The 225,395-nt window shown below is 65.3% G+C and carries 227 protein-coding genes (2 of these 227 cut by a window edge); 106 read left to right on the top strand and 121 right to left on the bottom strand.

All coding sequences use genetic code 11. The features are described 5' to 3' along the window. The 7 genes from ACFC0O_RS16965 to ACFC0O_RS16935 all read right to left on the bottom strand — a co-directional run. On the bottom strand, positions 1-8 hold the 5' portion of the coding sequence (locus ACFC0O_RS16965) for a putative quinol monooxygenase (RefSeq protein ID WP_375958724.1). It extends 283 nt beyond the left edge of the window; the window shows 8 of its 291 coding nt (coding positions 1-8); its start codon is at positions 6-8; the stop codon falls past the left edge of the window. 44 nt (positions 9-52) lie between these two features. Beyond that, positions 53-352 (bottom strand): antibiotic biosynthesis monooxygenase family protein, encoded by a 300-nt coding sequence (locus ACFC0O_RS16960; RefSeq protein ID WP_375958722.1) that lies wholly within the window; start codon positions 350-352, stop codon positions 53-55. Positions 353-477: 125 nt separating this feature from the next. Continuing rightward, the gene (locus tag ACFC0O_RS16955; protein WP_375958720.1) at positions 478-939 is read right to left on the bottom strand and encodes a hypothetical protein; all 462 of its coding nucleotides are present in this window, start codon (positions 937-939) and stop codon (positions 478-480) included. Between the two features lie 103 nt (positions 940-1,042). Beyond that, a complete protein-coding gene (locus tag ACFC0O_RS16950; protein ID WP_375958718.1) occupies positions 1,043-1,570 on the bottom strand; it encodes an AAA family ATPase in 528 nt (175 codons plus the stop codon). Between the two features lie 105 nt (positions 1,571-1,675). Continuing rightward, the gene (locus ACFC0O_RS16945; protein WP_364648799.1) at positions 1,676-2,074 is read right to left on the bottom strand and encodes a DUF4870 domain-containing protein; all 399 of its coding nucleotides are present in this window, start codon (positions 2,072-2,074) and stop codon (positions 1,676-1,678) included. Between the two features lie 92 nt (positions 2,075-2,166). Then, complete coding sequence (locus ACFC0O_RS16940) at positions 2,167-2,556, bottom strand: hypothetical protein (RefSeq protein ID WP_375958716.1); 390 nt, start codon at positions 2,554-2,556, stop codon at positions 2,167-2,169. Further along, on the bottom strand, positions 2,553-3,056 hold the full coding sequence (locus ACFC0O_RS16935; protein WP_375958714.1) for a hypothetical protein: 504 nt from the start codon (positions 3,054-3,056) through the stop codon (positions 2,553-2,555). The genes ACFC0O_RS16940 and ACFC0O_RS16935 overlap by 4 nt, the downstream gene beginning before the upstream one ends. Before the next feature lie 89 nt (positions 3,057-3,145). On the opposite strand from ACFC0O_RS16935, the gene ACFC0O_RS16930 reads away from it, so the two are divergent. Further along, the gene (locus ACFC0O_RS16930; RefSeq protein WP_375958712.1) at positions 3,146-3,958 is read left to right on the top strand and encodes a DUF5984 family protein; all 813 of its coding nucleotides are present in this window, start codon (positions 3,146-3,148) and stop codon (positions 3,956-3,958) included. Between the two features lie 31 nt (positions 3,959-3,989). Here the strand turns inward: ACFC0O_RS16930 and ACFC0O_RS16925 are convergent, their stop codons facing one another. The 7 genes from ACFC0O_RS16925 to ACFC0O_RS16895 all read right to left on the bottom strand — a co-directional run bounded on the left by ACFC0O_RS16925 (position 3,990) and on the right by ACFC0O_RS16895 (position 10,753). Continuing rightward, a complete protein-coding gene (locus tag ACFC0O_RS16925) occupies positions 3,990-4,472 on the bottom strand; it encodes a hypothetical protein (RefSeq protein ID WP_375958710.1) in 483 nt (160 codons plus the stop codon). A gap of 25 nt (positions 4,473-4,497) precedes the next feature. Beyond that, complete coding sequence (locus tag ACFC0O_RS16920) at positions 4,498-5,229, bottom strand: GntR family transcriptional regulator (RefSeq protein WP_375958708.1); 732 nt, start codon at positions 5,227-5,229, stop codon at positions 4,498-4,500. 127 nt (positions 5,230-5,356) lie between these two features. Then, on the bottom strand, positions 5,357-6,961 hold the full coding sequence (locus tag ACFC0O_RS16915; protein WP_375958706.1) for a flavin-containing monooxygenase: 1,605 nt from the start codon (positions 6,959-6,961) through the stop codon (positions 5,357-5,359). 28 nt (positions 6,962-6,989) lie between these two features. Beyond that, positions 6,990-7,682, bottom strand: a complete 693-nt coding sequence (locus ACFC0O_RS16910; protein ID WP_375958704.1) for a methyltransferase domain-containing protein — start codon at positions 7,680-7,682, stop codon at positions 6,990-6,992. Continuing rightward, positions 7,679-8,641 carry an SDR family NAD(P)-dependent oxidoreductase gene (locus tag ACFC0O_RS16905; protein WP_375958702.1) on the bottom strand — a complete coding sequence of 321 codons (963 nt, stop codon included), beginning with the start codon at positions 8,639-8,641 and terminating at the stop codon, positions 7,679-7,681. Before ACFC0O_RS16905 ends, ACFC0O_RS16910 begins: the two co-directional genes overlap by 4 nt. Continuing rightward, the gene (locus ACFC0O_RS16900) at positions 8,638-9,678 is read right to left on the bottom strand and encodes an SDR family NAD(P)-dependent oxidoreductase (protein WP_375958700.1); all 1,041 of its coding nucleotides are present in this window, start codon (positions 9,676-9,678) and stop codon (positions 8,638-8,640) included. Before ACFC0O_RS16900 ends, ACFC0O_RS16905 begins: the two co-directional genes overlap by 4 nt. Positions 9,679-9,697: 19 nt before the next feature. Continuing rightward, positions 9,698-10,753 carry an alpha/beta hydrolase gene (locus ACFC0O_RS16895; protein WP_375958698.1) on the bottom strand — a complete coding sequence of 352 codons (1,056 nt, stop codon included), beginning with the start codon at positions 10,751-10,753 and terminating at the stop codon, positions 9,698-9,700. Between the two features lie 298 nt (positions 10,754-11,051). On the opposite strand from ACFC0O_RS16895, the gene ACFC0O_RS16890 reads away from it, so the two are divergent. The 12 genes from ACFC0O_RS16890 (at position 11,052) to ACFC0O_RS16835 (ending at position 24,058) form a co-directional block, all read left to right on the top strand. Then, entirely contained in the window at positions 11,052-11,960 is a 909-nt protein-coding gene (locus tag ACFC0O_RS16890) for an SDR family NAD(P)-dependent oxidoreductase (RefSeq protein ID WP_375958696.1), read from the top strand. 29 nt (positions 11,961-11,989) lie between these two features. Next, a complete protein-coding gene (locus ACFC0O_RS16885) occupies positions 11,990-13,573 on the top strand; it encodes a flavin-containing monooxygenase (protein ID WP_375958694.1) in 1,584 nt (527 codons plus the stop codon). Between the two features lie 130 nt (positions 13,574-13,703). Further along, positions 13,704-14,552, top strand: a complete 849-nt coding sequence (locus ACFC0O_RS16880) for an MlaE family ABC transporter permease (protein ID WP_375958692.1) — start codon at positions 13,704-13,706, stop codon at positions 14,550-14,552. Further along, positions 14,549-15,412: an ABC transporter permease gene (locus tag ACFC0O_RS16875; protein WP_364648834.1), complete on the top strand. Its 864-nt coding sequence runs from the start codon at positions 14,549-14,551 to the stop codon at positions 15,410-15,412. The genes ACFC0O_RS16880 and ACFC0O_RS16875 overlap by 4 nt, the downstream gene beginning before the upstream one ends. A gap of 19 nt (positions 15,413-15,431) precedes the next feature. Beyond that, complete coding sequence (locus ACFC0O_RS16870; protein ID WP_375958690.1) at positions 15,432-16,463, top strand: Mce family protein; 1,032 nt, start codon at positions 15,432-15,434, stop codon at positions 16,461-16,463. After that, positions 16,460-17,479 (top strand): MlaD family protein, encoded by a 1,020-nt coding sequence (locus tag ACFC0O_RS16865; protein ID WP_375958688.1) that lies wholly within the window; start codon positions 16,460-16,462, stop codon positions 17,477-17,479. The genes ACFC0O_RS16870 and ACFC0O_RS16865 overlap by 4 nt, the downstream gene beginning before the upstream one ends. Next, positions 17,464-18,507: an MlaD family protein gene (locus ACFC0O_RS16860; RefSeq protein WP_375958686.1), complete on the top strand. Its 1,044-nt coding sequence runs from the start codon at positions 17,464-17,466 to the stop codon at positions 18,505-18,507. Before ACFC0O_RS16865 ends, ACFC0O_RS16860 begins: the two co-directional genes overlap by 16 nt. After that, complete coding sequence (locus tag ACFC0O_RS16855; RefSeq protein WP_375958684.1) at positions 18,507-19,604, top strand: MlaD family protein; 1,098 nt, start codon at positions 18,507-18,509, stop codon at positions 19,602-19,604. The genes ACFC0O_RS16860 and ACFC0O_RS16855 overlap by 1 nt, the downstream gene beginning before the upstream one ends. Then, complete coding sequence (locus ACFC0O_RS16850) at positions 19,601-20,689, top strand: MlaD family protein (RefSeq protein ID WP_375958682.1); 1,089 nt, start codon at positions 19,601-19,603, stop codon at positions 20,687-20,689. Before ACFC0O_RS16855 ends, ACFC0O_RS16850 begins: the two co-directional genes overlap by 4 nt. An 8-nt stretch (positions 20,690-20,697) precedes the next feature. Beyond that, the gene (locus ACFC0O_RS16845) at positions 20,698-21,651 is read left to right on the top strand and encodes an MlaD family protein (protein WP_375958680.1); all 954 of its coding nucleotides are present in this window, start codon (positions 20,698-20,700) and stop codon (positions 21,649-21,651) included. Between the two features lie 13 nt (positions 21,652-21,664). After that, positions 21,665-22,270 carry a hypothetical protein gene (locus ACFC0O_RS16840; RefSeq protein WP_375958678.1) on the top strand — a complete coding sequence of 202 codons (606 nt, stop codon included), beginning with the start codon at positions 21,665-21,667 and terminating at the stop codon, positions 22,268-22,270. Positions 22,271-22,327: 57 nt separating this feature from the next. Further along, positions 22,328-24,058 (top strand): AMP-binding protein, encoded by a 1,731-nt coding sequence (locus ACFC0O_RS16835; RefSeq protein WP_375958676.1) that lies wholly within the window; start codon positions 22,328-22,330, stop codon positions 24,056-24,058. Here ACFC0O_RS16835 and ACFC0O_RS16830 read toward each other — a convergent pair. The 4 genes from ACFC0O_RS16830 to ACFC0O_RS16815 all read right to left on the bottom strand — a co-directional run bounded on the left by ACFC0O_RS16830 (position 24,044) and on the right by ACFC0O_RS16815 (position 27,649). Continuing rightward, on the bottom strand, positions 24,044-24,553 hold the full coding sequence (locus ACFC0O_RS16830) for an SMI1/KNR4 family protein (protein WP_375958674.1): 510 nt from the start codon (positions 24,551-24,553) through the stop codon (positions 24,044-24,046). The two genes, ACFC0O_RS16835 and ACFC0O_RS16830, sit on opposite strands and share 15 nt — an antisense overlap. A 535-nt stretch (positions 24,554-25,088) precedes the next feature. Next, positions 25,089-26,219 carry an FAD-dependent oxidoreductase gene (locus ACFC0O_RS16825; RefSeq protein ID WP_375958672.1) on the bottom strand — a complete coding sequence of 377 codons (1,131 nt, stop codon included), beginning with the start codon at positions 26,217-26,219 and terminating at the stop codon, positions 25,089-25,091. Further along, positions 26,216-27,112, bottom strand: a complete 897-nt coding sequence (locus ACFC0O_RS16820; RefSeq protein ID WP_375958670.1) for a DUF1295 domain-containing protein — start codon at positions 27,110-27,112, stop codon at positions 26,216-26,218. The genes ACFC0O_RS16825 and ACFC0O_RS16820 overlap by 4 nt, the downstream gene beginning before the upstream one ends. A 90-nt stretch (positions 27,113-27,202) precedes the next feature. Further along, the gene (locus ACFC0O_RS16815) at positions 27,203-27,649 is read right to left on the bottom strand and encodes a hypothetical protein (RefSeq protein WP_375958668.1); all 447 of its coding nucleotides are present in this window, start codon (positions 27,647-27,649) and stop codon (positions 27,203-27,205) included. Between the two features lie 200 nt (positions 27,650-27,849). Between ACFC0O_RS16815 and ACFC0O_RS16810 the strand changes: the two genes are divergently transcribed. From ACFC0O_RS16810 to ACFC0O_RS16795, 4 genes are read left to right on the top strand one after another with little or no spacing between them, the layout of a single operon-like run. Further along, on the top strand, positions 27,850-29,166 hold the full coding sequence (locus ACFC0O_RS16810) for a family 1 glycosylhydrolase (protein ID WP_375958666.1): 1,317 nt from the start codon (positions 27,850-27,852) through the stop codon (positions 29,164-29,166). A gap of 56 nt (positions 29,167-29,222) precedes the next feature. Beyond that, positions 29,223-29,600 (top strand): metalloregulator ArsR/SmtB family transcription factor, encoded by a 378-nt coding sequence (locus tag ACFC0O_RS16805; protein ID WP_364648882.1) that lies wholly within the window; start codon positions 29,223-29,225, stop codon positions 29,598-29,600. Then, positions 29,597-30,070 carry an SRPBCC family protein gene (locus ACFC0O_RS16800; RefSeq protein ID WP_375958664.1) on the top strand — a complete coding sequence of 158 codons (474 nt, stop codon included), beginning with the start codon at positions 29,597-29,599 and terminating at the stop codon, positions 30,068-30,070. The genes ACFC0O_RS16805 and ACFC0O_RS16800 overlap by 4 nt, the downstream gene beginning before the upstream one ends. After that, on the top strand, positions 30,070-30,690 hold the full coding sequence (locus ACFC0O_RS16795) for a dihydrofolate reductase family protein (RefSeq protein WP_375958662.1): 621 nt from the start codon (positions 30,070-30,072) through the stop codon (positions 30,688-30,690). The genes ACFC0O_RS16800 and ACFC0O_RS16795 overlap by 1 nt, the downstream gene beginning before the upstream one ends. Here ACFC0O_RS16795 and ACFC0O_RS16790 read toward each other — a convergent pair. Then, entirely contained in the window at positions 30,669-31,604 is a 936-nt protein-coding gene (locus tag ACFC0O_RS16790; protein ID WP_375958660.1) for a LysR family transcriptional regulator, read from the bottom strand. The genes ACFC0O_RS16795 and ACFC0O_RS16790 overlap by 22 nt on opposite strands. A gap of 110 nt (positions 31,605-31,714) precedes the next feature. Here ACFC0O_RS16790 and eno point away from each other — a divergent pair, with 110 nt between their 5' ends. After that, on the top strand, positions 31,715-33,013 hold the full coding sequence (gene eno, locus ACFC0O_RS16785; RefSeq protein WP_375958658.1) for a phosphopyruvate hydratase: 1,299 nt from the start codon (positions 31,715-31,717) through the stop codon (positions 33,011-33,013). Here eno and ACFC0O_RS16780 read toward each other — a convergent pair. Both ACFC0O_RS16780 and ACFC0O_RS16775 read right to left on the bottom strand, forming a co-directional pair. Further along, a complete protein-coding gene (locus tag ACFC0O_RS16780; RefSeq protein ID WP_375958656.1) occupies positions 32,976-33,344 on the bottom strand; it encodes a hypothetical protein in 369 nt (122 codons plus the stop codon). The two genes, eno and ACFC0O_RS16780, sit on opposite strands and share 38 nt — an antisense overlap. 23 nt (positions 33,345-33,367) lie before the next feature. Beyond that, complete coding sequence (locus ACFC0O_RS16775; RefSeq protein WP_375958654.1) at positions 33,368-33,982, bottom strand: hypothetical protein; 615 nt, start codon at positions 33,980-33,982, stop codon at positions 33,368-33,370. Between the two features lie 118 nt (positions 33,983-34,100). On the opposite strand from ACFC0O_RS16775, the gene hpnE reads away from it, so the two are divergent. Beyond that, entirely contained in the window at positions 34,101-35,522 is a 1,422-nt protein-coding gene (gene hpnE / locus ACFC0O_RS16770; protein WP_375958652.1) for a hydroxysqualene dehydroxylase HpnE, read from the top strand. Positions 35,523-35,525: 3 nt separating this feature from the next. Here hpnE and ACFC0O_RS16765 read toward each other — a convergent pair whose 3' ends face one another. Next, the gene (locus tag ACFC0O_RS16765; RefSeq protein ID WP_375960748.1) at positions 35,526-37,562 is read right to left on the bottom strand and encodes an AMP-binding protein; all 2,037 of its coding nucleotides are present in this window, start codon (positions 37,560-37,562) and stop codon (positions 35,526-35,528) included. 470 nt (positions 37,563-38,032) lie between these two features. Here ACFC0O_RS16765 and ACFC0O_RS16760 point away from each other — a divergent pair, with 470 nt between their 5' ends. Beyond that, on the top strand, positions 38,033-39,256 hold the full coding sequence (locus ACFC0O_RS16760) for a PucR family transcriptional regulator (RefSeq protein ID WP_375958650.1): 1,224 nt from the start codon (positions 38,033-38,035) through the stop codon (positions 39,254-39,256). Here the strand turns inward: ACFC0O_RS16760 and ACFC0O_RS16755 are convergent. After that, on the bottom strand, positions 39,240-39,761 hold the full coding sequence (locus tag ACFC0O_RS16755) for a YdcF family protein (protein WP_375958648.1): 522 nt from the start codon (positions 39,759-39,761) through the stop codon (positions 39,240-39,242). The two genes, ACFC0O_RS16760 and ACFC0O_RS16755, sit on opposite strands and share 17 nt — an antisense overlap. Before the next feature lie 413 nt (positions 39,762-40,174). Here ACFC0O_RS16755 and ACFC0O_RS16750 point away from each other — a divergent pair, with 413 nt between their 5' ends. Together ACFC0O_RS16750 and ACFC0O_RS16745 are read left to right on the top strand one after the other, a co-directional pair. Further along, positions 40,175-41,380 (top strand): esterase/lipase family protein, encoded by a 1,206-nt coding sequence (locus tag ACFC0O_RS16750; RefSeq protein WP_375958647.1) that lies wholly within the window; start codon positions 40,175-40,177, stop codon positions 41,378-41,380. Between the two features lie 262 nt (positions 41,381-41,642). Next, the gene (locus ACFC0O_RS16745; RefSeq protein ID WP_375960746.1) at positions 41,643-42,593 is read left to right on the top strand and encodes an alpha/beta hydrolase; all 951 of its coding nucleotides are present in this window, start codon (positions 41,643-41,645) and stop codon (positions 42,591-42,593) included. Here the strand turns inward: ACFC0O_RS16745 and ACFC0O_RS16740 are convergent. Further along, on the bottom strand, positions 42,521-43,237 hold the full coding sequence (locus ACFC0O_RS16740; RefSeq protein ID WP_375958645.1) for a TetR/AcrR family transcriptional regulator: 717 nt from the start codon (positions 43,235-43,237) through the stop codon (positions 42,521-42,523). The two genes, ACFC0O_RS16745 and ACFC0O_RS16740, sit on opposite strands and share 73 nt — an antisense overlap. 140 nt (positions 43,238-43,377) lie before the next feature. Between ACFC0O_RS16740 and ACFC0O_RS16735 the strand changes: the two genes are divergently transcribed. Next, positions 43,378-44,751, top strand: coding sequence for an ABC1 kinase family protein (locus ACFC0O_RS16735; protein WP_375958643.1), 1,374 nt, complete (start codon positions 43,378-43,380; stop codon positions 44,749-44,751). Then, complete coding sequence (locus tag ACFC0O_RS16730; protein ID WP_375958641.1) at positions 44,751-45,344, top strand: hypothetical protein; 594 nt, start codon at positions 44,751-44,753, stop codon at positions 45,342-45,344. The genes ACFC0O_RS16735 and ACFC0O_RS16730 overlap by 1 nt, the downstream gene beginning before the upstream one ends. Positions 45,345-45,356: 12 nt before the next feature. Here ACFC0O_RS16730 and ACFC0O_RS16725 read toward each other — a convergent pair whose 3' ends face one another. From ACFC0O_RS16725 to ACFC0O_RS16715, 3 genes are read right to left on the bottom strand one after another with little or no spacing between them, the layout of a single operon-like run. Next, positions 45,357-46,133: a helix-turn-helix domain-containing protein gene (locus ACFC0O_RS16725; protein WP_375958639.1), complete on the bottom strand. Its 777-nt coding sequence runs from the start codon at positions 46,131-46,133 to the stop codon at positions 45,357-45,359. Further along, entirely contained in the window at positions 46,130-46,660 is a 531-nt protein-coding gene (locus tag ACFC0O_RS16720) for a DUF6879 family protein (RefSeq protein ID WP_375958637.1), read from the bottom strand. The genes ACFC0O_RS16725 and ACFC0O_RS16720 overlap by 4 nt, the downstream gene beginning before the upstream one ends. Further along, the gene (locus tag ACFC0O_RS16715; protein WP_375958635.1) at positions 46,641-46,991 is read right to left on the bottom strand and encodes a hypothetical protein; all 351 of its coding nucleotides are present in this window, start codon (positions 46,989-46,991) and stop codon (positions 46,641-46,643) included. The genes ACFC0O_RS16720 and ACFC0O_RS16715 overlap by 20 nt, the downstream gene beginning before the upstream one ends. 131 nt (positions 46,992-47,122) lie before the next feature. On the opposite strand from ACFC0O_RS16715, the gene ACFC0O_RS16710 reads away from it, so the two are divergent. Next, the gene (locus ACFC0O_RS16710) at positions 47,123-47,611 is read left to right on the top strand and encodes a hypothetical protein (protein WP_375958633.1); all 489 of its coding nucleotides are present in this window, start codon (positions 47,123-47,125) and stop codon (positions 47,609-47,611) included. Here the strand turns inward: ACFC0O_RS16710 and ACFC0O_RS16705 are convergent. The 4 genes from ACFC0O_RS16705 to ACFC0O_RS16690 all read right to left on the bottom strand — a co-directional run bounded on the left by ACFC0O_RS16705 (position 47,594) and on the right by ACFC0O_RS16690 (position 51,420). Continuing rightward, positions 47,594-47,851 carry a hypothetical protein gene (locus tag ACFC0O_RS16705; RefSeq protein WP_375958631.1) on the bottom strand — a complete coding sequence of 86 codons (258 nt, stop codon included), beginning with the start codon at positions 47,849-47,851 and terminating at the stop codon, positions 47,594-47,596. The genes ACFC0O_RS16710 and ACFC0O_RS16705 overlap by 18 nt on opposite strands. 286 nt (positions 47,852-48,137) lie before the next feature. Further along, entirely contained in the window at positions 48,138-48,545 is a 408-nt protein-coding gene (locus tag ACFC0O_RS16700) for a hypothetical protein (RefSeq protein ID WP_375958629.1), read from the bottom strand. A 47-nt stretch (positions 48,546-48,592) separates the two neighbouring features. Beyond that, a complete protein-coding gene (locus ACFC0O_RS16695; RefSeq protein WP_375960744.1) occupies positions 48,593-49,114 on the bottom strand; it encodes a hypothetical protein in 522 nt (173 codons plus the stop codon). Positions 49,115-49,377: 263 nt separating this feature from the next. Further along, positions 49,378-51,420: a CocE/NonD family hydrolase gene (locus tag ACFC0O_RS16690; protein ID WP_375958627.1), complete on the bottom strand. Its 2,043-nt coding sequence runs from the start codon at positions 51,418-51,420 to the stop codon at positions 49,378-49,380. Between the two features lie 184 nt (positions 51,421-51,604). Between ACFC0O_RS16690 and ACFC0O_RS16685 the strand changes: the two genes are divergently transcribed. Further along, positions 51,605-52,261, top strand: coding sequence for a TetR/AcrR family transcriptional regulator (locus ACFC0O_RS16685; protein ID WP_375958625.1), 657 nt, complete (start codon positions 51,605-51,607; stop codon positions 52,259-52,261). 26 nt (positions 52,262-52,287) lie between these two features. Here ACFC0O_RS16685 and ACFC0O_RS16680 read toward each other — a convergent pair whose 3' ends face one another. Next, positions 52,288-52,776, bottom strand: a complete 489-nt coding sequence (locus ACFC0O_RS16680) for a MarR family winged helix-turn-helix transcriptional regulator (protein ID WP_375958623.1) — start codon at positions 52,774-52,776, stop codon at positions 52,288-52,290. Positions 52,777-52,848: 72 nt separating this feature from the next. Between ACFC0O_RS16680 and ACFC0O_RS16675 the strand changes: the two genes are divergently transcribed. After that, the gene (locus tag ACFC0O_RS16675) at positions 52,849-53,763 is read left to right on the top strand and encodes an NAD(P)/FAD-dependent oxidoreductase (RefSeq protein WP_375958621.1); all 915 of its coding nucleotides are present in this window, start codon (positions 52,849-52,851) and stop codon (positions 53,761-53,763) included. Positions 53,764-53,829: 66 nt separating this feature from the next. On the opposite strand, the gene ACFC0O_RS16670 is transcribed toward ACFC0O_RS16675, so the two are convergent. Next, positions 53,830-54,792: an oxygenase MpaB family protein gene (locus tag ACFC0O_RS16670; RefSeq protein WP_375958618.1), complete on the bottom strand. Its 963-nt coding sequence runs from the start codon at positions 54,790-54,792 to the stop codon at positions 53,830-53,832. 132 nt (positions 54,793-54,924) lie between these two features. Here ACFC0O_RS16670 and ACFC0O_RS16665 point away from each other — a divergent pair, with 132 nt between their 5' ends. Continuing rightward, positions 54,925-55,572, top strand: a complete 648-nt coding sequence (locus ACFC0O_RS16665) for a TetR/AcrR family transcriptional regulator (protein ID WP_375958616.1) — start codon at positions 54,925-54,927, stop codon at positions 55,570-55,572. A 14-nt stretch (positions 55,573-55,586) separates the two neighbouring features. On the opposite strand, the gene ACFC0O_RS16660 is transcribed toward ACFC0O_RS16665, so the two are convergent. From ACFC0O_RS16660 to ACFC0O_RS16635, 6 genes are all read right to left on the bottom strand, one after another. Next, positions 55,587-56,450 (bottom strand): alpha/beta fold hydrolase, encoded by an 864-nt coding sequence (locus tag ACFC0O_RS16660; RefSeq protein WP_375958614.1) that lies wholly within the window; start codon positions 56,448-56,450, stop codon positions 55,587-55,589. A 67-nt stretch (positions 56,451-56,517) separates the two neighbouring features. Beyond that, entirely contained in the window at positions 56,518-57,261 is a 744-nt protein-coding gene (locus ACFC0O_RS16655) for a TetR/AcrR family transcriptional regulator (RefSeq protein ID WP_375958612.1), read from the bottom strand. 35 nt (positions 57,262-57,296) lie between these two features. Continuing rightward, positions 57,297-58,862: an FAD-dependent monooxygenase gene (locus ACFC0O_RS16650; protein WP_375958610.1), complete on the bottom strand. Its 1,566-nt coding sequence runs from the start codon at positions 58,860-58,862 to the stop codon at positions 57,297-57,299. Positions 58,863-58,878: 16 nt separating this feature from the next. Next, entirely contained in the window at positions 58,879-60,555 is a 1,677-nt protein-coding gene (locus ACFC0O_RS16645; RefSeq protein WP_375958608.1) for a (2,3-dihydroxybenzoyl)adenylate synthase, read from the bottom strand. A gap of 41 nt (positions 60,556-60,596) precedes the next feature. Next, on the bottom strand, positions 60,597-62,918 hold the full coding sequence (locus ACFC0O_RS16640) for a hydantoinase B/oxoprolinase family protein (protein WP_375958606.1): 2,322 nt from the start codon (positions 62,916-62,918) through the stop codon (positions 60,597-60,599). Between the two features lie 12 nt (positions 62,919-62,930). Then, a complete protein-coding gene (locus ACFC0O_RS16635) occupies positions 62,931-65,036 on the bottom strand; it encodes a hydantoinase/oxoprolinase family protein (RefSeq protein WP_375958604.1) in 2,106 nt (701 codons plus the stop codon). Between the two features lie 279 nt (positions 65,037-65,315). Between ACFC0O_RS16635 and ACFC0O_RS16630 the strand changes: the two genes are divergently transcribed. The 7 genes from ACFC0O_RS16630 to ACFC0O_RS16600 are packed head-to-tail and all read left to right on the top strand — an operon-like array spanning position 65,316 to position 71,011. Beyond that, positions 65,316-66,074, top strand: a complete 759-nt coding sequence (locus ACFC0O_RS16630; RefSeq protein WP_375958602.1) for a maleate cis-trans isomerase — start codon at positions 65,316-65,318, stop codon at positions 66,072-66,074. A 23-nt stretch (positions 66,075-66,097) separates the two neighbouring features. Beyond that, the gene (locus tag ACFC0O_RS16625) at positions 66,098-66,763 is read left to right on the top strand and encodes a VOC family protein (protein ID WP_375958600.1); all 666 of its coding nucleotides are present in this window, start codon (positions 66,098-66,100) and stop codon (positions 66,761-66,763) included. Continuing rightward, positions 66,760-67,005, top strand: coding sequence for a hypothetical protein (locus tag ACFC0O_RS16620; RefSeq protein ID WP_375958598.1), 246 nt, complete (start codon positions 66,760-66,762; stop codon positions 67,003-67,005). The genes ACFC0O_RS16625 and ACFC0O_RS16620 overlap by 4 nt, the downstream gene beginning before the upstream one ends. Next, a complete protein-coding gene (locus ACFC0O_RS16615) occupies positions 67,002-68,231 on the top strand; it encodes an alpha/beta hydrolase (RefSeq protein ID WP_375958596.1) in 1,230 nt (409 codons plus the stop codon). The genes ACFC0O_RS16620 and ACFC0O_RS16615 overlap by 4 nt, the downstream gene beginning before the upstream one ends. Next, positions 68,228-68,995: a 3-oxoacyl-ACP reductase FabG gene (fabG, locus tag ACFC0O_RS16610; protein WP_375958594.1), complete on the top strand. Its 768-nt coding sequence runs from the start codon at positions 68,228-68,230 to the stop codon at positions 68,993-68,995. The genes ACFC0O_RS16615 and fabG overlap by 4 nt, the downstream gene beginning before the upstream one ends. 28 nt (positions 68,996-69,023) lie before the next feature. Next, positions 69,024-70,262 (top strand): amidohydrolase family protein, encoded by a 1,239-nt coding sequence (locus ACFC0O_RS16605; RefSeq protein WP_375958592.1) that lies wholly within the window; start codon positions 69,024-69,026, stop codon positions 70,260-70,262. Between the two features lie 5 nt (positions 70,263-70,267). Continuing rightward, complete coding sequence (locus tag ACFC0O_RS16600; RefSeq protein ID WP_375958590.1) at positions 70,268-71,011, top strand: SDR family NAD(P)-dependent oxidoreductase; 744 nt, start codon at positions 70,268-70,270, stop codon at positions 71,009-71,011. Between the two features lie 2 nt (positions 71,012-71,013). Here ACFC0O_RS16600 and ACFC0O_RS16595 read toward each other — a convergent pair whose 3' ends face one another. The 5 genes from ACFC0O_RS16595 to ACFC0O_RS16575 all read right to left on the bottom strand — a co-directional run bounded on the left by ACFC0O_RS16595 (position 71,014) and on the right by ACFC0O_RS16575 (position 76,446). After that, complete coding sequence (locus tag ACFC0O_RS16595) at positions 71,014-71,694, bottom strand: SDR family NAD(P)-dependent oxidoreductase (protein WP_375958588.1); 681 nt, start codon at positions 71,692-71,694, stop codon at positions 71,014-71,016. Positions 71,695-71,725: 31 nt separating this feature from the next. Next, positions 71,726-72,691: an MBL fold metallo-hydrolase gene (locus ACFC0O_RS16590; RefSeq protein ID WP_375958586.1), complete on the bottom strand. Its 966-nt coding sequence runs from the start codon at positions 72,689-72,691 to the stop codon at positions 71,726-71,728. 174 nt (positions 72,692-72,865) lie between these two features. Next, a complete protein-coding gene (locus ACFC0O_RS16585; RefSeq protein ID WP_375958584.1) occupies positions 72,866-74,398 on the bottom strand; it encodes a long-chain fatty acid--CoA ligase in 1,533 nt (510 codons plus the stop codon). A 90-nt stretch (positions 74,399-74,488) separates the two neighbouring features. After that, positions 74,489-75,613 (bottom strand): DUF5938 domain-containing protein, encoded by a 1,125-nt coding sequence (locus ACFC0O_RS16580; protein WP_375958582.1) that lies wholly within the window; start codon positions 75,611-75,613, stop codon positions 74,489-74,491. A 29-nt stretch (positions 75,614-75,642) separates the two neighbouring features. Continuing rightward, a complete protein-coding gene (locus ACFC0O_RS16575) occupies positions 75,643-76,446 on the bottom strand; it encodes an SDR family NAD(P)-dependent oxidoreductase (RefSeq protein ID WP_375958580.1) in 804 nt (267 codons plus the stop codon). 210 nt (positions 76,447-76,656) lie between these two features. On the opposite strand from ACFC0O_RS16575, the gene ACFC0O_RS16570 reads away from it, so the two are divergent. Further along, the gene (locus ACFC0O_RS16570; RefSeq protein ID WP_364648945.1) at positions 76,657-77,295 is read left to right on the top strand and encodes a TetR family transcriptional regulator; all 639 of its coding nucleotides are present in this window, start codon (positions 76,657-76,659) and stop codon (positions 77,293-77,295) included. Between the two features lie 3 nt (positions 77,296-77,298). On the opposite strand, the gene ACFC0O_RS16565 is transcribed toward ACFC0O_RS16570, so the two are convergent. Further along, a complete protein-coding gene (locus ACFC0O_RS16565) occupies positions 77,299-78,030 on the bottom strand; it encodes an alpha/beta hydrolase (protein ID WP_375958578.1) in 732 nt (243 codons plus the stop codon). 217 nt (positions 78,031-78,247) lie between these two features. Between ACFC0O_RS16565 and ACFC0O_RS16560 the strand changes: the two genes are divergently transcribed. Next, positions 78,248-78,742, top strand: a complete 495-nt coding sequence (locus ACFC0O_RS16560; RefSeq protein ID WP_375958576.1) for a hypothetical protein — start codon at positions 78,248-78,250, stop codon at positions 78,740-78,742. Positions 78,743-78,747: 5 nt separating this feature from the next. On the opposite strand, the gene ACFC0O_RS16555 is transcribed toward ACFC0O_RS16560, so the two are convergent. Further along, entirely contained in the window at positions 78,748-79,872 is a 1,125-nt protein-coding gene (locus ACFC0O_RS16555; RefSeq protein WP_375958574.1) for an FAD-dependent oxidoreductase, read from the bottom strand. A 96-nt stretch (positions 79,873-79,968) separates the two neighbouring features. Here ACFC0O_RS16555 and ACFC0O_RS16550 point away from each other — a divergent pair, with 96 nt between their 5' ends. Then, the gene (locus ACFC0O_RS16550) at positions 79,969-80,691 is read left to right on the top strand and encodes a TetR/AcrR family transcriptional regulator (RefSeq protein WP_375958572.1); all 723 of its coding nucleotides are present in this window, start codon (positions 79,969-79,971) and stop codon (positions 80,689-80,691) included. A gap of 34 nt (positions 80,692-80,725) precedes the next feature. On the opposite strand, the gene ACFC0O_RS16545 is transcribed toward ACFC0O_RS16550, so the two are convergent. Then, positions 80,726-81,604, bottom strand: coding sequence for a pentapeptide repeat-containing protein (locus tag ACFC0O_RS16545; RefSeq protein ID WP_375958570.1), 879 nt, complete (start codon positions 81,602-81,604; stop codon positions 80,726-80,728). 202 nt (positions 81,605-81,806) lie between these two features. Here ACFC0O_RS16545 and ACFC0O_RS16540 point away from each other — a divergent pair, with 202 nt between their 5' ends. Further along, entirely contained in the window at positions 81,807-82,220 is a 414-nt protein-coding gene (locus ACFC0O_RS16540; protein WP_375958568.1) for a VOC family protein, read from the top strand. 52 nt (positions 82,221-82,272) lie between these two features. After that, positions 82,273-82,929, top strand: a complete 657-nt coding sequence (locus ACFC0O_RS16535; RefSeq protein ID WP_375958566.1) for a hypothetical protein — start codon at positions 82,273-82,275, stop codon at positions 82,927-82,929. Here the strand turns inward: ACFC0O_RS16535 and ACFC0O_RS16530 are convergent. Further along, complete coding sequence (locus ACFC0O_RS16530) at positions 82,912-83,367, bottom strand: VOC family protein (protein ID WP_375958564.1); 456 nt, start codon at positions 83,365-83,367, stop codon at positions 82,912-82,914. The two genes, ACFC0O_RS16535 and ACFC0O_RS16530, sit on opposite strands and share 18 nt — an antisense overlap. A 197-nt stretch (positions 83,368-83,564) precedes the next feature. Here ACFC0O_RS16530 and ACFC0O_RS16525 point away from each other — a divergent pair, with 197 nt between their 5' ends. Further along, positions 83,565-85,064, top strand: a complete 1,500-nt coding sequence (locus ACFC0O_RS16525) for a Clp protease N-terminal domain-containing protein (protein WP_375958562.1) — start codon at positions 83,565-83,567, stop codon at positions 85,062-85,064. Here ACFC0O_RS16525 and ACFC0O_RS16520 read toward each other — a convergent pair. Beyond that, a complete protein-coding gene (locus ACFC0O_RS16520; RefSeq protein ID WP_375958560.1) occupies positions 85,055-85,510 on the bottom strand; it encodes a hypothetical protein in 456 nt (151 codons plus the stop codon). The two genes, ACFC0O_RS16525 and ACFC0O_RS16520, sit on opposite strands and share 10 nt — an antisense overlap. A 194-nt stretch (positions 85,511-85,704) precedes the next feature. Between ACFC0O_RS16520 and ACFC0O_RS16515 the strand changes: the two genes are divergently transcribed. Next, positions 85,705-85,959 carry a hexameric tyrosine-coordinated heme protein gene (locus ACFC0O_RS16515; RefSeq protein ID WP_375958558.1) on the top strand — a complete coding sequence of 85 codons (255 nt, stop codon included), beginning with the start codon at positions 85,705-85,707 and terminating at the stop codon, positions 85,957-85,959. Between the two features lie 11 nt (positions 85,960-85,970). Here the strand turns inward: ACFC0O_RS16515 and ACFC0O_RS16510 are convergent, their stop codons facing one another. Next, complete coding sequence (locus tag ACFC0O_RS16510) at positions 85,971-86,510, bottom strand: ester cyclase (protein WP_375958556.1); 540 nt, start codon at positions 86,508-86,510, stop codon at positions 85,971-85,973. A 196-nt stretch (positions 86,511-86,706) separates the two neighbouring features. On the opposite strand from ACFC0O_RS16510, the gene ACFC0O_RS16505 reads away from it, so the two are divergent. Beyond that, positions 86,707-87,105, top strand: coding sequence for a PPOX class F420-dependent oxidoreductase (locus ACFC0O_RS16505; RefSeq protein WP_375958554.1), 399 nt, complete (start codon positions 86,707-86,709; stop codon positions 87,103-87,105). A 96-nt stretch (positions 87,106-87,201) separates the two neighbouring features. Here ACFC0O_RS16505 and ACFC0O_RS16500 read toward each other — a convergent pair whose 3' ends face one another. The 5 genes from ACFC0O_RS16500 to soxR all read right to left on the bottom strand — a co-directional run bounded on the left by ACFC0O_RS16500 (position 87,202) and on the right by soxR (position 92,093). Then, on the bottom strand, positions 87,202-88,392 hold the full coding sequence (locus tag ACFC0O_RS16500) for an FAD-dependent monooxygenase (protein WP_375958552.1): 1,191 nt from the start codon (positions 88,390-88,392) through the stop codon (positions 87,202-87,204). Positions 88,393-88,600: 208 nt separating this feature from the next. Then, positions 88,601-89,689 (bottom strand): TIGR03857 family LLM class F420-dependent oxidoreductase, encoded by a 1,089-nt coding sequence (locus ACFC0O_RS16495; RefSeq protein WP_375958550.1) that lies wholly within the window; start codon positions 89,687-89,689, stop codon positions 88,601-88,603. 37 nt (positions 89,690-89,726) lie between these two features. Then, the gene (locus tag ACFC0O_RS16490; RefSeq protein WP_375958548.1) at positions 89,727-90,860 is read right to left on the bottom strand and encodes a phosphotransferase family protein; all 1,134 of its coding nucleotides are present in this window, start codon (positions 90,858-90,860) and stop codon (positions 89,727-89,729) included. An 88-nt stretch (positions 90,861-90,948) separates the two neighbouring features. Next, positions 90,949-91,584, bottom strand: coding sequence for a TetR/AcrR family transcriptional regulator (locus tag ACFC0O_RS16485; RefSeq protein ID WP_375958546.1), 636 nt, complete (start codon positions 91,582-91,584; stop codon positions 90,949-90,951). Next, positions 91,581-92,093 carry a redox-sensitive transcriptional activator SoxR gene (gene soxR, locus ACFC0O_RS16480; RefSeq protein WP_375958544.1) on the bottom strand — a complete coding sequence of 171 codons (513 nt, stop codon included), beginning with the start codon at positions 92,091-92,093 and terminating at the stop codon, positions 91,581-91,583. Before soxR ends, ACFC0O_RS16485 begins: the two co-directional genes overlap by 4 nt. Positions 92,094-92,146: 53 nt before the next feature. On the opposite strand from soxR, the gene ACFC0O_RS16475 reads away from it, so the two are divergent. Next, positions 92,147-93,595, top strand: a complete 1,449-nt coding sequence (locus ACFC0O_RS16475; RefSeq protein WP_375958542.1) for an MFS transporter — start codon at positions 92,147-92,149, stop codon at positions 93,593-93,595. Here the strand turns inward: ACFC0O_RS16475 and ACFC0O_RS16470 are convergent. Both ACFC0O_RS16470 and ACFC0O_RS16465 read right to left on the bottom strand, forming a co-directional pair. Further along, positions 93,592-93,807, bottom strand: coding sequence for a helix-turn-helix transcriptional regulator (locus ACFC0O_RS16470; protein WP_375958540.1), 216 nt, complete (start codon positions 93,805-93,807; stop codon positions 93,592-93,594). The two genes, ACFC0O_RS16475 and ACFC0O_RS16470, sit on opposite strands and share 4 nt — an antisense overlap. Positions 93,808-93,818: 11 nt before the next feature. Next, the gene (locus ACFC0O_RS16465; protein ID WP_375958538.1) at positions 93,819-94,736 is read right to left on the bottom strand and encodes an oxidoreductase; all 918 of its coding nucleotides are present in this window, start codon (positions 94,734-94,736) and stop codon (positions 93,819-93,821) included. A 66-nt stretch (positions 94,737-94,802) separates the two neighbouring features. Here ACFC0O_RS16465 and ACFC0O_RS16460 point away from each other — a divergent pair, with 66 nt between their 5' ends. After that, positions 94,803-95,414: a TetR/AcrR family transcriptional regulator gene (locus tag ACFC0O_RS16460; protein WP_375958536.1), complete on the top strand. Its 612-nt coding sequence runs from the start codon at positions 94,803-94,805 to the stop codon at positions 95,412-95,414. A gap of 11 nt (positions 95,415-95,425) precedes the next feature. Here the strand turns inward: ACFC0O_RS16460 and ACFC0O_RS16455 are convergent, their stop codons facing one another. The 9 genes from ACFC0O_RS16455 to ACFC0O_RS16415 all read right to left on the bottom strand — a co-directional run bounded on the left by ACFC0O_RS16455 (position 95,426) and on the right by ACFC0O_RS16415 (position 104,490). Then, positions 95,426-97,474 (bottom strand): acyltransferase family protein, encoded by a 2,049-nt coding sequence (locus tag ACFC0O_RS16455; RefSeq protein WP_375960742.1) that lies wholly within the window; start codon positions 97,472-97,474, stop codon positions 95,426-95,428. A gap of 19 nt (positions 97,475-97,493) precedes the next feature. After that, positions 97,494-98,783 (bottom strand): SLC13 family permease, encoded by a 1,290-nt coding sequence (locus ACFC0O_RS16450; protein WP_375958535.1) that lies wholly within the window; start codon positions 98,781-98,783, stop codon positions 97,494-97,496. A gap of 43 nt (positions 98,784-98,826) precedes the next feature. Beyond that, positions 98,827-99,273, bottom strand: a complete 447-nt coding sequence (locus tag ACFC0O_RS16445) for a CBS domain-containing protein (protein WP_375958533.1) — start codon at positions 99,271-99,273, stop codon at positions 98,827-98,829. Positions 99,274-99,474: 201 nt separating this feature from the next. Beyond that, on the bottom strand, positions 99,475-100,014 hold the full coding sequence (locus tag ACFC0O_RS16440; protein WP_375958531.1) for a hypothetical protein: 540 nt from the start codon (positions 100,012-100,014) through the stop codon (positions 99,475-99,477). 20 nt (positions 100,015-100,034) lie between these two features. Next, positions 100,035-100,250: a hypothetical protein gene (locus ACFC0O_RS16435; RefSeq protein WP_375958529.1), complete on the bottom strand. Its 216-nt coding sequence runs from the start codon at positions 100,248-100,250 to the stop codon at positions 100,035-100,037. Positions 100,251-100,299: 49 nt separating this feature from the next. Continuing rightward, positions 100,300-100,731 (bottom strand): pyridoxamine 5'-phosphate oxidase family protein, encoded by a 432-nt coding sequence (locus tag ACFC0O_RS16430; RefSeq protein ID WP_375958527.1) that lies wholly within the window; start codon positions 100,729-100,731, stop codon positions 100,300-100,302. Then, positions 100,704-102,017, bottom strand: a complete 1,314-nt coding sequence (locus ACFC0O_RS16425; RefSeq protein ID WP_375958525.1) for an FAD-dependent oxidoreductase — start codon at positions 102,015-102,017, stop codon at positions 100,704-100,706. Before ACFC0O_RS16425 ends, ACFC0O_RS16430 begins: the two co-directional genes overlap by 28 nt. Next, a complete protein-coding gene (locus tag ACFC0O_RS16420) occupies positions 101,957-103,570 on the bottom strand; it encodes a flavin-containing monooxygenase (RefSeq protein WP_375958523.1) in 1,614 nt (537 codons plus the stop codon). Before ACFC0O_RS16420 ends, ACFC0O_RS16425 begins: the two co-directional genes overlap by 61 nt. Next, positions 103,570-104,490 carry a diiron oxygenase gene (locus ACFC0O_RS16415; protein WP_375958521.1) on the bottom strand — a complete coding sequence of 307 codons (921 nt, stop codon included), beginning with the start codon at positions 104,488-104,490 and terminating at the stop codon, positions 103,570-103,572. Before ACFC0O_RS16415 ends, ACFC0O_RS16420 begins: the two co-directional genes overlap by 1 nt. Before the next feature lie 132 nt (positions 104,491-104,622). Between ACFC0O_RS16415 and ACFC0O_RS16410 the strand changes: the two genes are divergently transcribed. Beyond that, positions 104,623-105,231, top strand: coding sequence for a TetR/AcrR family transcriptional regulator (locus ACFC0O_RS16410; RefSeq protein ID WP_375958519.1), 609 nt, complete (start codon positions 104,623-104,625; stop codon positions 105,229-105,231). 6 nt (positions 105,232-105,237) lie between these two features. Here ACFC0O_RS16410 and ACFC0O_RS16405 read toward each other — a convergent pair whose 3' ends face one another. Then, positions 105,238-106,083, bottom strand: a complete 846-nt coding sequence (locus ACFC0O_RS16405; protein WP_375958517.1) for an enoyl-CoA hydratase-related protein — start codon at positions 106,081-106,083, stop codon at positions 105,238-105,240. 112 nt (positions 106,084-106,195) lie between these two features. On the opposite strand from ACFC0O_RS16405, the gene ACFC0O_RS16400 reads away from it, so the two are divergent. The 3 genes from ACFC0O_RS16400 (at position 106,196) to ACFC0O_RS16390 (ending at position 108,245) form a co-directional block, all read left to right on the top strand. Further along, positions 106,196-106,570 carry a hypothetical protein gene (locus ACFC0O_RS16400; protein WP_364649035.1) on the top strand — a complete coding sequence of 125 codons (375 nt, stop codon included), beginning with the start codon at positions 106,196-106,198 and terminating at the stop codon, positions 106,568-106,570. Continuing rightward, complete coding sequence (gene dnaN, locus ACFC0O_RS16395) at positions 106,567-107,694, top strand: DNA polymerase III subunit beta (protein WP_375958515.1); 1,128 nt, start codon at positions 106,567-106,569, stop codon at positions 107,692-107,694. Before ACFC0O_RS16400 ends, dnaN begins: the two co-directional genes overlap by 4 nt. A 110-nt stretch (positions 107,695-107,804) precedes the next feature. Then, on the top strand, positions 107,805-108,245 hold the full coding sequence (locus tag ACFC0O_RS16390; protein ID WP_375958513.1) for a VOC family protein: 441 nt from the start codon (positions 107,805-107,807) through the stop codon (positions 108,243-108,245). A gap of 1 nt (position 108,246) precedes the next feature. Here ACFC0O_RS16390 and ACFC0O_RS16385 read toward each other — a convergent pair whose 3' ends face one another. Then, entirely contained in the window at positions 108,247-109,539 is a 1,293-nt protein-coding gene (locus tag ACFC0O_RS16385; RefSeq protein WP_375958511.1) for a hypothetical protein, read from the bottom strand. 270 nt (positions 109,540-109,809) lie between these two features. Here ACFC0O_RS16385 and ACFC0O_RS16380 point away from each other — a divergent pair, with 270 nt between their 5' ends. Together ACFC0O_RS16380 and ACFC0O_RS16375 are read left to right on the top strand one after the other, a co-directional pair. Next, positions 109,810-111,495, top strand: a complete 1,686-nt coding sequence (locus ACFC0O_RS16380) for a hypothetical protein (protein WP_375958509.1) — start codon at positions 109,810-109,812, stop codon at positions 111,493-111,495. 33 nt (positions 111,496-111,528) lie between these two features. After that, positions 111,529-113,217, top strand: coding sequence for a hypothetical protein (locus ACFC0O_RS16375; RefSeq protein WP_375958508.1), 1,689 nt, complete (start codon positions 111,529-111,531; stop codon positions 113,215-113,217). A 6-nt stretch (positions 113,218-113,223) separates the two neighbouring features. On the opposite strand, the gene ACFC0O_RS16370 is transcribed toward ACFC0O_RS16375, so the two are convergent. Next, positions 113,224-114,171, bottom strand: a complete 948-nt coding sequence (locus tag ACFC0O_RS16370; protein WP_375958506.1) for an AEC family transporter — start codon at positions 114,169-114,171, stop codon at positions 113,224-113,226. Between the two features lie 213 nt (positions 114,172-114,384). On the opposite strand from ACFC0O_RS16370, the gene ACFC0O_RS16365 reads away from it, so the two are divergent. The 3 genes from ACFC0O_RS16365 to ACFC0O_RS16355 all read left to right on the top strand — a co-directional run bounded on the left by ACFC0O_RS16365 (position 114,385) and on the right by ACFC0O_RS16355 (position 117,955). Further along, positions 114,385-115,251, top strand: coding sequence for an oxygenase MpaB family protein (locus ACFC0O_RS16365; protein WP_375958504.1), 867 nt, complete (start codon positions 114,385-114,387; stop codon positions 115,249-115,251). A gap of 175 nt (positions 115,252-115,426) precedes the next feature. Then, a complete protein-coding gene (locus tag ACFC0O_RS16360; RefSeq protein ID WP_375958502.1) occupies positions 115,427-116,695 on the top strand; it encodes a cytochrome P450 in 1,269 nt (422 codons plus the stop codon). A 21-nt stretch (positions 116,696-116,716) separates the two neighbouring features. Then, positions 116,717-117,955: a cytochrome P450 gene (locus ACFC0O_RS16355; protein ID WP_375958500.1), complete on the top strand. Its 1,239-nt coding sequence runs from the start codon at positions 116,717-116,719 to the stop codon at positions 117,953-117,955. Between the two features lie 19 nt (positions 117,956-117,974). Here ACFC0O_RS16355 and ACFC0O_RS16350 read toward each other — a convergent pair whose 3' ends face one another. After that, positions 117,975-118,646: a TetR/AcrR family transcriptional regulator gene (locus ACFC0O_RS16350; protein WP_375958498.1), complete on the bottom strand. Its 672-nt coding sequence runs from the start codon at positions 118,644-118,646 to the stop codon at positions 117,975-117,977. 90 nt (positions 118,647-118,736) lie between these two features. Here ACFC0O_RS16350 and ACFC0O_RS16345 point away from each other — a divergent pair, with 90 nt between their 5' ends. Further along, complete coding sequence (locus tag ACFC0O_RS16345; protein ID WP_375958496.1) at positions 118,737-120,173, top strand: DHA2 family efflux MFS transporter permease subunit; 1,437 nt, start codon at positions 118,737-118,739, stop codon at positions 120,171-120,173. A gap of 96 nt (positions 120,174-120,269) precedes the next feature. Further along, positions 120,270-121,307 carry an FAD-dependent monooxygenase gene (locus ACFC0O_RS16340; protein WP_375958494.1) on the top strand — a complete coding sequence of 346 codons (1,038 nt, stop codon included), beginning with the start codon at positions 120,270-120,272 and terminating at the stop codon, positions 121,305-121,307. A gap of 3 nt (positions 121,308-121,310) precedes the next feature. Here the strand turns inward: ACFC0O_RS16340 and ACFC0O_RS16335 are convergent, their stop codons facing one another. Continuing rightward, entirely contained in the window at positions 121,311-122,249 is a 939-nt protein-coding gene (locus tag ACFC0O_RS16335; protein ID WP_375958492.1) for a DMT family transporter, read from the bottom strand. 120 nt (positions 122,250-122,369) lie between these two features. Here ACFC0O_RS16335 and ACFC0O_RS16330 point away from each other — a divergent pair, with 120 nt between their 5' ends. Beyond that, a complete protein-coding gene (locus ACFC0O_RS16330; RefSeq protein WP_375958490.1) occupies positions 122,370-122,993 on the top strand; it encodes a class I SAM-dependent DNA methyltransferase in 624 nt (207 codons plus the stop codon). Positions 122,994-123,029: 36 nt separating this feature from the next. On the opposite strand, the gene ACFC0O_RS16325 is transcribed toward ACFC0O_RS16330, so the two are convergent. Next, positions 123,030-123,620 (bottom strand): TetR/AcrR family transcriptional regulator, encoded by a 591-nt coding sequence (locus tag ACFC0O_RS16325; RefSeq protein WP_375958488.1) that lies wholly within the window; start codon positions 123,618-123,620, stop codon positions 123,030-123,032. A gap of 155 nt (positions 123,621-123,775) precedes the next feature. Between ACFC0O_RS16325 and ACFC0O_RS16320 the strand changes: the two genes are divergently transcribed. Genes ACFC0O_RS16320 through ACFC0O_RS16310 form a run of 3 tightly spaced genes read left to right on the top strand, consistent with a single transcriptional unit; the run spans position 123,776 to position 127,243 of the window. Next, entirely contained in the window at positions 123,776-125,260 is a 1,485-nt protein-coding gene (locus ACFC0O_RS16320; protein ID WP_375958486.1) for an MDR family MFS transporter, read from the top strand. Next, positions 125,257-125,616 (top strand): hypothetical protein, encoded by a 360-nt coding sequence (locus ACFC0O_RS16315; RefSeq protein ID WP_375958484.1) that lies wholly within the window; start codon positions 125,257-125,259, stop codon positions 125,614-125,616. Before ACFC0O_RS16320 ends, ACFC0O_RS16315 begins: the two co-directional genes overlap by 4 nt. A gap of 28 nt (positions 125,617-125,644) precedes the next feature. Further along, the gene (locus ACFC0O_RS16310) at positions 125,645-127,243 is read left to right on the top strand and encodes an SAM-dependent methyltransferase (protein WP_375958482.1); all 1,599 of its coding nucleotides are present in this window, start codon (positions 125,645-125,647) and stop codon (positions 127,241-127,243) included. 33 nt (positions 127,244-127,276) lie between these two features. On the opposite strand, the gene ACFC0O_RS16305 is transcribed toward ACFC0O_RS16310, so the two are convergent. The 4 genes from ACFC0O_RS16305 to ACFC0O_RS16290 form a co-directional block, all read right to left on the bottom strand. Further along, entirely contained in the window at positions 127,277-127,873 is a 597-nt protein-coding gene (locus ACFC0O_RS16305) for a PadR family transcriptional regulator (RefSeq protein ID WP_375958480.1), read from the bottom strand. A 73-nt stretch (positions 127,874-127,946) separates the two neighbouring features. Then, positions 127,947-128,876, bottom strand: coding sequence for an NmrA family NAD(P)-binding protein (locus ACFC0O_RS16300; protein ID WP_375958478.1), 930 nt, complete (start codon positions 128,874-128,876; stop codon positions 127,947-127,949). Beyond that, positions 128,861-129,865, bottom strand: a complete 1,005-nt coding sequence (locus ACFC0O_RS16295) for a methyltransferase (protein WP_375958476.1) — start codon at positions 129,863-129,865, stop codon at positions 128,861-128,863. The genes ACFC0O_RS16300 and ACFC0O_RS16295 overlap by 16 nt, the downstream gene beginning before the upstream one ends. Before the next feature lie 30 nt (positions 129,866-129,895). After that, entirely contained in the window at positions 129,896-130,348 is a 453-nt protein-coding gene (locus ACFC0O_RS16290) for an anthrone oxygenase family protein (RefSeq protein WP_375960740.1), read from the bottom strand. A gap of 433 nt (positions 130,349-130,781) precedes the next feature. On the opposite strand from ACFC0O_RS16290, the gene ACFC0O_RS16285 reads away from it, so the two are divergent. After that, positions 130,782-132,569 carry a BTAD domain-containing putative transcriptional regulator gene (locus ACFC0O_RS16285; RefSeq protein ID WP_375958474.1) on the top strand — a complete coding sequence of 596 codons (1,788 nt, stop codon included), beginning with the start codon at positions 130,782-130,784 and terminating at the stop codon, positions 132,567-132,569. Between the two features lie 4 nt (positions 132,570-132,573). Here the strand turns inward: ACFC0O_RS16285 and ACFC0O_RS16280 are convergent, their stop codons facing one another. From ACFC0O_RS16280 to ACFC0O_RS16265, 4 genes are read right to left on the bottom strand one after another with little or no spacing between them, the layout of a single operon-like run. Then, entirely contained in the window at positions 132,574-133,686 is a 1,113-nt protein-coding gene (locus ACFC0O_RS16280; RefSeq protein ID WP_375958472.1) for a 2-oxo acid dehydrogenase subunit E2, read from the bottom strand. Further along, positions 133,679-134,695: an alpha-ketoacid dehydrogenase subunit beta gene (locus ACFC0O_RS16275; RefSeq protein ID WP_375958470.1), complete on the bottom strand. Its 1,017-nt coding sequence runs from the start codon at positions 134,693-134,695 to the stop codon at positions 133,679-133,681. Before ACFC0O_RS16275 ends, ACFC0O_RS16280 begins: the two co-directional genes overlap by 8 nt. Then, positions 134,674-135,597: a thiamine pyrophosphate-dependent dehydrogenase E1 component subunit alpha gene (locus ACFC0O_RS16270; protein WP_375958468.1), complete on the bottom strand. Its 924-nt coding sequence runs from the start codon at positions 135,595-135,597 to the stop codon at positions 134,674-134,676. The genes ACFC0O_RS16275 and ACFC0O_RS16270 overlap by 22 nt, the downstream gene beginning before the upstream one ends. Beyond that, positions 135,594-136,250 carry a TcmI family type II polyketide cyclase gene (locus ACFC0O_RS16265; RefSeq protein ID WP_375958466.1) on the bottom strand — a complete coding sequence of 219 codons (657 nt, stop codon included), beginning with the start codon at positions 136,248-136,250 and terminating at the stop codon, positions 135,594-135,596. The genes ACFC0O_RS16270 and ACFC0O_RS16265 overlap by 4 nt, the downstream gene beginning before the upstream one ends. Before the next feature lie 140 nt (positions 136,251-136,390). Between ACFC0O_RS16265 and ACFC0O_RS16260 the strand changes: the two genes are divergently transcribed. Genes ACFC0O_RS16260 through ACFC0O_RS16225 form a run of 8 tightly spaced genes read left to right on the top strand, consistent with a single transcriptional unit; the run spans position 136,391 to position 144,345 of the window. Continuing rightward, on the top strand, positions 136,391-136,855 hold the full coding sequence (locus ACFC0O_RS16260) for a cupin domain-containing protein (protein ID WP_375958464.1): 465 nt from the start codon (positions 136,391-136,393) through the stop codon (positions 136,853-136,855). Further along, positions 136,855-138,120, top strand: a complete 1,266-nt coding sequence (locus ACFC0O_RS16255; protein WP_375958462.1) for a beta-ketoacyl-[acyl-carrier-protein] synthase family protein — start codon at positions 136,855-136,857, stop codon at positions 138,118-138,120. The genes ACFC0O_RS16260 and ACFC0O_RS16255 overlap by 1 nt, the downstream gene beginning before the upstream one ends. Next, on the top strand, positions 138,117-139,367 hold the full coding sequence (locus ACFC0O_RS16250; protein WP_375958460.1) for a ketosynthase chain-length factor: 1,251 nt from the start codon (positions 138,117-138,119) through the stop codon (positions 139,365-139,367). Before ACFC0O_RS16255 ends, ACFC0O_RS16250 begins: the two co-directional genes overlap by 4 nt. Beyond that, entirely contained in the window at positions 139,360-139,614 is a 255-nt protein-coding gene (locus tag ACFC0O_RS16245) for an acyl carrier protein (protein ID WP_375958458.1), read from the top strand. The genes ACFC0O_RS16250 and ACFC0O_RS16245 overlap by 8 nt, the downstream gene beginning before the upstream one ends. A 1-nt stretch (position 139,615) precedes the next feature. Further along, a complete protein-coding gene (locus ACFC0O_RS16240; RefSeq protein ID WP_375958456.1) occupies positions 139,616-141,112 on the top strand; it encodes a methyltransferase in 1,497 nt (498 codons plus the stop codon). 22 nt (positions 141,113-141,134) lie between these two features. Beyond that, positions 141,135-141,548: a VOC family protein gene (locus tag ACFC0O_RS16235; RefSeq protein WP_375958454.1), complete on the top strand. Its 414-nt coding sequence runs from the start codon at positions 141,135-141,137 to the stop codon at positions 141,546-141,548. 32 nt (positions 141,549-141,580) lie between these two features. Continuing rightward, positions 141,581-143,224 (top strand): FAD-dependent monooxygenase, encoded by a 1,644-nt coding sequence (locus ACFC0O_RS16230; protein WP_375958452.1) that lies wholly within the window; start codon positions 141,581-141,583, stop codon positions 143,222-143,224. Positions 143,225-143,259: 35 nt separating this feature from the next. Next, complete coding sequence (locus ACFC0O_RS16225) at positions 143,260-144,345, top strand: methyltransferase (protein ID WP_375958450.1); 1,086 nt, start codon at positions 143,260-143,262, stop codon at positions 144,343-144,345. 24 nt (positions 144,346-144,369) lie between these two features. Here the strand turns inward: ACFC0O_RS16225 and ACFC0O_RS16220 are convergent, their stop codons facing one another. Then, complete coding sequence (locus ACFC0O_RS16220) at positions 144,370-144,954, bottom strand: PadR family transcriptional regulator (protein ID WP_375958448.1); 585 nt, start codon at positions 144,952-144,954, stop codon at positions 144,370-144,372. A 151-nt stretch (positions 144,955-145,105) separates the two neighbouring features. Here ACFC0O_RS16220 and ACFC0O_RS16215 point away from each other — a divergent pair, with 151 nt between their 5' ends. From ACFC0O_RS16215 to ACFC0O_RS16195, 5 genes are all read left to right on the top strand, one after another. Further along, positions 145,106-146,638 (top strand): multicopper oxidase family protein, encoded by a 1,533-nt coding sequence (locus tag ACFC0O_RS16215; protein ID WP_375958446.1) that lies wholly within the window; start codon positions 145,106-145,108, stop codon positions 146,636-146,638. 88 nt (positions 146,639-146,726) lie between these two features. Then, positions 146,727-148,541: an MFS transporter gene (locus ACFC0O_RS16210; RefSeq protein WP_375958444.1), complete on the top strand. Its 1,815-nt coding sequence runs from the start codon at positions 146,727-146,729 to the stop codon at positions 148,539-148,541. Positions 148,542-148,802: 261 nt separating this feature from the next. Next, positions 148,803-150,044 (top strand): amidohydrolase, encoded by a 1,242-nt coding sequence (locus ACFC0O_RS16205; RefSeq protein WP_375958442.1) that lies wholly within the window; start codon positions 148,803-148,805, stop codon positions 150,042-150,044. Positions 150,045-150,203: 159 nt separating this feature from the next. Beyond that, positions 150,204-151,523: a preprotein translocase subunit SecY gene (gene secY, locus ACFC0O_RS16200; protein WP_375958440.1), complete on the top strand. Its 1,320-nt coding sequence runs from the start codon at positions 150,204-150,206 to the stop codon at positions 151,521-151,523. A 17-nt stretch (positions 151,524-151,540) separates the two neighbouring features. Then, the gene (locus tag ACFC0O_RS16195) at positions 151,541-152,380 is read left to right on the top strand and encodes a LuxR C-terminal-related transcriptional regulator (protein ID WP_375958438.1); all 840 of its coding nucleotides are present in this window, start codon (positions 151,541-151,543) and stop codon (positions 152,378-152,380) included. A 19-nt stretch (positions 152,381-152,399) separates the two neighbouring features. Here the strand turns inward: ACFC0O_RS16195 and ACFC0O_RS16190 are convergent, their stop codons facing one another. From ACFC0O_RS16190 to ACFC0O_RS16175, 4 genes are all read right to left on the bottom strand, one after another. Beyond that, positions 152,400-153,377: a nucleotidyl transferase AbiEii/AbiGii toxin family protein gene (locus tag ACFC0O_RS16190; protein WP_375958436.1), complete on the bottom strand. Its 978-nt coding sequence runs from the start codon at positions 153,375-153,377 to the stop codon at positions 152,400-152,402. Positions 153,378-153,395: 18 nt separating this feature from the next. Next, a complete protein-coding gene (locus tag ACFC0O_RS16185; protein WP_364649093.1) occupies positions 153,396-153,767 on the bottom strand; it encodes a VOC family protein in 372 nt (123 codons plus the stop codon). Positions 153,768-153,926: 159 nt separating this feature from the next. Beyond that, complete coding sequence (locus ACFC0O_RS16180) at positions 153,927-154,364, bottom strand: GNAT family N-acetyltransferase (protein WP_375958433.1); 438 nt, start codon at positions 154,362-154,364, stop codon at positions 153,927-153,929. Between the two features lie 56 nt (positions 154,365-154,420). Further along, positions 154,421-155,743, bottom strand: a complete 1,323-nt coding sequence (locus ACFC0O_RS16175) for an APC family permease (RefSeq protein ID WP_375958431.1) — start codon at positions 155,741-155,743, stop codon at positions 154,421-154,423. Between the two features lie 390 nt (positions 155,744-156,133). Here ACFC0O_RS16175 and ACFC0O_RS16170 point away from each other — a divergent pair, with 390 nt between their 5' ends. Beyond that, positions 156,134-156,547 (top strand): hypothetical protein, encoded by a 414-nt coding sequence (locus ACFC0O_RS16170; RefSeq protein ID WP_375958429.1) that lies wholly within the window; start codon positions 156,134-156,136, stop codon positions 156,545-156,547. 95 nt (positions 156,548-156,642) lie between these two features. On the opposite strand, the gene ACFC0O_RS16165 is transcribed toward ACFC0O_RS16170, so the two are convergent. Then, entirely contained in the window at positions 156,643-157,674 is a 1,032-nt protein-coding gene (locus tag ACFC0O_RS16165) for an alpha/beta fold hydrolase (RefSeq protein ID WP_375958427.1), read from the bottom strand. Between the two features lie 109 nt (positions 157,675-157,783). Between ACFC0O_RS16165 and ACFC0O_RS16160 the strand changes: the two genes are divergently transcribed. Further along, positions 157,784-158,365: an XRE family transcriptional regulator gene (locus ACFC0O_RS16160; protein WP_364649106.1), complete on the top strand. Its 582-nt coding sequence runs from the start codon at positions 157,784-157,786 to the stop codon at positions 158,363-158,365. Positions 158,366-158,381: 16 nt separating this feature from the next. On the opposite strand, the gene ACFC0O_RS16155 is transcribed toward ACFC0O_RS16160, so the two are convergent. Continuing rightward, positions 158,382-159,335 (bottom strand): SDR family NAD(P)-dependent oxidoreductase, encoded by a 954-nt coding sequence (locus ACFC0O_RS16155; protein WP_375958425.1) that lies wholly within the window; start codon positions 159,333-159,335, stop codon positions 158,382-158,384. A gap of 74 nt (positions 159,336-159,409) precedes the next feature. Next, positions 159,410-160,165: a class I SAM-dependent methyltransferase gene (locus ACFC0O_RS16150; protein ID WP_375958423.1), complete on the bottom strand. Its 756-nt coding sequence runs from the start codon at positions 160,163-160,165 to the stop codon at positions 159,410-159,412. 55 nt (positions 160,166-160,220) lie between these two features. On the opposite strand from ACFC0O_RS16150, the gene ACFC0O_RS16145 reads away from it, so the two are divergent. Beyond that, positions 160,221-160,802 carry a hypothetical protein gene (locus tag ACFC0O_RS16145; RefSeq protein WP_375958421.1) on the top strand — a complete coding sequence of 194 codons (582 nt, stop codon included), beginning with the start codon at positions 160,221-160,223 and terminating at the stop codon, positions 160,800-160,802. A 12-nt stretch (positions 160,803-160,814) separates the two neighbouring features. On the opposite strand, the gene ACFC0O_RS16140 is transcribed toward ACFC0O_RS16145, so the two are convergent. Next, complete coding sequence (locus tag ACFC0O_RS16140) at positions 160,815-162,470, bottom strand: hypothetical protein (RefSeq protein ID WP_375958419.1); 1,656 nt, start codon at positions 162,468-162,470, stop codon at positions 160,815-160,817. 106 nt (positions 162,471-162,576) lie between these two features. Here ACFC0O_RS16140 and ACFC0O_RS16135 point away from each other — a divergent pair, with 106 nt between their 5' ends. Next, positions 162,577-164,121 (top strand): acyl-CoA carboxylase subunit beta, encoded by a 1,545-nt coding sequence (locus ACFC0O_RS16135; RefSeq protein WP_375958417.1) that lies wholly within the window; start codon positions 162,577-162,579, stop codon positions 164,119-164,121. A gap of 18 nt (positions 164,122-164,139) precedes the next feature. Here the strand turns inward: ACFC0O_RS16135 and ACFC0O_RS16130 are convergent, their stop codons facing one another. Both ACFC0O_RS16130 and ACFC0O_RS16125 read right to left on the bottom strand, forming a co-directional pair. After that, positions 164,140-164,517 carry a 4-oxalocrotonate tautomerase gene (locus ACFC0O_RS16130; protein ID WP_375958415.1) on the bottom strand — a complete coding sequence of 126 codons (378 nt, stop codon included), beginning with the start codon at positions 164,515-164,517 and terminating at the stop codon, positions 164,140-164,142. Between the two features lies 1 nt (position 164,518). Continuing rightward, complete coding sequence (locus ACFC0O_RS16125) at positions 164,519-164,983, bottom strand: hypothetical protein (RefSeq protein WP_375958413.1); 465 nt, start codon at positions 164,981-164,983, stop codon at positions 164,519-164,521. 170 nt (positions 164,984-165,153) lie between these two features. Between ACFC0O_RS16125 and ACFC0O_RS16120 the strand changes: the two genes are divergently transcribed. After that, complete coding sequence (locus ACFC0O_RS16120) at positions 165,154-165,945, top strand: SDR family oxidoreductase (protein ID WP_375958411.1); 792 nt, start codon at positions 165,154-165,156, stop codon at positions 165,943-165,945. Here ACFC0O_RS16120 and ACFC0O_RS16115 read toward each other — a convergent pair. Continuing rightward, entirely contained in the window at positions 165,942-166,568 is a 627-nt protein-coding gene (locus tag ACFC0O_RS16115; RefSeq protein ID WP_375960738.1) for a GNAT family N-acetyltransferase, read from the bottom strand. The genes ACFC0O_RS16120 and ACFC0O_RS16115 overlap by 4 nt on opposite strands. A 63-nt stretch (positions 166,569-166,631) precedes the next feature. On the opposite strand from ACFC0O_RS16115, the gene ACFC0O_RS16110 reads away from it, so the two are divergent. Further along, a complete protein-coding gene (locus tag ACFC0O_RS16110; protein ID WP_375958409.1) occupies positions 166,632-167,630 on the top strand; it encodes a hypothetical protein in 999 nt (332 codons plus the stop codon). Positions 167,631-167,687: 57 nt separating this feature from the next. On the opposite strand, the gene ACFC0O_RS16105 is transcribed toward ACFC0O_RS16110, so the two are convergent. Continuing rightward, complete coding sequence (locus tag ACFC0O_RS16105; protein WP_375958407.1) at positions 167,688-169,274, bottom strand: oleate hydratase; 1,587 nt, start codon at positions 169,272-169,274, stop codon at positions 167,688-167,690. Between the two features lie 145 nt (positions 169,275-169,419). On the opposite strand from ACFC0O_RS16105, the gene ACFC0O_RS16100 reads away from it, so the two are divergent. Then, the gene (locus ACFC0O_RS16100) at positions 169,420-170,016 is read left to right on the top strand and encodes a GNAT family N-acetyltransferase (protein ID WP_375958405.1); all 597 of its coding nucleotides are present in this window, start codon (positions 169,420-169,422) and stop codon (positions 170,014-170,016) included. A 24-nt stretch (positions 170,017-170,040) separates the two neighbouring features. Here ACFC0O_RS16100 and ACFC0O_RS16095 read toward each other — a convergent pair whose 3' ends face one another. The 4 genes from ACFC0O_RS16095 to ACFC0O_RS16080 all read right to left on the bottom strand — a co-directional run bounded on the left by ACFC0O_RS16095 (position 170,041) and on the right by ACFC0O_RS16080 (position 175,721). Beyond that, on the bottom strand, positions 170,041-170,892 hold the full coding sequence (locus ACFC0O_RS16095) for an SDR family oxidoreductase (RefSeq protein ID WP_375958403.1): 852 nt from the start codon (positions 170,890-170,892) through the stop codon (positions 170,041-170,043). Positions 170,893-170,930: 38 nt separating this feature from the next. After that, the gene (locus ACFC0O_RS16090; RefSeq protein ID WP_375958401.1) at positions 170,931-172,343 is read right to left on the bottom strand and encodes a phytoene desaturase family protein; all 1,413 of its coding nucleotides are present in this window, start codon (positions 172,341-172,343) and stop codon (positions 170,931-170,933) included. Positions 172,344-172,381: 38 nt separating this feature from the next. Continuing rightward, positions 172,382-174,190 carry a DUF3556 domain-containing protein gene (locus tag ACFC0O_RS16085; protein WP_375958399.1) on the bottom strand — a complete coding sequence of 603 codons (1,809 nt, stop codon included), beginning with the start codon at positions 174,188-174,190 and terminating at the stop codon, positions 172,382-172,384. 88 nt (positions 174,191-174,278) lie between these two features. Continuing rightward, positions 174,279-175,721: a class I adenylate-forming enzyme family protein gene (locus tag ACFC0O_RS16080; RefSeq protein ID WP_375958397.1), complete on the bottom strand. Its 1,443-nt coding sequence runs from the start codon at positions 175,719-175,721 to the stop codon at positions 174,279-174,281. A 159-nt stretch (positions 175,722-175,880) separates the two neighbouring features. Between ACFC0O_RS16080 and ACFC0O_RS16075 the strand changes: the two genes are divergently transcribed. Both ACFC0O_RS16075 and ACFC0O_RS16070 read left to right on the top strand, forming a co-directional pair. Beyond that, complete coding sequence (locus ACFC0O_RS16075) at positions 175,881-177,101, top strand: helix-turn-helix domain-containing protein (RefSeq protein WP_375958395.1); 1,221 nt, start codon at positions 175,881-175,883, stop codon at positions 177,099-177,101. 82 nt (positions 177,102-177,183) lie between these two features. Next, complete coding sequence (locus tag ACFC0O_RS16070; RefSeq protein ID WP_375958393.1) at positions 177,184-177,831, top strand: SDR family oxidoreductase; 648 nt, start codon at positions 177,184-177,186, stop codon at positions 177,829-177,831. 42 nt (positions 177,832-177,873) lie between these two features. Here ACFC0O_RS16070 and ACFC0O_RS16065 read toward each other — a convergent pair whose 3' ends face one another. The 4 genes from ACFC0O_RS16065 to ACFC0O_RS16050 all read right to left on the bottom strand — a co-directional run bounded on the left by ACFC0O_RS16065 (position 177,874) and on the right by ACFC0O_RS16050 (position 181,524). After that, on the bottom strand, positions 177,874-178,710 hold the full coding sequence (locus ACFC0O_RS16065; protein WP_375958391.1) for a hypothetical protein: 837 nt from the start codon (positions 178,708-178,710) through the stop codon (positions 177,874-177,876). Between the two features lie 171 nt (positions 178,711-178,881). Next, positions 178,882-179,535 carry a hypothetical protein gene (locus ACFC0O_RS16060; protein WP_375958389.1) on the bottom strand — a complete coding sequence of 218 codons (654 nt, stop codon included), beginning with the start codon at positions 179,533-179,535 and terminating at the stop codon, positions 178,882-178,884. Between the two features lie 193 nt (positions 179,536-179,728). Then, entirely contained in the window at positions 179,729-180,631 is a 903-nt protein-coding gene (locus tag ACFC0O_RS16055; protein ID WP_375958387.1) for a hypothetical protein, read from the bottom strand. Between the two features lie 17 nt (positions 180,632-180,648). Beyond that, entirely contained in the window at positions 180,649-181,524 is an 876-nt protein-coding gene (locus tag ACFC0O_RS16050) for a 3-hydroxyacyl-CoA dehydrogenase family protein (RefSeq protein ID WP_375958385.1), read from the bottom strand. 131 nt (positions 181,525-181,655) lie between these two features. On the opposite strand from ACFC0O_RS16050, the gene ACFC0O_RS16045 reads away from it, so the two are divergent. The 5 genes from ACFC0O_RS16045 to ACFC0O_RS16025 all read left to right on the top strand — a co-directional run bounded on the left by ACFC0O_RS16045 (position 181,656) and on the right by ACFC0O_RS16025 (position 188,969). Next, positions 181,656-183,089, top strand: a complete 1,434-nt coding sequence (locus ACFC0O_RS16045; RefSeq protein WP_375958383.1) for a sugar porter family MFS transporter — start codon at positions 181,656-181,658, stop codon at positions 183,087-183,089. A gap of 313 nt (positions 183,090-183,402) precedes the next feature. Continuing rightward, positions 183,403-185,199, top strand: coding sequence for an FAD-dependent oxidoreductase (locus ACFC0O_RS16040; RefSeq protein ID WP_375958381.1), 1,797 nt, complete (start codon positions 183,403-183,405; stop codon positions 185,197-185,199). Further along, positions 185,196-186,353, top strand: a complete 1,158-nt coding sequence (locus ACFC0O_RS16035; protein ID WP_375958379.1) for a calcium-binding protein — start codon at positions 185,196-185,198, stop codon at positions 186,351-186,353. The genes ACFC0O_RS16040 and ACFC0O_RS16035 overlap by 4 nt, the downstream gene beginning before the upstream one ends. A 157-nt stretch (positions 186,354-186,510) precedes the next feature. Beyond that, entirely contained in the window at positions 186,511-187,953 is a 1,443-nt protein-coding gene (locus tag ACFC0O_RS16030) for a carotenoid oxygenase family protein (RefSeq protein WP_375958377.1), read from the top strand. Positions 187,954-188,066: 113 nt separating this feature from the next. Further along, positions 188,067-188,969, top strand: coding sequence for an oxygenase MpaB family protein (locus ACFC0O_RS16025; RefSeq protein WP_375960736.1), 903 nt, complete (start codon positions 188,067-188,069; stop codon positions 188,967-188,969). A gap of 18 nt (positions 188,970-188,987) precedes the next feature. Here the strand turns inward: ACFC0O_RS16025 and ACFC0O_RS16020 are convergent, their stop codons facing one another. The 3 genes from ACFC0O_RS16020 to ACFC0O_RS16010 are packed head-to-tail and all read right to left on the bottom strand — an operon-like array spanning position 188,988 to position 191,593. Then, on the bottom strand, positions 188,988-189,512 hold the full coding sequence (locus ACFC0O_RS16020) for a cytochrome C5 (RefSeq protein WP_375958375.1): 525 nt from the start codon (positions 189,510-189,512) through the stop codon (positions 188,988-188,990). A gap of 35 nt (positions 189,513-189,547) precedes the next feature. Then, positions 189,548-190,309, bottom strand: a complete 762-nt coding sequence (locus ACFC0O_RS16015) for an IclR family transcriptional regulator (protein ID WP_375958373.1) — start codon at positions 190,307-190,309, stop codon at positions 189,548-189,550. A 33-nt stretch (positions 190,310-190,342) separates the two neighbouring features. Then, entirely contained in the window at positions 190,343-191,593 is a 1,251-nt protein-coding gene (locus ACFC0O_RS16010; protein ID WP_375958371.1) for an MFS transporter, read from the bottom strand. Between the two features lie 326 nt (positions 191,594-191,919). Between ACFC0O_RS16010 and ACFC0O_RS16005 the strand changes: the two genes are divergently transcribed. From ACFC0O_RS16005 to ACFC0O_RS15990, 4 genes are all read left to right on the top strand, one after another. Then, on the top strand, positions 191,920-193,563 hold the full coding sequence (locus ACFC0O_RS16005) for a bifunctional 3-(3-hydroxy-phenyl)propionate/3-hydroxycinnamic acid hydroxylase (protein WP_375958369.1): 1,644 nt from the start codon (positions 191,920-191,922) through the stop codon (positions 193,561-193,563). Beyond that, positions 193,560-194,132, top strand: coding sequence for a VOC family protein (locus tag ACFC0O_RS16000; protein ID WP_375958367.1), 573 nt, complete (start codon positions 193,560-193,562; stop codon positions 194,130-194,132). The genes ACFC0O_RS16005 and ACFC0O_RS16000 overlap by 4 nt, the downstream gene beginning before the upstream one ends. Next, on the top strand, positions 194,129-195,064 hold the full coding sequence (locus ACFC0O_RS15995) for a fumarylacetoacetate hydrolase family protein (protein WP_375958365.1): 936 nt from the start codon (positions 194,129-194,131) through the stop codon (positions 195,062-195,064). The genes ACFC0O_RS16000 and ACFC0O_RS15995 overlap by 4 nt, the downstream gene beginning before the upstream one ends. 303 nt (positions 195,065-195,367) lie before the next feature. Beyond that, positions 195,368-196,111: a hypothetical protein gene (locus ACFC0O_RS15990; protein ID WP_375958363.1), complete on the top strand. Its 744-nt coding sequence runs from the start codon at positions 195,368-195,370 to the stop codon at positions 196,109-196,111. 63 nt (positions 196,112-196,174) lie between these two features. Here ACFC0O_RS15990 and ACFC0O_RS15985 read toward each other — a convergent pair whose 3' ends face one another. The 4 genes from ACFC0O_RS15985 to ACFC0O_RS15970 are packed head-to-tail and all read right to left on the bottom strand — an operon-like array spanning position 196,175 to position 200,807. Further along, positions 196,175-197,110, bottom strand: coding sequence for an amidohydrolase family protein (locus ACFC0O_RS15985; RefSeq protein WP_375958361.1), 936 nt, complete (start codon positions 197,108-197,110; stop codon positions 196,175-196,177). A gap of 24 nt (positions 197,111-197,134) precedes the next feature. Next, a complete protein-coding gene (locus ACFC0O_RS15980; RefSeq protein ID WP_375958359.1) occupies positions 197,135-198,889 on the bottom strand; it encodes a CocE/NonD family hydrolase in 1,755 nt (584 codons plus the stop codon). Between the two features lie 26 nt (positions 198,890-198,915). Continuing rightward, positions 198,916-200,139 carry an amidohydrolase family protein gene (locus ACFC0O_RS15975; RefSeq protein ID WP_375958357.1) on the bottom strand — a complete coding sequence of 408 codons (1,224 nt, stop codon included), beginning with the start codon at positions 200,137-200,139 and terminating at the stop codon, positions 198,916-198,918. Positions 200,140-200,192: 53 nt separating this feature from the next. Further along, positions 200,193-200,807 (bottom strand): DedA family protein, encoded by a 615-nt coding sequence (locus ACFC0O_RS15970; RefSeq protein ID WP_375958355.1) that lies wholly within the window; start codon positions 200,805-200,807, stop codon positions 200,193-200,195. A gap of 83 nt (positions 200,808-200,890) precedes the next feature. On the opposite strand from ACFC0O_RS15970, the gene ACFC0O_RS15965 reads away from it, so the two are divergent. Continuing rightward, complete coding sequence (locus tag ACFC0O_RS15965; RefSeq protein WP_375958353.1) at positions 200,891-201,823, top strand: LysR family transcriptional regulator; 933 nt, start codon at positions 200,891-200,893, stop codon at positions 201,821-201,823. A 7-nt stretch (positions 201,824-201,830) separates the two neighbouring features. Here ACFC0O_RS15965 and ACFC0O_RS15960 read toward each other — a convergent pair whose 3' ends face one another. Further along, positions 201,831-203,051 (bottom strand): methyltransferase, encoded by a 1,221-nt coding sequence (locus tag ACFC0O_RS15960; protein WP_375958351.1) that lies wholly within the window; start codon positions 203,049-203,051, stop codon positions 201,831-201,833. A gap of 251 nt (positions 203,052-203,302) precedes the next feature. Here ACFC0O_RS15960 and ACFC0O_RS15955 point away from each other — a divergent pair, with 251 nt between their 5' ends. After that, entirely contained in the window at positions 203,303-204,316 is a 1,014-nt protein-coding gene (locus ACFC0O_RS15955; protein WP_375958349.1) for an amidohydrolase family protein, read from the top strand. 2 nt (positions 204,317-204,318) lie between these two features. Continuing rightward, on the top strand, positions 204,319-204,828 hold the full coding sequence (locus tag ACFC0O_RS15950) for a DoxX family protein (protein ID WP_375958347.1): 510 nt from the start codon (positions 204,319-204,321) through the stop codon (positions 204,826-204,828). On the opposite strand, the gene ACFC0O_RS15945 is transcribed toward ACFC0O_RS15950, so the two are convergent. After that, entirely contained in the window at positions 204,782-205,486 is a 705-nt protein-coding gene (locus ACFC0O_RS15945) for a GntR family transcriptional regulator (protein WP_375958346.1), read from the bottom strand. The two genes, ACFC0O_RS15950 and ACFC0O_RS15945, sit on opposite strands and share 47 nt — an antisense overlap. Before the next feature lie 85 nt (positions 205,487-205,571). Here ACFC0O_RS15945 and ACFC0O_RS15940 point away from each other — a divergent pair, with 85 nt between their 5' ends. Further along, a complete protein-coding gene (locus ACFC0O_RS15940) occupies positions 205,572-206,837 on the top strand; it encodes a hypothetical protein (RefSeq protein WP_375958344.1) in 1,266 nt (421 codons plus the stop codon). Positions 206,838-206,848: 11 nt separating this feature from the next. After that, positions 206,849-207,331: a flavin reductase family protein gene (locus tag ACFC0O_RS15935; RefSeq protein WP_375958342.1), complete on the top strand. Its 483-nt coding sequence runs from the start codon at positions 206,849-206,851 to the stop codon at positions 207,329-207,331. A gap of 433 nt (positions 207,332-207,764) precedes the next feature. Here the strand turns inward: ACFC0O_RS15935 and ACFC0O_RS15930 are convergent, their stop codons facing one another. Further along, on the bottom strand, positions 207,765-208,265 hold the full coding sequence (locus ACFC0O_RS15930) for a hypothetical protein (RefSeq protein ID WP_375958340.1): 501 nt from the start codon (positions 208,263-208,265) through the stop codon (positions 207,765-207,767). A 255-nt stretch (positions 208,266-208,520) separates the two neighbouring features. Continuing rightward, on the bottom strand, positions 208,521-208,985 hold the full coding sequence (locus ACFC0O_RS15925) for a YybH family protein (protein ID WP_375958338.1): 465 nt from the start codon (positions 208,983-208,985) through the stop codon (positions 208,521-208,523). Between the two features lie 263 nt (positions 208,986-209,248). Between ACFC0O_RS15925 and ACFC0O_RS15920 the strand changes: the two genes are divergently transcribed. Further along, positions 209,249-209,737: a hypothetical protein gene (locus ACFC0O_RS15920; RefSeq protein ID WP_375958336.1), complete on the top strand. Its 489-nt coding sequence runs from the start codon at positions 209,249-209,251 to the stop codon at positions 209,735-209,737. Between the two features lie 51 nt (positions 209,738-209,788). Here ACFC0O_RS15920 and ACFC0O_RS15915 read toward each other — a convergent pair whose 3' ends face one another. From ACFC0O_RS15915 to ACFC0O_RS15890, 6 genes are all read right to left on the bottom strand, one after another. Further along, positions 209,789-210,004, bottom strand: coding sequence for a hypothetical protein (locus ACFC0O_RS15915; RefSeq protein ID WP_375958334.1), 216 nt, complete (start codon positions 210,002-210,004; stop codon positions 209,789-209,791). A gap of 710 nt (positions 210,005-210,714) precedes the next feature. Beyond that, a complete protein-coding gene (locus ACFC0O_RS15910; RefSeq protein WP_375958332.1) occupies positions 210,715-211,218 on the bottom strand; it encodes a GNAT family N-acetyltransferase in 504 nt (167 codons plus the stop codon). An 81-nt stretch (positions 211,219-211,299) separates the two neighbouring features. Next, positions 211,300-211,662, bottom strand: coding sequence for a hypothetical protein (locus ACFC0O_RS15905; RefSeq protein ID WP_375958330.1), 363 nt, complete (start codon positions 211,660-211,662; stop codon positions 211,300-211,302). A 317-nt stretch (positions 211,663-211,979) separates the two neighbouring features. Further along, a complete protein-coding gene (locus ACFC0O_RS15900; protein WP_375958328.1) occupies positions 211,980-213,449 on the bottom strand; it encodes a hypothetical protein in 1,470 nt (489 codons plus the stop codon). A 290-nt stretch (positions 213,450-213,739) separates the two neighbouring features. Further along, the gene (locus ACFC0O_RS15895) at positions 213,740-214,513 is read right to left on the bottom strand and encodes a TIGR03084 family metal-binding protein (RefSeq protein WP_375958326.1); all 774 of its coding nucleotides are present in this window, start codon (positions 214,511-214,513) and stop codon (positions 213,740-213,742) included. An 83-nt stretch (positions 214,514-214,596) separates the two neighbouring features. Further along, positions 214,597-215,289, bottom strand: coding sequence for a CAP domain-containing protein (locus tag ACFC0O_RS15890; RefSeq protein WP_375958324.1), 693 nt, complete (start codon positions 215,287-215,289; stop codon positions 214,597-214,599). A gap of 129 nt (positions 215,290-215,418) precedes the next feature. Here ACFC0O_RS15890 and ACFC0O_RS15885 point away from each other — a divergent pair, with 129 nt between their 5' ends. Continuing rightward, positions 215,419-215,991 carry a hypothetical protein gene (locus ACFC0O_RS15885; protein ID WP_375958322.1) on the top strand — a complete coding sequence of 191 codons (573 nt, stop codon included), beginning with the start codon at positions 215,419-215,421 and terminating at the stop codon, positions 215,989-215,991. 44 nt (positions 215,992-216,035) lie between these two features. On the opposite strand, the gene ACFC0O_RS15880 is transcribed toward ACFC0O_RS15885, so the two are convergent. After that, a complete protein-coding gene (locus ACFC0O_RS15880) occupies positions 216,036-216,635 on the bottom strand; it encodes a TetR/AcrR family transcriptional regulator (RefSeq protein WP_375958320.1) in 600 nt (199 codons plus the stop codon). 56 nt (positions 216,636-216,691) lie between these two features. Here ACFC0O_RS15880 and ACFC0O_RS15875 point away from each other — a divergent pair, with 56 nt between their 5' ends. From ACFC0O_RS15875 to ACFC0O_RS15845, 7 genes are all read left to right on the top strand, one after another. Then, positions 216,692-218,053 (top strand): flavin monoamine oxidase family protein, encoded by a 1,362-nt coding sequence (locus tag ACFC0O_RS15875; RefSeq protein ID WP_375958318.1) that lies wholly within the window; start codon positions 216,692-216,694, stop codon positions 218,051-218,053. Between the two features lie 11 nt (positions 218,054-218,064). Continuing rightward, positions 218,065-219,846 (top strand): gamma-glutamyltransferase family protein, encoded by a 1,782-nt coding sequence (locus ACFC0O_RS15870; protein ID WP_375958316.1) that lies wholly within the window; start codon positions 218,065-218,067, stop codon positions 219,844-219,846. A gap of 72 nt (positions 219,847-219,918) precedes the next feature. Continuing rightward, a complete protein-coding gene (locus tag ACFC0O_RS15865; protein ID WP_375958314.1) occupies positions 219,919-221,061 on the top strand; it encodes a lipase family protein in 1,143 nt (380 codons plus the stop codon). Positions 221,062-221,336: 275 nt separating this feature from the next. Further along, the gene (locus ACFC0O_RS15860) at positions 221,337-222,287 is read left to right on the top strand and encodes a hypothetical protein (protein ID WP_375958312.1); all 951 of its coding nucleotides are present in this window, start codon (positions 221,337-221,339) and stop codon (positions 222,285-222,287) included. Positions 222,288-222,454: 167 nt separating this feature from the next. Beyond that, a complete protein-coding gene (locus ACFC0O_RS15855) occupies positions 222,455-222,832 on the top strand; it encodes a hypothetical protein (RefSeq protein WP_375958310.1) in 378 nt (125 codons plus the stop codon). Beyond that, entirely contained in the window at positions 222,829-223,266 is a 438-nt protein-coding gene (locus ACFC0O_RS15850; RefSeq protein WP_375958308.1) for a DUF4189 domain-containing protein, read from the top strand. The genes ACFC0O_RS15855 and ACFC0O_RS15850 overlap by 4 nt, the downstream gene beginning before the upstream one ends. Before the next feature lie 502 nt (positions 223,267-223,768). Then, complete coding sequence (locus ACFC0O_RS15845; protein ID WP_375958307.1) at positions 223,769-223,978, top strand: hypothetical protein; 210 nt, start codon at positions 223,769-223,771, stop codon at positions 223,976-223,978. 232 nt (positions 223,979-224,210) lie between these two features. Here the strand turns inward: ACFC0O_RS15845 and ACFC0O_RS15840 are convergent, their stop codons facing one another. Together ACFC0O_RS15840 and ACFC0O_RS15835 are read right to left on the bottom strand one after the other, a co-directional pair. Continuing rightward, positions 224,211-224,786, bottom strand: coding sequence for an HD domain-containing protein (locus ACFC0O_RS15840; RefSeq protein ID WP_375958305.1), 576 nt, complete (start codon positions 224,784-224,786; stop codon positions 224,211-224,213). A gap of 361 nt (positions 224,787-225,147) precedes the next feature. Continuing rightward, positions 225,148-225,395, bottom strand: the 3' portion of a protein-coding gene (locus ACFC0O_RS15835; protein ID WP_375958303.1) for a nuclear transport factor 2 family protein. The gene runs 136 nt beyond the window's last position; the window shows 248 of its 384 coding nt (coding positions 137-384); its start codon lies off the right edge, out of view — the gene reads right to left on this strand; the stop codon is at positions 225,148-225,150.

Here is a 225,395-nt window from a genome sequence, read left to right as displayed (position 1 = left end):
ACAGTCATGGGTGGGGTCAACCCGCCACAGCCGGAATCTCTTCCCGCCCCGGCTATCCCCGGCCGAGGTCGGCGAGAGTCCCGAGTTCGCCGGAGACGAGCTCGCCGAGCGTGGCGAAGAACGCCGCGATTCCGGGCAGATTCGGTCCTTTGGCCCGGGACGCCTGGAAGTCGGCCTCGGTCTGCCACTCGACGATGTCGAGCCATTGATCATCGGGGAGCCGAACGAGCCGTGCGCCGAGAAATCCCGCCCGGTCGGCTTGAAAATCGGCCAGCATGGCCGGACGAGCCGCCAGCATGGCATCGGTGTTCGCCGGGTCCACCCGGAATCGAGTCAGCTCCACTGCGTGCATCGCGTTCACTCCAATCGATCAGCGATATCAACCCGCCGGCGCGTCCGGCGGATGTCAGACGACATATTCTTGTCCGATCCGCCCTTCAGAGGCGAACCGGGCCACTGATCGGTGGAACGCCGCGCTCAGTAGACCAGGCTGAATTCCCTGTCCACCCTGACCTCTATCATTCCGCCGGTGGTGGAGTTGTAGGCCGAGGAGCCGAGGGTGATCGATACCGCGAGGGTCCAGGTTCCGGAGCGGCATAGGCCGGAGGTAGGGCTCCAGGCGATTACCCCTCCTTCGCCCGACCCGTACACCGAGGGGAAGTCGCCGGTGGTGATCCGCCCCTCCGGGTCGGTCATCGTGAAGCTGCCCCGGACCGCCGACTGCAATGTGTAACTCCATTTGCCGCCGATGATCACCCCTTTGGTCCATTTCAGGTGCACACCCGGCCACGTCTTGTCACTGGGTTCTTCACCGCGCAGAACCACCGCCCACTTGTATTCGTGTTGCTGGTAGCCGCTGCCGATGAGCTTGTCGCTGTAGCTCCACTGGTCCGCGCTGTAGATGTCCATCTCGGCGTCCTGCTTTTTGTCCGAAGCCACTTCCAGTGTTGCCCAATATTGCTGTGCAACAGTGTGTTTCGTGGAACATGGCAGTCGAACAACCGGGGCGGTCGGGTTTTCGGCACCAGTCGCGAAGGACGGTTCAGTGGATCAGGGCGCCGACTTTCTCGACCCGGTCCGCCAGCGGAACAGTCAACTCGAGCAGCGGAATATCCCCGAGCAGGTCGAGTTGATCGGTGTAGACCAACTCCAGCAGCGCATCGTTCACCGTGCGACGGAGGCCCAGCATTTCCGCCGCGGGCAGCACCCGTTCGGTCTCGGCGGTAATCGGCACGATCACGAGCAAATCCAGTGTGGCCAAAGCATTCCGGATCGCCGTGGTGTCGATATCGGCCTCGATATCGACACCGCTCGCAGAGAGGTACGCCAGGAAATCCAGCGGCGTTCGATCGAAAACGGCCCCATCTGGCTCCGAGTTCAGCAGCTGCACCGAGTACTCCAGTTGAGCCCGGTAATCCGAACGTGAGGGCGGAAACTCGAAGTCGTAACCGTCCTCCTCGAGCAGCACATACGGTTCCTCCACCGGCGTGAGATCCCCGAAGCGAGAACACAATTCCCGCACCAGCGTCGTCTTCCCGGTCCCATGTGGCCCGGACACCCCGATACGCATTCGACTCCCTCGATTCGACCTGTCGGCAGGTTCGGATGGTTCGCGCAGACGTCAACGGCCCGAGTTGCCTCGGGCCGTTGATTTTCGGACTATAGCGCTCCACCGCTAGCTCACCGAGGCGGCCAGCCGATCGGCATAGGGGGCGACGAACTTGCCGACGATCGGCATCTCCGCACGAACACCGCCGGTCTTATTCGCCTGCACCATCGACATGATCCAGACGACGAGGGTGAGAAGCGAGAGGACGAGGCTGACGAGGGAGAAGATGATGCCGATGGCCCCCAGCAGGGACCCGATGATGCTCAGGGCGATATTGGCCACCGAGACCGCGCCGAAGAAGACGATGGACTGTGCGGCATGGAATTTGACGTCGGAATCGTTCTTGCCGATGAAGAGGAAGATGACTCCGGTGACCCAGCCCAATGCGTAGGACAGGATAGCGCTGGTCTTCTTGTCCAAGCCGGTGGACTGGGGCTGATTTGCGGGGGGCTGTGAATATGTCATGGGATTAGTAAATGCGGGGTACTCCACCTACCGATCCCAACTTTCTACATGAACCGCAGGTCGCGGGCTTGCCGGCGACTGCGGCCGGACAGCTACGGGTGGTCGTAGGCGGCATCGATTCCGCGAGTTGCGATCTCGATGGTCACGTCCAGCCCGATCTCGAAGACAATGACGCCGATCACGAGTGCCCACACGAAGTTTCGGCCACGCGTCACCGCTCGGCTGCCGAGAAACATGCAGGTCATCCCGGCGATGAGCCACCCCGCCCACAGACTCGCAAGTGCCGGTACCGATTTCGACGCACCCGTGGTCATCCGATGCCAGTCGCCGCCACCGAAGATATTGGCCGAGTAGCTGGACATCACGCTCAGGGATAGGACCACGGTGAGCAGCGTGACCAGCAATCCGAGAACGACCGAGGAGACCGCGAAGGTGTTGGCCCGGGCGCGCTCGCGGTCGATCCGTTCGTGTTCGAGGGTCATATGCCGCAGCCCCTGACGCGCACCAGGATGACGAGGTTTCCAGCGCTGCGAGCAGCAGCCAGCTTCGCCCGCACTTCCTCCTTGCCCGCGCCGTACGACAACGGGGCGGGGTCGAAATACACCGAAGCACTGCAGCGATCAGGCCGCGCCCCGGTAGCGATCCGAATATCCTCGACCGCGCCGGCCCGAACTCGATCGACCGCCCCCAATGAAATCGAAGGCACAGACACCCCCGCCACCGGATCCGGATAGGGTTGCGGCCCAGCAAAATACGCCAGTCCCTCGGGCAGATCGTCGCCCGGTGACACGGTGACAACCCCGATTCTCTCGAACCCGGCGACAGTCACCTCCCCGGCGATCCGCACCGACTCCACCGGCCGCTCCTGCCACTGGTGAAATCGATGTATCCCGAACAGCGGAAGCCCCACCAACGCCGCAACCGCAACCGCACCCAGACCTACTTGCATCGCACGGCCACGAACCCGCTGAGTATCCATCATTGATCCCCTCCCGATCGCCGACAGTACCTTCGGATTCTGCGCACGAGGTACTTGCAAGCTCCGCGCCGGTCCAGTGGGCTCGTTCCCAAATGTGGTCGACACGGAGTGGACCGATCGGTTTGAATCGGGGGATGATGCGGATCCCGTTCGAGTTGGCACCGGTTGGCGAGGTGCATCCGTGGGGTGATGAGCGGCGGCTGCATTGGTTCAACCTCACGCAGGGGTGGTACGGGCTCGAGGTTGATGACGTCGAATTGCTTACCTATACCGAGGAGAGTCAGGCGCTGACCTGCGGTGCGGATTCGGCGGTGCCGCGGTGCGTGGACTACTTCGTGGTGCGGTTCTGGGAGGACCTGCTCGCGGCCGTACCCTCGGTGCTGGAGCCGGTGCCGGGGGATCTGGTGGAGTTCTTCAGCACAGACAGCGGCGGATGGGCCGATATCGGATCCTTGGACGCCGATCTGATCGATGCCGCCTATGAGGAGCATCGGCTGCGCGGAGTCGACACCGGATATCTGCAGTACGGTCCGCATTTTCAGTTCTGTCGCACCATCGAGTCCGAGGACCGGATCACCGTGTCGTGGCTGTTTCCGATCGACCCGGACGGCGTAATCGCCTTCAATGCACCTCCATCGGGGCGTACCACAGTTACGACCGATGAATTCATTTCTGCTGTCAAAGATTTCGATGCTCGATTGATGAAATCCATGCAGGACCGCGTGGATCAGTTGGTCCTCACCGGCCCCCCAGCTGGAATGACGCTCGATGTCGCGAACTTGACCTGGCAACAGGCGACACGCCGAACCGTACTGTCGGAAAAGCTTGCGCTAGAAGCCAATACGAACTGGGACGCCGTGCGGACCGGTGCGGCGATCCTGGCACCCGCTCGTCCGAGACGGTGATCCGCCGCAGCGATTTGCCGCAGGCGGTTGATCAAGCCCTACGCAAGGAGCGGCCGATGAGGACTTTCAGGGCGAGGGAGAAAACCGGGTTGGTGAGCAGGGCCAGTGGGGCGAGGCGGATGGTGGGGAAGCCAGTGGGGGCTGCGGCGATGGTGTAGGTGACGGCGCTGCGGGTGGGGGTGAGGTCTTCGATGGTGAGGCGTTCGGCTATGGCTCGCATGCCGGGGACGGGGAGTTCGCCTATGAAGAAGGCCATTTCGCGGTTGGGGTCGGTGCGGGTGACGAATTCGTTGCTCAGGAGTAGGGGGCCCAGGGTGAGGCGGCGACGGGAGCCGGGGCCGTGTGGGGCGGGGGTTTCCCAGCGGGCGGTGACGGCGGGGAGCCAGGCGAAGGATTCCACCTCCTGCCAGAGGCGGGTGGCGGGGACGTCGAATTCGGCTCTGCCGCGCACGATTATGGGTGCGCGTTCGTAGAAGTCCGAGGACGGTTCGACGATTTCGGGGTGAAAGACCATGGGGTGGAGTCACTTTCGGGTGAGGTCAGGCTGCCGGGGTGGTGATCAGGCGACGGAAGGCTTCGACCACCTGGTCGTGGTAGGTGCGCATGACGGTCTCGACCAGGGACAGATCGGGCAGGTCGATGGCATCGCCGGTGGTCTGGAGTTCCTGGAGCGTGCGGCCGATCACGACGTGTGCCTCGGGTTCGAGGGGTTCGTAAAACGCCTGGGCCGCTTCGGGCATCGTGATCAGCAGTTCGCCGACGGTGTTGAACAGACTCAGGCTGCCGATGCTGCCCAGCGCGGCGAAAGTGCAACGCAGCATATGTAATTCGGCCGCCATGATGTCGGTGAGAGTGGCCTGCGGGTCGTGCACGAGCATTTCCATGCGGTCCAGCGCGCGGGTGGCGGAGGAGACGTCGTAGCTGCGGGGGTTCTCCACGAAGGCACGCACCGCCTGCATGACGAGGATGTGGTCGACGTCGATGATGTCGGCGAACAGGCGCGAGGCCTGCTCCGGAATGCGGTGGGCGAATCGGAACAGGTAGCGCCAGGTGTCGATGCCACCGTAGAGCCGGATATCGCGCACGATATAGCCGAGTCCGCGCCGGGGTTCGGCGAAACCCAGCGCGGCCAGGCGACCGAGGGCGCTGTTGGCCGTCGGTGCGCTGGCCGAGAACTCCACGGCCAGTTGGCGAACCGAAGGGAGTAGTTCGCCGGGCCGGTAGATCCCCGCGGCGATGCGATAGGCGAGTTGATCGGTGATCTCGTCCACGATCGTCGGCCGCGACCGAGGAGCCCGAACCCCCTGCGGGGCCGGGCTTTTCGGTCGCGGCGCGACCGGATGCACGGTGTTGCCGCTCGTCCGGCCGCGCACTGACATGGCTGAGTTCCCCCGGCCGCTATGCGCCCGCGACAAGGCGGGTCGGTGTGGCGGGAGCATCCGCCTGCGGCGTCTCGTAGCTGTAGTCGTCGAGCGGGAACCTGCGGTGCCCCCGGCTGGCCTCGAAGAAGCCCGACGGACGCACATAGGTGCTGTCCCCCTGCGAATTCCGGTAGTACGTCGGGGTGTGCGCATTGAGCTCGTTGAAGTAGAACCGAATGGGTTCCGCACGCCGGAAGATCTCGGCGTGATAGGCGTCGAGCGCTTCCTTGCGCACCTCAACCACTTTCGCGCGCCGCCGCAGCCCTTCCTTGATGGCCCGCACCGCGTGATCGGCGGTCATCTCCACGAAGGAATGCCACCCCGATCCGGTCCATGAGTACGGCCCGACCAGCGTCCAGCGATTGGGCAGCCCGGGCACCGACACACTCTCGTACGCCTGCATCCCGTTCTCGGTCCAGAACTTGCCGAGGTCGAATCCATTGCGGCCCACAATGGTTCCGGGCCGATAGGTCTCGGGATCGGAGAACACCTCATAGCCCGTCGCCAGCACGATCATGTCGAACTCGTGCTCGACGCCGTCGCGGGTTTTGATACCGGTGGCGGTGATCTCCTCGATCGGTTCGGTCACCAGATCGACATTGTCGCGGTTGTACGCCTTGAGATATCCATTGGACATGGTGGGCCGCTTGGCAAGCGGGCCGAAATCCGGCGTCAGCTGCGCGCGGGTCTGCGGATCCTTGACCACCAACCGCAGGAATCGCTGATAGGCCGCGATGGTAGAACGATCGAACCAGGTCATGGCCGTCTTGGCGGTGTCGGTCGGCACCGCGATAGCACCGCGCAGCACCAGATCCACCACCACCAGTACGACTCCGTGCAGCGCCGCCTGCAATCCGGGCACCGCGAGCAGGCGCTGCCCGATGCGCGGCATCGTGAAATCGGGTTTGGGCAGCGACCACACCGGGGTGCGCTGGAAGACGGTCAACTCGGCCACCTCGGGCGCGATCGCCGGAATGATCTGCACCGCACTGGCTCCGGTGCCGATGATCCCGACCCGCTTACCGCGATGATCCCAGCTGTGATCCCAGCTCGACGGCCGCTGATACTTGCCCTGGAAGTTCAACCGGCCCGGGATGCCCGCCTCTTCCTTGGGTCGCACGAACGCACCGACAGCGCTGATCAGGAACCGCGCGGAAATGATCTCCCCGGAGTCGGTGATCAGCTTCCAGTAGTTGTTGGCGTCGTCCCATTCCTCGCGGGCGACATTGGTGTTGAAGCGCAGATGCTCATAGAGCCCGAACCGCCGTGCGACTTCCTGGTGATACTTCTCCACCTCCGCGCCGTAGGGGAACACCCGGCTCCAGTCCGCGTTGCGAGCGAACGAGAATTGATAGGCGACTGCCGGAATATCAACGCCCAGACCGGGATAGGTGTTCTCATGCCAGCTGCCGCCGACATCGTCCGCGCGCTCGATGACGACGAAATCGCGCAGTCCGGCCTGCTTGAGTTTCACCGCCGCGGCGAGCCCACCGGGGCCCGCGCCGATGACGGCGATCTGGAAATCGGGTTCGGTCTTGGGAGCCGGTTTCGCCTGACGGCCTTTGGCTTTGGATGCGGGCATCTCGAATGTCCTTCTGGTGCGGAGGGTGTCAGCGACGAACGGCCACGGTGAGCATGTCGGGCCACGGACGGCTGTAGAAGGGCCGCCGCACCGGATGCTGTTCGACCAGTTCGAATCCGGCGATGGTGATCAGATCGACCATCTGCTGCGGCGACGGCGCGGCGGCCGGACTGAACCGGGTGCCGGTGAGCCGTTGCGCGGGCGCGGCCCACCGGGCGCGCAGGTTGATCGCGTTGATGGCGAGCAGCCCGCCGGGTTTGAGCACCCGATGGAACTCCGCCAGCGCGAGCGGCTGATTGAAGAAATGAAAGGCCGTGGTGGTGATGACCGCGTCCACCGATTCATTCGGCAGCCCGAGCTGTTCGGCGGGCTCATTGCGCCACTGCACCAGTTGACTGCGTTCTCGGGCGCGGGCCAGCATGCCGGGGGACATATCGATCCCGTACACGGCGTCGGGCCGCAGTTTCTCGGCGATGCGCGAGGTGAGAATGCCGGTGCCGCAACCGATATCGACGATATGACGGGAACCCTGACGGCGCAGCAGGTCGAGGATCTCATCCTGCGGCGGTTGATAGACGACCCGTTGCAGGGTGCGCTGGTCGTACGCGCGCGAGGCGACCGAGAAGAAGGCGGCGATGGTGCGATTGAGCCCGCGCCGCGAGTCCAGTGCCACCGAACTCGCGAGTGGGGCGGTGGGATCAGCCGGGATGGATGCGTTCACAGTGAGTTCTCCTGGTCGGCGACGATGGTCGCGGTGGTCCGGCGGGGCGCATTGCTCAATCCGCGTCGCCCGGGTACCGCACGCAGCAGCTTCCCGGCGCCGTCGGAGTCGGCCAGGCCGCGTCCGAGTTTCTCGATTTCCGGGCCGGTGGCGACCCGCATGATGGCGCGATGCGCGGTGGGCGAGAGCCGGGACAGCCCGTAGGAAAGCCACGCCTCGGCCCGAATCGGCTTGATCGCCTGATTGCGCTTGATGGCCGAGACGATATGCCGCCCCGCCTTGTCCGGATCCATGGCCACCAGCGCCATACCGCGCGCCACGGCCTCCTTGACCACATCGGCCTGGCCATCGGAAATCGTTGCCATTTCCGCGGTCTCGGCGAGATTCGTGGCGATCAAGCCGGGACACACCGCGGTGACCCCGATCCCGTACTGCGCGAACTCCGCGCGCACGCAATCGCTGAAATGCTTCACCGCCGCCTTGGATACGCAGTACGGCGTCCCCAGCCGATACGGTGCGAACGCGCCCATCGAGGCGATATTCACCAGATGCCCGCCCCGGCCGTGTTCGACCATGCGCTCCCCGAAGATGCGGCAGCCGTGGATGATCGCCATGGTGTTCACGGCCATAATGCGCTCGAAGTCCGCGAGCGGCACATCCAGAATCGGCCCGCCCACCAGAATGCCCGCATTGTTGACCACCACGGTCGGAACCCCGTGCTCAGCCGATACGGTGTCGGCGAACGCTTCCAGGGCCTGGGTATCGGAGACGTCGATCCGATACGCGGCTGCCTGACCCCCATTGGCCCGGATCCCCGCGACGGTCTGCTCCGCACCCGCGATATCCAGGTCGGCCACAATGACTTTCGCGCCTTCGTCCGCGAGCGCATTGGCGGTGCCACGCCCGATCCCGCTGCCCGCCCCGGTGACGACGGCTACCGCCGATCGCAGGTCTTTCATAGCGAGCTCTCCTTGTTCGATACACTCTCGGAAGCCGGAACTGTTGCCGGAATGGGGATTTCGACCGCGAGGGCGTCGAGCTTGGTGTTCAGCGCGCCGTTAGCGGTATGGACCCCATTGCCGGACCGGAAGGGCAGCCGTTCGACAAGTTGCCCGGCCCGCGCGATCGCCTGGGGTCCGGCGACGGTGTCGCGCAGTTTGCGTACATCGCGCCGGCCTGCCTGGGTCATGGCGAAGCGCACCAGTCCCGGTGCGAAACGCGTTACCTGGCGGGCGATTCGGGCTTCGGGCCGGATTGGTTCGACGGCGATATTGCGGCGGATGGCATTGACGATGCTCTGGCCCGCCTTGTCCGGATGCTGTCCGAGTAGCGCCTGTCCCTTGAGCATGAGCGTGCGGGTCAGTTCGGATTGTTCGGCGTCGAGGATGCCGTCGGCCTTCATGCTGTTGGACAGATTGGTGGCGATCAGGCCGGGACAGATGGCGGTGACGCCGATGTCGTGCGCGGCGAATTCGGCGCGGATGCAATCGCTGAAGTGCTTCACCGCGTACTTGCTGATGCTGTACGGCCCGGTGTAGGGCGCGGCGGCGAATGCGGCCATCGAGGAGATGTTGACCAGGTGGCCGCCGTGTCCGCGCTCGACCATTTGCGCGCCGAAGACGCGGCAGCCGTGGATCATCGCCATCAAGTTGATATCGGTGATGCGCTCGAAGTCGCGCAGCGGCACATCGATCAGCGGTCCGCCCACCAGGATGCCCGCATTGTTTACCACCACATCGGGGACGCCGTGCTCGGTGCGCACCTGTTCGGCGAAGGCTTCCAGCGCCGGGGTGTCGGCGACATCGAGCCGGTAGGGATGGGCGACCCCGCCCAGCCGTCGAATCTCCAATGCGGCGTCCCGCGCGGAGTCGAGGTCGATATCGGCGACGATCACTTCCGCGCCGCATTCGGCCAGGGCCTTGGCGGTGCCGCGCCCGATGCCGCTGCCCGCGCCGGTGACGACGGCAAGGCCGGGATAGAACGGTTTCTTGGACATTGTTTCTCCGTACGAGATTTCAGGCGGCGCTGGACCGCGACTGAATGGCGTTGGCGTCCAGGCGTTCCCGCACGAACTCGCCGATGACCCCGATGGCCTGGCGGGCGTCCGGAAGGATGTCCGCACCCGCCTGGAAGACATGGATTGCCTTATCCCAGACCTGCATTCGGCACGGCACGCCCGCGGTCTCGCAGCGCTCGGCGAGCTGATGGGCGTCGGCCAGCAGTACTTCGGTGGAACCGACCTGAATCAGCGCCGGTGGCATCCCCGCGAAATCGTGATTGACCGCGGACCAGTCCGGATCGAGCACGCCGTCTCGGAGCAGTCCGAGCTGGGCGGGCGTATCGAGCGCCTTGGCCCCGAGCATCGGATCGAGCGGGTCGTTCGGGTGGGCGTACCGCAGCGTCGAATCGTAATTGGCCCAGGGCGCGATGCCCACGACACCGGCCGGCATCGGCAGCTTGCGATCGCGGATCGCGAGCGTGGTGCGGAAGGCCAGGCCACCACCGGCGGAATCACCCGCGACGATCACCCGATCGGCCGGAAAGCCCTGTGCCAGCAGATATTCGTACGCGTCGACGCAGTCCTCGAGGGTGTCGGTGACATGCGCCTTGGGCAACTGCCGGTAGTCGACCTGAAAGACCGGCACCCCGGCGGCTTTCGCGATCCGCGAGACCAGACGGCGGTGTGTGTTGAGTCCGCACGCGACCAGTCCGCCGCCGTGGAAGTACAGAATCGCGGCGTCCGGCGTGGTCTCGGGATCGAAAGTGTCCCGCTGCCATACCCATTCGGCGCGGAATCGCGGAAAAGCGATGCGGCGCAAGCGAGTACCGCGAATCGGCACCAGTGGCACGGCCAGCGGGTCGAGCAGGTTGGAGATGTGGAATATCCGGGCTCCACGGACCGGGATTCCGCGCCAGGCGCATCCGACAATGAGGTTCATGCCCTGTCTGAGTAGGGCATAGGACAGCGGATGCGCGATTCGCAGTACCCAGCTGGCGCGGCGTGGATATTCGATCGTCACGGTCGAGGGCGTTTTTCGGGCCTGAACCCGGGCCTGCGGCTCGGTCAGCATGATGCGACTCCTTCTCAACGGCGACTCTGCCGTTGTCTGCGCTGTGCAACACAGTATATGGTGTCTCAGACAACGACAAGACTTGTCTCTTGAATGACCTTGTTCAGCACCGAAAACGCTTGCGCTCGGATGCGATCCAGCCATGCCGAGATGGCCAGAAATGATCACTTCACGGCCATTCATGCAGTTGAACAAGTTTTCCAGACAAGATTTGTGAAGTGTTGTCCATGCTGTGTAACACAGCGTACATTGGCTGGGACAGTAGCACGATGATGTGCGAATTCGAACTGAGGTAGACATGGCCAAATTCGAGAACAAGCTGGTAATCATCACGGGGGCGGGCAGCGGCATCGGCCGTGCCACCGCCAAGCGCTTCGCCGCGCAGGGCGCGCGAGTGATCGTGAGCGACCTCAACCCCGACACCGCACAGGACACCGTCGATCAGATCGCCGCGCTGGGCGGTGCGGCCTTCCCGTACGCGGTGAACGTCTCGGATGTGACGGCCATGGAGAACTTCGCCGCGAGCGTGCACGATGCGCACGGCGCACCCGCCGTCGTGGTCAACAATGCCGGATTCACCACCGCCGGACCGTTTCTCAAGCACACCGTGCAGGACTGGGACCGGATCATGGGCGTCAACTTCTGGGGCGTGGTGCACGGCTCCCGCCTGTTCGGCCGCCAGATGATCGAATCCGGCGGTGGCGGACGGATTTTGAACGTCACCTCCCCGGCCGCGGTGCTGCCGATTCCGCTCTCGACCGCCTACTGCACCAGCAAGGCCGCCGCGCAGATGTTCACCGAATGCCTGCGCTTGGAATTCGCCGGAACCGGGGTCGGTGTCACCGCGGTGCTGCCGGCCTTCATCAATACCGGCTTCTACCCCAACGCCCAGGTGGTCGAGACCGAGGGCAAGTCGGTCGAACGCGGAAAGAACATCTCGGTGCTGGCCGCACAGCTGATCGCGCGCAGCCCGGAAACGGTGGCGCGCAATATCGTTCGCATCGCCGGTCGCAATCCGGCCATCGCCCCGACGCCGTTCGAATCCCGGCTCGCCTGCACCAGCGGTCGCGTCTCCCCGGCGGGCGCACGCCTGGCCGCTCGCATGATGGATATCGACGGTCTGGTCGGCATGGTCGACCGGGTTCTGCCCACGGCCCTGGTCCAACGGCTCGAGGACGCCGCCGCTCGCGCGGTCGCGAAGTCTTGATCACCGATTCCGGCACAGGAGCTTTGAGTATGTCGAGCAGTACCATCGAGCCCACGGGCGAGACCACCGCGGTCCGGCCCGATTACGAAGTCATCATCGTCGGCGCGGGATTCGGCGGCATCGCCGCGGCGATCGAATTGCGCGAGGCCGGGATTCACGATTTCGTCATGCTGGAGAAGCACGACGGCATCGGCGGCACCTGGTACATCAACACCTATCCCGGTATCGCCGTGGACATTCCGGCGGTGTTCTACAGCCTGTCGAAGATGCCGTTCACCAGCTCCTCGCGATTCTTCCCACCGGGCCATGAGATTCAGCAGTACATCGAGCGTGTGGTGGACGCGTATGGACTGCGCAAGAAGATCCGCCTGAACACCACCATCGAATCGGCCCGCTGGGATGAGCAGAACCATCTGTGGCGCGGCACGCTCGCCTCGGGTGAGGAGATCACCGCCCGCTATGTGATCGGCGCGCTCGGCCTGCTCGAAGTGGCGAAACTGCCCGATATTCCAGGCATCGACACCTTCGCCGGGCATAAGGTGCACACCGCCCGCTGGGACCACGACTACGACTACACCGGTAAGCGGATCGCCATCATCGGCACCGGAGCCACAGCGCTGCAATTGATTCCGGAAATGGCCAAGGTCGCCTCGCATCTGACGGTGTTCCAGCGGACCCCGATCTGGTTGGCCCCCAAACCCGATTTCCGCATCGATTGGGGCCTGGACCGGGTGCTGAGCGGGGTCAAGCCGGTGCGGGCGGCGGTTCGCGGCGCGATCGCCTCCGGTATCGATATGGGACTCATCGGCGGGCTGCTGTCACTGCGCCGCATGCCCAAGGCCATGCCGTATGTCACCAGGGCGGGCGGGGCCATGTACAAACTGTGGCTGCGCGATGAGGAGCTGGCCGAAAAGCTCACGCCCACTTACGCTCCCGGCTGCAAGCGGCCGTCGATGTCGAACGAGTACTTCAAGACCTTCAAACAGAAAGATCGGGTCTCGCTCATCACCGATGCGATCGAGGAGATCACCGAGAAGGGCGTGCGCACGGCCGACGGTGTCGAGCACGAGATCGACGTGCTGGTGTGCGCCACCGGATTCCGGGTCTGCGAGCGCGGATTCGCGCCCGCGTTCCATGTGTACGGCGAGACCGGCGAAGAGCTCGGCGACTATTGGCATGAGCATCGCTATCACGCCTATCAGGGTGTGAGCGTGCCGCAGTGGCCGAATCTGTTCATGGTCGGCTGCGGTCCGAACTCGATCATTCCCAGCTCGATCCTGGTGACCATCGAGAACACCGCCGCCCACGCCCGCCGCGCGATCGTGGAGACCCGCAGGCGCGGCGCCACCAAGGTCGATGTGAACCGACAGGCATACGACGACTGGGCCAAATTCTGCACCGACCGCACCGAGGGCTCGATGTGGGTCTCGGCCCCGTGCGCGGGCTCGAACACCTACTACGTGAACTACCAGGGCGAGCTGGCGATCCGCCCGACCACCGGGCTCAACCAGTGGTGGGGCAACCGGCATTTCCCATTCCGGCACTACACCTTCAGCACGCGGCCCGCGCTGATCAACGCCCGCACGCGGGAGCCCGAGCTCGCCATGACCTGAGTTCGATCAGCTCCCGTACCGCGCCGGTGCCCGCGCAAGCGGGCATCTCTTTTAGCCGAAATCAACTGTGACGCAAGCCCTATCGCACGATAAGAAGTGATGCGAGTAACCCCGGGGGAGTGGGATGGCAATGACGAGCACAACCGAGAAGCCGCCCGGCAGACCGAGTCTGGCGCGAGTCGCCCGGCGCAATGTCGCCGATACCGGTCTGTCCGCCGCGCGCACCTTCGGGCGCGTGGTGGCCATGGCGCTCGAGGCGGTCATCGGGGCGGTGTCCGATCTGCTGACCGGACGCTTCGAATGGCGTGAAACCCTGCGCCAGTGCTGGTATCTCGTCACCGTCACCGCCATTCCCGCGGTGCTCATGGCGGTGCCGTTCGGGGTGGTGGTCACGGTGCAGGTGGGCAATCTGATTCATCAGGTCGGGGCGGATTCACTACTGGGCGCGGCCGGTGGCATGGGGGTCATCCAGCAGGGCGCGCCGATGGCCACCGGGCTGCTGCTCGGTGGTGCGGGCACCGCGACCATCGCCGCCGATCTCGGCGCGCGCAAGATTCGCGAGGAGATCGACGCGCTGGACACCATGGGCATCAGTCCGTTGCACCGCTTGGTGATTCCGCGCATGGTGGCCATGCTGCTGGTCGCACCGCTGCTCAATATCCTCATCATGTTCACCGGTGTGGTCGCCGGATATGCCATGGCCACCGGCGTACAGGGCGTCACCCCGGGCAGCTACTGGGGCAGCTTCGGGGCGTTCGCGTCGATGAACGACATCTATATCTCCATGGTCAAGGCCGCGCTGTTCGGTTTCATCGTGGTGATCGTGGCCTGCCAGCGTGGTCTGGAGGCCAAGGGCGGACCGCGCGGGGTCGCGGACGGAGTGAACGCCTCGGTGGTGCTGGCGGTGCTGGCCATCGCCGTGGTCAATGTCGGCATCACCCAGCTGACCACCATGTTCCTACCGGTCAGGATCGCGTGATGGCCGCGCCGTACGTCCCGCTCGGCCTGGGCCGGGTGTATCGGGTGGTGCGGGAGAAGAGCATCTTCGCCCCGATCGATTCGCTCGGGTTCATCCTCGGCTTCATCTGGCAGGTGTTCGCCTCGATTCCGCTGGCGCTGCGCAAGTATCGCGCGCAGACCATGCGCATGATCACCGATCTGACGTGGGGCCGGGGTTCGGTCATCGTCGGTGGCGGCACGGTGCCGGTGCTGGTGGTGCTCGGCATCGCCATGGGCGGCGGGGTCGCGATCGGTGCGGTGCCGGTGCTGAACATGCTCGGTATGGGGCCGATGGTCGGGGTGGTGTCGGCATTCGCCAATACCCGCGAACTCGCGCCGATCGCGGCGGCGATCGGATTCGCCGCGCAGGCGGGCTGCCGGATGACCGCCGAAATCGGATCCATGCGGATCTCCGAGGAGATCGACGCCATCGAATCGCTGGGGCTGAAATCGGTGCCGTTCGTGGTGACCACGCGCTTGATCGCGGGAGCGGTGACGGTGGTGCCGACATTCCTGGTGGCGCTGCTGCTGTCCTACCTGTCGTGTTCGGCGGTGACGCTGGTGGTGCACGGTCAATCCAGCGGTGTGTACGACCACTACTTCTTCCAGTTCGTGAACGGCTTCGACATCATCGCGGCAGTGATCAAAGTGCTGATCTTCAGTGCGGCGGTCATCCTGATCCATTGCTATCAGGGCTTTTTCGCCACCGGCGGACCCGAAGGCGTGGGTATCGCATCGGGGCGAGCGGTGCGCGCCAGCTTCATCGCCATCATCACCCTGGACATGGTGCTCACGATCCTGCTGTGGGGTCTGAACTCGCCGATCGTGATCACGGGGTAGCGCGATGCCGTCATATGGAATGCCAGGTGTCACCACGGGTCCGCGCTTTTCGCGAGTGGCGGGGTTGATCGCGGTGGTGGTGGTCGTTGTGCTCGTCATCGGATGGAATGCGACCGCCGGGCTGCGCACCTCGGACGATATGCGAATTCAGTTGCGTACCAACGGTATCGGCGACGGAGTGATTCCGGGGGCCGAGGTACGCCTTAACGGGGTCAAGGTCGGTCGGATCGAGCAGATCGCCGGTCAGCCCAATGGGCAGCAGCTCATCACGTTATCGCTGCAACCCGCCGAATTATTCGGTCTCACCAATAGTTTCGACATCGACTACGCGCCGTCGAATCTGTTCGGCATCAGTGAACTCACGCTCAAGCGGCGCGATGGCGGAACCCCTTTGCGCGGAGGCGAATTGGTGGATCTCACCGCCTCGAACCGGGTACACGACGTGACGATGGGCAATCTGCTGCGCCAGTTGTCGAACACCTCGAGCGAGGTGCTGACCCCGCAGCTGACCGAACTGCTCACCAAGGCGGGCGCGGATATCGCCGCGTTCACCCCGCTCATTCAAACCATGGTGACGGTGGGCAGAGCCGTGGCCGATACCCAGCGGTATCCGTCCTCGTTCCTGATCGCGCAGTTCGCCTCATTCCTCAATGGCACAGGCATTTTCGCCGAGAACACGGTCAAACTCGTGAACGAGGTCTATCAGATGCAGGCGCTGCGCGATCCACGGTTCGACGTCGGTGTCGGACTGGTGGTCGATCAGCTCTTCCCGATGATCGCGGATCTGGGCTGGACGGCCAAGGGCAATCTGAACGGCTGGACCGACGGGCTCGGCGTGCTGGTGGGTCAGCTCGCGCAGATGGTGCCGACACCCGCGCAGAGCAGCGCCGATCTCTCGGAGTTGCTGACGCGGTTGAACTCCTCGTTCCGCGATACGCCGAACGGTCCCGAACTCGGGCTCGACGTGGTGTTGCGCGGTGTCCCCGCGGTGGCGGTGCCGCTGCTGGGTGGCGCGCCGTTGCCGGGTGCGGTTTCGGAGGGGCAGCGATGAGGAAGCCGAAGACCTCGATTGCCGGAATCGCAGTGCGCTTCGGTGTTTTCGCGGCTGTCATGCTCGTACTGCTGGTCGGCATCGTGACGGCTATTCAGCGACCGGTGGCCGGTGGCACCCGCAGTTTCGGGGCGCTGTTCACCGACGTCAGTGGGCTTCGGGTCGGTTCGGACGTGCGCATGTACGGGGTGGCCGTGGGCAAGGTGTCCGCCATTGACCTGGTGGGGTCCAATGCCAAGGTCCGGTTCAGCGTGCAGCGGGATCGGCCGGTCTACGACACCAGCCGGTTGGCCATCCGCTATCAGAACCTGACCGGGCAGCGCTATATCGATATCCAGCAGCCGGACAGGGCAGGCTCCCCGGCGGCGGCCGACACGGTCATCGGACTCGAGCACACCAGCGGATCCTTCGATATCACAGCGCTTTTCAACGGTATGGAACCGGTGCTCAAGGAATTCTCGCCCGAGGCGGTGAATCAGCTGGCGGTCAACGCCCGCGCGGTGCTCGAAGGTGACGGCAGCCGGGTAGGGGCGACATTGGACGCGGTCGGGGTGCTCAGCGCGTATGCCACCGATCGCCAGGCGGTGATCTCGGTGCTGCTGCACAACTTCAGTCAGATCGCCGATCAGATCGGCGGCAAGTCGCCCGAAGCGGGCATGCTCATCGACGGCATCTCGACCGTATTCGTCAGTCTGCAAAAGCAATTCGACGGATTGATGGACGCGGTCGATGTCGCGCCACCGATTCTGGGCGCGCTGAACAGCCTGCTCGCATCGCTGGGTTTCACCCATCCCGACAACCCGGATCTGGATGCCGATCTGCGGCGGTTGTTCCCGGATCCGCAGAACCTGCTCGATGTGATGGGGCGGCTGCCCGCCTTCCTGCAATCGCTGGCCGCGGCCATTCCGTCCGGGACCGACGTCAATCTCACCTGTTCACACGGTCAGGCCGAACTGCCCGCGGTGGCGAACATTTTGATCTCGGGCCAAAGGATCGCAGTATGCAAGAACGGTTGAGGCGCGGGAGCATTCGCTTCAAGGACTTCGTGCTCGGCAATGATCGGCACGAGGCGGTGGCCTCGCGCCGGCAGCTGGTGCTCGGGCTGGGCGGTATGGCCGTGGTAGTGGTGCTCATGATCGCCAGCGCCATCATCTATTTCATCCCGCTCGGAAAGAACACCTACACCGCCGATCTCACCGAGGCGGGCAGTGTGAAGGTCGGCGATGAGGTGCGGATCGCGGGCATCACCGTGGGTTCGGTGACCGGGATGGAACTGCTCGATGATTCGGTGCGCATGACGTTCACGGTCGAGAACAAGATCTTCGTCGGTGATCAGACCACCCTGGACATTCGGATGCTCACCGCGATCGGCGGCCACTATGTGGCCGTCTTCTCCTCGGGCAAGAATGCGTTGCGCAGCAAGGCGATTCCGCCCGACCATGTCACACTGCCGTACAGCCTGGCCAAAGCCATGCAGGATTCGGCGCAACCGCTGGCCACCATCGACGGCGGCACCCTGCGCGCCAATCTCACCGCGCTCGCGGGCGCGCTCGAGAAGAGCCCGGGCTCGATCGGTCAGATGACCGATGCCATGGCGGCTTTCGTCGATGTGGTGAACCGGCAGAACACCGAGGTCAATCGGGCGCTCGATGTCGCCGACGAATACATCGGGCTGCTCGGGGATTACCGCAAAGCTATCGGGGCCATGCTCACCAAGATCGGTGCGATGGAGACCACGGTGCTCGGCCGCCGTGCCGATGTGGAGAACGCCTTGCGCATTGTCACCGAACTGCTGTCGCGCATCGCGGCCATCGAACCGGCGTATCGCACACACCTGGAACCGTTGCTGGACAAGCTTTTCGAGACCAAGCCGTCACTGGAACAGCTCGGGCAGCGGCTCGGGGTGGTGATCGATTCGCTCAATCAGCTCGGCACCCGGATACAGGGGTTGCAGGGTCCGCACGGGGGGATTGCGATTGATCAATCGGGACAGGGCATTTCGGCTTCATCGCTCTGCATTCCGGTGCCGGGGAGGGATTGCTGATGTTGCGCACCTTCGTCGCCTCCCGCGCCTTCGTCTCGCTCATGGCCGGGGTGCTCGCGGTGATCGTGGCCGCGGTCGGTGCGGTCTACTTCCTGCAACCGAACAAGAAGATGATCGCCTACTGCGCGATCATGCCCGACGGGATCGGGCTGTACCGCGGCAACGACGTCAAGATGCGCGGGATGAAGGTCGGCTCGGTGACCGATCTGCGGCCCGAGGGCACCGGGGTCCGAGTCGATTTCGAGGTCGAGGCCGCGCATCCACTGCGCGGGGAGGCCAGCGCCACCACGGTCTCGGACAGTATCGTCGCCGACCGCACCCTGGCGGTGTTCGGTACCAAGGGCGCGGAGTGGAAGAACTCGGACTGCATCACGAAAACCGTTACGCCCAACAGCCTTACACAGACCTTCAGCGCAATGTCCAAGGTCGCCGACGAGCTCCGAGGCGGTGATGATCCGGCGCAACAGGATCGGATCAAACAGGCGATCACGCTGTTCGACCGGGCCACCGCGGGCACCGGCCCGAAGATCAACGACATCATCACCCAGTTGGCGGCGGCACTGCGCAGCCCGGACGCCGCGGTCAGCCATATCGGTTCGCTGATCGACAAACTCAGCGAGTTGATCGCCAGCGTCGCCAATAACTGGGGTGATCTGCGGCAGATGCTCGACGGGTTCGCGCCGATCCTGCAAACGGTCAATGACGTATGGGATCAGGTGACCGAGCTGGTGAATTCCATTGTCACCATCCTGCCCTGGCTCAATGATGTCACCACGAAGTACGGCGGCCCGATTCTACAGCTGCTGGATTCGTCGGTGCCGCTGGTGCATTTGCTCGGCGCGAATGTCGGTGGCCTGCAACAGCTCGTGTCGATGGTGCCCTCGATCGCCGGAATGTTCCGCACCGCGACCGATCCGCAGACCGGCGCGATCGGGGTGAGCTGGGCCGCGCCCCGGGTGGCGCTGCCCGCGCAGCAGGCCGAGCAGGTGTGCGCGGCGCTCAATGTGGTCGCGCCGGGGCGCTGCGGCGGGACGCAGGACGGTATGACCTCGGTGGATCTGGTGCCCCTGATTCTCGGATCGGTAGGTGTGCGATGACAATTCGTGCGAGCTCGGGGCGGTGGCGGCGGGTGCTCGCCGCAGCGGCCCTGGCCCAGGCGGCGCTGGTGGGGGTGGTCGGATGCGGGGTCGATCCCGCGCGATTCACGCTGCCCGGGGCCGGGATATCGGGGCAGACCTATCGAATCGATATCCGGTTCAGCAGTGCGCTGAACCTGCCCTCGGGGGCGAAGGTGGTGGCCAACGGTGCGCGGATCGGGCAGCTGAACAAGATCACGATTGCCGATCCGACCGCCACCGGTCCCGGATCCGCCACGGCGGAAGTCGATATCCAGCAATCGATCTCATTGCCCGCCGAGACGCGCGCACAGCTGCGGCAGGACACCATTCTGGGAGACATCTACATCTCACTGGACACCAATGTCGCGGGTGCGGCCGGTACGTTGCGGCCGGGGGACACCATTCCGGTACAGCACACCGTGCCCGCCTTGCAGATCGAGGATGTCATCTCCGGGCTGGCCACCTTCGTCTCCGGTGGGGCGCTGCGCTCGGCGCAAGACATTGTCGACCAACTCAATTCGGCACTGCCGCAGGATCCGGCGGAGACCGCGCGTATCGCGGGTGTGCTCAAGGATGACCTCATCGACGTCTCACAGCACCTGGATCAATCCGATGCGTTCCTGACCGGGATCCAGTCGAATGTCGCTGCCATTCAGAACAATCGGGAGGCGCTGGACGTGCTGCTCACCCCGCAGGGCGCGCAGGACATCACCAAGCTCGCGCAGACGCTGATCCACACCATCGGCATTATCGGCGCGATCGGCGGTATCGCGCACGCGCTGATCTGGCTCACGCCGCTGGTGCAGGCGGGCAATGCGGCAGCCACGGCGTTCGTGCCGCTGGTATTGAATGCCGGGCGGCCGTTGAACCTGGATGCTCCCTCCAATCTGAATCAGCTGACGGATCTCCTGCGCGACAAGCTGATTCCCTTCTTCGACCACGGACCCAAGGTCGCCGTCAACGGGCTGTCGGTGCAAGGCGATACGGATGCGCCCGTCATCTCCACCGATCAGCAGGTGGCCAACATGATCGCGACCCTGCGCATGATCGGAATGGTCCGATGAGAGCACGCATGAGCTCGGTGCTGTCGCTGGGTGCGATCGCGGTGATCTTCGTGGTCGGCAGCGTGTACCTGACCTTCGGGATCGCGCGGGTCAACCTGTTCCAGAAGTACATCAGCGCCTCGATGGAGGTGAGCGATGCCGCCAATCTGGTGCCGCGGTCACCGATCCTGCTGTCCGGCTTACGGGTTGGCGAGGTCACGGACGTCAAGAACTCGGCCAACGGGGTGCGGGTGAACTTCCGGGTCGAGCGGGAGTACCGGATACCGGTGGCCAGCATCGTGACCATCGAATACCTGTCCGCGCTCGGTGAGCCGTATCTGGAATTCCAGCCGCAGCGGGCGGGAGCGCCGTACCTGGAGGACGGGGCGCAGGTGAACGCCAAGTCGATCAGGATGCCGGTCTCGATTCCGGAGATGGCCAATACCGTCACCCGGTTGCTGGAGCAGTTCGATCCGCAGTCCATCAGCTCGCTGGTGAACACCTTCTCGCAGTCGCTGGCGGGTACCGATGCGGTGCTGCCGGATCTGATCCGAGCCTCGAATCTCCTGTCCGCCACACTGCTCAGCCGCGCGCCGCAGCTGCGGGACATCCTGCAGAACGCGCAGGTGCCGGGGCCCGATGTGGCCAAGGCCGGTTCGGATATGGCGACCGCCGGACCCAAGTGGGGTGAATTCGGGGTCAAGGTGCAGAGCGTCGTGAAATCGCTGGAGACGCTGCTGAACGCGCGCCAGGTGCCCGAGGCGTACACCACCGGCGACGGTCTGCTGGTGTTCCTGCCCAAGCTCACCGAATATCTGCGCATCATCGGTCCCGATCTCGGGGCGGCCTATCCCGCTGTCGCGCCACTGCTTTCGCAGGCGTCGAGCTCGCTGCCGGGAATCGATCTGTCCGCGTTGATCGCACAGGCCCTGCAATCGGTGAAGCCGGATGGCGGCGTCCGGCTGCAAATCCAAGTCAAATAGCTGGGAGAAGAGTATGACCACACTGGAGAAGACGAGCGACGACACCGTGACGGAAACCGAAGCGGTGCAGCAGGATACGCGTGCGGGCAAGCCGTCGGTGACGCTGTCACTGCCGGTGTCCACGCTGATCGCCGGAGCGGTGGCGGTGGTGCTGCTGCTCATCTCGGGCACCGTCGGTGTGCTGCTGTGGCAGTCGCGCGGCGAGCTCGCCGACCGTACGGCCGCCGCGGCCGACGATAGGCACGCCGAGCAGGTCGCCACCGATTACGCGGTCGGCGCGGCCACCATCAACTACAAGGACTTCAACTCCTGGGTGGCCAAGCTCAAGACCAATACCGTTCCCCAGCTTGCCAATACGTTCGACGCGACCGCGCCCAAGTTGCAGGAGCTGATGGTTCCGCTGCAATGGACCTCCACCGCCTCGCCGATCGCGGCCAAGGCCGAATCGGTGTCCGGCAGCAGCTACAAGGTGGACGTATTCGTGAATGTCACCTCCACCAATGCGCAGAACCCGCAGGGTGTGCAGACGACCGTCACCTACAACATCACCGTGGACAAGAACGCGGACTGGAAGATCACCGACGTCGGCGGCACCGCCGCGGCATTGCCGCTCAAGTGAATGCGGGCGGCCCGACCGGGTACGCCGTTCGAAACTTCCCGCCGGAATGGATGACTCATGACTGACACCGGGCGCGGTATCGCGTCACCGACCGCCGCGCTGGCCGATGCGGCCCGATACTGGGCGCCGCTCACCCGGGCGGCCCTGCGAACCGTGCCGATGCGCCGCACCCCGGCGACCGTCGCCGCACTTCGGCACGGGGTCGGGCTGGCGACGCTGCTGGCGCTGTCGGCGGCGCGGCATCCGGATCGGCCCGCCATCATCGATGACGAGGGCGCGATCACGGCGGAGCAGTTGCAGCGCAGAGTGATCCGGCTCGCGGCGGCGCTGCGTGATGACTACGACGTCGGACCGGGGTCGAAGGTCGCGGTGCTGTGCCGCAATCACCGCGGCTTCGTCGAAGGGTTGCTCGCCGGGGCGCGGCTGTCGGCCGATCTGGTGCCGATGAACTACGACTTCTCCGGGCCGCAATTGCGCGGGGTCATCGAGCGCGACGGCATCGACGTGCTGATCTACGATGCGGAATTCCATCAGCGGGTCGAGCACGCCGGGTTCACCGGCGTGCGCGTGATCGCGAAACACGGTGGCCTGCCGCCGGTTTCCACCGTCTCGGGCGCACCGGTGCCCGCCATCGACGAACTGGTGGCCCGCACCCGGCGGGCGGTGGTGCGTCCCGCACGCGGTAGCCAGCTGGTGATTCTGACCTCCGGCTCCACCGGCACTCCCAAGGGCGCGTTGCGGCGCATGGGAATTCGCGAACTACGTGAGAAGGCGTCCTATCTGCACCCGCGCTTGTTGATGCTGGCCGCCGAGGCACCGCGTTTCGCGCGCCTGCGCGCCATCCCGATTCCGGGACGGCCCATGGTGCTCGCGCCGCCCATGCATCACGTCATGGGCATGCTGGGCCTCGTCAGCGGTCTGGCCACCACCTCACCCCTGATCATGACCACCCGTTTCTCGCCCGAATGGGTGCTCGCCAGCATCGAAAAGCACCGCGCCACAGCCGCATTCCTGGTCCCGACCATGATCAAGCGAATCATGGACCTGCCCGTGGAAGTCCGCACCGGCTACGACACCGCGTCTCTGGTTTCGGTCCCCAGCGGTGCCATGCCGCTGCCCCCGCACCTGGGCACCGAATTCATGGACGCCTATGGCGACATCCTGTTCAACGCCTACGCCTCCACCGAAATCGGACCCTGCACCGTGGCTCTCCCCGAAGATCTGCGCGCCGCCCCCGGCACCGTGGGCCGCCCTATCCGCGGTCTGGTCCGGCTCCGTCTCCTGGACGACAACGGCACCCCGGTCCCACCCGATATCACCGGACGCATCTTCAACCGCAACCCATTCCAATTCAGCGGCTACAGCGGCGGTGGCGGCAAGGAAGTCATCGACGGCTTCATGAGCACCGGCGATGTAGGCCATTTCGACTCCGCTGGAAGGCTTTTCATCGACGGCCGCGACGACGAAATGATCGTCTCCGGCGGCGAGAACGTCTACCCCCAAGAGGTAGAGGAAACCCTCCTGACCCACCCCGCCATAGCCGAGGCAGCTGTCTGGGGCGTTCCCGACGCCGATTTCGGCCAACGCCTGGCCGCCTTCATAGTCCGTAAACCCACCGCCGACCTCACCCCCGAAGAAGTCCGCGCCCACGTCAACCAGAACCTGGCGCGTTACAAGGTCCCGCGCGATGTCCACTTCGTCCAGGACCTACCTCGCACCACCACAGGCAAACTCAAACACAAGGCGCTCACCGACCTGGCCGAATCCCTCGGGTCACCCGAGCATTAGACCTCTTCGCGAAACCACCTCTCGGGTCAGGAATTCCTTCAGGTCGCCGAATCGGGTGTATTCGATGTCCTCGATTTCCCATACCGGTGCGGTGGTCCGCCGCTGTTCGGGGCTGCCGACGGTGACGTATTGGATGCCGTCGGGAGTGCCGCCGATGAGAACCAGGTTGTCGAAGGATTCCATTTCGAGATCGCCGGGTTCGATCAAGGATTCGCGGAACATATCGAGCATGGCGCGATGCTCCGGGGAGTTCTTCGAAATGTCGCCGAGCGGGTAGAGATCACCGCCGCCGGAGAATGCGGTCCAGCCGTTGACGTGGGAGAGCCACTGTCGGTATTGATCATCGAACCGAAGACCGAGAGTGGATTCCGCAGCCTGGATATCGTCCGGTGCGGCACCCGGGTTCGGTGCGCTCAACATCCATTCCGACATGCGTCCGGTCCCGGAATTGCGGTCGTACCAGTCCCGCTGCTGTGCCTTCAACATCGAAATCATCGATGGCACCCAGTCACCATGAGCCCCGCCACCAGTCGATGGCAACATTTCAGCGTTACCCATGGGGCAACTCTAGATTCCGCCACCCCAGAATCTCGGTCTGGTGCCGATGTGTCGTCGACTCGGACAATCGAAAGTGACCGACAGCAGCCAACAAGGGGAATGATGATGCTGCGTAGTGCGGGTATTTTCGCCGATCCTCCCATCCCACTCTCAGCCAAGGAAATCGCGCAGGCGCGCGCTGCGGCGAGAAGGGCTGCACGGGAGACCAAATTGCCGTTCTCCAGGGCGCGAAGTAGGTACCGGCGCTACCGGCAGGATGCTGGGCAAACATATCTGGACTGGCCGCGCTGGCGGGACGCGTACCTGACCTCGTTTCATGGCGGTCGCCGTTTCAAGCCGCGCGGCAGGGGCGGTGGCAGTAACGGCAGTTGGGGATCCGGAAGGCCCTGGGGTGGAATGCCCGCAGGCGGCCAGGATTTCTGAGGCTCAGGACTACCCGTCGATTTCTATCGTTCGGTGCGGATCGGGGGCCCTACTTCACCGGATCCACCGGATCATGCGGCTGATTCCTGATGCCGCCGTAGATGCCTCGGCGCACGATGAATGGTTGCAGGCGGGACCAGGCCGGGATGGGGAGAGCTCGGCCGGTTGGGGTGAAGATCTCCAAGGTGTTGCGCTGAGTGCCTACCACCGAACCCCAGCGGCGGCGCGCGGGGATGAAGGGTTTGGCTTCGCCGCCGGTGAGGTCGGCTCGGATGTTGTGTGCCAGTAGGGAATCGGCGCGGCTGCGGGCCGAGGTGCGCAGGGGATCGGTGGCGGCTACGTCGCCGATCGCGTAGACGCCGGGGGCGGTGGGGACGCGGAGGTAGGGGTCGACGTTGACGAAACCGTTCTCGTTCAACAGTTCTCGGGGAAGCCAGGTGGTGTTCGGGACGGTTCGGCCGATGGTCCAGAGCACCGCTGCGGCTTTGGTTTTCGGTTGACCGGTGCTCCATTCGACCGGGTCACCGGTGATGTCGTCGCAGGCGAAGTCGTCGGGGATGATGGCGCGGTGACGGGGGTGCAGTCCGACTCCGAGGCGGTCGAGTCGAGCACTCAATGTGCGCCACACCCGGGGGTGGTGATGGGGGAGTGCTCGGTCGCCTGGGAAATACAGGTCTACCTGTTTGCCCGGCCACGTGGTGGCGACATTGAACGCGGTGCTGACCGCTGCAGCGCCGCCACCCAGGACGATCACCGAATCCGCTGTCGCGAGGCGTGCGTGGTCCGCGGCGATGGTGGCGGCGACCTGGTCACGGGTTTGCAGCTCGGGGCGTCGCCAGAAGCCGTTGGATACTCCGGTCGAGATCACCAGGGCGTCATAGGGTTCCGTGGCGGGGGTTCCGTCGGGGCCGGTGAAATGGACGCGACGAGCTTGAACGTCCAGGCCCGTCAAACTGGCGTGCACGGTGCGCACCGAATCCAGCCGATGGAAGCGATCGAAGGGCACCCAGTAGTCGCGCGCCCATTCGCCGGGACGCGACAGTCGCATGCCCAGCTCCTGGCCGCTGACCAGGCCGGGCTTGGCGGAAATGCCCAGCACGTCAGCGTGTTTGGCGAGATGGATCGCGGTCAGCAGGCCCGTGTCCCCGAGGCCCGCAACGATAATGCGCGGGCGGCTCATGCGATGTGCTCACTTGCTTCGCGATTCACCTTGCGCGGCGGGCGCGGCACGAAACGCGGCACCCGATCGATCACCCGCTGGTATTCCGGTCGCCGTTCCAGGCTGCGCTGCTCCATCATCGGGATGCTCGCGCCCTGGAACATCGCGTACATGCCGACCGCGCCCAGCAGCACCCACCACCACGCGTGCGGTGCCGCGGCCAGGCCGAACAGCCCCAGCGACAGCCAGAAGGCGAACTCCCCGAAGTAATTCGGATGCCGCGACCAACTCCACAGCCCCTGATCCATGGCCTGACCCGGACGGCGATGCGCGACAAAGCGATACATCTGCAGATCGGCGGTGAACTCGAGCACCACCGCACCGATGCCGACCACGGCGGCGACGATATCGAGCCACCCGATACCGCGATCGGTATGGGTCAGCACCGCGTACACCGGCAGCATCCCGGCGAAGACCTGCAATGTCGGAAAGAGATGAATCCCCACCAGATCGGCGAGCGCCTCGGCCTTACCCGCACGCGCCCGAATCATCGGATAGCGCCAATCCTCATGATGCAAACCGGGAAACGCGTACACCCAGTTCCCGGTCAGCCGGACCGCCCAGAACACGATCACCCCCAGCACCAGCCAGGCCCGCGCCCCACCAGAATCGAGCTTCACCCACCACGCGATCATCAACAGCGGCGGCAGCACACTCCAGTACGCGTCATAGAAGCTGGAGTTCTTGTGCACCCGACTGGCCGCGAACACCACCAAGGTCGCGATCACATCGGCGATCAACCCATCCAGCAGCAAACTCGCCGTCTCAGGCCCCCACGCCAGCCACGCACCACCCGCCCCGAAGGCGAGCACATACGCGACCCCGACGCGCACAATCGACCCGGTCTTGTTCATGCCCCGACCGTACCTAGAACGAGTTCTAGTTAACAGCGTTCTGAGGCAACTGATCGCGTGCCGCGGCAAGAGCAGTCGTCGTCTTGCCGGTCAGTGGGTGGACACGAACGCGGCGAGGATGAGGGTGGCGGCCGCGAGCGCGAAGCAGCCGTGGGTGATGACTATTCGCAGCGGAAGGTTGCGGGCTGGGGGGAGACGGTGAGCGGCGCCGGGGGCGGTGCCGAAGGGTTCGCCGGTGCGGTAGGTGGGGTACCAGCGCAGCAGCATCGTGAAGCCGAGGAGCGCGGTCGGGATGAGGAACGCGACGGCGAGGGCGGCGATGGGGCGGGTGCCGGTGAGGACGAAGAGCAGCCAGGTGATGACCGTGGCCAGGGCCAGCGCGATGTGGCCGAAGACCAGGGTTGGAGGGAGGCGGCGGTGGCGGCCGTGACGGGTACGGGCGCGGCGGACTTCGCTGCGGGTGAGCCAGGCGCCGAGAATGATCAGGCCGGATGCGGCGGTGGCGAGCAGGGTTGCCAAAGCAATGTACTGCAACACCGCGCCTCCAGGCCAAATGTCGTGTCCGAGTGAATGATAACGCCGACACGGGTGCCCCGGGCGACGTTTCGGCAACCTCGACGGGCGCGATATTGAGCCAAACCACTATCTGTCCGGCACATTCCCGAGATAAAGCGCAGCTATCCAGGAGTCAGTAGTAGTTTTCACTCAATTCGAGTGCAGTCTCCGGGGAAGTGCTGATGCGCACTCGATTTCGTTGCCTTGTCGCGATCTGGCTGGTCATGGTCGCTGTTTTGTTCCTGGTGCCCGGGACGGCCGGTACCGCGCCGGAGCGGCTCACGAGTGTGCTCGGCGATGAATTCCTGTGGGGTGTGGCCGCTTCCGGGTTTCAATCCGAAGGTCAGTCACCCGATAGCAATTGGACCCGCTACATCCAGGCCAATCCGGGGTGGGATCGGCTCGGCGATTCGGTCGATTTCCGGTCTCGGTATCGGTCCGACATCGCGCTGGCGAAGCAGATGGGCGTCAAGGTCTTTCGGGTCGGAGTGGAGTGGGCTCGGCTGGAACCGCAAGCGGGAGTGTGGGATTCGGCGGCTTTCGGGTTCTACGACGGATTGATCGATGCCATTGTCGCGGCCGGGATGCGGCCGATGCTGACGCTGGATCACTGGGTGTATCCGGGGTGGGAGGCCGATCGGGGCGGGTGGCGCAACCCGGGCATGGTGGCGGATTGGCTCACCAATATGCGCAAGGTGGTGGACCGGTACGCGGTGCGCAACCCGGTGTGGGTGACGATCAATGAGCCGGTCGCCTACATCATGCACGAGGTGACTCAGAACGGGACCGACGCCGATCAGATGCTGGGCCGGGTGGCGCAGGCGCACAACGGCATCTACGACTACATCCATCAGGTGCAGCCGAATGCGCTGGTAACCAGCAACGTCGGCTATGTCGCCGGGGCGGAATCGCAGGTCAACGGGCCGTTGATGGCGTTGATCGGGGACAAGCTCGATTTCATCGGGGTCGACTACTACTTCGGTTATGCCGCACCCGAACTCGCCGCGCAAACGCAAGGCGCTGCGGCGGCACCCGCAGGCATGTGGGATCTGCCGATCAGCCCGGAGGGAATCTACTTTGCGCTGCAACACTATTCGCGACAGTTCCCCGAAAAACCGTTGTGGATAGTGGAGAACGGGATGCCCACCTACGACGGACATCCCCGTGGGGACGGCTACACCCGCTCGGATCATCTGCGGGACACCGTCTACTGGCTCCAGCGCGCCAAGGCCGACGGCATGAATGTCATCGGCTACAACTACTGGAGTCTGACCGACAACTTCGAATGGGGTTCGTACGCACCGCGATTCGGCCTCTACACGGTCAACGTGCGCACCGATCCGGCCCTGACGCGCATCCCCACCGACGCGGTCGCCACCTATCGCGACATCATCGCCCACGATGGCGTGGCTGCGGACTACCTGCCGGTTCGCCCGGTCGCGGACTGTCAGCTGGTGGATCCGCCCGCAAGCTGCGCTACCCCGGTCACTGCACGCTGAAGCCTGAGCTGAGCGACGAGGCTTGACGCATACCGATATGGGAATATGATGGTCGCATGGCACGAGCAGCGACGACATCGGACGTCTTCAACGCGATCGCCGAGCCGCAGCGACGGGAGATCCTGGAACTGCTGCGCGGTGGTGAGCGCCCGGTGACCGAGCTGGCCCAGGAGCTGGGTCTGACCCAGCCCGGGGCCTCCAAGCACCTACGGGTACTCCGGGAGGTCGGCCTCGTCAGGGACCGCAAGGTGGGCAAACAACGCCTGTACGGCCTCGACGCCACCGGCCTGCGACCGATTCACGAATGGGCGGGTGGTTTCGAGCGGTTCTGGAACGCGAGCTTCGACCGGCTGGACGCATACGTGCAAACCCTCGCGCAGGCGCCATCCACAACGGCAAACGAAGGGACAACCGAATGGGTTCGGGATCAATGACAACGGCCGACCGCGAGATCGTGATCTCCCGCAGCATCAGCGCCCCGAGGGAGTTGGTGTTCGAGGCGTTCACCGACATCCGCCACCTCTCGCAGTGGTGGGGACCGGAAGGCTTCATCACCACCACGCGCGCATTCGACTTTCGCGTCGGCGGCACATGGGATTTCGTGATGCGCGGCCCGGACGGAACCGATTACCAGGAGTGGATCTCCTGGACCGAGATCACCGCCCCGGAGCGAATCACGCTGCGGCACGGTGAATTCCAGGACGATCCGAACGCCTTCGAATCCATCCTGACCTTCGCCCCCGAGGGCACCTCAACCCGGCTGGAAATGCGCACGATATTCCCCACCAAGGAACTGCGCGACGAAGCGGCCGAGAAGTACCACGCCGTCGAAGGCGGCCGCCAAACCCTGGCCAAGCTCGACGCCTACATCACCGAAATCGTTTCGAAGGGAGCGCAGAACTGATGGCCGGAAAGGTTTTCTTCAGCGTATCGATGTCACTGGACGGATTCATCGCCCCCGAATCCGCCGAGGAGCTGATGGGTAAGCAGTGGATGGAGCTGCAGCAGTGGGTCTTCCCGCTGCGCTTCTTCCGCGAAAACGGCGGGCTCGGCCAGGGCGGCGAGGAAGGCCACGAAAACGACATCGCCCGTGCGACATTCGAACGCACCGGAGCCAGTGTCATGGGCAAGCGCATGTTCGACGCCGGCGAAAAAGCCTGGCCCGAGGACGCCCCCTTCCATACCCCGGTCTTCGTGGTCACCCACGAACGGCGCGAGCCCTGGAAACGCCTGGGCGGCACCACCTTCCACTTCATCAACGACGGCATCGAGACCGCCCTCGACCAAGCCCGCGCCGCCGCCGGAGACCGAGACGTCCGCATCGCGGGCGGCGGCACCGCCATCCTGGAGTACCTCAACGCCGGCCTGATCGACGAGTTCTCCATCGCCCTGTCACCGGTCCTGTTCGGCACCGGCATCCGCCTCTTCGAGGGTATCGACGCGAGTCGCATTGCCCTGGAACAGATCAACGCCGAGCCCGGCAAACGCGCCACCCACCTGACCTACGCCGTCCGAGCCCGGTAACCGTCCCGGGCGTTGTCGGCGGCGATCTCCAGGAAGTGACGGGCCGGTGGGGTGAAGCGGTGGTGGGGGCGCCAGCAGGCGTGCAGGTTGCGTTCGAGGGTGAGGGTGGGGATCGGGACTTCGATGAGGGTGCGGTCGGCTAGTTCGTCGCGGACGGTCAGTTCGCTCAGGACGGCGGGGCCTAGGCCGCTGGCCGCGGCGTTCTTGATGGCGGTGGCGGAGGTGAGTTCCATTGCGGGGACCACGGTCAGCGGTTCGGGGAGGGTTGCGAGGCGGTCGTGCAGGACCGAGCGGGTGGCCGAGCCGGTCTCGCGCAGGATCAGCGGTGCAGTGGCCAGGTCGGTGGCGGTGATTTCACGGCGGGTGGCCCAGGGGTGATCGGGGGCGACGACTACGACGAGTCGATCGCGCACCACCGGGCGGTGCTCGAGTTCGGCGGGAATGTGTCCGGCTTCGGCGAAACCCAGTTCCGCACCGCCGCGGCGGATCAGGGCGACGGTATCGGCGCTGTTGTGGCAGAGCAGGCTGATGTTGGTGCCCGGCAGGCGATTTCGGAGTTCCGCGAACCAGGTGGGCAGGAAGAATTCGGCGATGGTGGTGCTCGCCGCCAGCCTCAGATGGGCCGGGGACGTTCCGGTCAAGGTGTGCAGTGCCTGGTCGAGTCCGGCGGTCGCTTCCAGCGCCGGACGCGCCCAGCGCAGCACCAGCTGTCCGGTTTCGGTCAGGGTGGCCCCGCGCGGATGACGGTCCAGCAGCAGTAGTCCCAAGCGCTGTTCGAGTCCGCGGATGCGGGTGCTGACCGCGGGCTGGGACAGGCCGTGGTGCCGGGCGCAGGCGCCGATGCTGCCGGTGGCGGCGATCGTGGCGAGCAGCTCGTACGGTCCCAGATCGGTGACTCTCGGCGACAGACCCATAGGGCAACCTTATGGGGCACCGAGGAAACACGCTCTACCGGCGGTGTATTCACCCCCGCGACACTGATCACGCCAGTCGGCACAGCATCCAGAACAGGGAGTGATCTGCAGTGACGCGAATTCAGTCGGTGGTCGGATATGAAATCCTCGACAGCCGAGGCAATCCGACCGTGGAAGTCACCGTGCGCCTCGAGGACGATTCGATCGGCCGGGCCGGCGTGCCGTCGGGGGCCTCGACCGGTACTCGCGAGGCGGTCGAATTGCGCGATGGGGATCGGTCGCGTTTTCACGGTCGCGGCGTCCTTACCGCGGTGTCGCATGTCAACGCCGATATCGCGTCGATCGTGGTCGGGATGGATGCCGAGGATCAGGCGGCGATCGACCACGCGATGATCAGCTTGGACGGGACCGCGGACAAGTCCAAGCTCGGAGCCAATGCCATGCTGGGGGTTTCGCTGGCCGTGGCCAAGGCCGCCGCCGCGGCACACCGAATTCCGTTGTACCGCTACCTCGGCGGGGCTGCGGCTCGGCTACTGCCGCTGCCGATGTTCAACGTCATCAATGGGGGAGCCCACGCGGACAATCCGCTCGACTTCCAGGAATTCATGATCGCCCCCGTCGGCGCAGACACCTTCGGTGAGGCGGTGCGGATCGGGGCGGAGGTATTCCACACTCTCCGTGCCGATTTGGCCGCGGCGGGCGAGAACACCAATGTCGGCGACGAGGGCGGGTTCGCACCCAATCTGCGCACGGCGGAGCAGGCGCTGGATTACATCGTGGCGGCGGTCGAGGCGACCGGGTACCGGCTCGGTACGGACGTCGTGCTGCTGCTCGACCCCGCGGCCTCGGAGTTCTTCATCGACGGCGCGTATCACTATCGCGGGGAAGGCATCGTCAGGACGATCGACGAACACATCGGCTATCTGTCGAAACTGCTCGACGGCTATCCGATCGTTTCCATGGAAGACCCTCTCGCACAAGACGATCGGCACGGCTGGACCGCACTCACCGCCGCCGTCGGCGATCGCTGCCAGCTCGTTGGTGACGACGTGTTCTGCACCAACCCGGAGTTGCTTCGCGATGGTATCCGAACCGGCATGGCGAACTCGATTCTGATGAAGATCAATCAGATCGGCACCCTCACCGAAACCTTCGACACCGCCGCTATCGCTCAGCAGGCCGGAAACTCATCGATCATCTCGCATCGTTCGGGCGAGACCGAGGACACCAGCATCGCCGATCTCGCCGTCGCCCTCGGATGCGGACAGATCAAAACCGGTTCACTCTCGCGCTCGGACCGCACCGCGAAGTACAACCAACTCCTGCGCATCGAAGCCGAACTCGGCCCTCAGGCCCGCTACGCGGGAGCCCTCACGCTTGCGGGCGCGCGGACCCCGAGCTCGAGGTGAGGCGACTCGCGAGAAAAGCGACGTAGGCCAGAAACCCGATGGTCCCCAAGGGGCGGGTGCGGCGGAAGGTGATGGCCAGGCCGACAAGCAGTTCGGTGAAACCGTTGCGGTAGGTCCAGCTGCGAGTCGAGTGCGGGAAGGCTTTGCCGGTGAGGGGATCGAAGATCTGCGGAGCGGTGAAATGCGCCGCCCCCGTCCCAGCCAATCCGAGGCCGAAGAGCCGGGCGCGGGTGCTGTCGGGGGTGCGCGCGGTGATGACGACCGGGTTCTTGGGAGTCTTACCCGCGATCAGTGCTTGCTCAGCCTGACGTTGTCTTCTGCTACTGGTCATGATTCGCTCCCGGGTTCGCTGGATCACGCCCGGTCCGGGTCGGGCGACTCCGCGAGCGATCTTGTCTCAGACAGTTTGCCATATGGTGTGCGGGTTCCGGTTTCCAATGTGTCAGCCAGGGCACGCCAGCGGTCGGCGCAGTCTCGGGCCAGACTCGCCAGCATGGCCATGCGATGTGGAGGCAGTTCGCCGAGGATGCGTTCCCAGTGCGGATCCTGGAAGTTGGGCAGATCCAGTCGGCGCAGCAGACGGCGGCCGGACTCGGTGTCACGCAGGGTGGAGTTGCGACGCAACTCGCGCAGCATGGGCGAGTGGCTCATGGCGGCCGGGGGCGATCCGGCGGATTCGTTCGCACGGGCCGCGCGCAGGGCGCGACGACGGTAGCGGGCAATCCGCGCCGGCTTCGAATCACCGTTGAGCAGCAGGGAGATTCGCAGATCGTCGATGGCCGCCTCGGGCATGTTCGATATCTTCGCCAGCTCCGGAGTCGACGTTGCCGGAAGCAGGGTGAGGAGTTCGGTGACGACCGCGCGTTCGGTGCGGGCATCGAGTGGACCGGTGGGGACCGGTACGAGTGCGCCCGGGCGCGCACCCTTCGGTCTCCTGCGGTGGAAACCACCCGTATCGGAATCGCTCATGAGCCCACCTCGTCATTCTGTGAATGTTGGAGCACATATTTACATAGTGATGCTGTTCAAAGATGCGGTATAGATAGAATCAGTATTAACTTAACTGGGAATCGGACTGGAGACGGCCATGGCGTACCACCGGCGATCGGAACAGCCCACGAACAAGACATCGCATGTCGTGGTGGTGGGCGGGGGACTGGCCGGGCTCGCGACATCGGTGTGGCTTGCCGAGCGTGGATATCGAATTACATTGGTGGAGAAGCGAGGTCGGCTCGGCGGCCGCACGATGTCGTTCGAGGTCGCCGGAGTGCGGGGGCTGGTCGACAACGGACCGCATCTGTTCGCGGGCTGCTACGACGCGCTCTTGCGATACACCGGCACGATCGCGACCCGGGATCGATTGCTCTGGGACGCACCGCCTTTCGCGGTCCGGACGGGGCCCGATCGGCTGCTGACCATGCGATCGCCGAAATGGCTGCCACGCCGGACGCATCGCGTGCTGGGATTGGCGTGGCTGGCCTGGCCGCCGATTCCGCTGCGCGATCGCCCTGCCGCCCTGCGAACCTGGCTGGCATTGGCCGCGGCCGCACGCAAGCCGCGACCGGAGTTGGATTCGGTCACGGTGGATCGCTGGTTCCATAGCATCGGCGCACCGCGCTCGCTGCGTGCACTCGTGCTGGATCAGTTCGTGATCGGCCTGCTGAACGAGAAGCCGGAACGGGTGTCGGCGTACACCTTCGCACAGGCGCTGCATTTCCTGACCGGGCGCGCCTTGGCGGGGAATCCCCGGGCCGGGGACGCGGTGTGGCCGCGGGTAAGCCTGCATGAGCTCTTCGTCGCTCCGGCCAAACAGTTCCTGCGCGACCGACATGCCGAAATCCTGACCGGCATAGGCGTTTCCGATGTTGTGCTGGAAAGCGACTGCGCCACCGGCATACAACTCTCCGACGGCCGCACCATCGCCGCCGACGCCGTCGTCCTCGCGGTCCCGCCCTGGTCGCTGACCACCCTGATCGATCACGGAAACCTCGGCCGCTTCGACGAATTCGCCCCGGCCCGCAAGATCGAAGCCGCCCCGATCTCCAGCGTGTACGTCTGGCTGGACCGCCCGCTGCGCATGCGGCGGCTCGCGGAAAACCTGCGCGACACCACGATCGAGTGGGTATTCGACACCGGCGGCATGCACGACGACACCGCCGACGGCCACTGCTACGCCCTCGCGGTCAGCGCCTCCTACGATGTCCTGCACCTCAAGAACGCCGAATTCACTTCCCGCGCACTGCAATCGCTGCACCAGCACTACCCCGATTCCATCGACGCACAGGTGTTGCGCACCCACGTCATCCACCAGCCCCGAGCCACCTTCTCCGCCCAACCCGGTTTCGAAGACCTGCGCCTACCCCAACGCACCTCGATCCCCGGCCTGTTTCTGGCCGGGGACTGGACCCGCACCGAACTCCCCTCGACCATGGAGGCCGCCGCCGAAAGCGCCGCGCGCGCAGTGGAAGTCGTGATCGCTCACCTCGGTGGCTCCTCGACACGACCCTGACACTCAGTACGGCGACGGCGCGAGGTTGTCGGAGAGGCCGCCGGTGAGCAGGCGTTTGACGACCTTGCCGGTTTCGCCTCGGGGCAGCGAGGGGAGGAAGACGATGTCGCGTGGGACGCTGAAGCGGCTCAGGCGGTGGCGGATGTAGGTGCGGATCATGTGCGGATCCAGGTCGGAGCCTTCGCGTTTGACGATGTATGCGGCCAGGCGCTGGCCGAATTCCTGGTCGGGGACGCCGACCACGGCGACCTCGCTGATTTGCGGGAGGTGGGACAGGGCTTCTTCGACGGGACGGGGGAAGACGTTCTCGCCGCCGGAGATGATCATCTCGTCGTCGCGGCCCGCGATGAATAGACGGCCTGCGACATCGAGGTAGCCGAGGTCGCCGGTATCGAGCAGGCCGCGCGCCTCGTCCGGGGGCGGGCAGTTGACGTAGCCGTCGAAAAGCATGTGGTTGCCGACGTAAATGCGGCCGATGGCACCGATCGGGACGGCCTTGCGGTCCTGATCGAGCACCGAGACCCGGGTGCCCAGGGGCGGTCGCCCGGCGGTTGTGGGGGAGACGCGCAGATCCGCCGGGGTGGCGATGGAGGCCCACGAAACCTCCGTGGAGCCGTAGGTGTTGTAGAGGACGTCACCGAACGCGTCCATGAAGCGGAGCACCGTCGGACCGGCCAGTGGCGCACCGCAACTGGCGACCACGCGCAGACTCGACAGGTCGTAGCGGGTGCGCACCTCGAGCGGCAGGTCGAGGATGCGCTGCACCATGGTCGGGACCACGATGAGGGTGCTCGCGCGATGTTCGGCGATCAGGCGCAGACAGTCCTGCGCGTCGAATCGGCTGGGCAGCACCACCGTCGCGCGCAGCGCGGTGCTCAGTTGCAACGCCGCCAGACCCCAGGTGTGGAACAGCGGTGCGGGGATGACCATGGTTTCGTTCATGCGCAACGGGATTCGGGACAGCAGCGCGGCGATGGTGGCGAACCCGCGCGGATGCGGACGGCGCGCGCCCTTGGGGGTGCCGCTGGTTCCCGAGGTCAGCACGATCAATCGGCCTCGACGCGACGAAGCGCGAAAGCCCTTGCTGCTCTGTGCGATCAAGCCGTCCACCGAATCGTCCTCATCGGGTGCATCGGTGAGGTAGCGATGGATGTCGGGATGCAGATAGTCGATCAGCGGCACCAGTTCCTGATCGGCGAACAGCGAGGTGAGCCGGTGCCGCTGCACGATATCTTCGATGGTCCGCGCGGAGAGTCCGGCATTGAGCAGGAAGACGTCTACACCGAGTTTGCCTGCGGCAACCATGGTTTCGACCATCTCGGCATGGTTGCGCGATAGCAGTCCGATCGCGTCCCCGGGACCGAGTCCGAGACCGGACATCGCGCCCGCCAATGCCCGGCTGCGGTCATGCATCTCCCGGAATGTCCGCGAACCGCGGTCATCGATCACCGCGATCCGATCGGGTGTGTACGCGGCTGCGGCGGCGTAGCCTCCCGCCAGGTTGAACCCCCATTTCGCCAGGCCACCAATCTGTTTCACCGAGCGGATCGGGCGCAGCGGCCGCACCACGCCGGTCGACATGATCTGCCCTGCCACCTGCGCGCGCCGCCGCAGCGGCCGATCCTCACCATTGACCACGACCGAGGTGTCCGCGCCCGAGAGCAATTCCCCCAGCCGGTGCAACCCGGCCTCGACCCAGGCGATGACCTCGGTATTCGATAGCTCGGCCACCGCGGGATGTATGCGCCCGGCTCCGAAGAACGTGACGGTGAGCCGGGTGTGCTCGTCCCGCTTGCGCAACCGCACATTCACCAGCGCACCGGTTTCCAAGCATCGCAATTGCAGCCCGCCGCGCCGATCCGGTCGGAAGATGGCGCGGCGGGAGCTCACCCCGGTGGCGGGGGTGCCGATGCGGATCAGCCAGGTCAGCCCGTCGAGGAGCGTTTCGAGCTGCTCGCAGGCGCCGACCCCGGCGAATATCCTCGGATACAGCTGCGGGTCGACCAGCAGTTCCCGGACCGATTCCGGTGCGACCGGCATATCCACTGTCGTATCGAAGATTTCGGTAACCAATTTCGCGGGCCGTTCTACCAGGTGTCCATGACGATCGGGACAGCCGCGCACTCGGGAGATGGAATGCGTCGGCGGATTCCGAATATCAACGGTAACAGCGTATTTCGGCCGATGACCGGAGGCGGAAGAGGTTTGTGGTGAATACCAGCGCGAGTGGGGCGTTACTGCCGAACTCTCCCAAAATTCTCGATCTCCCTCCACGATGAGGCCCTGGAGGTGGTCGTGATTCGCTATCGCCGAAAGCTGAGCATTGTTGTCGAAAGTGTGCGGTCGCAGCGGCTCGAAGTTCACCTCTTCGCTACATACCTCCAGGTAGAGCCAAGATTAACGATCACACCCAATGCGCCGCGAAGGAGAGTAGAAAGTGAGCCCTCGACCACTTTAGAGTTCGAACTCCACCGTTGACGTGCGGTAGACCACAACGGAAGGAGTCAACGATGACCACCGAGGGAGCACTCAGAACGGGCCTGACCGTGTCGGGCAGACCAATGTCCAACCCACTCCAGGATGTGCGGACGGTTTCGGAACAACTGGTAGGACTCTTCGTCGACAAGGTGGCGCCCTGCGGCACCATGCCCGGAGATTTCCTCGCCGGTGAGGTCACCTCGGTGACGCGCGTGTGTTTGGAAATGGCCGTCGGGATGCTCGACGGCCAGGACATGCCCGCCAAGATCGGGCGACTGGCCGAGACGGCCGGTGGCTGGGCGCGCGAGGGCGTGCCGATCGACAGCATCCTGCACTCCATCCACGAGGGCTTCAAATACGGGATGGATCTCATCTCCGCGAACTCCTCGGCGCAGGACCACACCAATCTCATGGACGGCGCCAAACGGGTGATCGAGATGCTCGACGCCATCAGCGTCACCGTGGCGCACGCCTATGTGCGCGAGCACAAGGCGGTGGTCAGCGAACACCACAACGCCGTGCACACGCTGACCTCGGCGCTACTGGGCGGGCATTCGACCTCGACCATGGCGCGCGAATGCGGGATCGAGCTCGCGGCGGAGTATTCGGTTCTGGCCCTTGATATTCCGCGTCATCCTGATGAGCTGCATCCGATGCTCGACGGGGAGGTGGTGGCGCGGCGCAAACTGCGGCGACTGCAAGCCGAACTGGCGACCCGCTGCGCCGGAACGGCTTTGGCGCTGTTGAGCGTGGACGGTGGCACGGTGCTCATTCCCACTACCGCACTGGCGGACAGCGAGCTCGACGAACTGGTGGCACGGCTCTCCGCGGCGGCGCATGTGCCGGTTATGGCGACGGTGGTGATCAGCGCGCCCGATGATGTGCCGTCCGCGGCCGATCGCGCGCACGAGCTGCTCGATATGGTCAAGCGCCTGCACAGTGTGGCGCGGCTGTATCGATTCACCGATATGGCGCTGGAATATCAGCTCACCCGGCCCGGACCGGGGCGTGAAACTCTCGGCGCGCTATTGGATCCGCTGGACGACTATCCAGAACTGTTGCAGACCTTGCGCTGTCATATCAGCAACAATCTGAATCGGCAGCGCACGGCGCATCTGATGCATATCCACACCAATACCGTCGACTACCGGATCAAACGCGTACGCCAGCTCACCGGATTCGATCCGGCAGCGAATTCCGGGCTGTGGCAACTGCGTTCGGCACTGATCGCCCGGACATTCAACGATCAGCGTTAGGGCCGAAAACGCGCATCAGTTCGAGTAATTCATCGGGCGTGTAGGTGCCGCTCACCGCGACCCCCGCGGCGCCGAATGTAGCCAGCGCCCGGGGCAGGTGATATCCCGAGGTGATCAGGACCGCATCGCGAGCCCCGAGCGTGTCCATGACCTCGGCGGAGAATTCGGCGTTCTCGACCGTCGAGCGCGCGGCCTGCTCCAAATGCACACGCTCACGCGGCATTCCGCGAGCGATCAGCCATTCGGCCATGGCCTGGGCCTCGGTGACCCCGGCCTGCGGGTTTCCGCCGGTCACGATGATCGGCGAGGCCGTGGACACCAGCGCCTCGACATAGCCCGCCCGCAATCGGTCGATCAGCTCCGGACGCATGGTGCCGTCGGGCAGCAGGCCGAAACCCAGGATGACGATGGCCGAGTCCGGCCCCAGCGCGGGCGGGAACTCGGCCCGCGCGGGTGCCACGCAGACGGCCGCGACACCGGTGGCGAGCACCGCGGTCGCGGCCACGCGGCGGATTCGACGGGAAAGGGGAGCGAATACGAAGTGGCGCACGGGAACTCCAGAAATGCCATGCGGGAATGCCCGGCAGGACCGCCGGGCGTTTCACGATGATTCGTGAGCCCGAGTCGAAAGTGCGCAATAGTTTGCGATAACTGGAAAGATCACCACCGAGTCCGCGCGGTATTGTGACGGACGGACGAATCCTGTTCGGGCAGAGGCGAATCGCTGTCAATAGAGCTGTCGGAAATACTCTGTTGCGCTTCATGAATCGGATCCCCTTATTTGGTGAACCGCCCAGATACCTCGGCAGTCTCTTCTGGCCTGCCCTCGCCCCGGCTTAGTTTGATCCCGGTTTCGATGCCGCCACCCATTGTGCGGCAAGCGAACTCGACGTACATCGGGCCGGAGAAAGGCACACAATGAGACGAAGTACCCGCCCACGGGCATTACGGTCAGCGATTCTGTCCGGGGTTTCCCTGCTGGCGGTCGGATTCGCCGGGACGACCGCCACCGCGGCCCCCGATCCCGCGCCCACCGAACAAAACCTCGCCGACTACATCAACGCGGGACTCAAAGGCGGGCCGATCGCCGATTCCGGCAGCGGGGGCTCGGGGTCCTCGTGCAACTCCGGCAGCGGCGCGGGATCGGGCAACGGCTCGGGCGATTGCTACGGCGGCTCCGGTTCCAGCTCGGGCTCGTCGGGTGGATACTCTTCCGACACAACGACTTACGGGCCGTCGATGACCTCGTGGCTGGCCGCGTTCGGCTACGGGCTCGCCCATCCCGACGCCACCCCGCCCGGGGCCAACGACTGGAGCTGCAAGCCGACGGCCGAACATCCGCGCCCGGTGCTGCTGATCCACGGCACCTGGATGAACGCCTACAACGGCTACGCCTATATGGGCCAGCCGATCAAGGACGCGGGCTACTGCACCTTCACCTTCAACTACGGCCGCTCCAACCTGATCGAGGGCGGCGGGCTGGGTTCGGTCCTGCCCGGGGTGATGGGCACCGGCTATATCCAGGATTCGGCGAAGCAGTTGGCCGCCTTCGTGGATCGCGTCCTCGCGGCGACGGGCGCGCCGAAGGTCGATATCGTCGCGCACTCGCAGGGCGGGGCGATGGCGAACTGGTACACCAAGTTCGAAGGCGGCGGCCCCAAGGTGCAGCACCTGGTCACCTTCGGTGCCACCCATCACGGCACCTCACTCGACGGCATCGGCGCGCTCGGCCGCATGATCAACAATGCGGGCATCGACGTGCTGGGGCTCATCGAGATCTTCGTGGGTCACGCGGGAATTCAGCAGACCATCGGCTCGGATTTCGTGAACAAACTCAATGCCAACGGCGACACCATCCCGGGCATCGACTACACCGTCGTCGGCACCCGCTATGACGAGGTCACCAACCCCTACGAGCTGACCTTCCTCAAGGCGGTCCCGGGGGCGCACGTGGACAATATCGTGCTGCAGGACGGCTGCGATCAGGATCTGTCCGACCACCTGACGATGATGTACTCCCCGCGTGCCCTGTCGATCGCGTTGCGGGCACTGGACCCGGCGCACAGCGTTCCATTGCAGTGCACCTTCAACCCGCCGCTCGTCGGCGGTGGCGGCTCGCTGTAGCCGATCCACACACGTGTATCGGGCCGTCCACGCACCCTGACGGCATCCGGTACACCTCGCAGGCCCGCACTTCGCCGAGTGCCGCTGGACCCGTGCGTGCTCTCGCCGGAGCTCCGCAGCCTGCGCGCGAGGCCCGCCGGGGGCTCCCTGACCCCGGTGGGCCTCGCGTCATTTTTCGTTCGAGGAGTTAGCGCAGATGTCTAATCGATCCCTGAATCTCTTGTGCCGCAGTGTGTTCGCCACCGCTTCGGTCCTGCTCGCGATGGTGGTGCCCGCGCAGGCCGCCCCGGACGGTGGGTCCGCGATCACCGGGTCCTGGGCGCTCGACGGGCGCACCGTGCAATTGCGGGTGCACTCGGCGGCGATGAATACCGACATCATGGTGAATGTGCAACGGCCGCCCGATACTTCGGCGTCCGCGCCGACGTTGTATCTGCTCAACGGCGGAGGCGGCGGCCAGGACAGCGCCACCTGGCAGCGCAATACCGATGTGCCGGGGTTCCTGGCGGACAAGAACGTCAATGTGGTGCAACCGATCGGGGGTCGGTGGAGTTACTACACCGACTGGCGCGCGCCCGATCCGAAACTCGGTGTCTACAAGTGGAAGACGTTCCTGACCGAGGAGTTGCCGCCGCTGATCGACGCGGAGTTCCATGCCAACGGCGTGAATGCCCTGGCAGGACTGTCGACTTCGGGCACATCAGTGTTGCAGCTGCCGATCGCCGCGCCTGGGCTGTATCGCGCGGTGGCGGCCTACAGCGGGTGTGCGCAGATCAGCGATCCTATCGGCAGGCAGTTCGTCAAGACCGCGGTCGAGGGCTGGGGCGGCGGCAATACGGTGAATATGTATGGGCCGGACGATGATCCGATGTGGGCGGCCAATGATCCGTATGTGCATGCGGACCAGTTGCGCGGGACCGCACTGTTCGTCTCTACCGGCACCGGAGTCCCCGGCATGTACGACGTCTACAACGGTCAATACATGCAAAGCGGGCCAAGGGGTTTCGTCAATCAGCTGGTGATCGGCGGGGTGCTCGAGGCGGCGGTGAACTGGTGCACGCACAACCTCCAGACACGGTTGGCCGATCTCGCGATTCCCGCCACCTTCGATTTCCAGCCGACCGGCACCCACTCCTGGGGTTACTGGAAGGACGCGCTGGTGCGGTCCTGGCCGGTGCTTGCCGCGGGACTGGGTGTGCCGGGCGGCAATTGATCCGTCGCGATCTCGGCTTCGATCCACGAGGCCATCATCCGGCCGGTCATGGTGATGATCTCTGCGCGTTCCTCGGGATCGACCTCGATCGCGGAAGCGCGCAGTACGCCCGCGAAGCCGGTATTGACGAATACGAATGCCATCACGTCGTACTTGCGGTCATTGCCCGGTCCGAGGATCTGAATCAGCAGCACCTTGACCAATAGCCGCAATCGCGGCTCGAACTCGGGCAGGCCGCTGCTGTAGAACTGCACGCCGCCCACCAGCGCGCGCACCAGTTTCGCGTTGGTGACGAGTTCCTCGGTGAACACCTCCAGGATCTCCACGACCACCGCTGCGCGGGTGAAATCCGGCTGCGAGGCGACCGAGTGCTGCGGAAAACCCGAGAGCCATTCGGTGAAAGCGCGCTCGATACGGTCGAGCAGGCGGCCCAGCAATTCGTCCACCATGACCGAGCGATCGGCGAAATAGCGGTATACGGTGCCGATGCTCACCTCGGCTTCGGCGGCGATGCGATTCGTCGAGGTGTCATTGATACCGCGCTCACCGAACAATCGCGCAGCGGTATCCAGGATGTGTTCCCGGGTCTCTCTCGAACGCTGCTGGGCCGGGCGACGTCGCTGACCTGCATTCTTGGGCGGCATCTCGACCTCCCTCCCTACTTTCCGGTAAGGATGAGTATTGCTCATTTTCCGGCTCTCGAAGATCGTTTCGCGATGCTGTAAGTTATTGCGCCACAGGGCTGATGGCATGCACCCCCGCGCGCAGGCCCATGGAGGTGCGCATGGCGTCAGGTCGGGTACCCAAGGGACGGCTGACCAGGGGCAGCCGGATGGGTCGCTTGGCCGCCGGACAGGCCATCCGGGGCGCCGGAACCCGGCTGGCGATGATCGGCCAACCCGAGGAAGCGCGCGCGATTCTCGCCGAACGCTCCGCGTTGCAGGCCGCGCAGCAGCTGGTGACCATTCTGGGCGGGATGAAGGGCGGCGCGATGAAGATCGGGCAGATGCTGTCCGTTCTCGATGTCGGCCTGATACCCGAATCGCATCGCGAAATGTTCCGGGCCAAACTCGCAGAATTGCGCGATCGGGCTCCCGTGGTGTCGTTCCCGGCAATGCGGCAGGTCATCGAGGACGACCTCGGACCGCTATCGGGCGTATTCGCCGACTTCGACGAGACTCCGATAGCGGCAGCCTCGATCGGGCAGGTCTATCGCGCGCGGCTGCACGACGGCCGCACCGTCGCGGTGAAGGTGAAATATCCCGGCGTGGACGAGGCCGTCGCAGCAGATCTGCGCAACCTCGAATTCTTCAGCAAGCTATGGAAATCCGCGCTACCCAGCGCGGCCGACGCGGGCGTATTGGACGAGATCGCCAGCAATATCAGCGCCGAACTCGATTACCCGCGCGAAGCACGCACCCAGCATCTGGTCGCCGCACGCTATCGCGACCACCCCTACATCACCGTCCCCGACAGCATCGAAGAATTCTGCGGACACCACGTACTGGTGACCGAATTCGTCGAAGGCCGCCCCTTCGACCACATGCGCACTCTCCCCGAAGCCGACCGAAACCGCATCGGCGAACTCATCTACCGCTTCTACATCACCTCCCTGTTCACCGATCACGAATTCTGCGGCGACCCCCACCCCGGCAATATCCTGCTCGCCGCCGACGGCCGCCTCGCCTTCGTCGACTTCGGCCTCTACCACCGTATGGACCCGCTGCACGTCGGCTTCGAACGCACCGCCCTGCAAGCCGCCGCCGAACACCGCGGCGAAGACATCCACCGCCAATGGGTGGACCGCGGCATCATCGACCCTCGCGCAGGCGTCAGCGCCCAGGAATGCCTCGACTACGTCTGGGCCGCCACCGGCTGGCACCTGCTCGACGAAGAAATCACCATCACCCCCGAATTAGCAACCGGCGCAGTAATTCTCGCCGTAAACCCGCGCTCCGCCGAATTCCAAGGCATGCGCAAACAACTCCTACCGCCCGAACACGTCTTCTCCCGCCGAGCCGACCTCTTCACTTTCGCCGCCCTCGGCCAACTCGTCTCCACCAACAACTGGCACCGCATAGCCCGCGAATGGCTGTACAACGAACCGCCCACCACCGAAATCGGTTGTGTGACAGCGAAATGGCGTGAGTCGATGTGATGACCGCGCTCGACGATCTGAAGGAGCTACTGCCTCCGCCGGCCGGGTACGGTCGCACTTTCGACTGGACGGCCGTCGAGCAACGGCTCGGCGTCACCGAGATCCCGCAGGACTTCAAGCTTCTGTTCGAGGCCTATGGCGACATCCGGTTTTGCAACAGACTGCACATGTTCAGGCCGAGCGCCAATGAGTACATAGATTTGGCTGACGTCACCTTCGCATCACGTGTGCATCTGGCAGCCGAGGACATCGGTGATCCAGCGACCCGAATTCCTCCCGGCGTCTCGGTCACTCCAGCGACCCTGATCCAGTGGGGTGCATCCTTCGGGGGCTGCTACGCACTTTGGGATGCGCACGACCCGAATCCCGATAGATGGACCCTTGTTTTCACCGACGCGGACCAAATCCAGTGGGGCTACTACGACGGAACGGTGACCAACTATCTTGTCGACTGGTTGACCGGCCGGTTCACGCCGATCCCGATGTGGACTCTGCGCCCGGGCACCCGCCCTGACATCGAGTTCTATGATCCGAATGATCCATACGGCCCGACCATCACCGACCAGGTCGAAGCCACCTACGTCATCCCGTGAAGCGAATAGCTCTCACCGCTCCAGCTCGGCGAGCAGTTTGAAGTTCTTCTCATAGAGCATCAACTCACGAGGCTGCCTAACTGTCAGTTCGGCGCTGATGGTTTCGACGAGTACCCGATTGCGATCGAACATGCAGAAATTCGAGATCGGGACGACGAATTCAGCCTCCGAGGGAATGATTCCCAGCACGACGCGGGGCAACACCATCGCGATCAACAGTCGGTCGAGTTGACCGACCATGACGTCATCGTTGCCGACCGTTGTGTGTAGGACCTGCTCAGCTATAACGAAGTTGAACCGATGATCGCCCCGATACAACACCTGTTGCCGCTCCATTCGGGCGGCCAACATAGGTTCCAGGTCTTCGCGCGAGTTGTGAAAGAAGTCCAGGGCGCGACTGAGCACCGCTTGAGCGTATGCGGGTGTCTGTAGCAGGCCGGGCACCAAAAACGGTTCGTACCAGCGCATAAGGCTGGTTTCCGATTCCCAGACGATCGACTGCCGCTGTCGGTGCGGCAGCCGCATGCGCTTGATCTCGATGTACGCGGCTTGCAAGTTACGAAGTGCTGCAATCAGATCGGCTGCCTGCGCACCTGCGCCACAGGAACTACACCATGCGCGGATATCCGCTTCGCTGGGAGTTTGATTACCGTGCTCCAGCTTTGAAACCTTGGATGTCGGCCACCCGTGGGCGTGCGCGAGTGCCCTGGCGGTCAGTCCGGCGTCCTTGCGAATGTCTCGTAGCTGCCCGCCAAGGGCTTGTCTGGATTGCTGTGCAGAGTCGGTCACCGATCCGCGGATACCCCGATGTATTCCGCGTACGGGATGGCCAACGGCCACAGCCGATCCCGAACCTGTCGGATATGCGCCGCAATTATGGGATCAGTCGTTGTCGCCAACCCTTCTCCCGCACCGTCAGGGCTGAACACGCTGAAGGCGACCAGGTCGTCATCGAAGAGCCACCAATCGTCGCCGCTGAGCAATGCCGCATCGACGTTGTGACGAGGGATGTACCGAACCTCTTCTCCCGCAGCGATGTTCAAGGGCGTGACCGCCAGCGCGAACCGCGTGTAGTCCGTATGCGGTTCCGACACCACTCGGACGCGTCGGATCAGCTTTTTCCGTGCCGTGGCCGCCCGAACAATATCGCCCCAGCCCGTGAACCACGTGTAGTCGTCAGGTTCGCCGGCCATGAACTTGCGGAAAGGTTCGTCTTCTGCGGGCGTCGAATACGTGTCCTGGAGTTCGAGATGGACCGCGAGAGTCCATTCCAGACCGAACAGGCGGTCGGCGTCCTCACCGCGATGCAGCAACATCAGGTCGAATCTCCTGCCCTACAGGAACTGTCACGCCAGCTTCGTGGTCCGGGATGTCCATCTCGGCGAGTACATCCGGATCGCGGATCGGCTCACCTGTGAGTGTGAAAGTACCGTGTCCGGTATCCGTGAGCACAACCCCGAGACAGGTCCCGGCCTCCAGGTAGGCAAGGAGTGCATGGGGAATCTCGATCAGCTCCGGATGGTCGGTCACCCGCCAACCTTGGACTACGTAGTCGCTGTCCCCGAGGTACAGCGTCGGTGATTGATTTCCAGTTGTGCTCTTGCCCAGGAATTTCAAAGACATAGCGATGGCCTTCCAATCCAGCATGTTGCGGGAGGTTTCTCCTCCTGCCAAGGATCTCCGACGTCGCTCCCGCAGGTCAACGAATCATTTGGCCTGGAGAAATCTGAAGAAACATCGTGGATTTCAGTGACACGAACTCTCTAGCGTATTCGTCCATGGCGCTGTACGAATTCGCTGGCGGACTGCTCGAACTACAAAGCGCCGGAGACGAATCCGATGACTACTCGGGGTTTTACCTCGAGTTTCGCGGGCGCGGGGCGCCCATCGGGCGGGACGAGAGCGAGGCAGTGGTGGTACATAGGCCGACCGCAATCGGCTACCTTCGCACAGACATTTCTGGATCGGCTCGCCTCTGGGATCAAACCCAAATCCGCAGGCTTGCAGCTCGTCTCGGCTACGACTTCGCAGACATGGTGATCTATGATCCGAAGTTCGGACGGCCACCGCTGGCCCGGTTGAAAGCACAGGCAACGCGGCTCGATGCAGAGGCGGTCATAGTGCCCAGTCCCGAGCACTTCTGCGGTAGCAAGGTGCCATCTGCGCTCGTCGAGCAATTCGACGTGATCACCGTGAATCCGGAAGCGACCTACGCTCGGGGTGTGGTGTCTCCACTTCGGCCCCGGCAATCACCCCGGAACCGGTGATGTCGCCGATCCGGTTGCGTGGCGGGCGAATCCGCGTCGCACCAGATCACGTCCGGCGCGCCAGCTCCCGACATGCGGGGTGCGGCGCACCTTCGGAGGGGACAGCGCCTCGGCGACCGCCTCGCCCTTGTCGGACAGCCGGATCGATCCGGGAATCGCCACGGGATCGGCCCAATCCTCCGGGTTTTCCGTGGCGAGCAAGCCGTAGGCCGCGATCAAGCGGAGAGCGGACCAGCTCACTGTGCGGCGACCCCACCATTCTCACCAGTAGCGCTGTGCTGCAACCCGACTCGGACACCAGATCGAGGATCTGCACTACATCGCGGTGGGCCCTCAGCTCGTCCAGCATCCTCTGATCGTTGTAGTCGCCATTCACCTGAATCGCCTCCTTGCTGCCCGGAACACAGAACCGGTCAGAAACTGGACGATAGGCCGTTTGTGCAGGTAGGGCGGTTGCGTTGACGCACCCTTGACACCGCCGCATCGTTTCCTGACACGATCCGAACGGTCGGACTGGACGGGCTGACTATTCGCCGGGCGAAGGTAGGCCGTTGAACGCGTAGACGGCCTTGCGCTGGTCCAACATGCTCACCACCGTCTCGGGTGGCGCCGGGGCAAAAATATCAACCATCTCGAGGTCTTCGCCACGTCGCTCTGGGTCGTGAACATATGCGCGGCGGCCATTTTCGAACTGTCGCAACATGCCCGACGGCCAGACGTCGGGGCGTGCTCCCTGGCAACACAGCAGTTGGCCTTGTCGCTCGAGGCACTCGCGGAGCGCGAGCAGGCAGCCGAGATAGTCGTCGTCTTCCGCGCCGAACGGGCCGTGCCCGACCAACTCCACTCGCGCGAGCGGCGGCTCTCCCAGTCGCAGCACAATCGGTGAGAGCACGCCCGCGGAGTCAACCGCTGTTAAGTTCACAATCTCCGGCATCCCACTCCCGTCATCGCCGAGGATGCTACTCGAGCCGGAACGAATCTCTAGCGACTCCATAGGATCGAGGGCGGTCCGGGCAAGGGCAGTCGGGGCAGTGTGTCGGTCCATTGGCGTTGCTCGGGGGTGTCGGGGACGGTGAGCCCGCGGGCTTGTTCCAGTTGGTTCCATGCCGTGTCGGGGTCGGTGCCGTTCAGGATCAGGAGCGCGGCGGCCAGCAGAGATGCCCTGCCGATGCCGAAGCGGCAGTGGGTCAGGACGTGTGCTCCGTCGTCGAGTTCCGCCGCGAGGCGTTGGAGGGTTGGCAGCACGCTCGCCTGCTCGGGTATGCCGCGGTCGATGATCGGGATGGAAACGAACTGCAAGCCCGCGTCGCGGGCGGTGCGTGGTTCAGCTTCGAGGTCGCATTCGTAGAGTTCTGGGGCGGTGAGCGCGCAGACGAGAAAGTCGACGCCACTGGCTTTCAGCGCGGCCATCTCGTCTTCGAGCCATTCGCCGCCGCGTGGTTTGGCCATGATGCTCAGTACTCCGGGACCTCGATGGTCGACGGTGTAAAGGGTAGGACGCATAGTCATTGCCTCGAACTGCGGTGGTTGTTTGCCAAGTCGGCGTCGCAAAGTCAGGATGATCACCGAAGTTGCTGCCGGGCACGGGTATTGCGTGCGCTCTGGCGTGAGTGGGCGAGCATGCCGTAGGCACCTCGCCACTGCACTGTACGTCACCACCGGCGACCTGTTGGCCGCCAGTGGTCACATCGCCACGATCGGCGAGCGGATCCGGTCTGCAGGACGGTGATGAGTTTTGCCGAGCAGCACCAGTATTGCTGAGGCGATCACCAGGCGGGGTTGCCCGCCAGGGGGAGGTTGATCCAGCTGGGGTTGGCGGGGTCGAGTTGGAGGTGCTGCGGGGCCAGTTGGCTGTCGGCGAAGGTTAGGCCCATGGGGAGGGAGCGGGGGAAGTTGGCGGCGTAGATGTCGACGCGGAGGCGGTGGCCGGGCTGGAGAACGGCGTCTGTGGAGCGGATGCTGATGTCGAGGGTGGTGGGTTGTCCGGGGACCGTGGGGTGGCGGTCGGACAGGGAGATGAGGGTACAGGGGTCGGTGTAGTCGCCGTTGGATGAACGGGTGGAACGGGAATCGTCGATGGCGCGGAAGGAGGAGACGAGTTGGCCGGAGGAGATGGCGGTGGAGCGGCCGTCGGGGGCGACGTCGTTGATGCTGACGACCCAGAATCCGTCTTGGGTGTCGTGCACCGTATTCAGGTGTGCGGCGATAGGTCCGGAGATCTCGGTGGGCTCGTTCACCGGCGGGCTGGTGAAGGTGAGAGCGCTGGTCTCGGCTACGCGGCTGTCCTTGCCACACAGGTCGAGTACCGAGGTTATGCCGGCGGTGATCTGCGCGGAGTCACGCGAGCATAGAGTAGCCAAACCCGGTGCGACGGTAAGTGTTTGGAAGTCCCCGGGGACTTCGGAGGTGATGCTGCCGTCGTGCGCGACCGGGAATGCGGTGGTGCCACTGGGATTGGCCGACAGGTACATCCGCCGGTAGTCCGCCTCCGGGCGTGGGAATTGGTCGGTCGCGGTCCAACCGCCACCTTGTTGGAACAGCGTATATGGGTCGTAATCGTCGATGCCGTTGTCGATTCCCTTGAGCCACTTGTCGAACCAGGCGCGCTGCAGCACATCCAGGCGCGGCGGGGTCCCCGGTACACCATTGCGACTGATCGGGGAGCCGTGATATCCGTTGCCCATCAGCAGCTTCTTCTGACTCGACGGCAGCGGAATGCTGTTGAACGCTTTGACTTCCGAGTACGAGAACAGGTCGTACCAGCTGCCGACCAGGAAGGTCGGGACCTTGATGTTGTCGACGCCGCCCTGCCAGGCTTGATGCCGCGCGCTGGAGGCGTCGAGCAGTTCCTGCGTCGACTGCGGCACCTGGTCGCGAGTCAGGCTGAATACATAGCCCGCCAGCACATCGGCCATGACCAGCGGACTGTCCACGCGATCGGTGAACCACTGCCAGTCGAACCGACCGGCGAAGATCGATTGCAGGTCCGGGACGAACTTCGCAGCGTTGACGGCCAGCAGCCACGGAGCCAGGAACGCGACGCCGAAAGCGCCTCCGGTGTCGGCGATATCGTGCAGGATGTCGTTGCCCGGGTCGACCGGGAAAATCGCGGCGAGCGATTTAGAGCCCTGTTGGGCGGCATGCAGTTGATTGATAGCGCAGTACGAGACCCCGGTCATACCGACCTTGCCGGTCGAAAACGGTTGCGCCCCGGCCCAGTCCGCAATCTCGGCGGCGTCTTTTTGTTCCCTGGTCCCGAACACATCCCACGTACCCTGCGAGAACCCGGTGCCGCGCGCGTCTACCACGACCATGGTGTATCCGCTTTGAATGAGCTTGCGATCCACGCCCGCGAAGATGCGCCCGGTTCCCGCCGGGACGGTCTGCAGCAGATCGGACAGTCCGCCGAAACCGAAGGCGGACAAGTCGATCATGGTGGCCAGCCGGGACAGCGCGTCATAGAGGACCGGCATGGCGATCGCCGAATCGACCAGGTTCTGCATGAGTTTGGTGTAGGGCGTGATGTTGACGATGGTCGGCAGCGGCTCGGCGATAGGGCCGTTGGCGTCCGCGGGCCGGTAGATGTTCCCCTTCAGCACGGTGCCATCGCTCATCGTGATCGGAACATCCCAATCGATATGCACGGCAGGATATTTCGGAGCGGACTCGTAGTCGGCGAGCCATTGTGCACCGGCAGCGCCGCCATCCGGCTGGGCCGGTGCCGGGGCGACCGTCAACAGTGCGGCGGTCACCACCGCGGGCAGCAGAACGGCCAGTCCTCGTAGTCGCCGCCGACGCTTGCTCAACATATGCACCCCATTGTCTCGATGTGTCGTTGCCGGGCCATGCGGGCTCGCGACGACCCCCGCGTGTCATCTGATTTATTTCTGTATCCGATGGGGAAATATATCGGCACTGCGGGCGCTGGACATTGTCCGTAGCCGCCAACCCGGTAACGTGAGGGGAGATCCATCGAAGTAAGGGGTTGTTCGAGTGGCAGGGCCGCGCACCATCGAGACGTCCGCCGCACCCGCCGCGAAGCGAGTCACCAAGCGCCGCGCCGAAACTCGGCAGCGCATGCTGCAGGCGGCCTACGAGGTCTTCGCCGAACAGGGATTCGGCCGCACCAGACTCGAGCAAATCTGCGAGCGCGCTGGATACACCAGGGGCGCGTTCTACTCGCAGTTCACCTCCATGGACGAACTGTTCCTCACCATGTGGGCCGAGCGCTCAACTCAGATGCTCGCCGACGTCACCGCCGTGTTGGATCAAGATCCCATCACCGACCTGCGCGAGGTCCGCCAAGTCGTCGACCACTTCCTGGCCGCGATTCCCCTGGACGACAAATGGTTCCGCATCAGCCTCGAATTCACCGCGCACGCCCTGCGCAATCCGGACCTGCGCAAGATCATGGTCGCGCGCGAGGCCGCGATCAGCTCCGCCCTGCTACCCGTCGTCGAAACCCTGCTGAGCCGAATAGGCCGGACGATCACCGACCACGAAGCCCTCGGCCAGGCCCTGATCGCCGTACAGGACGGCACCATGACCCAGTGCCTGATGGAACCGGCCAACCCGGTCAATATCGAGCGCCGCGCGGACCTTTTCCTGCGTGTAGTCCTCTCGTTCTCCATTGAGCGGCAACAGGTCTGAGGCTGGCTCCTGTTCCTCCTGACCGACTAACGTGTTCGGGTTTCGAGGGCGTGTGCCAGGTCCTGTAGTGCTTGGAGAATGCGGGCTCGGTTGGGGCCGAGATCGGCGAGTAGTGCTGCGTGGCATTGAAGTTCGCGGGGGAACACCTGGTCGATCGCTGCGATGCCGGTCTCGGTCAGATGCACCAGGGCGGAGCGCCGGTCGTCGGGGTTCGGGGTGCGGGCTATGAGGCCCTTCTGCTCGAGCTTGGTCAGGGTTTTGCTGACTCCAGCGCGTGACATGCCGAGATGTTCCGCGAGGCGGATCGCGGTAATCGGCTCGGTCGAATAGCGCAGCGGCACAAGTAATTCCACCTCGGCGGGGCTGACGTCCGCCTCGGAGTAGATGGGCTCGACGGCTCGGTCGAGCAGGCCGGAGATGCGTTTGAGCTGGCCGATCAGCTGCATCGGCGAGGTGTCCATGGCCGGGTTGTGTTCACGCCAGCGCTCGATCGTGCGGTCTCGGAGTGTAGGCACGACCGGTTCTCCCTTTTTGTTAACTGGTGAACAATCCGTTAGGTTCGATCGTAACAGGGAGAAGGGGCGGATATGCGATTCGATGTCGTGGTTATCGGTGGTGGAGCGGCGGGGCTCAGCGCGGCAACGGTTTTGGCGAGAGCCCGTCGCACCGTGGCTGTTGTCGATGCCGGTGAACCGCGGAATGCTCCCGCCCGGCACGCGCACGGTTTCCTGTCACGTGATGGCGTCGAACCGGCACAGTTGCTCGCGGCCGGGCGAGCCGAAATGCTCGGCTACGGTGGACAGTTCCTGGCCGCGCCGGTGACGGACATCGACCGGTGCGCGGACGGATTCGTTGTGCGAACACCAGATTCGGTGATTTCGGCACGCGCGGTTCTGGTAGCGACCGGTCTGCGTGATGAACTACCGCCGATCGCGGGGCTGCGAGAGCAGTGGGGCATCGATGTGCTGCACTGCCCCTACTGCCACGGTTACGAGATGCGTGACACCCCGATCGCTGTAATCGGCGGGGACAACAGGCCGTTCACCCTCCATCAGGCCGCCCTCGTTCGCCAGTGGTCCGACGATGTGATCTTCTTCCCGAACGGGATCGAACTGACCGAGCAGGAACGGCGGGCGCTGGAGGCTCGCGACATTGGCATCGACAGCGCACTCGTCGCACGGATTACCGTGCAGGCAGGGCGAATTCACGGTATCGAGCTGCGCGATGGCCGGTCGGTGCCACGCCGGACCGTGTTCATCGGCCCGACCTTCATTCCACGCGACGAATTGCTGAGGAGTTTGGGCTGCGGTCTCGGCGAGAATGGTTGGGTCGCTACCGATCCGACAGGACTCACTAGCGTGACGGGCGTATGGGCAGCAGGCAACGTCGTCGATTCCCCGGCCCAATTGATCGGTGCAGCCGCAGCCGGATCTAGAGCTGCCATCGCCATCAACCACCACCTTCTCGCCCAAGATATCGACCACGCTCTGACCCGCAGCTAGTCGGGCGCTTTGCGTCATCGGGAGCGATCACTCGCAATGAGCAAGCCCGCTCGCTAGCTCCATGCGTCAGTGTCGTTTCGACGGGCGATCGGGCATCGGTGCGCCCTGTGTCGTGGCTTCTTTCATCTGCTGGCGGTAATGAGCCAAAGATTCGGGGGAGTAGTGCCGTTGCCAGCTCGTGTTGCCGTGGCGCAGGCGGAGTTTCAGGTAGGTCGCGGACCATTCGCGGGTAAGGGTGGATGGGATGGTGCGCCAGACGCGACGGTGGAGATAGGTGCTCAGTTGCTGGGAGCGTGTGGGTTTCAGGTTCATCAGTGTTTGGACTTGGGGGTCGGTGACGATGAACATGCTGGTGCGCAATAGGTTCAGGGCAGGCCAGGTGACGGCGTTCCATAGCGGTCGTGGCAACCAAGGGGCGAGACCGGGCAGGATGGGTGTATACGCCTGGGACAGAATGTATCTGGCCGCGCCGGTGTCCATGGCGACCGGCTTCCAATGCTGTTCCCAGTAGGTGAGGAATTCGGGGTACGTCTCAGGTAGTCCGCGCACACCGATCAGATCCCCCAGTTGCAGCCAGCCGATATAGCCGTCCTGGAGGAACTCCGGCGTCAGTGGTCCGCGAAGCTGCTCGTAGGAATCGATGATCGGTTTGAGGATGCCCGCCCAGGTCCAGGACCACAGCTCCTTGTTCCAGGCGTGGTAGCGGCGGCCGTCGTCGAGGGTGCCCTCGATGTGACGGTGTAGTTCGCGAATGGCGTGACCGATTGCCGCGCGTTCGTCGTCATCGGCGAAGGCCAGACCGACGACCAGGTCGAGACTGTCGATCAGCCGGCCCAGCATGTCCTCCATCGTGACCGTGTCGCGGTTGTCGAGTTTGGCGACGCGGTCGTGGTCATCGACACCCTTCGCGCCCGCCTCGCTGAGTACGACGTAGACGAAAGCGGGCAGGATCGCGTAGGCGGCGGAGCCGTCGCTGAGCATCGTCTGCAGCGCCGAACCCTTGCGAGTGCGGTCGCCATAGCACGCCATCCGGACATTCGCACTGGTGAGAAGCGTTTTATCTGAGCTCTTGTGAGCTGACTGACTAGTCATTCCGCAATGGTAGACGTTACTTTGAGTCGCAGACAAGGCTGACTGACTATTCCGTCCTAGAATGCAGCCATGACCGCCTCGAAATCACGACCGACCACCAACGGCGCGGGCAGCGTGGATGATGACCTGACCGCGCGGCGACGCGAGGAAATCACCCTCGGTGCCTGCGCGGTATTCGATGAGCGCGGCTACGCCAACACCCGTATCGCCGATATCTCCGCACACCTCGGGATCGGTCAGGGCACGATCTACCGGTACTTCACCGGCAAGGACGACCTGATGGAGAGCATCATCGGCTACGCGGTGCGGCGACTACTCGAGGCGATGCGGGAGGATCCGTCGCTGACATCGCAGTCGGCGCGCACCGCAACACAATTCACCGAACAGATCACCGCGGTGGCGCGCCGACTGCTGGAAATGGCCGCCCAGGAACAGATTCTGATCCGGGTGTTGCTCACGCAAGCGCCCGCCGTACGAGCGGACGCTGTCGACCAGCTCACCGATCAGCTCTCAGCCGCCACCGCCGTCTATCTCGATCGCGGCGTCGAAAACGGCTATCTACGAACAGAATTGGACACCAGCGCCATCGCGGACGCCATGACCGGGATCGCAGTTCCTGCGATGCGACGTGTCCTGCGCGGTCAACTCGACGCGGCGGCGCGAGAAGCCACCGCTCGCGCCATCGGCCAGCTGATCGCACATGGCGCGACGGCCTGAGAGCGGCGGTTCGGTCAGAGGGCGAGCATGGCGGTCGCTACTTCGTCCGCGGCGGTGTGCGGCAGTGCGGTTCCCATCTCGTCGAGGATGAGCAGTTGAGCCGCAGGGATTTCGGCGGCCAAAGCTTCGCCGTTGCCGAGGGGGAAGAACGGGTCGGCGCGGCCGTGCACCACGAGGGTGGGGATGGTGAGATCGCCGAGGCGTTCGCGCCAGCGTGGGGCGCAGTTGATTCGGGAGAAGACCATGCCGAGTTGGTTCGCCTGGTGCACTGCGGGATCGGCTGATGGGGTGCGGTCCCAGATTCGGGCCGCTGTCGTGCGCGCCTGGTCCAGGTCGTTGGCCATCGGCTCAGCACCGGCTGCGGCAAAGGCCGCGACGGCATGGCGGTCGGTCCAGTCCGGCAGTGCGCGCGAGAACACAGTGCTGAGTACCGCGTGATCGTGGTCCGGCAGGTCGTCATCGACCGGACCCGGTGCGACCGGCCGCGTGCCGACAAGGGTCAGGGCGGAGAACGCGTCCGGGTAGTCCAGTGCGGCAATCTGAGCGACCATTCCGCCGACACCGATCCCACCGAGATGTGCGGTCGAGGCTCCGAGCGCTCCGACGAGCGCGGCTGCGTCGGCAGCCAGATCCCGCAGGTCGTACGCCGGGTTCTCCGGGTCGAGGGTTGTTGATGTGCCGGAGTCGCGCAGGTCGTAGCGGACTACGCGCCGCCCGCCCGACGCGAGTCGCTCGCAAAGCGTGTCGGGCCAGGACAGCATTGTGGTGCCGCCGATGAGCAGTACGAGTGGATCGGCTTCACGGCCGAAGCTCTCGATGCCTAAATCCACGCCGTTGGCTCGTATCGAGGTCGCACCGGATTGAAACGGGCTCGCCATGCCGTACTCCTGTCTGTCGGTATCCGGAGATACGACGACGGAGTCAGTCGAAATTCATCGATGCGAGCTACTTCTTGCCGCCGAACTGGCGCTCGAGGTAGTCCAGGTTCTGGCGCAGGGCCGCGATCGCGCGGGCGGGGCCGCCGTCGTATTGGGTGGATGCCTCTTCGTGCAGAACCGTGCGGACCGCCATTTCGGAGAGCTGATCGACGATCGCGCGTTCGGTGTCGGGGGAGTCCTGGTGATGCCACCAGGCGATCCAGTTGAGCATGCCGATGATGCCGAGGGCGGCCACGCGCGGGTCGACCGGGCGGAAGACCCCGGCGGCGATGCCGGTGTCGATGACCCGGATGAACTCCTTGAGGACGTTCCGCTTGCTCCTCTGATAGATCTGCGAAAGCTGTTCGGGGAGTTCGGCTTCCGAGCGGACGAGCAGGCGGAAACGATCCGGGGATTCGGTGTGGCTGCGTGCGATCTCACTCGCCATGGTGCGCAGTTTCTCGACGCTGTCCAGATCGGTGCGGTCGTTGATGCCGCGCAGTGCGATGGCGGGCTGTTCGGTGATCTCGCGGACCAGCCGCGCCAGCAGCTCATCCTTGTTCGCGACGTAGTGATAGAGCGCGGGGCGGGTCAGCCCCGCGGCCTCGGCGATGTCCTGCAGCGAGGTCGCGGCGAAGCCGCGCTCGGCGAAGAGCGCGGTCGCATGCTGCATGATGTTCTGTTCGACGAGTTCGCGCCGGGCGGTGCTCGGTTTGGCCGCCGGGGTGTCGGTGGCGGCCGCACTGGATTTCGAGGCGCGAGTTGCGGGCATAGGCGCAGAATAGTCTGCCGCGGCCGGAGTGCTGGTCATGCGACCGCGTCCCGGCGTACCGCGTTCGGCTCGTCGGTGATCGCGACCAGGTGCGTTCGGGCGCTGGCCAATCCGGCGGCGAGATCGGACAGCTGTGCGCGGGTGGCTTCCACCACGATCAGCGCGGTGGTCCGGCGCGAACAGCGTTCGGCCAGATCGAGTCTGGTCAGGACCGCCGAGCGGTCCGCCGGACCGGTGAGCCATATCGTCTGTGCGACGGGCAGTTCGTCGAGAAACGCGTCGGCGGCCGCGCCCCAGGCATCGGGAAAGTCGATCGAGGCGGTATGGGTGCCCGCGGCGTGGCGCAGCTCAGGCGGTGCGATGCGGTCGCCGAAGGTGCGGCCGCCACGGGTGAGCGGCCGGGCCAGGATCCAGTCGTCGAGACCGTCCGCGGGCACCTCGCCGATCTCGGTCCCCGCATAGGCGGCCAGCCCCGCCCGAGCCAGCGCGGGCGCCGAATGCGCGAAGCGATCGATGCCGACCTTGCCCGCGCGGGTCATATACGCCAGCGTCAACTGCTCGAGCGGCAAATCGGTGCGGCCGGGGAACGATTCCCACCACAGCTCGCTGCGCCGGGCCACACTCTGCAAATGCTCGACCGCAGGTCGGCGCTCGAGCTCATAGCGCTCCAGAGCCGAAGCGAGATCATCGGATTCGCGCAGCGCGTTATCCAGCGCGATCGCGTCCTCCATGGCGAGTTTGGTCCCCGACCCGATGGAGTAGTGCGCGGTATGCGCCGCATCGCCGAGCAGTACCGTATTCCCGGTGTGCCAGCGCTCGCAGGACACGGTGTGAAAATGTGTCCAGCGCGTGCGATTGCCGATGAGTTGATGACCGTCGAGCGAGTCGGCGAATACCTTCTCCAGATAGCGCAGCGATTCCTCATCGGATTCGCCCGCTTCGGTTTTCATGGTGGTGCGGTCGAAACCGGCGTTGCGCCACGTCTGTTCGTCGGTCTCGATCAGGAACGTGCTGCGATCGGGCGCATAGGGGTAGGCATGCGCGACGAAGGTCCCGTGTTCGGTGGTGACGGGCACGAACACCGCACGCGGCAACGCGAATTCCGTTCCGCACCACAGGTATAGCCCCTTGCCCACCGAGATGTGCGGCTGCACCACCGCGGCCTGGGACTGCCGTGTCGCGCTATTGACACCATCGGCGGCGATCACCAGATCGACATCGAATTCCGCTGCGGTGCGCCGAGTTCCGAAATGCAGTCCGACCCCAGCCGCGCTCGCCGCATCCTGCAACACCTGCAACAGCCGGGTGCGCGCGATGGCGACCAGATTCCCATGCGGGTACACGACGGTCCGATCACCGACCGACATCGACATCTCGTGCGGATGGCATGCGGCCTCGATGGCATCGAACGAGGCGCTGTCCGCCTGGCGCAGATTGTCCTGCGTGCGGGCCGCGAGCCCGACCCCGAAGCCGAAAGTCGTATCGGGAGTGCCCTGTTCGTAGACGTCGACCTGCGCGTCGGGATGACTCTTCTTGATCAGCCGGGCGGTGTACAGCCCGCCGGGCCCGCCGCCGAGGACGGCTACCGTGTGCAGTTTCATTCGCAACCTTCCTGGGTTATGCGGTGGATTCGGACTCTGCGACCAGGGCCGCGACACTATTGCGCAGCCACTTCTTGTCGACCTTGCCGACATTGCTGCGTGGCAGGGCCTCGACCCACTCCAGATGTTCGGGCCATTTGTATTTGGCGACGCCGAGATCGCCGAGGTGGCGCTGAATCTCGCTCATACTCAACGGGATTCCGGTGGCGGACACCAGATAGGCGCATCCGCGTTCGCCCAGGCGTGGATCGGGCATCGCGACCACGGCGGCTTCGGTGATACCGGGATGGCGCAGCAGCAGCGTTTCGACCTCTTCGGCGTTGATCTTCTCGCCGCCGCGATTGATCACATCCTTGATGCGTCCCTCGATCGAGAGGTAGTCCTCGCCGTGCAAGCGCACCATCATGGCCAGGTCACCCGAGCGGTAGAAACCGTCGGAGGTGAAAGCGCCCGCATTGTGTTCGGCGGCATCGAAATAGCCGGGGATGGTGTACGGACCGCGGCAGCACAGTTCGCCGACTTCGCCGTGCGGCACCGGCGTTTCGGTGCCGGGGTCGAGCAGCCGGATTTCGTCCTCGGGCGAGATCACCGTTCCCACTGTGGCCAGCCGCGCGGATTCCGGTGCATCCCAGGGCGTTACGGTGAACAATCCCTCGGACATGCCGAACAGTTGTCCGGCGAGCGCGCCGTCGGCCTGCACGTGATCGAACAGCGACGGAGGCACTTTGGCTCCGGAGAGGATCACTCGCCGCAGGTGTTTGCGGGCGGGCACGAACCGCTCGTCGAAGACCGCGCGATACAGGCCATGACCCAGCAGTACATCGGTTGTCTCGGTCCGCGCCATCAACTCGAACGCCGTCTCCGGATCGGGAGTCGCCACGACCAAACAGCCGCCCACCGCGTGCGCGGCGTGCACCGCGCAGGAGATACCGGCGTTGTGCACCAACGGAATCAGATGCGCGACACGCGTGTCCTCGTCCCAGCCCAGTCGCTGCGCGTAGAGCAGACCGTTGTTCCAATACTCGGCGTGGATCCGCGGAATCACCTTCGGCACACCGGTGGTGCCGCCGGACAGCTGAAACGCGACCACGTCCTGTGGGTCGATCAGATCCTCGAGGTCCAGCACCACCTGGCGAGCGGTCGCCGCATCGATATCGACGCCGATATCCTCGAGCCGAACAGTCTCTGCCGCAGGCGAATCCGCGCCGACGGTGATGATCTGCCGGATCTGCGATTGCCCGCGAGCATGTTCGAGCGCGAACTCGACCAGATCGAATTTCGGTGTGCCCGCCTCGACGATATGAACCGTCGCCCCGACTTTGGCACTGATGTAGGAGATTTCGTGCATGCGATGCGCCGCCAGCGTAGCGACGGGCACCAATCCGGCCTTGATCACGCCGTACCAGGCCACCACGGTGTCGAGCCGGTTGGTGAGCTGCAGCAGCACGGGGTCATGCTGCCGCAGCCCCAACCGGACCAGACCGGCGGCGAGTTGGTCTGTGCGCCGGTCCAGTTCGGCATAGGAGAGCCGCCCGTCGGCCGAGATCACCGCGGGCCGATCGGGATGACGTTCGGCGACCTCGCGCAGTCGACGACCGGTGGGTGCGTCGGACCACGCGCCGCTGGCGCGGTAGTGAGCTGCTCGGTCGGCGGGGTAGCCGACCAAACGGCCGTTCCAATCGAAATGGGTCACGGGCGGAATCCTTGCTTATCCGATTCTCGAAAGATGGGGGGTTACTGGGCGGCGGCGGGAACCAGTCGCGCCAGTTCCAGGGCGTGGTCGGGATGATCGGCGGGCACGATGCCGCTGTAGATCGCGGTCCAGCAACTCGGGCAGCACAGCTGACGGAACACCACCGGGGCGTCGACATAGACACCGGGATCGGAGGTGACCTGCGGGCCCGCGTCACGCGAGGGACCCTCGTAGCGCGCCAGACGCAGTTCGGAGTCGGTGCGATTGTCTCCGAGCGCGTATCCGCACTGCGCGCACGCCACGATGTGCGCGTCGCCGACGGTGACCTCGGCGAGGTTGTCATCGAGCCGCCGAGCGTTGGTCAGATCCAGACGCGGGGCGTCGGTATCGACCGCGGTGGAACGTTCGCGCCGCAGATCCCGCAGCTGGTCGCGGCGCGCGGCGGTGCCGTCGATATCGATCTCGCCATTGGTGATGATGACGCCGTAGAGGTCCTCCACCGCGTCGATGGTCACCTTGCCTTCGCGCAGGTCCACGGCCACCGCGTCCGGATCGCGCAGCAGCGGATCACCGTAACCGCCGCCACCTTGCCAGTGCATGTAGAGCACCTGCCCCGGGGCCAGGAAGCTCTCGTCATAGCACTGCCCGAATTCGCGGCCTTCGCCCAACTCGGTGAGGCTGGCCGGAATTCGACCAGCCGCGAACTCCGCGGCGATATCGGCACCGCGCGCGAGGACTTCGACGCCGGTGTTGCCGGGGTAGCCGCCCGCCAGGCCCTGATTCTGCGCCACGGCCTTGCCCGCGGAGGCCAGCACCAGACCCATCGGCAGGCTGGTGCCGTACGGGGTGATGGCGACCGAGGCGCTCACACCACCGCGATGGCGTCCCGGACCGCCGGAGTCGGGCTCCTCACGCCGCCACAGCATCAGCAGCGGGTATAGGAATTCGGTCATCTCGGTATCGGGGACGCGGCCCATCGGGATGCAGAACAGGCCGCCGGTATCGATGCCGTCGGCGGTGGGGCGGCCACCGTAACCGCCCGCCATGGGCTCCATCATCACGTTGAGGAACGGCTGTGGCTGGGCCGGGCGCTCGTCGAGGCCAGCCAGCACCGCCGTATCCCAGGTACCGCAGCAGGCGGCCTGCACGCTCGAGCCCAAATCGACTGAGCGGTCGAGCATTTGGGACAGGCATTCGGCGACCAGCGTGCCCGTCAGCCAGGCGGGACCGATCGGCCCACGACTGACCGCCGCCGGGAAGGTGGCATTGTTGATGGTGCCGGGTTCGGAGATCAGATCGAAGCAGCGCATCAAACCGCCTGCGGACCAAGGGATGTCACCGGCCAGCACGGGCAGCAGCGCGAGCATGACACCGCCACGCATCCCGGCATAGGTGCAATTGATGACTCCGGCTTGGCGGTCGGTTCCGGTGAAGTCGAAGCTGAGGTGGTCTCCAGCCTTGGTCATGGCGAGGGTGATCTTGTGCAGATCTCGGTCCCCGCTGTGGGACTGGTCCTGATATCCGGTGGCTTTCCAGGTGCCGTCGGGCAAACCGGAAAGCTTTGTGCGCAAACGCGTCTCGGCATCGGCCATCATGCGCTTCATCACCGCTTTGACGGTGTCCGCGCCGTACTGCTCGATCACCGCGAGCAGGCGATTGCGCCCGACGGTATTGGAACCGACCTTGGCGCGCAGGTCCAGCCCGACCAGCATCGGCACCCGCGAGCGACGCACCCAGGCATCGGCGACATCGGCCTGCAGCACGCCCCCGCGCACCACCTTGATCGGCGGCGTGGGCAGCGCCTCGGCGAAGACGTCCTGCGCGGCGGGGGAGAAGGAGCCGAGTCCGAAACCACCCAGGTCGGGTTCGTGACAGATGGCGCTGGTCCAGGCGAAGAGTTTGCCCTCGTGGAAGACCGGCTGATAGACGATGACATCGTTCTGATGCAGTCCGCCACCGACCCAGGGGTCATTGCACAGGAACATATCGCCCTCGGCGATACCCGGATTGAGCGCGCGGTGTTGCAGCGTCCAGTAGATCGCGAGATCGACCGCACCGACCAGCATGGTGTTGTAGAGGCCGACCTGGACCTCCTGGCCGAGCTCGTCACCGATGGCGAAATCGAAGTCATTGGCATCGGTCACGATCGGCGAGCCGGACATGCGCTTGAGCGCCTCGCCCATCTCATCGGTGACCGACCAGAGGCGGTGCCGCACAACCTCATAGGTGAGCGGGTCGAGGGCGTCGATCTGCTCCTGGGTGACGGTGTGCACCGGCAGCGAGGGCGGGAGCGAGCGCAGCAGTTCGGCGGGGTCGACCGGGCGACTGGAGAACACTTCCGAACCGGGAATGGGCATGGTCATAACGGCGATCTCCTAGTTGACCGGGGTGATGGTGAGGTTGCCGAGGCGGTCGACGACGCCGACGGTCCGGTGCGGAATGACGACGGTCGTGGTCGGCACCTCGAGGATCGCCGGACCGGGAAGCACATGGCCCGCACGCAATTTGCTGTAGTCGTAGACATCGGTGTCGACGTAGCCGAGCTGGCCGTCCAGGCAGACCGGGCGGGTGCCGATCTGGGCGACCGAGGCGTCGGTGGAACCCGCACCCTCGAGTTCGGGGAGCTCGGAGGAGAACGGCAGCACGCCGGTCGCGCGGACCCGGAAGGTGATGGCCTGGATTCCGGCATCGCGGAAACCCGCGCCCTCGCCGTAGAGTTCGGCATAGCGCTGTTCGAAATTCGCTGTGGCAGTGGACATTGTGGTCGAGTCGAGCTCACCCTCGGGTACCAGCGTGGCGACCTCGGCGAGCTGGGCGCCGTAGCGCATATCGATCTCGCGTTCGACCTCGACACGGCTGAACGTCAGACCCTGGCGGCGCAGGGCCGCACGCACCCGCCGCTCGAGCTTGTGGAAGTTCGCCTCGGCGCGCGCGGGATCCATCGGCATGGTCGTCGGATCCGAGAGTTCCGCCGCCAGAACGACATTGGAGGCGGCCAGACCGTACGCGGAGAATGCCGAGGCCACCTGGCCGAGCGGCACGATCACCTCGCGCACCCCGATCTCGGCGGCGTAGGCGGCGCAGTGCGCGGGACCCGAGCCGCCGAAGGCGTAGAGCACGAAGTCGCGCGGATCGTGTCCGGCTTCGACGACGGTCTTGCGCAACAGATCACCGGTCTGGGCGTTCTGCACCGCGTAGATCGCGGCAGCGGCGTCTTCGACGCTCAAGCCGAGCGGTTCGGCGATGCGAGTCCGAATCGCTTCGCGGGCAAGGGATTTGTCGAGCGGCTTGCGTCCGCCGAGTAGACCGCGCTCGGGCAGGATGCCCAGTACAAGGTTGGCGTCGGCGTTGGTGGGCTCGGTGCCACCCTGTCCGTAACAGGCCGGGCCGGGCACGGCCTGCGCACTGTGCGGCCCGATCTGCAGGTTCCCGCCGGCGTCGAGCCAGGCGATCGCGCCACCACCGGAGCCGATGGCGTGCACCTGGAGGGTGGGGACATTGATCGGATGGCGATTGATGATGGTGGTGCTGGTGCGCACCGGTTCGCCATCCACGACGAGGCCGACCAGGAATGTCGTGCCGCCGACGTCGGTGGCGATGACATTGCGATGTCCGAGCTGCCGTCCCAGCGAGACCGCACCGACCACGCCTCCGGTCAGCACCGATCCGACGGTGCTGATCGCGTTATTGGGAGCCTCGGCCGCGGTCACCGCGCCACCGTTGCTCTGCATCACCAGCAGCGGGCCGGACAGTTTGCGTTCGCGCAGCCGGGTTTCCAGGGCACCGAGGTAGTCGCGCAGGCCCGGGCCGATCTGGGTGCTCATGATGGTGGTCGCGTTGCGCGCGAATTCACGGATGCGCGGGCTGATCTCGCTCGACAGCGCGACGTAGATGCTCGGGTCGATCTCATGCACCAGATCCCGGATGCGCTGTTCGTGCCGGGGATTGCGGAAGGACCACAGCAGCGATACCGCGATCGCCTTCAGTCCGTCGTCCAGTAGCGCGCGAATGGAATGCCGCGCGGCCTCCTCGTCGAGCGGGACGATGATATTGCCGTCCCGGTCCACCCGCTCGATCACCTCGAGCGCGTGCCGCTTGGGGATCAAACCGTGAGACTTGCTCTGCCCCATCACATTCTGTAGCTGTTCGGGCGCTCCGCCGAGGTAGCGGCCCTCCACATTCATGATGTAGATCGAGTCGCGGTGACCCTTGGTGGTCAGGAATCCGACCGGGGGCACATTGCCCATCACCAGCGCATTGAGCGAGGACGTCGTCCCGTGCGCGATGTGATGGGTATCGGCGAGCATCTCCTCGATGGGCCGCCCGAGCTGCTGGGCCAGCACCTCGAGCACATCGAGCACGCCCTCGGAGTAGTCCGGCGGGGTCGAGGGCGCCTTCGCCGCCACCACGGTTCCAGCGCCGTCGTCGAGGACGGCATCGGTGAACGTGCCGCCGACGTCCACGCCGATCACATAGCTCATGACCACTGCTTTCTATCTATGCCGAAGCGTACGTCTACGTTGACTTACGTTGCCGTCGAGTATTTGACGCGGACGACTGGATGTCAAGAGTGATTCGTGAACGGGGTCACATCCAAGACCTCAAATTACCAGCTCTACCAGCAGATTCCCGTTCTTCTAACACGTAAAATACTCGACATGTGCGTCAAAATAGTGGTTGACGGATCGCCGATCGAGTCGAATACTCAACGCATATGTCAATCACCAACCGGTGATCAGGGAGTGTGGAGGTACACCCGGATGGACACGCACCGAATCGGACTCGTGGTGCCCAGCTCGAACGTCACCGTGGAAACCGAGTTGCCACGGCTGCTCGGGCGGCACCGCGAGGCGCGATTCTCGTTCCACTCGAGCCGGATGCGGATGCAGGCGGTCTCACCCGAGCAATTGGCCGCGATGAACGCCCAGCGCGAACGCTGCATCCTCGAACTCGGCGATGCCGGGGTCGACGCGGTGCTCTACGCGTGCCTGGTCGCGCTGATGTCCGTCGGACCGGGCGAACACCAGCGCGTCGAGGGACTGGTGGCCGAGCAGCTGGCCACCGGCGGCAGTGCGGCGAAGGTGCGATCGAGCGCCGGTGCGCTGGTCGAGGGCATCAAGGCGCTCGACGCGCGCAGCATCGTGCTGGTCACCCCGTATATGCGGCCGCTGGCACAGCAGGTCGTGGACTACCTCGAAGCCGAGGGCATCGAGGTATTGGATTGGCGCGCACTGGAAGTCGCCGACAATGCCGAGGTCGGCTGCATCCCGGGCGAGCGCGTGCTCGAGGCCGCGCGCTCGCTGGATCGCTCGGGCGCGGACGCGCTGGTGATCTCGGCGTGCGTGCAGATGCCCTCGCTGGATCTGGTGCAGGCCGCCGAAGACGAATTCGGGCTGCCGGTGCTCTCGGCGGCCACCGCCGGGGCATACAGCCTGCTGCGTGCGCTCTCGCTGCCCGTCGACCTGCCCGATGCCGGGCGGCTGTTGCGCGCGGACGCGAACCTCACCGCCCTCGCCTGATTCGAGTATCGACCGGAGGAATCATGTCCCCACTAACCCATACCGTCCGCGGCGTCGATCACGTCGCCTATCCGACCTTCGATCCGGCCGGCACCGTCGAGTTCTACCGCGATGTACTCGGATTCCCTGTCGTGCACTCGATTTGCGCGGCGGGATGGGGTCCGGACAAGCATCCGGACTTCATCCACTTCTTCTTCGATATCGGCAACGATGATCGGCTGGCGTTCTTCTACTACTTCGGGACCACACCCTTCACCGACGGGCCGCAGGGCGACGCCTATTCGAGTTTCGGTGCCGACGTGCCGATCTGGTTCATTCGCTCGCGGCACCTGGCCATTCACGTGGACAGCCAAGACGAGCTGCTCGAATATCGGCGGCGGCTCGATGCCAGCTCCTGGCCGGTGGAGATGCAGATCCAGCACGAGACCATCGAATCGATCTACACCCACGACCCCAACGGGTACATGATCGAATTCACCAGGGCCATGCGGCCGGTCACGCCGCAGGAGGATCTGGACGCCAATATCACCATCGACGCGCTGGTCGATATCGTGCGGGCGGGCGATCCCACCATGGATAAGCTGCTGTGCCGCAAGGCCGATCTGATCACCGAGCGCGCGCAGGCCTGGCAGGACGGCCAATCCGCTTCCCGCGCTGGTGATGTCGACGCGGTGGTGAGTGCGCGATGACCACGCTGTACATGCTCGAGGTACCCGAGAACACTCCGATCGCGGCGGTCGCCGACGCCGATGCCGCGGTCACCGTGGACCGGGTTGGGCCGTATCTGCGGATCAGCGCCGACGGGCCGATCGTCATCGATCGGCGGGCGACCGGGGCTCGGCACGCCGTCTGGTATTCCAGCGTGGCGGGGCTCGCAGACTCTCGAATCACCCAGTGGGACAAAGACGCCATGCGAATCGAGCCGCGATGACCGAGACCGTACACCTGGGTGCGGGGCGCTATATCGAGGCGCGCGTCGCCCCCGACCGGACGGTGACCACCGTCCACGAGCTGGTCACCGCAGACGGGGCGAAGGTCTCCGGGGTGCTGCGCACCGTACCGGGGGCGAAAGTCGTTGTCTGTCTTATGCATCCGCGCCAGGACCTCACGCATCACGTGCTGGTTCCGGAACTGCTCGCGAGCGGGTTCGCGGTGTGGACGCAGGGCACGCGCTCGCCGAACAATGACATCAACCTGGTGCACGAGCAGGCGCTACTGGATGTCGCGGCGGGAATGCTCTTGCTGCGCAACCTGTTCAACACCGTCATCACCCTCGGGCACTCCGGCGGTGGCACGCTGTATGCCTTCTATCAGCAACAGGCCGCGCTCGCTCCGGAATCGCGGCTCACCCATACCCCCGCTGGGCGGCCGATCGATCTCGCGGGCGCGGAGATGGCGCTGCCGGATGCGGCCATTTTCCTTGCCCCGCACCCCGGTCAGGGAGCGTTGCTGCTGCGGTTGATCGATCCGTCGGTTTCCGATGAGGCCGATCCGCTCTCGGTAGACGCCAGTCTCAATCCCTTCGATCCGGGCAATGGTTTCGCCGAACCCCCGCACGCCTCGCAGTACAGTCCCGAATTCGTCGAGCGGTATCGCCGCGCTCAACGCGAGCGGGTGGCGCGCCTGGACGACATCGCCCGAACTCATATCGCCGAGACAGAGAGGGCGCGTGCACTTTTCGCCGAGACCAAGGATCCCGTATATCGCCGGGCGGTGCTCGCGCCGCGACTGCTTACCGTGTATCGCACCGACGCGGACCTGCGATTCACCGATCTCGCGCTGGATCCGAACGACCGGCCCTACGGATCACTGTTCGGGCGTCGACCTGATCTGACCGATTACGGTCTAGTCGGCTTCGGGCGCATCAGCACCCCCGACGCCTGGTTGTCGACCTGGTCCGGGTTGAGCAGCAATGCCGAATTTCTGCGCTGCGCACCGGGTGTGACGACGCCGACGCTGTTCATCGAGCTCACCGGTGATCAAGCCTGCTTCCCCGAGGATGCGAAGGCCATGGTGGACGCGCTCGGGGCTCGCGACAAGACATATCTGCGGGTGCCCGGCACGCACTTCGGCGGTGCCATCGCCGAAGGACAGCCCACGGGCGCGCAACTGGCCGCGGCCGAGATCGCCGAATGGATAGGCGGATTGGCCCGATGAGCGATCCGACGCAGGACTCACGCGTTGCGGTGGTGACCGGTGGCGGCAGCGGTATCGGGGCCGCGATCTCGACCCGGCTGGCCCGCGACGGCATCGCCGTCGCGATCCTCGATCGCGATGAAAACGCCGCCGGGGCAACCGCGGCGGCCATCGAGCGCGCGGGCGGCACCGCACTTGCGGTGGTCGCCGACGTCGCCGACGAATGCGCCGTCGACACCTCCATCGCGCGCATCGCCGATCGACTCGGCCCGCCCACCGTGCTGGTCAACAATGCCGGAATCACCCGCGACCACCTGCTTTTCAAGATGACCGTGCAGGACTGGGACGCGGTGATCGGTGTGCATCTGCGCGGCGCGTTCCTGCTCAGTCGCGCGGTGCAATCCCACATGGTCGACGCACGCTGGGGCCGCATCGTGAATCTGTCGAGCATCTCGGCACTGGGTAATCGCGGGCAGGCCAATTACGCCGCGGCCAAGGCCGGTCTGCAGGGATTCACCAAAACCCTGGCCATCGAACTGGGGCGCTTCGGCGTCACCGTCAATACCGTCGCGCCCGGCTATGTCGAGACCCCGATGACCGCGGCCATGGCGGACCGGCTGGGCATCACCTTCCAAGAGCTGGAAGCCGAACTGGCACAGCATGTTCCGATCGGGCGGATCGGACAGCCCGACGATATCGCTGCGGCGGTCGCCTTCTTCGTGCGTGCGGACTCAGGTTTCGTCTCGGGTCAGACGCTCTATGTCGCCGGTGGACCGGTCAACTGAGATGAATAGTGAAAATGGAGAGCACACAATGGGTTCCGCACACTTCGTAATCCGTGGGGCACGTGTCTTCGATGGCCGCGAGGTACTCGATCGCGCCGATGTATTGGTCAAGGACGGGCGCATCGCCGCCGTCGGCACGGTGGCTGCGCCGGTGGGAGCCGAGGTGGTGGACGGCACCGGGAAAACCTTGATTCCCGGGCTGATCGACGCGCACGCACACGCGAAACCGCCCGCATTGGCGCAGGCGATCGTCTTCGGCGTCACCACCGAACTCGATATGGGTTCGGACCCCAAGTGGATGCTCGGCGAGCGCGAAAAAGCCGCCGTGCGTGACGATGTCGCCGACGTGCGCTCGTCCTCGTTCGGTACGACGGTGCCGGGCGGGCACCCGTCCATGCTGATCGGATCCTTCTTCGAGGAACAGTTCCCGACCGTCAGCACGATCGACGATATCCCCGGGTTCGTCACCGATCGTCTCGCCGAGGGCGCCGACTACATCAAACTGCTGATCGACGACGGTTCCGCCATGGGTCATGACTCGCCGACCCTGAACCCGGCAATGGTCGCCGCCATCGTCGGTGAGGCGCACCGGCACGGCAAAATGGCGCTCGCGCACGTGACCACCCTCGAAGGCGCGCGTCAGGCCGTGGATGCGGGTGTCGACGGCCTGGTGCACCTGTTCATGGACACCGAACCCACCGCCGAGATCATCGAGCACATCCGGCAGGCCGGAATCTTCATCATCCCCACGCTGAGCACGCTGGGCTCACTGGCGGGGGAGACCACCGGCGAAGCCCTCGCCCACGACCCCCGAGTCAACAACCTTGTTCCCGATGCATGGCACGAAAACCTCTGTGCCTGCTGGAAATTGGGCGGCGAGTCCAAACTCGAATACTCCCTCGCGGCCGCACGCATGCTGCATGAGGCGGGGGTTCCGGTGCTCATGGGCACCGACGCCGCCAGCCTCGGCGTCTTCGGAACCGCACACGGCGTGAGTGCCCACGGCGAACTCGCCCTGCTGGTGCGCGCCGGACTCACCCCCGTCGAAGCCCTGCGCGCGGCAACCTCCTTGCCCGCCAAGCATTTCGGCCTCACCGACCGCGGAGCCATCGCCCCCGGCCTGCAAGCCGACCTGGTTCTCATCGACGGCGACCCCACCACCGATATCAGCACCTCACTATCGATCGACACCGTCTGGCGACGCGGCTCACGCCTCGACCGCGAGCACTACCGCGCCCAGCTCGCCACCTCGGCGGCCAAGGAATGAGCCCGATGCACCGACGAACCGCACTGATCACCGGCGGCTCGGCCGGAATCGGCAAAGCCATCACCACCATGTTGATCACCGAAGGCTGGGCTGTAACCATCTGCGGCCGCGACCAAGCCAAACTGGACGCGACCGCAAAAGAACTGGGCGACAACGTAACCGGAGTAGCAGCCAACCTGGCCGACCCCACCGCCCCCGACCTCCTGCTCACCCGCCACCTCGAACACCACGGCACCCTCGACCTCCTGGTGAACAACGTGGGCATCGGCAAACTCAGCCCGATCGAATCCAAATCCGATAAGGACCTGGACCTGGAAATAGCCCTGAACTTCCGCTCCGCCTTCCGACTCCTCCGCTCCTGCATCCCGAGCCTGCGTGCCTCAGCGGCAACCCACGGCAAAAGCACAGTCATCAACGTCAGCTCCCTGGTAGCCCGCCAATCCCCACCCAATGTCTCGGTCTACGCCGCCACCAAGGCCGCCCTGGTAGCACTGAGCCACTCGGCCCACGCCGAACTGAGCCGCGACGGCATCCAAGTAACCGCCCTCCTACCAGGTTTCGTCGAAACCCCGGGCACCACCTGGGCACAGCCCTCCGCAACCGAGCCCATGATGACCGCCGACGACGTCGCAGAGGCGGTGCGCTTCCTGCTGCGCACCTCCGCCCGCTGTTTCGTACCGGAACTCATGCTGACCACCGCGGGCCCGGGAATCCTGCACTCACCCGTCGATTGGGAAGCCGACGACTGACCTCAGCCGCCGTAGGCGGGCAGGATCGCTCCCGAGACCGGAGCCCCGGCCTCGGTAACCAGGTGCACCAACTGGTCGGCGATCTGTTCGGGGGTCGTGGCATGCTCGAGCGCTTCGGCCGGAAGGAACGAACGGTTCTTCGGATTGTCGATCAGTTGCGGCGCAACCGCATTGACGCGGATTCCCGACGATCGCAGTTCATGGTTCAGCACCACGACGAGATGGTTCAGCGCGGCCTTGCTGAGGCTGTAGGCCGCGATACCCGCATCGGCGTCGGTGCCGAAACGAGAGGATACGAACGCGATCGAGCCGCCGCCCGCCGACTGCATATGCGGCACAACCGATTGCGTCAACCAGAGGGCGGGACCGAGGTTCACGTCCATCATCTGGCGGAGTTGGTCGGGCTTGGTGGACAGGGCATCGCCCAGGCCGTACATGCCAATCGTATTGACCAGCACCGAGGGTATTCCGACCTCGGTCACCGTATCGTCCACAATCCGCTGTGCCGCTTCGGGATCCGCCGCATCGCCGACAATCCGCGCCACCTGGGTCGGCAACGCAGCCAGCCCGTCGGCGTTGCGGTCGGCTCCCGCCACGCGGTAGCCCACTGCCAGCAGCTTGTCCACGACCGCGCGGCCCAGCGGGCCGCCCGCGCCGACTACCAATGCCACATGTTCGCTCATGGCATACCTTTCTCGGTCGAGCCCGGGCGTATCAGGGATGGATCTGGGAGCCGACGCCCTTGTCCAGGCGCAGTGACTGCATGATCATGAATGTGGTTGTGTACGTGAGGGGTTCGACATCGGCCGCGCCGAGCACCCCGGTGTATTTCGCCACAACGGATTCGGTCGCGGTCTTGGTCACTTCGGTGAGGTAACCGTTCACCCAGCCCCAGTGATTCGGCGGGTACTTCGCCAGATACGGCGTCGGATCGACCGATTCCAGTGCCTTGTACGAGGCGGCGACGATATCGGCGATATAGGCCTGGTGCAGTTCCACATCCTCGCGGGTCCCGAGCCGCCCCAGATGTCCGCCGATCAGTTTCGTCCAGGAGTATCCGAGCGCCTGCCCGGGCGCATCGATGTACCCCGGCATGTCCTCGCTCAGATTGGCATTGAAAATCGGCACCCACCCCGGATTGATGACATCGACCAGCATCAACGCGTCATGGTCCGGGAAATGGATGAAGATATTGTCCGGCGTGTGATTCGGGCCGTGGAAAGCGAGTTCGACGCGTTCGCCACCGACCTCGAGGGTGTAGGTATCGGTGAAGGTGACCTCCGGCGCGGGGCGGTTCGGATCGTCATCACGCAGCAGCCGACGGCGAGTCTCCTCGTGACCGATCAGAATCGCACCGGGGAACAGACTCGCTGCCCCGGCATGGTCGGCGTGGTGATGCGAATAGACCAGATGGGTAACCCGGTTCGTGGTGCCCTCGACCGCGGTGACCTCATCGATCGCGCGCCGCAGATTGTGCCCGATCGTCGGAGGAGCGTCGAAGACCACGACCCCTTCGCCCGTAGCGAGAAAGGCCGACAGATACACACTGTCACTGACCCAGAACAGGTTTCGCTCTACCCGCTCGACGTAATACCCCTGCTCGTTCAGCACCGACCCGACAGCGACATCCGGCAGGGCGGCGTAATCCGGCAACTGAGCCGATTCAACCGGTGTGGACATGGTTACTCCTTCGGCGGGGCCGTCCGTGCGTCCGCCGGTTTCGATCCGGCGCTCGGACTTGGCACAGTGCAGAAGAGCATCGCCACGATCCAGGTGAATCGTCATCACCTGATCCTGGTGAGTCCCGCCTCGAGAGATTTTGTCCGCCAACACCTTCCCCGCATCACCTGCGGCTCAAGGTGTGCGCAAGCGGTTTCGAATATCGGGTTTGAGGACCTTGCCGATCTTGGAGCGGGGTAGATCAGACCAAATCTCTATCTGCTTAGGCGATTTCACTCCGCTGAGCAGGCTTCGCGCGTGCGCGCGCAGCTCGTCGGCGGTGGCGGTGTGACCGGCGTGCAGTTGGACAACGGCGGTGACGCGTTCGCCCCATTTGTCGTCGGGGAGGCCGATGACGGCGCAGTCCTGGACGGCGGGGTGGCTGAGCAGGGCCTGTTCTACTTCGGCGGAGTAGACGTTGAAGCCGCCGGTGATGATCATGTCTTTGGCGCGGTCGACGACGAAGAGGTAGTTGTCGGCGTCGAGGTAGCCGATGTCGCCGGTGTGGTGCCAGCCGTAGCGGGAGACGTCGGCGGTGGCTTCGGGGTTGTTGTGGTAGCCGGCCATGACCAGGGGACCTTTGACGACTATTTCGCCGCGTTCGCCGGTGGGGAGCAGGTTTCCGGCCTCGTCCATGATGGCGACCTGGGTCAGGGGTGTGGGGCGGCCCGCCGAGGCCAGGCGTTCGGTGGCGATGGTGCCGTCGCGGTGGAAGTGGTCGGCGGGGGACAGGGTGGAGACCATCATGGGGGCTTCGGATTGGCCGAAGAGCTGGCCCATGACGGGGCCGATTCGTTCGAGGGCTTCGGTGAGGCGGGTGGTCGACATGGGGGCCGCACCGTACCAAAGGCATTGCAGGGAGGAAAGATCGGTGCTCGAGAGCGCGGGGTGGTCGAGCAACATGTAGATGAGGGTGGGCGGCAGGAACGAGTGCGTGATGCGGTGCTGTTCGATCCGGTGCAGATAGTCACCGAGATCGGGTGCCGGAAGGATCACGATCTCCCCGCCTAAGGCCAGGATCGGAAAGCACAGCACACCCGCGGCGTGCGTGAGCGGGGCCAGAGCGAGATAGCGCGGCCGCTCATCGAACGGGTAGCTCATCAGAGTGAGCGCGGTCATGGTCTCGATGCTGTGGCCGGTGAGCCGAACTCCCTTGGGACGCCCGGTGGTTCCGCCGGTGCCGACCAGCATGACGAGGTCGTCGATCGGATCGGCCTGCCACGGTGTGGGCGGTATTCTCCCGATCCACTCGGCGAACCCGATCGCACCCTCGACCGCGCCGTCCAGGCAGATCGCGGTGGTCACGCCGGGCAGCTGCGGCAAGATTTCCTTCACCAGCGGCGCGAAGGACTCCTGGAAGATCAGGTAGGTGCAGTCGAAAAGCTCCAGCAGATCCCGGTTTTCGGCGGCATCGTTGCGCGGATTGATCGGGCACCACACCGCGCCCGCGCGTGCGATGCCGAAAACGCAGGTGAAGGCCGTGATGTCGTTGGCGGACAGGATCGCGACCTTATCGCCGGGGCGAACACCGGACAGGTGCAACGCGCGGGCGATCTGCCACGAAAGCTGTTGCACCTCTTGATAGGTACGGCTCTGCCCGCCGGCGGTGAGGCAGGGCGCTGCGGGACCGAGGGACGCACCCTTGTCCAGGTAGTCGGTCAGACGCATTGCATAACCTCCGTGAAACCTACTGGGGGATAGAAGAATTCGGGCCGCCGACGCCGATTGCAGGGGTTGCGCCGGCGGCCCGATGCGTGATCAACGGTGCACGGTCAGAATCGGCTCCGAAACCAATCCGAACGCGCGCAGCACCCCGAGCAGTTCCCGGTGCCCGAAAGCCTGACAGGCGGAGGCGAATCCGACCTGTTTCGGCCGCGTCTGCAACAGGGCGTTGGCGGCGTACGCCTGCAGCAGTCCGGTCTGCTTGTAGTTGCAATTCCCGTAGATCACACAGTGCGCGCGCCCCAACGGCCCCGACGCGTGGACCGAATCCAGCGAGGTGTTGATGCGCGGGTTCTCGCGCGGCGGCATCTCATCGCGCACGGCTGCCGCCTGCTCGGTGAGCACCCGGAGCTTCTCCTCGGGCGGCAGATCCTTCACCTGTTCCAGGACCGCGGCCACGATCAACGGCACGCCCTGCATGAGCGCGCGATCCGCGACTCCGCCCAACACTTTGACGTTCGCCACGCGCGGATCGTGCTTGAACCACACCGGATGTGAGGTCCCGCCCCACGGCAGCGCGAGGCCGATCTCATGCTGGCCGGGTACCACCACGTTGTACAGACCGGCATCGGCCGGCCATTCCACGTACCGGTTCTGCTCCAGGTAGTACGCCTTGGCCAGCGCGGCATTGACCAGAATGGTCTTGGTGGACGCGACGGTCGGGAAGCCCTTCCAGATCACCTGGATATCGAGGGTGTCCAAACCCGGTGTCTCCAAGCAGATTTGGGCGGCGATCTCACCGGTGGTGTACATCTGCGCGATACCGGGGGACAGCAGCAGGCCCTGCGCCGCCATTTCCGCGCCGTACTGCTCATCGCAGTCGATGAGCCAATCCTGTTCGCCGGTGGTGTCCAGATAGTGTGTGCCCGCGGCGATGCACGCCTTGACGACCTCGTGGCCGTACTGCGCGAAAGGGCCGACGGTATTGCAGACCACCGACGCGCCGCGGAACAGTTCGGTGAGCGATTCCACCGAATGCGCGACCTCGACCGTCTCATATTCGACGGTGTCGATACCGGGGATGTGGTCTATCGCCTCCTGCAGGCGGGTCTTGTCCCGCCCGGCCGCGATGAACGGAATCCCGTACTCGCGCAGGTATTCACAGATCAGTCGGCCGGTGTAGCCGGAAGCGCCATAGACGACAACGGGTTTGGTGCTCATATCTTTCGGACCTTTCGTGGTTCCGGTGCTCACATGCCCATGCCGCCGTCGACCGGAAGACCGGCCCCGGTGATGAAGCGGGCGGCGTCGGAGGCGAGGAAGACGACGGCGTCGGCCATATCGGCGACTTCACCGAGGCGGCCCTGCGGGGTCTGCGCGATCACCGCGGCAACGGCCTCGTCCGCGCTGCCGAACAGGCCGATCTCGGCGACATCGCTCGCCAGCTGCGCACCCATCTCGGTGGGCACCAGGCCCGGGTACACGCAATTGACCCGGACGCCGTAGCCGAGTTTGCCGGATTCCATGGCGGCGACCCTGGTGAGCCGGTCGACGGCGGATTTGGTCGCCGAATACACCGAAATGCCCGGGAATGCGATTGTCGCGGCGACCGAGGCGATGTTCACGATCGCACCGCCCCGGCCTGCCGCGCCGCCGGGCCGCATTGCCCGGAACGCGTGCTTGATGCCCAGCGCGGTGCCGAGCACATTCACCTCGAGCATGCGACGCACCTGCGCCGGATCGAGATCCACTACGAGACTTGTGATTTCGACACCGGCATTGTTGACCACGATGTCGAGACCGCCGAGCGCGGCGACCGTATCGGTGATTGCGTGTTCCCAGCGGTCGTCATCGGAGACGTCGAGTGGGACGAATTCCGCGGTGGTTCCGGTCGCGCGCAGTGCCTCGGCGGTCTGTTTGCCGAGATCCTCGTTGACATCGGCGATGGCGACGGCGGCGCCCGCGCGAGCCAGCGCCTCGGCCATTCCCGCGCCCAGTCCGCGCGCCGCTCCGGTGACCAGCGCATGGCGCCCGGCCAGGTCATACCCACTCATCAGGGATCTCCTCTTCGAGATGGCTTGTGTTGCTCGACCACTCATTACGCGCCGGCGGGGGATGAGATGTGAGTCACAGTACGCAAAACTTTGGACAGTCGTCAAGACTTTTCTTGACGACTGTCCAAAGTCAAGCGGCGGATCCGTTGTGACCCGCGATACACTGAGCGGGGTCCCACCCGTGTGACAGGGCAGATGAGAGGAGGCGCGGTGACCGAAATCGTCGAGAAGCGGGCTCGTATCGCCCGCCGCCAGGTTGACAAGTTCGCTGAACGTCGAGCCCAATTGGCAACCGCGGCACTGGATGCGCTGGCTGAACTCGGCTACGCCCGCACCAGCCTGCGCGAGATCGCCCAGAAATCGGAGTTCACGCACGGGCTGCTGCACTACTACTTCAGCGACAAGGTCGAACTGCTCACCCACGCGGTGCAGCAGTACGAGGCGGTCTGCGTGACCCGATACGACGACATTGTCGCCGCGGCGACCACCGCCGATGGACTACGCACCGACTTCAGTGATGCGATGGCGGGCACGCTGGCAACCGATGCCGCCCTGCATCGTCTCTGGTACGACCTGCGCAATCAGGGACTGTTCGAGGAATCGTTCCGCGAGGACGTCATCGATATCGACGCCCGCCGCGAACGCATGATCGCCAATGTCGTGGTGCGCTATGCCGAACTGGCCGAAAGTCCTTTGCTCATCAGCGAATCCATGGCCTACGCGACCTTCGACGGACTGTTCCAGCGAGCGCTGCTACTGCACAACGCCGGTGCCGCCGATGCGGTCGAGGGACTGCGCCGCGATGCGGCGGCCCTGCTCGACCTGACCATCGGACGGCACCGGAGCTGACCACTACTTCAGATGTCGGGCGAAGAACCGATTCGCTTCTTCACCCGCGTGCTGCGGAACGCCGGTGTGCCCGCCCATATTGGCGTTGAGCGCCTTCTCTTTCGAGCCGAAGGCATCGAACAGATCCAGCGCCATCTGCCGATCGTTGCCCTCATCGTCCCACTGCAACAGCACGTGCAGCGGAATGGTGACCTGCCGGGCTTGTTCGATAATGCTGCGCGGCACATAGCTTCCCGCGAACAGCACCGCGGCCGAAACGCGCGGCTCGACGATCGCCAGCCGAACGCCGACGGAGATGACCCCGCCCGAATACCCGACAGAATCGCCGATCTCGGGCAGTTCCTGCACGGCGTCGATGGTGGCCTGCCATTCGGGAACCGACTGTTCGACCAGCGGAAGGATGAGCCGGTCCACGATGTCATCGCTGACCGGCTGACCGGCCTGAATAGCCTGTCGCAGATCGGCTCGGGCTTGATCGGCAACCGCAGAACTCGGCCGATCCCCGCTGCCCGGGAGTTCGATGGTGACAGCGGCGTACCCTTCGGCCACCGCGCTCCGCGCCCGCGCCGCCACTCGCGGGTACATCCGCGGTAGTCCACCGGGATGACCGACGAGAATCAAAGGTGCTGGCGTAGAGGAGGATTCGGCGGTCCACAAGATGCCGGGGACCTCGCCGAGGGTGAATTCGCGCTCGATAACACCGTCATCGAGCAGCTTCTCAGAAGTGAATTGCATGGTCGTGCCTTTCGGGAGTGCTCAGGAATGGCGCTCCCGGACGACCTATCGCCCGACCGTGACCCCAGAGGGGAGCACCCATATCGATATAACGTTCACGGGTACCACCTCCTCATTCGCTCACACGGCCCCCGGACTGTATCAGCGGTCCCCGCCGCCGGGCAAAAGGATTTAACCTCGTGTCGAATGTCGGTGCGCACCGATATCGTGGGTGGCCGTGTACGAGATTGCCGAGCTTGCGGGTTTTTGTGCGGCACACGGGATCTGGAGTGTGTCCGATTCCGATGTGTTGATCCCGTTGATCGGGTACGTCCATGCCGACGGGACCAAAGGTATGGAGCGTTTCCTCGACGACGATGTCGCTGACTCAGCAGTGGCAGCCGAGGAGAGGCTGGCTGACAGCCCAGTGGGTTGGCTACGCGCCGTGCTCGTCGTCGATGCCTACCTGCACCTGGACAGAGGGCGGACCGATGCGTTGATGATCAAGGCCGTCGAATTCTCCCTGAATCCCCGGTCGATGCGGATCGCCGTTCCCTACCGGCACCATTCGACGGCGGAGGGTTTCGCTGTGTACCGGCCGAAATTCATGGAGGCACACGGTTTCGGCGATTCCGACTTCGACACCCTGGGAGCCGCGTTCTACGCGGGCGTCGACTCCCACGAGAAGGCGGCGGCGGTATGGAACGCTCACCTGCTGAACGAATCGGCCTGACGCGCTCAGGACAGTTTCGCTTCGGGGGCGAAGGCAGGCAGGCGTTCGAGGCTGGTGCGGACGGCTTCGGCGCCGTATTCGAACATCTGGCGTTCGTAGTCGTCGACAGCGCTGATCAGGTTTTGACGGCCTTCGTTGGCCTCGATCAGGCTGCGGCGCAGCACGTCTGCGTCGCGCAGGGCGGTGTTCGCGCCGTTGCCGCCGGTGGGGGAGGTGGCGTGGATGGCGTCACCGAGGAGGGTGACCGGGCCGGGAGTCCAGCGCTGGCCGGGGTGGACGACTCGGATGGACAGCAGGGCGCTGTTGTCGGGGTCGGCCTGTTCGATGAGGGCACGCAGTTGCGGGTGCCAGCCGTGCATGTGAGAAAGGACGGCGTCCTGGGCGGTGGCGTTGTCGAGTGAGCCGTTCGGGGGCAGGATCATGGCCCAGCGCACGTAGTCGCCGATATCGGGGAGGGTGACTTCGGGGGCGAGTTGTTCGGCGGCCTGCTTGGGCGGGGTGCGGAACTGCATCGCGCCGAGCAGCAGGCTGACGCCGTCTCCGGCGATCTTCGAGCCGAAAGCCTTTGAGATGTCGGCGAATTCGTCGGTGAGCGGGGTGCGGCCGATGACGAACCGGACGCCGGTGTCGGTCGGGGTGGTGTCGGGTGACAGGACACCGCGGACCGCGGAGGTGACGCCATCCGCGCCGACAAGCAGGTCGGCGGTGGCCGGGTCGCGGTGGGCGAAGTTGGCTTGGACCTGACCGTCGGGCAGTACGTCGTAGCCGGTCAGCGCGGCGTCGGTGTGCACGGTGAGGCCGGTCAGCAGCAGGTGCCGCAGCACCTGGCGATCGACCACGATGCCGGTGCGGCTCGCGCCGAGTTTGCCGATCTCATTGAGCTGCGGGTCCAGGATGAGCTGTTCGGCGGAGGCTTCCATGACGATCTCGTCGAGCAGTGGATGCCAGCGCGTGGGCAGACAGTCGCGGACGGCCTGGAAACCGATCGGGTTCAGCACGAGGCGGTAGCCCTGAAAGCGGGCGACGATGCCCGGATCGCGCTCGAACACCTCGGCCTCGATTCCGGCGCCACGCAGACCCTGCGCGAGAGCTAGACCGCCCAGACCTGCACCGATAACGGAAACTCGCATCACACACCTCCGGAAACACCGACACGAACAAAGTTCGTTCTGACGATCTAAGTTCTAATGGACGAACTAAGTTCGTGTCAAGCTATAGTTTCCGGTATGTCCGCCGATGCCCGCCAACGCCGCGCAGCCCGCCACGCCCAACCCGCCGCGGAGACCGCCGCCCCCGCGCCGCGCAAGACGCCGATCACCGTGGAACGGATCACCGACGCCGCGCTGCAGGTCGTGGCGACCGAGGGATATGACGCACTGACCATCCGCCGGGTCGCTACCGTGCTCGGCACCGGACCGTCCTCGCTGTACGCGCACATCGTGAACAAGACCGACATCGACGACCTGCTGATCGGCAAGCTGTACGCCGAAGTCGTTCTCCCCGAACCGAATCCGAAGTCCTGGCGTGAACAGCTACTCGACGTGTACACCCAGATCCGAGACCTGTACCTGCGCTACCCCGGCATCTCACGCGCCGCATTGGCTGCGGTGTCGACGAACCTGGAGACCCTCCGTGTCGGCGAAGGAATCCTGGCGATCCTGCTCGCGGGCGGCGTCGAACCCAAGACGGCCGGGTGGGCACGCGACGCCCTATCGCTCTACGTCAGCGCCTACGCGCTCGAGCAGTCGCTGGTCCAGCAGCGACGCGGTGGTCAAGATCAGGAATGGGTACTCAGCCACGACGAGCTGCTGGACCGCTTCACCGCACTCCCCGCCGACAAATTCCCCGAAACGCGCCGCCACGCCGCCGACCTGATCTCCGGCACCGCACCCGAACGCTTCGAGTTCACCCTCGGCCTGCTCATGAACAACCTGCTTCCCGCCAATTGACCTGAGCCGGTACGTGAGTCGTCGCCTGCCGTTCTCAGCGGAATGAAGGGCGACTCGGCGGCGGAGTGAATCCCTTGGGCCACACTGTCTTCGAGGTGTAGAAGATCCCGTCCAAGGTCACCGAGTCGAGCTTGGTGTTCGAGAGATCCGCATCCGCGAGATTGGCCCCGGCCATGTTGACGCCTTGGAGAAAGGCGCCTGAGAGATTCGCGTTAGCCAAATTCGCGCGGGCCATGTTCGCTCGCTGAAGAACAGCCCGTGACAGGTCAGCGTGGGTGAACTCGGTGTCCGTCAGTCTCGCGTGGGTGAACAGGGCGCCGGACAGGTTCGCCCCGTCGAACTCGGCTCCGGTAGCTTCGATATCGACCAGTGCCGCGAGCCCCATATCGGCCCCGGAGAATTGTGCGCCGCGCACGTCGCCTCCGGAGATATTCACGTCGGCCAGTCTCGCGTCATTCAATCGCGCACCGGCCAAACACGTTCGCAGCAAATCGATTTGACGGCCATTCTCACCCGTGATGTCCCGCCGGGCGATCACGGTCAGCGCCGCCTGGATGTCGGTCGGTAGTCGCGTATCGGGATCATGGGCATCGATCACCGTGCCGGCCGCAGGGCACACCGAAACCGGACTGTGAGTGCGCACGAACGCCGACACGATATCGACCACGGTCGGGTGATCGGCTGGAGAATCAGCCGAGAGCCGCTCGAGCAGATAGATACCGCCGACCCGAATATCGAGCTTGTCGGACCCGAGGTTATCGAGCGCATGACTGAATCGTTCGGTCACCTGGCTCCGCTCGGAGAGCCGGTATTGATCGCGCGTGGCCTGCAAACTCTGCCCGGTGAACCACACCCCAGCCACCGCGGCGACCACCACCGCTACCGCGGCAGCACCGACGGCGACACGCCCCACTCCCGACCAACTCACTAATCGTCCGAGCGATCCTGGCGGCAACCGGCGTCGCCACCGAGGCGGTACTGCAGAGCCCATGCCAGCCATCATGACGGCTCCGAGCCGGGCGCCCTATACGACTGACCTAAGGCATGTGACCGATACCCGGGCACGGGTGCGCTTCGTAATGTCAACCGGGACATTCAGAATGAAGGAGCAAGGCATGAAAGCGCACGTCAGCTCGATTCTCCTCGGCGTCCGGGATTTGGACCGGGCCAAGCAGTTCTATACCGAGGGGCTGGGCTGGAAGATCGCGAAGGACTTCGGTATCTCGGTGTTCTTCGAATCGGATGGCGCATCGCCCGTCGGCTTCTACGGCCGTGAGGGTTTGGCCGGTCAGGTGGGCGCGGACGCGGAAGGCAGCGGCTTCAGCGGCCTGGTGCTGACCTACGTGGTCCGCAGCGAAGGACGCGTCGACGAGATCGTCGCGGAAGCCGAAAAGGCCGGTGCCACAATCCTCAAGCCCGCTGCCGCGCTGCCCTGGGGTGGATACGGCGGCACCTTCGCCGATCCCGATGGTTACATCTGGAGCGTGGGATACAGCGACCAGGGCACCGATCAGCCCTACGCGGAGTAACTCCGGCCGCCTGCCGCACTGCCCTGGGCGGTGCGGCTCTATGGTTCATACCGTGGCAGAACAAGATTGGTTCGGCGGTGATATAGCGGCGTTGCGGCAACCGTGGGATGCGTTCGGCGAGAGCGACTTCGAATGGAAGTCGCGGTGCCGGGGGCTGGTTGATATTGCGGTGTTGATGGCTTCGGATGAGCCGTCGCTGGCCGAGTACCTGCGATGGGCACCGGCGTTGAGTTTGCGCGCTCAACTCGATGAGGTCGATGTGTGGGATCTACTGACTGATGACGATCTCGAACTCACCGTCGTCGATCTCGATGACATCGACGTGGACGAGTTCGAGACCGACCAATTCTCGAGCGATGGGTTGGCGATTCTGCTGTCGGGGCTGCGGTCCATGGGTTTGCTGCTGTGGACCGATTGGAAGGCGAACCCGTGGGAGATACGCGACGGTCTGCGGGCGCTGCATTCGTATCCGGTGGGAATGTCGTGGGAGTGGTTCGAGGCGGCGGCACAGGACTACGAGGTGACGGCCGAGACCGGCGAGCGATTCCACGAATTGCTCGCCGAGCACAGCCGCGCCGCCGGGGCCGCGATGGTCTCGATCAATACCGAGTCCGATTCGGTGGCTCTGGGATTCATCCCCATCGCGCAGGCGGACGCGGCAGTCCTTCGAACCTCGGAGGACATCGAGGTGCTACCCCGCATCAGGTGAGGTGCGGAGCTCCTGCACCAGGCCGATGGTGACGCCGTTCGGGCCGTAGATGTAGCAGTAGCGGTAGATGTCCTCGTAGTGGGTGACGATGCCGACGAGTTCGGCGCCGTGGGGGCGGAGGCGGGCGAGGGTGTCGTTGACGTCGTCGACGACGAAGGTCAGGCGAGGGATGCCGGGGACGTTCACCGGGGATGGCGTCGTGGTGCCGGTGAACAGGGGGGAGTGGAAGGTCGAGAGTTCGATTCGGGTGTGGCCGTCGGGGGTTCGGACCATGGCGATGTCCGCTTTGACGCCCTCCAGGCCGAGGAGCTCGTCGGCCCATTGACCGCCGACGCTCGCCTCACCCTCCAGTTCGAGGCCCAGTTCGACGAAGAACGCGACGGCGGCGGCGAGGTCGTCGACGACGAGCCCGGCGTGATCCATTCGGCGGACGGTCATGGTATTTCTCCTTCGGTTCGGTGTATCCGAGGCCCGTTCGGCTGCTCGTACTTCTGGGACGGAGCCGCCCGCGCGTTCTCGACATCCCTGGCGCATGAATTTCAAACTTCTTTCCGAGCGCGGTCGGCCAGCCCTATATTGGGCCACGGCAGAGTCGGTCCGGTGGGGTGGGCGGCTCGGCGAGCGAAAGAGTGCGTATGTCAGAGACCTTCACCGAGCGCGCCCGGCGCATCGTCGATTTCGCCACGGCGGAGGCCAGGGTGCGCGGGCACGACCAGGTCGGTTGTGAACATCTGCTGCTGGGTCTGATCGATGACGGCGACGGCATCGGTGCGAAAACGCTCGAAGGGCTTGATATTTCGCTCGTGGATCTGCGCACGCAGGTCGATGCGATCATCGGGCGGGGTGAGCCGGGGCCGCCGCTGGTCGAGTTACCCCGCACCGCGGGTGCGACGAGAGCGCTGGAGTTGGCGCTCGAGGAGGGGCGGCGGATCGGGCTGGAGTACGTGGGCAGCGAGACGATCCTGCTGGGTTTGGTCCGCGAGGGCGATAGCGTCGCGGCGCAGGTGCTGGTGCGGCTCGGTGCCGATCTGGAGCGGGTGCGCGCATGGATCCGGTGGCTGCTCACCGCCTACAGCGGAACCGGTCCGAGATCGACCGCACCGACATGGGCGCAGAAGTCTCCGCTGGAACGGTTCGGCCGCAATCTGACCGGGGAGGCGAATCGACTCGAGCCCGTCATCGGTCGTGACGACGAAATCCGCGAGCTGATGTGCGCTCTGCTGCGACGCGCCAGGCCCTATCCGATGGTGATCGGGGAACCCGGCGTCGGCAAGACCTCGGTTGTCGAGGGCCTCGCGCGGGCAATGGTTGCCGGGCCGGTCCCGAAAAGCCTGGCGCGCGGCCAGATATACACTCTCGAGCTGGATTCCCTCGTCGTCGGCAGCCGTGACCGTGATGAGGTGGAGGCACGGCTGGAACCGGTCTTCGAGGAAATCGCCGGGCGCGGCGACGTCATTGTGTTCCTCGATGACCTGCACACGCTGATCGGTGCGGGTGAGAGCTATTCGAGCCCGACCGCAATGTATCTGGCCGAAGCCATGCGATCCAGGATCTCCCGGCGTGGACTGCGGTTCATCGGCGCGACCACCCCGGACGGCTATGACGCGCTCATCGCGGCCAATCCCACTCTGCGCCACCGAGTTCAGCCGATCCAAATCGCCGAACCGACTATCGATCAGGCCATCGACATGGTGCGCGGGCTGCGCAAGGCGTACCAGTCCCATCACGGTGTGACCATCACCGACGCGGCAGTGACCACGGCCGTCACCGTGTCCCACCAATTCGTCAGTGCGCGAAAGCTTCCGGAGAAGGCGATCGCTCTGATCGACGAAGCCGCCGCGCGCGCCCGCATCGCCGATCTGCCGGACCTGCGCGAATTCGACGATGGAATCGCCGCTGCGCTCGAGGGTAAGTTCGCCGCCGTCGAGGCCGAGGATTGGGCTACGGCCGCCCAGTTCCGCGATACCGAAAAGCGCTTGATCGCCGATCGCTCGGTACGCGAGAAGGATTGGCAGGCACGCACTTCGGAGATGATGGTCGATCGCGAACAGGTGCTCGAGGTACTCACCGGCTGGACCGGAATCGCCCTGTCCACCCCCTCGAATCCGGACCCCGGCGTCGACGATCAGCAATAGGTGCGCAGGTCCTCGAGCCGTACCGGTTCGGTGGCTTCGAACGTGACACCGACGCCGTAGGGATCGCAGATCGGCAGTGCGCCCTCGGCGAACCGGAGCAGCCATTCACCGTCGGCGTAGAAGTTCAACTGCGGCAGATCAACCGGGAACGTCGACGGGTCGAACTCCCGAAACCTTTCCACCGCAATCGCATCCAGCCCGAATGCGGTCGCATCGGCCATCAGCGCCGCATGCAGAAATCGCAGACCGGCCAACAGGTATCCGTCGATATCGCGAATCACCTCGGCGATGAGCTCCTCATCCACCGATTCCCGTTCGCCGAGAAGGATATTCACCTCGACCGGATTCGGGTAGAGGGCACTGACCACCGGCCCCTGCGCAGACCACAGGGTCTGGCCGTCGGGGCCCGGCCCCGCCGCGAACGCTCCCACATCAGCAATGAACACGTTCATACATTAAGCGGCCCGACCGTGAGCGGTAGTCGGGCCGGGGGCGAGCGATATCGGCGGCCATGTCGTGGCCGTGCGCGCGGCACACCTCCGCGTAGCATTTGACCGGGCAGCTTCTCGGCCACCAGCCCGCTCCGTCCCAGCGCGACTCCCATTCCTCGCATTCAGCCCGCATGATCGAAGGAGTCCTCATGACAGCCCTGCCCGCATCCGAACTGGTCTTGGTTCCCGGCGGCACCCTCATCACCGCGACCCCCGAGGAGGGCCGAGCCCTCGCGCTGACCCTGGCACGCCACACCATCCACAACATCCAGCCCGATCTGGACAGGCTCAAAGAGGGCCGCCCGATCTACTCCGCCAACCCCGACAGCCTCATCGCCGCCGGACACGTGGTCGCGGTGGAGTTTCAGACCATCGCCGCCGCGAACAACTACTGGCGCGACTGAGACCCGATCGGCTAGCGAACCCCGTTCTCCCGCTGCGCCTTTCGCTTGGCCCGCGCCATCCGCAGCAGATAGGCCGGGGTCGGTGGCACCCAGCTCAGCTGGAGCGCCTGTCCGAGATCGTCGCGGTTGGCCCAGTGTTCGATCACCTTGCCATCCGCGATGCGCAGCCAATGTGACTGTGTGACAGCGAAACTCCGGCCGGTGGGCGGGAATACCTGATCGATCCGGCCATCCTCGCCATAGGCCACGAATGGTCCGACGTGCCGCCCGTGCATGATGGTGTGCACCGCCACCAGATCGCCCTCCACGACCGCATCCTCAATGGTGTGGCGCAGATCCGCGTAGGCGGCGCGCAACCAGAGTGCCGTGGCGAAATACGCGGCGGGCCCGCGTCCACGGGCAGCGGGCGGCTCGGCTTTGGCTTCCCGATTGGTCGCCTCCGGATGGATGATCGCGTCGAAATCGGCGCGCTCACCATCGGACATGATGTGCACCGAGCGAATCGCCAGGGCACGTGCGGCTTCGGCCGCGATCACGGATGTGCTGTTCATGGGACCTCGCAATCGATTGCGGAACGTGTCCCAGGATGTATCGGCCACAACGGGGTTCGCGTTCATTCGGCCGAATAGGGCAGGCGCACCTCGAAAATCTAGCAGCGCTAGACAAGCTGGCGCGCCGATGCTACCGTTGCTCCAGCTTCTAGCAACGCTAGAACTCATCGATTCGACGCACCGAGGAGCACCTGACATGACCTTCACCAGCAACGAGCAGCAGTTCCTCGCCGAGGCCGGAATCGGCCGTCTGGCAACGGTATCCCCGGACGGAGTCGTGCAGAACAACCCGACCGGCTACCGCGTGAACACCGACGGCACCATCGATATCGGCGGCATGCAAATGCGCGGCAGCCGCAAATACCGCAATGTCGAGGCAGGCAGCCGAGTTTCCTTCGTCGTAGACCAGCAGGTATCCCTGGACCCGTACGTAATCCGCGGCATCGAGGTACGCGGCACCGCCCAAGCACTCGACGACCAGGAGCCGCCGTCCCCGCACCAGGAGCGCGCGGTCATCCGCATCCTCCCCGAACGCGTCGTCTCCTGGGGCATCGACGGCGGATCCTTCGACTTCGTAGGCCGCGACGCCCGGTAGGTCGGTGAGGTGCCCCGTCCGTCACCGGCCAACCGGGTTCGAATGTCTACTGCCCATTCAATTTTCGAGACACCGGCTCACCGGAGCAGCAGAAGCTCAGACGGCCGAGGCGCGGGAGTCCGGGACGCCCTGGTAGTCGGGGAGGTCGACGCCGTTGATCGCGCGGTTGATCAGGTCCATATCCCATTCGGGTTCGGCACCCGGTTCGGCGGGCGGCGGGGGATTGAGGATGCTGGCCGCGTGCTGGCGGCCGATTTCCTGGTTGGCTTCGACGAAGGAGCGCATTGACTTTTCGTAGGCGGCGAATCCGGCTTCGGGGTTCCAGTCGGCGGCGGCAAGTTCTCCGGCCAGGAGGTACGCGCCGACCAAAGCGAGGCCGGTGCCCTGGCCGGACATCGGGGAGGAGCTGAACGCGGCGTCGCCGAGCAGGACCACTCGGCCGTTGGACCAGCGGTCCATCACCACCTGGGCTACCTGGTCGAGGTAGAAGTCGGGGGTGTCGTCAAGGTGGGCGAGGATTCCCGCGGCCTGCCAGCCCATTCCGGTCATCCGCTCGCGCAGCAGGCGCTTTTGGGCGTCGATATCGCGGTAGTCGACATCGAATTCGGTGATGGGGAAGGAGAACATGGCCATCGCGTGGGTGGGATCGGGAATGGGCCGCAGGCCCGCCGAGCGACCGGACTCCTGGTAGTCGATCAGGAAGCGGTCCAGTCCGAATTCATTGGGCACGGTGTAGAAGGCCAGCGCCATTCCGAGGTGACGGATGAACTTCTCGTGCGGGCCGAAAACCATCGACCGCAACGAGGAATGCAGGCCGTCCGCGCCGACCACGAAGTCGAATCGGCGCTTGTCGCCGCCGTCGAAGACCACGTCGACCCCGTCGGCGTCCTGGGTGAGTTCGGCGATGCGGTCACCGAAGATGTACTCGACGCCCTCTCGGGTGTCGTCGTAGATCACTCGGGACAGGTCACCGCGCAGAATCTCGATCTCGGAAATGTAGCCGTCGCCGCCGTCGTCATCGGCCCGAAAGGTCTCCAGCACTTGACCTTCCGCGTCCACGTTGTGGGCGCCGGCGGTCTCGGTGCGCGCCGCGCGCACCGCTTCGTCCAGACCCATCCGCCGGATGACCTCCTTGGTCACCCCGCGCGCGTCCACCGCCTGACCGCCGGGTCGCAACTCGGGAGCCCGCTCCACCACGGTCACCTCGGCCCCGCGCCGGTGCAGCCAATGGGCCAGCGCGGGACCCGCGATGCTCGCGCCCGCCACCAACACCTTGATACCGCTCACTGCGTCTCCTGCTCGCCGGTCCGGATCGCTGTCCGGAACACTCGCTCCTGATGCACCGCTGCCGGTGCATTCGGAGGTATCGACGGCGGAGCCATCCGAAATTCATCGGTGCCGCGAAGATTGTTTCATTCGGGGCCCGATATCGCCGGTGAACACTCGCGGGCGCTGAGCACGGGCATCGTGCTCAGCGCTGGACGCAGGTGGCTCCTTAGGCGAACTTGCCCGGGTTCGCCGCCACGGCGCGGCGCAGGGTGGGGCGGTTGGCGCGGTATTCGTCGACCACCGATTCGAGTTCGTGCGGGCTCGCGCCGTGCATGATCACCGAGTGACAGCCGAGATCGTATTCGCGCGAGATCTTGCGCACGCACTGCTCGGGAGTGCCATAGGCGGCCGAGTCCAGCCATTCGTCGGGGATGAGAGCGTCGAATTGCTCGAGCACCTCGACCGAGGCGGAGGCGTCGATGGGGCCCGCCGCCGCGGCGTCCTGGAACAGCTGCGTGGCGCGAATTCGCTCCCACACCTGCGGATCCCAGCCGTTGGCGCTGATCAGGATGTCGGCGTACGCCTGCAGGTAGGTCACCAGCCGGCCGGTGCGGCGACGCAGCTGATCCGCTTCGGAGAGGGCATCGCTCGCGGTCGCCAGGCAGGACCAGATCCGGACGCTGTCGGGGTCCTTGCCCGCGCGCTCGGCGCCACGCCGCACTGCCGCAACGGAATTCGCGGTCGCCTCGTCGGAGAAGAAGGTGTGCAGTACGACGAAGTCGCCGATCTCCCCGGCGAGTTCGAGGGTCTTGGGTCCCACGGCGACGAAGCCGATCGGAGGCGCTTCGTCGAGGCCGTTCTGGTGGTAGAGAACGGGCCATTTACCCGCGGGCCCATCGTGATTGATGATGGTTTCGCCGTCCCAGAGGCGGCGCAGAATGCCGACGAAATCGCGCAGTTGCGCCTCGGTGACCGGAGGCAGGCCGATCGCCTTCCAGTTCGCCGCCATGCCGCGGCCGAACGCCATGGCGTATCGGCCTTCGGTCATCGCCTGCATGGTGGAGCCGATGGTCGCGGTCACCATCGGGTGCCGGGTGTGGTGATTGGTTGCCGCAGCGGCGATTCCGAGGTCGGTGGTGCATCCGGCGAGGCCGCCGGACAGCACCGCGGAGTCCTTGACGGTCATGCGCTCGCCGATCATGCACGAGCCGAGTCCGAGGCGTTCGGCGTCGCGCGCCTCGGGCAGCAGCACGCGGGCGTCGGCGGGGTGGCGGGTAATGCAGTAGTAGGCGAGTTCGTTCAGTTGATCAGTCACGAGAGTGGTTCTTTCCCAGTAATTTTCGGCTTGGTTCTCAAGCGCCGAGTTCGGCGAGCAGCTCTTCGACGAGCGCCCGGTGATGCAGCAGTACTTCGATGTCCTCGGGGCGTTCCATCTCACCGAAATGGATCTGGCGTCCACCGGCGCGCATGAAGACCACGCTGTAGTTCAGGGCGGCGAACATCGTGTACCAGGTCAGGTCGCCCAGCTCCACGCCGGAGTGCGCGGCGTAGCTGGCGAGCACCTCGTCTTCGCGCATGAATTCCGGCATGCCGGGGAAGCCGAAGTTGTTCGCGATCGCGTGAAAGACGCGATGCCCGAACACGATCCACGCCACGTCGAGCTCGCGCGGGCCGATGGTCGCCATCTCCCAATCGAGCACCGCGACCGGGGCGAAGTCCCGGTACATGAGGTTGCCCAGGCGTGCGTCGCCCCAGGAGAGCACGGTCTCGTAGGTCGAGGGCTCGGGGAGATTGGCGCTGAGCCACTTCAGGATTCGCTCCACCAACGGCGACGGACCGATATCGCGGGCCGCGAACTCGTACCACGCCCGAGCCCGGTTGAGGTTGCGTTCGAGCACGGTGGCACCGGGCTGCTCCGGGTCCAGGAACGCGAAAGTCGTTGCCGCGTCCGGAATCGCGTGCAGCTGAGCGAGCGTCTCGACGGTGCTTTCCTGCACACGGCGCTGCTGCTCCGGGTCGGCCTCGAAGAGCCAGTTGCCGCCGAAGGTGTAGGGCATGACGTCGGGCGGCACCTGCCCGTCGACCCGGTCCATCAGCAGAAACGGAGTGCCGAGCACCTCGCCGGTGGGTTCGAGGAACCGCACCCGTGGGACACGGACGTCGCTGGTCTCGGCGACGATGCGCATGACATCGAATTGGTCAGGCAGGCTGTAGTTTTCGTACACCGGGAAGTCGCCGGGAGCCGGGACCACCCGGGCGATCAGTTCGGCGACCTGCGTGTCCCCGGCTTCGCGCCAGGTCAGCGTCAGGGTCAAAGTCTCCGCGGACATCCCGTTGCTGTCGATGCCGGACCCGAGCGTGAGCGTCGGATCGGCCCCATCGGGCAGCTGGGTCGCCAGCCATTCGGTGAGGCGCGGGATCAGGGCGGCGGGGTCGCGGCTGCTGCGCTGCAGCCGCATGCCCTGATCATCGGGAGACGGAGACATGGATCACTCCTGACTGAATTGCTAAGGGTGGAGGTAAGACTGGACCTCCCCTCCGCAATTGTCAACGAGGGTTCTCAAAGAATATGGGTTATTGCAGGTAGAGCGACATCGCATCGACGAGGCAGTGGCGCGCGTCGGTCAGTTCGGCGGGGGAGGCGAGCCTGCGCTCGTTATTGATCCCGCGTATGGCCATCGGAATCAGGGCTTGGACCCGATGCACCTTGTCCGCATCCAGGGGCAGGTCGGCCAGAAAGTATTCGAATGCCCGGAGCCAGGCGTTTTCGTACCCGGCCATCGCCGCGGTGGTCAGGGGGAAGACCTCGAGCCGCTCGTCCTGCGCGTTGGGCAGGCCCGCGCGCAATGCCTCGACCGCGCGCCCTTCGGGGGAATCCAGGATGGTCCAGATGGCATCGACCATCTCCCAGACCCGCTCGCGGATCGATCCGGTGACCTGCGGCCAGATCTCGGGGCTGTTCGCGCCGCTGCGATCGGTCAATTCGGTGAGCACCGCGGCCCACAGGCCGTCGATATCGCCGAACTGATGCTTCAGGGTGCCCCAGCTGACTCCGGCTTCACGAGCAATCCGATTGGCCGACAACGGTTCTCCGGACCCGTCACCGAGGCATACGATGGCGATGTCGAGCAGCCGCTGGCGTGTCTCGCGCCCCTTGCGATTGAGGCGAGTTCCCGCCGCGGACTGCATGGTCGAACTCGCTTCGCTCATCGCTGTTTCCGTTCCGCACGTCCCGCTGTCTCGGAGTCTCCGATTGCCGGTGTGACCATATCGGGGTGCAGCAGCCGCTGTGGCCCCGCGCCCTGTTCGGCGAGGCTGTCGGCAGGATTCAGCACGTAGCAGCGACGCAGGGATAGGCAGCCGCAGCCGATGCAGTCGGTGAGTTCGTGCTGGAGGCGTTCGAGTTCACGGCGACGGGCTTCGAGGTGATCGCTCCAGCGCCGCGAAATGCGATCCCAGTCGCGCTTGCTCGGCATGTGGTCCTCGGGCAGGGTCGCGAAAGCCTCGGCGACTTCGGCCAAGGGGATGCCCAGGCGTTTGGCGAACAGCACGAGGGACAGCCGCCGCAGCACGTGGCGGGGATACCGGCGCTGATTGCCCGAGGTGCGGATCGAAGTGATCAATCCCTGATCCTCGTAGAAGCGTATGGCCGAAGTGGCGACGCCCGCGCGTTCGGCGAGATCACCGATGGTCAGCAGATCGGTCGGAGTTCGTTTCACGCGGCACGCTCTCGCTTGACTTCAATATAACTTGAAGTTCTAGCGTAGCTGTCGTGACGCGAAATTCCTTGAATGCCAGCGTGCAGAGCACAAACCAGCCGGAGGATCGATCGCCGGAGCCGCCCGCGAACGGCGTCGGCAGTTGGTCGGAGCTGTTCTCCGGCCGCCATGCCGTGGTGGTGTCGATCCTGGCGGGCGGCGTCGCGCTGTACGCGATGAATCTGTATTTCACCGCCGCGCTGCTGCCGTCGATCGTGGACGATATCGGTGGCGACCGCTATTACGCCTGGGTCGCAACGGGATTCCTCATGGCGGCGGTCATCGCGTCGATGCTGGTGAGCCGAATCCTCGGATCGTGGGGCGGTGCGAGCGCGTATCTGACCGGGTTCCTGGTGTTCGCGGTCGGCGCCGTGATCAACGCGGCAAGCCCGACCATGGAATTGCTCCTGGTGGGCCGGGTGATTCAGGGGTTCGGTGGCGGGTTACTGGCGGGTCTCGGCTATGCCGTCATCAGAACCGCTCTGCCGCAACATCTCTGGGCTCGCGCCGCCGGTTTGATGTCGGCGATGTGGGGTGTCGGGACGCTCATCGGACCGGCCTCGGGCGGGCTGTTCGCCGAGTTCGGTGCGTGGCGCTGGGCGTATGTGTTGCTGATGGCCGTCGCGATCGTGCTGGCCGGACTGACTCGATGGGCGCTGCCGCGCGGTGGCGGTTCCACCGCCGATCAGGCTCCCGTCCCGGTACTGTCGCTGGCCCTGCTCACCTTGGCGGCCACCGCGTTCAGCCTCAGCTCCGCGGTGTCGACCGGTGCGCCCACCGCGATCGCACTCGGCGTGGGTGTGGCGCTGATCGCCGCGTTCTTCGTCGCCGAGCGACGGGGCGGGGCGAGCGTGCTGCCGAAACTCACGTACGCACAAGGCAATTCGCTCAAGTGGATCTACCTCACCGTCGCGGCCCTGTGCGCGGGCGTGATGACCGAGAACTTCATCCCCCTGTTCGGCCAAGAACTCGGCGGCCTCTCACCCCTGATCGCGGGCCTGCTGGGCGCCGCCCTCTCAGTCGGCTGGGTCGTCGCCCAGATCTTCAGCGTCAGTTTCGCCCCCTCCGCCGCCCGCCGCGCGATCCGTCTCGCACCGCTGCTGCTCACCGGCGGCCTGATCGCTTACGGGCTCCTGCAAACCGACGGCGCGTCCACGCCGCGCATGATCATCTGGGCCGTGGCGCTCTTCCTGGCGGGCGCGGGCATCGGCCTGGCCTTCCCTCACCTGAGCGTGGCCGCGATGAGCAGCACCGACGATCCGGCCGAAGGCGCGAAGGCCGCCGCCGCCCTCAACACCACCCAGCTGATCTCCTACACCGTCACCTCGGCCATCGCGGGCACCCTCATCCGCCTCGGCGACACCACTCCCGTCGACTCGGCCCGCCTGATGACCATCGGCATCACCGTCCTGACCGCCCTGGGCATCGTCACCGCGCTCATGGCCACGCGGGGCCGAAGCTAGAGGGACGAACTGTGTGCGAGCAACGCATCGCGCAAAGCGCCCCGCCGGGTGATGCCGAGCTTGTGGAAGACATGGTGCAGGTGGGTGGAAACCGTTCGGGCAGAGCGGAATAGCTGGTCACCGATCTGCTTGTTGGTCATACCCTGTGCCGCGAGCTCGGCGACCGCGCGCTCCTGTGGTGTCAGAGTCCGCGGTCCGCGAATCGGAGCCATGCCGGTCGTGATCATTGTTGTGGCAGAGCGGGATTCGAGGCAAGGTGCGCACTGGGAAAGGTGACCCCGGTCAACTCCTCGGAGACCTCCCACAGTCGTCGCGCGGTATCGGTGTCGAGCGCTCTCGCCGAGCGGTTGACGAGTTTCGGTGCGCCGCTGCGCTGTAGGAAGCCGCTGGGACCGACGTAGCTGTTGCCCGGGATATCGGCCACGGCCGCGTACAGCGTGGGCAGTGCGCCGTCCTCCTCACTCTGGGCGAGGCGTTCGGTGACCGCCTTCTGTACCAGGTAGCGCATGCGCCCCCGGCCGTCGAATCTGAGCAGATTGGTGGTCGCCATACCGGGGTGTGCGGCGATCGCGAGCACCGGTGAACCCGCGTCGGTGAGTCGGCGTTGCAGCTCCGCGGTGAACAGCAGGTTGGCGAGTTTGGATTGGGCGTAGGCGCGCATGGCCCGGTAGGGCTTGCATTCGGAGCCGAGGTCGTCGAAATCGATGGTGCCCATGCGATGGCCGTTCGACGAGACGGTGACGACCCGCTGCCGGATCCGCGGCAGCAGCAGGTTCGTGAGTGCGAAATGCCCGAGGTGGTTGGTGCCGAACTGCATCTCGAAGCCATCCGCGGTGCGGGAGAAGGGCGGGGTCATGACTCCCGCGTTATTGACCAGTATGTCGATGGGTTCGGAGAACTCGGTCGCGAACCTACGGATCGTGGACAGATCGGCGAGGTCGAGTTGCCTGACTTCGACGCGGCCGGCCATCTCGGCGGCAGCCGCGCGCCCCTTCTCGAGGTCGCGGACCGCGAGCACGACCCGCGCACCGGCGGCGGCCAGCACCCGGGCGGTGACGCGGCCTATCCCGCTGTTCGCTCCGGTGATCACGATGGTCTGACCGGTCATGGCGGGAACGCCCGAGGCGGTAAATGTTTCCATGAGAAACAATGTAGACACGGGAAATAATGTTGTCCACGGAAACATTGCTCGGCTATGGTGGACGCCGTGCCAGCAGCAGCCGATGAACGGCCCTACCACCACGGGAACCTGCGTTCCGCACTCCTCGACGCCGCCGAGCGCGGCCTGCGCGAGCGTGGGGTGGATCAGCTGACTCTGCGGGATCTGGTCCGGGAGGTCGGCGTCAGCCATACCGCGCCGCGCCGGCATTTCCCGGATCGTCAGGCTCTGCTCGACGCCCTGGCCGAACGTGGCTTCGCGCAACTGGATTCAGCGTTGCGCACCGCACTCTCGTTGGCCGGGGCGGAATTTCCCGCACGCGTACGAGCCACCGTGACCGCGTACACCCGCTTCGCCGCCGAGAACGCGGCGCTACTGGATCTGATGTACACGAGCACGCGACGGCCGGGCGCAGATGGAATCGCCAAGGCAGCCGAAGCGCCATTTGAGCTGATGAATCAGCTTATCGCGCAAGGGCAATCGCAGGGCGAGCTCGAACAAGGTCCACCCGAGGCGATCGGATTCGTGTTGTTCGCGACGATGCACGGCATCGCCTCACTCATCAACAGCGGCCTGGTCGGCCCGGAACTGCTCGACGGACTCGCGGAGTCCGCGGTCGAACAGTTCCTGCGCGGGAACCACCCACGCGAGCGAGCCTGAGCCTCCCGGTCTCACCACCAGCCGAGGATCGGGGCCAATTGACGGCCCAGGGCCGGGGCCAGGGTGCGGGAGTAGGTGGCGGTGAGGTGGTGTTCGTCGTGGTAGATCAGGACATTGCCTTCGACGACGGGGCAGATCTCGGGTTCGCAGACGGCGTCGGTGAGGTCGATGGGGTAGACGTTCGGGTAGGTCGCCGAGGCTTCGATGGCGGGATTGACGGGGTTGAGGGCGTCGGCGCGGCGCATACCGCAGCCGAGGCGGTCGCCGCCCTTGCTGAGGCAGTCGACGGCGCGGTAGCGAATGCCGTTGTGCCGCAGCCATGGTGTGTCACGGATGACGATCACGTCGAGGCCGCGGGCGGTGAGTTCGTTCCATACGTCGAGGTAGTCGGCGGGGGTTTCGTCACCGCCCTCGTCCACGGGACGGGTTCCGGTGGTGAATACCCAATTCGGTCGCTCCTCGCCGAGCAGGTTGATCACCTCGCGGGACCAGTTGACGCAGTCGGGATTGGACTCGCCCCGGTACATCGGATCGGCTTCCACGGTGAGGGGACACCCCATTTTGAGGTGGACCACGATGCGGAAGTGGTTTTCGGTCGCCAGCAGATCGAGGGCGGGCAGCCAGTGCTCGGCGTGTGAGCTGCCCACCACCGCGAGTGTGCGGTCGGATTCATGATCGCCGTAGACGCAGGTGACGACGGTGCTGGTATTCCAATCGGAGATGCAGCCCTGGAGGGTGGGCGGCGGCAGTTCGGACGGCGCTTCGAAGACGGTCGGGCGCATCGTCGCCGGTGGTGCGGCGATGCCCGCGCTCAATGCCTCGGCTCCCGGATAGAGCACCGGGTCCAGGGCTGCCGCGGGCGCGGTGGGCTGGGAATCGACGATCACGTGCCATACCGATGCGGCCGCGATCACCAGCACGCTCGCGAGCGCTACCCCCGCACGCGCGATCCAGCGGTAAGTGCGTGGGGCGGAACCGGATTCCCGCCGGAATGCCGCTCGCACCGGCTGTTCGATCCCGTGATGGGTCATCCAGGCCAGTATCAGCGACAGCCCGATGATCACTATCCCCTGACTGAAATTGACTGTGCGCTGCTCGAATTCGATGAGAAAGAAGATGAGCATGGGCCAGTGCCACAGATACAGCGGATAGGCGAGCGCGCCGAGCTCGACCATCGGCCGGGTGGCGAGCAGCCGGTTCGGCCAGGGCAGTGCGGCGGTGGGCAACCCGGTGCCGGAGATGATCAGCGCGGCCGCTGTGGCGACCGGAAACAGCGCGGCGGGACCGGGAAAAACGTTGGCGCCGTTGAACAGCCATCCGCAGGCCAGCACACCGGCTACGCCGAGTACGGCAAGTACGAGTCGGCTGATCCGCGAGGGAGTCAGCCTCGGGGCGATGACGGCGAGCGCCATGCCCGCGAGCAATTCCCATGCGCGGGCGAAACTGTCGTAGTAATTCCAGCCCTGCTGGGTGATCGGCCCGTGCGCGGCGTACCCGAACGACATCGTCCCGAGCACGACCGCCATGATCAGCGTCGCCGGGCGCAGCAGTGCGGGCTTACCGATGCGTCGGCATCCCCACGCCAGCGCTGCGATGAAAACTACTGCGGCGAGATAGAACTGGCCCTGCACCGCCATCGACCACAGATGCTGGAGCGGACTCACCGACGGATCGGCCGCGAGATAGTCCGACCACGACAGCGCGAGTTGCCAATTCTGGTAGTAGAACAGCGAAGCCAGCGATTGGTCCGCCACATCGTTCCACCGCGTGTAGGGACTGATAAGCACGGTGGCCACCGCGACCGCCACCAGCACGATGAGCATCGAGGGCAGCAGACGGCGCAGCGTACGCCGCAGAGTCGGCAGCACACCCACCGCACCGGTGGAATCGTTGCGCCGCAACAGCAGTCCGGTGAAGAAGAAGCCCGAGAGCACCAGGAATATGTCCACCCCGCCGGACACCCGGCGGAACCAGATGTGGAAGACCACCACGAGCGCGATGGCGAGGCCACGCAGACCATCGAGGTCATGCCGATACTGCTGGGGGGATGCGACGGAAATGATGACGAGTTCTTTCTACTCAAGCGAGAACGAAATAGCGCAGCCACAGATACGGGGCGGCGACCGCCACCGTGATAGCGGTGACGACGACGCCCTTGCGGGTGAATTCCCAGAACGAGATCGGATAATCGGCGCGGCGCGCGATACCGAGCATGACGACATTGGCGCTGGCGCCGACGGCGGTGAGATTGCCACCGAAATCGGCGCCGAGGGTCAGCGACCACCACAGCGGATGGCCGGGGGTGCTGTGATCCATCCTGGCGACCAGGTCCGCTACCAGCGGGCTCATCGTCGCGACGTAGGGGATGTTGTCGATCACCCCGGACAACACCGCCGACACCCCGAGGATGAGCATGGTCGCCACGAGCGCGTTCCCGCCGGTGGCGTCGGTCGCCGCCGCGGCGAGGCGTTCGATCACACCGGTTTTCACCAGTGCGCCGATCATGATGAACAGTCCGGCGAAGAACAGCAGGGTCTCCCACTCCACCGCGGCCATGTAATCACGTTGCGGGAGGCGGGAAGCCAGGATCAGGATGCCCGCGCCGAGCAATGCGACCACGGACGGCTCGATATGGAATATCGAATGGCCGATGAATCCGGTGAAGACCGCCGCCAGCACAAGCCCGCACTTGATCAGCAGTCCCGGGTCGCGGATGGCTTCGCGCTCATCGAGAGCCATGACATCGGCGACGCGTTCGGGATCGACCGCGAACGAGCCGCGGAACAATCGCGGCAGGATCAGTGTGAACACCGCGATCTCGATGATGACGATGGGTGTCATGTGGACCAGGAAGTCATTGAACGTCAAGCCGGCCCGGCTACCGATGATGATGTTGGGCGGGTCGCCGATCAGGGTCGCCGCGCCGCCGATATTGGAGGCCAGCACTTCGGCGATCAGGAACGGTACCGGGTTGATCGCGAGCCGATCGCATACCAGCAGGGTCACCGGCGCGATGAGCAGGATCGTGGTGACATTGTCCAGGAACGCGGATGCGACAGCGGTGATGAGCACCAGCAGGATCATGATCCGCAGCGCGGATCCCTTGGCGCGCTTGGCGGCCCAGATCGCGGTGTACTCGAAGACGCCGGTGTGGCGCAGCACCCCGACGATGATCATCATCCCGAGCAGCAGGAATATGACGTCCCAGTCGATACCGGTCTCGCGGGAGTAGAACGCGTCCTGCGAACCCATCACCCCGAGCGCGAGCACGATCGCCGCACCGCCCAGGGCCGCATGGGTTTTCGGGATGCGCTCGGTGGCGATGAACAGGTACGAGACGATGAAGACGCCGATCGCGAGCATCGTCATCGGGACCACCGCCCGATCATCGATTCGATCGGGAGCGGCCGATTCAGCAGGCGGTCAGCACCGCCGCGAGCAACCGCGACGCGGTGATCACGCCCACCAGTTCCTTGCCCTTCATTACCGCGAGCAGTGGACTGCGCAAGCGGGCCATGACCGCGGCGACCTCGATCACCGTATCGCCGGCGTCCGCAGCCGGGACATTGCTGAGCCCGTCGGGAATCACGTCGCGAACCTTCTTGCCGCGCAACTTGTCCGAGATGCGATCGCACATCGATTCGGTCAGCACACCCGCCAGCGACGGATCGTCCTGCACATAACTGGGCACGATGAACCGCACCACCTGCGACGCCAGCAGCACCGCCACCGGGATACCCGCGCTGTCGGTGACCAGGATCCCGGGCAACCGGTGCTCGGCCAGCAACCCGGCCGCGTCCAGCGCGTTGGTATCGAGGGTGACCACCGGGAATTCCTCGGCGAGTTGAGCAGCATGCATACCTGCAGGATACGACGCCGGACCACATCTGGATCCGACCCGGAATCGTCATGATCATCCACCCGGTGGCCATCGGATTCTCCCACGTCGAAGGGCGCGAACCGACTCCCGGATCACGTTCGCCGACCAGACTTCCCGGCACACCTGAGCTAAAAGATGCCGTAAAGAATCCGTCAGGAGCAAGTCGGCGGCAAGCGACTGTCAGTTGAGGACGGCGAGAAAGGTCGCGGCATCGCGATGCGAACGCAGCCGAATGAACTCGAGATGCCCATAGGCCGGATCGGACCGCAGGGCGAGATACCGTTCTCGATTCTTACCGTGGGTTGTCCAGGCCCACACGATCACCGACCGTTCGGGATTGAGCGAGAACATGTTTCGCCACTCTTCCCGATTGCCGTTCCATAGCTCACGGCGCGTGACCGCCCTGACGATGGTTCGCTTGACGATCTGCCGCATGACCATGTGCCGCGGCAGGTCGAACCAGAGCACCGTATCGGCGCGCTGCCACACCAGATCCCCGAGTTTGCCGTGATAGTTCCCATCGGCGACCCACGCGTCCGGCGCCAGTCGTTCAGCGACGGCAACCTGAAACTCCTGCGCGGGCATGGGCGTCCAGTCGGCCTGATGGTGGATCGCGTCGAGCTCGATATGCGGTATCCCGAGCACCTCGGAGATACGCCGCGCCAGCGAACTCTTCCCCGAACCCGAGGTTCCCACCACCGATATCCGACGCCCACTCACCCCCGCATTCTTTCACCGGACTAGGTGCTGTCCCACGGCACCCCAGACGGACCCTCGATCTCTTGGCTCCGATACTCCGGAACTCGCAACCGCCGCAACGCCGCCCGCCGCGCCTTCGGGTCCTTCGGCAGTCGCCGTAGTGCGAGCCGGAACTCGATCTCGAAGTAGATGAGCGCACCGAACACCGTTACCAACACCGAGCCGCAGACAATCCAGAACACGATGACGTACCACACGCCTCAAGTGTCGGCCACCCGCTCGACCCGCGCTGAGTGAAGCAGGCCATCACACGCTGGCGACACCGACGATCTCGCGCGGAGTGATCCCGATAAGCGACCTCTCCTGGTGCACAGCGCGTTCGGCGATACCGGGGGCGATCGATCCGTCGATGTATTTGGCCCGAATTCGGCGGGTCCACTGTCCCCCCGGATCGGGGGTGACGCTCGCGTCCCCCACTACCCGAACCTGCCTGTTCGGTCGTTCCCCATCCGCCCGCAACTCGCCCTCGATATCAATGACCAAACCCACCTTCGGATTTCGCGCGATTCGGCGCAGATGCGGACGGGTCGAGGAGCTGGTCAGGTGGAAACGGCCACTCTCCCAGAGGAACCAGATCGGGGTGACATGCGGATATCCGTCGGAGTCGATCGTGGCAAGGCGTGCAACGACATCCAGGTTCAGCAGGGCGTCTATTTCGTCGGGTTCCAAACGGCGCATAGTTCCCCGACGCTACGTGAGGGATCAGCCAGCAGACCGGCGCGGTGGTCGGCCAACAGGCAGGCGACGGTTTCCTCCGCACAGGTGCGGTTGGTGCCGATGACGCCGACGGGGCCGCGTTTGATCCAGCCGGCGGTGTAGACGCCGGGGATCGGGGTGCCGGTGGGGGTGAGGACGCGGCCTCGGCTGTTGGGGATGGTGTGGGTTCGGGGGTCGAATTCGATGCCGGGGATGGGGCGGCCGCGGAATCCGATCGCCGCGATCACGGTGGTGGTGTCGATGGTGTCGTCGGTGTTCGAATCGGTTCGCCGCACGCGGATTCCGGTCACCGCTTCGGTTCCCAGGATGCGGGTCGGCGCGGTGTGGAAGCGCAGGACTATGCGCTTGTTCCCCGGGGTGGGGGAGGTGGTGGTCGCGGCGGCGAGCAGGTCCAGGCGGGCGCGGGCGGCTGGGTCGGCGGGCCGTTCGGGGGGTAGATCGGCCGGGTTGACGAAGACGTCGATATCAGGGCGGTTCAGGAGGCCGAGCAGTTCGGGTGTGGTGAAGGAGGCGTGTTCCGGCCCGCGTCGGCCCAGCATGACGATTTCTTCGATACCGCTGTGCCGCAATGCCTCCAGTGCGGACTCCGCGATGGCGGTGGTGGTCAGGCGGGCGGGATCGGTGGCCAGTATGCGAGCTACGTCGAGGGCGACATTGCCGTTGCCGATCACCACCGCGCGGCGGGCGGACAGGTCGGGGGCGAGGTGACGATGGTCGGGATGATCGTTGTACCAACCGGCGAATGCGTTGGCGTAGTGCACACCTCGCAATTCGGCGCCGGGAACGCGCAGCGCGTTGTGATTGTCGGCGCCATAGGCGTAGATGACGGCGTGGTGGCGGGCCAGCAGATCGGCGTGCGTCAGGTCGGTGCTGATCTCCACGCCGAGGTGCAGCTGGAATCGGCTGCGTTTCTCGGGCACGAAGTCGAATTGGTCGATGACCCGTTTGGTCGCCGGATGATCAGGTGCCACCCCGTGACGGATGAGACCGTCTGGGGTGGAGAGCTTTTCGTACATGTCGACCTTGACGCCGGGGTGGCGCAGCAGCGCCGCGGCGCTGTACAGCCCGGCCGCGCCGGAGCCGACGATCCCCACGCGCAAGGGTGTCGCCGTGGTGATCAGCTCGGCCGGCCGTTGTGCCCGCGTGAATACCGGAGTCGGTGTGTGTTGCCGGTAGTAATCGGCGTTCAACTCCGCGAACGGCCGGGTCGCGACGGTGAGCGCGGCCTCGGGGCGGATCGCGTCCACCGGGCAGGCGTCGGCACGGGGTACTCGATGCCGTCCTCGCCGCTGAGGAACGCCGGGCCGTGATACTCGTCCTCGTCGTCGCGATCCTCGGGCCGGGTGAATTCGAAATCAGCCAGTCGCGGTGTGCGAGTGCGCCGCCAGTAGTCCAGCGTCGACCCCGGCCAGATGGCCCGGTTCACGCCGTCGCTGTCCAGGTACCAGCTGCGGCAGCCGCCGGTGGTCCAGACGGTTCCCCGTGAGCGGCGTTGTAGATCACGGTTGAATTGCTGCTGCACATGCGATTTCACCTCCACGCGGGTTGCCTCGCGGGCACGCATCGCGGCGAGCAGTTCGACGATGTAGCGGGCTTGCGCTTCGATGATGAAGACGATCGACTGGTTGCCGACGCCGGTATTGGGACCCATCAGTAGGAAGTAGTTCGGCAATCCGTGCGTGGCGAGTCCCAGGTAGGCCTGCGGGCCGTCAGGCCAAAGCTGTTGAATGGTTAGCCCGTTCGCGCCGATCAGCATTTGATCGGCGGTCTTGTCGACGACCTTGAATCCGGTGCCGTAGACGATGACATCGGCGGGATGCTCGACGCCGTCCGCGGTGCGGATCCCGGTCTCGGTGATTTCGGTGATCGCGGCGGTCACCAGTTCGACGTTCTCGCGTTGCAGCGCCGGGTAGTACCCGTTATCCATAACCATTCGCTTACAGCCGATCTCGTACTCGGGAGTCAGCCGCGCGCGAAGCTCGGGGTCGCGCACCTGTTGCCGCAGCTGGGTTTTCGCCACCGCACGAACGACAGGCATGTACTTCGGGTTCAGGAAGGCCCCGGTGAGGGCCTCGTGGCTGAAATAGATGCCGCCCCGCACCAATTTCCGCAGCCCGGGCACTATTCGATAGGCGGCGCGTTCGGCTGTGGTGATCGGCCGGTCGAGCTTGGGCAGCACCCAACTCGGCGTCCGCTGAAACACATCCACGTGCGCGGCACGCTCGGCCAGCGGGGGAGTGAACTGCACCGCGGATGCGCCGGTCCCGATGACCGCGACCCGCCGACCGGCTACGTCGACCGAATGATCCCACCGTGCAGAGTGAAAGCTGTTGCCCGCAAACGATTCCGCGCCCGGGATATCGGGGACCTGCGGGATGTGCAGCGGCCCGGTACCGGCGATGATCACGCGCGCGGTGCGCTCGACCCCGTCGGTGGTGGTGACGGTCCAGGTATCGGAGTCGTCGTCGAAACGCTCGCACACCACCTCGGCACCGAAGCAGATGCTGCGCCGCAGATCGAACCGCTCGGTGACCTCGCGCAGATACTCCAGGATTTCGGCCTGCCCGGCATAGCCGCGGGTCCAGTTCGGATTGGGCGCGAACGAGAACGAGTACATCAGCGACATCACATCGCAGGCCGCGCCCGGATAGGTGTTCTCCCGCCAGGTGCCGCCGACCTCCTGCGCCTTCTCCAGGATGACGAAGTTGTCGATGCCTTTGCGGCGCAGCATGATCGCGGCGCAGAGCCCGGCGAAGCCCGCACCGATGACAATGACGTCGTATCGAGGGCGATCGCTCATCACAGGAATCCGAATCGACGCCACAGCAACCGCGACACCGGATTCATCAGCCCGTTCTCGGACAGGAATCCGTGCAGCCCTTCGAAAGCCTCGCGGCGGCGGGCATTGACCTGCTCGTTCGCCCGCGCCTGACGCATCGCCTCACCGGCATCGAGCCCGCAGCGCTCGTAGACGCGCCGGTCATACATCAAGCGGCGCAACACGAATCCCGCCGCCCCGTTGGCGGTCGCCGCGAACTGCCGTTCCCACCACGGCGCGTGCTGCACCCGACGGCGCACGCCTTCGCGCGCGTACCGGATATGCCGTGCCTCCTCGGTGACGTGAATGCGCATGATCTGCGCGACGATCGGCTGCAGATCGGGATGCCGGGCGTAATTGCGCTGCGCGTCGTCGATGACTTCCTCACCGCACAGCGCGGCCACCCACAGGAACAATCCTCGATAGAAGAACGGAAACGATTGCACCGTCATCGCTTCCAGCGTCGAGAGCCGGTAGGGCAATGCGCCGATCGCCGTGATCACCCGGCTGAACATGATCATGTGCCGGGTTTCGTCGCCGATCTCGGTCAGCGCGTACTGCACGGTGCGCGAGGTCGGATCCTGATAAAGCATGGCGCGCAGCAGACCCTGGTTCAGCGTGTTCTCGAACCACACGGCTCGGCTGAGCATGTTCGCCAGTTCCTGGCGCGAGAGCTCCACGCGTTCGAGGTGAGACATGCTCTCCCACAACGGTGTTCCGTACAGCGAGATGGTCTGCGGCGGCATATAGAACAGCCGCGGGTCCTGCGACGCATCCCAATCCACGTCGATGAGCGAGTTGTAGGAACGCCGCAGCGATCCCCCGATCAGGCGGTCGGCGACCGCGTCGCGCGCGGCGGCGTTGGCGGTTCGGGGGTCGGTGGCGTCGGTCGATGCGGTCATCGTGCACTCCTCCTGGCACGAATCGGCAGCCGGTCACGCGTCACGGTGTCGCCGGGTTCGGCGACGCTGCCGATTCAATAGTGGAAGAGTAGACATATATTGCCTATGTGTCTACTTCGTAGGATGTGGGTCATGAGCCCGACGGTCACACCCAACAAGGCGGCGAACAATACGCGCGAGCGGATTCTCGACGCGTGCCGAGAGTTGGCCGCCACCACGGGCATGCGCAAGCTCTCCATGGATGAGGTGGCCCGCCAGGCGCGCATCAGCCGCGCGGGGCTCTACAAGCACTTCGCGGGGCGAGACGCGCTGATCAGCGCATTGGTGGAGGAAGAGCTGGCCAGGTTCTTCGCCGAAGTCCAACTGGTTGCGCAGCGATACGACGACCCCTCGGACAGGCTCGTCCACTCCTTCGCCGAGGCTTACCGGCGACTGAGCGGGCACCCGGCGGTCCGGCCGGTCCTCACGCTGAACCCGGAGCTGTTCCTGCCGTACGTGATCACCACCGACAGCCAGGCGCTGAATTGGGGGCGGATGTTCGTCGCGACGTTCCTGCCGCTGGATGGCTGGTCCACCCCGGCGGCGGCGAACCAGTTCGCCGAGCATGTCGCCCGTGCGTTCCACACGTTGATCCTGATCCCGTCCGGGGTGCTCGATCTGGAGACGCCCGACGGACCGGAGAATTACGCCCGCAACTTCCTGTTGCCAGTGCTGGACCATCTCTGGTCCGCACCGGACTAGGCGGGGTCAGCGCAGCCAGTCCTCCAGGTCCGGCACATCCGTGCGCGCCACACCGGTGAAGCGTGGTGGGCGCTTCTCCAGGAACGATGAGATGCCTTCGGCCAGATCGGGACTGGTCGAGGCGTGCGGAATCGTCTTGCGGTCCAAGGCGAATGCCGCTTCGGGATCGCCGTGGGCGGTCATGGCCACCAGGGCCCGGCGGATGACCGCCGCCGAGGTCGGCGCGATATTCACCGCGATGTCCCGGGCCAGCTCGTATGCAGCGGGGAGTAGGTCCTCGCGCGCGTGCAGGCTGGTCACCAGGCCCGCGTCCAAAGCTTCCTGGGCGCTGATGATTCGGCCGGTGAGCATCCATTCCTTGGCTTTGGCCAGGCCAACCAGCTGCGGTAGGAACCAGGTCGACGCGCCTTCGGGATACAGTCCGCGACGAGCGAAGACGAAACCGAATTTGGTTTCCGCACTGGCCAATCGGAAGTCCGCCGCCAGCGTCATGGAGATGCCGACTCCCACGGCCGCGCCCTGGATCGCCACGATGACCGGCTTGTTCGAGTTCACGATCGGCCGGACCACGCGCGTGGACGGCTCATCCCAGTCCGGGTCGGTGGTATCGCCGATCGAAGGCTCCGCGAAATCCATTCCTACGCAGAAGTATTCGCCCGCCGCCGCCAGCAGGATCACCCGCACCGAGTCGTCGCGGTCGGCGGCCGTCACCGCGGCACCGAGCTCATCGGCCATGGTGAGCGTGAATCCGTTGCGCGCGTGCGCCCGGTTCAGCGTGATCGTCGCGATCGCGTCGGCGACCGCATAGGTGATCGTCGAGTACTCCGTCGCGCCCGCATCGCCGTCGCTCATCCGCGCTCTCCTCATCGATGAGTAAATGGAACCCGAAGCTTCTCAATGCATCAGCCGCAGGTCAATACCCGACCGTCAAAAATTCTTTGACGCTCGAGGTATGCTCCCGATCATGCCCGATCCCGAACACCCGGACGCGGCGCTGCTCACCGAGTGGCTGGCAACCACCGCGCCGCCGTCGAGCCAAGCGCCGCAGCACAATCCGGCAGCCGTCGTACGCGCGGTCCTGGACCGGCTGGCCGCCGATGACACCGCCGAGCTGCCGCATCGCGTCATCTACGCCGCGGTCATCCAGCTGATGGCCGCGCGCACCGAACTGGATCGCCTGGAACTCGAACTCATGCGCGCCGCGAGCGAACACGGCAACAGCTGGAGCTGGATCGCCGAAGCCTTCGGCCATCGCTCCAAACAGGCCGCGCACGCCCGAGCCGCCGCACTGCATCGCCGCCTGGAACATCGCACCCTGGACGAGGAAGAACCCCGATGAAAATACGTGTCGAACGCGACTGCCTGACCGAGGCGCTATCGGTCGTCGGCCCGGCGGTGCCGCGCCGCCCGTCGGTCCCCGTGCTGGCGGGCATTCGGCTACGGGCAGAGGCGAATTCAGCCTCGGTGGCAGCGTTCGACTACGAGATCTCCTCGCACGCCGCGATATCCGGCACCGAAGTCAGTGAGCCCGGCGAGGTGCTGGTCTCCGGACGCCTGCTCACCGAGATCGCCAAGTCGCTGCCCGCTCATCCGGTGGACCTGTGCGACAGCGGCGAACAGCTCGAAATCGTCTGCGGACCAGCACGATTCACACTGCCGCTGATGACCGTCGAAGACTACCCGGAACTCCCACCCCAACCCCCGACCACGGGCACCGTCGACTACACCGAGTTCTGCGACGCCGTAACCCAGGTCGCCGTCGCCGCAGGCAAAGACGACACCCTCCCGATGCTGCTCGGCATCAACCTCGAATTCCACGCCGGCTTCCTGCGATTGGTCAGCACCGACCGCTTCCGCATAGCGATCCGCGAACTCGACTGGCAACCGAGCACCCCGATCACAGGCGACCAGCCCGCCACTGTACTGATCCCCGCCCGCGCCCTCGCCGACACCAGCCGAGCTCTGTCCGGCTCACAACTCGAAATCGCCTGCGGCCCAGCTCAAACCGTCCTCGGCCTCGCATCGGACAGCCGCCGGGCCACCTTGCGCACCCTCGATATGGCCTACGCGCCCTATCAGGGATACCTCGTGGACCGCCGCACCGCGACCGCCCGTTTCCCCAGCGCCGCGCTGGCCGAGGCCGTCAAACGAGTCTCACTGCTCTCCACCCGCGGCGCACAGGTCCAACTGACCTGCACCGCCGAAAAGACCCGCCTCGCAGCGGGAAACGACAGCGAGGGCAACGCCGAGGAAACCATCGCCGGCGAATTCGACGGCGACCCCCTGACCGTTGCCTTCAACCCCCGCTACCTCCTCGATGGCCTCACCGCGATGCGCACCGAAACCGTCGAACTCGCGCTCAATGGACCTTCTCGGGCTGCGGTCCTGCGCCCCACTCGGCCCAACCCAGCCGGACAACGCGACGGCTTGATCTACGTGCTCATGCCCATCCGCCTGCCCTGACACCATCGCCGCTCCGCAACCGAGACTGTGTCCGATTCGTTCAAGACCACGCGGCCGCTCAGCAGTTAGCTTCAGGACCGACCGAAGGTATCCAGTCAGGAGGTACACCGTTGAAAGCGAATATCGCCGCACTCACACTCGGCGTCGACGACCTGGAACGCTCCCTACGCTTCTACCGGGAAGCACTCGAGCTGTCCTCCCCGGGCATCATCGGCACCGAATTCGAGGCCGATGACATCACCCCCGGCGGCGCGGTCGCCATGTTCACCCTCGACAGCGGGCTGATCCTGTCGCTGTACGAACGCGAGAACCTGGCCAAGGACGCCGGCGTCGCGCCCGAACGCATTACCGGCTCACCCATGAGCCTGGGGTATTTCGTCGATGACCGAGACGAAGTCGACCGCATCCTCGAACGCGCGCAAGCCGCGGGCGGCACCATCGTGCGCGCACCACTGGAACGCCCCTGGGGTATCTACGCGGGCTACTTCGCCGATCCCGACGGGCACCTCTGGGAGGTCGTCTACTTCCTGGGTGGCCAACCGCCGAACTGAGTTAGGCGATTCCGGCGGCGGACAGGACCGATTCCATGATCGGCAGGGGGAGGTTGGGGTTGCGGACCGCGCCGTAGGAGGTGGTCGGGTCGTCTAGGAGTTCGAGGAGGCGGCGACGGCTCAGGCGGGGGTCCGCGGCGGTGGCGCGGCGGACTCGGGGGTCGATGTCGTGGCTGAGGCGTTCGATCAACTCGGTTGAGGCGATGGGGTCGTGGACCACCAGGGAGCGTTCGGTGGGGTCGGGGCTGGCGGCGAGTTCGCGGAGGCGGTGGATCGGGAAGTTGGGGTGGGTGATCAGGTCGGCGCGGGTGATCATGCGGGTTTCGCGGAGTACCTCCCAGAGCACGTCGGCGGGGGCGTAAGGGTGTGTCTCGCACAGGATCAGGCGGACCATTGCGTCGTCGTCGGCCGCGAGCCGGTGCACGAGATTGCGGGGCAGCCGGGGGTTGTAGGCGGCGCTGCGACGCAGACCCAGATGGGTGGACTCGACCGCTCGCCGCATGAGGGCGGGGTTATCGGTGGTGCTGGGCCAGAACGCGGGGGTGATCTGTTCGGCCGGGTCGATGTCGACGGCGATGATCTCCCGCACCCGATCACCCAGTTCCTGTCGCATCGAAACCGCCACGCGCACATCGTGACTGCGATCGGCAATCAGCCTGGCGATCGCTTCCCCCGGTAGATACGGATTCTCGGCCAGCAACCGCCGCACCCATTCATCTCGGGACAACAGCGCTGCGACGGTAGCGGGATCCAACGGTGCGGTCGCGATCGCCTCCGACCACAGGTGCACCAAATCATCTCTGACAGTAGCTATTTGGGTCAGCAGGTGCGGCAGCCGCCGCCAACTGCGCGTGGCCGCCGCGGTACGCGTTTCGGGGTCGGGGTCATGCAGCAGTAGATCCAGCACCGCCGCAGGCGGATTGGGCCAGGTCAGGCAGGCCGCGGATCGCACGGCGGGAGACGGGTCCGCGACGAGCTCGCGGTAGGTGTGATCAGGCAGCGGTTCGACCTTGGTGCGGAACGTGATCGGCCCGGCGGCGACGAACAGCCGGATGACGGCACTCGAATCGTCCGCCAGCCGCGCCCGCTGCCGTGCCGGTGCGAACACGCTGCGCGCCAGCAACCCTCGAATATCCAGATCGCGGTGTGCGACCACCGCGTCGTAGATCGGGTCGGGGAGTTCGGGCCGGGTCGCCACCGCCGCCGCACCCGCACAATCAGCGGCCAGAATTCGCAGCAGCAACTCCTCGGGCGTGCTCGGATTGCTCGCCACTCCTTCGACATTCGCTCTCACGGGGTCAAGATGCCACCTTCGGCCCCTGGCGCGCTGGGGGCATTCCCAGCCATGACTACTGCCAGGCTCGCAGCCGACCCACTCCGGTTCCGGCCCGCCTCGGGATCAGGTCACCCGGCGGGTGATATTGTGCGCGCGGCCAATTTCTTCCGGGCCCATTCCTGATGATCCACGGCGAATCGCCGAAGTGATTGCCAGCAACACCTGTTCGATTGTCTCGGTTGCGATGTCATGCGGGCGCGATGCGCTCCCGAAGGTTTCAGCGGAAGGATGAAATCGTTGATTGGCAAGCGTCGGCGAGCCCTGGTTTCGGTAGCCGCGGCGGCATTGTGTGTTTCGAGCAGCGGGTCGGCGAACGCTGATGAATGGCTGCCGTTCGGGGTGCTGCCCGCGCCGGTCAGCTGTGCGGCGCTGTCGTTGCCGGGGCGAGCGGGGGCGTGGCCCCTGCCGATGCATTTCCCGAACACCGGGATCGGTTTGTGGACCATGCCATTCGCGCCCGCGGAGGTCGCGACCCGGCTGCCGCAGCGCGTCGAATTGCGTACCACCGACGGCGGATTCAATGAGGTCTGGCAGTACGCACTGCTCGACAACAATCTTTACGTCAAGGCCGTCGCGGGTGAAACGGGCTGGCGTATCCCGCCGCTGCCGAATTGCCTGCGCGGACAGATCACCGGGATCTCGGTGGACGGTTCCCGTCTGGTCGCGACCGGTCCCGAGGGCCGGGTCTACACCCTTGAATCCGCCGATCAAACGCCTGAGCTGTGGTGGTGGACCGCGCGCTACGGCGCCCCGACCTGGTTGGATCCGGCGGGTCAGCGGGTGCGTTCCGGAAACCGGGCGTGGAGCCTGTCGTGGCTGGATCCGCGCTATGTGGAATTGATTCCCTTTCGCCAGGACGGCTTCTGGACCGATACCGCCGGACATGACCAGCCCGTTGGCGGCGCTGGGGTGCATACGGTATTCGTACTCTCGCCCGAAGGCGACCGGATCATCATTCTCGACCCGTGGCTCGCGGGCGGGGATCCACTGCATCCCGATGACCCTGCGCGCGCCGACGACTACAGCTTCGAAATGCCCGGACCACTCGACGGCCGCTTCCGCGCAATCAATCTCAGCGCCGCGGGGTCGACCACGTTCCTGATCAACGAGTTCGGTGATATGTACACCAGGCTTTGGGATTTCGATATCTCCGGCTCGGATACGGTGTTCTTCTCCTACTCCTATGAGGATCAGACGGCGCACGACACCGCGCCGAACAATTTCGAAGGAGAGTTCGCTCGGTTCTCCTTCTTGCGGCCGTTCTTCTCGCAATACGCGAACATTCAGCTGCCCGCGCCGTCCTGGATCCAACAGCCGAAGATTCCCGGTGAGATCACCTCGACCATCAGCATTCATCAGACCGGTGGCCGTTCCTTCGAGCGGGAATTGCGGGTGGAGGGTCGCGACGATGGTCGAACCGGGTTCTGGCACAAGCCGATCGACCCGAACGCCGAATGGGCCTTCGAGCCGACGGACCGGACCCTGACCACCGAGCTGCTCGACAATCGGCCGAGCGATACCTCCGCCGCGACGCTCGCCGCGCCGAGCGGGGTGCATTTCGACTACCGAGATCCGGACGGCTGGACGCTGAGCACCCGCGACTTCGACTACGCCACCGACAAATTACCGCTGCGGCTGTGCGCCGGGCAGGCGTGCACCGATCTGGTCGCCTACCTCGCCAGTGCGCCCCGATTGGGCTGGCAGCCCCAGGGTTTGAGCGATACCGCGCGCGAGTATCACGGCTTCGTGGTTGTCCCGCAGGACGAGTGGGATGCCATGGACGAGCGAGTGCGGCCGATCGTGGAGCAGTTCACCGGAACCGGCAGGTTCCGCAATGCCATTGTCACCGCGACGAATTCGGCGCTGCGGGTGCGTACCGACGAGGGCGTGAACGTCCTCATGTCACGGTCATGAACTACAACTCATCCGAAAGGGCAGGAATCTTCGATGCGTAACAGCTGGCGCGGCGGCCTCACCGCGTGGTTCACCGTACTGTCGCTGCTATGTGCCGGACCCGCCGCGGCGGATGAGTACCTGCCGTTCGGGATACTGCCGCCGGTGTTCAGTTGTGCGGCGCTCTCACTTCCCGGACGGGCAGGGGCGTGGCCGGTGCCGTTGCACTACCCGAACGTCGGAATCGGTTTGTGGACCATGCCACTCGTCCCCGCCGATATCGCCGCCCGGCTGCCCCGCCATATCGACCTGCGCACCAGCGACGGCGGCTGGAACGACGCATGGCAGTTCGCGCTGCTGGACCAGAACCTCTATGTCAAGGCGACCGAGGGCGAGTCGGGATGGCGGATTCCGCCGATGCCCAACTGCCTGCGCGGGCAGATCACCGGAATCTCCGTGGACGGCGGGCGCTTGGCCGCGACCGGACCGGAGGGCCGGGTGTACAGCCTCGAATCGGCGGATCAGACACCCGAGATCTGGTGGTGGACCATGCGATTCGGCGCACCCATCTGGTTGGATCCGTCGGGCCAGCGAGTGCGCACCGGATCACGGGCCTGGAGCCTGTCCTGGCTGGATCCGGTCTACAAGGAGGTGCTCCCGTTCCGGCAGGAGGGAACCTGGACCGATACCGCCGGGCATGACGTGCCGGTCGGCGGAGCCGGCGTCACCACGGTGTACGTCCTTTCCCCCGAAGGCAATCGCATCGTCATCCTCGATCCCTGGCTGCCCGGCAGCGACCCCCTGCATCCCGAGGATCAAACACTCGCCGACGATTACAGCTATGAGGTGCCCGGACCGTTGAACGGCCGCTTCCGCGCGATCAACCTCAGTTCGGCGGGCTCGACCACCTTCGTGATCAACGAGTACGGCGATATGTTCACCAGGCTCTGGGATTTCGATATCTCCGGCGCGGACACCCTGTTCTTCTCCTACTCGTACGAGGACCAGTCCGCCTACGACTCCGCGCCCAACAATTTCGAGCACGAATTCTCCCGCTTCCCCCAACTGCGCCCGCCGTTCAACGAATACGCCAATATCCAATTGCCCGCGCCCCGCTGGGTGCAGCAGCCGAAGATCCCGGGCGAGATCACCTCGACCATCAGCATCCATCAGACCGGCTCCCGCTCGTTCCAGCGCGAATTGCGGGTCGAAGGCCGCGATGACGATCGAACGGGCTTCTGGCACAAGCCGATCGATCCGAACAGCACCTGGGAGTTCACTCCCACCGATCAGCCGATGCTCGCCCCGACGCTGGACAACCGGGTGGCCGACACCTCGGCACTGACCCTCGCGCCGCCCTCGGGCGTGCACTACGCCTATCGGGATCCGCAGGGCTGGACGCTGACCACGCGCGACTTCGACTATGCCGCAGACGAAATCCCGCTGCGGCTGTGCACCTCCGACGGCGCGTGCGCCACCCTCAACGCCATGCTCGCCAGCGATACCCGCATGAACTGGCAACCAGAGGGCTTGACTCGCACACCGCGTACGTACCACGGCATTCTCGGCCTCACCCCCGACGAGTCGAACGGCCTGGACCGGCGTTCCTCGCGCCTGCGCCCGGTCGTCGAACAGCTCACCGGCACAGGTCGTTTCCGCAACATCACGGCCAGCGCAACCACGTCGGAATTGACGATCCGTACCAGCGACGGCCAGGAATTCGCGATGACGTCCTTGCCGTAGCCGCGTTCACATCCGCGCCGACGCCACCGCCCATAGGGGCAGCAGGATCAGTGTCACGATGGTGGACTTCACCACGATCGATGCGGCGAGGTCGATATCGGTGTCGTAGGTCTGGGCAAAGATGAACAGGTTTTGCGGGCTGGGCATGGCGGCGATCAGAACCACATAGCCCAGCCACGGGTGGGAGAGATGGAAACCGAAGTGCGCCAGCGCGAATGCGAGCAGCGGAAATCCGACACACTTGCAGGCGATCAGCCAGTATTCATCGGGGTCGGCGGCGCGTAGCCGTAGTCCGGAGGCACCCAGGTGCAGACCAAGTGCGAACAATGCCACCGGCGCGGCTGCCGCGCCCGCCATCGACAGACAGTCGAGCAACCATTGCGGGGCAGGGACATTCGCGAGGTTGGCGGCGATACCCACCCAGCACGACAGTACGAGCGGCGTGGTCAATGCTGCCCGAATGCCTTGTCGCACACTGGTTCTGCCTTGATCGCCGGAGTCGCGGGATGCGGATTCCATGATGGCGATCACGATCGTGGTGAGCACGCACACCTGCAACAGGATCACCGGGAAGATCGGGGACACATCCCCGAATAACAGCCCGAAGACCGGGATGGCGATGTAGGCCGTATTGACCTGGCAGGCAGCCATGATGCGCAACGCGATCTCGCGGGTCGTGCGGCCCCGTATCCGGGCGATCACCGCCACCGCGGCCGCCGCGATGATCGCGGTGCAGGTGTACGCGGTCAGCGCCGGTACATTGAACACCCGCCGCAGGTCAGCGACATACAGGCTACCCAGCAGATACGCGGGGATGGCCAAGCGGAACGCGAACTCGGAGAACGCCTTCGACACCTCCCCGGCGATGATGCCACGACGGGCGAACAGCGCACCGGCGGCGAACAGGAATGCCACCGGTGCGAGTTTGCCGATCGTGACGATCAAGCTGGACAACGCGCTGATTTCACAGGGAGCGCGCGGTTCGTGGCGCTGCGGTTCTGACGTCGGTGCACGACAGGCAACGTATCCGCATCCTTCGCGGTGCGCTCGGCGCCGGGTTGAGCACACCGCCCAGTCCGTGCGTGTGACAACCCTCGGAGTTGACCAACCAATCCCGTATTGAGAAACTGAGGCATATTCTTTCTCACAACCTCGATGGGGACTTCCATGGCGGCACCGCTGCACCACTCCCGAGAATCGGACTCCGACAACGAGTTTCACGCTGCCGCACGGCGACGGCGCTACATGATCGGGCTCGGCGCGCTGCTGGGCGGCCCCGCCAATGTGGTGATGCAGTTGAGCCTGCCCGCCGTCGGGCGCGGGGTGGTGGAAAGCCCGGTGGCCAGTGGCCGCTTCGACATGCGGCCGGGCAAGCGCGGGCGCACGACACTGACCTATCTCGCCGTGGCGATGATCGGCAGCGAGCAGGATCGCGCGGCGTATCGGGACGCGGTCGATTCGGTCCATCGATATGTGCGATCCGAGCCCGGAAGTGCGTTGCGCTACAACGCATTCGATCCCAAGCTGCAACTGTGGGTGGCCGCTTGCATCTACCGGGGCGTCGCCGATTACATGGAACTGTTCTTCGGCCCGCTCGACGAGGCGACCGCCGACGACCTGTATCGGCAAAGCAGACGTTTCGGCACGACGTTGCAGGTGCGGCCGGAGCTGTGGCCCGCCGACCGCGCCGCGTTCGCCGAGTACTGGGGCTCCATGCTGCCCCAGCTCTCCCTCGACCCCGAGGTCAGGCGGTATCTCCTCGACCAGGTCGTGAACCTCGGCGCTTTCGGGCGCCGCTCCCAGTTCGCGTTCGCGGGGCTGAATCGCTTCTTCACCATCGGTTTTCTGCCGCAAAGCTTCCGCGATGAACTCGGGGTGCACTGGAGTCCACGCCGCCAACGCACCTTCGAGACCGTCATGCGCCTCCTCGGCCGCGCTCTGCGGGTGATGCCCGAGCGATGGCGTCTGTACCCCTTCGAGAATTACGTGCGCGATATGCGTGAGCGGCAGTCGGCCGGTAAAACGCTGGTCTAGCACCTGCGGCCGACCCGATTGCGAAGGCGGTGCGCGAAGCCGTCCCGGAATAAGCTGCGGCACAGCACTTCGTTGGCTAACGTAGGGAATGACGCAGTGAAAACGGTTCCGGGGCAACCGATGTGACGCGCTGGGTCCTGATCGTCCGTCAATACACCTTCGCAGAGGGAGCATTGTGACCATCTCGAACCAGCCCGGGCCCGCGCCCGCGCCTTCGACGCAGGTCCACACGGCCGGGCCGATATTGGCAGGTGGCGGCCCGCCCGAACCCATGTACACCGAGGAATTCGCCAAGGATCCGTACGCGATCTACGAGCGTTGGCGCGCCGCGTACGGACCGCTGGTGCCGATCGAGCTCGCGCCGGGGGTGCCCGCCACCCTGGTCATCGGCTACGCCACCGCGGTGCGTATTCTCAACGATCCGCAGCATTTTCCGGCCGATCCGCGCATCTGGCAGGACTCGATACCCTCCGGATGTCCGGTGAAGCCGATGCTGGAGTGGCGGCCGAATGCCTTGCGCAGCAGCGGATATGAGCACACACGCTATCGGGCGGCCAATGTCTCCGCACTCGATACCGTCGATCTGTACGGTATGCACGCGGTCATCGAGCGGCTGTCCGGACCGTTGATCGACGCATTCGCGAGCGGGACCGGGCAGGCGGATCTGCTGGGTCAGTACATCTATCCGCTGGTGTATCGGGTGCTGGCGGTCATCCTGGGCTTCGACGACGACACCCTGGAGCGAGTCTCCACGGGTATGGCGATGATGTTCGACTCCGGTGGTGAGGCCGAGGCCGGAAGCAACATGATGGCGGCGGCCTTGGCCGAGCACATCGCGCGCAAGCGCGCCGAACCCGGCGATGACATGACCTCCGAGATGATCCGGTCCACCGATCTGAGCACCGAGGAGATCATCCATCAGCTGGTGACCCTGCACGGCGCGGGCAGCGAACCACAGGTGCATCTGATCTCGAACGCGCTGCTGCTGATGATGACCGACGAGCGATTCGCCGGTGATCTGATCGGCGGCAGTCTCTCGACCCGCGACGCACTCGATGAGGTGCTGTTCACCAGTCCGCCGATGGCCAACTACTGCGTCAGCTACCCGCCGCAGCCGATGCTCATCGACGGCGTCTGGCTGCCCGCGCACCAGCCGGTGCTGATCAGCATGTCCGCCTGCAATGCCGATCCCACCATTCGCCTGGATCGCATGGACCGGTTCGGCAACCGGTCGCATCTGGCCTGGGGCGGCGGTCCACATCAGTGCCCGGCGCGCCAGCTCGGCTACCAGATCGCCATGGACGCAATCGATTACCTGCTCGACGCACTGCCCGAACTCCGATTGGCCGTCGCCATCGATGATCTCGTCTGGCGGCCCGGCCCGTTCCACCGAGCGTTGACCGCGTTGCCCGTCGAATTCCCCCCAACTCCGCAAATGCCGTAGCACCCGAGTGAGGAAATGACGATGGAGCACACGACACCGCTGGTCCTGGACCCGAGCGGTAAAGATATTCAAGGCGAGTCCGCGCGGATTCGCGCGCGCGGCCCGATCACGCGGGTAGAGCTACCCGGCGGGGTTCGCGCCTGGTCGGTCACCGATCAGGAGATCCTGCACGATCTGCTGCGCGATCCCCGCGTTTCCAAAGATGCCCGCCAACACTGGCCCGCCTTCATTTCCGGTGAGGTGGGCCAGGATTGGCCGCTGTACACCTGGGTCGCGGTGGCCAATATGTTCACCGCCTACGGCAGCGACCATTCTCGGCTGCGCAAGCTGGTGCGGCCCGCGTTCACCTCGCGCCGCACCCAGGCGATGCGGCCGCAGGTGCAGGCGCTGGCCTCGGATCTGCTGGACAAGCTCGCCGAGACCCCGGCCGGACAGCCCGTGGATCTGCGCGAAAGCTATTGCTACCCTTTGCCTATCGGGGTCATCAGCGAGCTGATGGGAGTGCCCGACTCGCTGCACGCGGGTCTGCGCACCTGCGTCGACGGCATCTTCGACACCACCTTCACCGCCGAACAGGCGCAGGCGAATTTCGTTGAAATGCAACGCATTCTGCGCGAACTGGTCGCCTACCGCACCGAGCACCCGGCCGATGACATGACCAGCGTGCTCATCGCCCACCGCGATGAGGACGACGGCTCCGCGCTGACCGAACAGGAATTGGTCGACACCCTGCTGCTGGTCATCAGCGCCGGTCACGAGACCACCGTCAACCTGCTCGATCAGGCGATCTTCCTGCTGCTGACCCAGCCCGAACAGCGCGCCAAGCTCGACGCCGGCGAGGTGACCTGGTCCGATGTGGTCGAGGAAGCATTGCGATTCGAAGCCCCCGTCGCGCACCTGCCGCTGCGCTACGCGGTCGAGGACATCGACGTCGCCACCGATGCGGGCCCGGTCCACATCGCCGCGGGCGAACCGATTCTCGCCTCCTATGCCGCCGCGGGCCGCGACCCCAAGATCCACGGCGAGACCGCCGACGAGTTCGATGTAACGCGAGAGAACAAGGCGCACTTGGCTTTCGGCTACGGCGTCCACCTGTGCCTGGGCGCGCCTCTGGCCCGGCTGGAAGCCGAGATCGCGCTGTCGACGCTGTTCGCCCGGTTCCCGGCGATGGAACTGGCCAAGGATCCGGCCGAACTCGGCTCGATCGCGTCGTTCATCTCCAACGGCCACGGCTCACTGCCGGTACATCTGAACTCCTAGAACGCGATTCGCCGCCCGCCTACCGGGGGAGTGGGAGGGCGGCGATACCGCCGATGAAGAAGTCGACGCCGAAGGTGTAGTGATCCTCCGGGTCGGCACAGAACGTCAGGAACGGCGCCGCCTGCACGACGTTCGGATAGCGTTGCGGGGGAAGACTTTCCAGCGTCAGACGCTTGCGGCGGCTGGATTCGGCCGCATCGTCGGGGCTCTGCTGCGGGGTGGCCGCGCCGGGTTCACCGAGCACCAACGCGGTGGTGGTCCGCAGCGCGTTGGTACAGATCGCGGCGGCGGTCGGCACGTCGAAGCCGAATTCGACCAGGATGTCCAATGCGGTTTCCACCGCGTCCAGGAATCCGGGGGAGGGTTCGCTGCTGCGCGGGATCTGCAGCAGCGGGGCCAATGCGCGGTGTTCGCGCAGCACCGTGAGCAGCGATTCGGTCAGCGCGCGGAATTGCTCCAGCGGCGGGCGTGAGCGATCGCGGGTGGTGTCCACCCGCGCCCACAGTCGGCCGAGCACGCCGTCGAGCAGCTCGTCCTTGTTCTTGAAATGCCAGTACAGCGCCATCGGCGTGACATTGAGCTCCTGCGCCAACCGCCGAATGGTCAGCGCGTCCAGGCCCTCGGCGTCGGCGAGCGCGAGCGCGCCCTCTGCCACCGACTCCCGGCTCAGCCGATTCTCCGTTTTCGCCACTTGACAAATGTACACCGTACAGGTCTGATTGCCTCGTACATGTACAAGGTACAGGAACACCGTACAATAACGACGTATAGGAGCACTGCTGTGCTGACCTTGCCGCGCCGCTGGCTTGCCCTGATCGGGGTATCGCTGGCGACATTCATGACTTTTCTCGACAACAACGTGGTCAACGTGGCGCTGCCGTCGATCCAGCGCGATCTCGGGCTGTCCATCTCGGCCCTGGAATGGGTCGTCAGCAGCTACATCCTGGTGTTCGCCGGGCTCATGCTGGTCGGTGGCCGACTCGCCGATCTGTTCGGACGACGCCGAATGTTCCTGAGCGGCTTGGCCGTTTTCACCTTCGCATCGCTGCTGGCCGGACTGGCCGGTGACGAAACCATGCTGATCGGCGCACGCGTACTCCAGGGCGTCGGTGCGGCGGCGGCAATTCCACCGACATTGGCGATCATCGCCGGACTGTTCCCCGACGAATCCGAACGCACCAAGGCCGTGGGCGTCTGGAGTGCCATCGGCGCACTGGCTTTGGCGCTCGGACCGTTCACCGGCGGAGTGATCAGCCAGCACATGGATTGGGGCTGGATCTTCCTGATCAATGTGCCGTTCGGCATCGCGACATTCGCGCTCACGGCCCTGACCTTGGACGAGACCCGCGATCAGGTGCGGCCGCGACTCGATCTCCCCGGCCTGGTGACCTCGACGGTCGCGCTCTTCGCGATCACCTACGCGCTGATCGAAGGTCAGGGTAAGGGGTGGACCTCGACGGTGATCCTGAGCTGCTTCGCCCTCGGGGCGGTCGCGCTGGCGGCGTTCATCATCGTCGAAATGCGCAGCGCGGACCCGATGGTGGATATGTCGATGTTCCGTTCGCGCGTCTTCAGCGGCGGCGTGGTCACGATGATGCTGTGGGGCTTCGGCGTGATGGGGATCTACTTCTTCACCGCCATGTATTTGCAGAACGTGCTGGCCCTGTCGCCGACCATGGCGGGCGCGGCATTCATCCCGATGGCGCTGAGCATGGTCGCGATCTCACCGATCGCTCCGATCGCCGCGCGTCGACTGGGAACGAATGTGACTGTCGCACTGGGTGTTACCGGCATCGTCGGTGCGCTACTGGATATCTCGACAGTTGGTGAGGGCGGGCGGTTCATCGATCTCGTATTGCCCTTCGTCGCTTTCGGTGTCGGGTCGGGCCTGCTGATGGCACCGTTGAACACCGCGGTTATGGGGCAGATGCCCGCGGCCTCAGCCGGTGCGGCGGGCGCGGTCATCAATGCCAGTCGTGAGATCTCCGCCCTGCTCGGCGTCACCGTGGTCGGCGCGATTTTGACCACCCGCGCAGCCGCCTCCGCCCACGACGGCGCCGCACCCCTGACCGCATTCCTGGACGGCTACCGCTTCGCGATCATCATCGCTGCGGCCATCGTCGCGGTCGGCATCCCGATCGCATTGCTCACGCTGCGACCGAATCGCCATGCGGCACCGCAAGTTATCGTGGAGGAGCCGATCGCGGTGCCGCTGTGAACTGACATACCGTAGTCACTCGAGAACACCGATACCGCCATCGACGCTGTGCTGTGATCGCTCGGCCCGACCCATCCAGCGTTCAGGAGGCTCGTCATGGTCACCATTCTCGGTGGCGGTATCGCAGGCACCGTGCTCGGCGGAGCACTTGCCCGGCAACGACATCCGGTCACCGTGTACGAGCGGCGGACCGGGCCCGCCAGTGGGGCATTCATGGTCCTCGATGGGGACGCCCACCAATCCCTCACCGCGCTGGGCGTTTCGATCGAGGCGCTGCACGCCGCGTCGCACCCGATTCCCGGCGGCTTCGCCTTTCATTACCTGCCCGAGGGGCGCAACACCGGGCCCAGTCGCGGGCACCGCCTCTACGAACGCACCGAACTGATGCGGGTGCTCAACGAATTCGCCAGTGCTGCGGGCACGGATATCCGGTACGGGCACACCATCACCGATATCGATCTCGGCACCGGTGCGTTGCACACAACCGACGGTGAGCTGTCCGGCGACGGCTTGGTTATTGCCGCCGACGGCATCGATTCGCTCGCTCGCACTCTGCTCGAGCCCACGCGCACACCGGTTTACGCCGGGCAGATCGTCATATACGGCCAGACCTCGCATCCGGTGTCACTGCCTGCCGATCCATCGGTCATGCACTTTCACGGTCAATTCGGCCAGGGTCCCATGCCACTGAGTTCGTTCGGGCACCTCGCCACCGACAAGACGGTCTTCTGGTTCACCCGCCTCACCCGGGATCCAATTGCCGAGGGCGACACCGGCTTTCATCCCGCTGCGGACTGGGCCGAGACCGTCCTCGGCGCGGATCCCGACGCGGCAGCTCTGATCGGCGCAATCCTGGACGCCACCAGCACAATTCACGTCTCCAACACCCGCAGCGTCCCCCTCGCCGACGCCCGTCCGCCCGCGCCACCGGTCATCTTGATCGGCGACGCCGACCACGCGATCACCCCCGCCGCCGTGCGCGGGGCGCGCGAAGCCATCGAAGACGCGCTGGTCTTGTTCACCGCCATCACCATCGGCGCGTCACCGGCCCAGGCAATGGTTGAACGCCGCCGCGCTCTCGTGGCCAATCGCGAACAATCTCGCGCCGCCGGCACGTCCAACCGATCCGGATAGGACCTAGGGTGCGGCCGCCGAGAGAGCCAGCTGCACCAGTGCCACGCCGGTCAGAAGAATTGCCGCACCGGTTAGTTGGGCCGGGCCGATCGCCTGGCCCAGCAATAGCCAGGCCAGCACGGAAGCGACCACCGGCTCGACCAACGCCAGCACGCTTGCCAGGATTGCGGGTAATTCACGCAATGCCAGCAGTCCTGTCAGGTAGGGCAGTACGGTGCAGGCCACGGCCAGTACCAGCAGCACCAACCACACCGGCGCGCGCGTACCGCCCAGTGTCGCAACGTTGTCGAGCTGTCCCAGTGGCAGCGACCACGGCGGGGCGAGCACCGCCACCAGCACCGCACCGATCGCCAGCCCGGCGGCGGTCAGCCCGAATGAATCATGTTTGCCCGCACCGTGTTCGCCGAGCAGGAAGTATCCGGCCGAACAGATGGCCGCGCCGATCCCGGCGGCGACGCCGAGTCGATCCAGGCCGCCGGCCTGCCACGGTTGCGCGACCACGACCAGCCCGCCGAGCGCCAGTACGATTCCCGCCCAGGCCGATTCGGGCAATCGGGTGCCATGCACCATCCGCACCCACACCGCGACCAGGGCGGGCGCGATATTGACCAGGACCATCGCCACCCCGACCGGAATCCGGGAGACCGCAACGAAGAACAGCAGCTGCACCCCGGCGACGCCCAATAGTCCGTAGCCGAGCAGCAGCCCGAGGTCGGCACGACCGAAGCGCAATGCATGCGGCCGCAGCACCGCAACCGTCGGCACCAGCAGCACCGCGGCCAGCAGGATCCGCACCGAGGTCACCGCTGCGGGGGACCACCCCGCCGCCATCACCGCCGCCGCGAGCGGACCCGAACTCGCGAACAGCACCCAGGAGGTCAGGCTGAGCGTGGTCGCCCGGCCGCGGCTGGGCGACCGGGTGAGCTTGTCCGATATGGCCACGTCCGGCAGTGTGTCCGAGCGGCCGCCCCGCGGACCACCGAATTTCGCCCTACTGTCCGGCCCAGTCCGAATAGCCGATCACCCCTGCCCGGCCGCGAGTTCTCGATTACGTTGGCAGACATGGGACTTTCGGCCGCTGAGGTGTTCGACAGCTTGGGTAGGGACTACGAGAAGGCGTTCGCCGGGCATCCGGCGCATCGCGAGGAACTCGAATGGTTGCTGACGCAGCTGTCCGACGGGGCCAAGGTGCTCGATGTCGGTTGCGGGACCGGGCGGCCGACGGCCGAGGTGCTGGTGGCGGCGGGGTATGACGTCACCGGATGCGATATCTCGCCCGGGATGATCGAGATCGCGCGTGCGCAGGTTCCCAGTGCCCGGTTCGAGGTCGCGGACCTGCGGACACTGTCCTATCCGGACGGCACCTGGGACGCGGTGACGGCGTTCTTTCCGCTGCTGCAACTGACCAGGGCCGAAATCGACTCCGCCCTGGTGGAATTCGCTCGATGGCTGACCCCCGGCGGGATTTTTCTGTTCGCGACGGTGCCCGCCGATATCGAGGGGATCGATATCGAGTTCATGGGAAAGCCGGTCACCGTCAGCAGTTACCCGCCCGAGGAGTTCCGCCGCCGCCTCACCGACGCGGGCCTGGAGGTGCTGCGCGAGCGGGTGGTCGAATTCCAGCCCGATCACCCGGATGCCGCACCGGAACCCGATCTGTTCATCGCCGCCCGAAAGCCCGCATGACCCGGCAGGGGAGCGGGAGGGCCGGGCCCGTCGGTTTCAGCGCACGCCCAGCGCGGGCAGTACCGCCGCATCGATATAGCGCACGATGAAATCTGTTTCCGGCTGGCGGTTTTCGACGACTGCATAGGCGGTGATCGCGCCCATCACCATATGCCCGGTGAATTCGATGGCCGGGGAATCGGCCGCCAGCTCACCGCGCTCGACCGCACGCTCGACCGCCGCGCTGAAGGCATGCATGGTCGGGTCGAAGATGAGTTCGCGTAATACCTCGTGCAGTAACGGTTCTCGGCTGGCCGCCTCGTTCATCGCGCGGAAGACGCTCGTATCACGCTCATCTCGTGCGCCGCGGGTGGCGAGGGCGATGAGGTCGCCGCGCAGGCTGCCGGTGTCGAATTCGGCGCCGGGGACCGGGCCGATATGCCGCAGAGCGCTCGCGACCAGCTCGGTCTTGCCGTTCCACTGCCGATAGAGGGTCGCCTTGCTGGTGCGAGCACGGGCGGCCACCGCGTCGATCGTCAGGGCCTCGTACCCGACTTCGGCGAGCACCTCGATAACCGCGTCATACAGTTCGCCGACGCGTTCGGGGGTCATGCGGCGGCGCGGCGGGGCGGGGTTGGACGCGGGCATATGTCGACTTTCTCTCGTACGAGACGGTTCCGTATCTATCGAAGCATAGGACACCGGGTATTCGCTGAATCTTCGCCGGAGGGTGGCGTCTGGCTTAAGTGTACGATATCGTTTCGTACAGCAACGCGATTTCCTCCGACCGAAACCGAGGAACCATGATCAAGCGCATTCCGTACAAGTGGCTGGTCGCCACCGCATTCGTGTTCGGGTTGTTCATGGAACTGCTCGATATGACGGTGCTGAACACAGCGCTGCCGACACTCGGGCGGGAGTTCAACGCGGATGCCGCGATGTTGCAGTGGCCGGTGACCGGATACCTGGTGAGCCTGGCGATCTTCATCCCGGCCTCGGGTTGGGTCGCGGACCGATTCGGGGCGCGGCGCACCTTCGGGTTCGCGGTGGCGATATTCACCATCGCCTCATTGATCGCGGGGCTGTCCACCTCGCTCGAAATGCTCACCGCCGCACGATTTTTGCAAGGCGTGGGCGGCGGCATGCTCACCCCGGTCGGCACCGCCATGCTGTTTCGGGCATTCCCGGCCGCCGAGCGCGCGAAAGCCTCTGCGGTACTTGTCGTTCCAGCCGCGGTGGCTCCCGCGCTCGGGCCGGTGATCGGCGGCTGGCTGGTCGATGCGGTGTCGTGGCGGTGGATCTTCTTCCTCAATCTCCCCGTCGGAGCCATCGCGTTGGCGTTCGTCATCTTCGTGCTGCGCGATGACGATGAGCAGGCGCGCCCCGGAGCGTTCGACCTCGCCGGGTTCGTGCTCGCCGGGGCCGCTCTCGCCGGGCTGCTGTTCGGACTCGACCGCGGACCGACCGCGGGCTGGACCGATCCGATCACACTGATATCGCTGATCGGGGGAGTCCTGCTCGCCGGGTTGCTCGTCGCGGTCGAACTGCCCAAACGTTCGCCGCTGCTGGACCTGCGGCTCCTGAATGACCGCCTGTTCCGGCTCGGCAACCTCATCTCCCTGGCGGCGGGCGCGGCCACGATGGGCGTGCTGTTCATGACACCGCTGCTACTGCAGCAGGAACTCGGGTTGACCGCGACGCAGTCGGGGCTGATCACCGCGTGCCAGGCCGTCGGCATGGTGCTGGCGATGCCGCTGGCGAGCAAGCTCTACACCGTGGTCGGGCCACGCGTCATGCTGGTGACCGGGCTGCTCGTGACCGCCCTCGCGAATCTGGGATTCCTTGCGGTGCAGCAGGATACGTCGCTGTGGTGGATACGCGGCATCATGCTTGTCTCCGGTGCGGCCATGGGATTGGTGATGGTGCCGATGCAGGCCACGACCTTCGCCACCATCACCGGTGAGGCGACCGCGCGAGCGTCCGCGGTGTTCAGCACGACCCGCCAGATCGCCTCGGCCGCCGGGGTCGCGGTACTGGCGAGCCTGCTCAGCATTCGATTGAGTTCGCGCCTGGGAGCACTGGGAGACAACGCCGACGCGGCAGCCAGGCACACCGCGGCCATTTCGGCCTATCACGACGCCTTCCTGGTCACCGCCGCCCTGACCCTGATCGGCATCGCCTTCGCCGTATTCGTGCGCGGGGTGCCGACCGGCACCGCGGCGACCGATCCGGAGCCCGATCCTGGCGACCCGCTGGAGGTGGCAGTCGAGTCCGGGGCGCTGCGATGAGCATCGATGAGCCGGATATCGCAGTGGCGCAAAGTGATACCGTACTGCGCGCGCGAGCGCGCCGATTGCGTACCAACCGCGTGATCGATATCGCGGTCCGAGTGGTGGTGCTGATCGTGGGTACGGTCATGGTCACCGTGGGTTGCCTGGTCGCCCCGCCGGTGGCGCTCCTCGGGCTGGGTCTGCTCGCCTCGGAATTCGCCGTGGTGCGCCGGGGACTCACCCGCGCGCGCCGACGACTTACCCCACTGCGGAAATGGCTTGCCCGCCAACCCAAATGGCTGCGAGCGGTCCTTCCGCTGGTGACCGTTCTGTCCATGCTGTTCGTCTACTTCACCGTTCTGCGAATCCTCTGATCGACCCATCCCAACCGAAGGAGAAACCATGACAACCAATGGCGCACAAGCCGATATCGCGAACACGGTGGGTCTCACCGCCCTCGGATCCGCGGCTTTCCGGGCCGTGGAATCCAAGGCCCCGGACGCCCTGATAACCGATGAATTCGCGGAAAGGTTCGTCTACGCCTCCGGCGTGGAGCATCTGATCGCCATCATCGAGAACCCGACCGCCAAGGCCCACTGGCCCGCGTTCTCGAGCATGGCCGGAGTCCGGACCAAGAGCTATGACGACTTCTTCCTCAATGCCATCGCCGCGGGTGCCCGCCAGGCGGTGATCCTGGCATCCGGGCTGGACGCACGACCGTACCGGCTGGACTGGCCCGCCGATATGACGGTCTACGAGATCGACCTCACCGAAGTCTTCGCCTTCAAGAAGAAGGTCTACGAAGACACCGGCGCGGTACCCAAGGTCCAATGGTCCGATGTGGCAACGGATTTGACGGGGGACTGGGCCACCGACCTGATCGCCGCCGGATTCGATCCGACCATCGCGACCGCATGGTCAGCCGAGGGCCTGGTGCCCTACCTGCCCACCGACGCACAGAACCGGCTGTTCGAGAAGATCGACGAACTATCAGCTGCCGGAAGCCATTTCGCGGTCGGCGTCACCTCACCGACCATCGATATGCAGAAGTTCCTCGCGGCCAGCCAGGAGCACACCAAAGACATCACCGGCGAATCCGACGGCCCCAGCATGGCCGAGATGATCTTCCTCGAGAACGAGCAGATCGACGCCGTCGGCTGGCTCAATGCACACGGCTGGAACGCGTCCGCGATCGACGCCGCCGACCTGATGAACAAGTACGGCCGCGAACTCGCCATGTCCGAACAGGACGTCCAGTCGTTCCGAGACCTGTTGTGCGTCACTGCGATCAAGAGCCCGGGCACTCCGCCATCGATGGGAACCCTGGACTGGGAAGCCGTCTACCGAGGCGACTCACCGATCAACGGCGACCAGCAGCCACCGTGGAACATCGGCCGACCGCAACAGGCGATCATCGACCTCGAGACCGGCGGCGAGATCACCGGAACCGTCCTGGACAGCGCGTGCGGAGTCGGCGCTACCGCCCTCTGGTTCGCCCGCCAGGGCTACCGCACGGTCGGCATCGACATCGCCACGTCAGCAATCGCGACCGCCACCGCAGACGCCGCCGCGCAACAGATTTCGGACCACGTCCGCTTCGAGACCGCCGACCTGCGCACCCTGACCTGCCACGACGGCGAGTTCGACACCATCATCGACAACGCGTCCTTCAACTCCTTCCCGAGAGAAGGCCGCTCCGCCTATCTGGCATCCCTGGCCCGAGCCGCCGCCCCCGGCGCCCGCCTGTTCATCCTCTGCTTCAGCCAGGAGGAATTCGACCGGGAATTCACCGGCCGCATGTTCGATGCCCTCACCGATGCGGAAATCCACGACACCGTCGCCGAACACTGGACCATCGACTCCATCACGGAGTCCTACATCGAGATCGCCCAGCAGGGCATCCCGCCTCACGCGGCCTCGATGATGAAATCCTTCGCCACCGGAGACAACGGTCTATTGCGGCTACCGGCTCGACTGCTGGCCGCACATCTGCCCGCTTGATTCGACGGGCGGGAGAGTGGATCGAGCAGGTCGCTATCGAACCAATTCGGAATCGGCTCTCTCCCAATCGATGTCACCGGACTCGAGGCCGTCGACGATACCGCGCAGCCAGTGCTGTTCGGTTGCCGCTCTCGCGCGAAGATATTCGGTGGTGACCCAGTATCGGCGGGGGATGCCGCAGGCGCGACCGTTTTGGAGGAGGGTGTCGAGTTCGCGTATATCGGCCTCGAGACAGGTAATGCGTTCGCGCAGTGCGGTTATCACTTCCCGGCGGGGAAGTGCGTGCGATTTCGACAGTGCGATCAGCAGATCGGGGCGTTCTGGGACCGGCCGGTGCAGGAGTTCCGCGATGCGATCTCGCAGTGCGGTGCGTCCGGCGGCGGTGATGCGGTAGGCGGTCCGGTCGGCACCATTGGCCGTGCGGATTGTGGCTGCGGTCCCCACCAATCCCTGTTTGGCCAGCTGCGCCATGGTGCGATATAGCGAGCCGGGATTGACGGCCGTCAGTTCCTTGCCGTGGCGGCGCACCAGCAGTTGGAACATCTCGTACGGCTGCATCGGATGCTCATTCAGCAGAGAGAGAGTGGTGATCGCCATGGGCGTCAGGATCGCGTGCGCACCTTCGGTCATCGGTTCCCCCAGGCCCTGGTCTGCTGCTGCGCCAATGATATCGACGCGGCTCGCTGCGTGCTGGTCGGTGTGTTCAGCCGGTGTGCTCGTCGTGGGTGTCGAGCATGGCCCAGGAGGTGGTTGCCGCCCATTCGGCAAAGGTGTGCCAGCGGACCCGGGGGTGCGCGGCGTGCAGGGCGGGCAGATCCAGGCCGAAGCCGACCTCGTCGAACCACTGGAACATGCGGGCGAGTTCGGGGTTCCAGGCCGCCAGCTCGCCCAGCGGTTGAACCACGTACGTGATAGCGCGCCCGGTGGCTGCGGATATCGCGGCCGCGGCAGCAGGGCCGGTGAGCTCGTCGGAAGCGATTTCGATGCGCTGACCGCTGAAGTCGGCAGGCTGGGTCACTACGGCGGCGGCAAACCCCGCGATATCGGCGACATCGACATAGGCCAGTGCGCGCACGGCCGGTAGCGCCATCGGCAGGAATCCAGCACGGAGCGCATTGATCACGTGCGGAGCCAGCATGACATCCATGAAGACCACCGGAGCGATGATCGTCCAGGGGACCGGTACCCCCGCGAGGTGCAATTCGACATCCTTCTTGCTGTCGAACCACGGGATGCCGATCTCCCGATCGGCCGCGGCGGCCGAGCTGTAGGTGATATGCCCCACCCCTGCGTCGGCTACCGCGTCCAGGACCCGAATCGCGTTGTCCCGCTCCACATCCGGTCCGGATTCCGCGGGCGTGCCCATGACGTAGGCGTGGTCCGCGCCGTCGGCTGCGGCACGGACCGCGCCGGCATCGGCGAAATCACCTGTGGCGAGCTCTATTCCGAGCCCGGCCAGGGCGACGGCCGCGGGTGTGAGCGGGTTCCGGACCAGCGCCCGAACCCGGTGGCCGTCCGCGAGCAGGCGGCGCGCGACCGCGCCACCCTGCAGGCCGGTCGCTCCGGTTACCAGGATTGTCTGCGAGGGTGTTTCCACCGGTTTGCGTGGCATATGGCTCATCGCTTTCTGCATTCGAGGAGGGTGCGCCCGGAATCGGTCCGGACCAGGGTTCGGCAGTCGAGTCCGACATCTCCTGCCAGGCAGGCGAAGTCGCCCGCACCGCGTTCGCGTCCGCCGACCAGTACCAGCATGCGCAGGTCCATTTTGGTGGCGAGCAGTTCGTCGGGTTCGTCATCGGCGAGGCGCTCGATCAGCAACAGTCGGCCGCCCTCGCCGATCGCTTCGGCACCGCGCCGCAGGATGCGGCGAGCGTCTTCGTCGTTCCAGTCGTGCAGTACATGCGAGAGCAGGTAGACCTGCGCACCGGGCGGCCAAGGGTCGAAGAAGCTCGCACCGATGACACGAGCACGCTCGCGCACGCCCGCCGCGTCCAGAATCGCTTCCGCGGCGGCCACGGTATCGGGCAGGTCGAGCAGCACACCACTCAGATGCGGTTGTGCGGCAAGGACATCCGCCAGCAACGCCCCGGTCCCGCCACCGACGTCCACGATCTGCTCGATTCCGGTCCAGTCATAGGCCGCGGAGACTTCACCGAACCACGAAGCGTTCTCCGCCATCAGGGTGTCGAACGAGGCGGCCAGTGCGGGCTCGGCCGACAGATGCTCCCAGAACGAGAGTCCGTGCACCCGTTCGTATGCGGGCTCGCCGGTGCGAATCGAATCGAGCAGTCCGACATAGGTGGCATCGAGCACCGCGCCCGCACCGGACAGATCGAGCCACTTATGCCTGCCCGCCGGATGATCGGCCTTGAGTAATTGCGCGCTCGGCCCCAAAGCGTACGAACCGGTATCGATTTCGCGGAATACCCCGCGCACTACGAGAAAGCGCATCAGTCGGCGCAACGCGTCCGGATCGGCACCGGCGACAATGGCGAGTTCGGGAATCGTGGTGACACCCGCGCCAATGTGGTCGGCCAATCCCAGGGTGGCGGCGACCCGCATCGCCCACGGCGCGATCACATCGGTGAGGGTGGCGAAATCGGGGTGCTCGGATTGCGGCATGGACATGACCTCCGAATGGTCGAGAAGGGCTCAGATCGCCACTGCCAGCGCTGTGGCCGCCAGTGCGAGAGTCGACAGCACGGTTCTGATCTGGTGCCAGCGTCGCCACGGTAGTCGCGGATCGGCCCAATCCTGGCTCAGGGCAGCGGGGTCGACGTCACGCACCGAACTCAGCAGCGGTACATTGGCGAATTGCGAAACCATTGCGGTGCCAACCAGTAACAGCATGGCGAGTATGAATAGTGTGGTGGCCGAGCCGGTTTCACTCATCAGTGCGAGTCCGATATCGGCGATCCCGCCGATCGCGACGAGGGCGGGCATGGTCGGCTCGTAGTGCCGGTCGAACAGCTGGTGGGTCGCGACGTACTGTTCCGCCGGCATGGCCAGAAATCCGGGAACGTTGGCCATGGCAACCCCGAGCAATATTCCCGCGACCAGTCCGGTGGCCACCAGAGAGATGGTGCTCAACAAGGCGATTCCCATGGCACTCACGCTGCCAGGGTGGATTTGCGTACCGCTTGACCGGCGCTCGAGGCTCTGGACAGCCGTTCAAGTCGGACTCGAGCGAGCCGCAGGATCATCGGGTCGTGAGCAGCCGAAACCTTAGCGCGACAGCGTATTTGCCTCGGCACCGCTCATGTTGACAGTGCAACCTACTCATGCTTGAGTAGTCTCGCGACGAAACGACTCTTACTTCGCCTATCGGCATATTTCCGTGTGGGGACGGATGCGTCGGGATGCGGTGGCAGACAATCGAATTCAGATGACCGAGAACACGACTACTGATTGCCGGATTTCGGATCTTCATCGGCTGGATACTCGACGGCGAGTCTGGGCAGGATGCCGTTCCGAGTGCGGCCCCGTAGCGGTGTTCGAAGTGCCGGGCTTTTCGCCCGAGGCCGGAGGGGGCCTACAAATGAGGATCGACATGCTCGGCGGCCTGCGCGTGGAATCGGGAGGACAAGTCGTCACCCCGACCGCTCCGAAAGTCCGCACCCTGCTGACTTTGTTCACATTGCATGCGGGCGAGGTGATTCCGGCCAAAGTGCTGATGCGCGAACTATGGCCCGAACGCCCGCCCCGCAGCGCCCAATCCACTTTGCAAACCTATATTTGCCATTTGCGCCGCCTGGCCCGCACCGATACCGACGTCTCGGTGGTGACTTCCTCGTCCGGCTATTCCCTGCACATTCCAGCGGGTCGCGTCGACACCACTCGATTCGAGGATCTGGTCGGACGCGGCACCCGCGCACTCGATGACGGGGTTCCCGAATTGGCATCCACCGAACTGCAACACGCCCTGAAACTGTGGCGCGGTCCGATGCTGGCCGATGTGCCCACCGGACCCATGCTCGATACCCATGTGCTGCGGTTCAGCGAACGCAAACTGCACGCGCTGTCAATGCGGATCGACGCGGATCTGCGCCTGGCCCGGCACGCCAGTTTGATCGGGGAATTGGGTGCGCTCATCGCCGAACACCCACTGCACGAAGGCTTTCACATCCAATTGATGATCGCGCTGTTCCGTACTGGCCGCCGCAGCGAGGCACTGGCGGTCTTCCACCGCCTGCGCATCACCCTGGCCGAACATCTGGGCCTGGATCCCAGCGCCGAGGCCGAACGTGTGCATCAGATGATCCTGATGGCCGATGACGAACTTGGCGTACCGGATTCGGCCGCGGTGCAGATCGGTCCGCGAGTGCCCGCGCACCTGCCGCCCGATCTGGGCGCACTGGTCGGGCGCGCCCGCGAATTGGACACGGTGGTCCGGCATCTGGGCATCGACGCGCGGGTGGGATCAGGTCCGGTCGCAGTGCTCGTGACCGGGATGGCCGGGGTCGGCAAGACCGCGGTCGGATTGCGCGCCGCACACCAGGTCCGCGGCCGGTATCCCGATGGTCAGCTGGTCGCGGAACTGCGTATCGGCGGGCGGCCGGTGGAGACCGGGATGATCCTGGAGGGCTTCCTGCGTGCGCTCGGCTGCACCGATCCGATGCCGCGCTCGACCGCCCAGCGCATCAATATGTTTCGCAGCTGGACTGCGGCGCGATCGGTGCTGGTGGTGCTGGATGACGCCTATTCGGCTGAACAGGTCCGGGCGCTGTCGCCGACGGGCAGTGAGTCCGGGTTGATCGTCACCAGCCGACGCCGGTTGTCCGAACTCGGGGGAGTGCACCGGATCAACCTCGAGGTGCTCTCGGTCGACAGCGCACTGGAATTGCTCGCCATGCTGGTCGGCAAAGCTCGGGTGATCGCCGAGGAGCCCGCGGCGCGCGCGGTGGTACAGCTGTGCGGCGGTTTGCCTTTGGCGTTGACCGCGGTCGGCGCGCTGTGGGAGAACTGGCCCGGATTGTCGCTCGAGTACCTGACCGAACTGCTCGCGGACGAGAGCAATCGACTCAATCTGCTGCGCTACGGCGAATCGGATGTCGGAGCGGCCATTTCGGCCAGTCTGACCATGCTCGGCGAAACCGAGCTGCGGGTCTTCGAAGCGGTGCGCACGGGTGCGCGGACCGCGACGACCGTGTGCTGCGCCCTGCAATTGCCGCGACGTGAGACCGAGGCCGCGATCGGGCGACTGGCCAATGAGCAGTTGGTGGAATGCCGGTACGGCGGCGCGGGCGATCTGCGCCTGAGTATGCATCCGGTGGTGCGGCTGTGCGTCGCGCAGCCACATCCACGCCCGCGACTGGAGGTGTGCTGAGAGATCAGGTCAGCAGATTGCGCAGGGCGAGCGGAGATTCGAGCTCGCCCTTGAGGCGGCGGGAGAACATCGCGGCATCGCGACCGTTTACCAGGCGATGGTCATAGGCGATGCCCAGCTGCGTGACCGGCCGGCGCACCGGCTGGTTCGCGGGGTCCAGAACGATCTCGTCGGTGACCGCCGCGAGCGACACTGCGACCGACTGGCCGGGAAACACTAGCGGGATCACGAACACCGTGTCGTGATAGGGATTGATCGATACGGTCAGCGCGCCACCCACGAGGTCAGCGGAACTGAATCTCCCCTGCACCGCGCACTTTTGCAGGCGGGCCAGATCGGCGGCGAGTTCCTCGATCGGACGCCCGGCGGGATCACGGAGCACCGGAACGAACAGCCCCGCACCCGCGTCCACGGTCACCCCGATATCGGCGCCCGTGATGGTCGCGGTACGGCCGTCGTGCCCGATACTGGCGAACAGCAGCGGAAAGTCGTTGTGCAGCCGGGCGATCGCGCGAATCAGCAGGACGGGCAGACCGATATCGATGCCGCGCTCGGCGCGCAGCTCCTGCCGCAACGCAAGGGCGTTCGCCACAAGCAGCCGGGTCACGTTATAGGCGGCCGGGATGCTCTGCCACGACCGCGAGACCGACCGAGCGACCTGACGCTGGTTCAGGCTCAGTTCGATCGTGGTCGAGGTCAAATTCTCCACATCGCCGCCGCGGATCACACGTTTGCCGAGGCCACGCAACTGCTCGTCGGTGATACCGTGCTGCTCCACCAGCGCTCGCGCGGCGTCGGTGAGCACATAGCTCGCCTTCGTCGTGGGTTCTGCTGCAGCACCGACTGTTTCACTCGCAGCCGCGAGGTGGTCCAGACGCTGCTCCTCGGAGTCGAACAGGTGCCCGATCGGCTCGCCGAACGTGATTTCGGTCGCCGCCGCGACCGCTCGCTGCAGGATCCCGTCGACATCGGCGACGATATCGACACTGGCCTTGGAGGTTTCGGCGACCGCGATCGGATCACCGGCGCGCACCCGATCACCGTCCTCGCACAGCCATTCCACGAGCGTGCAGGATTCGTCATTGGCATTGAGTACCGGGACAAAGATCTCAGCCATCGAGGCCCTTTCGAACCGCATCGACGATGCGCTGGGTGTCAATGAGAACGTTGCGCTCGAGATGCACGGCTGCGGGGATGACCCCGGAATCGGAGTGCGCCAGCACGATCGGGCGCTGTAGATTCGGCCAGCAGCGTTGATAGATCGCCTGTGCGATATCGGCGCCCCAGGTGCCACCGCCCGTACTCTCCTCTGCGACGCAGATGATGCGCGCCGAATCACAGGCCGCGGCAATGGGTTCCACATCGAATGGGTGCAGCAGCGTGGGCACGATCACCTGGCACAGCAGATCCGATTCCAGGGCCAGTCGCCGGGCGGCCTCGACCGCTCGATCGGCCATCCCGCCCGCAGCGATGAGCAAGCAGTCCAGTTCTTCGGGGTTATCGCTCATCGTGATCCTGGTGTGCCCCAAGGGCCCCGGGAGCAACTCGGCGTGGAAGAGCTCATCGATCGGACCGGGATCGGCCATGCGCCGGGTGTACAGAACCTTGTCCTCCACCACGAGTGCGGGTCCACCGGTCTCCAGTACCGCACGCAGCACCTCGAGGCTGTCCCGATAGGCGTTGATCTCCACAATCCTCAGGTCCGGGATGCCCAGGAAGTGCTTCTGCGGACTCTGACTGTGCGTCGGCCCGTAGCCTCGGCCGCCGCCGACGGGTAGCCGGATCAGCACCCGCATGGGCAGGCGCGCGCCGTACATCGAGGTCGATTTGGACGTCATATTGAGCACCTGGTCGAAGGCGAGGCCCGCGAAATCGGCGAACATGATCTCCACGATCACCGTATTGCCTTGCAGCGCCAGCCCATTCGCGACCCCCACCAGGGCGTTCTCGGAGATGGGAGTGCTGATCACCCGTTCCGGGTAAGCGGAGGACAGGCCCTTGGTCGCCTTGAACGCGCCACCGTAGGGGTCGCTGACGTCCTCGCCGAGCAGATAGACGCCGGCGACGGCCAGCAACGCGCGCAGTGCGGCGTTCAAGTTCTCGATTACGCGGTGTGCCCGGTCCATATCGCCTCCCCGCTCGCGAGCGGTCGTGTGCCGATGTCCTTGACCACCAATGCGATCCGCTCGGATTGGCAGGTGTCGGCGACGTCGTACTGTGCGCCATGACGGTCGCGATAGTGCACGGTCCAGTCCCGGGCCAGCAGCGCTTCGAGCTCGCTGGGGGAGCGGGTGTCATCGCCCTTGCTGTGCGGACCGAGTCGAAAGGTGTCGAATTCGACCACCGCGGGTCCACCTCCACCGCGCACGGCATCGACGAGCGAGGCGAGCTCGACCCGGATGGCCTCGACATCGCATCCGTGGATTTTCCGGTGTGGCACACCGAAAGCGGCGGCGCGGGCAGCCACGGTGCCTGCCATATGCGCGCGGGTCGGTGTGCTCTGGGCGATGCCGTTGTTCTCGACCACGATCAGCAACGGCACCTGCCACAGTGCGGCCATATTCAACGCCTCATAGACCGCGCCCTCCCCCCAGGTGCCGTCGCCGGTGTACACCACCGCGATGCGCCGTCCGGGCGTGTTCCGCATATGCAATGCGATTCCCGTTGCGAGCGTGACATTTTCACCCTGTATCCCGGTGGACAGGAAGGTCGGCCGGTACAGATGCTGACTGCCGCCGACCCCGCCGCACAGCGCCCCGGCCCGCCCCATGATCTCGGCCAGCAGCCCTTCGGGATCATCGAAGCGGGCCAGATAGTGGCCGTGGCCGCGGTGATTGCTCAGCACCACGTCGTCGGGGTGCAACAGCCCCGAAACCGCCACCGGCACATATTCCTGGCCCAGGCAGGTGTGCGTGGTGCCGTGCAGCGCACCGGCGGCGAACAGGTCCAGCAAAGCCAATTCGAAATGCCGAATCAGCAACATGCGCAACAGATCCTGCTCCTGCGGCCGGGTGAGCACGGCGTTCACGCGGTCTCCGCCGGCGCCAACGGCATGGGCAACGGCGCGACCCGGCGCACGATATCCGGTCGCGCGACCGCGCGCAGGTACTGCTTCAACTCGGGTCCGGCGTTGCGATGGGCGTCGCTGCGCTGGAAGTCCAGGTAGCCTTCCTCGTCGACCCAGTCGGTGATCAGCAGATAGCACCCGATCTCGGCGTCGTACGCCAGGCACTGATCGAGATTGGCCGGATGTGCTCGCGCGGCCGCACCCATGGCGTCCCAGGCGCGTTCGAATCCGGCACGCTGGTCGCGGGCGACATCGAAACGCAGGATCTTGCGGAACCCGGCCGGGGCGGCGGTGGCGGTGGGAGACCAGGAGTAGAAGACGCGGGCTTGGGAATCGCCCATGGTCGGCGCGCTCGCCTCATAGGGCGCCAGATAGCGGGCGAGCCCGCTGTCCAGCATGCGCAGCCGCGGATCGTCCCGGTGGGTGCGCACATTCGCCACCATGTCCCGGTCGGCTTCCACCAGATGGAAGTACAGGTCGTGGAAGTGGAACAGCGTGCGCCGGGTGACGCCTATGGCCCCGGGCAGCCGGGTGCGATCGTGCGCATCGAACAGCGCCGTGACATCAGGGATGTGCGCGGTGGCCATGCGGCGCACAAAGAGAGCTCGAAACACCGTGGCGCTCCTGTTCTTCGGGCGATGGTGGGCGAGATCGAGCCTCGCGCAGGCGGCTCGAGCAGGTGTTCACGACCGCTCGAGTCGTGCCTTGCTGACCGCTCGAGGGCTGCTCGAGCAGCTCATTCGACGATCGGTGCATGAGCAATCAGGTCACCGGGGCGGCGCGCTACCGGATCGATCGCACCGAGGTGCGGGCGACCATCCGCCAAGGCGGGGAGATCCGAATCCTGTTGAGCCCGCGCACAGTTGGTTCCACTTCGGGGTTCAACGGCACCCTGACACTGCTGCCCGGCGAGTTCGTCGCCGCCCAGCGACACCCCTACTCGGACAAGTTCATCTACCTGATCAGCGGGGAACTCGAGCTCACTGTCGACGGTGAGCCGGTGCCGCTGTTGCCCGGGCAAGCCCTGTTCGTACCCCGCGATACCGCCCACCGCTTCGTGAATCACGGTCCCGAGGTGGCGCAGGCGGTGTTCTCGGTGGCCCCACTCGCACCGAGCCCCGAGCTCGGGCATGTGGATCTCGAGCCGGTACCCCATCCCGCGGAACCGCTGCCCCATGTCGGCGATAACGCCGCGACACCCGATGCGGGAGTGCGGTAATGGCCAGGCGGGTGGTGATCACCGGGATCGGCATGATCGTGCCGGGCGGGATCGGCACCAAGGACGCGTGGCGGGTACTGACCTCGGGGCAATCCGCTATCCGGCGCATCACGTTCTTCGATCCCGGTCCCTATCGGTCCCAGATCGCGGCCGAATGTGATTTCACCCCGGCGGATCACGGTCTCACCGCGCGCGAGATCCGGCGCATGGACCGCGCCACGCAATTCGCGGTGGTGTGCGCCCGCGAAGCGCTGGCCGATTCCGGCTTGGTCGCCGCGGAATTCACCCCCGAACGCACCGCGGTGGCCCTGGGCAGCGCGGTCGGGGCCACCATGGGGCTCGAACAGGAATACGCGGTGGTCAGCAATGAGGGCCGTGACTGGCTGGTCGACGGCGCGTACGCGGTCCCGCACCTGTTCGGGCATTTCGTGCCCAGCACCCTCGCGGCCGAAGTCGCCTGGGCGGTCGGGGCCGAAGGTCCGGTCGCGCTGATCTCCACCGGTTGCACCTCGGGCTTGGATTCGGTCGGCTACGCCGCGGACCTGATTCGTGAGGGATCCGCCGACATCGTCATCACCGGCGCGACCGATGCCCCGATCTCGCCGATCACCTCGGCCTGCTTCGACGCCATCCACGCCACTTCACCCAATAACGAGCACCCCGACATCGCCTCTCGCCCTTTCGATGCCGAACGAGACGGGTTCGTACTTGGGGAGGGGTCGGCGGTGCTGATCCTGGAAGAGCTCGAGGCCGCTCGGGCGCGCGGCGCGCACATGTACGCGGAGTTGATCGGATTCGCCTCGCGCGCCAACGCCTATCACATGACCGGCCTCAAAGCCGACGGACGTGAAATGTCCGAAGCGATCGACGCTGCCATGCGCGAGGCGCGCATCGATCCGTCGCAGGTGAGCTACGTGAACGCGCACGGGTCGAGCACCAAGCAGAACGACCGCCACGAAACCGGTGCGTTCAAACGGAGTTTGGGCGCGCACGCCTACCAGGTACCGGTCAGTTCTCTCAAATCGATGGTGGGCCATTCCCTCGGCGCGATCGGTTCGATCGAGCTGGCGGCCTGCGCGCTGGCGATCGAGCACGGTCTGGTGCCGCCCACCGCGAATCTGCACACTCCCGATCCCGAATGCGATCTGGACTATGTGCCGTGCGTGGCCCGAGAAAGCGCGCTCGAGGTGGTGCTCAGTGTGGGCAGCGGATTCGGCGGTTTCCAATCCGCGGCTCTGCTGGCCCGACCGGGGCGGCAATCATGAGCACCGGAAAACGCACGGGTGCACCGCAATTCACCGGAATGGGAATCGTCGCGCCCACCGGGCTCGACATCGAGTCGTACTGGTCCTCGACGCTGGCCGGGCGCAATGCCCTCGCACCCATCAAGGCCTTCGACGCCACCCGGTATCCAACCGTCCTGGCGGGTGAGGTTCCCGATTTCGATCCCTCGGGATTGCCGAATCGGCTACTGCCGCAAACCGATCGCATGACCCGCATGGCCCTGGTCGCCGCCGGGGAGGCCCTTGCCGATGCCCGGCTCGATCCCGCCGCAGTGCCCGATTTCGAGATGTCGGTGGTGACCGCGAGCCATTCTGGCGGATTCGAATTCGGCCAGCGCGAGCTCGAACACCTGTGGAGCCGCGGACCCGCGCATGTGAGCGCCTATCAGTCGTTCGCGTGGTTCTACGCGGTGAACACCGGTCAGATATCGATCCGGCATGGTCTGCGGGGACAGAACGGGGTGGTGGTCACCGAGGGTGCGGGCGGTCTGGACGCGCTCGGACAGGCCCGCCGCGTGCTGCGCCGCGATTCGCGGATCGTATTGACCGGCGCCACAGACGGTTCGCTGTGCCCGTGGGGGTGGGTCGCCCAGATCGCCAACCGCAAGATGAGCGTTCGGCAGGATCCCGCGCGAGCGTATCTGCCGTTCGATGCCGACGCGAACGGCTACCTGCCGGGGGAGGGCGGTGCGATCCTGCTGCTCGAGACCGCAGCTGCGGCCCAGGCGCGCGGCGCGCGCAGCTACGGCGAATTGTCTGGCTACGCTGCGACATTCGATCCGCCGGCGGGTTCGGATCGCCCGGGTGGGTTGCGCCGCGCAATCGATCTGGCGCTCGCCGACGCACACGTGGGCCCCACCGCGGTCGATGTCGTGTTCGCCGACGGTGCGGGCATCCCGGACCGGGACGTCGCCGAGGCGGCGGCCATCCGTGCGGTCTTCGGTCCGTACGGCGTCCCGGTGACGGTGCCGAAATCCGGTACCGGACGCCTGTATTCGGGCGCCGCACCGCTGGATACGGCCGCCGCACTGCTGAGCATCCGCGATCAGGTGATCCCGCCGACGGTCAATGTCACCGACCTCGCCGACGGCATCGAACTCGATCTCGTCACCGCAGCTCCCAGACCAGCGCGAATCCGCACGGTCCTGGTGCTCGCGCGCGGCTTCGGAGGTTTCAATTCGGCCGTGGTGCTCACGGCCGCACAGTCCGGAAAGGGAACCGATGGCTGAATTCACCCGAACCGATCTCAATCGGCTGCTACGTCAGGGGGCGGGCGTCGACGAGGCGGTCGACCTCGATGGCGACGTGCTGGACACCCCCTTCGACGAACTGGGATACGACTCGCTCGCCTTACTCGAACTGGCGAGCCGGCTCAAAACCGAGTTCGGCATCACGATCCCGGACGCGGAGCTGATCGAGATGAAAACCCCGCGCATCGCCGTCCAGGTGGCAAATTCGTATCTGGTGGAGGCCTGAGATGGCCGGGCACACCGACAACTCCGTAATCATCGACGCGCCAATGGATCTGGTCTGGGAGATGACCAACGATCTGACGTCCTGGCCGCAGCTGTTCAGTGAATACGCCGCCGTGGAAGTCCTCGAACGGCACGAGCACACCTTCGTGTTCCGACTGACCATGCACCCCGATGAGCTGGGACGCGTGTGGACCTGGGTCTCGGAACGGACCCTGGACGCCGCGGCCCGCACCGTGCGCGCTCACCGGATCGAGACCGGGCCGTTCGAGTACATGAAACTCGCGTGGTCCTACACCCAGGAAAGCGACGGCGTGCGCATGCGCTGGGTGCAGGACTTCACCATGAAGTCCGGCGCGCACACCGACGACGTGGGCATGACCGAGCACCTCAATACCACCACCCGCAAGGAGCAGGCCCGGATCAAGGGACTGGTCGAGAAAGCCGCCTTGGAGAACGAAGCCGCTGCGGCGGAGCCGGATTCGGTGGGATTCCCCGACGACCCGCATGCGCAGCGACTGCTACTGCTCGGTGGCGGGGCGCGAGTGGCCGCGATCGTACGCGCGCTGGGCGGTCTGGGCGTGGCCGATCTGCTCGCCGAGGGCCCGCGCACCGTCGTGGACTTGGCGACCGCGGTGGATGTCGATCCCGACGCCTTGGCTCGGGTGCTGCGTGCGGCCGCCGCGGTCGGCATCTTCGCCGAGTTGCCCGGCGGCAGAGTCGGTCTCACCCCACTGGCAGAGGGCCTGCGTTCGCACGGGCCACAGAGCATCGCTTCCTACGTCCAGTACAGCGGCGCGCGGTTCGTGCACCGGCCGTACGAGCAGCTGCAAGAGAGCATCCGCACCGGTAAGCCCGCGACCACCCAGGCCCTGGGGTCCGGGCTCTGGGATTATCTGGCGGCCAATCCTTCCGACGCCGAGCTGTTCGATACCAATATGGCGGGCATGAGCGCGCGGCTCAGCAGAGTGTTCGCCGACCGCATCGCAGCGGAGCGATTTCCCACCATCGCCGATATCGGCGGTGGGACAGGCGATTTCCTGGTCACGCTACTGCTACGCAACCCTGGGGCGCGGGGTGTACTGGTCGAACGTCCGCACGTACTGGCTGCTGCCGCGCCGTATATCGCCGCCGCCGGCATGAGTGATCGCATCGAATGTGTTGCCGCGGACTTCATGACCGACGAGCTCCCGCGCGGCTGTGACGCCTATGTCCTGCGGACCGTCCTGCACAACTGGTCCGACCCCGATGCCGCTACGGTCCTGCGCCGAGTGCGCGAATCCATAGGCAACGGGCGGCTTTTCGTCTGCGAGCAGGTCCTGAGCGAGGCGCCCGGCTGGGACCACGCCAAATTCCTGGATGTGGACATGCTGGTGCTGTTCGGCGGACGCGAACGCACGTTGCGCGAATGGAATCGGCTACTGAACTCGGCAGGCTTCGAACTGGTTCAACATCCCGGCAAACCCGGCTGGGCCGTCCTGGAATGCGCGGCCACCGCGTGATCAACGAGAAAGCGAGAAGGCCATGACCGAGATCATGCCCGACCGGACCCATGCGGCCCGTCCCGTCTACGACGGCATCGTGACCCCCTGGCTGACCGTCTCGGACCTGCGGCGGTCCATCGAGTGGTACCAATCGAACCTCGGCCTCGAGGTGCTGTTCCGCGCCGACGAGATCGGCTGGTGCGAACTGTCCACCGATACCGAGAACGTCGCCGTCGGACTATGGCAGGCCGACAGCGGATTCGGGCGCGGCGGGGCCATGCTGACCTTCGGCGTACGCGACCTCATCGCAGAAAAGGCCAGGCTGCAGGCACGCGGCGTGGAGTTCGGGCAACCGGCGTGGATGTACGAGGGACTGGTCGCGATGGAGACCTTCTTCGATCCCGACGGCAACCCCATCATGTTCTGCCAGGTCCTGCACGAACCACGGAACTGACCACCCCGCAACGGATCTGGAAGGAGACACCCATGCGCGAGGTCAGAGTACCGGTGCTGATCGCCGGTGGCGGCCCGGTCGGTTTATCGGCCGCGCTATTTCTCGCCCGCCTGCACGTGCCGGTCATGCTGGTCGAACGGCGGGCCACCACCTCGCCACTGCCTCGTGCCACCGGCGTGCACGCCCGCAGTATGGAACTGTTCCGGTCCGCCGGGATAGCCGAGGCGGTGCAGGCGGCTGGACTGCGCCTGGTCGGCAAGAACGGGAGCCGCTCCGGGGTGCCCGATGACCGGCCCGAGATTCCGCGCATCATCCTGCGCACGCGCTCGCTCGCGGATCTGGGCAACGCGGTCATCACCGAGAGTGGCGACGAATTCGCGGCAGATCTGAGTCCCTGCGATCCGGTGTGGTGTGGACAGGACCTGCTCGAACCGGTGCTGCGCGCGGGCGCGGAGAGCGCGGGCGCAGATGTGCGGTTCTCCGCCGAACTCCTCGAGGTCGAGCAGAGCCTCGACGAGGTCGTCGCGATTGTTGCCGATCGCGCCACCGGCGAGAGCTATCGGGTGCGGGCCGACTATCTGATCGCCGCGGATGGGGTCGGCAGTGGCCTGCGCGACCGCCTCGGGATCGAGCGCACCGGACACGGGCTGCTCGAACACATGGTGAGCGTGCTGTTCCACGCCGATCTGACCGAGGTCACCGGCGGCAGGCGATTCATTCTTGCCTTGATCGTCGGACCGCTTACCGGTGTGGCGGTTTGCCTGGACGGGCGAGATCGCTGGATGTTCTGGACCGGACTCGATGAACTCGTCGACAGCAATGGCTCGGTGGTCATCGATGACGAAACCGCCCTGAAGTTCGTCCGCCAGGCCATCGGCCGCGACGATGTCCCGATCGAACTCGAAGGCGTATTTCCTTGGGATTCGGCGCATTTGATCGCGGAGCGGTTCAGGTCCGGGCGAGTGTTCTTGGCGGGTGACGCCGCACATACCCATCCGCCTCACGGCGGGTTCGGCGCCAACGCCGGCATGCAGGACGCACACAATCTGGCCTGGAAACTGGCCGCAGTCCTGCACGGCTGGGCGGGAGAGTCGCTACTGGAAACCTATGCCGCCGAGCGACTTCCGGTCGATCACGCGGTCGCCGATCAGGCGCTGCTGCGCGAGCGATTCCGGGCAACCGCACATGAGCAGAACGGTTTTCGTGACTTCCCGACCGTGATCGTCGGCTACCGATACACCTCGGCGGCGGTCATCGACGACGGCGGTCCCGCGACCGAGGTCATGCCCGAGCAGCTAGACCTTACCGGTCGCCCGGGCACCCGGATTCCGCACCTGTGGCTCAAGCAACGCGGCGTCCGCATCTCCACGCTCGATCTGTGCACCGATTCGATGACCCTGCTGACCGGGGCCGACGGCGCACCCTGGCTGGCCGCGGCGATCGATATCGGAATTCCCCTGCATGCCTTCGGCATCGGCGCCGATGGTGAGCTGACCGATCCGAGCGGGCAGTGGCCCGCGTCCTGCGGCATCACACCTGCGGGCGCGCTGCTGGTGCGACCGGACGGCTTCATCGCATGGCGCTCGCCCACGGCGGTCACCGACCCCCACGCAACCCTGCGCGACGCGCTCGCGCACCTGCTCGGACACCCCGCAGCGCTGCCCACCGCCCGCTGACCACGCGTCGGCGACCCGATACGGAAGAGGGAATGATGTCGAATCTCACCGAGAAGTCAGATCGTGCCGAACCCGCCACCGCCACAACCGAACCCGAGGTGACGCCGATGGAGGCGGCCGCCGAGGTGCGCCGGCTCGGACAGGGCATTTGGGTCAGCAGCATCCTGCAAACCGCGGCTCAATTACGGCTTGCCGACTGCATCGAGGATGAGCCGATGCCGGTCGAGGAATTGGCGGCCAAAGCCGGGGTGGACGAACACGCGCTGATCCGCCTGTTACGGGCACTGGCAGCGCACGGGGTCTTCGCCGACGTCGGCGGGCAACGCTACCGCCACACCGAGTACTCGCGCGCGCTGCGGGTGGACAACCCGCACAGCGTCCGCAGCCTGCTGCTCCTGGCCGCCTCGGAGTGGAATTGGGCGGTGTGGCAGAACCTTCCGGGCAACGTCACCACCGGCAACGCAGCGTTCACCGAACACTACGGCAAGGATCTGTATCGCTACTTCGCCGAGGACGATCCGGGCGCGGGCGCGGTCTTCGACGAATCGATGTCCGAGGCGGGCAAATGGTCCTCGATACCCATCGCCCGCATGCTCGATCTCACCGATGTCCGCGTCATCGCCGATGTCGGCGGTGGTCAGGGCGGGCTGCTGCGCACGGTCCTCGAGCGTAATCCGCTACTGGGCGGGGTGCTGATCGACCGGGATCAGGTTGTGGCGCAAGCCGATCCGGTGCTCTTGGCCGGGCAGCTCGCCGATCGCACCCAGGTGATCGCGGCCGATATCCGCCTCGAGGTGCCTGCGAGCGCGGATCTGTATCTGCTGCGGCAGGTCATGCATATCTGGGATGACGAAACCTGTGTCCGCATTCTGCGCAACTGCGTCGATCGGGCGGTGCCCGGCGCACGCGTGGTCATGATCGAACACGTGCTTTCCGATGGGCCCCAGCCGAATTCACCGTTCAGTACCCTCATCGATCTGGTGATGATGTTGATCGGTTCGGGTCGTGAGCGCACGACCGAGGAGTTCGCCGAACTGGCGCAGCAGGCCGGACTGGAATTCCTCGGGGTTCGGCGCGGCGCGATGCCGTTCGGATTGATCGAAACCAAACTGCCGGGCTGAGATTCAGGCGATGTCCGCGGACGGTCAGTGCTCGTCCGCGGCGTCCTTGGTGTCCTTGTGCTCGGCCTCGTCCGCGAGCAGCTTGTCCAGATGATCGAGCAGTTCGGCATGCCACTTCAGCTCGGCCTCGATCCGAAGTTCGATGTGCCGGAACGTCATTCGCTCCATACCGTGAATATGCGGTTCAGCCACCCGCTGCTGCTGCCGCCACGAGGACTGCAGCGTCTCATAGGCGAGTTTGCGTTCCTCGAGGTAGGCCCGCAGGTCCTCTTCGGGCATATCGAACGTGTTCTGCATGGCCAGGTCGACCGGGTCGGGTCGCACGCGTGCGGTGCGCAGGGCCTCGTCGCGGTGGGCGATCAGCTCGTTGCGGCCGGCATCGGTGATTCGGTAGACGGTCCGTGCCGGGAAGTTGCCCTCCTGCTCGGTGCGGACGGCCTCGATCAGATCCTCGGCGGCCATTCGGTGCAGCGCGCCGTAGAGCGAACCCGGTTTGACGTCACTCCAGAGGTCCATGCGGTCGAGTTCCGCGGCCCGTCTGATCTGGTGACCGTGCATCGGGCCGCCTTTGGCCAGAGCTCCGAGAACGAAGATCCGAACGCTGTTCACGCGACTAGTAAAGCATGAGTAGCCGCAGGCGAGCAAAGGTTGCCGGACCCGTATTTCGCATGCGGCCACTCTCGGATGACTAGATCTGCACAAGTACTCGCGTATGAGTAGTCTGAGGTGACATCGACAGGTGATCACCAGGGAGGACATCGTGACGACTCGAAGACAGCTATTGGCCGCCATGGCCGAGGTGGGGGTGCTGCTGGGCGTGAACGCCGTTGTCACCAGTTGCAGTACAGGCACTCCCAAGAGGGCGGTGCAGCAGGCGGGGGTCGGTGATGGAGAGTGGACGCCGCCGCGTTCACCACCCAAGACCAGTCCCGGAGTCAGTCGATTTACGCTGCCATTCAGGCGTCCGCCGGAACTGCGGCCCACCCGCGACGACCCGTCGGGCACCTACTACGACCTGGCGCAACAGGCGGGCACCGCGGAGATCATTCCCGGTCTGCGCACACCGATTTGGGGATACGGGGGCACCTTTCCCGGTCCCACCGTCATCGGGCGATCGGATCGACCGGTCATCATCCGCCATCGCAATGAGCTGCGGGTGCCGGTGTCGGTGCATCTGCACGGCGGGCGCACCCCCGCTACCTCGGACGGGTATCCGACCGATCTCATCGCGCCCGGCGGCAGCCGTGAATACACCTATCCGCAGGGCCAGCGCGCGGCCACGCTCTGGTATCACGATCACCGCGTGGACTTCACCGCACCGCAGGTGCATATGGGCCTGGCCGGATTCCATCTCATTCGCGACGATGTCGATGACGCACTGCCACTGCCCAAGGGAGACAAGGACATTCCCGTCCTGCTCACGGATCGGCTTTTCGAGGCCGATGGCGCGATGTTCTACCCGTCGGTGGATCCGAGCCTGAGCAAACCGGGCATCTATCCATGGGCGATGAACGGTTTCTACGGTGACACCATGCTGGTGAACGGGGTGCCGTGGCCGCTGCTGCAGGTCTCGGCGACCAAGTATCGGTTCCGGATTCTCAATGCCTCCAATGCCAGGATCTACGAGCTCAAACTCGATCCCGCACCGCCCGGCGGCGTGCATTTCGTGCAGGTCGGCAGTGACGGCGGGCTGCTCGCCGGGCCGGTATCGCAGGATCGGCTGGTGATCTCCCCGGCTGAAAGATTCGACGTCATCATCGATTTCGCCGCCTACCCGGTGGGGACCCGGGTCGTGATGACCAACGGTTGGGCCGACAAACCCGTCATCGATCAGGTGATGGCCTTCGATGTGGTGCGCACCGAACCCGAGCGCAGCAGCATTCCCGCGGTGTTGTCCACCCCGGACATGCCCGACCCGAACGCCGCGGTCAAGACGCGCAAATTCGAGGTCAAACGCCGTTCGGACGGGATGTGGGGGATCAACGGCGATATGTTCGACGAGCACCGGATCAGTGCCGATCCCAAGCTGGGCACCACCGAGATCTGGGAATTCACCAGTGACGTAAGGCATCCCATGCATCTGCACCTGGTGCATTTCGCGGTGCTCTCGCGCTCATATCCCGCCCTCGGACCGTTCGACGCGGGACTGAAGGACACCGTGCATGTGCGGCCGGGGGAGACCGTGCGGGTCGCGGCCAGGTTCGACGGCTGGCCCGGTAAGTACGTCTTCCACTGCCACAACCTCGAGCACGAGGACATGATGATGATGGCCAACTTCCAGGTCACTCCCTGAATTCACCCCCGCGAGGGTTGTTCGTGGGCATTCACTCGTGCTGTACTAGTCGCACGCGAGTAGTCGTACAAGACTAAATTTCGGAGGCATGATGACCTGGCAGGAGTCCGCCACCTCGGGTGGCGGCACACAAGAGATCGACGCAACACGATGGCGGCAACTAGCGGTCGCCATGGCCGGAGCCTTCCTGATCCTGTTGGACAGCACGATCGTCAATGTCGCCGTGCCGTCCATCCAGCGCGATTTCGGCAGTGAGTACAGCGCCGTGGAATGGGTGGTCACCGCGTACGCGCTGGCCTACGGCGTACTACTGATTCCCGGTGGCCGCCTCGGCGACCGCTTCGGGCACAAAACCCTGTTCATGATCTCTGTCGCGGGCTTCGCGATCGCCTCGATCCTGTGCGGCACAGCGCAATCGGTGGGCCAGCTGATCGCCTGGCAGGTGGTGCTCGGTGCGATGGCAGGGTTGATGAATCCGCAGATTCTGGCGGTCATTCAGACCGCGTTCCCATGGCAGGAACGCGGTAAGGCGTACGCCATCTACGGCGCGGTGAGCGGTTTCGCGACCGCGGTCGCTCCGCTGCTGGCGGGCCTGCTCATCCAGTGGAATATCGGCGACTACCAGTGGCGGCCGATCTTCCTGGTGAACGTGCCGATCGCGATCGTGGCGTTGGCGGCCGCGGCGCGAATCATGCGGCCCACCAAGGGTCGTGGCGGTTCGCTCGACCCACTGGGGATTGTGATGATCGCTGTGACGGTCTTCCTGATCGGCTTCCCACTCATCGAGGGGCAGAGCCAGGATTGGCCGGTCTGGATCTTCGTGATGTTGGCGGCCGCGGTGCCGCTGCTGATCGCGTTCGTGGTGTGGGAGCAGCGGCGCGGTAAGTCCGGGCATGAGCCGCTCATCGATATCGGCATGTTCCGCAATCGCGCGTTCAGCGCGGGCGTGGGGATCGGCTTCGCCTACTTCGCCGGTTTCATCAGCCTGTGGTTCATCCTGTCGGTCTATCTGCAATCGGGTCTGCAGCGTTCGGCATTGACCGCGGGCTTGATCCTGTTGCCGTTCGCGCTGGGCACGCTGTTCGGCTCGATGTTCTCGGACAAGGCGCACACCAAGCTCGGCAAGTGGGTGATGTCGATCGGGCTGGGCGTCGTAATGGTCGGTCTCGCAGGGATTCTCGGCACCGCGATCTGGGTGGGCCCCACCATGTCCGGCTGGGAACTCACCCCGTGGCTGCTCATCGCCGGCATCGGTTCGGGCCTGGTGATCGCCCCGAACGTCGATGTGGTGATGAGCGGTGTCGGCTGGTCCGACGCGGGTTCGGCGGCAGGTGTCCTCAATGTCGCCCAGCGCCTGGGCAGCGCGCTGGGCATCGCCCTGGCTGCGGTCGCGTTCTTCGGCATTCTCAAGAGCGCGTCGGTCGATTCAGCCAACCATGAAGCGCCGCAACTACGTTCGGAACTGATCGCCACCCAGATGCTCGGCACCGATGCCGACGTCGACGCCGCAGTACAACGCTTCGTGGATTGCTATGACAAGCGCTCGCATGCCAAGAACTGGACCGACGAAGTCCCCGGCTGTCCACTGCAGGCCACCGAAGACCCCGTCGGTACCGCCTTCGCCGGCGCCATCGACCGCACCGTCAAACGCAACTTCACCACCGCTCTGATGGGCGGCACCGGAGTTTCACTCGGCCTGGTCACCGTGGCGTTCCTACTCGTATTCGCCCTGCCCGCCCGCAAACCCGAAGGTGCGGACGGTTCTTGGGGCGATAACGCGGGGGAATGGACCGGCAATGCCGGGGGAGGCGAATGGAGTGGCGGCACCGGCGGCGGTGAATGGACCGGCTCCGCGGCCGAATCAGGTGACGAGACCACCCGCTGGACCACGCCACCCCGCTGAATCCCGCTATACCCCAACCCCTTCGACCACCCGAATACCCCACGGACCCCTCCGCTCCCCCCAAGGGCATCCGTGGGGCACGGCGAGCCGCCGGGCGACCATGCCGCCCTCGCCCGGCGGCTCGCCTCCTGTCGTGCGCGGATTCGAATTCATACCGCGCATCGCCTTTCCGCAGGTTTGGAGCGGGTGGATGTGATGGGATCGAGGACTGCTATCCGATAGCGATCAGTCCTTGGTCCCCGTCCCGGGAAAGGTGGCACCGTGTCCACATCCGACGCGCAAACGGTTCTGAAGGGTCTCGAGGGGATTCGTTCCGATGTGGAGGGGTACTACCGGAGACTGCATGCCCATCCGGAGCTCGGGATGATGGAAGTCGAGACCGCTGGTCTGGTTGCGAAGCTGTTGCGCGAGTGGGGATTCGAGGTGGTCGAAGGGATAGGCACGACCGGGGTTGTCGGAATTCTGCGCAATGGGCCGGGGCCGTGTGTGCTGGCTCGCGCGGATATGGACGCGCTGCCGGTGCGGGAGGAGACGGGGCTGCCGTATGCCAGCACGGTGACCGGAAAAGATAGGTTCGGCAATGAGTTTCCGGTGATGCACGCGTGCGGGCATGACATTCATACCGCCGGGTTGTTGGGTGCGGCACGGTTGATGGCCTCGGCGCGGGACATGTGGCAGGGCACGCTCGAGGTGTTGTTCCAGCCGGGGGAGGAGACTGGGGCGGGGGCCGCGGGAATGGTCGCCGATGGGTTGACCGATCGGATTCCGGCGCCGGATGTGGCGCTGGCACAGCATGTTCTGCCGTTCCGGGCCGGGGAGGTGAAGATCTGTCCGGGGCCTTTCCTATCGTCGGCGCAGTTGTTCGACATCACGATTCACGGGCGCGGGGCACACGGTTCGATGCCCGAGGCGGCGATCGATCCGGTGGTGATCGCGGCCTCGACGGTGCTGGCGCTGCAGACGATCGTCTCGCGGGAGTTGGCGGCGAAGACACCGGCGTCGCTGACCGTGGGCAAGATCCGTGCGGGAAACGCGGGCAATGTCATTGCCGATACCGCGGAGTTGCAGCTCAGCACTCGGTCGTACGACGACGGCACCCGCGCGCATTTCGAGGCGTCGATCCGGCGGATCGTGGATGCGGTGGCGCAGGCGGCGGGGGTGCAGAAGAAGCCGGATGTGGTGAAAATCGTTGATACCGAACCGGTGATCAATGATCCGGAAGTCAGTGGCAAGGTCGCTGCTGCGTTCGCCGAATTCTTCGGTGCCGCTTATGCGCAGACGGGGTCGGCGACGCCCAGCGAGGATTTTCCCGAGATCCCCAAGGCGTTCGGCGTGCCGTACCTGTACTGGGTGATCGGCTGCACCGATTCGGCGCTGTTCGACAGTAGCAAGGACATTCCGACCAACCACAGTCCGCAGTTCGCCCCGGCCCTGCAACCCACGCTCGATACCGGCGTGCAGGCGATGGTCGTGGCCTTTCTGGTCTGGCTCGGGAAGAGCTGACGGGCCCGCGATTCCCCCGATCGAGGGAGGCGGAAGTCCGCCCTGCGGGCGACGTGTGCGAGGGTCGGTGATCCGTAGCGTCGAGGGTCCCGGCAGGCTCGACGCTGATCATTCATAGCGGGATTCGCCTGTGCAACAGCCACGTTCACAGGAGGATCCTTGCTTTCCGCCCTCGCGCCCGCTTTGCGGACCCCGGATCTGCGGCGGAAGATTCTGCTCACGCTCGGGCTGCTCGCGCTGTATCGGCTCGGGGCGACCTTGCCGTCGCCCGGGGTCGATTACAAAGGGGTGCGCAGTTGTGTCGACAACGCGTCCGGCGGGCAATCGGGTGGGATCTACCAGCTGATCAGTTTGTTCTCCGGCGGGGCGCTGTTGCAGCTCACGGTGTTCGCGATCGGGATCATGCCGTATATCACCGCGAGCATCATCACCCAGTTGCTGGCCGTGGTGATTCCGCGGTTCGAGGAGTTGCGCAAGGAGGGGCAGACCGGGCAGAACAAGATCACGCAGTACACCCGGTATCTGTCTGTCGCACTGGCGGTGTTGCAGGCGTCGACGCTGGTGGCGTTGGCCGGGCACGGGCAGCTGATGCCGGGGTGCGATAAGTCCATGCTGGCGGATAGTTCGCTGTTCTCGATGATCATCATCGTGCTCGTCATGACCGCCGGTGCGGCGCTGACCATGTGGTTCGGCGAGCTGATCACCGAGCGCGGGGTGGGAAACGGGATGTCGCTGTTGATCTTCGCCGGTATCGCGGCGCGGATTCCGACGCAGGCCATGGCGATTCTGGACAGTCAGGGCGTGCTGGTCTTCGCCGGGATCTGTGGTGCGGCATTGCTGACGATCGTCGGGGTGGTGTTCGTGGAGCAGGGGCAGCGGCGGATTCCGGTGCAGTACGCCAAACGTGTGGTGGGGCGCAAGATGTATGGCGGGTCGTCGACGTACCTGCCCTTGAAGGTGAATCAGGCCGGGGTGATTCCGGTGATCTTCGCGTCCTCGCTGCTGTATCTGCCGAATCTGTTGGCGCAGTTGACTCGGAGCGATTCGGGGAATCCGGCGACGTGGCAGGTGTGGATTTCGAAGTACCTGGTCAATCCGAGCAGTCCGGTGTATGTCGGGGTCTACTTCGCGATGATCGTGTTCTTCACCTACTTCTATGTCGCGATCACCTTCAATCCGGAGGAGCGCGCGGATGAGATGAAGAAGTACGCCGGGTTCATACCCGGATATCGCCCGGGGAAGCCGACCTCGGACTACCTCAGCTATGTGCTGAGCCGAATCACGCTGCCCGGGTCGCTCTACCTCGGCGTGGTCGCGGTGCTGCCGAACCTGCTGTTGCACTTCGGGGCTACCGACACCACCCAGACTCTGGCGCTCGGCGGCACGTCGGTGCTGATCGTGGTGAGCGTCGGCCTCGATACGGTCAAACAAATCGAAAGCCAGCTGTTGAACCGGAACTATGAAGGTTTCCTGCGCTGACTCTAAGGTCGGAAGGTATGGCCACGAATACATCGGGACGTCCACTGCTGCGGGCCGCGTCATCACTGGCGGTTGCCGTCACCGCGGCGACGCTGACTGTCAGCGGAACGGTCGGGAACGCGCCGCTGCCCGCTCCCGTCGAGGTCGCCAGCCTCGCCGAGCACACGCCCGCGGCCCCCGATGCCGCATCGCTGTCAGCGATTTCGGTGCTGATCGCCGACGGACATCTGGTGTTCCGTTCGGGCTTGCGCTCGGTGATCAGCGGCCAGCCCGATATCGAATGCGTCGCCGAAGTCGGTGACGGCGTGGCCGCCCTCCGCGAAATCCAGCGCCTGCAACCCGATGTGGCGCTGATCTCGCTGGACATGCCGGGACTCGAGGCGGCCGCGACCGCACCCGAGAGCCCCACTCGCATCCTCACCCTCACCAACCACGAATCCGATGAAAACCTCTACCGCGCAATGAGTCTCGGTGCCACCGGATTCCTCAGCAAAACGCTTCCCTCGGCGGGCCTGCTCTCGGCCATCCGCACCGCGGCCCACGGCACCGCCCTCATCGACCCCAGCCTGACCCGCCGCCTCATGGCACGCCTGGCCACCGGAATCGACCCCTTCCCGGCAGCTCCCGAACTCGAATCCCTCACCGCCCGTGAACATCAGGTCCTACTCCTGATAGCCAACGCCTACACCAACCCCGAAATCGCCCGCATCCTCGGCGTAGGCGAACAAACAGTCAAAACCCACGTCTCCAACGTCCTGGCCAAACTCGGCGTCCGCGACCGAGTCCACGCCGCCGTCTACGCCCACACCCGCCGCATCGTCCCGCGCGAGGTCATGCCGCCCGGTCTACGCGCTTGAATCCTCGGCTTCGAGGGGGCTAGGCGTCGGCACCGCGAGTCGTTTTCCGCACTGCGAGAGCAAGATTCGGTTCGAGGGCTCGAACCAGTCGGTCGAGCCAGTCGCCGAGCTCGCCACTAACGCCAGGGTGGCTGGTGCGGAAAACGGTCCAGTCGACTTCCCAATCCCGCACGGCGGTGGGAGTGAGGTCGCGAGTTCTGGTACCGAGAACTGCGCGCAGCAGTCGGGCGGTGAGTGCGGTGTGCGGGGATTCGGCCAGCAGGACCGCGTCGTAGAGATCCTTGCCGTTCGCGTGGTCGGATTCGGTCGCATCGGTCTGCAGCCAGAGCAGTTTCCATGCCAGGGATAGTTCTCTGGAGGCGGTCGGGACCGGGGTTGGTGGGCGGCCGTCGGCGCGGGGGATCGCGGTCCACACGGGTGGGTCGGGCAGGGTGTGGTCGACGGCGAAATCCAGGTGTAGCTGGCCGGATCCGTAATTCTCGCTGTCCCACGGCACAATCAGTCTGGTGCCGGTGCTGCCGTAGCTGTCGAAATACGGCCATTGCTCGTCGGTCCGAATGCCGCGGGGATTGAGTGTGACGTCATCACTGGCGAATCGATCGCATGAGATGGCGGCGGTCAAATCGTCCTGTAGCGAAGGGCGTTCGAATTCATCGGCGCGGATCCACCGCAAACCTTCCGGGGGAAGGTTCGGGCGCAGGCCGAAGGTGTCGAAGTCCTCGTCGGTCCAAATCTCGGAGCGGGCAGCGCCGCCTTGGGCCTCCGGCCACTGTTGAACCGTTTCGATGGAGTCCAGGAACGGGTAGGGATCGAGGGGATCGCAGAACTGCGGTTCGAGCACGATCCAGTCGAGATCGCCCGGTGGTCGAGCCTCGGGTCCGAGCCACGCCAGCAGAGTCATACTGCCGCGCAACACCATTCCAGCGCCCCAGTCCGAATTGGCCACTACGGCCAGGACATGATCCAGCGCAACCCGATGCGAATCAGCAGTGGCCATAATTCGAACCTCGCACCACTAGACGCTGGGCGGAACCGTCAAGCAGAACGGATGCCCCGACGGATCCAACAGCACCCGCCACCGATCCGGCGCAGGCTGAAACTCCGGCTTGACCGCCCCGAGCGCAACCGCCGCCTCCTCCCCGCTATCCAGTTCAGCTACAAAGAGTTCCATATGCATCTGCTTGGGAACCTTGTTCCCGGGCCAATCCGGCGGCACATGATCGGCCACCCGCTCGATCGTCAACATCACCCCGTCCCCGCGCATCACAACCACATCCTCGGTCTCATACCGAATCTCGAAGCCCAGCAATGCTTGATAGAACTGCCCGAGCTCATGCGGATCTTTGCTGTCGAGCGAGATCGCCCCGAACTTGGCTATACCGGCCATCGTTCCCCCAGGAACTCAGTGCTCCGAGTCTCGCCCCGAGAGCGTCATCACCTGCCTACCACAAACGGTAAGCACGAGCGGTGGGCGATGGCTCGACTCAGCCTCGCCATCCTGACGAGTGAAGCTATTGCTGCATATAGGTCTTAGGTGGCAAAGGAATCAGTCGAGTGGGGTGAAGCGGTAAACCCGGGAGTCTCGGGGGTGGAAGTCGAGGCGTTCGTAGAGGTGGTTGGCGGCGGTTCGGGAGGGGCGGGAGGTTAGGTCGAGGGTTCGGGCGCCGGCGGTGGTTGCGCGGGATTTGGCGGCTTCGATCAGGAGGGCGCCTACGCCTTGGCCGCGGGCGATGTCGTCTACTACGACGTCTTCTACGCGGGCTCGGAGGCCTGAGGGGAGGGGGAACATCACCAGAGTTAGTGTGCCGACTATTTTTTCGTCGCTTCGGGCTATCAGGACGGTGGTTGCGTCGGCGGTGGCGAGGTGGGTCAGGGCTGTTCGGTCGAGGCGGGGGGCCGTTGTCGAGAGTTGGGGGAGGAGGCGGTCGAATGCTTCGACGATTTCGTCATCGACCACGGTCAGGGGTTCCACGGTGACAGCCACCTGGGCACTGTACTTGCCGGTGGGCCCCGAATCGATCGTTTGGCGACGCACCGGCACTACCGCCGCTCGTCCGGTCCCGGTAGCCTCGGGGACTCCGCCGAGCGCGGCTGGGTGGGAGAGCCGATAACGCCCCGCACTACGTAGATCGCGCCACCGAATGCTATGACCAGCACACCGGACAGCACTGAAACCCACGGCAACGTGAATGCCAGTGCAAGACAACCGATCAGCCCGAGGATTGGGATCACTCTGGGTGGACGGCGCTCGGCTGCGGTCAGAGTCCAGGCGGCGGCATTGGCGATGGCGTAGTAGAGCAGCACACCGAAAGAGGAGAACCCGATCACCGCCCGCAGATCGGTTGTGGCGGAAGCGATTGCCACTACCGCACCGACAGCGAGCTCGGCGCGATGGGGGACCTGGAACCGTGGGTGCACGGCGGCGAGCACTGAAGGCAGGTGTCGATCCCGTGCCATGGCGAGTGTGGTGCGCGAGACGCCCAGGATCAACGCCAGCAGTGAGCCCAGCGCCGCGACCGCTGCGCCGATCCGCACAACCGGGACCAACCATTCATGACCGGAAGCCCGCACCAACTCCGTCAGCGGAGCCGTCGCGGTCGAAAGTTGCTGTGGTCCAAGGACGAGCAGGGCCGCGACCGCGACCGTCGCATAGACGAGCAAGGTGATGCCCAGGGCTGCGGGGATGGCGCGGGGGATCGTGCGCTCGGGATCGCGGACTTCCTCGCCGAGGGTCGCGATGCGCGCGTATCCGGCGAACGCGAAAAACAACAGGCCCGCCGCCTGCATGATGCCGGTGACGGAGGTATCGCCGCCGATCGCGAGCCGTGCGGTGTCGGTATGGCCGCTGCTGAACGCGGCAGTGACCACCGCAGCCAGCACCGCCAGCACGACCCCGACAATCACCCGGGTCAGCCACGCGGACTTCTGAATTCCGCCGTAGTTCACTGCGGTCAGAGCCACCACCGAGGCAACCGCGACCACATGCGCGTGCCCGGGCCAGAGATATGTGCCGACCGTCAACGCCATTGCCGCGCACGAGGCGCTCTTGCCGACGATGAAACTCCAGCCCGCCAGATAGCCCCAGAATTCGCCGAGCCGCTCGCGACCGTAGACGTAGGTGCCACCGGAGGCCGGGTAGCGGGCTGCCAGGCGCGCGGAGGATGTCGCATTGCAATATGCCACGACTCCCGCGACGACCAACCCCACCAGCAAACCCGACCCGGCCGCGTGCGCGGCCGGACCGAGCGAGGCGAAGATCCCCGCACCGATCATCGCACCGAGCCCGACCACCACGGCATCGCCCGTGCCGAGGCGGCGAACGAGCTGCCCCGCCGACGAACCGGGGGACGCACTGTTCGTCACGCGTTGCTCCTCACCATCGACACGGCGCGACCCTAGCTGCTGGCACCGCGCGCTGCTACCGATGGACGGCGACGACGTGGGGTTTCGCCGGTCATACGCACAACCCGAGGGATTTGATGGGGATCGGGATGATCACCCGGACGCCGCACTCTCCCCACGCCACTCGCCGGGCTCGCGGTACGCGCGAACCACGGAGCGGAGGATTACCGTGACTCTCACGGCGAGTGAGGGCGGCGGGGCGGATGAACCGATCCGTCATGTGTTCGGCAATCACGTGATCCGCTATCGCGGAGATGGCAGCAGTGGCGGACCCGGACCCTCAGCCCGCGGTCCGATTGCACCTCCGGCACGTCGGTCCTGCGTTGACCGGCCCGAGCTGAACGGAACCCCATGCCCGAGAACCCGACTCCACACGCCGACGGTTTCGTCGACGCGTTCGTTCATCGCTTCCAGCGGGAGCGGGCGCGAGATCTGCTGCGACGCTCTGGTTTCGGTGGATTGATCGCGGACGGCATCTACCGCAGCATTGACGAACGCTGGATCGAGACGATCGTACCGGGACAGCAGACGGCCCCGAAGATAGCGGCCGCGCTGCATGCTCTCGGAGCTCCCGCCTCCTGTGTCGTTCTCGACGGGCGTTCCGGTCCAACGGAAGTCGAGGTTCCCCTGGCGGGCGCATTGGAGTCGATCGTCGGCTGGGATGACGATGTGGTCGTCTCGTGCCTCGCCGGGGAACTCGCCTACCTCGAGACCGAGGGCGTCAGTGCGCGGTACATCCTGCACCGTCCGGCCTCGCGCCGATGAGCACGGCCGGTGCGGCGACAGGGAACTGGAGATGATCACAGCGTTACCGGAGCCGGCGTCCCCGCAGAGCATCACCCGCGCAGCTCTGGAAATCCTCAATCCAGGAACTGTTCGAGCTCTGCGGTGACGAAGTCGGGATTCTCCTCGACCAGCCAGTGTCCCGCGTGCGGAACATCAACGGCCCGAACGATATTGCTCATGCGTGGTGCGACCGTCGCGCGAATGGCGTCGAGTTGTCCCTGAGCGGTCATGAGCAGGGTCGGGACCGCTGTCGGGGTGTCAGCCACGGTGTCGCGGACATCGGTGTCGAGGGCGCGATAGAGCTCGAATCCACCCGCCAGGGCCGATGGCCGGTTGTAGGTGCGTGCGAATTCGTCGATGTCGGCATCGGTGAATGGAGAGCGCTGGGAGGTGCCCCCGAATGCGGTGCCGCCGAAGGAGACTTGCGGGTAGAACATCGCCAGATACTCGCGGACGTGGTCGCCGACGACCGCTTCGGGAACTCGGCGCTGGGAGTGAAAGGAGATGTGCCAGCTCAATGTTCGATAGGTGGGCGCGTCGATCGCGGGGCCTGGGAGCGGTAGGTCGAGGTAACCGAGGCGGGCGGTGTCGGCGGGGAACTGGTCGGCGTATTGGAAGGCGACCGCGGCTCCGAAGTCATGGCCGACGACCCGGGCGTCCCGCACGCCCAGCCTGTCGGCGATCAGGGTGTGCACGTACCGGGCGAGGGTCGCCTTGTCGTAACCGCTGGGCGCGCCAACGCTGTCGCCGAGTCCCGGAAGGTCGATGGCGTAAACCGTATGGTGCTCGGCGAGCGCGGGCATGATCGGCCACCAGCCGTACCAGGTTTGCGGCCAACCGTGGATCAGTACCACCGGGGTGCCCTTGCCGCCGGTCACATAGTGCATGCGAACGCCGTCGACGTCGGTGAATTCGTGTCGGAAAGTGTTCTCGAACCGAGGATCGTCGTGGGTGGCGGCAGCGTAGGAAGGGACCGCCGGTGGTGCGGTGGAGCAGGCTGCGGCCGCCATCGTCAATAACAGCGCCAGGGCGATCCCGATGACCGCGCGCCCGGCGCTCAGTTTCCTCGAAAGCCGAGTCTTGTTATGGCGCTTGATGTTTGGCACGCTGTCCTCCTGAGCGGGTGCGGATCCGGCGATAGGCCGGAATGGCCCCAGTCTCAGTCGGCGCACCCTCGCCTGGCACGCGAACTTGCGGTTTCGGCAAGATGGATGCGTGGACTTCGATACCGATGAGGTGCTCGACGCGGTCGGCCCGCGCCTGCGCGCACTACGCCGCGAGCGCGGCATCACCCTCGCCGCGCTCGCGGCGACGACCGGCGTTTCCGAGAGCACACTGTCCCGGCTCGAGAGCGGGCAGCGCCGAGCCACCCTCGAACTGTTGCTTCCGCTCTCTCGCACCTATGACGTGCCATTGGACGATCTCGTCGGCGCGCCCCGTACCGGCGATCCCCGCATCCACCTCAAACCGATCCACCGGTCGGGGATGATCTTCGTGCCGCTGTCCCGGCGACCGGGCGGCGTTCACGCGTTCAAAATGATGATCCCCGCACGTCCGGCGCCACTCGAGCCGACGCCACAGACACACGACGGCTTCGAATGGCTGTACGTGCTCAACGGCCATCTTCGATTGCTGGTCGGCACCCGCGATCTGACCCTGCCGCCCGGCGAGGCCGCCGAATTCGACACCTCGGTACCGCACTGGCTGGGCAGCGCCGATGGCGGAGCGGTCGAACTGCTCATCCTGTTCGGGCCGCAAGGGCTGCGATCACACGTGCACACCGGCTCGCAGGGGTGAGCGTCCTCGGCGGCCGCTATCGGTGCGGTGCGTGCGAGGTATTGGGCACTGCCGCAGAATCGAACGGGTCGACACCGGTGAGTGCCGCACTGGCGGTCCATAATTCGGCAGCAGTGTCGAGGTCGGTCATGTGCGGTCGCGGCGTTTCCCGATGCGGCCGTCCACGGAGACCGAAAACCCGTGGCCCCCATAGCTCTCCGCCGGAGATATCGAGATCCAGCACGGCGCGAACGATGGGGTGCGCGCCCGCGTCCTTGCCGTGCAGTGCGAGCCTGGCGGGCAGTCCACTCAAACGTTGCGCTGTGGTGCGCGCGAATATCGACGGACGTGCCGGAGTCAACGCGTCCAGCGCACCACCGGGGTGCACGACAATGCTCGCCGTCTCGGCGTCGAGAGTTCGCAACCGGCGATCGAGCTCGAAGCCGAACAGCATCTGCGCCAGTTTGGATCGCCCATAGGTGCGCTTGGACCGGTAGTCGTGTTCGGATTCGAGATCGGCGAGATCGAGCCGCTCCGACCGCGCCGCGAAGCTACCCACGGTGATCACCCGACTGCCACGGGCAGCGGAAAGCAATGGCGCGAGGTGCGCGACCAGCGCGAAATGCCCGAGATGGTTCGTGGCGAACATCAATTCGTGGCCCTGAGCGCTCAGACGGCGTTCGGGACCGGACAGCAGGACACCGGCGTTGAGCACGACAGCATCCAGGGCGTCGACGCCGAGCGCGTCCACGGTCGCGGGCAGCGACTCCAGATTCGCCAAATCCACGCGCACCTGATGAACCCGAGCTCGGTCGACCCGAGCCCGAATCGCGGCCGTGGCCAGTTCCGCCTTGCCCGCATCGCGGCATCCCAGCACCACTGTCGCCCCGGCGGCCGCGAGCTGCTCCGCGGCGAAGTATCCGATCCCCGTATTGGCACCGGTTACCAGAACGGTCTTTCCATCGGCGCGATAGCCGCTCTCCCACGTCATGCCAGCAACCCTCACCCCGGGCTCTTGCACCGCGCTCACACCTCACTGGCGTACGTCTTTTCCGGTTACCCAGATCAGTCGCGGCGAAGGACGAAGAACAGGAATGCCAGGAAGCTCGAACCGGTCACCTGGCCGAACACCTCGGGAAACAGTTCACGGGCGGCGGGTGTGGCAGGTGGTTCGCTGATGACATCGATGTGCAGACCCGCGGCGATGAAGGCATTGGTCATCGCGTGCAGGGGCCGGTCCCAGAAGCTCAGTTTCGCGGTCTGCCCGCCCATGGTCCATTCCTCGACACGGTTGCGGGTATCGAAATAGTCGTTCTTCCGCCCGTCGGCGCGTTCGCCAAGATGGATCGCGAATGGGTGCTCGACCGAAACGATGAGGCGGCCGCCGGGCCGCAGCACCCGGCGCAGTTCCGCCAGCGCCGGTCCCCAATCGCGCAGATAGTGCAGGACCAGGGACGCGACGATGTCATCGAACGCGGCATCCGGAAAAGGCAGTGGCTCCGCCAGATCGGCGATACGCAGATCCGCATCGGGACCCAGTCGCAGCCGGGCCTGCTCCAACATCCCTGCGCTGGAATCGATTCCGGTCATGATGGCTCCGCGATCGCGTAGTTCGGCGAACAGCGGACCCGCCCCGCATCCGGCATCGAGAATCCGCCGACCCTCGACATCCCCGGCCAGCTCCAGCATCGCGGGACGCTCGTAGTACGCGTTCAGCAGACTGTTCTCGTTCTCGGCGGTGTACCCCTCGGCGATACTGTCGTAGTCACTGATCTGCGCGGAATCAGCTGGGAGCGAACGGCTTTCCGGAGTGGATGTCATCGCTCCATAGTGCCGTGGCCGACTGTGTTCGGGAGGCGGGCGGTTAAATGGCCCCATGACGATCGAGATCAACAACGCGGCCAGCCCCACGCCCGAGTGGCTGGCCGCACAGGTCGGCGGTGATGCACTATGGCGTCCGGCCGAGTTGCCCGAGCGACTCGAGCACGCCGAGTCACGAGCCTTCTTCACCGAGGTGGGATTTCCGGCGGTAGCGATCGACCGCGAGTGGTTCAATTCTGCGGAGCTGCCGGAAAAGGGTATGTGGGAAGCGGATCCGGACGAGCTGTTCGGCCGCCGCTACCCGGACGACGATTCCCCGCCCGCCAAGTACGCCTACGGACTGGGCACCTTCTACGGGGAAATGACCTTGATGCTCGATGGCGAGACGGGCGTGGTGCAGGTCTACGCCCCGAGCAGGTGGGATCACGGCGAGGGTGATCAGGGCATCGCGTTCGCCTCGGTGCGCGAGGCGGCGGGCGCGGTGGCGCTGATGGCGACTCTGGCAGCGCCGCTGGAGGATCCGGACTCCGACGCTACCGCGCGCGAGCTGATCGCCGCGATCCGCGCGCACGAGTGGGAGAAGTCCGCCTATTGGGCGTGGGTGGTGGAACGGCTGGAAGAGGACTACCTGAACTGATGCCTCGGCCGTTCAGTTCCGGCCCGAGGTGATGTAGTAGTACATCGGATCGATCATGTCGATGAGACGTTCGATCTCGTTGTCGGTGAAGCGATTTCGGCGACTGATGGTGATCAAGACCAGGTCGTTGATTGCTTTGGCGATGGTGTCGAATTCGCTGCCGGGAGGCGTGCGGGCGTCGTGCGATGGGTGTGCGCGGTTCAGGTTGGCGCCGGCGTCGGCGGCGATCGCACGGAGTACACCTACCGCGCCGCGTGGGCTCGCCGCGGCGGTGTGGTTGTAGAACTGGAGGGCGGCCTGGATGAGAGCGGCCGGGCGGGGGTGGACCAGGGAGCGCTCGACGACCGTGCGCTCGGCTGGGTGGTTCTCGTCGAGGCTGGTGAGAGCGTGTGCTTTCGCGGTCAGGTAGCGCGCGACCAGGATGTCGCGGACGATGCCGTATTCTGCGGTTCGAAGCATGTCGATCGCCGCCTGTTCATCGCTGTCCAAGGGCGAAGGGGCGCGGTCGAATTCGGCGGTGGGGTCGGGGCGGGTGAGATGGTCGAGGTGCAGTAGCGCTCGGATATTGCCTTCGTGGCGCTGGCGTTCCTTGCTGGTTGCGGAGAAGCAGGACAACAACTTTCGCGTGATGCTTTCGATGTTGTCGCCGGAGATGGCAGCGTAGAGCCGGCGGTGTTCGGGATGGCTCGCGTATGCCATGTGGATTCGGCGCAGTCCGAGGATGACATCGGCGAGCTCGCTGGCTCGCAATGTGTCCTGCGGCTCCCGGGCGGCGCTCGGGCCGGAGCCGCAGAGTTCGATCAGAGTGGTGGCGATCGTGTGGAGCGAACGCATTTCGCGGTCCGGATCCTCTTCAGCGAGTGCGCGGGCGTGGTCGGCGTGGAATCGTGCCAACTCGTGGTGTAGCCGCCAGCCCAGCGTGTCGGCGAAGGTCATCTCGGTTTCCTTGATGGACCGGATTCGGCTCAGGCCGGTGGGCTCGTAATCGGTTTTCCTGCACAGGATTACCTCGGCTGCGGCCGCCGCACGGGTGCAGCGTATTCCCATCATGCAATCCAGGCGGGCCTCCGGATCGACCAGGGCGATTCCCCGGCGCGCCCAGTCCCGGGCAGCGACCACCGGTTGCTGATCCCCGCGCCGACGCTGTTGCAGGTGACGTTCGGCGAGCTCGGCCGCCCAGAAAAGCATGTCGGAGTGTTCATTGCCGGTCGACGCGTGGTCGAACTGTTCTTCCAGACGAGCGATGTCGTAGTGCCGGGCGGAGAATCGCGCCTCCAGTCGTTGCGCGTCGCCCCGGTCGAGCCGAGTGTCAATGGGCTCGCCGCGTGCGGTGAGTGCTGCGATCTGATCCGGGACGGGCCGATCGTCCGCTGTCAGATTTTCGATGACCGCTATCGCGAGCGCTTCGACGGTCTTGAAGTGTTTCCACATGGTGGCCTTGGGAATTGGGCCCTCGGTGCCGTCACGCCGAATGTATCCGCGGGCGGTGCCGCACACGTCGGCGAGGGTGAGTCGCTCGATCGAATTGCCCGGACGCGGTGAGCTGATGCGTTCCATCATCACCCGCTCGGCGGCGGCGACGATCATCGCCTTGGTGTGTTCTTCGAGGGCGCGGCCCGCGCGCGCCTGGTAACTCGTTGCACCGCTATGCATTGCTATGGACGACACGGCCTCGAGTTTATTGCAGTGCACATAGTTGTGAACCGGTCTATTCCAGCTAGGGTCGGCCTCTGAAGGCGAAACCGGCAGCCCCGGTTCCAGGGAGGACCCATCTGTGACGACCACCGGCGCGAAACACGCATTGCTGCAGCGGAATCTGGCGGAGGCGCACGAACCGACGGGCGCGGCCGGGATCGCCAAGCGAGCGGCGAAGAATATTCCCAGCCCGCGCCAGCGCATCGAAATGCTTGTGGATCCGGGCAGTTTCATCGAGATCGGCGCGCTTGTGCGCGAACCGGGCCGGGCGGATGCCCTTTACGGCGACGGCGTGGTCACCGGCCGGGGCACGGTCGATGGGCGTGCGGTGGTGGTGATTTCGCATGATCAGACCGTGTACGGCGGATCGATCGGAGAGATGTTCGGCCGGAAAGTCGCCGCGGCCATGGATTTGGCGGCCGATGTGGGGTGCGCGTTCGTCGCGATCAATGACTCCGGTGGAGCTCGGGTACAGGACGCGGTGACCTCGCTCAGCTGGTACGCGGCCCTGAGTCGTCGACAACTGCGTATGTCCGGGGCGGTACCGCAGGTGTCGGTCATGCTGGGCAAATGTGCTGCGGGAGCGGTCTATTCACCAATCAACACCGATGTGCTGATCGCGACCGAATCCGCGTACATGTTCGTGACCGGTCCGGACATCATTCGCGAGACCACAGGGGAGGAGGTCACCCTCGAAGAACTCGGCGGCGCGTTCAACCAAGCCCACAACGGCAATATCCATCACATTGCCGTGGACGAGCGAGCGGCGTTCGACTGGGCGCGAAGGTATCTGAGCTTCATGCCGTCCAACTGCTTCGAGCAACCGCCGGTGGTGAATCCGGGGATCGAACCCGAAATCACCGACAGCGACCGGGAATTGAACACTCTGATTCCCGACTCCGATCGCTCCGGGTACGACATGTACGACGTCCTGGCGAGGATCTTCGACGACGGCGACTTCCACGAAGTCGGTGATGCCGCCGCTCGCAATATCATCACCGGCTTCGCGCGCGTGGACGGCCGCAGCGTCGGCGTGATCGCCAATCAGCCGCTGATGTCCAGCGGTGCGATCGACGCTCGCTGTTCGGACAAGGCGGCGCATTTCATCCGGCTCTGCGACGCGTTCGGTCTCCCACTGATCTTCATCGTCGACACCCCGGGCGTGCTGCCGGGCGTGGAAGAGGAGAAGATCGGCGTCATCAAACGCGGCGGCCGATTCTTCTATGCCGTGGTCGAAGCGACCGTCCCGATCGTCACGGTCATCGTGCGCAAAGCCTATGGCGGCGCGTACGCGGTGATGGGGTCCAAACAACTCGGCGGCGATATCAACCTCGCCTGGCCGACCGCCCGCATCGCAGTCATGGGCGCGGAAGCCGCTGTCAGCCTGACCCAACGGCGACAACTCGCGGCCGTCCCCGAGACCGAGCGACCCGTCCTGCGCCAGCAGCTGATCGACTTCTACAACGCGACCGCGGCAACACCCTGGATAGCCGCCGAACGCGGCTATATCGACGCGGTCATCGAACCCGCTCATACTCGACTGGAAATCCGCAAAGCGCTACGCCTGCTGCGCGACAAGACAATTCGGCACGGTCCCCGCAAGCACCACCTCATGCCGCTCTAGCACCCAACCGGTCCGGGATCAGCTCGGGCGCCAGTTCTGTTCCTCGCCGGGTTCGGGGAGGACGACACCGCCCTCCATGATCCAGCTGGCGGCGAATTCGATCAGGGCGATTTCGACCGCTGATGGATCGAGGTGGGCCGCTGTAGCGATGGCGGATTGCAGGGTGTGTTCGAGGCGGGCGAACAGGTCGGGGGTGCGGTTGCCTCCGCCTCGGACGCCGGCGATCACCGATAGTTCGACTGCGGTGCGGATCGGCTGTCCGTGCAGGAAGACGACGCTGACGAATTCCGGTGGGGCGTCGGTGATTTTGCAGTGGGTCGTGGTGATGGCTTCGACGATGGCCTGGTGGGCTACGGCGTCGGGGAGGGCGCGGCAGGCGACGTTGTAGAGCGGCATGTCAGCTCCCGGGGTGGTTGGCGGCGATGGCGAGGTGGCCCCGGGTGAGCCGGGATGCGACGAGGTGGGTGAGGGTGCGCAGGAGGAATACCGGGCGGGCGGCGGGGCGGATTCGGGCGCGGTTGAGGTCGAGGTAGCGGCTGAAGAGGGCGCTGTCGACGAGGGCGAGCATGAGGTCATTGGGGCCGGCGCCGGTGATGGAATTCCAGGCTTGGCTCATTGCGCGCATCGCGTGTTCTCGGCGAGTGGGGTCGAGGCCGTCATCGGTTTCGGCGAGTACCCACGACATTGTCGAAGGTTTGTTCTCCGTGTACGACTGACCCCTGGGGATCTCGCACCAGACCACCACGGTGCGGTAGCCGGTTCCGAGTGACTCGCGATAGGACTCGCCCAGAGCGCGCTCCGCGGCTCGGAACTGCGATGACGTCAGGCTGCCCTGCTGGATCGTGCACAGTATCCGGCGCATACCCGCCTCCTTACTCCGCGGCGACCATGCCACGGCTGAGGCGAAATCTAGTACACCAATCGGTGTACTACAAGAACGCGGGCGAATCAGGGGCCGTGCGACCCGATTACGGTGTTGGGGTTGTTCCGGCATGGACCAGAGGTGCCGGTCGGGTGATGAGATGGAGAGCGATGACATCGCAGGCGGAGACCGGCGGACGTACCTACGTGGTGACCGGGTCGGCATCGGGGATCGGCGCGGCGACTGCCGAATTGCTGCGTTCGCGTGGCGCCACGGTGATCGGATGCGATCTCGAAAATGCCGAAGTCCAGGCCGATCTGGCCACGCCGCACGGGCGGCGATCACTTGTGGAGCAGGTCAGCGAGCTCGGTCCGATCGACGCGGTATTGGCGATCGCTGGCGGTGGCAAGACCGGGATGCTGGAAACCAACTATTTCGGCGCCGTGGCGACACTGTCGAGCCTGCGGCCGCTGCTGGCCCAAAGTCCTTCGCCCAGAGCAGTTGTCGTATCGTCGACGTCCTCGCTCGCGCCAGCGGACGAGCGCATCATGCAGGCGTGCCTGGACGGAGACGAAGCCGCCGCGGTCGCCCTCCTCGCCAACGATCCGGCCGCCGGGGGTGCGACCGCCGGTTACGGAGCCGCCAAGCGCGCGCTGAACCGCTGGGTGCGCACGTCCGCTCCCACCCCGGAGTGGGCCGGGGCCGGAATCGCGCTCAATGCCGTCGCCTCGGGAGTGGTCGATACTCCCGCCGCCGCATGGATTTTCGCCGACGACAATATCCGCCGAGCGGTGGAAACCGCTGCGCCCCAACCTTTCGGCGGATTCCCGGGCCGCCCGGAATGGGTCGCCGAAGTTATCTGCTGGCTCGCCGGCGAGTCCAACCGCTTCGTCACCGGCCAGATCATCTTCGCCGACGGCGGTTCCGAGGCAGCCGCACTCGGCGATCATCATTGGCGTTAGAGCTGCGGCCAAGCCGGTATATGAAGTTCGAATGTCACCATGTCTTTGTGGGGACCGTTGTAGTCCATGATCGGCCCGCCGACATCGAAGCCCAGTGCCTTGTGAAAGGCGATGGACGCGACGTTGTTCGGTGAGGTGATTGCCCGGATCACTTCCCGCCCATCGGATTTCGCCGCGGCGATGAAACGGTTGTAGAGATCACGAGCCAAGCCGGTGCCGCGATGGTCCGGATCAATACCCGCGAAGTGGATGTAGGCCGCTCGCGGATCGTCCGGTGACACGAATCCGATAAGGAAGCCTGCGAGCACACCGTCCCGCTCGGCGATCAAGCTGGTGTGCGCGAAATGTTCGAGGAACAGTCGCGGCAGTGCCGTCGTCACCGGGCGGCCCCACCAGCCATCGACCACGCCGATGATGGCGTCATAGTCAGCCGCTGCGGCCCGGCGTATCGCGAGTTGGCCATCCACATGCCCAGTGTGCCAGCGATTCCGGAGGCATTCAGCCGCGCGTGGCCGCACCCGACTTCTGCGCGCGCGTCGGCGAGACGGGTATGTGAAAACTGACTGTGCGCACGGGGTCTGCGGCAATAATGAGGTCGAGCTCTTCTGCACAGGCTCCTGCATCGCCGCAGTCGAGATCGTGAGGTTCCAGGTTGGAGTTCCTAATAATCGATACGGAGATCTCTGATGAATTTCCTCGAATCGGAACATGTGTGCTTACCGGACCATAATCTAGCGGCGCATCGGCAGTGGACCATGACACTTTGGCATGCCAGCAGAGTGGGCAGGAGTATCACCCCTCCGATCGAATCGGAGGCATTTCGCTATGTACCGCGGGATGAAAGAGATTTCCTTGACGTGTTTTTCGAGTGGTACGACCGAAATTTTCTCTCCGCGTACCCGCACGACAAGTCCACGCTGAAGGATCAAACCTATCTAACGATCCTGGCCTTTCCGTCGGTGCGGGATTTCGATCAGCTGTGCACCATCAACCACGGCATGCTCCTGATCTTCTACGTGGACGACCATCGGCGTGAGCTGCAGCTGGAGGAGCTGCTTGACGACACCGACGCAGACCGCGGTGTGCAGATCTTCACCGAGCACATCAGGCGCGAGGTCCCGGATAGCTATGACCACTTTCGAGAGCTGTTTCGCGAGTTCTGCGTCGCGAGCCTGCTCCAAGGGAAGGTACAGAACAGCCAGTCGCTGTACTTCAGAGTCAAAGCCAAGACAATGGGTATCGTTCCCGTGCACTACCTGCTGTGGGCGGTGCGCGGACTGCCGCCGGAGAAGTTCGGCAGCATGGAGATGTACAACTACGAGCATTACCTGGAATTGGAAACGCTCATGGTCAATGATCGGGATTCGCTGCGCAAGGAATCCAACGCCGGTCAATGGAACGGCATCGCGGTGTACGGACATGACAATCAGTCGTACAACACGATGATCGACGAGAACTACAGTCGACTCATTACATCGCTCGGAGAGTTGCTGGCGATCGAAGATGATCAGATCTGCGTGACGGCGTATGAGAATTTCAAGATCTGTGCCGACGCGACCCTGTACTGGAACGAATCGACACCGAGGTATCACTCCGATCGAACGCTGCGATCGGACACTCCGACGAGACGAATTCCTATGGGGCCGCGGGGAATCGGAACAACCTCATTGCAAGTGGCGAGGTAGGGCGAGGCGTTCGCCGCGCCCGGGAGGATCGATGACGCTCCCGGGCGCGCGTCCCCGCTAGCTAGAGACCGGCTGTTTTCCCTTGCGGTGCATGGTTTCCAGGGCTTCGACCAGGACCTTCGGGTCGTGGTTGCCCTTGTAGACCGGCTGGGGCTGGGTTTTGAGGCCCAGTAGGGTTGCCACGGCGGTCTGGGCGGTGCGGACCGAGTATTCGACGGTGAAGACGACATCGTCGGGGACTTCGGCGTATTGGCCGATAAAGGCGAGGTTGGTTGAGCCCTTGGGGACGACGTCGGGGCGGTCGCCGTGGGAGCGGACCAGGAACTGGCTGGTGATGTAGGGCATGAGGGCGGGGATGACGATCGAGTTGTCCAGAATGCGGTCGCGGTTGTCGATCTTCAAGTGCGACAGGGCTTCCTGGAGGATTTCGCGGCCGGTGCATTCGGCCATGGTCTTGGTGACGGTGTTGCCCTTCTTGTCGGGGAACAGCGCGTATCCCCACCATACGAAGGTGTCCGCGGGCTGCTCGCGGAAGTGTGGCTGATGGTTGAGCACGATGGTCATCAGCCAGTTGGAATCCTTGAAGGTGATCAGGCCACCCTTGCCCGCCTCGCTACCGCTGAACTTCTCCATTTCGGCGAAGAAGGTCGGGTCCTTGGTGGTGACGGTGAACGATTCCCAGGTCGAATCCTTGATCGAGGAATCGAAGACCTCGGGCTTGCCCAGGCCGGGGCGCTTGGCCGCGAGGGTGCGCCACAGCTGCCACGCGCCCGCCGAGCGCGAAGTGTCCAGGGCCGCAGCCTTATCGGTGGACCCGAGGGTCGAATCCGCGGTCATCGACCCGTTGGTGATCATCAGCAGATCGGAGGGATCGAGGGCGATCTGTTCGGTGGTGCCGCCGCTGTCGACGGTGAGTCCGGTCGCGGTGAGCTTGTCGCCCTCGGCCAGCTGCACATCGGTGACGCGCGCGCCCAGGCGAATGGTGACGCCCTGATCGGTGAGCCATTTCAGCATCGGCCGGACGATCGAGTCGAACTGGTTGTACTTGGTCCGGTAGATGCCGGACATGGTGTCGAAGGTCTTGAACAGGTGGATGAATCGATTCAGGTAGCGGCGGAACTCGATCGCCGAATGCCACGGTTCGAAGGCGAAGGTGGTGCACCACATCCACCAGAAATTGGTGGTGAAGAATTCGGGGCTGAAACAGTCGGTGATCCGTTTGCCGTCGAGTAGCCGTTCGGGCGTGCCGACGCATTTGATCAGTTCGAGCCGGTCGCGTTCGGAGAAGCCCATGGTGTGGGCGTCGATCGGAACGCCCGTATCGTCGACCAGGCGGGCGTGATCGTTCCACGCGAAGTCGCGGTGGAAGGCGAAGGTGTCGTCGGTGACCGAGACCTTCGGATTGTCCAGTGACGGGATCGACCGCAGCAGGTCGTAGGTGCAATCGAAATGGATTTCGAACATGCGCCCGCCGCGCATCGTATAGCCGGTTTCGGGGGATCCGGCCGCATCCAGGCTGCCGCCTTCGCGGCCCTGTTCTTCGAGAATCACAATGTCGGAACCGGCGAATCCGCCGTCACGAATCAGAAATGCCGCCGCTGACAGGGAGGCGATGCCACTGCCAACCAGGTACGCCTTCGCCATGTTCTACCTCTTTCAGGGTCGCTGAAGATGTTGTCCATGGAGCAAGAACCTTGCAATAGCTAACCGTTAGCCACCCTACGCGGCGCGGCAATCGCCGTGGATAACGGTTCGTCACCGACCATGCCTGCGAGCCATAATCGACCAAGTGTCCGAACCACTTGCCGCCAAACCCACTCTGAGGGGCTCGAACGTCGCGCTCCGGCCCTTCTCCGAAGACGACGTCCCAGCCATGGTCGAGGTGCTGGGTGACCCGGAGGTTCGTCGCCTCACGGGCAGTGTTCATGACGAGTCAGCGGCGTTGGCCCCGCTTCAGCCCTCCGAGTACGACGAGTTGCGTCGGTGGTATTCGACTCGGGCGACTCAGCCGGAGCGGATCGATCTGGCGATCATCGAACTGGCAACCGGCAAGTGCGTGGGCGAAGCGGTCCTGAACCAGTACGACCCCGGAAACCGCAGCTGCAACTTCCGGATTCTGGTGGGGCCGGCCGGGCAGAACCGCGGACTGGGAACCGAGGCCACCCGGATGCTGGTCGGCTATGGCTTCGAAGAGCTTTTGCTACACCGCATTTCGCTGGAGGTGTACGACTTCAACCCTCGTGCGCGGCGTGCGTACGAGAAGGTCGGCTTTCGGACCGAGGGCGTCCTGCGGGAGTCGCTCCGCTACGGGGACCAATGGATCGACGCGACACTGATGTCGATCCTCGGTCATGAGTGGGCCGCGCATCGCGGCTTCCCAAGCTAGGTCCAGTCCGTATCGAGCCGACGGTCAGGCGTCGAGGAACAGGTCCGCCTGTAGTTCCGAATCGCCTGGGAGGACACGGTATTTCTCGAAATCGGTGATGCCGATGCCGGTGAGGACGTCCTCGTCGAGGAAGAAGTTGCCGGTGGTGTCGGCCGACGGTGAGGTGAGTACCGCGTACGCGGCGTCGGCGCAGATGTCCGGGGTACGCGAACGAGCGATCATCGCCCCGCCGCCGAGGACATTCCGCACCGCAGCGCTGGCGATCGTGGTGCGGGGCCACAGCGAGTTCACCGCGATGCCGTCGGGGCGCAGTTCGTGCGCGAGACCCAGTGTGGTCAGGGACATTCCGTATTTCGCGATGGTGTATCCGAGCGATGCCCCCGCCCAGAGCGGATTCAGGTTGATCGGCGGCGAGAGCGTCAGAATGTGCGGATTGCGTTCGGCGGCAGCGGATTTGCGCAGGGCGGGCAGACAGGTCTTGGCGAGCAGGAAGCTGCCGCGGCAGTTGATGTCCTGCATGAGGTCGTACTTCTTCATGGGGAGTACGTCGGTGGGGGACAGGTCGATGGCCGAGGCATTGTTGACCACGATGTCGATTCCGCCGAACCGGTCGACGGTCTGCTCGACCGCCCGCTCGACCTGGTCGTCGAAACGAATATCGCCGACGACCGTCAGCACGGTGCCGCCCGCCCGCTCGAGTTCCGCGGCGGCAGTGTGGATGGTGCCCGGCAGCCGGGGATCCGGGAGGTCGGTCTTGGCGATCAAGGTGATGTTGGCGCCGTCGGCGGCCGCGCGCCGGGCGATCGCCAGCCCGATTCCCCGGCTGCCGCCGGACATGATCATGGTGCGGCCGGTCAGGGAGATGGGTTCGGTCATCGAGACTCCTGTGTTCATGGTCGTTCGTGGGCGGCTTTTCACCGCAGCCGCCGCAGTGCACGTTCGGCCGCGTTGGCCCCGCACATGCCGTGCGCGCCGGGCCCGGGCGGTGTCGCCGCCGAGCAGATGTAATGGCCGGGAATGCCGATGTCGTAGGGCTGCAGGGTTTTTCGCGGACCGAACACCAACTGCGGGATATCCTTGGCTCCGGTCATGATGTTGCCGCCGACATAGTTGGGGTTGTAGTCGGCGAATTCCGTTGTGGTGCGGGCATTCAGGCCGATCACGCGATCGCGGAAGCCGGGCGCGAACCGTTCGATCTGGGCGGTGATCGCATCGGTCGCGTCACCGGTATATCCGTTCGGCACATGGGCATAGGTCCACACCGGGTGCACCGTGCCGACCGATCGCTGTGGATCCGCGAGGTACTGCTGGCCCACCAGGACGAACGGGCGCTCCGGCATTCGGCCCGCGTGGATATCGCGCTCGCCCGCGGCGATCTCGGCGAACGAACCGCCCAGATGGACGGTGCCCGCCCGCCGGGCCGCGCTCGCGGTCCAGGGAACGCCGCCCTCGACCGCGAAGTCGACCTTGAACGCGCCCGGTCCGTAGCGAAATCGCCGGTAGGCGTTGGCGATCCGCTGTGGCAGCCGATCATCGAGGATCTCGGCGACCGCGGTCGGGGCGAGATCCCAGAGGGTGAGGTCCGAGGGTGGCAGGTCGGTGGTGGAGCGCACCCGGACCCCGACCTCGATCTTGCCGCCGTGATCGGCCAGCGCCGCCGCCATGGTGTCGGCGATCTGTTGCGAGCCGCCCACTGCCGCCGCCCAGCCGTAGCGGTGACCAGCGGTCAGGATGCCGAGTCCGACGCTCGCGCTCAAGGGTCGCTCGAGCGGCCGGAACGCGTGCGCGGCGACACCGCCGAACAGCGCTCGTCCCTGTTCGGTCCGGAAGGCGCGCGCCAGCAGGGTCGCCGGTGCGGTCGCGGGAATACCGAAGCGCGCCAGCCGAATCGGGTGCCGCGGAATCCGCAGCAGCGGCCGCATGATGTCGGCACCGGTCTGCTCGTATCCGGCGACCGGCCCGGCGAACAATCGGCGCCACAACCGTTTGTCGGCGTCGAGTCCCGCCGCAGTGTCCAGCACCGATCGATGCAGCACCCCGGCGCTGCCGTCATCGAGTGGATGGACACAGTCCAGTTCCGCCCACGCCCACCGCAATCCATATCGCTCCAGATCGACACGGCGCAGGAATGGCGATCCGACGGCCATCGGGTGAATCGCCGAGCAGTGATCGTGCAGCAGGCCGGGCACGATCGCTTCGCTCGAGCGGGTGCCGCCGCCGATGCTGCCGGAGGCTTCGAGCACCGTCACCTCCACACCCGCGCGAGCCAGGGTGAGCGCCGCCGCCAGTCCGTTGGGGCCGCTGCCGACCACCGTCGCCGTTGTCATTGGACCGGTCCTTTCTCTCGATACGTTGTGGCGCTGACCTATTCGGCAGGCTGGATGATCGCGTCCGACCGCGCCGCGCCCCCGGTGACGTCTTCACGCCGCCAGGTGACCCGGTGCGGAATCGGCCCGTCCGGCAGCCACGGCATCGCCTCGACCGCGTCGGCGACCTCCCAGGTGCCGCGTTCGATGACGCCCAGCGCCGCATCGACGACCATGTACGCCTGCGCGCTCTTGTGAATGGGCTGCGATTCCACCCAGACCACGATCCATTCCCCTGGTGCGAAGCCCACCCGGGCTTGGACCGCCTCGATCAGGTCCAGGCCGTGCAGGTGCCCGTCGCCGAAGTTGAAGCCGATCAGCGAGTTGCAGGCGAACTCGGCTTCGCGCACGGTCCAGCGATCGATATCGGGAATGTGCTTGTACAGCAACGAGAACAGGCCGCGACCCTGACTGTGCATGGAGCGCCACGCGATGGTCTGCTGCATGGTGATCTCGGCGACCACCGGGTCGTAACCGCTCGCCTCGAGCTGATCCACCTGGTTGAGCGCGGGCCGATGCGCGAGCGTGTTGAGCTTGGCTTCGGAACCGGGGGAGAAGGCCCACAGCGCCGAGGCCCAGTTGCCCGCGTACTGCCGCATCGACGGCAGGAACGACACCAGATCCGGGCGCAGGTTGCCCAGCACCGGGAAGAACGCGAGCGCCGCCACGATCACCAGTGTCAGCCACGGCGAGGACATATCGAAGACGCCATAACCGTGGGAGTTCGGGAAACCCAGGAATAGGAACACCGTCATATAGGCGAACAGGATGTTCCACTCGAGCGGCACCGCCAGGGGGAAGGTGGAGGTGATGAACAGGTGGAACAGCACCATCATCGCCACCGCGGCCAGGGTCAGCCACCGGTTGGTCGAGAACAGCAGCACGATCGGGGTGATCACCTCGACGGTGGTGCCGCCCACGTGTGCCATGAACGAGGCGACCCCCGAGGGCCGGATATCGCGCGGGAAATCCCGGTAGTGCGCGCGTTTGATCGACTTGAACGGCATGGCCGGGCTGTTGGACATCATCGGCGGCACCACATTGGTGAAATGCCTGCCGAACTTGGAGGCGCCCGCCCCCACCCACACGAGCACGATCAGCAGTTTGGCGGCGATGAGCATATCGGTGAACGGCAGCACCGCGAAGAACACCAGCGCGGGCAGATATTGCTCGCCGCGCGCGGCCAGGAAGATCGTCTTATCGCGGAGGCCGCACAGGAGGTACAGCGCGATCGGAGCGATCAGCAGAGCGGGCCGCACGAGCCCGGATGTATTGTCCGGCAACGCATCCAGCAGCGCCGAGGTGGTTCGACCCGGGGCGATCAACGCGATCAGCAGCGAGCACAGGAAGCCGAGATAGAGCGCCACGTCGAGCAGTGTGCGCGCGTCACCGCCGGTCATCGGGACGCGCCGCCACGGCCGCAATCGAATCGCGCCGGGCCTGGCGAAGTACAGCACGCCGCCGGTCATCGGCTTGAATTTGCCCGCCAGCGGTCCCCAGGAACCGGCCACCCCGACCGCCTCGAGCAGCACCGTCCACAGCACCAGCTTCTGGTAGACGATCGGTTCGTTCCACCAGTGCGCCACATCCCAGAACGGACCGGCGCCCGACGTCGCGGTGGCGATCAGCACACCGCCGAACATGTAGAGCACCAGCACTTTCGCCAGATAGATGGTGTGCACCATCTTGGGTGTGCCGAAGCCGTATTCCACCCAGTGCAGCGCCAGCGTTCGAATGCGTTCGCGCAGTGGCAATTCCAGAAATGTGCCGGTGTCCACCGGCGGGAAGTCTCCCGTTTTGAATCCCATGACTCGATTCCCTTCTCGGTGATTCCGGGCGCGCGCGACCGCGACCGAAAGTCGTCTTTCGTTCGAATTGAATTGCGACGCTGTGTCTTCAGGCGCGGATGGCCAGAGCCCGCAGGCGCTTCTTGTCGATCTTGCCGACCGGATTGCGCGGCATCTCGGCGGTGAGGACGATGGCGGCGGGCACCTTGAACGCGGCCAGGACGCCGCGGCAGTGCGCGGTCAGCTGTTCGGGCGTGACCACCGTGTCGGGCGCGGGCACGACGTGCGCCACCGGCACCTCTCCGAGCACCGGATCGGGTATTCCGACCACGGCCGCCTCATGTACCGCCGGGTGCAGGTACAGCGCGTTCTCGATCTCCTTGGGGTACAGGTTCTCGCCACCGCGGATGATCATGTCTTTGATGCGGTCGATCAGGACGAGATAGCCGTCGGCGTCGAAGTAGCCGACGTCGCCGGTGTGCAGTCGGCCGCGCACAACGGTTTTGGCGGACTCGTCGGATCTGCCGAGATAGCCGCGCATCACGTTGGGACCCTCGATGACGACTTCGCCGGGTTCACCCGCCGACATGGGTTTGCCGTCGAGATTGACGACGCGCACGGTTTGTCCGGGCAGCGGGAGTCCAACAGTTCCCGGCTTACGCTGGCCCACAACGGGATTGAGGGTGGAGGCGCAGGTGCCTTCGGACAGGCCGTAGCCTTCCACGATCGGCACCCCGTAGCGATGTTCGAATCGGGTGATGAGTTCGGAGGGCATCGGCGCGGCACCGCAGATAGCGATCCGCAGCGAGGAGGTGTCGGGCCGTGGACCCTCGGGCAGTGCGTACAGCAGGGCGTAGATGGCGGGCACGGCGGAGAAATAGGTCGGGCGAACCCGTTCGACTCGCTCGAAAAACGCTGTAGCGGAAAACTTTCCGGCGATGGTGGTGCGACCGCCCGCCAGTAGCGGTGACAGCACGCTGACCACGATGCCGTTGACGTGGAAGAGCGGCAGAACCAGCAGACTGTGGTCTGTCCCGTCCAAGCCGAGCGCGCCGATGATCATCGCGCACATGGCGGCGAGGTTGTCGTGGTCCAGCACAACGCCTTTCGGCCTGCCGGTGGTGCCGCTGGTGTAGATGATCAGCGCCGGGCCGCTGCCGATGACCGGGGCCGGAGTGCAGCCGGTCGCCTGCGTCAGCGTCTCGACATCGAGCGTGACACCGGCGCGATCGGGATCGCCGATCACCACCCTCGCACCCGAATCCGCGATCTGGTAGCGGATGTCGTCGTCGGTCAGGCCCGGATTCACCGGTGTGAGCGCCGCACCGAGCCGCCAGGCGGCGAACAGCGCCACCACCAGCTCCACCCGATTGGGCAGCACGAGCGCGACCACATCGCCCGCCCGCACCCCCGCGGCGAACAGGACCGAGGCGGCGGCGTCAACCCGGGCCTGGAACCGCACGTTGGTGAGCGCAACGGCATCGTCGGCCACGCACGGGCCGTGCGGGTCGAAAGCCGTTCGGGCGTCGGGTAAGTCGGCGATATGGCGCATGATTCCTACCGATGTCTGATGTGACCTGGGTTACAACATTCACGGTATGGCGCAGGTGCGCGCCCGGCTACGTGCCCGCAGTCCAGCGTTGCGCGATGCCGTTGTGCCACGAGCACAAACGGCGCTGCACGGCCAGGTCACGGGGTACTGTCACCGCCCATGGCTCTCGAGAACGATCCACTCGTGCGTGAGGTGGCAGGCCGGATCAAGGCGGATCTGGACCGGCTGTCACCCACCATGACCTCGATGTTCATCGAGTTCATCCCCGAGTTCCGGCATGACGACGAAATACGCCGGTTGATGGTGGCCAGCACCGACTCCAATCTCGCCGCGATGCTGGACATGCTGACCCTGGCCATCGGCCTCGACGACATCACCGTGCCGCCCGCCGCGGCCGAATACGCGCGGCGCTTCGCCCAGCACGACCTGTCCCTGGCGGCGCTGCTGCGCGCATATCGGCTGGGCGAGAACATGTTCGTGCAGTGGACGATGACACTGCTCGCCGAGATGCATCCGCCCACCGAGGTCGCGCTGGCCACCGCCGCGCGCATCGCGAGTCTGGTGAACAGCTATATCGACCAAGTGATCGAGGGCCTGATCGATATCTACGAAGGCGAGCGCCGCCGCTGGGACGCGCGCACCGACGCGGCACGCGCGGCTCAGGTGCGCGCGGTACTCGACGCCGAAGACCTCGACCTCGCCTCGGCCGAGGACATGCTGTCGACCTCACTGCGCGGTTGGCATCAGTTCATCATGCTGTGGACGCCGCCCTCGACCCCTGATCCGGGCGCGGAATTGCGTACGGGCGTGGCCCTGCTGGCAGCCGCGACCGGTAAGGCTCCGATGACGGTCGAGATCGACGATCACACTCGCTGGGTGTGGATCACCTCGACCGGCCGCCCGAGCCTGGACACCGCGCGTTTGGATCGCGAGTTGCGCGCGCACCCGAATCTATCCATGACCGTGGGCGATCCGGCGACCGGACTGGACGGCTTCCGGCGCACATTTCGAGATGCCCTGTGCGCCAGGTCCGTTGCCGTGACCAAACGCGGGAACGGACTCACCGTCTACTCCGAGGTCTCGCTGTCGGGCCTGCTGGCCGATGACGTCACCGAGGTGCAGGAGTGGGCCGGGCGGGTGCTGGGCGATCTCATGCGCGATGACGAAACCTCCGCCCGGCTGCGCGAGACCGTCCGCGTCTTCCTCGACACCCGCGGCAGCTACACCGATGCCGCCGCTCGCCTGCACGTACACAAGAACACCGTCCACTACCGCGTGCGCAAAGTCGAAGAGCTGCTCGGTCATCCACTCACCGAGCACCGTCTCGATATCGAGGTCGCGTTGACGGCCTGCGCACAGCTCGGTCTGCCCAGGCACTGAAATCCACCGCCACCAGCGGTGCGGAATTCAGCATGAAACCGTATGCGGCTCAACGGTAGGGTGGCCCGCGGTGATCCGGCGGTTGGCGGATCCGGACCGGCGCTATTGGAGAATTATGAAATATCTGGTCATCGGGGGCACGGGGCGTACCGGGCGGCGGGCGGTTGAGCTGCTTCGCGATCTCGGGCATGAGGTGGTGGTCGGTACTCGTCGTCCTCGGGATGATCGGAGCGTCGCGGTGGATCTCGCGGGCTCGCTCGATCCTGGGATCGTGACCGGCGTCGATGGGGTTATTGTCTCGGTGGAGCCGCCCGTGGATGAGGCGGGTGCCGATACGGTGATGAATGCCGGGGTGGGGCGGATTGCCGAACTCGCTGCGACGCAGGGGATTCCCGTTGTTCTTCTGTCGCAGATCTACATCACCCGGGCGGACGAGCATCCGGAGCTTGCGGGGATCATCCGCGCTCGCGGGGCCGGTGAGCAGGTGTTGCGGGATAGCGGGGCACCGTATGCGATCGTGCGGCCCGGGTGGCTCACGAATTCGGCTGCCGGTGGTGTGCGGCTCGAACAGGGTGATCGTGGCGATGGGAGTGTGAGCCGTGAGACCGTGGCTCGGGCGACGGTCGCCGCGCTGCTCAATTCCGAAGCACACGGCAAGACCTTCGAGCTGTACGACGGGCCCGCCGAGGTCGACTGGCCGACGGCCTTCACAGACCTGAAGACCGACTGACCCGAACTGCCAACGGCGGCAATCGGATCGCGCACTGTGCGGTCAGAATGCCGCCTGCACCGCCGCGAGAAGATCATTGGCGGGCTGGCTGAGCGGACCGAGCGCGTCGGGTGTGAGCGGGGGTAGCGCCGCGATCGCGGACCGCAATGAGGTGACCGCTGTGTCAGCGGCGGGTGCGATCGCGGCAACTGTGTTCGCCGCCGCGATGGGGGCGGCGACCGGCGCAGCGGGCAGCGGATCGGCTTGGGGCGCTGCACTGTTCGCGACGGGAACTGCGGCGGCTGCCGGGGGTGCGTCGGTGCCCAGGGCGTTACCGACGAGCCCACCGAGTGCCGCGCCTCCGGCCAGGCCCACCACATCCACCGGAATCGCCACGGCCAGACCGCCGATCAGGCATCCGGCCACCCCGCCGACGGCAGCCCCGACGGGCGCTCCCGCACCCACGGTCGGAAGCGCACCGATGACGCCACCGGCTATCGCGCCGACCGTCGCACCGACTCCGCATCCGACAATCTCGAGCGGGAACACCGCGACCTTGCCGATGATTGCGCCGATGACCTGACCCGCCATTGTCGAGTCGGCCCGATTGGCCTGGACGCGGGGTAGTCCGATCCCGTTGTACGCGTTGATGATCTGCTGCTGCGCACCGTCCAGGTAATTCTGCGCTTGCTCGCGGAGCTGCGGGTTGATGCCCTCCGGCAGTGGGATCGACTGCGCTGCCATTCGCAGCGAGTTGGGATCCGGTGCCACAGCATGGACTTCCAGACCGTCCGCGATGGGCGGCTGGGCGGCGGCGGGTTGTGCTGTGGCTGTTCCCGATCCGAACGCGAGCAGGGCGGGAACTGCGGTCAAGACTGCGTAAGCGCGCAGGTCGGACATGGGCGCATCCCTCGGTCTGGCGAACCACCGTCGAGCCGCTCGAGAGTGGACCCGAACCTGCGATGGCCACGCTGGCCACAGATCTTACCCCGGACGCCTTACCCGACAGCAGGATTCATCGCGGCTCCGGATTCGACGCGGTTCGTGCGAGCGCACCGGCCGCCCCCGCGATCAGGAGGCGGTGATCTTGATTGCCGGGGTCACCTTGTAGTCGGCGGCGAAGGTGATCGTCTCGCCCTGGGTGAGCAGTCCCTGACATACCGGGGCACCGCTCGCGGTGCCGACCTTGACCTTTGCCGTGGTTGCCTTCAGCGTGGAGGTCGCGTTGGTGTACGTCATCGCGGTCGCGTAGGTGTAGAACCCACACTGGTGCGCGGTGTCCCTGCTGACGAACGAGACATTGATCGGCACGCCGTCGGGACCGTTGGTGATCGAGGTGGTTCCGGTCGCGGCGTCGTAGCTGTTGGCGACCAGTCTGGAATCGCCCATCATGACGCCGGTGGCGTTCCATACGGTGCCATCCGGGGCGTTGCAGGTGGCAGCCGCGGTGGTGTCGACGGTTCCCAGCCCGGCCGACGTCCGGGTGCCGGCGGGCACCTTTCCTCGCGATGTCAGGCTCGCGCAGGTGAACAGCACTGTCCCCGAGGCGTTTTTGACGGTGACCTTGCCCGAGGTCGCCGTGAATGCCCCGTCGGCATTGGGGTTGGTGACGGTCCATGTCGTCGCCTCGGCGTCGGCGGCAGCAGTGGCGGTGAGCCCCGCCGTCACCGGTACCACCAGCGCGATCGCTGCCAAGGCACGGCGCGTACGAAGGAGACGAAGCATGGGGATCTCATTTCGTGAAGCCGGGGAGCACCGGCGAGATGAACCAACGCCCGGACCGTATCAACGAAAGTTATTTCGTATCAGAGACTTTGGTGCCCCGATTTCAATGGGCGCGACGATACGCGACTATCGATAAATATCTGATATCGATCTAAATGATTCGGCGGCAAGCGATTTGGCTACCAATGGCGATTCACGCCAGGTCGGCCAAGGCCAGTCCGGTCAGCGGCCCGCCCGGGCGGGCGATCACCTCGTCGGTGCCGTCGGAGAGGTCGACCAGGCGAATCGAACCGCCCAAATCGCCGACGTAGAAACGGGATTCATCGACGGCTGCTACGCCGATCGCCTCACGGTATCCGCTCGACAGGATCTGCGGCGGTCCGGGTTCGGGGTCGACGAGGGCCCGGTTGAGGGTATTGCCCGCGGGGGCTTGGCCGCGATCGGTCCACACCAGGGTGCCGTCGGCGAGTAGTTCCAGATCGATCGGCTCGGGCAGGTCGTGCCACAGCAGTTCGATGTCGTCGCGGGCGCTCGGGTCCGCGCCCTCGGGCAGCTCCAGTGGGGCGCGGAAGATCCGGCCGTCACCTGCTTTGGGTGCGCCTTTCTGAGTCCAGTAGACCAGGCCGCGATCCAGATCGACGCAGATGCCCACGGGCCAATTGCGTGCCACCACAGCATCTTCGGGTCCGTTACCGGTGATGACCAGCGCGTGCAGATCGCTCCCGTCGAGAGCGCAGGTCAGTACCTGCATTCCTTCCCGATCACACCAGTACAGCCGTCCGCGCGCGAAATCCGCGGTGATCTGCTTGCCGGTGGTGAACGCGCCCGCGGGCACGATGGTCGTGCGATTCTCCCCGGCGAAGTCCACCCGCTCGATCTTGCCGTTGCGGTGGAAGAACGGCGGCTCGCCGCCGGGTGTGAACGGAGCGTCCGGCGCGCCCATGCTGGTCCAATAGATGTGGCGGCGTTGGTGATCCACGACGATGCCGTCGGGCGTGGCGTCGAGGCCCTCGACCAGGGTGCGTACCCGACTGCCGTCGAGGGCGATCGCGTGCATCGCGCGGGCCTTCAAATTCAGTGCGAGCAGTTCGGTCATGGCAAGGGCCCTCCCGATCAGTTCTGTTTCGGCTGCGGATAGTCCGCGTAGAAACCTTCGCCCGACTTCACTCCGAGCTTGCCCTCGGCGATGTACTTCCGTAACAGAATGCGTGGTCCCTCAGGCAGATTCGGGTTCTCCTGCGCGTAATGCTCTTCGATATCGAGTACCACGTCCAGACCGACCTGGTCCATCATCCGGAAAGGACCGGCTTTGGTACCGAAGTTCATCGAGAACATCGCATCGACGTCCTCCGGAATCGACACACCTTCGTACACCACCTCGAGCGATTCGCGTTTGAGGGCGGCCCAGATCCGATTGAAGATGAATCCAGTGCTCTCCTTACGGCAATGGAAGGGATGCAATCCGTACTCGGGAAAGGTCGTGAGGACGAAATCTATCACCTCGGGGGCGGTGTTCCCATCGGACATCACATCGAGCGCCGTCGCCCCGGGCGGCATGTAGAAATGCGTATTGAGCATGCGATCGTTGGTCTTGAGCCCGTCGGTGAACAATCGGCTCGCGTAGGACGAGGAGTTCGAGGCGATGATCGCATCGGCGGTGCAATCGGTCTCGAGCTGGGCGAATATCGCCTTCTTCAATTCCAGTTTCTCCGGCACCGCCTCGATCACCAGCCAGGCGTTCGCCACGGCATCGGCCTGGTCGGGCACATAGGTGACCGTGCCCGGCGTGCCGCCATCGACTTTCGCTGCCACCGCGGGCAATTCGCCCATCGCGTAGTCGACGGCCTGCTTTCCCTGCTCGGCATTCGGGTCGGTGATATGCACCTGCCCACCCCGGGTGGCGAACATCAGGGCGACCCGTCGACCGAGAGTGCCCGCACCGACGACGGCGACCGGACGATTGCGATAATCCAGCGGAAGCGTGCTCACGAATGGCTCCTTCGGTCCGGGAGAACAAGGTTCGGGGACACTGCCTTCGGTGCTCGTTCTCAGCACTGTAATACGCTCGGTACGGCGTTCTACCCAACCTTCAGCGATAGCCAGGTGACGGGAGCGGCGTTATGCAGGGATTCTCGCGGGATGCGGGGGTGCGCGGGCCTCTCGAACAGATTCCGGCCGCCGGTAAACGCAAGGTGGTGGCGTGGGCGACGATCATCGCGGTGGGGGGATTCCTTTTCGGCTACGACACCGGCGTCGTCTCCGGTGCGCTGCTGTATATCAGCGCGGAATTCGAGCTGAATTCGGCGCAGCAGGGCAGTATCGTCAGCGTCCTGCTGATCGGCGCGATGGTCGGCGCGATGTCCGCGGGCCGGATCGCGGACCGCCTCGGCCGGCGCAGGGCGCTGGCCGTCGAGAGTGCGGTATTCATCGGCGGCACATTGCTCGCGGTGGCGGCTCACGACTACTGGGTGCTGCTGATCGCTCGTGTCGTGCTCGGGCTGGCGGTCGGTGCGGCCTCGGCGACGGTACCGGTCTACCTCTCGGAGATATCTCCCGCCGAGATCCGGGGCCGGATCCTGAGCATGAACCAGCTCTTGATCACCGTCGGCATCGTGGTGTCCTATCTGGTCGACCTCGGCTTCTCCGGAAGTGGGAGCTGGCGTGCGATGTTCGCGGTCGGACTCATACCGGCGGCGGTGCTGTGTGTGGGCGCGTTGTTCGTGGTTCCCGAGTCCTACGTCTGGCTGCTCGCGCGCGGGCATGACGAGCAGGCCCGGGGACTGGTCGCCGGAGTCGCGGGGCCCGAGTTGGCCGATCGCGTGATCGAGCGATTCCACGAACAACAGCAGGAGACCGAGGACTCCGAGCCCGCCGGTATGCGCGCGCTGCTCGCGCCTCGGGTGCGCCCGGCGTTGATCGTCGGGGTCACCATGGCGGCGATTCAACAGTTCGGCGGTATCAACACCATCATCTATTTCGCTCCGACGATCATCGAGCAGACCGGGCTCAGCGCCTCGAATTCGATCTTCTATTCGGTATTCATCGGCCTGGTCAATCTGATCATGACCGTGGTCTCGATGAGTACCGTCGACCGGTTCGGCCGGCGTGCGCTGTTGCTCGCGTCGCTGCTCGGGATGCTGATCACCGTGTCACTGCTCGGGCTGACCTTCATCGCGCAGATGAGTCCGACGCTGTCGCTGGTCTTCATGGTGTTGTACATCGCGTGTTTCGCCGGCGGGCTGGGCCCGGTCTTCTGGGTGATCGTCGGTGAGATATTCCCACCGCGGTTGCGCGCCCAGGGCTCCAGCGCCGCGACCACGGTCAACTGGTTCTCGAATTTCGTTGTCAGCCAGGCGTTCCTGCCGCTGGCCGGTGCGCTCGGGCAAGGCCAGACTTTCCTGATCTTCGGTGTCATCTGTCTGCTGGGACTGACGTTCGTCAGCCGCTTCGTGCCCGAAACCAAGAACGGAAGCTACCCCGAGATCGACGCCTCACTGCACGAGCGCTTCGAGCACGGGCGTCACGCCGACTCCGCGACAGGCACCGCTCGCTGAATCCGACACTCGCGCATACTCTTTGCCGCCATCCACGGGACGGCCATGGGGCGCACCCAGCGGTTGTGACCCTAACCACTCGACCTTGAACAGCGCCAGAATGATCACTAACTTAACTGGCATATCGGTAGCATTTTATGCGCGTTGGGTGGGGTCTCGACATGGCGAATTACAGATAACTTCCTGCTTCTGAACCGCGCAGATCCTGCCGCGGCGAGCGATGGGGCTCGTTACCGGTTGACCGGGCAATTCCACAGCGCCGCCGGGCTTTTCGTGCCCGGCAGGCGCCATCATCACGCAGTTGGAGAATGGGATGGTTGATTCGACGCGCCTGGACAAGGGCGTCTCTCCGATTTCTCGCCGTACCCTGCTCAAGGTCGCGGGGGTCGCCGCGGGGGGAACAGCGCTCGCCGGAACCCGGAGGAACACCGCGCGTGCGGGGGCCGACACGGGCCGGGTCGCGGTGCTCGGCGGCGGCGTCGCCGGGCTCAGCGCCGCGCACGAGCTGGCCGAGCGGGGTTTCGCCGTCACCGTGTACGAGCGAAAAGCCTTCGGCGGCAAGGCCAAAAGCATGTACGTGCCGGGCACAGGCACCGATGGCCGCCGGGATCTGCCCGGCGAGCACGGGCATCGCGGCTACTTCGGCTTCTACCGCCACCTGCCCGATACGCTGGGCCGAATTCCGTTCCCCGGCAACGCCAATGGCGTGCTGGGGAATCTGGAAACCCTGGCCGATGTCAGTCTCGCCCGCGCCGGACGACTGCCGGATTGGGTCCTGGAAGACCCCATACATACACCCGGGCAGATCAATCTGGACAGTCTGCGCCAGATGCTGATCGGCACCATCGCGCACGCGGTCTTCATTCCGCCGTGGGAGGCCGCCTATGTCGTGGACCGCATTCTGGTGTATCTGACCAGCTGCGATGAACGGCGATACGGGCAGTGGGAGCACGTGTCGTGGTGGAACTACCTCGGCGCACCGTCGCGATCGATCGACTATCAGCGGGTGTTCGGCGGGTCCGCGCAGATCATCCAGGCGCTCAAAGCCCATGTGGCCAGCGCTCGTACGGCCGGACAGGGCATCGAATCGATCCTGTTTTCGGGATACCTGCAGCTCCCGGGCAGCTCCGGACCGCTCAACCGGGTGATGAACGCACCGACCAATGAGGCTTGGATCGACCCGTGGGTCCGGTATCTCGAATCGATCGGGGTCGAATTCCGGATGCCCGCCGAAGTCGTCGGCTTGGATCTGGACGGTGATCGGATCGGCGGAGCGCGGGTGCGCGGCCCCCGGGGTACCGAATCGGTGCGCGCGGACTGGTTCGTGCTCGCCGTCCCGCTGGAACGGGCCACGCCGCTGCTGGCCGACTCCGAATTGGCCTCGCGGGACCCGCAATTCGAGAAGTTGAAGCAGCTGCAGACCTCATGGTCCAACGGGATCCAGTTCTATCTCAACCGCAAGCCCGCGGTGCTGCGCGGTCATGTCGCGCATATCGACTCGCCGTGGAAGCTGGTCTCACTGCCGCAGGGGCAGATCTGGAAGGAGAACTTCAGCCAGACTTGGGGATCGGGCCGGGAGCAGGACTGCCTGTCGGTGGTGATCTCCGATTGGGTCGAGGAACCCGGTGTGCTGTACGGGAAACCGGCCAGCCGGTGCACACCGCAGCAGATCGCCGACGACGCCTGGGCGCAGATGAAGATGCACCTCAACGATTCCGGCGCGGACATTCTCACCGACGACATGATCGAGTCCTACTTCATCGATCCCGCGGCACAGGATCTGGGCACCGATGAGCCCTACAACGATGAACGCTATTTCCTGAACACCGTCGGCTCGTGGGAGCTGCGCCCAAGCGCGCGGACCGCGATTCCGAATCTGTTCCTGGCCGCGGATTATGTTCAGACACCGAAGAATATCGACTTCACCTCGATGGAGGCCGCCAATGAAGCCGCACGGCACGCGGTCAACGCACTGCTCGACGCGGCGGGCTCACGCGAGGCGCACGCCGCGCTGTTCGACGGCTACCGGCCGCCCGAACTCGAACCGTTCAAGGCGGTCGACCGGGCACGGTATCTGGCGGGGCAGCCGAACCTGCTGGACATCGGATGAGCCGCGGGCGGGGTGGCATCGTGCTGGTCTCGCTCGCCATATCGGTTGCGGGGACGGTGTTTTCGATAGGGCCGGCCACGGCGCAGCCGCCGAGCTGCCACGGTCACCCGGCCACCATCGTCGGGGCCGGGTATATCCAAGGGACCCCGGGTGACGATGTGATCGTCGGGTCCGACGGCATCGACTGGATCGACGGCGGCGCGGGCAATGACATCATCTGCGGGGGCGGTGGCAATGACTTCGTCATCGGCGGCCTCGGCGATGATCTCGTGGACGGCGAGGCGGGTACCGATGCGGTCATCGGCGATCAATTCGCCCTGGTGGGCACCATCGATGCCGACGGCGGAAACGACGTGGTGCTGGGCGGTCCGGGTGATCTGGACATTATCGCCGGGGATAACGCGGTCATCGTCGGCGATGTCTCGGGCCACGGCGGCAACGACGTGCTCGACAGCGGCCCGGGCAACCTGGACATCCTGCACGGAGACAACGCCTCGTTCCGGGGCAATGCCTCCGGCGCGGGTGGCGATGACCAATTGACCGATGCCGCAGGGGATCTGGAGATCTTCGTCGGCGACAACGGTGCCATCACCGGTGTCGCGAGCGGGCCGGGCGGCAACGACACCATCACCGATTCCTCCGGGTCGGTGTTCTCGATGAACGGTGACAACACCAGCTTCTACGGCGCGAATGGTTTGGGCGGCAACGACTTTCTCACCGGACCGCCCGGCGGGTCCGGGTTCGTGGTCGGTGACAATCAGTCCGCCCTCGGACCCACGGTCAGCGGTCCGGGCGGTGACGATGTCATCGTGCTGGGCGACGGGCCGAACGGTCTCGGAGCGCCGGTCAAGGGCGACAACATCGTCGCCGCGCTCGATGTCGCGATCGACGGCCTGGTGCTGGGACTGCTCGGCATGCCCGGGGTGCAGCGGATGCCGATTCCGGTGTCGGTGCTCACCGGGTATCTGCCGGGGCTGTTCGGCTACACCCAGGGAGGCGGCAATGACCGCATATCGGTTGGTCGCGGGAATGACAGCATCGACGGCGGCCCGGGCGACGACAAGATCGACGGCGGTGGCGGAGTCGATCGCTGCGACGGGGGATCGGGGCGAAACGTGGTGCAGAACTGCACAATTGGTGCCCCGACCGGCTGATCGGCACCCACGGGGTCAGGTCACTCGGGGAGGAATTGACATTAACATACGCGTTGACTCGAGTCGTTCAGGCTGAGAGACTGAGGTGGAAACCATCTCAACGTCTCTAAGCGGCCGTGACGGCGCGTAGAGCCGAACCAGAGGGAGAGGAAGGCTCATGTCCCCGGTCACCGAGACCCGCAACCCGCTCGCGCGCGCATTCGAACCCGCCGTGGAGTGCCCCGAGGAGGTCGAACTCGCGGTGACCGGCACGATTCCGCACGAGCTGCGCGGCACGCTGTACCGCAATGGACCGGCGCGGTTCGAGGCCGGGGGCTTTCGCGCCGAACACCCCTTCGACGGGGACGGGCTGGTGACCAAGTTCGTCATCGACGCGGGCACCGTGCGATTCCGGTCCCGCTACGTGCGAACACCGAAATTCCTTGCCGAGGAACGCAATCGAGGCGCGGGCGTGCGCGGCCTGTACAGCAAGGCCGCCGGGCTGCGCGCCAACCTCGGGCGTCCACCCGCCGATAACGCCAACACCCACGCCGTGGTGCACGCGGACCGGCTGCTCGCACTCAGCGATGTCGGGCGGCCGTGGGATATCGATCCGGTCGACCTGAGCACCAAGGGCCCCTGCGATTTCGACGGGACGCTCTCGCGTCTGTCCCGTTTCTCGCCGCATCCGAAGATCGATCCCGTCACCGGCGAGCTGTTCAATTTCGGATTGGATCTGGCTGTGGGGCGCAAGATCTCGCCGTCGTTGCGCTGCTATCGCGTGGATCCTGCGGGGCGGGCGCGCACCCTCGGGGTGATCGCGCTCGATGATGTCATCGTGCAGCACGATTTCGCGATTACCGAACACTTCCTGGTGTTCGCGCTCGCGCCGATCACGGTGGACCCCGTGCGGGCGGGACTTGCCATGCTCGGCAGGGGAACCCATGGCGATGCCGCCGCGTACAGGCCTGAGCGCGGCATGCGCATCGTGCTGGTGCCGCGCGATGGCGGCAGACATCGGATCATCGAATGCGAACCCTTCATCTACGTGCACATCGACAACGCCTACGAGGACGGCGATGACGTGGTGCTCGATGTGGTGCGCCACGACTCGCTCGAATTCCTTACCGGCGCACTGAAGAAGTTCCGTGACGGCCTGCCCGCCGTCGGGCGCCCGGTGCGTGTGCGGATCACCCGGACCGGCCGCGTCGAACGCGAGGATCTCGGCGAATTCACCTCGGTCGAATTCCCCATGCACGATGAGCGGCGCACCGGCCAGGCGCACCGGTTCAGCTACTTCGCCGCCTATCATCCCGAAAGTGCCGGTGCGATAGTCAAATTCGACCATCACACCGGAGGCGAACATCGCCATGAGTTCACCGCCGGGGAGTTCCCGGGTGAGCCGGTGTTCGTGCCGCGATCGGCCACCGCGGCCGAGGACGACGGCTGGATTCTGGCCCTGACCTATCTCGCGGCCGAACATCGCACCGCGCTGATCATCTTGGACGCCAAGGACATCGAACGAGCTCCGCTCGCCATCGCGCGGCTGCACGGGCACGTATTCCCTGGATTTCACGGCAGTTTCACCGATCGCGTCGTTCCTGCCGGAGCTGCGCGCTGATTCGAGAAGGGACCACCATGACCCTGGACACACCGCGCTGGGAACCCAATTACGATGACCCGCACAGTGATTCGTATGTCGAGGAGGATCGCGCGCCCACCGTGCATCGCCGTATGTCGGTCGCGAAAACTCCCGAGCCCGGCAGCGCGCCGCCGCTGACCCTGGAACAGACCCGCATCAATATTCCGTCCGTGCACCGCGTCGGCGGCAAACGGCTACCGCAGCTGCCGGACGCGCTCGACTTCTGGGGACTGTCCAACGCACCGGCGAATGTGGCCATGCAGATGGCGTGGCCGGAGGTCGGACGCGGCGTGGTGGAGAGCACGGTCGAATCCGGTGCGCTCATGAAGCATCCGTGGAAACGACTGCGCACGACCGCCTCCTACCTGGCCGTGGCCATCCTCGGCACCGACGAGGAGAAGCAGGCCATGCGTGCGGCGGTCAACGTCGCGCATCGGCAGGTGCGGTCCCAGCCCGGTGCGAAGGTCAAATACAACGCCTTCGACCGCAATACCCAGCTGTGGGTGGCCGCGTGTCTGTACGTCGGCTTCGAGGATTCCTACCAGATGCTGCACGGCAGAATGAATTCCGAACAGGCCGAGGCGTTCTACTCCACGGCGTCGGCACTCGGCACGACCCTGCAGGTGCACCCGGATATGTGGCCCAAGACCCGAGCCGATTTCGACGCGTACTGGCTCGATGCCTGCCGGCGAGTGAGCATCGATGAGCAGGTGCGGCAATACGTCGACGACCTGCTACACCTGCGCATGATCCACTGGTACCTGCGGCTGTTCTTCGGTGGCCTACTGCGCTTCCTGACCGCCGGATTCCTGGCACCCCATATGCGCGAACACATGGGCGTGGCCTGGACCGCGGCCGATCAGCGCCGCTTCGAACACCTCTTCCAGTTCGTGGGCTTCGTCAACCGATTCCTGCCCAAGTTCCTGCGCAGTGTCGGCGGCCCGCAGATCGGCTATGTGCGGCACCGGATTCGAAAGCACCAGCCACTGGTGTGATGATCCACGCCGGTCAGGTCAGGGATTGTCCGCCGCGCTGAGATGGTCGAGGAGGTCGTCGGCCGACTCGAATTCCATTGTCTCGACATCGTCCTCCCTGTCGTCCACCGCGACGCCGTCGACGGCGAGATCCTCATCGAGTTGGACTCGAATCCAGCTGTCGGGGAACTGTTTCGGGGCGGCGAAGGACAGCAGGGTCGCATCGTGGAAGACGACAGTGGAGCTGAGGGTCAGGTCGTCACGTAGGTCGATCGGTTCGGCGATGGGTTGGTCGCCGACGGCCTCTTCGATTTCCTGTGCGATCGAATCGATGATCTGGTGCCAGTGTTCGGGGGTGATGGTGAGCAGTCGCTCGATCGCGGCCAGCAGGACGGGGGCATCCGGGTCGGGGTGGTCGTCGAGTTCGGGATCGACGTTCACCGCGACATCGACTCCGGCACTGGGGATTCGGGCGGTTCCGTGGATGAAGTCGTCGGCGATCTGCGGGTCGAAGAGCAGCCCGCTGCGGGCGATGTCGTCCTCGAGTTCTTCGAGCGGGGTCATTGGCGACACCTTTTCATGTTTGCGGGCTAGGTAGGTCAGCCGAGTCGGGTGGCGAGTTCTTCGACGGCCCAGCGTAATTCGGTGGCGAGTTCGTCGATCTTGGCCGCGGGGATGCGGAACGACGGGCCGGACAGGGACAGCGCGCCGCGGACACCGCCGCGGGTGTCGTGGATGACCGCCCCCAACGCGGTCAGGCCGGATTCGGATTCGGCGTGGTTGATGCCGTAGCCGCGCGTACGGACCTCGTCGAGGTCGGTCTCCAGCGCGCGGCGGGTGTGGACGGCATCGTCGGTGCCGCCGGTGAGGCGGGCGGTGGGGTAGCGGCGGCGGAGTTCGGTGGAATCCAGCACCGCGAGAAGGGCTTTGCCCGCGCCGGTGGTGTGGGCGGGGGTGCGGTGGCCGGTGCGCAGGCCCGCGCGGATCACCTGTTTACCTTCCACGCCATCGACGAAGACCAGTTCGGTGCCCTCGAGGGTGACCAGGTGGACGGTTTCGCCGGTGCGTTCGGCGAGTTGCTCGAGGATGGGACGGGCGGCGGCTTTCAGATCTGCCGCGCCCATGACGGCGATGCCGAGTTCGACCAGGGCCGGGCCCGCACCGAAGGCTTTGGTGGCGGGATCCTGGCGGAGCATGTCGCGTGCCTGCAGGGTGGTGAGCATGCGGTGCGCGGTCGAGCGGGCCACACCCAGCTCGCGCGCGACCGCGGCGATGCGGAGTTCGGGTTCGTCCTTGAGCATCAACAGGATTCGGATGGCGGTGTCCACGGATTCGATGGGATATCCGGCGGCTACGGCCACGGTTCCTCCTGCTGATGCGACCGCTGGTTCGGTCTAGGGCGTTCTGCTGACCAGAACACTGTACTCGGGCTGGGACGCGGGGCGAATCAGGACGACGAAGGCGGCGGCGATCACCGCGGGCACGATGAGGGCGTAGAAGCCGATGGCTGGCGCGGACCAAGTGCCGGTGACGGCGCTGACGTAGGCGGGTCCGGCGATCGCGCCGACGCGGCCCAAACCCATGATCAGCCCGAGTGCGGTGCCGCGCAGGCGAAGTGGGTAGGAGGCGGTGATGTAGGCATTGAGCAGGTTCTGGGTGCCGAACGCGCCGATACCGGCGGCCGCGGACATGAGCAGGATCAACCAGGTCGCTCCGGCCGCACTCAGCGCGAGCATGGCCACCGACGCGCAGGCCAGGCAGGCGAGGATGGTGGCCTTGGTCCAGCCGCGATCGGCGATCACGGTCGCGATCAAGGTGCCCACGATCGCACCACCGTTGAAGGCGACGGTGAATCCCAGGGCGGAGCGCAGGTCGTGCCCGTTATGCACCAGCAGGGTGGGCAGCCATACCGCCACGGCCGACACCAGCAGCAGCACGAAAAAACTCGCGGTGGAGAACAGCACGGTGAGACGGCGGAATCGCGGTGAACGCAGCGCGCGCAACGGCGCGTGTTCCCTGGTGTGCAGACCCGCGGCCAGATTCGGCACCAGATACCAGCAGGCCGGAATCAGCAGCAGGGCCAGCGCACCGAACAGGAACAACCATTGAAATGACCACTGCGGCAATACCGCTCGGCCCACGAACGCGACGACCACTCCACCCAGCGCGACACCGCATTGCGCGGCTCCCACATAGAACGCCCCGCGCCGCGCCGGTGCCGCATCCGCGACGAAGGTGACGGTCAGGGTGGTCAGCCCGCCGATCCCGATCCCCGTAAGTCCCAGACCGAGCGCGAATATCGCAAGTCCGGGCGCGAAGGTGCTGATCATCATGGCGATCGACACCCACACCAGGCAGACCAGCACCGGCGCGCGGTGACCCCAGGCGTCGGCGGCCCGTCCGGCCAGGAAACCGCCGATCGGCATTCCGACAGCCAGAACACTGCCCAGCATGCCGATGGTGGCATCGGTCGCATGCCAGGGCTCGTAGTCCAGCAGCGATGGCCCGACGGTGCCAAGTGCGCCCAGATCCCAGCCCTCGAGCATCATGATCAGCACGCCGAGGGCGAGTATGCGGCGTGGTCTGGCGGGGTTCGGCGGATTGCCGGACGGGGTGTCGACGGTCGGTCGAGTGTCGGTGGACATGCGGGGACTACCTCTCGTACCAGGGTGGAGCGCGACGCTGCGGCCACCGTGAATGCCGAACCGGCGGTACTGATTTCGGCCTGACAGGCGCGTTCGAGCTGGCCCGGGACGTCTTCTCCGGGCCGGAATCAGGCTCGCCATGTGTTCTGCGACACAGAACGTATACCTGTGTGCGGAACAACGCAAGAGTCGCCATTCTTGACGCGACCCACAAAAAGTGACTACTGTGCAGAACATGATCCGCTCTACAGAACAGAGTGAGCGTCGATCGAGTGCGCCGGGGAGCTCCCGTGGCCCCGCGCACGGCACAGAGATCGGAATCGAATATGAATCCTCCACTGGCGCAGGGCGAATCCTCGCTGCGCGTGGTGATCGCGGGCGGTGGCCCGGTCGGTTTGACGGCGGCGAATCTACTCGCGTCCGCGGGCGTGGACGTGGTGCTGATCGAACGGAACCCCTCGACCAGCGATGAGGCCAAAGCCATCAGCATGGACGCCGAATCGCTGCGGGTACTGCACGGACTGGGCCTGGGCGCACGCCTGGACGCGGTGATCGCACCGGGGACCGGCGTGCGGTTCTACGGCCGTCGACAGCAGCGACTGTTCCAGGCACGCGGCGCGCGGCCGTATGTGTTCGGCTATGCGATCAAGAGCCAGTTCTCCCAGCCCGAACTCGAGCAGGTGCTGATGCGGCAACTGGACCGCCGGGACCATGTCACGCTGCATATGAGCACCGAACTGGTCTCCTACCGGCAGGACGCCGACGGCGTCGAGGTCACGCTGCGCGGCGCGGGCGGGGTCGAGGACACCGTGTACGCGGACTATCTGCTGGGCTGCGACGGCGGCCGCAGCACCGTGCGCAAACAGGCCGGAATCACCATGGCGGGCAGGAGCTTCGACGATGTCTGGCTGGTGGTCGACACCGTCGGCGACAGCCATGACGACCGGTGCAGCATGCATTTCGGCGATCCGGACCGGCCCCGGGTGATCGTGCCCGGCGGCGAGGGCCGCTGCCGGTACGAGTTCCTGCTGCGCCCGGGCGAGGGTGATGCCCGTGAGCAGCCGCCCTTCGAGCTGATCCAGCGGCTACTGGCCCCCTACCGCACCATCACCCGGGACCAGGTGGAACGGGCGGTCAACTACCGCTTCAGCGGGTTGGTGGCCGAGCGCTGGCGTGATCGACGGGTGTTCCTGCTCGGCGATGCCGCACACATGATGCCGCCGTTCGCGGGCCAGGGCTTGAACTCCGGCATCCGCGACGCGGCGAATCTGTGCTGGAAGCTGGCGTTGCTCGATGCCGGGTATGCCTCGCCGCAACTGCTCGATTCCTATGCGGCCGAACGCAAACCGCATGCAGAGGTCACCGTGCGCGCCTCGATCCTGCAAGGGCGGATCGTGATGACCACGAGCCGCGTGGCCGCGCGAGTGCGTGATGCAGTGGTAGCGGTCATCCTCCGGATACCCTGGGGGCGAGGGTATCTCGTACATCTGAAGTACCTCCCCAAACCGCGCTTCCGCAGCGGGCTGGTGGTCCGGGACGGCTCGCCCGCCGACGAGCTCGTGGGCTCGGCGCTGGACCAGCCCTGGACCCTGCACCCGGACGGTGCCACCCGCCGCCTGGACGCGGTACTCGGTGATCGCTTCAACCTGCTGGGAGTCGATGTCACCGACCAGGAGTGGGAGCGCGCCATCGCCGCACTCCGTCCGCTTCCCATGCGCTGCGTCGATGTCGTACTCGGTGATCGACGCCCCCGCACCGGCGGATCGCGCCCCGCCATCGGTGATGCCGACGGCGAACTCGAGGCGCTGCTACATCCGGCGGCGGGCAAGTTCGTGCTGCTGCGCCCCGACCGCTATGTCGCGGCGGTCTTCCCCTCCGAACATGCCGGTGCGACCGCCGCGCGCTTGCGCGCGGTGCTGGGCACCGGCCGACTCTTGGACACCATCTCCGCAGCGAAAGGTAAGCAATGACAATCGATTTCACACCCGCGATCGCGGAACTGGGCCACGTCGGCATCCGCTGTTTCGATATCGCGCGCCAGCTCGAGTTCTACACCGGCACGCTGGGGCTGACCGTCACCGACCATGACGAGAAGCTCGGCGTCTGGTTCCTCTCGGCCCGTCCCAATACCGAACACCACGAGGTCCTGCTCGCCTCGGGCCGCACCGCCGCCGCCGATGCGCAACTGCTGCAACAGGTGTCGTTCCGCTGCGCCTCCCTCGAGAGCGTGATCGGCTTCTTCCGCCGCTTCCGCGAACAGGGCGTGCGACTGGACATGGTCGTCTCGCACGGCAATGCCGTCGGCGTGTACTTCTACGACCCCGAGGGCAATCGCTGCGAGGTGTACTGGCAGACCGGATTCGAGGCGCGCCAGCCCTTCATCGAGCATATCGACCTCGATACCGATCTGGATCAGCTGCTCGAGCGCATCCGCGCCTCGGTGGATCGCTACGGGAGCACCGGTTTCACCGAGCCCTCCTATGTCGAGTGGACCACCGCGCACAACGTCACGGCAATAAATACAGGAGAATCCGCGTGAAACTGACCCGCATTCGCACCGCCGCCGGAGCCGTCCGCGTCGGCATCGTGGAATCCGATGGCATCCACCTGCTCAACGACCTCGACGATATCGCGCCACTGCTCAATGACCCCGAGCGCTCTCTCGCAGAAGCCGCACTCGCCCGGGGCACTTCGGGCGAGGTACTGAATCCCGCAGACGTGCAGTATCTTTCACCGATCGCCACACCGCCGACGGTGCGCGACTTCTACGCGTTCGAACAGCACGTGCGCGCCGGGCGCAAATGGCGCGGTCTGGACATGGACCCGGATTGGTATCGCATCCCGGTGTTCTATTTTTCCAATCCCTATGCCGCGACCGGAAGTGGCGATATCCCTATTCCCCCGGGCAGCACCAAGTTCGATTTCGAACTCGAGGTCGGCGCGGTGCTCGGCGGTTACGGCCGCGATGTGACCCCGGAGCAGGCCGAGGGGCTCATCGCCGGTTTCTGCATCCTGAACGACTGGAGCGCACGCGATTTGCAGAAACGCGAAATGACGCTGTCCATGGGACCGGTGAAGGGCAAGGACACCGCCACCGGCCTGGGTCCGTGGCTGGTCACCCCCGACGAGCTGGCCGCGTTCAAGGAGGGCACCGGATATCGGCTCGCCATGCGCTGTGAGGTCAACGGGCAGAAGTACACCGAGGCCGTCTGGTCCGATGTGTACTGGTCCTTCGCCGAGATGATCTCCTATGCCTCACGCGGCACCGAGGTGCGGCCGGGCGATGTCATCGGCAGCGGTACCTGCGGCACCGGCTGCATCAATGAACTGTCCCAAACACATTCGCCCGAACAGTTCCCGTTCCTGCGCGAGGGCGATGTCGTCACCGCCTCGATCGAGGGTCTGGGCGTATTGGAAAACCGTATCGTCGCGGGGGTTCCGGCCAATCCCTTGCGCGAGGGAACGATCTGACCGCCTGAATCCCGTCCACCGAAAGCCCTTTCCGCACAATGCGGAAAGGGCTATTCGGCGTTTGCGGTAAACGTTCTATTAACGTCCATTATTCGCGCGATTTATACCCCTATTCCGATTCAACATAGGTTTGAAGTGTCGTAGGTCACCTGATAGTTTCGAATGTGATCCGGTACACCTCAAATGGATCGGATCCCGAGCGAATTCGCATTACGCGATTCGCGGAAATCTCCGGCGCACAACGCATTGCGAGTCCTCGCGCGCGCCGAGAAGAGAATATCCAGAGAGATGGAGATGAGGCCGATGAAGACCTCGACGAACAAAGCCCGCCAGGCGGTCGTGATCGCCGCTATCGCGGTGTCCGCCGCGGTGGCAGCCGCGGGAACCGCGCACGCCGATGCGGCCCCGGCGAACACCGATCCGAGCCGTCTGAGCGTGGAGATCCTGCCGGGCGTGCGCTACACCAGCGATCTGTCCGACGGTTCGGTCGTGCTGAGCTCGCCGATCGGGACGCTGACCACCCAGGGCGGTCAGTTCCAGGTGCAGGACCCGATCGGTGCCACCGTGGTCGGTGAGCAGTTCGCGGCGCCGGTAGCCGCTGCGGTACAGGTGGATTCGGCCGCGCCGACTTCGGTCGACTCCGTGGCCGCCGTCGCGCCCGTGGCCGGTCCGGGCGATGCGGTCGATCCGCAGGAGCGCTACAGCCGCGCCCTGGGTGCGGCGGCCACCCAGTTCGGTTTGGCGACCGGTATCGGGTCCCTGGTCGGTGGCACCATCGGCCTGGTGGGCGGCTGCGTGCTCGGTGCGTTCACCGGTGGCTCGCTGTTCATTCCGGTCAGCGCCGGGACGCTCTCGCTGCCGGCCGCGGCGGCGGGTTGTGTTGCGGGCGGGGCGATGGCGGGCGGCTTCGGCGCGGCCACCGGTGCCGCGCTGGTCGGTATTCCGGTGGGTATCGCGGCGGCGTCGCAGTTCTTCAGCACCATCAACGCACCGCAGCCCGCGGTGCAGCAGCCGGTCGCGCAGCAGCCGGTGCCCGTTCAGCAGTAGCGCGTGAACACTGATGGCCCGCACCGGAATCCGGTGCGGGCCATCATGTGTGTCGAAGCTGATTCAGCTGAACAGACGTACCGAGTTCTCGTACATCACCTTGTCCAGCAACCCGCCCTGCAGAATCTCGGCCGCGTCCAGACGCTTGGCGTTGATATCGATTTCGGGCAGCGGAGTGAACGGAAAATCGCTGCCGTAGTGGATATGTTCGGGATCGGCGACGCTCAGCAGCGCGGGCAGTTGCTCGGGCACCGGCATACCCGCCAGATCGAAGTGCAAGCGCCGCAACGCCGTACGCATGGGATCGGTCTTGCCGACCATCTTCGCGCCGATGACATCCACGCGCGCGGTGATCATCGGCAGCACCGCGCCGGCGTGCGGCACGATCACCCGGATATTGGGATAGCGTTCCAGCGTGCCCGAGAGCACCAGATCGGTGACCGTGCGGGTGGTGTCGAAGAGGAATTCGAGCATCGGGCGCGGATAGCGCAGCGGCTCAGCGGCACCCGTGCAGGCCCCCGCCGGGCTGGTGGGATGCATGAACAGCACCGCGCCCCGCCGATCGAGTTCGGCGTACACCGGCGCGAGATGTTCGTTGCCCAGGTACATGCCGTCGAAATTGGTTTCGACGACCACACCCGCGGCATCGAGTTCGTCGAAGGCGTAGGCGATTTCGGCCAGTGCGGCATCGACGTCGGGCAGGGGAGTGGAGGCGAAGAATTCGAATCGATCCGGATGGGCGCGATGCAGGCGTGCGCCTTCCTCGTTCACCCGCCGGGCCAGATCACGCGCGGCAGCGTCATCACCGAAATGCACGCCGGGCGAGGAGATCGACAGGTATGACTTGCGCACGCCGAGGCTGTCCATGGCCTCGAGCGCGGCGTTCTCACTCCACTGCGGGATGAAGGGGATGCCGTCGGGCTGCGCATGACCGTTGGCGGCCAGGGCTTCTCGATAGAATTCGGGTAGGTAGTGACAGTGCACGTCAATTCTGGTCATGGGTTCTCCTGAATTGTGGTGGGGTTACCGGTAGGTATGGCCCGCGTCGGTGAATTTCGGTGGGATCACCGGGATTTGCAGATACGCCTGGTACGCGCCACCGGTGTGCAGGATGTGCCGTCCGGTATTGCAGGTCTGCCAGGTCAATGGTTCGAACCAGTCGCCGCGAATGTAGTGCCCGGCGATCTGCACGCGAATGCGCTGGCCCGCGTGCCAGATTCGGCTCGTGGGCCAGATCGGGACGTCCACGGCCACGATCTCGCCGGGGCTGAGCTTGTCCTCGCCGCGCTGGGCAAGGACCGGGTGGAAGTCGGTCGACTTCTGCTCATCGAGCGCGCGCCGCGAGACGCGGAGCTTGCCCCACGCGCCGGGATGCGGATGGTCCAGCACGTGGGTGGGGATCCATTCACCCGTGGTGCTGAGCTTCTGGATATTGACGAACAGGTCCATATCGTCGTTGCCGTCGGCCTCCACGTACAGGCGCAGCGTCGAATATCCGGTCAGCTCGGTCTCTTCGGGCAGGGTCATATCGAAGGTGACCACCCCGTCGGCCGCGTCGTAGGAAGTGCTGGAGGCGGTGGCGATCGGTTCGGGGGAGAGCGAGCCGGTCGCGGCATCGAGGTAGAGCTTGTCGTATCGTGTTCGCGCCAAGGGGAATTCGCGCTCGGGACGGCTGACCTGGTAGTCGCAGTCCAGCGCGTCCATGACCTCGAGGCGCACGCGCGGGGTCAGCTCCCACCCGTTGTGGATGTCCTTGAGGTAGCAGTCGAAGAATCGCTTCAGATCCTCGATATTGCCGGGGGAGTACATATCCGGCCATTCGAAATCCCGGTGTGCGCGAATCCATTTGCGCTCATCGCCCACATGCCGGAAGCCCTCGAAGGCACCGTGCAGGTGGAAGTGGCTCCAGGAGGCGGTGATATAGCAGGGCACCTGGATCTGGGTCAGATCCGCGACCTTATCGCGCCAGTAGTTGTTGAAGAATGGGTAGCGGCGGCCCATTTCGCCGATGTCCTCGACCAGACCCGGACCGGACAGGAACCCGGTCAGTGCCGAATGGAAGGTCAGGCCCGGAACCCCGCCCTCGTACATGGCCTCGTTGAAGATGTCCGAGGTGCCCTCCCACGGGGCGATGCAGGCCAGGTGTGGGGGCTGCTGTGCGGCGATCGCCCACTGGGTGACCGCGACGCCGGAGTTGCCGGCCATGCCGACTTTGCCGTTGCACCAGGGCTGTTCGGCCAGCCATTCGACGAAGTCGTAGCCGTCGCGGGCGTCCTGGGAGCCGTGGAAGTTGATATTGCCCTGGGAGTGTCCGATACCGCGTGGGTCCACATTGGCGACCGCGTAGCCGACGTGGCACCAGTAGCCGGGATCGACCGATTCGAACTTGGCCATGAGTGAAATCGTCTCGCGGGGAACGCCTTTGACATTCCACTCGGTCATGCCGTCACCGGGGCGCTTGCCGAAGTAGCTCCAGGAGATGATCACCGGGACCGGCACGTCGGTGTCGGGGCGGTAGATATCGGTGTAGATCACGGTGCCGTCGCGCAGGGTGACCGGCTGGTCCTGATCGCATCGGATTCCGGGCGCGGCCTGGTAGCTGCGGGTGTGGAAGGGCGGGCAGTAGCCCAGGTAGCCGTTGCCCGCGAATTCGTCATCGCTGCCTTCGCCGAGGTCCGGCGGGCGGCGCGCGGGTTTGTAGACCACGTCGAACTGTTCACCGTTATGGGTTTCGGTGACGATCGTGGATTCGGTGCCGCGGTGTGTTTCCGCTGTCATGGCGCTCTCCTTTCGGGTGGCTCGGTTCAGGCGTGCGCGTTGTCGACGACTACGACGCCGTCGCGCAGGACCTGGTGGATATTGGCCAGGGTGGTGATATCGGCGATCGGATCACCGTCGATGATCAGCAGATCCGCGCGTTTGCCCGCTTCGACCGTGCCGATCGTGTCGGCGTAGCCCAGTAGTTCGGCATTGGTCCGGGTCACCGCGACGAGGGCGTCGGCGGCGGGAATGCCCTGGTCGTGCACCATCATGATGAGTTCGTTGCGCAGCGCCCAGCCGTGCATGCCCGCCGAGTGGGCGTCCGAGCCGACACCGAGCGTCACACCTCGGTCATATGCGCGTTTGATCAGGTGGTTGCCGTATCGCAGTGTGCGCGCGTCGGTTTCGGGGGTGGCGTCGTGCTGATGGGCGACCATGGTGGCGACCAGGTACGCGCCGCGTTCGGCCATGAGCTCGAACAGTTCGTCGAATGCGCTGGGGTCGAGGGGTTCCGGTGCGCGCATGAGCAGGTGTTCGATATCGTCCGAACCCGCGCGCACCGCCTGCAGGGCGTCGGCGAGGGTCTCGGTATGGGTGACCACACGCAGTGCGCGGGCGTGCGCGGCGTCGATGATGGCGGCGGTGATATCCCACGGCATCTTCAGCTCGGGGCGCGGTGGGCCGAAGATCGCGTTGTTGGAGATGATGATTTTGATCAGATCGACTCCGGCGTCGGCCAATTCGTGCACCGCGTGCCGGGCTTCCTCGGCGGTCGTGGGCACCCGGGCCGCCTCGCGCAGTGCGACCGGATCGTTGAACCAGACGCTGCCGTTGGGGTGCCCGCCCTCGACCTGGAAGCTGGGGCCGCTGGTGAACAGGCGCGGGCCGATGAGCTCACCGCGTTCGATCTCATCGCGCACGGCGAGGCTGTCGGTGAGGAAATCGCCCAGGCTGCGTTCGGTGGTGACGCCGTGCCGCAGCGCGCCCGAGCGGGCGGCGGCGTAGTCGTCGGTCTCGGCGCGGCCGCCGAACGCGGGTGTGTTGCCGAAACCCAGTCCACCCAGATGCACATGCGCGTCGATCAGTCCGGGCAGTACCGTCCTACCGCCCAGGTCCACGATCTTCGCGTCGGCCGGGACACGCACATCGGTTCCCGCGGCGGTGATTTCGCCGTCGGTGACCACGATGGTGGCATCCGCGAGTGCGGGTGTGCCGGTGCCGTCGATCAGCAGCGCGTGCGTGTACGCGGTGACTGGATTGCTTGTCATAGGAATCCTCTCGGTGGGTGTGGTTGGGCCGGAATGCCTTCGGTGAGGCGGGTTCATTGCGCCGGTTGTTTGGCGGCGGGGCCGCGCACGAGTCGGCGGATGAGTTTGAACAGGATGAGGGGCACCAGCAGGATCAGCAGGCCCATGCCGACGTAGATAGCGAACTTCTGGAAGAACGGCCCGGCGAAGTAGCCGCCGATGATGAACAGCGCGCTCCAGAGTGTGGTGCCGGTGGCGCTGAACGCGACGAAGCGTGTGAAGGAGTAGCGCGAGGCGCCGATCATCAGCGGAATGGTGGTGCGCAGGAAGGGAATCCAGCATGCGAAAGCGGCCGCGGGTGCGCCGCGGCGGCGCAGTGCGGCTTCACCTTTGGTGAGCAGGCGGCGGAATTTGGAATCGGCGGGACGGCTGCTGATCCAGCCGTCGAATCGCCGTCCGGCCACGTACGCGCCGATCGGGCTGATGATCGCGCTGGCGATGATGACGATCAGCACCAGGGGCAGTGAGACCTGCCCGCTCGCGGCGAGAATTCCGGCCAGGACGAAGAAGGGTTCGCCCGGAATGATCATCCCGGTCGGTATCCAGAAGAGCAGCAGGGTCAAGGCGACGAACACGGCGTAGAGAACCGGTCCGTGCACGCCATCGAGCACGGCGGTGATGTCAACCATGCGTTCCAGTGTGATTACGCTGGGGTTATTCGTGAAATCATTGATCTGTATCCAGCCATCACCCAGACTGATACCCTTGCCGGATGTCTGCTCGCCCGGATCTGAATCTGCTGGTAGCACTGCATGCCCTGCTCGAAGAGCGGCATGTGAGCCGGGCCGCGGCGCGAATCGGGGTGAGCCAGCCCGCGGCCAGTGCCATGCTCGCGCGGTTGCGGCGGCACTTCGATGACGATCTGCTCGAACGCGTGGGCAACCACTACGAATTGACTCCGCTCGGCACGCAATTGCGCGAGCAGGCGGGCGGGGTCATGCAGCTCTCGGACCGGCTGTTCGACACCAAGTCCCAGTTCGATCCGGCCACCTCGGATCGCGAATTCGTGCTCACCGTCTCGGATTATCTGGTCGCCGTGCTCGGTCCCAGCCTGCTGTCGGCGTTCGAGGCGCAGGCACCGCATGCCTCGCTGCGGTTGCGGCAATTCATCAAACCCTCGGAGCTGCATTCCGACGCCTCGGCGCGATCCGAAGACGGATTGATCGCGCCACACGGTGCGTTCCCGCTCGGTGTGCCCAGTTCGAAGCTGTTCTCCGATGAGTGGGTGGCGCTGGTGGATAGGGACAATCCGATCGCCGAGCATCCGCCCACCGCCGAGCAGCTACCCGGATTGCACTGGGTGCTCGGACAATATGAGCCCGGTGAGCCGACTTTCATGATGCGCAGACTCGCGGAGCGCGGTGTGCTGATACGCCCGCGCGCGGTCATCGATCGCTTTGTGGCGCTGCCGTTACTGGTGGCGGGCACCGATCGGATCGCGATCATTCAGAAGCGGCTCACACAGGCGATCAACCTGCCGCCGACACTGCGGGTGATCGCGTGCCCGTTCGATGCCGGGCCGATCAACGAAGCGCTGTGGTGGCATTCGGTGCACACTTTCGATTCGGGGCATCAGTGGTTCCGGACGCTGGTGCGCGATACCGCCCGCGCACTCGATACCCCGGCCGAGACCGGGGCATCCTGAAGCGAATTCAGCGTTGCGGTGCCAGCCGCCACAGCATGGTGCGCTCGAGTGCACGCGCGGCATGCAGCGGATCGGTGTCATCGGCCGCGCGCGAATGGCGGGGTGCGGTCTCGTGGGTGCCGAGCACCTCGAGACCGGCGGCGGCGATGCGGGCGAGCAGTTCCTCGCGGGTGCGCAGGCCCAGGTGTTCGGCCAGATCCGACAGGATGAGCCAGCCTTCACCGGGTGCGGTGAGATGGTCGACGAGTTCGCCGAGGAAGCGGTTGAGCATGTCGGAGGCGGCGTCGTAGATGCCCAATTCCAATGCCGAGGTGGGGATTCCGGGGAGCCACGGCGGGTTGCACACGATCAGATCCGCGCGGGTGGTGTCATCGGGCCACAGGTCGGCTTCCGTCACGTGGACCTGGTTGTCGAGGCCGAGCAGGCGGATGTTCTCGTGCGCACAGCGCACCGCGCGGGGGTTGAGGTCGGTTGCGAGAACCTGTCGTGCGCCGCGCCGCGCGAGCACTGCGGCGAGGACTCCGGTGCCGGTGCCGATATCGAAGACCAGCGGGTCAGCGACCGGAAAGGGAATGGCGGCAAGGAGATCGATGTATTCGTCGCGGGTGGGTGCGAAGACGCCGTAGGCCGGGTGCAGGCGACCACCGACGGCGGTGATGTCGATGCCCTTGCGGTGCCACTCGTACGCGCTCATGACTCCCAGGAGCTCGGGCAGTGAGATAACGGTTGTCTCGCGGGAGATTTCGCCGAGCTCGTGCGCGGGTTCCCCGTAGGCGTGTTCGCAGGCCGCGCGCACATCGGGTGCGCGGCCGAGGTCGATCGAGCGATCGACCTCGAGCTCGATCAGCACGCTGCCCAGGAGTGCGGCTCGCCGCGACCGGGTTTCACGCTGTGCGTGAAAGACCGCGCCGAGTTCCCCGCGCACCGACGCCGGGGGCGATCCCTTGGCGGAACGCCGATCTCCCGATGCCGATTTCCCGGACCGGCGGCCGGCCGGAGGAGTCGATTTCCCGGCCAGGCGTCGATCCATGGCGCGCAGCAGATGCCGGGCGTTGTGGAAGTCGCCGCGCCAGAGCAGTCCGGTGCCCGAGCGGGCCAGTCGCAGGGCGTTGTTCGCCGAGGTGCTGTCGTCGATGATGACGATCTGCGCCGCGGCGGGGGTTCCGTTCTCCGAATGCCAGCGGGCAGTGTGGAGGGTGTCGTTCTCGGTCCAGCTGATCGTGGACATGTGGCTCCCGTGCGGGTCGAAGGTGTCGATGGCCGACGACGCTTCGGTGGGAGCAGGGCGTGGCTACCTGAGGAAATGCGGCAACACCACGTGCTCCTGTGCCGAAGCGCGGAAGCGGCGGTCGCCCAAAACCAGGCCCATGTTCACTGCGGATCAGTACCTTCCGATCGGATACGGGGTCAATTCTCGCACGTCTGTGCTGATGGCCCGGAGCTGGGAGTGCTCAGCGCATACTTTCGAATGTTTGATAGATGTGCGTATTCTTCGCGACTATGCGCATAGATTTTCATAGTCACTACCTTCCACCGCGCTTCTTCGACACGATGGACTCCCTCGATGCCCGGGCGCGGGTGGACTCCTTCGCGCATTACGGCGCACATCTGACCGCCGCGGCGCGGCGGCAGTTCGCCGCGGGCGACGCCGCGTTCATCGAGCGGTGGATCGGCGATATGGATTCCGCCGGAATCGATCTCACCGTGATGAGTGTGGGCGCGGTGCAGCCGTACTTTCCCGATGCGGGCTCGGGGATCACCGCGACTCGCTACGCCAACGAGATGATGCGCGAGGCGGTGACTGCCGGTGCGGGCCGATTGGGCGCGTTCGGGAGCCTGCCGCTGCCGCATATCGCCGCCACGCTCGCCGAGATCGACTTCTGTTTCGACGAATGTGGTTTTCGCGGTGTGAATCTGGGCCCGTCGGTCGCCGGGCGCCCCCTCGACGCTCCCGAGTTCGACGATATCTGGGCGGCGTTGAACGAGCGCTCGGCCACGGTGTTCCTGCATCCGGGAGCGACCCCGCAGATGGCGCCGGGGTCCGCGGAATTCATGCTCACCCCCGCGTTCTGCGGGCCGACCGAGATGGCGGTCGCGCTGTGCCGGCTCGTTGCGGCCAAGGTGCCGTTGCGTTTTCCGAATGTCCGGGTGATCGGCGGGATCACCGGCGGGACGATTCCGTATCTGTTCGGGCGGTGGGATCGCGGGCTGCGGGCCACCGATCCCGAACTGCACGCCGAACTCGGTGGCGTGCTGGGTCAGCTGCGCAGATTCTGGTATGACACCAGCCTCATCGAGGATCCGTATCTGTTCGGCACAATGCGGGATTCGCTCGGGCTCGATCGGCTGGTACTCGGCAGTGACACCCCGCGCGAACCCGCCACTGTCGCAGTCGATCTGGTCCGCAACGCCGAACAACTCACCGCGGCCGAGAAAACCGCGATTCTCGATATCAACGGGGCCGCCGCGTACGGCCTGACGGAAGGACGCTGACAATGGATGCGGGACTGCTGTTTCTGCGGGTGGCACTCGCTGTGCTGATCGCGGGCCACGGGTGCCAGAAGCTGTTCGGGTGGTTCTCCGGCTCCGGACCGCGGGGCACCGGGGCGGTGTTCGAGAAATGGGGATTGCGGCCCGGGCCCGCGATGGCTGTTGTGGCCGGTGCGACCGAGGTGCTCGGTGCGGTGCTGTTCGCGGGCGGGTTGTTCACCGCCGCCGGGACCGCGCTGATCGTGGGCACCATGGTGGTCGCGGTGGCCATGACGGCGGCAAATGGGTTGTGGGCCAATAAGGGTGGCTGTGAGCTCGCGCTGCTGTACGGCCTCACCGCGTTCGGGACCGGGCTCGCCGGGCCCGGCCGGTATTCGCTCGATCACGCGCTCGGGCTGGAGCGATTCGCCGGGCCGGGCTATGTACTGGGCGCGTCGTTCCTCGCGCTCATCGGCGGCGCGGGCTTGGTTATCCTTGCGCGGCTGCGGACGGCTCGGGAAATTCCCGCGCAATGACGATCTCGTCGGCCGCGCGTTGAATATGTTCGCGCAGTAGCGTTTCCGCGCGGTCGGCGTCGTGGGCAAGCGCCGCGTCCATCAGGTCGCGGTGCTCAGTCGTGATGCGCGCCAGTGCCTCATCGGCGGGGCTGCGGATGGGGGACCAGCGGCGGTACAGGGCGGACACGTCGCGCAGGCGGGCGGTGCCGTCGTGCATGTACACATTGCTGCATCCGGCCAGCAGTGTCATGTGGAAGTCGGTGTGGGCGGTATTCCATGCCGGGCTGAATGCCGTGCCGTCCTCGGCGAAGTACGGGGTGCGTTGCAGAACATGGTGCGCGGCAACGACTTCCGATTCCCAGCGGGTCGACCCCGCCAGCACCGAGACGCGGATGAACTGCGGTTCGATGAGCGTGCGGACCTGGGTGAGCTCGGCGAAATCGCGTGCGGACAGGGCGATGACGCTGAAGCCCTGATTGCTGACCGTGGTGACGATGCCCTGTTCGACCAGCCGGGCCAGGGCCTCGCGCAGCACGCCCACGCTCACCGCGTGGGCCGCGCCCAGTTCGGGGAAGGTGAGTCGCTGCCCGGGGATCAGGCGTCCGGCCAGGATGTCCGCGCGGATCGCCGCGGTCACCGTATCGGCACGTGAGCCTGCGCCTTTCACCTTGGACATGTGCGTACTGTAGCTGATTTCCCGGACGCGCATATTTAGCTAACTTTCGAAACTTGGTTGACGTTGCGCACATCTGTGGTGTCTCATGGGGTGGCACCACAGTTACGGCGAGTTGCCCGACGGGGGAGATCCGGTCACCGCCACTTTCGACGGGAGAGTCATGCAAGACGTATTGGATCCTCAGCTCGGCGCGGTGCATCCGCTCGTGGCCCGGGCACAGGAGCTGGTGCCGGTGCTGCGGGCACGCATCGCCGAGACCGAGGAGCTGCGCCGGCTACCCGATGCCACCGTGGCCGATAGTGAGGAGCTGTTCGGGCTGCTGTTGCCCGAGGCGCTCGGTGGCGCGGGCGCGGGACCGCGCGAATTCGTCGATGTACTGCGGGTTTTGGCGCAGGGTGATCCCTCGGCGGCGTGGACGCTGTCGTTCTTCATCGCGCACGGCTGGATGCTGGCGCGCTGGCCCGAGCAGACCCAGCGCCAGGTATTCGCCACGCCCGGACCGCAGTTGGTGGCGGTCGCGGCGAATCCGCCCGGGCGGGCGGTGCGCGTGGAGGGCGGGTTCCGGCTCTCGGGGCGCTGGGCGTACTGCTCGGGCGTGCTCAACGCGAACTGGGTGCAGTTGGCCGCCAGGATCGAAGGCGAGGATGAGCTGCGGCTGTTCCTGCTGCCGCGGTCTGTGGTCGAGGTGCCCGACACCTGGGATATGGCCGGGATGAAGGGCACCGGCAGCAACAATGTCATCGTGGACGACGAATTCGTCGCCGAGGATTTCAGCCTCGAACTCCACGACTGGCTCTCGCGCGACAATCCGGCCGCGGCGCTCTACCCGGAACCGTTGTACTCCTACGATATTCGCGATCTGCTGGTCTTCCTGTTGCCCGCGCTGCTGCTGGGCGCGGGGCAGGCGGTGGTCGGCGATTACCGTGATCGCCTGGACAAGCGGCGCGAGGCCTTCGGCACTCGGCTGACCGGCGATACCGCGGCCGGTCAATTGCGTTACGCGCGAACGGTTTCCCAGCTCCGTACCGCCGAGGCCACCCTCGATCGCGCTGTCCGGGAAACCATCGAGGTCAATGCGGCGAGCACCGCGTCCATGAGCGATGAGATGCGTGCGAACATCAAACTCGATTGCCTGTCGGTAGGCCGCCTGGCGTGGGACGCCATCCAGACCGCCGTGCGCGGTTCCGGTGCCGCCATCTACCAAACCCAGGACCCGACCCAGCATTTCCTGCGCGATGTGGAGGTGATCCTGGGCCACCTCACCATCGACGAGGACGGCATGCTCGCCCAGGCGGGTCAGGTCCTGCTCGGCCGCGCCACGGGCGATACGGCCACCAAGAACTTCACCTGATCGGAGCAAAGATGCTGTCCGAGGACACGTTTCGCAATTTGATGGCCGGTGTCTGCGGCCCGGTCACCATTGTCACCACCACCGACGGCCAGGTGCCCTTCGGCGTTACGGTGAGTTCCTTCGCCTCCCTGTCCCTGGCCCCGCCCATGATCAGCGTGGCCCTGGACCACCGCTCCGGCCTGCTCCCGGCCATCTTGAGCACCGAGCGCTTCGGCGTCAACGTCCTCGGCTCGGACCACGACCGCATAGCCATCACCTTCGCCCAACGCGGTGCGGACCGATTCGCCAGCGTCCCTTGGCAATTGGACAACGACCTCCCACGACTGACCGACGCCCCCGGCTGGCTCGCCTGCCACCTCCACCAAGCCATCGACGCCGGTGACCACATCCTGCTCCTGGGTGAAGTGAAGGCCGCCGAAACCCGCACCGCCGCCCCACTGGTCTACGGCTACCGCACCTTCGGCACCCACTCCGCCTACGCCAACCGCCCCTAACCCCTCGGCCACACCCCGATCACCCCCGATCCCGTTGTAGCCGAACCCATCTCGCGCTCCGCGGCTGCCCCACATCACCGCGAGCGCGGGCCGGAACCGAACCGACTTCATCCCGCCGCGCCACCATCACCCGCGCCCTGCCCGGCACCGGGCGATGGCCGGCCGCCGGAATGCCCCCTCGGTCCCGGCCACGGCGAGCTCCGCGACCCGGCTCGCCGTGCCCGATGGCCTCCCACCGCCCTTCTTGTTCCCGGTGGGAGGCCATCGCGGCAGATTCGGAGTAACAACGCCGTTCGCGATCGTGCGGAACGAATCCAATCGGCAACAGCCCGCGGCCATGAGTTCGTATCTGCTCGGTGGTCCTCAGCGGCCGCCCATGGCGGTTCGGTGCAACACGACACCCGCAGGCGTGGCTTGCAGTTGGACTGCACACTCAATGCGTGATCGCGGCTAACCAGACAGTTGCCAGCAGTGAGCAAATGGCACCCAGCAGGAGCCATGTCGCTGTGCGGAGCATGCGATATCGGTGGCCATGGAGGTCAGCGGCCCGCCACAGTTCGACGACGGCTCCACGCAATTGTTGCTCCGGCGATTGATTCATGACGGCTTCCCTAAATGCCTCTACGGTCGGCCACTTGCGCCGGATCCCCGGGTAGTAGTAGAGAGCCGATGCGTCATCGCGCGGTCCAAAGAACCGTAAGTCTTTGCGCCGCAAAGTGATCAATGCCATCGATGCGAACATGACCGACCCGGCGACGAATACCAAGGCGCTTAATGACGTGCACAGCATCGCTATGTTCGGTCGACGTGAATCCCTGAACGAGAACGATAGGGCTGTACCGGCGATCACGAGCGCGTTCGTACTCAGCACCGCACCCGCCCGCGTCGATACCGCAGCACGCAGCTGATCTTCTCTGGCGATATGCCACCGCACAGCGTCGAGTGTGAGTCCCCTCGGCCTGCCAGCAGGTCCCCCCAATGTCATCATCGCATTGTCGGACACGCGCACCGTCGAGGTAAAGGCTCGCTTTCCGCAAACCTAGAATCGGAGGCCATGCATTAAACGCGTTGCCGCGCAACAGAATCAAAGAAGCGCTCCGGACCACGGCACTTCCGGGAACCTTGATCTTCGGATTCCCTTGACCGCAGGTGTCGACTGGAGCTACCCCAGTTGGTTTGCCAGGCCTCGTCAGTGGGCGGCAGGTTCGGCCGCCGGTGGTCCTGCGCTTCCCGCCACATTCGTATTGTGCACCGAGCAGACCCACCAGTTGTCGTCGTGCTCGGTGAAAACCCATGTCCCGCGGTTGGTGACCGCGAAATCCGGTGTCCGCAGTGTCTGCTCGACATTGACGATCGCATGTCCACCGGCGAGCAGCCGGACGGCCAGGATGTCGTAATGTGCCTCGGCATCTGGGCTGTTCCGCATCGCGAACTGGTGATAATCGTGCAGCTCATCCCAGTTCCGAACCATCTCACCTGCCGGATTGATGAACACCACGTCATCGGTGAACACACTGTCGAACGCAACGGCATCCTTGGCCCCGAGCGCGGCCTCGAGCCGCCCGAACACCCCCGCGATCGCGCTGAGCACGGCATCCTGATCCGTTGCGACGACGCCGGCCGTCGGCCGCGCGCCGTGAGTATCGACAGTCATCGCTCCAACATACGGCTATAGGTTCCGGGTGTGATCGCGTACCACGTCGGCTGCCGCCGGTCGGCCGCGATCGGCGTGCGCCGGTGCGACATCGCCTTCAGTCGCCGCAGTCATCGACTCCGCCCGCTCACCCGAAGGGTGCTCGGGCGAGCATCGAACCGCCTACCGAGCCCTCACTCATCCGGTGTTGGCCAGCCCCTGAAAGTGAGGGCTCGGGGAGTCATAACGCGGTGCGCGTCCGGTGCGACATATGAGGCATGAGAATGAAAAACGTTTCCCTGCAACAGTTCACGTTCCGCACGGGTGTGGTCGCGGCGGCGATGGTGGCCGCGTGGGGTGGGTTCACCGGGACCGCCGGGGCCAACCCCAGCGATCCGGTTGCCCAGTTCACTCCGACGCTGACGCGGGTTCCGGGGTCCGATTGTGCCGCGATTCTCAATGCCGAGACCGTGGCGCAGCCGCAGTCGGGGACGTTCGGGGTTCGGTTGAAGATCACCCAGACCGGGGAGTCGTGCGGGGCCTATTACGTCACCGTGCATTGGCGGAATGTCGGCACCGGGCTGACCAGCGGGCAGTCGCAGCGCGTTGAGGGCGGCACGGTGGTCGGGCTGCCGGACAATGTGATCACCGGTATGGGGATGGCGCCGGGGGCCGGGAAGGTGGAGGCGTGGCTCGACACATACTCCGAGGTCTATCCGCAGAACAAGGACCTCGAGCACATCGCGGGCCGCACGACGTTCACGCTGGGCTGAGCGCGCGGCCACATCATCGGGGTAGCAGCGGCGCGAGAACAGGCTGATACCTCAGAGGAATACGCGCGCGATCTCGAGCCACCTCTGGGCTTGGGGGCCGGTGGCTGTGAGATCGGTGGCGGTCAGGGGTCTGCGGTGGGTGACTCGCAGACAGAAGTCGAGGGCGCTGCCGTGGACGCGTTGCTGGGCGTCTTCGGGGCCCCACATCCAGGTTTCACCGGTGGGGGCGGTCAGCTCTACTCGGAATAATGTTGGGGGAGTACGCAATTGGGCCGCTTAGAACGATCGGGGCATCCCTGCCACGCCCAGTGCGGCAATGTGGCGGAGGCGGCCGGTCGGGGACTGCGCACGTCGTCATCCGTCATGATGGCAGCTCGTCGATAAACAACGGATCCTGACACCCTTCGATGTGGATCGGCCGCCGGGTCGAGCCTCCGTTCGTAGGCATGGCGGTTCCGGCGACGCCACCCCGGGCGAAATCTTCCCGATTGACACGAGGTACTGGCGGCTTGCTGTGGCCACATCGGCGACGAACGGGACGCGCACCCGGTCACGAAGCTCGCGTGTCCTCTAGCCGAACTACACCTCACTCAGCGTCGATACCCGAGGCGCGGGAGCTTGGACATGACTCGGCAGCACGTGATCACGTGCATCGACACCTGGTGCAGTGCTGCGCGCCATTTCCCGACTGCTGCAACGAGTCTCCGGGTGCTGCAATAGACCGACTCGCTGCCGCGCAAGTCGAGGCAATTGAGCTGCTCCACATGTGAGAAAGCGCCTCCGATGAACTCGTTCACGGAGCATGGTGGCGGCTGGCCGAATTGGCGAACAAGTGGAGCGATTACGTCGGCGCGGTTGTTACGGGCAGTCACTCGCCCAACAGGTCCGCACCGAAGCGGGGAGGGACAATAGACTTCGGTTATTCGGCGCGTGGGGTGGCTTGTGGTCCATCGGAACTGAAACTGGGCGGCTTGCGGTTATTGATCCATGACCCAGTACATGCCGCGACCGGATTCGGCGGGGGCCCGCTTAGCACGGGGCTCGATCCGGTCTAGACGGTAGCCGAGGCGGCGTGCGACAGCCGCACTGCGGAAGTTGGCTTCATCGCAGTGGATTTCGACCCTGTCGACTCCTGGCAGTGCGATCGCGATCTGAGTCAGCGCGGCCGCACTGCGGGTCACGACACCGCGACCGATGTGCTCGACGTGGCACCAATAGCCGATCTCCACGGCCGGTGGACCGAGGCAGTCGTGCAGGCCGATCGCACCGAGCACCCTGCCGTCGGTGTCGAAGATGCCGTAGTTGAAGCCTCGATCGGGAGTTGGCCACCCATAGGCGACGCGTTCACCGAATGCACGTTGGCTATCGAGTGTGGGCGGCTCGGCGAGCCAGTCCATCCACGGATGGATGTGCTCGTACGACCTCGTAATCGCTTCGAACCGCAGGATCAGATCCTCCGGTTGCCAGCGTCGTATCAACATATCCTCCACCATGATTCGCTGAGGTGGGCAAACGCCGGGCGCGAGGGTCGGAGGCAATTGTGGATCCATGTGGGATCGAACCTACGACCGCGTCCAGGAGAGTCTTGGTACGGGGCCTGAGAATGCGCATACCGAGACCCGACGGGTGTTGTCGATGGTAGCGGCGCGGGCCACCAGGTCACCGCGGATGATCTCCACACCGGAGTAGACCACGTTGTCGATCGTGAGCGCGGTCTCCACATCGATCGCGTCCGCAGCCAGTAGATCGATTGGTCCGTCCGCGTCGTCCAGTCCGGCCCGGAAGGCGAATCCGCCCAATGCACACGCCGCGAATAACTGCAGCGTGTCCTGACCGTTGATGAGATAGGTCTCGACCGAAATCGGCGGTGTCCTGCCGTGGATCGCGACCGCGTACAGCAGATCATTTCGACTGGACAGACCCATCCCAAATGGCCCCGCCCCCTCGGGCACAGCGACAGGTGCCCCCAATCGCATTGCCGCGTCCAGTGGGCTCAGCGGGGACGGGCGAAGGGACGGGTCATGCGATACATAGCTCGGTCCGGAGAACACCGTCACGTCAACGCTCCTCTTTGGTGTGCCTACCTCGTCGAGTGTCCACGGTATCCGGTCATGCGGGTTGGGTTAAGGTCTGATTCCGCCGAGCATGTACCCGAAAACAATTGAGGCAGTGAGCGTCTCGAGGCGGCATCACGGAGACATCGGCGAAAGGAACGACGTCGCCGCTCAGCTCGCCACTCGACTCAGGTCGATTCGGTGCGGCCCGGTCGCTCCGGCTTTGCTGCGGGCTGGTTCAGAAGCCATGCCCGCACACGTATGAGTTGGCTGCGGAGATGCCCCAATCCGTCCTGGTCGCCCTTGCGAAGAGCCTCGAGGACATGGGAATTCGACTTCCACAGCGCTCGGATTTCGTCAGCGTCGTTGTTGTACCGAGCCGTCTCGAGCTCCAGGACGATGCCCGTGGCACGTCGTCGAAACCGCTCCTGTGAGCTCAACTTGATTGGCATATCGCGCTTCGGTGGAGGAGGGGTTCGCCCTCTCTTCCGCTTCGAGTCCTTTACGCCTGTACGTGCCGCAGCCCCGGAAGCACTCGCTTTCATCTCCCGGTTCGGCTTCTTCTCCGTCCTCGGGCCCTGCCGTGGAGCTGACGGATGGTGAACATGCCATCTCATGATGACCCGGAGCTGCTGCTTCTCATCGTACAGAGACGAATCGGCGAGCCTGTTCAGGAGGGGCTGCTGTGCGGCTCGAATTGCCCTGGCGGCCTGCCAGTCATCTCGTGCCATCGCGGCCGCGAGATCCCGAAGCACCGGCCGAACTTTGGCGGCCAGCCAAAAACCTGAGATCGGCGTATTCTCGGCTGCCTCGATTGATTCGAATGGCCACACGGGGACTGTCGCGAGGAGGCCGGTAGCGCTCGAGTCCGCCGCAGTCGCGAACAACACGGTTCCGCTTGCGGTGATCAGGCAGTCATGCAGGGGAATCCAGTCGGACACAGATCCGTAGGCCTCCTTGCGCACCAACACTTCTCGCGCACCGTTTCGGAATTCACATCGTGCGCGTAGGACGTAACCGTCTCGATCCTTGAGAGCTTCGACGGGACCTGAGACACCCTGACCGAATATCCATTGGATGTTTTCGAAGCTGTGTCTGAGTTCTCCATCCTGAACACGCCACACGTCTTCGGCGAGATCCATGAACTGCACTCGGACAGCGGTCCTGTCCCCTCGAAGGAGAACAGATGCGCATCGACCGTTGCTGATGTCAATATCCGTACGCTGGGCGCGGTGGAAATTCCCTCCGTTGCGCCGGGCCAGAAATACCAGCCCGTTGTAAATGAAGAGGTGATCCGCGCTTCCAGGTGACAGCCCGTCATGCCGTGGACACACCGGGCCATTCGGGCGATGGGCGAAGTGAGCGACCTTCAGATCCTGACGTGACCGCCGCACCAGCAGTGGCCAACCGCATCCGCCAAGATGAATCCCGCAGGAGAACCCGCTTTGCCGATGCCTGCGCAGGACATCGCTAGCGCCGGCGTAGTCGAGGGGAAGATATACGGGCTCGGTCGAATCTCGGCGGCCGACAACGGCTGTCCGGATGAGGCGGCCGTCATACATCGTGCGCTCGTCTTCGGCGATATTCACCGGCTCGATGCCGGGCGGGGTCCGCCGGTCGCGCGGATCACCGTCGTACTTCTCGAAGGGACTCCACATGCCGTCAGACCGACTTCGATGTTCCCATCAACTCCACCATTGTCGTGAGACGACGCTTCCCATTCGCTCGCATGCGGGTCCTCCGGGGTCTTCGTGACGCTGCCGGACCAGTGTGCATCACCCATTGCGGTCTGCGCATCCAGTGCCTGAGCGACACGAACCCCTGTTGCGGGATCGAATCCGTGTAACAGCAGCATGTTTCGACGAGCTTGGACAGTGATCCAATGGTTTCGGTCGGCAAATCGGCAGTCGTTATACCCCTACCGGTAGAACCGACAACCGCTGATAGCTCAGAGGAAGACGCGGGCTATTCCGAGCCATTTTTGGGCGTCGGGACCGCTGGCTGTGAGGGTGGTGGCGGGGAGGGGTCTGCGTTGTGTGACTCGGAGGCAGAAGTCCAGGCCGGTGCCGTGGATCTGTTGTTCGGCGCCTTCGGGGCCCCATGTCCAGGTTTCTCCGGTGGGGGCAGTCAGCTCAATTCGGAATGGGGTTGGGGGAGTGGGCAGTTGAGCTGCGTAGAACGACAGGGGCACCCCTGCCACGCCCAGTGCGGCGATGTGGCGGAGGCGGCCGGTTGGGGGATGCGTGACACTGAGGGTGTCGTAGATGTCCTGGCCGTGGGCCCAGGTCTCCATCAGGCGCAGCGGGATCATCAGCTGCGGGGTCAATTGCGAGCCGTACCAGGGGAATTCGTGGGTCGGGGGTATCTCGCCGAGGGCCGTGGCCAGCTCGGTTCGACCGGTTCGCCACCGGTGCAACAGTTCTGATCGCGGCAGAGCCGCTCCCTCGGCGGCGACCAGGTCGGCATGGGCGGGGCCGTCGGCGTCGGCGCGTTTGAGTTCGCCGTCGAAGGCTTGGGGGTCATGCAGCGCGTTCAGGGCGTTCGCGTCGGCGGCAGCGAGATGGGCGATCTGGTGGGCGATCGTCCATCCCGCGGCGGGGGTGGGCAGGGTCCAGTCGGGGTGGGCCGAGACCAGGTCGTCGAGCTCTTGGCCTTCGATTATCAAGTCGGGCAAGGCGATATCGCGCTTCACCTCGGAGAGGTCGAGGCCGTAATCCAACATCCGGTACCACCTTCACACGCGTGGACGAACTCGATCACTTCCACCCTAGTCGCGAATCGTGAGAGGGGCTGCAGGGCAGGGGTTCAGCTGCATCCGGCGAATTGCTGGACGAAGGTGCCCGCGGGCTTGGCCGCATCGATGCCGGGGCGGGCCGCGCCCGAGCGGACGCCGACGCCGAGTTTGGTGACGTTGCGGTCCAGGATGTTCGCGCGGTGGGTGGGGCTGTTCATCCACCAGGCGACGGCGGCTTTGGCGGTGGTGAATGACTCGGCATCCCAACCGGCGTAGAGGTTTTCGGACCAGCGGTTGACCTCGTGACCGTCGCCTTTGTAGTACGTGCAAGGGTTGTTGGACTGGACACGCTGCTGGACCTGGGTGTTGACCGGGACGCCCGCGAGGTCCGGGTCATCGTGGAAGTTCGCGCCGTCGGTCCACCATTGGCGGCCTTCGGCGTGGCGGGCGAATACGGCGGCGCTACCGGACAGGTCGTCGCTCCATTTCAGTGCGGGGACACCGGCATTGGCGCGTTCGACATTGGTGAGGCAGAACACGGCGCGCTGGACCTTGTCGAACTGATCGTTGAGGGCGAACATCGCGCCCACGGCATTCTTGGGGAACTTGTCTTCGAAGTGCTTGTAGCCGTAGACCGGAAGCTCGTCGTCCGCGCAGACCGAGGATGCGGTCGCGGTCGCGGCGAGGTGGGGGACAGCGGTGAGGGCGGTGGTGGCGGTAATGGTCAGCGCCAGCATGGCACCGCCGAGAATCTTGCGGCTCATGTTCTGCTCCGAGCGATATGAGAACCAAAGGGCTCGCTGAGCATGCGCAGCCGGACCAATGGCCCACCAACGAGATTCCAATGAACCCGCGACCGGACCGGTGGAATAGCGAGCGCTACAGTCCACTGCGTGGACCAGAGTCACGAATTCTCGACAGCGCCGACCATCTTTCGCTCGTCGTGGGTGCGCTGGGTCGAGTTGGTGGCGATGGGCCTGATGGCGATCGCGGGCGGCGCGCTCCTGCTCGTCACGACCGGCGACGGGTCGACGCTGACGTTTCCGGTGCTGGCTCCGATCGTCGCCGGAACCCTCGCGCTGTTGCTGGGACTGCACCACATCGTGCGTCCCGCACCCGATCTGGTCGTGGACGATCAGGCGGTGACGCTCAGCCCATTCGGGCGGATGCCGTGGGCCGCGATAGCGCGCGTCCATGTGATCACCGCGCACGGCGCGAGATACCTGGCGATCGAGCCGGTCGAGTCCAGCCCGAAGCTCACCCGACGACGGTGGCCCCGATGGGTTTACGGCCCGGTCGGCAGGTTCACCACCGGTTACCCGATGACCATTTCCGAGCGCTGGCTGCGCCCGATATCGCTGGACGATATCGCCGTCGAACTACAGGCCCGGCACCCCGATCTGGTGATCGAGCGATCCGAGCGCGGATTCTGGCGTGCCAATTCCCGGCGACAGCAACGATCTTGACCTCGCGAAGCGACACCGCCCGCGTCTGATGGGCAGCCCGCACCTCACGAATTGTTCAGGCGCAGTGAGCTGATCATGTCCAGCGCGATCAGTCCCGCATCGTGGCGCGCCTGTGCGGTGTCGTCCGATTCGGCTATGCCCCACGCCATTTCGGTGAGCGCGCCGTAGATCGCGCGCACGAGCAGGTCGGGGGAGCGGGGCGGGAAGACGTCGGCTCGGATCAGCTCGTCGACGAGAGCGCGGACCAACCCCAGCATGTGACGCCCGTCGAGTTCGCGCCAACGAGCCCAGCCCAGCGCGACCGGACCCTCCTGTAGCACTATGCGCTGATACGGAACGCTGGTGCATTCGTCCAGGAACGCCTCCAGCGCGCGCAGGCCGTCCTGCCAGGGGTCGCCGCCGGTCAGTGCGGCGGTGAGGCGTTCGGTGAGTTCCTGTTCGATCTCCTCGAAGACCGCTTCGAACAAGCCCTGTTTGCCGCCGAAGTGGTGATACAGCGCGCCGCGGGTCAGCCGGGCCGCCCGCGCGATCTCCTCGGCCGACAGGTCCGTGTAGTGCCGTTCGATGAACAACCGTCGCCCTGCCTCGAGCAGGGCCGATCGCGTCGCTTCGGCGTATTCAGCGCGTAGTCCCTTGACAGCCACATCGGCAATAGTACTCTCACATACATCGTGTATTTGAGATGCAAGGTGTATGCCAAATGGTAGAGCTCAAAGATGTCATCGTTATCGGGGCGGGGGCCGCCGGGCTGACCGCCGCCCGCGCTCTCGCCGCGGCCGGGCGCGAGGTGGTCGTGCTCGAGCCGCGCGATCGGGTGGGCGGGCGCACGCTCAATGTCGAAGTGCCGGGCGGTAATTCGCATGTCGAAGTGGGCGGCATGTGGGTCGGACCGGGCCAGGATCGGGTGCTGGGGTTGGCATCGGAACTGGGATTCGGCACCTACCCCACTCATGACTCGGGCGTGCACCTGGGCGAATTCGGTGGGCGGATCACCCGCTATCAGGGACGCATTCCGCGGCTGAATCCCTTGGTACTGGCCGATATCGGCCTCACCCAGCTGCGCCTGGACCGGGCCGCGCGGCGCGTTCCGGTGGATGCGCCCTGGACGGCCCCGCGCGCCGCCGCGCTCGATGGCCAGACCTTCGGCACCTGGCTGGAGAACCACGCGCACACCGCGACCGGTCGCGCATTCTTCCGCCTGGTGACCAATGCGGTGTGGTGCGCCGAACCCGAGGAGATGTCGGCACTGTGGGCACAGTTCTACATTCACTCCGCCGGGGGTATCGACGCGCTGATCAATACGACCGGCGGCGCGCAACAGGATCGACTGGTCGGGGGCACACAGGGACTCTCGATCGCCATGGCCGAAAAGCTCGGCGAGAGTGTGGTTCTCGATGCTCCGGTCACCGAGATCGAGTGGAGCGATACCGAAGCTGTTGTGCGAGCGGGGAATCGGCAGTGGCGTGCCCGGCACGTGGTCATCGCGGTGCCGCCGCCGCTGGTGTCGCGGATCCGGTTCTCCCCGGGTCTGCCCGCCGCGCGGAACCATCTGCTGCAACGGATGCCGATGGGCTGGACCATCAAGGTCAATGTCGTTTATGACGAGGCGTTCTGGCGCGCGCAGGGGCTGTCCGGGCAAGCCAACAGCGATCTGCGCGCGCTCGGCACCGTCTTCGACGCGAGCCCACCTGATGCGGAACCCGCTGTCCTGGTGGGCTTTCTGGAAGCAGGTCACGCCCAGGCCGCCGCACGCCTGACCCCCGATGAGCGCCGCGCCCTGGTACTGGACGATCTGGCCGCCTACTTCGGCCCCAAGGCCCGCAACCCGGCCCACTACATCGAGCAGGATTGGGCCGCCGAGCCCTACACCCTGGGCTGCTACGGCGCATTCGCGACTCCGATGACGTTGACCCGCTTCGGTTCCGAACTGCGCCGCCCGGTCGGCCCGATGCACTGGGCCGGAACCGAGACCGCGACCCGCTGGGCGGGATACATCGACGGCGCCATCGAATCGGGGCAACGCGCCGCCCGAGAAATCCTCGACCACGCGCACGGCAACTGAAGGATTCACACATGACTACGTTCACCACCCGCCCCACCTTGCAGGGCACGTTCGGCATGGTCTCCTCCACGCATTGGCTGGTCTCGGCGACCGCGATGGCGGTGCTCGAGGACGGCGGCAACGCCTTCGACGCGGCGGTGGCCGGAGCCTTCGTGCTGCATGTGGTCGAACCGCATCTGAACGGCCCGGCGGGTGAGGTCCCGATCATCCTGGCCCCAGTCGGACAGGCACCGACGGTGTTGTGCGGGCAGGGTCCCGCACCGGCGGGCGCGACGATCGAGCACTACACCGGCCTCGGACTCGATATGGTGCCGGGCACCGGTCCGCTGGCCGCGGCGGTGCCCGGGGCGTTCGATGCCTGGATGGTGCTGCTGCGCGATCACGGCACCAAATCCCTTGCGCAAGTGCTGGATTACGCCATCGGATACGCCGAGAACGGTCACCCCGTGGTGGAGAACGTCTCGGCCACCGTCTCGGCGATGCAGCACCTGTTCGAGACCGAATGGACCACATCGGTGCCGGTGTACCTGCCCCATGGAAAGCCGCCCGCGCCAGGGGAATTGCTGAAGAATCCGGTGTTGGCGCAGACCTGGCGGCGCGTGATCGCCGAGGCCGAAGCCGCGAGCACGGACCGCGACGTCCAGATCGAGGCCGCGCGGCGGGTATGGCGCGAGGGTTTCATCGCCGAGGCACTGGCCGCGTGCGCAGCGCGACCGGCCATGGATACCTCGGGACAGCGGCACGCGGGCACCCTCACCGGTGCTGATCTGGCCGATTACAGTGCGACGTACGAGGATCCGGCCACCTATACCTGGAACGGCTGGACGATCGCCAAGGCGGGGCTGTGGAGCCAGGGGCCGGTGTTCCTGCAGCAGCTCGCCCTGCTGCCCGAGGAGCTGGAGTACGGCACACCCGACTACTACCATGCGCTGATCGAGGGTTCGAAGCTCGCGATGGCCGATCGGGAAGCCTGGTACGGCGACAGTACCGATATCACCGTCGAGGCTTTACTCGACCCGGCCTATAACGCTGCGCGCCGGGCGTTGATCGGAGGTGAGGCGTCGTACCAGCTGCGGCCCGGCAGCCCGGGCGGGCGGGTTCCCGTACTCGGCCGGCATGCGAATCACGCTGTTCCCGAAGCGATTCCGCTGGGAGCGGGCGAGCCCACGGTATCGCGCACCGGTGCCACTCGCGGAGATACCTGCCATATCGATGTGGTGGACCGCTGGGGCAATGTGGTTGCCGCGACTCCCAGCGGGGGCTGGTTGCAGTCCAATCCCGTTGTGCCCGAACTGGGTTTTCCGCTCGGCACGCGTTTGCAGATGGCCTGGCTCGAACCGGGACTGCCGAATTCGCTGGTGCCCGGCCGTCGCCCGCGCACCACGCTGAGCCCGTCGCTGGCGCTGCGCGATGGTGAGGCGGTGCTGGCCTTCGGCACGCCGGGCGGTGATCAGCAGGATCAATGGAGTCTGCATTTCTTCCTGGCGGTGGCCCTGCGCGGGACGGTGCGCGGTGGGTGGGATCTCCAGGGCGCGATCGATGCGCCGAACTGGCATCAGGACAGTTTCCCGGGCTCGTTCTATCCGCACGCGATGAATCCCGGTGGGGTGGGCGTGGAGTCGCGAATCGGCGATGACGTCATCGCCGAGCTGCGCCGGCGCGGGCATCAGGTGACCGTGGGTGAGCCGTGGTCCGAAGGGCGCATGTGCGCGGTGGCCCGCGATCCCGCGACCGGTGTGCTGTCCGCGGCCGCCAATCCCCGTGGGATGCAAGGGTATGCGGCCGGTCGCTGACCGCTTCGTCGAATCTTCGGCGAGTTCGCTCGCACCTCATAACTGAAAAACTCTCTCGAACAAGGAGTTTCCATGCGAGGCATGGCTCTCGCGGCGCTGGTCGCTGCGGCAACGACAGTGACTCCCGCCCTGGCCGCGGCCCAGCCGACGGAGGTTCCCGGAACGATCGTGCGATCCGAACCCCTGGCCGAGTCCGATCTGATTCCCGGTGCGGCCCAAGGCTATCGGGTCATCTACCGCACCACCGGTCAGAACGGTGAGCCGCAGATCAGCGGCGGCAGTATCTTCCTGCCCGCGGGAGACGCTCCGCCCGGCGGATGGAAAGTGGTGTCCTGGGCGCACGGCACCAGCGGTATCGCCCAGGGATGCGCACCCAATCTGACCGGCGGCATGGCCGATACGTTCAACGAACGACCCGAACTGACGCACTATCTGTCCCAGGGCTACGCGGTCGAAGCCACCGACTACATCGGACTCGGCGCACCGGGCTTCTACAACTATCTCGCCGGGCACGCGGACGGCCACGCGGTCCTCGACATCGTCCGAGCCGGGCACGCCGTGGATCCGGAACTCTCCGAATCCTATGTGCTGGCAGGACATTCCATCGGCGGGCATTCGGTGCTGTTCGCCGCGCATTTGTCACCGACCTACGCCCCCGAACTCGATCTGCACGGCACCGTGTCCTACGCCCCGACCAGCAATGTCGAACAACTCATTGCGGCGCTGGCCCAGCCGGGCCTGCCGGAGGTGTCGGCCCTCGACGGGTTCCGCACCCGGCTCATCATGGTGCTCGCCGGTCTGGACCACACCCGCCCCGACCTGCGTCTCACCGACTACCTCAGCCCGCTGGGCCGCCGCTTGATAGCCATCGCCCAGGCCGAAATCGATTGCAAGGACTCACTCGAAGAGGCCGCAGCAGGCCAGCCCATCGGAGAGATGTTCTCCCGGCCACTGTCCGATCCGGCGATCACCGCCGCGCTGACCGACTACCTCGCGGTCCCGGCAACCGGCTACCACCAGCCGGTACTACTCCTCCAAGGCGCGTCGGACACCTTGCAGCCCATACCCACCACTCTGGCTCTGCAACAACAACTTCAGCAGGGCGGCACCGACAGCCGACTCCAGATCTATCCCTCGGCCACCCACTTCACGGTCCTGACCCAGTCCGCCGCCGACACCGAATCGTTCCTGGCCACCGTCCTTCCGACCCGCTGAGTCGTGGAATCGACTCGTGTCCAATGCGTGCCGACCGATCCGCCCGGCGGTCGATGGGTTGGCGGCGGCGGGCCGCCGTGGGTCGCCTGTGGCAAGATGCGCGGCGCGGGCAAGGCGGGTGCCCTGCTCGGGGATTGAGAATTGGGGAGGGATTGATGTCCGGGATCAAACGCAGCTATCGGTGGCCGATCGGCTGCATCCTCGGGGGTATCACGATGATCGCGATCGCAGTCGGAAGTCTGCAAAGCGACGCCCCGGTCTGCGGGAGTCTGACAATGCACGAGGGTGACACGTGCGTATCCGGGAACAGTTCCCGGACTCTGGAGGAGAAGAAGAGCTCGGGCAGGACCCTGGGCTACATCTTTCTCGTGCTCGGCATCGCGACCTCGGTCGGGGGTGCCATCGGTACCTACTCGGCGGCCCAGCACAACGCGGGCGTGAGCCAGGCGGGAGTGGGCTCGACCCGGACCGCGAGCGCGGCGGAGCGTCGACGGCGGCCGGCATTCTTTGCCGGGCAACAACGTTCGAGGGCTCAGGCCCAACAGGACGCAGACGCCGATCGGATCGCCGGGGTGCGGGCAACGGTGATGGACGAGGGCGAGTTGCCACCGCCGGAGCAGATGTGGGGACGATGGGCCGCGATCGCGGCCGTGCTCGCGGCAGGTGGATACGAGGGCATTCGCGTGCTCTCTGCTGCTGCTCTCGATGTCGAGTTGTCCAGCGGCAGAGGAGGATCGACGTTGCATTTGCTGCCCGGCGGCGGGGTGGTGTTGTCCGGCGGGATGGCTTCCTCGCCGGAGATGGCGGCAATACAGGATGAGAGCCGTCCGCTTCCTGCCCTGTATGCCGGTGCGCCCGCGGAGATCTGCGATGAAGTGCTCGATCCGCGCGCTGCCCGCCGTGAATTGACGTTCGTGTACTGGTGGGATCCGGCGTTGGCGCGGTGGTGCAAGGGCGAGTCCGCGGCCGTTGCCGAATACGCGTGGCGAGTTGTCCCGGCATTCTGGGATACCCCGGGTGCGGTCAAGATGCTGGCGGCAATGGAATGTGTGCGCGGGCAGAACGCCACGGCGATCGAGGCGTTCGTCGACGCGGCCGTTTCCCGCACGGTGACCCGCGAGCATCTGGTCGCGGTCCTGGACCCGATGACGGATCTCAAGGCGGGAATGCGCGCGCTCACGCTCGCCGGGGTCGCAGCGGACTCCGCGGCGACCTCCAGCCGTTAGCGGGGCTGTTTCGGCTGACCTCCGGCTGATGTGGCGTTCGTCGAGTCCGGGTCCGTGGGTGCTTGATCGCGCGGCGGGCAACACTTCTGGGAGGCGGGGGCAGTGCTCGATGGTTGTTCCCGCCGGTCGCACTACGGTCTGTCACCGGAGTTGGGCACTCTGCGTTTGTGGTTTCTTATCTACAGCGATACGTCGGTGGCGACTACGAGGGCGTATGGGAAGAGCTTCGACACCTCGGCCCGATTCCCGAGAGCCAGTTCGAGGACTGCACGGCCGTCGCGAGGGAGACAATGCAGCGGGTTGCGAGACACGTTTCGCGTCTTGCTGAGCAACTGACCGATCTCGGGCTGGTTTCCGATAGCCCTCTTTTGGAGCCACCCACCGCTGCGGATCATGCGGAGCTCGACCCGCTCGCCGGTGAAATCGGCACACTTCCGATCGCTCTCGACGCCTACCAGCGATACGTCGGCGGATTGGACATCGTCGTACCGGTCGACCAAGATCGGACCGTACTGCAAAGCGTTGTGGGAGGGGACTTTTCTTGAAGTCGACAGCACGAAATTACGCCGTGGTGGTCATTGCGGCGACTGCGGTCACGGTGATGGGTGGTCCGGTCGCCAGTGCCGAGCGTGGTCCGGGTGGGTATTACGGTGCCATCGCCGCGACGACCGATATGCAGGGTGGCAGTGGTTGGGGTGCGGCGTGGAACTATCCGAGCGCGGACGCCGCTGAGCGTGACGCGATGAGCGAGTGCAATGACCGGCGTTGTGAACTGACTGTGAGCTGGTCCAATGGCTGCGGCTCGGTCGCTGAAAGCCAGGGCAAGGTGTGGCATCGCGGCGGGGTAGGAGCCACGCGGGAAGAGGCTGAGCAGAACGCGCTGAACAAGCTGCGTGAGCTGACCAACCAGCCGCCCTCGGGAAGTTCCGCGGGCACTCACGACGACGGGCACATCCTGGTCACCAAGTGCACCAATTGATTACTCGGATTCCCTTGCGCCGCAGGTGATCTCCTGGGCCACCGGCGCCGGAGCTCGGCCCGATATGGACTGCGGCGCGACCGACGCCTCGGCCATTTGAAGGCGTGGCATATGGCCGCCCTGCCCCAGGGACATCGGTCTGGACGATCTCGTCGCCGAACTCTCCGTACCCTGAGAGTCTCTGCGCCCCTGGGGTTTACCTGACTCCAGGGGTGCGTCGGTGCCGTGCTGCGACCGCGATGACCACTGCGGCTCCTACCATTGTCACCAGCGAGATCAAACAACCACCACCGCCGCCTTGGATGCGACGGCTGACCTCGTGATTGTTCATTGCGCGACGCAGATTTCCGCCGGAAACACTGCCCCAGTCCGTCGGCATGATCCACCGCTTCCTTCTCTATCGACACGCGGCCGAGAGGTCCTCCTCATTGTCGCTGACTTCATCGCCGAATTCCATCCAGGTGGGGCCACCACGGTAAGCGTGACGCTTTACCGTGGTGGCATGGCGAAACTGAACATCACCCTTCCGGATGCGACCGCCGAGGCTCTGCGCGCGAGTTCGGACGGCAACGTCAGTGCCGAGATCAACCGGGCCGTTCTCCAGCGGCTCGCGGACAAGGAGTTGCGGCGCATCGCCGCGCACGAACAGCAGAACCCGTCGAAGTACCGCGATACCGACTTGGCGCGAATCGGTATGGGCATGCCCTTGTGAGGAACTGCGCCAGGGCGATATCTCTACCATCGCCGCTGGTGACAGCTAACTGGCAGTGGTGATCGTCGACGGCCGGACGCTCTTGCGTCATCGTGATGTGGCGCTTGCGGTGCCGGTGGTCAATGCGCGCGAGATGCCGAAAGACCTGCGGATCTTCTCGATTGGCTGGGATGAGGGCCGCGTGCTCGCGATGCACCGAAGTTATGCGTTCACTCGATCAGACGCGGGTCGTTCACAGCCGCCAATGCAGGGGCGAGGTGGTCAGGGCGGCGTCGGCAATCTGTAGTGCGCTGGTGGTTTTGAGTTTGCTGTAGGAGTCCTCGATCCACTCCTGCATGAGTGTGTTTCCCGCAGCGCGGTATTCGATGGCTTGAAAGAGACACTCGAGGCGGTCGGCGTCGCGGGCGGCGACCGCCTCGAGGGTGGCTTGGGCTTCGAACTCGGCGACTGTCTCGCGCAGCAGGGTTTGCAGCAGGTCGGGCATGCGGGCGACTTGCGCGGCGGTGACGGCTTCGTGGTCGACCGCGGGCAGGAATGGTTTGGCGGTTTTGTTGAGGTCGCGGGTGCGCGTCTCGTGCGAGTCGTGCCAGACGGCCATGTGCGAGGCTCGCGCCGGGTCGCCGCCTTCGAGGGCCGCGATCAGGGCCGCGAGTTGGGCGGTGCGGCAGGTGTGGTCGGCGACCGATTCGGGGTTGGGGACGTGTGCGTCGAGCCAGCCTTTACGTGATTCGCGTTTGAGGGTGCCCAGTTCGAATGCGAAGGCAGCGATTTCGGCTGCGGCGGTGGGGCCGAGCTGGGGTGTGTCCATCGTGTGGTCCTCCGCGTCAGGGGCGTGCAAGACGTGCTGCGTAGGCCAGGTTAGCCAGATCTCGTCGGGCCTGGGAGCTCAAATCGGCGTCGCCACTCATCTGGTCCACAACTACAGCGCTCTCACACAGCGGTTGCGGGCCATGCCGATGACAGGGCCCGCAGCCGCATGCGCGCGACATTCACGGGTTATCCGCCCGGCCTACTACGGTGGGGCGACGTGATCGCGCTGCGGGGCAATAGGTTGCGTTGACCGCGCGGCGGCCGGGTCGGTGGACATCGCGGATCGCTACCGCTGACCCTCACCGCGTATGCGCCCTCGATACGACCACTGGGTTGATCGCCGCGTCATTGCCGCCCGCTCAGCGTTTTTCGCGGTTCGCGGCGGACATGATGGCGTGCCAGGGGGTCGGGTCGAAGATCAGCTCGATTGCGGTGATGCGGCCGTCGTGGAGGCGGAAATGCTCTGCGGTGCGCTGGATTCCGGCGGGGGAGTTGGTGTGCAGGTGGTAGATCAGTACGGCGTCGGTGTCGGTGTAGAGCTCGGTGATCATCTCGACATGGTCGGTGATGTGGACGAGCTGTTCGATTCCGGCGAGATGGGCTGTGG

It is taken from the genome of Nocardia sp. NPDC056100, from assembly GCF_042266325.1.
Lineage (GTDB): Bacteria > Actinomycetota > Actinomycetes > Mycobacteriales > Mycobacteriaceae > Nocardia.
This window is presented reverse-complemented; position numbering and strand designations above follow the sequence as displayed.

Coding starts and splice junctions, on each gene's coding strand:
- ACFC0O_RS16960 (WP_375958722.1), bottom strand. CDS start 352: ATGCACGCAGTGGAGCTGACTCGATTCCGGGTGGACCCGGCGAACACC.
- ACFC0O_RS16950 (WP_375958718.1), bottom strand. CDS start 1,570: ATGCGTATCGGGGTGTCCGGGCCACATGGGACCGGGAAGACGACGCTG.
- ACFC0O_RS16945 (WP_364648799.1), bottom strand. CDS start 2,074: ATGACATATTCACAGCCCCCCGCAAATCAGCCCCAGTCCACCGGCTTG.
- ACFC0O_RS16940 (WP_375958716.1), bottom strand. CDS start 2,556: ATGACCCTCGAACACGAACGGATCGACCGCGAGCGCGCCCGGGCCAAC.
- ACFC0O_RS16935 (WP_375958714.1), bottom strand. CDS start 3,056: ATGATGGATACTCAGCGGGTTCGTGGCCGTGCGATGCAAGTAGGTCTG.
- ACFC0O_RS16930 (WP_375958712.1), top strand. CDS start 3,146: ATGTGGTCGACACGGAGTGGACCGATCGGTTTGAATCGGGGGATGATG.
- ACFC0O_RS16925 (WP_375958710.1), bottom strand. CDS start 4,472: ATGGTCTTTCACCCCGAAATCGTCGAACCGTCCTCGGACTTCTACGAA.
- ACFC0O_RS16915 (WP_375958706.1), bottom strand. CDS start 6,961: ATGCCCGCATCCAAAGCCAAAGGCCGTCAGGCGAAACCGGCTCCCAAG.
- ACFC0O_RS16905 (WP_375958702.1), bottom strand. CDS start 8,641: ATGAAAGACCTGCGATCGGCGGTAGCCGTCGTCACCGGGGCGGGCAGC.
- ACFC0O_RS16900 (WP_375958700.1), bottom strand. CDS start 9,678: ATGTCCAAGAAACCGTTCTATCCCGGCCTTGCCGTCGTCACCGGCGCG.
- ACFC0O_RS16895 (WP_375958698.1), bottom strand. CDS start 10,753: ATGCTGACCGAGCCGCAGGCCCGGGTTCAGGCCCGAAAAACGCCCTCG.
- ACFC0O_RS16890 (WP_375958696.1), top strand. CDS start 11,052: ATGGCCAAATTCGAGAACAAGCTGGTAATCATCACGGGGGCGGGCAGC.
- ACFC0O_RS16885 (WP_375958694.1), top strand. CDS start 11,990: ATGTCGAGCAGTACCATCGAGCCCACGGGCGAGACCACCGCGGTCCGG.
- ACFC0O_RS16880 (WP_375958692.1), top strand. CDS start 13,704: ATGACGAGCACAACCGAGAAGCCGCCCGGCAGACCGAGTCTGGCGCGA.
- ACFC0O_RS16870 (WP_375958690.1), top strand. CDS start 15,432: ATGCCAGGTGTCACCACGGGTCCGCGCTTTTCGCGAGTGGCGGGGTTG.
- ACFC0O_RS16865 (WP_375958688.1), top strand. CDS start 16,460: ATGAGGAAGCCGAAGACCTCGATTGCCGGAATCGCAGTGCGCTTCGGT.
- ACFC0O_RS16860 (WP_375958686.1), top strand. CDS start 17,464: ATGCAAGAACGGTTGAGGCGCGGGAGCATTCGCTTCAAGGACTTCGTG.
- ACFC0O_RS16855 (WP_375958684.1), top strand. CDS start 18,507: ATGTTGCGCACCTTCGTCGCCTCCCGCGCCTTCGTCTCGCTCATGGCC.
- ACFC0O_RS16850 (WP_375958682.1), top strand. CDS start 19,601: ATGACAATTCGTGCGAGCTCGGGGCGGTGGCGGCGGGTGCTCGCCGCA.
- ACFC0O_RS16845 (WP_375958680.1), top strand. CDS start 20,698: ATGAGCTCGGTGCTGTCGCTGGGTGCGATCGCGGTGATCTTCGTGGTC.
- ACFC0O_RS16840 (WP_375958678.1), top strand. CDS start 21,665: ATGACCACACTGGAGAAGACGAGCGACGACACCGTGACGGAAACCGAA.
- ACFC0O_RS16835 (WP_375958676.1), top strand. CDS start 22,328: ATGACTGACACCGGGCGCGGTATCGCGTCACCGACCGCCGCGCTGGCC.
- ACFC0O_RS16830 (WP_375958674.1), bottom strand. CDS start 24,553: ATGATTTCGATGTTGAAGGCACAGCAGCGGGACTGGTACGACCGCAAT.
- ACFC0O_RS16825 (WP_375958672.1), bottom strand. CDS start 26,219: ATGAGCCGCCCGCGCATTATCGTTGCGGGCCTCGGGGACACGGGCCTG.
- ACFC0O_RS16820 (WP_375958670.1), bottom strand. CDS start 27,112: ATGAACAAGACCGGGTCGATTGTGCGCGTCGGGGTCGCGTATGTGCTC.
- ACFC0O_RS16810 (WP_375958666.1), top strand. CDS start 27,850: ATGCGCACTCGATTTCGTTGCCTTGTCGCGATCTGGCTGGTCATGGTC.
- ACFC0O_RS16805 (WP_364648882.1), top strand. CDS start 29,223: ATGGCACGAGCAGCGACGACATCGGACGTCTTCAACGCGATCGCCGAG.
- ACFC0O_RS16800 (WP_375958664.1), top strand. CDS start 29,597: ATGACAACGGCCGACCGCGAGATCGTGATCTCCCGCAGCATCAGCGCC.
- ACFC0O_RS16795 (WP_375958662.1), top strand. CDS start 30,070: ATGGCCGGAAAGGTTTTCTTCAGCGTATCGATGTCACTGGACGGATTC.
- ACFC0O_RS16790 (WP_375958660.1), bottom strand. CDS start 31,604: ATGGGTCTGTCGCCGAGAGTCACCGATCTGGGACCGTACGAGCTGCTC.
- ACFC0O_RS16780 (WP_375958656.1), bottom strand. CDS start 33,344: ATGACCAGTAGCAGAAGACAACGTCAGGCTGAGCAAGCACTGATCGCG.
- ACFC0O_RS16775 (WP_375958654.1), bottom strand. CDS start 33,982: ATGAGCGATTCCGATACGGGTGGTTTCCACCGCAGGAGACCGAAGGGT.
- hpnE (WP_375958652.1), top strand. CDS start 34,101: ATGGCGTACCACCGGCGATCGGAACAGCCCACGAACAAGACATCGCAT.
- ACFC0O_RS16765 (WP_375960748.1), bottom strand. CDS start 37,562: ATGCCGGTCGCACCGGAATCGGTCCGGGAACTGCTGGTCGACCCGCAG.
- ACFC0O_RS16760 (WP_375958650.1), top strand. CDS start 38,033: ATGACCACCGAGGGAGCACTCAGAACGGGCCTGACCGTGTCGGGCAGA.
- ACFC0O_RS16750 (WP_375958647.1), top strand. CDS start 40,175: ATGAGACGAAGTACCCGCCCACGGGCATTACGGTCAGCGATTCTGTCC.
- ACFC0O_RS16745 (WP_375960746.1), top strand. CDS start 41,643: ATGGTGGTGCCCGCGCAGGCCGCCCCGGACGGTGGGTCCGCGATCACC.
- ACFC0O_RS16740 (WP_375958645.1), bottom strand. CDS start 43,237: ATGCCGCCCAAGAATGCAGGTCAGCGACGTCGCCCGGCCCAGCAGCGT.
- ACFC0O_RS16735 (WP_375958643.1), top strand. CDS start 43,378: ATGGCGTCAGGTCGGGTACCCAAGGGACGGCTGACCAGGGGCAGCCGG.
- ACFC0O_RS16730 (WP_375958641.1), top strand. CDS start 44,751: ATGACCGCGCTCGACGATCTGAAGGAGCTACTGCCTCCGCCGGCCGGG.
- ACFC0O_RS16720 (WP_375958637.1), bottom strand. CDS start 46,660: ATGTTGCTGCATCGCGGTGAGGACGCCGACCGCCTGTTCGGTCTGGAA.
- ACFC0O_RS16715 (WP_375958635.1), bottom strand. CDS start 46,991: ATGCTGGATTGGAAGGCCATCGCTATGTCTTTGAAATTCCTGGGCAAG.
- ACFC0O_RS16710 (WP_375958633.1), top strand. CDS start 47,123: ATGGCGCTGTACGAATTCGCTGGCGGACTGCTCGAACTACAAAGCGCC.
- ACFC0O_RS16700 (WP_375958629.1), bottom strand. CDS start 48,545: ATGCCGGAGATTGTGAACTTAACAGCGGTTGACTCCGCGGGCGTGCTC.
- ACFC0O_RS16695 (WP_375960744.1), bottom strand. CDS start 49,114: ATGCGTCCTACCCTTTACACCGTCGACCATCGAGGTCCCGGAGTACTG.
- ACFC0O_RS16690 (WP_375958627.1), bottom strand. CDS start 51,420: ATGTTGAGCAAGCGTCGGCGGCGACTACGAGGACTGGCCGTTCTGCTG.
- ACFC0O_RS16675 (WP_375958621.1), top strand. CDS start 52,849: ATGCGATTCGATGTCGTGGTTATCGGTGGTGGAGCGGCGGGGCTCAGC.
- ACFC0O_RS16670 (WP_375958618.1), bottom strand. CDS start 54,792: ATGGCGTGCTATGGCGACCGCACTCGCAAGGGTTCGGCGCTGCAGACG.
- ACFC0O_RS16665 (WP_375958616.1), top strand. CDS start 54,925: ATGACCGCCTCGAAATCACGACCGACCACCAACGGCGCGGGCAGCGTG.
- ACFC0O_RS16660 (WP_375958614.1), bottom strand. CDS start 56,450: ATGGCGAGCCCGTTTCAATCCGGTGCGACCTCGATACGAGCCAACGGC.
- ACFC0O_RS16655 (WP_375958612.1), bottom strand. CDS start 57,261: ATGCCCGCAACTCGCGCCTCGAAATCCAGTGCGGCCGCCACCGACACC.
- ACFC0O_RS16650 (WP_375958610.1), bottom strand. CDS start 58,862: ATGAAACTGCACACGGTAGCCGTCCTCGGCGGCGGGCCCGGCGGGCTG.
- ACFC0O_RS16640 (WP_375958606.1), bottom strand. CDS start 62,918: ATGACCATGCCCATTCCCGGTTCGGAAGTGTTCTCCAGTCGCCCGGTC.
- ACFC0O_RS16635 (WP_375958604.1), bottom strand. CDS start 65,036: ATGAGCTATGTGATCGGCGTGGACGTCGGCGGCACGTTCACCGATGCC.
- ACFC0O_RS16630 (WP_375958602.1), top strand. CDS start 65,316: ATGGACACGCACCGAATCGGACTCGTGGTGCCCAGCTCGAACGTCACC.
- ACFC0O_RS16625 (WP_375958600.1), top strand. CDS start 66,098: ATGTCCCCACTAACCCATACCGTCCGCGGCGTCGATCACGTCGCCTAT.
- ACFC0O_RS16620 (WP_375958598.1), top strand. CDS start 66,760: ATGACCACGCTGTACATGCTCGAGGTACCCGAGAACACTCCGATCGCG.
- ACFC0O_RS16615 (WP_375958596.1), top strand. CDS start 67,002: ATGACCGAGACCGTACACCTGGGTGCGGGGCGCTATATCGAGGCGCGC.
- fabG (WP_375958594.1), top strand. CDS start 68,228: ATGAGCGATCCGACGCAGGACTCACGCGTTGCGGTGGTGACCGGTGGC.
- ACFC0O_RS16605 (WP_375958592.1), top strand. CDS start 69,024: ATGGGTTCCGCACACTTCGTAATCCGTGGGGCACGTGTCTTCGATGGC.
- ACFC0O_RS16600 (WP_375958590.1), top strand. CDS start 70,268: ATGCACCGACGAACCGCACTGATCACCGGCGGCTCGGCCGGAATCGGC.
- ACFC0O_RS16595 (WP_375958588.1), bottom strand. CDS start 71,694: ATGAGCGAACATGTGGCATTGGTAGTCGGCGCGGGCGGCCCGCTGGGC.
- ACFC0O_RS16590 (WP_375958586.1), bottom strand. CDS start 72,691: ATGTCCACACCGGTTGAATCGGCTCAGTTGCCGGATTACGCCGCCCTG.
- ACFC0O_RS16585 (WP_375958584.1), bottom strand. CDS start 74,398: ATGCGTCTGACCGACTACCTGGACAAGGGTGCGTCCCTCGGTCCCGCA.
- ACFC0O_RS16580 (WP_375958582.1), bottom strand. CDS start 75,613: ATGAGCACCAAACCCGTTGTCGTCTATGGCGCTTCCGGCTACACCGGC.
- ACFC0O_RS16575 (WP_375958580.1), bottom strand. CDS start 76,446: ATGAGTGGGTATGACCTGGCCGGGCGCCATGCGCTGGTCACCGGAGCG.
- ACFC0O_RS16565 (WP_375958578.1), bottom strand. CDS start 78,030: ATGCAATTCACTTCTGAGAAGCTGCTCGATGACGGTGTTATCGAGCGC.
- ACFC0O_RS16555 (WP_375958574.1), bottom strand. CDS start 79,872: ATGCGAGTTTCCGTTATCGGTGCAGGTCTGGGCGGTCTAGCTCTCGCG.
- ACFC0O_RS16550 (WP_375958572.1), top strand. CDS start 79,969: ATGTCCGCCGATGCCCGCCAACGCCGCGCAGCCCGCCACGCCCAACCC.
- ACFC0O_RS16540 (WP_375958568.1), top strand. CDS start 81,807: ATGAAAGCGCACGTCAGCTCGATTCTCCTCGGCGTCCGGGATTTGGAC.
- ACFC0O_RS16530 (WP_375958564.1), bottom strand. CDS start 83,367: ATGACCGTCCGCCGAATGGATCACGCCGGGCTCGTCGTCGACGACCTC.
- ACFC0O_RS16525 (WP_375958562.1), top strand. CDS start 83,565: ATGTCAGAGACCTTCACCGAGCGCGCCCGGCGCATCGTCGATTTCGCC.
- ACFC0O_RS16515 (WP_375958558.1), top strand. CDS start 85,705: ATGACAGCCCTGCCCGCATCCGAACTGGTCTTGGTTCCCGGCGGCACC.
- ACFC0O_RS16510 (WP_375958556.1), bottom strand. CDS start 86,510: ATGAACAGCACATCCGTGATCGCGGCCGAAGCCGCACGTGCCCTGGCG.
- ACFC0O_RS16505 (WP_375958554.1), top strand. CDS start 86,707: ATGACCTTCACCAGCAACGAGCAGCAGTTCCTCGCCGAGGCCGGAATC.
- ACFC0O_RS16490 (WP_375958548.1), bottom strand. CDS start 90,860: ATGTCTCCGTCTCCCGATGATCAGGGCATGCGGCTGCAGCGCAGCAGC.
- ACFC0O_RS16485 (WP_375958546.1), bottom strand. CDS start 91,584: ATGAGCGAAGCGAGTTCGACCATGCAGTCCGCGGCGGGAACTCGCCTC.
- ACFC0O_RS16470 (WP_375958540.1), bottom strand. CDS start 93,807: ATGGCTCCGATTCGCGGACCGCGGACTCTGACACCACAGGAGCGCGCG.
- ACFC0O_RS16465 (WP_375958538.1), bottom strand. CDS start 94,736: ATGGAAACATTTACCGCCTCGGGCGTTCCCGCCATGACCGGTCAGACC.
- ACFC0O_RS16450 (WP_375958535.1), bottom strand. CDS start 98,783: ATGACGATGCTCGCGATCGGCGTCTTCATCGTCTCGTACCTGTTCATC.
- ACFC0O_RS16445 (WP_375958533.1), bottom strand. CDS start 99,273: ATGCATGCTGCTCAACTCGCCGAGGAATTCCCGGTGGTCACCCTCGAT.
- ACFC0O_RS16430 (WP_375958527.1), bottom strand. CDS start 100,731: ATGCGCCGTTTGGAACCCGACGAAATAGACGCCCTGCTGAACCTGGAT.
- ACFC0O_RS16420 (WP_375958523.1), bottom strand. CDS start 103,570: ATGAGCGATCGCCCTCGATACGACGTCATTGTCATCGGTGCGGGCTTC.
- ACFC0O_RS16415 (WP_375958521.1), bottom strand. CDS start 104,490: ATGACCGCATCGACCGACGCCACCGACCCCCGAACCGCCAACGCCGCC.
- ACFC0O_RS16410 (WP_375958519.1), top strand. CDS start 104,623: ATGAGCCCGACGGTCACACCCAACAAGGCGGCGAACAATACGCGCGAG.
- ACFC0O_RS16405 (WP_375958517.1), bottom strand. CDS start 106,083: ATGAGCGACGGCGATGCGGGCGCGACGGAGTACTCGACGATCACCTAT.
- ACFC0O_RS16400 (WP_364649035.1), top strand. CDS start 106,196: ATGCCCGATCCCGAACACCCGGACGCGGCGCTGCTCACCGAGTGGCTG.
- dnaN (WP_375958515.1), top strand. CDS start 106,567: ATGAAAATACGTGTCGAACGCGACTGCCTGACCGAGGCGCTATCGGTC.
- ACFC0O_RS16380 (WP_375958509.1), top strand. CDS start 109,810: ATGAAATCGTTGATTGGCAAGCGTCGGCGAGCCCTGGTTTCGGTAGCC.
- ACFC0O_RS16375 (WP_375958508.1), top strand. CDS start 111,529: ATGCGTAACAGCTGGCGCGGCGGCCTCACCGCGTGGTTCACCGTACTG.
- ACFC0O_RS16365 (WP_375958504.1), top strand. CDS start 114,385: ATGGCGGCACCGCTGCACCACTCCCGAGAATCGGACTCCGACAACGAG.
- ACFC0O_RS16355 (WP_375958500.1), top strand. CDS start 116,717: ATGGAGCACACGACACCGCTGGTCCTGGACCCGAGCGGTAAAGATATT.
- ACFC0O_RS16340 (WP_375958494.1), top strand. CDS start 120,270: ATGGTCACCATTCTCGGTGGCGGTATCGCAGGCACCGTGCTCGGCGGA.
- ACFC0O_RS16330 (WP_375958490.1), top strand. CDS start 122,370: ATGGGACTTTCGGCCGCTGAGGTGTTCGACAGCTTGGGTAGGGACTAC.
- ACFC0O_RS16325 (WP_375958488.1), bottom strand. CDS start 123,620: ATGCCCGCGTCCAACCCCGCCCCGCCGCGCCGCCGCATGACCCCCGAA.
- ACFC0O_RS16320 (WP_375958486.1), top strand. CDS start 123,776: ATGATCAAGCGCATTCCGTACAAGTGGCTGGTCGCCACCGCATTCGTG.
- ACFC0O_RS16315 (WP_375958484.1), top strand. CDS start 125,257: ATGAGCATCGATGAGCCGGATATCGCAGTGGCGCAAAGTGATACCGTA.
- ACFC0O_RS16310 (WP_375958482.1), top strand. CDS start 125,645: ATGACAACCAATGGCGCACAAGCCGATATCGCGAACACGGTGGGTCTC.
- ACFC0O_RS16305 (WP_375958480.1), bottom strand. CDS start 127,873: ATGACCGAAGGTGCGCACGCGATCCTGACGCCCATGGCGATCACCACT.
- ACFC0O_RS16300 (WP_375958478.1), bottom strand. CDS start 128,876: ATGCAGAAAGCGATGAGCCATATGCCACGCAAACCGGTGGAAACACCC.
- ACFC0O_RS16295 (WP_375958476.1), bottom strand. CDS start 129,865: ATGCCGCAATCCGAGCACCCCGATTTCGCCACCCTCACCGATGTGATC.
- ACFC0O_RS16290 (WP_375960740.1), bottom strand. CDS start 130,348: ATGGGAATCGCCTTGTTGAGCACCATCTCTCTGGTGGCCACCGGACTG.
- ACFC0O_RS16285 (WP_375958474.1), top strand. CDS start 130,782: ATGAGGATCGACATGCTCGGCGGCCTGCGCGTGGAATCGGGAGGACAA.
- ACFC0O_RS16280 (WP_375958472.1), bottom strand. CDS start 133,686: ATGGCTGAGATCTTTGTCCCGGTACTCAATGCCAATGACGAATCCTGC.
- ACFC0O_RS16275 (WP_375958470.1), bottom strand. CDS start 134,695: ATGGACCGGGCACACCGCGTAATCGAGAACTTGAACGCCGCACTGCGC.
- ACFC0O_RS16260 (WP_375958464.1), top strand. CDS start 136,391: ATGAGCAATCAGGTCACCGGGGCGGCGCGCTACCGGATCGATCGCACC.
- ACFC0O_RS16255 (WP_375958462.1), top strand. CDS start 136,855: ATGGCCAGGCGGGTGGTGATCACCGGGATCGGCATGATCGTGCCGGGC.
- ACFC0O_RS16250 (WP_375958460.1), top strand. CDS start 138,117: ATGAGCACCGGAAAACGCACGGGTGCACCGCAATTCACCGGAATGGGA.
- ACFC0O_RS16245 (WP_375958458.1), top strand. CDS start 139,360: ATGGCTGAATTCACCCGAACCGATCTCAATCGGCTGCTACGTCAGGGG.
- ACFC0O_RS16240 (WP_375958456.1), top strand. CDS start 139,616: ATGGCCGGGCACACCGACAACTCCGTAATCATCGACGCGCCAATGGAT.
- ACFC0O_RS16235 (WP_375958454.1), top strand. CDS start 141,135: ATGACCGAGATCATGCCCGACCGGACCCATGCGGCCCGTCCCGTCTAC.
- ACFC0O_RS16230 (WP_375958452.1), top strand. CDS start 141,581: ATGCGCGAGGTCAGAGTACCGGTGCTGATCGCCGGTGGCGGCCCGGTC.
- ACFC0O_RS16225 (WP_375958450.1), top strand. CDS start 143,260: ATGTCGAATCTCACCGAGAAGTCAGATCGTGCCGAACCCGCCACCGCC.
- ACFC0O_RS16210 (WP_375958444.1), top strand. CDS start 146,727: ATGATGACCTGGCAGGAGTCCGCCACCTCGGGTGGCGGCACACAAGAG.
- ACFC0O_RS16195 (WP_375958438.1), top strand. CDS start 151,541: ATGGCCACGAATACATCGGGACGTCCACTGCTGCGGGCCGCGTCATCA.
- ACFC0O_RS16190 (WP_375958436.1), bottom strand. CDS start 153,377: ATGGCCACTGCTGATTCGCATCGGGTTGCGCTGGATCATGTCCTGGCC.
- ACFC0O_RS16185 (WP_364649093.1), bottom strand. CDS start 153,767: ATGGCCGGTATAGCCAAGTTCGGGGCGATCTCGCTCGACAGCAAAGAT.
- ACFC0O_RS16170 (WP_375958429.1), top strand. CDS start 156,134: ATGCCCGAGAACCCGACTCCACACGCCGACGGTTTCGTCGACGCGTTC.
- ACFC0O_RS16155 (WP_375958425.1), bottom strand. CDS start 159,335: ATGACGTGGGAGAGCGGCTATCGCGCCGATGGAAAGACCGTTCTGGTA.
- ACFC0O_RS16150 (WP_375958423.1), bottom strand. CDS start 160,165: ATGACATCCACTCCGGAAAGCCGTTCGCTCCCAGCTGATTCCGCGCAG.
- ACFC0O_RS16145 (WP_375958421.1), top strand. CDS start 160,221: ATGACGATCGAGATCAACAACGCGGCCAGCCCCACGCCCGAGTGGCTG.
- ACFC0O_RS16130 (WP_375958415.1), bottom strand. CDS start 164,517: ATGCCGCTCTACAACGTCGCCTGCCGCGCCCTCCCCGACGCCGTAGCC.
- ACFC0O_RS16125 (WP_375958413.1), bottom strand. CDS start 164,983: ATGCGCCGGATACTGTGCACGATCCAGCAGGGCAGCCTGACGTCATCG.
- ACFC0O_RS16120 (WP_375958411.1), top strand. CDS start 165,154: ATGACATCGCAGGCGGAGACCGGCGGACGTACCTACGTGGTGACCGGG.
- ACFC0O_RS16115 (WP_375960738.1), bottom strand. CDS start 166,568: ATGCAGGAGCCTGTGCAGAAGAGCTCGACCTCATTATTGCCGCAGACC.
- ACFC0O_RS16110 (WP_375958409.1), top strand. CDS start 166,632: ATGAATTTCCTCGAATCGGAACATGTGTGCTTACCGGACCATAATCTA.
- ACFC0O_RS16105 (WP_375958407.1), bottom strand. CDS start 169,274: ATGGCGAAGGCGTACCTGGTTGGCAGTGGCATCGCCTCCCTGTCAGCG.
- ACFC0O_RS16095 (WP_375958403.1), bottom strand. CDS start 170,892: ATGACCGAACCCATCTCCCTGACCGGCCGCACCATGATCATGTCCGGC.
- ACFC0O_RS16090 (WP_375958401.1), bottom strand. CDS start 172,343: ATGACAACGGCGACGGTGGTCGGCAGCGGCCCCAACGGACTGGCGGCG.
- ACFC0O_RS16085 (WP_375958399.1), bottom strand. CDS start 174,190: ATGGGATTCAAAACGGGAGACTTCCCGCCGGTGGACACCGGCACATTT.
- ACFC0O_RS16080 (WP_375958397.1), bottom strand. CDS start 175,721: ATGCGCCATATCGCCGACTTACCCGACGCCCGAACGGCTTTCGACCCG.
- ACFC0O_RS16075 (WP_375958395.1), top strand. CDS start 175,881: ATGGCTCTCGAGAACGATCCACTCGTGCGTGAGGTGGCAGGCCGGATC.
- ACFC0O_RS16065 (WP_375958391.1), bottom strand. CDS start 178,710: ATGTCCGACCTGCGCGCTTACGCAGTCTTGACCGCAGTTCCCGCCCTG.
- ACFC0O_RS16060 (WP_375958389.1), bottom strand. CDS start 179,535: ATGCTTCGTCTCCTTCGTACGCGCCGTGCCTTGGCAGCGATCGCGCTG.
- ACFC0O_RS16055 (WP_375958387.1), bottom strand. CDS start 180,631: ATGACCGAACTGCTCGCACTGAATTTGAAGGCCCGCGCGATGCACGCG.
- ACFC0O_RS16045 (WP_375958383.1), top strand. CDS start 181,656: ATGCAGGGATTCTCGCGGGATGCGGGGGTGCGCGGGCCTCTCGAACAG.
- ACFC0O_RS16040 (WP_375958381.1), top strand. CDS start 183,403: ATGGTTGATTCGACGCGCCTGGACAAGGGCGTCTCTCCGATTTCTCGC.
- ACFC0O_RS16035 (WP_375958379.1), top strand. CDS start 185,196: ATGAGCCGCGGGCGGGGTGGCATCGTGCTGGTCTCGCTCGCCATATCG.
- ACFC0O_RS16030 (WP_375958377.1), top strand. CDS start 186,511: ATGTCCCCGGTCACCGAGACCCGCAACCCGCTCGCGCGCGCATTCGAA.
- ACFC0O_RS16025 (WP_375960736.1), top strand. CDS start 188,067: ATGTCGGTCGCGAAAACTCCCGAGCCCGGCAGCGCGCCGCCGCTGACC.
- ACFC0O_RS16020 (WP_375958375.1), bottom strand. CDS start 189,512: ATGACCCCGCTCGAAGAACTCGAGGACGACATCGCCCGCAGCGGGCTG.
- ACFC0O_RS16010 (WP_375958371.1), bottom strand. CDS start 191,593: ATGTCCACCGACACTCGACCGACCGTCGACACCCCGTCCGGCAATCCG.
- ACFC0O_RS16005 (WP_375958369.1), top strand. CDS start 191,920: ATGAATCCTCCACTGGCGCAGGGCGAATCCTCGCTGCGCGTGGTGATC.
- ACFC0O_RS16000 (WP_375958367.1), top strand. CDS start 193,560: ATGACAATCGATTTCACACCCGCGATCGCGGAACTGGGCCACGTCGGC.
- ACFC0O_RS15990 (WP_375958363.1), top strand. CDS start 195,368: ATGAAGACCTCGACGAACAAAGCCCGCCAGGCGGTCGTGATCGCCGCT.
- ACFC0O_RS15985 (WP_375958361.1), bottom strand. CDS start 197,110: ATGACCAGAATTGACGTGCACTGTCACTACCTACCCGAATTCTATCGA.
- ACFC0O_RS15980 (WP_375958359.1), bottom strand. CDS start 198,889: ATGACAGCGGAAACACACCGCGGCACCGAATCCACGATCGTCACCGAA.
- ACFC0O_RS15975 (WP_375958357.1), bottom strand. CDS start 200,139: ATGACAAGCAATCCAGTCACCGCGTACACGCACGCGCTGCTGATCGAC.
- ACFC0O_RS15970 (WP_375958355.1), bottom strand. CDS start 200,807: ATGGTTGACATCACCGCCGTGCTCGATGGCGTGCACGGACCGGTTCTC.
- ACFC0O_RS15965 (WP_375958353.1), top strand. CDS start 200,891: ATGTCTGCTCGCCCGGATCTGAATCTGCTGGTAGCACTGCATGCCCTG.
- ACFC0O_RS15960 (WP_375958351.1), bottom strand. CDS start 203,051: ATGTCCACGATCAGCTGGACCGAGAACGACACCCTCCACACTGCCCGC.
- ACFC0O_RS15955 (WP_375958349.1), top strand. CDS start 203,303: ATGTGCGTATTCTTCGCGACTATGCGCATAGATTTTCATAGTCACTAC.
- ACFC0O_RS15950 (WP_375958347.1), top strand. CDS start 204,319: ATGGATGCGGGACTGCTGTTTCTGCGGGTGGCACTCGCTGTGCTGATC.
- ACFC0O_RS15945 (WP_375958346.1), bottom strand. CDS start 205,486: ATGTCCAAGGTGAAAGGCGCAGGCTCACGTGCCGATACGGTGACCGCG.
- ACFC0O_RS15940 (WP_375958344.1), top strand. CDS start 205,572: ATGGGGTGGCACCACAGTTACGGCGAGTTGCCCGACGGGGGAGATCCG.
- ACFC0O_RS15935 (WP_375958342.1), top strand. CDS start 206,849: ATGCTGTCCGAGGACACGTTTCGCAATTTGATGGCCGGTGTCTGCGGC.
- ACFC0O_RS15925 (WP_375958338.1), bottom strand. CDS start 208,985: ATGACTGTCGATACTCACGGCGCGCGGCCGACGGCCGGCGTCGTCGCA.
- ACFC0O_RS15920 (WP_375958336.1), top strand. CDS start 209,249: ATGAAAAACGTTTCCCTGCAACAGTTCACGTTCCGCACGGGTGTGGTC.
- ACFC0O_RS15910 (WP_375958332.1), bottom strand. CDS start 211,218: ATGTTGATACGACGCTGGCAACCGGAGGATCTGATCCTGCGGTTCGAA.
- ACFC0O_RS15905 (WP_375958330.1), bottom strand. CDS start 211,662: ATGGGTCTGTCCAGTCGAAATGATCTGCTGTACGCGGTCGCGATCCAC.
- ACFC0O_RS15900 (WP_375958328.1), bottom strand. CDS start 213,449: ATGTGGAGTCCCTTCGAGAAGTACGACGGTGATCCGCGCGACCGGCGG.
- ACFC0O_RS15895 (WP_375958326.1), bottom strand. CDS start 214,513: ATGTTGGATTACGGCCTCGACCTCTCCGAGGTGAAGCGCGATATCGCC.
- ACFC0O_RS15890 (WP_375958324.1), bottom strand. CDS start 215,289: ATGAGCCGCAAGATTCTCGGCGGTGCCATGCTGGCGCTGACCATTACC.
- ACFC0O_RS15875 (WP_375958318.1), top strand. CDS start 216,692: ATGGTAGAGCTCAAAGATGTCATCGTTATCGGGGCGGGGGCCGCCGGG.
- ACFC0O_RS15870 (WP_375958316.1), top strand. CDS start 218,065: ATGACTACGTTCACCACCCGCCCCACCTTGCAGGGCACGTTCGGCATG.
- ACFC0O_RS15865 (WP_375958314.1), top strand. CDS start 219,919: ATGCGAGGCATGGCTCTCGCGGCGCTGGTCGCTGCGGCAACGACAGTG.
- ACFC0O_RS15860 (WP_375958312.1), top strand. CDS start 221,337: ATGCACGAGGGTGACACGTGCGTATCCGGGAACAGTTCCCGGACTCTG.
- ACFC0O_RS15845 (WP_375958307.1), top strand. CDS start 223,769: ATGGCGAAACTGAACATCACCCTTCCGGATGCGACCGCCGAGGCTCTG.
- ACFC0O_RS15840 (WP_375958305.1), bottom strand. CDS start 224,786: ATGGACACACCCCAGCTCGGCCCCACCGCCGCAGCCGAAATCGCTGCC.